Genomic DNA, 225,880 nt, shown 5'->3' with positions numbered 1-225,880 from the left:
CAGGAGCAGGAGGAGGATGCCGCTGACCTTGGGTGCGCGCAGATCGCTCACGAGCCCGTCGACGAGGATCGTGATGAGGCCGATGCCCACCACGAGGATCGCGGTGAAGCCCGGGGTCGAGGCCGCGGGCGCGGTGGTCGAGTAGATGTCGTCCACACCGGCCCCGAGGAGTGCGAAGAGCTCCGCGACCGCACCGGGCGTGGGCACCCCGAACGGCATCGCGGAGGACACCGTGAGGTAGAGGGCCAGCACTCCGGCGAGGACGAACTGGACGAGCACGGTCGAGCCCGTCGCGCGCATGGCCGGCACCGACCGCAGAAGCGCACCCGCGAGGGCGAGGACCGCGATCATGGCGGCGGTGGGCGGGAACCAGCGCCAGTCCGCGAAGACCGAGCTCAGGCTCAGCGCGGCGAGCAGCATGGCCGTCGCCGTGCACGCCGCGAGGACCCAGGGGGAGGGCTCGGCGGTCTCCTGGGCGGCGGGGGCCGCGACGGGCGGATGCTCCTGCGCGGGGAGGGTCTCGGTGCTCATCGGTCTCCTTCGCTCCTCCGCTGCCGCTGCATGCGCGGCGCTCGTCCTTCGGTCTCGGCCCCGTGCCGCCACTGGGGCGGCAGGCGGAGCTCTCCGCCGAAGAGCGCGGTCTCCAGGCTCACGCCGTCATCGGCGAGCTCCTCGACGACGAAGAGCGAATGCGGCTGCGATCGGGGCAGCTCCGCGGCCAGCGCCCGGGCGCGCTCGGCCTGCAGCGCGCAGATCGCGACGTGCCGCGTGCCGGGCGGGAGGGCGGGGACCGCAGGCACCTCCGCGCCGGCGGGATGGCGTGCGGACTCCAGCCGCACGGTGTCACGGCCCTTCGCGCCGGCCGCGCGCACGAGGCGGGGGCCGGAGGAGAGCAGGACCTCGGTCCCCTCCGAGAGGTGGTGGAGGGCGACGGCCGCGGCCGCGGTCACGGCGATGTCCGCCCCGTGCCCCGTGGGGTCCGCGCCCAGGGTGTCGAGGAGGACGACGGCGACGGGGCTCTCCTCGTGCGCCTGCTCGCGGATCATGAGGGTGCCGTAGCGCGCCGTCGAGGCCCAGTGCACATGGCGGAGGTCGTCGCCGGGCGCGTACTCGCGTGTGTGGAAGTCGAGGGTCGAGGTGCCCCGCTGAAGGCGGTCGGACTCCGACTGCTCGGCGCTCATGTGCGGGCGGGCGCGGACGGGCAGCACCTGGTCGGGCACCGCAACGGCCGTCCGGAGCCCGGTCCGGGCGGTGCGGGTGAGCGCGATGAGGCCGAAGGGCCCCTCGAGCCGCAGCCGGACGCTCTCGATCCCGCTGAGGCCGCGGCGCGTGGGCACGACCGCGACGGGCACCGAGGTCTCGGCCCGGGCGGCGAGCCCCGGCACCCGGAGGGTGCGCACGGGGCCGAACCCGTCTTCGGGCGTGAGCGTGAGGGTGAAGGAGCCCACCGGCAGCGGCGTGCGATTGGAGACGTGCGCCTCGAAGCGGGCCTGGGCGCCCACCGCCGTGAGGTTCTCGCCGTCGAACCGCCGCATGCGCGGGACGAGCCCGACCGAGAGACGGGCCGAGGTCGCGAGCGCGATGACGGCGGAGAGGGCCACGAGGCCCATGAGGAGGATCGCCACCGGGAGCATGCCCGGCAGGGCGAAGCGGTAGGCGGCGACGGCCAGCGCTGCGCCGAGGAGCAGGAAGACGAGGCCCGAGGCGGTGGGACGCATCAGCGCCCCGAGACCGGCACCCGGCGGAGCACGTCGCTGACGAGGGAGGCCGCCAGCTGCTCGTCCTCGCCCTCGCGCGGGACGATGCGGTGGCTGAGGACGTCGACGGCGAGCTGCTGCACATCGTCGGGGGTGACATAGGCGCGCCCGTTCAGCACGGCGAGGACCTTGGCGGTGCGCAGGAGGTGCACTCCGGCACGGGGGGAGGCGCCGAGGGCGATCTGCGGATCGTTCCGGGTGGCGTCCATGAGGGCGACGATGTAGCCGCGCAGCTCCGCGGTCGCCTCGACGTGCCGGATGAGATCGCGGGCGTGCGTGACCTCCTGGAGCGTCGTCACGGCGGGAGTGGAGGCCAGCGGATCCGATTCCGCGTGGTGGTCGAGCATCTCCGCCTCCGCCGCGGCGGACGGGTAGCCGATCGAGATGCGGGCGGTGAAGCGGTCGCGCTGCGCCTCGGGCAGGGCGTAGGTGCCCTCCATGTCCACGGGGTTCTGGGTCGCGACGACCATGAACGGCTGCGGCATGCGGTACGTGGTGCCGTCGACGCTCACCTGGTTCTCCGCCATGCACTCGAGCATCGCGGACTGCGTCTTGGGGGAGGCGCGGTTGATCTCATCGGCGATGACGACGTTCGCGAACACGGGGCCGGCCCGGAACTCGAAGGCCTGCTTCTCCTGGTTGAACATGTTCACGCCCACCACATCGGAGGGCAGGAGGTCCGGGGTGAACTGGATGCGGCGGACGCTGCCGCCCACCGCGCGCCCGAGCGCCTTCGCCAGCAGGGTCTTGCCCACGCCCGGCACGTCCTCGAGGAGGAGGTGACCGCCGGAGAAGAGCGTGAGCAGGGCGGTCCGCACGGCGTGGTCCTTGCCGTCGAGCACGTTGTTCATGGCGGTGCGCGCCTGCTGGGCGATGGACTGGATGTGCGTGATGTGTTCACTGCCGAGCGCGGTCATGCCCACCATTGTCTCTCACTCCCGCCGGGCGGCTCCACTCGCGCCCGCCGCAGGACTTCCTGCCCCGGCTCGCTCGCCTCCCCACCTCCCTCCCCGGCGCGCTCCACTTCCCTCCCCACTCGCCTCCCCGGGCCTCCCCATTTCCCTCCCCGCCCGCATGTCCGCGGGCCTCGCAGGCTCTGCTCCCGCCGTCTGCGCGGGGCCCTGGCCGCACCCCGTGCCGACGCGCCACGCCCTGCAGGCGAATCTCATCCACTTTCCTCCACCAGTCTGACCTGCAGAAACATATGAGTGCTGGTCATAATGGGGTCCGTTGGGTCAAAATGTGGAGGTCAGTGGAGTACAGTGGGAGCCATCGGAGCCCCAGGGTTTCGAGAGGGGTGAGACACCGTGTTCCTCGGCACGCACATGCAGCGGCTGGACGACAAGGGCCGTCTCATCCTTCCCGCGAAGTTCCGCGACGAGCTCTCGGACGGGCTGGTGCTGACACGCGGACAGGAACGCTGTCTGTCCGTGTTCTCCACGAGCGAGTTCGAGAGCGTGCACGAGCAGATGCGGGCGGCGCCCATGACGAGCAGGGAGGCACGCGACTACCTGCGCGTCTTCCTCTCCGGAGCGTCGGCCGAGCAGCCGGACAAGCAGAGCCGGGTGACTGTTCCTCTCGCGCTCCGGCAGTACGCCGGGCTCGACCGCGACGTCGCCGTCATCGGCATGGGCAACCGCGCCGAGATCTGGGACGCCCCCACATGGGAGCAGTACCTGGCGGAGACGGAGCAGGGCTTCGCGGACCGATCGGACGAGGTGATCCCCGGGATCATCTGAGCCGGTCATCGCAATCGACGGCGCTGGATCGAGATCCTCGCCCGCCCGGACTGCGGGGCGCTTCCCCGGTTCCGCAGTCGCACAGGGGTCCTGACGCACTTCCCCGGCGCCAGGGCCAGGCGGGCGGGGTTCTGGACCCAGCGCCGCGACGTTCCCGCGCGGCCAGCCGTGCGGCGGACGGGTCCGGCGCCGCGAGGGCAGAAGAGGAGGAGCTGTGGAGCAGTTCGCACACACCCCGGTGCTGCTGGACCGGTGCGTCGAGCTGGTGGGTGCCGGCGTCGAGGCCGCGCGCGAACGGGGTCTGCCTCCCGTCGTCGTGGACGGCACCCTCGGCATGGGAGGCCATTCGGAGGGCATCCTCGAGGCCTTCTCCGACGTCACCGTGATCGGCCTCGACCGCGATCGCGAGGCGCTCGCCCGGGCCGGTGAGCGCCTCGAGCGCTTCGGCGACCGCTTCCGCGGGGTGCACGCCGTCGACGACGAACTCGCGCGCGTGCTGGAAGAGCTCGGCATCGCGCAGATCAGTGCGATCCTCCTCGACCTGGGAGTCTCCTCCCTGCAGCTGGACGAGGACGAGCGAGGCTTCTCCTATTCGCGGCCCGCACCCCTGGACATGCGCATGGACCAGAGCGCCGGGCTCACCGCCGCCGAGGTCCTCAACACGTATCCCGAGGACGAGCTCGCCCGCATCATCCGCGAGTACGGCGAGGAGCGCGAGGCCAGGCGCATCGCCCGCGCGGTGGTCGCCGACAGGGCCGAGCGCCCCTGGGAGACCTCCGAGCAGCTGGCCGGCCTCCTCGAGCGCGTCGTCGGCGACGGCCGCGGTGCGGCGAAGCGGAAGGGCGGGGGAGCGAACCGCAAGCGGTCCCACCCCGCCAAGCGGACGTTCCAGGCCCTGCGCATCGAGGTCAACCGCGAGCTCGACTCGCTCTCGGCCGCGCTGCCGGCCGCGCTCGAGGCTCTCCACGAGGGCGGGACCGCCGTCGTCGAGTCCTATCAGTCCCTCGAGGACGTCATCGTCAAGCGCATCTTCGCCGCCGGCCTGCGCGACCAGGCGCCGCCGGGCCTGCCCGTCGTGCCCCCGGAGATGCGGGCATGGCTGGCGCCGCTCACCCGGGGTGCGGAGAAGGCGGGACCTGAGGAGGTCGAGGCCAACCCCCGCTCCGCGAGCGTGCGGCTGCGGGCGGTGCAGAAGATCGGACCCGCGCGGAAGGAGAGGCGATGAGCCAGGCCGTGCCCCACCCGGACCGCCCCGGCGGTCTCCCGCTCAGGGGCGAGCCCCTCACCCGGAGGACCGTGCGGCGCCTCGCCCTCGTGCTCCCGGCGGTGCGCGGGCCGCGCATACCGGTCGCGGTGTGGGCGGTCCTCATCGTCCTCACGGGCGTCGTGCTCATCCTCGTGGGCAACATCGTGGTCTCGCACACGACGTTCCGCGTGCAGAGCCTCACGGAGGAGCAGGCCGCCCTCCAGGACGAGCGCGACCGGCTCGTCGAGGACATCTCCTATCGGGAGAGTCCGCAGAACATCGCGGAGACCGCGCAGGAGCGGGGCCTCGAGCGCGATGTCGCGCCCTCGTACATCGACGAGCGCACGGGGCAGATCACCGAGGTCGAGCCTGCGCCGGCGGCGGACCCGCAGCGGGAGCTTCCTGAGAGGATCCCGGGACCGCGCGCCGATGCCCGTGACGACGCCCGGCCCAATCTACGCTCGGACGAGCGGCTGCCCGTCGTGGGCGGATCCGATCGGGAGTTCGTCGCCCCCTCCCAGTCCGAGCCGGGGGACTGACCGCCGGCGGCGGGGTGCGCGCACGGGCGCGGCCGGCGGACGCACGAGAGCACGCACACAGAACCGCACGCAGGGACCCGGGGAGGGGGAGGACGATGTCGAGGACGCCGGCGCGCCGCCGGAGGTGGCGCCTGTCCGCGAAGGGGCGCATCCGCATCCTCGCGGTGTGCTCGATCCTCGTCCTGGGCGTCGTGGTCGGCAATCTCGTGGCGATCCAGGGCATCGACACCCGGCAGGCCGCCGCCCAGGCCCTCGAGGGACGCCTCGTCACGGTCGCGCTGCCGGCCGACAGGGGGGAGATCCAGGCCGCCGACGGCACGCTCCTGGCCGGCAACGCCGCCCGCTACCGCCTCGTGGTCGATCAGCAGAACGTGGCCGGCTACGAGAAGCGGCCCCCGGGCGCACCGGAGGACGCCGAGCGCGAGCTCGTGGGCGCCTGGGGGGCTGCGCAGGACCTCGCCGGTCCGCTCGACACGGAGCCCGGCCTCCTCTTCGGCGAGCTCGAGGGCGAGGCCCGCTGGAACGTGGTCGCCACCGGGCTCACGAGCGAGGTGCGCGAGGAGATCGACGCGCTCGGCATCCGGGGCATTACCTTCGAGGAGTACTCCATCCGCTCCTATCCGGCAGGCGGCGTCGCCGGCAGCCTCGTGGGCTTCGTGGGCTCGGACGGCGCGGCGCTGGCCGGCCTCGAGCTCTCCCACGACGAGATGCTGCGCGGCACGGACGGGGAGCAGCAGTACGAGCGCGGCCTGCGCGGCGAACGGATCCCGCTGGGCGATTCGAGCACCACCCCGGCCGAGGACGGCACGGGGGTCCGGCTCAGCATCGACTCCACCCTGCAGCACTATGCGCAGTCGGCCGCGGGCGAGGCGGTGAGGAAGCACGATGCGGAATGGGGTTCGATCGTCATCATGGACGTGCGGACCGGACGGCTGCTCGCCGCGGCCGAGTCCCCCAGCGTGGATCCCAACGATCCGGGCGGGGTCGATGCCGTCGACCGCGGTTCGCGGGTGTTCAGCGCGGCCTTCGAGCCCGGCTCCACGGCGAAGATGGTGACGGTCGCGGGGCTCGTCGAGGAGGGCCTCGCGGGACCCGAGGACGAATTCGTGGTGCCGGACAAGTGGAAGGCGTCCAACGACGAGGAGTTCCGCGATTCGAGTCCCCACGAGGACCAGAACCTCACCCTCGCGGGCATCCTCGCGGAGTCCTCGAACACCGGCACGCTCATGGCCGGCGAGAAGCTCACCCCGGCTCAGCGCCACGAGTACCTCGACCGCTTCGGCTTCGGCCGGCCCTCAGGAATCGGCTTCCCGGGCGAGAACTCCGGCATCCTGCACCCCGTCGAGGAGTGGGACGGGCGCACCGCCTACACCGTCATGTTCGGCCAGGGCATGTCCGCCAACGCCATCCAGACCACGGCGGCGATGGCCGCGATCGGCAACGGCGGCGTGCTGCCCGAGCCCCAGCTCGTGGACGGCACCGTCGACTCCGCCGGGCGGTACACCCCGGCCCGGCGCGAGCCGGGGCGCAGGGTCGTGTCCGAGGACACCGCGGCCACCGTGCTGGACATGCTCGAGCACGTCGTGGTCGACGGGACCGCCGGCAACGCCGAGATCGGCGGCTACCGGGCCGCGGGCAAGACCGGCACCGCCCAGGCTCCCTCGGACACCGGCGGCTATGAGGGCTATACTGCCTCCTTCGTGGGAGTCGCCCCCGTGGACGATCCCCGGATCGCGGTCTCCGTGACCCTGCAGCGGCCCACCGAGGGCTACTACGGCGGCACCTCCGCCGCTCCCGTCTTCTCCGATGTCGCCGGTTTCGCCCTCAGGCACCTCCATGTGCCGCCGTCCACCGGGAAGCCCTCGGACACCCGCGTGGAATGGGAGGACTGAGACCCGCCCCTTCCGCCCGCCCCCGACGATAGGAAACGATGAGACTCTCCCAGCTGCGCCTGCCGCCCGCCTCCCGCCTCAGCGGCGGGGGGGACCCGGAGATCACCGGCGTCTCGCACGACTCCCGCACCGCAGGCCCCGGCGACCTCTGGGCCGCGCTGCCGGGCGCCCGGGTGCACGGCGCGGAGTTCGCCGCCGAGGTGCTCTCCCGCGGGGTCTCGGCGGTGCTCACGGACGAGGCCGGGCTCGAGCGGATGCGGGCGCTCGCGGCACGGCACCTCGAAGCGGGCGAGGTCGCGGTCATCGTCGCAGAGCACCCGCGCGCGGTCCTCGGGGACCTCGCCGCGCAGGTCTTCGGCACCGAGGCCCATCCGGACGAGCCCCTCCTGCTCGGGGTGACGGGAACCAACGGCAAGACCACCACCGTCTTCATCCTCGACGCGCTGCTGCGGGCCCTCGGCCGCACGACGGGCCTCATCGGCACGGTCGCGACCGAGGTCGCCGGAGTCTCCGTGCCCAGCGTGCGGACCACACCGGAGGCCCCCGAGCTCCACGGCCTCTTCGCGCAGATGCGCGCAGCCGGCGTCGAGGCGTGCTCGATGGAGGTCTCCTCACATGCACTGGCCCAGCACCGGGTGGACGGGGCGCACTTCGCGTCCGTCGGCTTCACCAACCTCAGCCGGGACCACCTCGACTTCCACCCGACGATGGAGGACTACTTCGCGGCGAAGGCGGAGCTGTTCACCCCCGGCCGCGCGCGGACGGGCGTCGTCGTGGTCGAAGACGAATGGGGCGCGCGCATGGCGGCCGCGGCCCGCGTGCCCGTCCGCACGCTCTCCGAGGACCCCGCGGTCCGGCCCGACCACCTGCTCGTGCGCGAGGCCGAGCCCGGACGCTTCCGCCTCCGGCTGTCCGACGGCGCGGTGATCCGCGCGACGGCGCCGCTGCCGGGCGCGTTCAATGTGACCAACACCGCGCTCGCGCTCGCGATGCTGCACGCCGCCGGCGAGTCCGCGGACGCGCTCGAGCGCGCGGCCGCGGGCCTCACCGTCACGGTGCCCGGGCGCATGGAGCGGGTGAGCGCGGCGGCCCCCCTCGCCGTCGTCGACTACTCCCACACTCCCGATGCCCTCGACAAGGTCCTCGCGGGCCTCGACGGCACGGGGGATCCGCTCGTGGTGGTCATGGGCGCAGGGGGCGACCGCGATCGCGAGAAGCGCCCGCACATGGGCCGGGCGGCGGCCCGCCGTGCGGATGTGGTGATCGTCACCGATGACAACCCCCGCTCCGAGGACCCGGCGGAGATCCGCGCGGCCGTGCTCGCCGGCGCCCGCGAGGCGCTGGCCGACGGCACCGCGCGGGCCCGGCCCGAATCCGTGCGCGAGTGCGCGCCCCGCGGGGCCGCCATCGAGCTCGGCGTGCGCCTGGCCGGTGCCGGCGGCACGCTCCTCGTGGCGGGCAAGGGCCATGAGACGGGCCAGGAGATCGCCGGCACGGTGCACCCCTTCGACGACCGCGCGCGGACACGCGATGCGCTCACCTCAGAGGGCCGGTTCCCGGCCCACGGTAGAGTTCAGGATTGATATGAAGGCATTCTCCGCTCAAGACATCGCCCAGGCTCTCTCCGGCGAGCTGTACGGCACAGACCCGGATCTCGTGCTCTCCGCCGGGGTCACCACCGACTCGCGGGAGGTGGGACCGGGCGACATCTACGTCGCGCGCCGCGGCGAGCAGGCGGACGGCCTGGACTTCGCTCCCGCCGCCATCGAACAGGGCGCGGCGCTCATCATCGCCGAGGCGGTGCCCTCCGTCGACGGCCGGCACCTGCCGACGCTGCTGGTGCCCGATGCGACCGAGGCGCTCGGCCGGCTCGCCGGACTCAGCGTCGAGGCGCTGCGGGCCGAGGGCGCTCTCACCGTCATCGCGATCACGGGCTCCGCGGGCAAGACGACCGTCAAGGACCTCGCCGCTGACCTGCTCTCAGCGGTGGGGGAGACGGTGTGGCCGCCCAATTCGTACAACAACGAGGTGGGCGTCCCGCTCACGGCGCTGCGTGCCGTCGAGTCGACGCGCTTCCTCGTGCTCGAGATGGGCGCGCGGTCGATCGGCAACCTCGCCTATCTCACCTCCCTCGTGCGCCCGGACGTCGCGGTCGAGCTCATGGTCGGAACGGCGCACTCGGGGGTGTTCGGCTCCATCGAGAACACGGCGCGGGCCAAGGCCGAGCTCGTCCAGGCTCTGGCGCCCGGAGGCACCGCCGTCCTCAACGCCGACGACCCGCGGGTGCGGGAGATGACCGGGGTGCTCGCCGACGGCGTGGACGTCGTCTGGTTCTCGGCCTCCGGGCGCGGCGAGGTCGCAGGCTCGGACGCTCCCGTCGTGAGCGCGGCCGATGTGCGCGTCGGCGCCTCGGGCCGGCCCAGCTTCGATCTCTCGCTGCCGGGGGAGGAGCCCGTGCGGGTGGACCTCGCGCTCCTGGGCGAGCACCATGTGCCCAACGCGCTGGCCGCCGCCGCCGTGGCCCATGTGTGCGGGGCGAGCGGGAAGACGGTCGTCACGACCCTGCGCACCTCCTCGGCCGCGAGCCGCTGGCGCATGGAGCTCGTCGACTCGCCCAGCGGCGTCACGGTGCTCAACGACGCCTACAACGCGAACCCCGACTCCATGCGGCAGGCGCTCAAGACGCTCGCGGCGATGGGCCGCGGCGACGAGGAGAACCCGCCGCGCCGCACCTTCGCCGTCATCGGGGAGATGCTGGAGCTCGGCGAGGACTCCCGCCAGGCCCACGCGGACGTGGGCGAGCTCGTGGTGCGCCTCAACATCAGCCGGACCATCGTGGTGGGCGAGGGCGCGCGCCCCGTCTTCCAGGCCGCCGAGCTCGAGGGATCCTGGGGCAACGAGGCGGTCTTCGTGCCGACCGTGGCCGATGCCCGCGATGTCCTGCGCGCGGAGCTGCGTCCCGGCGACATCGTGCTCTTCAAGTCCTCGCGGGATGCCGGTCTGCGCTTCCTGGGCGATGAGATCGCGGGGGTGAGCCAGAGCGCATGATCGCCGTCATCCTGGCAGCGGTGCTGTCGCTGACCATCGCACTCGTGGGCACGCCGCTCTTCATCCGGGTCCTCGTGGCCCGCGGCTACGGCCAGTTCATCCGCGACGACGGGCCCAAGTCCCATGCCACCAAGCGGGGCACGCCGACGATGGGCGGCGTCGTCATCATCGGCGCCGCGGTCCTGGGGTATGCCCTCGGCCACCTCTTCACGGGCTCGGCCCCGACGCCGTCCGGGCTCCTCGTGCTGTGGCTCGTCGTGGGCCTCGGCGCGATCGGCTTCCTCGACGACTACATCAAGGTCTCCAAGCAGCGCTCCCTCGGACTGCGGCCGGGCGGCAAGATCCTCGGCCAGGGCTTCGTGGGCATCAGCTTCGCGGTGCTCGCGCTCCTGTTCCCGAACGAGGACGGGCTCACCCCCGCCTCGACCGCGATCTCCTTCGTGCGCGATCTCCCGCTCGACCTCGCCTTCGCGGGCACGGGCATCGGCTTCGTGCTCTTCATCGTCTGGGCCAACCTCATCGTCACGGCCGTGTCCAACGCCGTGAACCTCACGGACGGCCTCGACGGGCTCGCCGCGGGCTCGGCCGCCGTGGCCTTCGCCGGCTACATCGTCATCACGCTGTGGCAGTCCGTGCAGAACTGCGGCCTGCAGACGACCCCCGGCGCCGGCTGCTACGAGGTGCGCGATCCCCGCGACCTCGCGATGGTGGGGGCGGCGATGGCCGCGGCCTGCCTCGGCTTCCTGTGGTGGAACACCTCCCCGGCCAAGATCTTCATGGGCGACACCGGCTCGCTGGCCCTCGGCGGCGCCTTCGCCGGCCTGGCCATCATGTCCCGCACGGAGCTCCTGCTGGTCGTCCTCGGCGGCCTGTTCGTCGTCATCACCCTCTCCGTCATCATCCAGGTGGCCTCGTTCAAGCTCACGGGGAAGCGGGTGTTCCGGATGGCGCCGCTGCAGCACCACTTCGAGCTCAGGGGCTGGGCCGAGGTCACGATCGTCGTCCGCTTCTGGATCATCGCGCTGCTGTGCGTGATCGGCGCGGTCGCGATCTTCTACGCGGAATGGCTGTCCCACATTGACTGAGACGATCCCGCCCCTGGACTACCCTGACGCAGCGCGCATCCCGGCCGCGCTGGCCGGGCCGACGTCCTCGCTCGCCGGACTGCGCGTGCTCGTCACCGGTCTGGGCGTGAGCGGCTTCCCCGCCGCGGTGCACCTGGCCGAGCGCGGTGCGGCCGTGACTGTCGTCGACGGCGATGCCGAGCGGGACGAGCGCGAGCGCGAGCAGATCCTGTCCGTCTTCGACGTCGACATCCGGCGCGGAGCGGAGCACGCTGCGGCGCTTCCGCAGCCCGCCGGCGGCGGGGCGTTCGACCTCGTCGTCACCTCGCCCGGCTGGCGGCCGGACTCACCCGTGCTCGCCGGTGCCCGCGCCGCCGGCATCCCCGTCATCGGCGAGGTGGAGCTGGCCTGGCGCGTGCGCGGGGCCAATGATGCGCGGTGGCTCGTCGTCACCGGCACCAACGGGAAGACGACGACGACCTCGATGCTCGCGGCCATGCTGCGCGCCGGCGGCCTGCGGGCGCGGGCGTGCGGCAACATCGGCGATCCCCTGCTCGAGGCGGTGCTGGACCCGGAGCTCGATGTGCTCGCGATCGAGCTCTCGAGCTTCCAGCTCCACTGGGAGCTGTCGATGGGCGCGCACGCCGCCGTCGTCCTCAACCTCGCCGACGACCACCTCGACTGGCACGGCGGCGCGGACGCCTATCGCGCCGACAAGGGCCGGGCCTATCACGGGGTGGAGAGGGCGTGCGTCTACAACGTCGACGACCCCGCCACCCGCGCCCTCGTTGAAGCCGCGGACGTCGTGCCCGGCGCACGCGCGGTGGGCTTCACCCTCGGGACCCCCGGGCCGGGCGAGTTCGGCCTCGTCGGGGAGCTGCTCGTGGACCGCGCCTTCATCCCCGCCCGCTACTCCGCGGCCGCGGAGATCGCCGAGACCGCCGATGTCGCCGCCGCGGTGGGCGCGGCCGAGGCGGGACCGCATCACCTCGCCGATGCGCTGGCCGCGGCCGCGCTCGCGCGCTCGGTGGGCGTGGAGCCGCTCGCGGTGCGCGAGGGGCTGCGCGCCCATGCCCCGGGCGCGCACCGCTCGACCCTCGTGGCCGAGGAGGGGGGCGTGTCCTGGATCGACGACTCGAAGGCGACGAACCCCCACGCCGCCGCGGCCGCGCTCGCGGCCCACGACTCCGTCGTGTGGATCGCCGGCGGCCTGCTCAAGGGTGCGGACGTCTCCGGGCTCGTGGCGCAGGCGGCCGACCGCCTGCGCGCCGTCGTGCTCATCGGGGCCGACCGCAGCGCCCTCCGCGCGGCACTCGCCGCGCACGCACCCGAGGTGCCCGTCGCCGAGGTCGAACCGCAGGCCGGCGCCGGGGCCGGTCTCCCGGCCGAGCGGCGCGGGGCGGACATCGCGGCCGCGGCCGTGGCCCGGGCGTCCGACCTCGCCCGCCCCGGCGATGCGGTCGTCCTCGCCCCGGCGGCGGCGAGCATGGATCAGTTCCTCAGCTACGCCACGCGCGGCGAGCTCTTCGCCGAGGCCGTCCGCGCCCGGATCGCTCCCGAGCCGTGAGCAGCGGAGCCGGTGTGAAGGAGCGCGGAGCGGGCGGCGCCGAGCGGCTTGCGCCGCTGGCCGGACTGCGCAGCGCCCTGGCCAATCCGGCGGCGGACTATGTGCTCATCGTCTCCAGCGTGCTCGCGCTGACGGTCTTCGGCCTCATCATGGTGCTCTCGGCCTCCTCGATCACCGCCTACCGGGGAGGCGAGGGCTCCTCCTACGGGCTGTTCGCCCGGCAGGCGGTGTTCGCGCTCGCGGGCGGGCTGCTGGCCCTCGGCCTGTCCCGGGTGCCCGCGGGCTGGTGGCGGCCGCTGTCCTGGGTCCTGTTCCTCGGGGCGCTGGCGCTGCAGGCCGTCACCCTCACGCCGCTGGGGGTCGAGGTCAACGGCAACCAGAACTGGGTGGGCACGGAGAGCCTGCGCGTGCAGCCCTCCGAGTTCCTCAAGATCGGGCTGGCGGTCTGGCTGGCCGCGGTGCTCACCCGGTCCGGTGCGCGCGAACGCCCCTGGGCCACGTGGGGGCTCGCGCTCACCGGCTTCGCCGCCGCAGGCGGGCTCATCATGGCAGGCGGCGACCTCGGGACCGCGCTCATCGTCTTCGCGCTCTTCATCGGCGCGCTCTTCGTCGCGGATCTGCCGGTGCTCGCGACCCTGGGCACCGTGGTCGCCGGCGCCGGTGCCGCAGCCCTGTTCGTCGTCACGAGCGCCAACCGCATGCGGCGGATCAACGCCCTTCTGGCCGGCCACGAGGAGGCGGGCACGGACGGCTACCTCGATGCGCACTGGCAGTCCGCCCACGGCACCTACGCCCTGGCCTCGGGCGGCTGGTTCGGCGTGGGACTGGGGGCGAGCCGGGAGAAGTGGGCCTGGCTGCCCGAGGCCCACAACGACTTCATCTTCGCGATCATCGGCGAGGAGCTCGGACTGCTCGGGTCCCTCATCGTGCTCGCGCTGTTCGCCGTCCTCGGTGCTGGCCTCATTCGGACCGCGCTGCGCACCTCGCAGCCGTTCACCAGGATCGTGCTGGCCGCGACCTTCATGTGGCTCATCGGCCAGGCCGCGGTGAACATCGCGGTCGTCGCGAACCTCCTGCCCGTCATCGGCGTGCCCCTGCCCTTCGTCTCGTACGGGGGCTCGGCGCTCACTGCCAACCTCGTCATGATCGGCGTGATCCTGTCGCTCATCCGCGCGGAGCCCGGGGTGGCTGAGGCGCTGCGGCTGCGCGGCAGACGATCCCCGAACCCCCCGACCCGCACACCCAAGGAGACCCCGTCACCATGAGCCTGTCCGCACTGCTGGCCGGCGGCGGTACCGCCGGCCACGTCTCGCCCCTGCTGGCGATCGCCGATGACATCCGCTTCCAGGACCCGGAGGCGAGGATCGCCGTGCTCGGCACCCCGGAGGGCCTCGAGACCCGGCTGGTGCCGGCCGCCGGCCTCGAACTGCTCACGATCGACAAGGTCCCCATGCCCCGCAGGCCGAATGCGGACGCGCTGCGCTTCCCCGGCCGCTTCCGCCGGGCGGTCCGCGACGTCGCGCGGCTGCTCGACGAGCGCAGCGTCGACGTCGTGATCGGCGTGGGCGGCTACGTCTCGACGCCGGCCTACCTCGCGGCGCGGAGGACCGGCACGCCGATCGTCGTGCACGAGGCGAACGCCCGGCCGGGGCTGGCCAACCGCGTGGGCGCCGCCCTCACGAGCCCGGAGCACGTCGGCTACTGCTTCGCGGGCACGCCGCTCAAGGGCGCGCAGGTGGGCATGCCCATGCGGACGGCGATCGAGGCGATCGACCGCGATGAGCCGGCGCAGCGCCGGGCCGCGGCCGAGGCGCTGGGACTCGATCCCGCGCGCACGACCCTCGTCGTCACCGGTGGCTCGCTGGGCGCGGCCGCGATCAACGCCGCGATGCTCGGCGCGATGGGCGAACTCGACGCCGCAGGCGTCCAGGTCCTCCACATCACGGGCGCGGGCAAGGGGGAGGAGCTGGCCGCAGCGGCGGCGGCGTTCGACCACTATCACGTGCGCGACTACGTGGACGGGATGGAGAACGCGTATCTCGCCGCGGACCTCCTCGTGTGCCGGGCCGGCGCCGGCACCGTCGCCGAGGTCTCCGTCGCCTGGGTGCCCGCGCTCTTCGTGCCGCTGCCCATCGGCAACGGCGAGCAGAAGCTCAATGCCGCGGGCTCCGTCGAGGCCGGGGCCTCCCTCATGGTCGACGATGCGGAGTTCACCGCCGACTACGTGCGCGAGACGGTGCTGCCGCTCGTCACGGACCCGCAGAGGCTGAGGGCGATGGAGGCGGCCGCCGAGCGCATGCGCTTCCCGGCGACCGCCGCGCGCACCGTCGCGGAGACCGCCTTCCGCGCGGCCGGCGTGCCGCACCCCGGCCGGGAGTACGGACCGGACAGATGGACCAAGCACGAGCGGTTCTACCGCACAGGTGAGGAGACCGCATGACCAGCGAACAGAACACCGCCTCCCTCGCACGCACCCTCCTCCCGGCCGACGAGCTGGGACGCGTGCACTTCATCGGCATCGGGGGCGCGGGGATGTCCGGCATCGCCCGGGTCATGCTCGCCCGCGGGATGCGCGTGAGCGGCAGCGACGCCCGCGACTCCGCCGTCGTCACCGGCCTGCGCGCGCTCGGCGCGAGCGTCGGCATCGGGCACGAGGCGGCCGCGGTGGAGGGCGCGGACACCGTCGTGGTGTCCTCGGCGATCCGCCAGGACAACCCGGAGCTCGCCGCGGCCCGGGAGCGGGGGCTGCGGATCATCCACCGCTCCGCCGCGCTCGGCTCCCTCATGGTGGGCCGCCGCACGCTCGCGGTCGCCGGCACGCACGGGAAGACGACGACGACCTCGATGGCGACGGTGGCGCTGCAGGCCTGCGCGGCCGATCCCTCCTTCGTCATCGGGGGAGTGCTGACCGCCACGGGCGCCAACGCCCACGAGGGCTCGGGCGATGTCTTCGTCGCCGAGGCCGATGAGTCGGACGGCTCGTTCCTCCTCTACGAGCCCGCAGTGGGGATCGTGACCAACGTCGAGGCCGACCACCTCGACCACTACGGCTCCGCCGAGGCCGTCACGGCGGCCTTCGAGGCCTTCGCCGACCGGCTGCGCGAGTCCGGCGGGACGCTCGTGGCCTGTCTCGACGATCCAGGTGCGGCCGGGATCGCGGGGCATGCGGTGGCCGCGGGCGCCGAGGTCGTGGGCTACGGCTTCAGCGCCGGCGCCCGGACGGACATGCGGACGGCTCGGATCGTGCCCGCGGCGGCGGGGGAAGGGGCGGCCGAGGGCACGGGGGCCCAGCGCTTCACGATCGAACTCCGCGGCCCGGCGGCCGCGGACGGTGCCGCGGAGCCCTCGGAGGTGCGTGCCGTCCCGGTCGAGCTGCAGCAGCCGGGGAACTACAACGCCTGCAATGCGGCTGCTGCGGTGGTGGCGGCCGAGGCCCTGGGCCTCGACCCCGCCGCCGCGGCCGCGGGGCTCGCCGGGTTCCACGGCACGCGCCGCCGCTTCGAGCTCAAGGGCCAGGCCGCGGGCGTGCGCGTGTACGACGACTACGCGCACCATCCCACCGAGCTCACGGCCGTCCTCACCGCGGCCCGCGACGTCGTGTCGCCCGGCGGCCGGGTCCACGCCGTGTTCCAGCCCCATCTGTTCTCCCGCACCCAGAACTTCAGGCGGGAGTTCGGCGAGGCGCTCGGACTCGCCGACGAGGTGCTCGTCCTCGACGTCTACCCGGCCCGAGAGGATCCCGTGCCGGGGGTGACCGGGGCGATCGTGGCCGCTGAGGTGCCGCACGCGCACACGGTGTTCCTGCCCGCATTCACGGATGTCGTCCCCCATCTCCTCGACCGGGTGCGGCCCGGCGACGTCGTGCTCACGATCGGCGCGGGAGACGTCACGGTGCTCGGCGCGGAGATCGTCGAGGCGCTGGAGCGGGTGTGAGCACCGCCGCCGGCGAGCCGGGCCCGGCGGGGGATCTCACCGCGCGCCTGGCGCAGCGGCACCGGAGCCGGCTGCTGCGGTGGCTCGTGGCCGCAGGCTGCGTGCTCGTCCTGCTGGTGCTCGCCGGCCTCGCCTGGTTCTCGCCCCTGCTCAGGGTCGAGGCGGTCGAGGTGACCGGTGGCGGGATCACGGACCCGCAGGCGGTGGCGGCGGACGCCGAGGCCGCCTCCCTCGGCGTCCCGCTGCCGCAGATCCGGACCGGCGCGCTCGGCGAGGAGCTGACGGCGGGGCATCCCACGGCGGCGGGGATCACGGTGTCCTACTCCGGCCCGCGCAGCCTCGCGGTGAGCATCGAGGACAGGGTCCCCGTCATCGCGGTGGTGAGCGGGGCCGCGGCGCAGAGATATGATGCCCACGGTGAGCTCATCGACACGGTGCCCGCCGGTGAGGCCGGCCGAGCGGGGCTCCCGGAGCTGACGGTCTCGGGCGGCGCGGACCCCTCGGCCGCGGCGGTGCAGGCGGCCGCGCTCGTCGCGGGCCTCGGCTCGGAGCTGCCCGGGGAGATCACGGAGCTGCGGGCCGCGGGCGCTTCGGGCACCCTCACGGCGGCCGTCGCACTCGAGGGGACGGAGGCGGAGGTCGTGTTCGGGACCGCCGAGGACGCCCAGCGCAAGGCCCGCATCGCCGCCCTCATCCTCGCCGAGGGCGCCGAGCGGGTCGACGTGTCCGTCCCGGATGCGCCGGCGGCCGGCTGAGACCGCCGGCGCGCGCCGCGGACGGCCCGGGCCGGCGGGTGAGAAGAACACGAACGACACACCAGACCTCGTCGTTGCGCGGAGGCCCTTTGGGCAATAGCGTCGGGGCAGACAAGACATACGCCCATCATTGAGGGTCGAAAGAGGAGCCGACGTGGCTGAATTCCAGAGCTCAGGAGCAGACATCAAGGTCGCCGGCTGCGGCGGCGGCGGTGTGAATGCGGTCCAGCGGATGATCGAGGTGGGCCTGCGCGGCGTCGAGTTCATCGCGATCAACACCGATGCCCAGGCGCTGCTGCTCTCGGAGGCCGATCTCAAGCTGGAGATCGGACGCGAGCTCACCCGCGGCCTCGGTGCCGGCGCGGACCCGGAGATCGGACGGAAGGCGGCCGAGGACTCCGAGGACTCGATCCGCGAGGCCCTCGACGGCGCGGACATGGTGTTCGTGACCGCGGGGGAGGGCGGCGGCACCGGCACGGGCGCGGCCCCCGTCGTCGCGCGCATCGCCAAGGGCCTCGGCGCGCTCACGATCGGCGTGGTCACCCGCCCCTTCACCTTCGAGGGCCGCAGGCGCTCGGCACAGGCCGAGGCCGGCATCCGCGCGCTGCGCGAAGAGGTCGACACCCTCATCGTCATCCCCAACGACCGGCTGCTGTCGATCTCGGACCGCAACGTCTCCGTGCTCGAGGCCTTCAACTCGGCGGACGAGGTGCTGCGCTCGGGCGTGCAGGGCATCACGGACGTCATCGCGGTGCCGGGCATCATCAACCTCGACTTCGCGGACGTGAAGTCCGTCATGCAGGGTGCGGGCACCGCGCTCATGGGGATCGGCTCCGCGACCGGCGACGACCGCGCGGTCCAGGCGGCGGAGGCCGCGATCGCCTCGCCCCTGCTCGAGGCGAGCATCGAGGGCGCCCACGGCGTCCTGTTCTACGTGCAGGGCGGCTCCGACCTCGGCCTCTTCGAGGTCAACGAGGCGGCGCGGCTCGTGCAGGAGGCCGCGCACCCGGAGGCGAACATCATCTTCGGCGCCGTCATCGACGACAACCTCGGCGACGAGTGCCGCATCACCGTCATCGCGGCCGGCTTCGACGTGCCGGAGTCGGACAGCGCAGAGCCGTTCCAGGCGCGGCGCGAGCAGCCTGCCGCGCTGCCGGCAGAGGAGCCCGCGCAGGCGGCCGAGGCGGAGGCCGCGCCGGTCGCACAGCCGGCCTCCGCCGTGCCTGCGGGTCCGCGGCCCGTCCGCGACCTGCCGCAGTCGCTGCCCGAGGAGAAGCCCTCGCGGTACGACCACTCGGACCTCGACATCCCCGAGTTCCTCCAGTGAGCTCCCGCCCGGCCGGCGGGACAGGGCCGTGCTGCTGAACCGCTTCACCCTCGCTCCCGGTCGCGGGAGCGGGGGCCGGCGCGCGCACATCGCGGTCACCGACCGCCGCGGCGGCTACAGCACGGGCGCGCACGGCTCCCTCAACCTCGCCCGGCACGTCGGCGACGACCCGGCGGCGGTGGCCGCCAACCGGAGCCTCGTGGGCCAGGCGCTGGGTCTTGCCCGCCTGTCCTATGTCTCCCAGGTGCACGGGACCGACGTCCACGAGGTGGACGCGGCGGAGGCCGCCTCCCTCACGGCGCAGGGCGCGGAGGAGGAGACGGCGGTGCGCGCAGACGCCCAGGTCACCGGAGTGCCGGGCGTGGGGCTCGCGATCCTCGTCGCGGACTGCACGCCGGTGATGCTCGCGGACCCGGACGCCGGCGTCGTGGGCGTCGCGCATGCCGGCCGCCGCGGGATGGCCGACGGCGTGGTCCCCGCCGTGGTCGCCGCGATGCGGGATCTGGGCGCGGACCGCATCCGCGCCGTCATCGGCCCCTCGGTCTCGCCGCGGCACTACGAGGTGCCGGCCGCGCTCCGGGAGGAGGTCGCCGTCGCAGAGCCGGTCACGGCCTCCGTCTCGGCCTCCGGCACGCCCGCCCTCGACGTCGCGGCCGGGGTCGCCGAGCAGCTGCACCGGGCGGGCGCCGAGCTCGTCCACTGGTCCCCCCTGTGCACCTTCGCCTCGGAGGAGCTCTTCTCCTATCGGCGCGAGGCCGTGACCGGCCGCTTCGCCGGGATCGTGTGGCTGGGAGCCTGAGCGCGACACGCCCCGTGCGCCTGAGGTCCCGGACTGCGGGACTCGGGTAGCTTTGCAGGCACAGGGGATTCCGCGCGGGACGGTCCGCGCGGGCACGTGCCCGGGAGACGAGATGTCAGGAGACGAGATGTCAGCAATGCGCAAGTTCGCCAGCTACCTCGGCTTCGTCGAGGACGAGGACGAGCTGCGTCCCGTCCGCGAGGAGCCGCGCCCGCAGCCCGAGTACGCGGAGTACGAGGACGACTACGCCGAGGCGGACACCTACGTCGGAGAGCCGGAGATGCACGAAGAGACCCCCGCGGCGACCGTGTCGCCCATCCGCACCTCCGTCCGCTCGGTCGAGAGCGCGCGCCCGGAGGGCCTGCACACCATCCGCACGATCCACCCCCGCAGCTACAACGACGCCAAGGTGATCGGCCAGGCCTTCCGCGACGGCGTCCCGGTTATCATGGATCTGTCCGCAATGGACGATGCGAACTCCAAGCGCCTCGTGGACTTCTCCGCGGGTCTGATCTTCGGTCTGCACGGATCGATCGAGAAGATCACCGGGAACGTCTTCCTGCTGAGCCCGGAGCAGGTGACGGTGACCGCGGAGGCGGACGCGGGGCAGGACGAGCAGGCGAGCTTCTTCAACCAGAGCTGAGGCCCGCCGCCGTCCGGACCGTGAGCGCGTCCCGTGCGGATGTCCCTCGCCAATCCTGATCGAAAGCGGTGCACGTGCTCAGCACACTGTTCTACCTCGCAGGCTATCTGCTCACCCTGTACGTCTGGGTTCTGCTCGCCAGGGTGGTGCTGGACCTCATCCAGGTCTTCTCCCGCGACTGGCGGCCCACCGGCTTCCTGCTGGTCGTCTGTGAGATCGTCTACACGCTCACCGACCCGCCCGTCATGCTGGTGCGCAAGGTGATCCCGCCGCTGCGCCTGGGCGGCATCGCGCTGGACCTGGGCTTCATCGTCGTGTTCATCGGCGTGCAGTTCCTCGCGAGCCTCCTGTTCAACTTCGCCCGCGTGGCGGCCTGACCAGAGGAAAGATTTCCGGCTCCGGGTGTGCGTTTCGTCTCCGCGCATTGCGCATCCGGCCAAATGATGCGGTATTGTGACATCGAGTCCGGCGCGCCCGGATTGCTGATTTGTTGTCGAGCAAGAGGTTGGCCTCATGGCGCTCACGCCTGAAGACGTAGTGAACAAGCGGTTCCAGCATGTGAAGTTCCGCGACGGATACGACCAGGACGAGGTCGATGACTTCCTGGACGAGGTCGTCGTCGAGCTGCGCCGCCTGTACCAGGAGAACGACGAGCTCAAGCAGAAGCTCTCGAGCGCGGAGGCCCGCGTCGCCGAGCTCGAGGCCGGTGCTCCCGCAGGTGCCCCGGCGCCCGCTCCTGCCGAGGACCCGCAGGCCACCCAGGCGATGCCCGCTGCGGTGCCCGAGGCCGCTCCGGCCTGGGGCGAGCCGCCGGTGCAGCCCGAGGCCCCGGCCTCGCCGCTCGTGGCACCGCAGGCACCGGCCGCGGAGGCGCCTGCCGAGCCGGAGGAGCCCGCAGCTCAGGCACCGGCCGCGATGCCCGGGGGCACCGACTCCCACGGCCTCATCGCACTGGCCCAGCGCGTGCACGACGAGCACGTCGCCGAGGGCGAGCGCAAGCGCGATGAGCTCATCGCCGAGGCCGAGTCGCGTGCAGCGACCATCGTGGGCGAGGCGGAGAAGAAGCGCGATGAGACGCTCACCGCACTCGAGGGCCAGAAGTCCTCGCTCGAGCGCGAGATCGACAAGCTGGAGAACTTCGAGCGCCAGTACCGCACGCGCCTGAAGAGCTACCTCAACGATCAGCTGCGCGATCTGGAGAACTCCGGTTCGCTGGCTCCCGAGACCCTCGGCGGCCACTCGATCTGATCAGCATGTCCGTGCGGCGTCCGCCGCACGGGGTGCGCCACCGCGGCGCGCGGCGGCCTCCCGGTCCCGGCATCCCTCTCGAGGGGTGCCGGGACCTCTCGCTGTGCGGGGCCGCGCGCCACGGCCGCCCTGCGCCTGCGAGTAGACTGTCGGGGCACGCCAAGGACGAAAGGAACTCGATGACCTCTGAGAGCAGGCCTCGCCCGCGGCGGCTTCCCGTGCTGCTGTACTGCATAGCCGCAGGCGTGGTGCTCGCCGACCAGGTCACGAAGCAGATCGCGCTGGCAGTGCTGACCCCCGGGGTCGCCGTGCCGGTCATCGGCCAGCTCGCGGGCTTCCGGCTGTACTTCAACGACGGGGCGGCCTTCGGACTGGGCTCCGGGGCCACATGGGTGTTCACGGTCATCGCCGTCCTCGCCTTCGCTGCGGTGGTCTGGATCTCTCGCCGTCTCGGCTCGCGCACGTGGGCCTGCGCGCTGGGCCTTCTCCTGGGAGGCCTCACGGGCAATCTCATCGACAGGCTGGTCAGGCCGCCGGCGGTGTTCCACGGCGCCGTGGTCGATTTCATCGACCTGTACTTCTTCATCTGCAACATCGCCGACATCGCGATCACGGGCGCCGCGGTGTTCATCGTCGTCACACAGCTGCGGGGCATAGGCCTCGACGGCAGCCGCGAAGGGGCGAGCCCGCCCGCGGGCGCCGAACGGGCATCCGCGCAGCCCACCGCCGCACACGAGGAGGACTCCCGATGACGGTCCGCTCCCTGTTCGTTCCCGAGGGCCTGGAGGGGGAGCGCGTCGACACCGCGCTCTCGCGTGCCCTGGGCCTGTCGCGGTCGAAGGCCGCGGAGATCGCGCAGGCAGGAGGTGTGCTCCAGGACGGCAGCCCCGTGGGCAAGTCCGACCGCGTGATCGCCGGCGCGCGCCTCGACGTCGAGATGCCCGAGCCCGCCAAGCCCCTCGAGATCGTCGCCGAGCCGGTCCCCGGCATGCGGATCCTCCACGAGGACGAGGCGATCATCGTCGTGGACAAGCCCATCGGCGTGGCCGCGCACTCGGCGGCCGGCTGGCACGGGCCCACCGTGATCGGCGGACTCGCCGCCGCGGGCCACCGGATCGCGACCTCGGGCGCGGCCGAGCGGCAGGGGATCGTGCACCGGCTCGACGTCGGGACCTCCGGGGTCATGGTGGTCGCGAAGGGGGAGCGCGCGTACTCCGTGCTCAAGCGCGCGTTCAAGCAGCGGACGGTCGAGAAGACCTATCATGCGCTCGTGCAGGGCCTGCCGGACCCCGTGGTGGGCACGATCGAGGCGCCCATCGGACGCAATCCCCGCAGGGACGGCCTCTACGCGGTGCGCTCCGACGGCAAGCACGCGGTGACGCACTACGAGGTGCTCGAGGCCCACCGGTCGGCGAGCCTCGTCGAGGTCTCGCTGGAGACGGGGCGCACGCATCAGATCCGCGTGCACATGTCCGCGACCAAGCACCCCTGCTGCGGCGACCTGCCCTATGGGGCTGATCCGGTGCTCGCGGGGAGGCTGGGGCTGGAGCGGCAGTGGCTGCACGCGGTCCGGCTGGGCTTCGTCCACCCTGAGTCGGGGGAGTGGGTGGAGTTCGAGAGCGGCTACCCCGATGACCTCGAACACGCGCTTGAGACCCTGCGCGAGGCGCAGGGCTGAGGGGAGAACCGTGAGCGACAGCTTCGTCCACCTGCACACCCACACCGAGTACTCGATGCTCGACGGCGCGGCGCGCCTCGGCGATCTCATGGAGGCCGTCAGCGCCCAGGGCATGCCGGCGCTCGCGACGACGGACCACGGCTATCTGTTCGGCGCCTTCGACTTCTGGTCGCAGGCCACCCAGGCCGGGATCAAGCCGATCATCGGCGTCGAGGCCTATGTCACGCCCGGCACGGCGCGCAACGACAAGACCCGCGTGAAGTGGCGCACGGACGAGTCGCAGAAGCCCGATGACGTCTCCGGCGGCGGCGCGTACACGCACATGACGATCCTCAGCCGGAACAACACCGGCATGCGGAACCTGTTCAGGGCCTCCTCGATCGCCTCCCTCGACTCGGTGTTCGGCAAATGGCCGCGCATCGACCGCGAGCTGCTGGACGCGCATTCCGAGGGTCTCATCGCGACGACCGGGTGCCCCTCCGGCGAGGTGCAGACGCGGCTGCGGCTGGGCCAGTACGAGGAGGCCAAGCGGGCGGCGGGCGAGTACCGGGAGATCTTCGGCGCGGAGAACTACTTCGCGGAGTTCATGGACCACGGCCTGTCCATCGAACGGCGGGTGACGCAGGACCTCCTCCGGCTCGCGAAGGAGCTGGACATCCCGCGGGTCGCGACCAACGACCTCCACTACACGCACGAGTCCGATGCGAAGGCCCACGAGGCGCTGCTCGCGATCCAGTCCGGTTCCAAGCTCATCGAGCCCACCTACGACCAGGGCGGCTCGCGCTTCGCGTTCTCCGGCTCCGGGTACTACCTGAAGTCGGCCGCGGAGATGCGCGCGCTGTTCAAGGAGATGCCGGACGCGTGCGACAACACGCTGCGGATCGCGGACATGTGCGAGGTGTCGTTCGACACCAGCGCCAACTACATGCCGAAGTTCCCCTGCCCGCCGGGCGAGGACGAGACCTCCTGGCTCATCAAGGAGGTCGACAAGGGGCTGCACTACCGCTATCCCGGCGGCATCCCCGACGATGTCCGCAGGCAGGCGGACTACGAGCTCGACATCATCGTCTCGATGGGCTTCCCCGGCTATTTCCTCGTCGTCGCGGACTTCATCAACTGGTCCAAGGACAACGGCATCCGGGTGGGGCCGGGCCGCGGCTCCGGCGCCGGCTCCATGGTCGCCTACGCGATGCGCATCACGGATCTCGATCCGCTCGTCCACGGGCTCTTCTTCGAGCGCTTCCTCAACCCGGACCGCGTGTCCATGCCGGACTTCGACGTGGACTTCGACGATCGCCGCCGCGGCGAGGTCATCGAGTACGTCACGCGCAAGTACGGCTCCGAGTACGTGGCGATGATCGTCACCTACGGCACCATCAAGACGAAGCAGGCGCTCAAGGACTCCGCGCGCGTGCTCGGCAAGCCCTTCAGCATGGGCGAGACCCTGACGAAGGCGCTGCCCCCGGCGGAGATGGCCAAGGACATCCCGCTGGCCAACATCGAGAACCCGGACGCCAAGCGCTACAACGAGGCCGGTGAGTTCCGGGAGCTGCTCGAACGCGATCCCGAGGCCCGCGAGGTCTTCGAGACCGCCAAGGGCCTCGAGGGCCTGAAGCGGCAGTGGGGTGTGCACGCGGCCGGGGTCATCATGTCCTCGGCGCCCATCATCGACGTGATCCCGATCATGCGCCGCTTCCAGGACGGCCAGGTCATCACGCAGTTCGACTACCCGACCTCCGAGGGCCTCGGCCTCATCAAGATGGACTTCCTGGGGCTGCGCAACCTCACGATCATCTCCGATGCCATTGAGAACATCAGAGCCAACCGGGACTTCGATCTCGACCTCGAGCAGCTCTCCCTCGACGACCCCGAGGCATACCGGCTGCTGAGCCGCGGCGACACGCTGGGCGTGTTCCAGCTCGACGGCACCGGCCTGCAGTCGCTGCTGCGCCTCATGCAGCCCGACAACTTCGAGGACATCTCCGCGACGCTGGCCCTCTACCGGCCCGGTCCCATGGGCGCGGACTCGCACACGAACTACGCGCTGCGGAAGAACGGGCGGCAGGAGGTCACGCCCATCCATCCGGAGCTCGAGGAGCCGCTGAAGGACATCCTCGACACCACCTACGGTCTCATCATCTACCAGGAGCAGGTGATGGCGATCGCGCAGAAGGTCGCCGGCTATACGCTCGGCCAGGCCGACATCCTCCGCCGCGCGATGGGCAAGAAGAAGAAGTCCGAGCTGGACAAGCAGCAGGTGGGCTTCTTCGGCGGGATGAAGGAGCGGGGGTACTCCGAGGCCGCCGCGCAGGCGCTGTGGGACATCCTGCTGCCGTTCTCCGACTACGCCTTCAACAAGGCGCACTCCGCGGCCTACGGCGTCGTCTCGTACTGGACGGCCTATCTCAAGGCGCACTATCCGGCCGAGTACATGGCCGCTCTGCTCACCTCGGTGGGCGACAACAAGGACAAGCTCGCGATCTACCTCAACGAGTGCCGCAGGCTGGGCATCACGGTGCTGCCGCCGGACGTCAACGACTCGCACTCGAACTTCACCCCGGTGGGCACGGACATCCGCTTCGGCATGGGAGCGGTGCGCAATGTGGGCCACACCGTCGTCGAGGGCATCGTGGCCGCGCGCGAGGAGAAGGGCGCCTTCACGGGCTTCGCGGACTTCCTCGACAAGGTGCCCGCGCACGTGTGCAACAAGCGCACCATCGAATCGCTCATCAAGGCCGGCGCCTTCGACTCGCTGGGCGATCCCCGGCGGGCGCTCGTGGAGATCCACGAGGAGGCGGTGGACGCCGTCATCGGCGTCAAGCGCCAGGAGGCGCACGGGCAGTTCGACCTGTTCGCCGGCCTCGGAGGCGAGGACGAGTCCGCGCCCTCGTTCTCCGTCCCGGTGCCGGAGCGCCCGGAGTGGGACAAGAAGGAGAAGCTCGCCTTCGAGCGCGAGATGATCGGACTCTACGTCTCCGACCACCCGCTCAACGGCCTGGAGCCCGTGCTCGCAGCCGAGGCCGAGATCTCCATCGCGGACCTCATCGACCCCGAGCGCGGCCGGCCGGACGGGTCCCAGGTGACGATCTGCGGCATGATCACGGCGGTGCAGCGGAAGGTGTCGAAGAAGAACGGGCGGCCCTACGGCATCGTCGAGATCGAGGACCTCGACGCCTCGATCGAGGTGATGTTCTTCGGCGACGCCTACGAGCCGGTCGCGAGTCTGCTGGCGACGGACCTCGTGGTCGCGGTGACCGGCCGGGTGCGCACCTCCGACGACCGGCCGACGACCATGATGGTGCAGTCGATGACCATCCCGGACGTCACGGATCCCGCGGACCGGCCGCTGCACATCACGATGCCGATGGAGCGGTGCACCGAGCCGATCATCGAGCGTCTCGGCCGGATCCTCGAGGGGCACCGGGGGCATGCTGACGTCGAGCTCACCCTCACGCAGCCCGGCCGGCGGACGGTCATGCGGCTGGGCCGGCAGTACCGGGTGGAGCAGGGCCCCAGCCTGTCCGGCGACCTCAAGGCCCTGCTGGGGCCGGCCTGCCTGCGCTGAGACCGGCCGGTCCGAACCCGCGCACCTGACTAGGATGGCGACGTGATTACCCTCTCCAGCACGAACCTCGTGGACCTCCGGGGCTCCCGCCTCGACAAGCGCACGCTGCGCGCACGCCTGCCGCGAGCCGATGCCGATGCCGGCGCGCCGCTCGAGGCCGTGCGCCCCCTGCTCGCGGGCATCCGCACGCGGGGGAGGGCCGCCGTGGCCGAGGCCGCCGCCCGCTTCGACGGTGCCGCACCCGAGCGGTTCCGGGTGCCGGCCGAGGCGCTGGCCTCGGCGCTCGAGGGCCTCGACCCCGCAGTGCGCGCGGCGCTGGAGGAGACGATCCGGCGGGTGCGCGCCGTGGCGCAGGCGGACCTGCCCGGCGCTTCGGTCACGGAGCTCGGGGAGGGGGCGCGCGTGACGACCCGTCACCTGCCCGCCGAACGGGTGGGCCTCTACGTTCCCGGCGGCCGCGCGGTGTACCCCTCCTCCGTCGTGATGAATGCGGTGCCGGCGCAGGTGGCCGGGGTGAGCTCGGTGGCGATCGCCTCGCCGCCGCAGCCGGACACCGGCCTGCCTCACTCCACGGTGCTGGCGGCGGCGGCTCTGCTCGGCGTGGACGAGGTGTGGGCGATCGGCGGCGCGCAGGCGATCGGGGCGCTGGCATACGGCTTCGACGGTCCCTCCGGGGAGGCGCCGGACGTTCCCGGTGCCGATGCGCTCGAGCCCGTGGACATCATCACGGGACCGGGCAACGCCTATGTGGCCGCGGCGAAGGCGCTCGTGCGCGAGCACGTGGGGATCGATGCCGTGGCCGGGCCCACCGAGATCATCGTGCTGGCCGACGGGACCGCCGATCCGGCACTCGTCGCCGCCGACCTCATCAGCCAGGCCGAGCACGATCCGATGGCCGCGGCGGTGCTCGTGACGGCCTCGGAGGCTCTCGCGGTGGCCGTGGACGCGGAGCTGGACGCGCAGCGGCGCAGCGCCCTGCACGCCGAGCGGATCGGGGAGAGCCTCACGGGAGCGCAGTCCGGGATCGTCCTGGTGGACTCGCTCGAGGCCGGGCTCGCGGTCGTCAACGCCTACGCGGGCGAGCACGTCGAGCTCCACGTCGCGGACGCCGCGGCGGTCGCATCCCGCGTGGTCAACGGGGGCGCGGTCTTCGTGGGCCCGCACTCCCCGGTGGCGCTGGGCGACTACATGGCGGGCTCGAACCATGTGCTGCCGACGCTGGGGACCGCGGCCTTCGGCGACTGCCTCGGCGTGCGCTCGTTCCTGCGCGTCAGCCAGGTGATCGAGTACTCGGCCGCGGCACTGGACGAGGTCGCGGAGCGGGTCATCGCGCTCGCAGAGGCCGAGGAGCTGCCCGCGCACGGCGAGGCCGTCCGCCGTCGCGCCGCCGCGCGCACCGCCGCGCCGTCCGCAGCCGATGCCGACGTGAGGGAGGTCTGAACCGTGCACTGTCCCTTCTGCCGCAACCCCGATTCGCGAGTGGTCGACTCGCGCACCGCGGAGGACGGCTCCTCGATCCGCCGCCGGCGCCAGTGTCCGGCCTGCGGCCGCCGCTTCACGACGATGGAGGCGACGAGCCTGTCCGTCATCAAGCGCTCGGGGGTGTCCGAGGAGTTCTCCCGGAGCAAGATCGTCACCGGCGTGCGCAAGGCATGCCAGGGCCGGCCGGTGGGCGATGACGACCTCGCGAAGCTCGCGCAGACGGTCGAGGAGAGGATCCGCGGCCTGGGCGTGGCCGAGATCGACGCGGACGAGGTGGGCCTGGCGATCCTCGAGCCGCTGCGCGCCCTCGACCAGATCGCCTACCTCCGGTTCGCGAGCGTCTACCAGGGCTTCGACACGCTCGAGGACTTCGAGGCCGCCATCGCCTCGCTGCGGGAGGAGCAGGCCGAGCACACGGAAGGCGAGTGAGGCTGCTCACCCGCCGATCACGAGGCGGCCCGCGCGGAGGACCCGGCTGACCCGGCACAGGGCGCCGAGGTCGGAGAGCGGATCGCCCCGGACGAGCAGGAGATCGGCGGCCCGTCCCGGCTCCACCGCGCCAGTGTCCCGGGCGCCCAGCGCGCGTGCGGCGACGGAGGTCGCCGCACGCAGCGCCTCCCTGTGCCCGAGGCCGGCGGCGGAGAGCTCTGCGACCTCCTCGACGAGCCCCGCACCGAACGGGACTCCTGGCACGGCGGCATCGCTGCCGGCGATGACGGGAATCCCCGCGGCGTGCGCCTCCCGCAACCGGGCGCGGACGCGCTCGCGCGCCTCGGCCCCTGCCCCCGAGGCTGCCGCACGTGCACTGTGCTCCACCGCGAGGGTCGGGGCGAGCACGGTCCCGGCCGCGGCCATCCGCTCGAGGAGCCCCTCGGGCCAGCGCCGTCCGGTCGTATGCTCCAGGTCCGCCGTCGCGGCCGCCGGATCGCGCATCGTGAGATGCTCGATCCCGTCGGCACCGGCTTCGGCGGGAGTGCGCGGCAGGCGCACGGAATCGCCCTCGGCATCCGTCCCGTGCGTGCTGACTGGATGGCCGCCGGGCGTGGTGAGCACAGGTCCCGCGCAGAGGATGCGAGGGCCTTCCAGCGTGCCGGCGGACACCGCCTCCCGGAGGTCGAGGACCCACGCGAGCTCATCGCCCAGGCTGCGCACGGTCGTGACGCCGTGGGCGAGGAGCGCCCGCCGCGCATCCGGCACGTGGCGGGCCGCGTTCCAGATGTGACGGGGCAGATCGCCGGGTCCGAATTCCTCCCCGTCCTCGAGCTCCGGGTACCCGAGATGAACGTGCGCGTCGATGAGGCCGGGCATCACCGTCGTGCCGGGCGCCTCCAGCAGCTGCGCATCGGCCGGCGACGTCACCCGGTCCCCGACCTCGGCGATCACCCCGTCACGGACGAGGACGGAGGCACCCGGCGCGGGCGCCAGGCCCTCACCGCACAGCACCTGCGCGCCGCGGATCACGAGTGCGCCGGAATGCGGAGCCTGTGCCCGGTAGCGCATGCCGTGCCACGCGAGGGCGCCGGAGGCGCCCAGGGCGAGCGCCCCTCCTGCGAGGGCCGCGCCGGTGCGGAGGAGGCGGCGGCGAGTGGACCGCGCCGAGGGCGGGGGACGGGTGCCGGTCATCGGTTCCCGCCCTCCTGCCGCAGCTGGGCCTCGATCCCGTCGAGGATGACCTCGAGGCCGAACTCGTAGACGGCGGCAGGACTCGTCACGGCCTGGTAGGCCTCGCCCACGGCGCTTCCCACGCGCCCGGAGACGGGGAACGCCCCCGGGGGCATGACCTCCTCGAGCACGGGAGCGTTCGCGCTCCACCATTCCATGTCGCTCGTCCCGCTGGACTCCTCGCTGTGCCGTGCGCGCCGTGCGTCCTGCGCGCTGGCGGCGGCGTGCGAGGCGAGGAGCGACACCGTGTGGTCCATCGCGATGTCGTCGAGCCCGCAGCCCTCAAGCGCGCACAGCTCCCATTCGTAGCGCTCCGAGACGTGGGGGCCGATCCAGGGCCGGTGGCTCTGCGCATCGAGCAGCCAGGGATGCCGGTGATACTCCTCCCACAGCAGCCGGGAGACGCCGCGCAGCCTCTCCCGCAGCGTGCCGGTGTGCTCCGGGAGGGGAGTGCGTCCCACCGCCTGGTCGATCATGAGCCCGATGAGTGCCGAGCGGTCCGGGACGTAGGAGTAGAGCGACATGGGGGAGAGCCCCACCCGGTCGGCCGCTCTGCGCATCGAGAAGGACGCAAGGCCCTCGGCGTCGGCGAGGTCGATGCAGGCATCGACGATCTGGTCGACGCTCATCCTCCGGCGCGGGCCGCGGCGTCCCGCGGCCTCGCCCAGGCGTGCGCGCCACAGCAGTCGCAGCACCGTGTCCGTGGCCGCGGCGCCTCCTGCGGATGCTGTGTCTGAGCTCTCCTCGGATTCCATGTCGACAGCTTACTCCGTCGGGTGTACAGTGTTTCGAACCAGAAAGTCCGTACGCTGTAAAAAGTTTGGGGTGGGGCATGGAACCGCGAACACATGAGTGCAGAGCGAGGGGGGTGCGAGCCGATGGGTGCGGACCGGACGGGCGCAGGCCCGCGATCCGCGCGGTGGGGCTGCGCAAGCGGTACGGGACGCTGGACGCCCTCGACGGATTCGACCTGGAGGCCGAGGCCGGTGCGGTCCACGGCCTCCTGGGGCCCAACGGCGCGGGCAAGTCGACGGCGGTGAGCATTCTGAGCACGCTCGTCGAGGCGGACGGCGGCACCGCCGAGGTCGCGGGTGCGGATGTGCGCAGAGACCCGGGCGCGGTGCGCAGGCGGGCAGGCCTCATCGGGCAGCACCCGGCGGTCGACGAGATCCTGGGCGGCAGGCAGAACCTCGTGATGTTCGGACGGCTGCTGGGGCTGCGCCGCCGTGAGGCCGCGGCGCGGGCCGATGAGCTGCTCGAGGCGTTCGGGCTGGCCGAGGCGGCGGCGCGGCCGGCCTCCTCCTACTCCGGGGGGATGCGGCGCAGGCTCGACATCGCGGCGGGGATGATCCTCGACCCCGAGGTCCTGTTCCTGGACGAGCCGACGGCCGGCCTCGATCCGCGCGGACGCATCGACGTGTGGGAGGCGGTCGCGCGGATCGCCGCGCGGGGCACCACGGTGCTGCTCACGACCCAGCACCTCGAGGAGGCCGACCGGCTGGCCCATCGGGTCTCGATCATGAAGGCCGGCAGGATCATCGCAGAGGGCGCCCCGGATCAGCTCAAACGCCAGCGGGGCGGGGACCGGATCGAGATCGCGGCCGGCGATCCCGCCGCGGCGGCGGACATCGGCAGGGCGCTGACCGGGGCGACCGGGCCCGCGCCGGAGGTGGACGGGCTCACCCACAGGGTCACCGTGCCGGCGCCGCGGGGGACCGCAGACCTCAGCGAGGCCGTGCGCCGGCTCGACGCCGCCGGCCTCGCCCCCGACGACATCGGCCTGCGCCGGCCCACTCTGGACGAGGTCTTCCTCGCCCTCACCGAGAAGGAGGACGCATGAGCGCGCACACCGCAGGCCCGATCCCGAGGCGGACGGGAGCGGCGCCGTCACGGCGCATCGGCACCCTGCACGGCGGCTGGATCCTCACCCAGCGCGAACTCGCCCACTGGGCAAGGCAGCCGGCCACGCCCGTCTTCAGTCTGCTGTTCACGATCATGCTGCTGCTCATGTTCGCGTTCATCTTCGGCGGCTCCATCCGCCTGCCCGGGGGAGGGGACTACATCCAGTTCCTGCTGCCGGGCATGATGGCGCTCGCGATGATGTTCGGTGTCGAGTCGACCATGACCGCGATGGCCGCGGATGCGAAGAAGGGCATCACGGACCGCTTCCGGTCGATGCCCCTGGGAGACGCCTCGGTCTCGCTGGGACGGGTGGGGGCGGACATGGTGGGCTCCGCGGTCGAGCTCGCGATCCTCATCGGGGGCGGCCTGCTGCTGGGCTGGCGCACCACGGGCTCACCGGCCGCCGCGGCGGCCGCCGTGCTGCTCCTCCTGTGGCTGCGCTTCGCACTGCTCTGGGCGGGGATCTGCCTGGGTCTGACCGTGGGCCGCCATCAGGGCGCGGAGACCCTCGTGCAGGTGCTCGTGTGGCCGGTGGGCTTCCTCTCCACGGTCTTCGCCGCACCCGAGCTCATGCCGCCCTGGCTGGGCGCGCTCGCAGCGTGGAACCCCGTCTCGGCCACTGCCACGGCGGTGCGCGAGCTCTTCGGCAGTCCCACCGGGGTGACGGTCGGCTGGCTCGCCGAGCACGCCGTGCTCGCCGCGGTGCTGTGGCCGCTCGCCCTCACCGCGGTGCTCCTGCCGCTGTCCGCCAGGGCCTACCGGCGCCTGCGGAGGTAGCGCGGACGGAGGCGGCCTCCGGAACCGCTGAGAGGTGAGCTGAAAGGTTTGCGCGATCGTTCCGATCTGTGTGTAAGATGATGACTGCGTGCTCACGCAGCACGCCCGCCGCCGGCGGCATCGGAGGGGAAGCCGACGCCGCCGGCGGTCCTCATTCACGGGACTGCGGTTCTCATTCACCGCCGGCGAAGTGCTCGTCGAGCACCGAGGGCTGGGCGCTGAGGATCGCCAGCCGAGAGGTGGAGCGGGTCAGCGCCACATAGAGGTCGCCCACGTGCTCCTCCGCAGAGCCCGACTCCGGATCGACGGGGGCGATCGCGGCCGGCTCCACGACCACGACGCCGTCGAACTCGAGGCCCTTCGCCTCGTACGGGGTGAGGACGGCGATGCGGTGGTCGATCGCCTGCGGGCCCCAGCCGAGGTCCTCATCCCGGGTCGATGCGTGCTCGGTGAGCGCGTGCTCGGCGAGCTCCATGAGCGCCGGCGGCACGATCACGGCGATCCGGCCCGTGCCCGCAGCGCGCGCCTCGGCGGCGACCGTCCGGGGCAGCTGCGCGAAGAGGGCGTGGACGTCCTCGCGGCGGATCACCTCGGGGGCGTGCTCCCCCTCCCGGACAGCCTCGGGCAGCGCGAGACCGGGGAAGTGCGCGCGCAGGAGGGCGTTCGCCGGGCCCATGATGGAGGCGGGCGTCCGATAGGACACCGAGAGCTGCTCGAGCCGGAAGCGGTCGCCCATGTGCGGCTCGAGGATCTGCGCCCATGTGCGCGAGGCGTCCGTCGCCGCAGCCTGCGCGAGATCGCCCACGAGCGTCGCGGACTTGCTCGGCACCCGCCGGAACAGCAGTCGCAGCTGCATGGGGCTGAGCTCCTGGGCCTCGTCCACGACGAGATGGCCGAACGTCCACTCGCGGTCCTCGGCCGCCCGCTCCGCGATGGAGACGGCCGGATCCGCACCCGCATAGCGGGCCGCGAGCTGCTCGGCGCTCACCATCGCGTCCGTGCCCATCATCTCCGTGACATCGCGGGCGTACTCGAGCTCCGGGCTCTCCGCCGGCACGGAGCCGGCCTCGGGCGCCCCGATGAGCTCGGCGAGCTCATCGAGCAGCGGTACGTCCTCGACGGTGACGGCCGAGCGCGCCGGCCGCAGGAGGGCCTCGGCCTCGTTGTCCGTGAGCACCGATCGGGTGGCCTCGGCCAGCCGGTGGGGCTTCGACAGCAGCGCGTCGAGCACTCCGAGCGGCGTGAGCGGCAGCCAGCACAGATTGACCGCCACCCGCACGTCCCGGGAGGCGCGCAGGTCGTCGGTGAGCTCCGGCAGGCGCTCGCCCGCGGCCTCGGCCCCCTGTGCGCGCGCGAGGGCGTCGGCCAGCGTGCGCAGCACCGCCCCTGCGAACACGGCCCGGGCCTCGTTGTGCGGCTTGTCCGCCCGCCGCGCCCGCTCCCGGGCCGCGCGTACGTCCGCAGCGCGCAGCACGATCCGGTGGGGCCCCACCTGGAGCTCCTGATCGGCGTCCGGCACCCGCTGGTAGGAGCGGACCATCCGCCGCATGACCTCGGCCATCCGCAGATCGCCCTTGACCCGGGCCGTGCGCGGTGCGTCGTGCAGCGTCGTCTCGACCCCCGGCACGAGCTGGCCGGGGGTGAGCAGCACCGCCCCCGTCTCGCCGAGCGAGGGCAGGACGCGCTCGATGTACTTGAGGAACACGGGCGAGGGGCCCACGAGCAGCACGCCGGACTTCGCGATCCGGTCCCGGTGCCGGTACAGCAGATAGGCCGCCCGGTGCAGCGCGACGGCGGTCTTGCCCGTGCCGGGCCCGCCCTGCACGACGAGCGTGCCCGTCATGTCCTGACGGATGATCTGGTCCTGCTCACCCTGGATCGTCGCGACGATGTCGCCCATCCGCCCCGTGCGGCGCGCGCCGAGCGCGGCCATGAGGGCGCCTTCGCCCTGCAGACCGGCCTGTGCGTCCTCGCTCAGTCCGGAGAGGTCGAGCACATCGTCCTCGACGCCCGTGACCGTCCGCCCCCGGGTGGCGATGTGGCGGCGGCGGGCGAGGCCGGCCGGCTGGGCGGCGGTGGCCCGGTAGAACGGCTCCGAGGCCGGCGCGCGCCAGTCCATGAGGAGCTGCGAGCGGTCCGCCGCCGAGAGGCCGATGCGGCCGATGTAGGTCGTCTCGCCGCTCACCGCGTCGATGCGACCGAAGCACAGGCCCTCCTCCGCCGACTGGTAGCGGATCAGCGCGTCCTCGTAGAGCGTGGCGAAGGCGTCGCGCTCCGAGCGGTTCTGGTGGTGGCCGCCCACCTGGGCGCGGCGGACCGTCGCGAGTGAGGCCGCCGTCTCCGCGCGCAGCTCGTCGAGCCGCCGGTAGAGGGTGTCGATCTGCGTCTGCTCGTGCGCGCGTTCGCGTGGCTCGCTCATGGTGCCTTTCGTCGGTCCCGGGGGCAATCCATTATGCCGTGCCCGTCAAAGCGGCGACGCATCCGCACGTCTTCAGCCGGAGAGACCGCACGCGCGCAGCAGCGTCCGCCGCCCGTGGACGGTCGGGACGGCGCACCCCTCCGCCCGCGCCCTGCGCGCGATGTCCGCGGGGTCGAGGGGCGCATGCGCGGCGAGGACGACCACATTGCCGTGCGCACGTCCGGCCAGGCGCCCGCCGCCGGTGATCGCGGCGAGGTGGGGGAAGCACCCGCGGAGGCCCTCGGCCTCGGCCCGCAGCGCCGCGCGTCCGGCGGTGTCGGCGACGTTGGCGCAGTAGAGACCGTGAGCGCCCAGGGCCCGGGCGGCGGAGGCGAACCATTCCGGCGACTGCAGCTGCGGGGGCGTGACATCGCCTGAGAACGCGTCCCGGACGACGAGGTCGAGCGAGTCCTCGCGCTGGCGTGCGAGCTCCGCACCGCCTTCTGCCGCGCGGATCGCGACGGCGGGGGAGCGGGGCAGGTCGAGGTGCGCCCGCACCCATGTCGCGAGCGCGGCATCGACCTCCGCGACCGTCTGGCGCGAGCCGGGCCGATCGGCGGCGATGCGCCTGGGCAGGGCGCAGGCCGCCCCGCCCACGTGCAGTGCGCGGAGCGTGGGCCGGGAGGTGACGGGCAGACCGGAGTCGATGCCGGCGATGAGCCAGCGCATGTACTCGAAGTCGAGACGGCCGGGGTCCGCAGGCGCGTACGGAGACGAGGGCACGCCGTTGACGGTGAGCACGAAGGCCGCGGGATCGCCGGGCACGGGGTCGAAGGACGCAGTGCCGGTGTCGATGGGGAACGGACCTGTTGACGGTGCGCTGCCGGAGCGCCTGCGGCGTGAGGACATCGCACCAGGGTAGTCGGACGCAGCCGCGCTCCCGCGCCGTCGCCGCGTGCATCGCCGGGGTGCCGCCGACGGACACAGGGGCCCGCTCCGCCCGACTTGCCGTGCGCACCCGCGCCTGTGGACACGCACCAGCTCGTCCACAGGTGAGGGTGGGGCCTTCCCGCGGCCCGCTCCGGGCCGTGGACTGGGCGCATGGACGCATACACACTCACTCACGGACCTGCGCTCATCGGCCTCGTGCCCCACCTCGTGGGCTACCGGCCCGAGGACTCCCTCGTGCTCGTCACCGCCCACAGCACCGGTCCCGGCGGCGGCCAGGTGGGAGCGAGCCTGCGGATCGACTTCGGCCGCGCACAGGCGGAGGGGCTCGACGGCCCGCTGCTCGAGTCTCTGCTCGCACCGCTCTCGCACACGGAGGGGGCGGACATCGTCTTCCCCGTCCTCTTCAGCGAGGCGCTCGCCTCGCACCACACGCGGCTCGACGAGGCCGAGGCGTGCGGTGCGGGCCCCGACAGCACCGGTCCCGGCGGTCCGGACGACCAGGACGAGGACGCGAGCACCGCGCGCATCCTCCTCGACGGGCTCGAGGCCGTGTGCGCGGCCCTCGACGACCGCGGGCTCACCGTGCTCGCACCGCTGTGGGCCGGCCGGAGCGAGTGCGGGCGCATCGGGGAGCCGGGCAGCACGCCCGTCGCCGCGGCGGAGACGGCGCCTGCGGTCATCGGCATGATCGCGGAGGGCTCCCATGCTGCGGACAGCTTCGAGGACCTCGTGCGTCCGCCCCGCCCGTGTGCGGAGCACGCGGCGGAGGTCGAGCGCATGCGCGCCGGCGGGGAGGTCTCCGATGAGGCGGCTGCGGATGCACTGCTGCGGGCGGCGCAGGCGCTGGAGGAGCGGGTGCGCCGCCGGGAGGGCGGCGAGAGGGCTCCTGACCCGCTCCCCCTGCCGGAACCGGAGGCGGTGCTCGCCCTCGACCGCTTCGCGGCCCGTCCCGCCGACCGCGATTTCGTGCAGATGCTGCTGAGCGGGGACCACCCGGCCTTCACCGCCGACGGTCTGGCGGACATGCCCGAGCGCTCCTTCCTCGCCTATGCCCGCAGGATGGTCTTCGCCCCGGGTGCCACGCAGGCGCTCGTGGGGTTCAGCCCCCGGCCACCGCGTCTGCAGGCGCTCGCCGAGGCGGTGGACTGGCTGCGCGCCTGCATGCCCTATGCGTCCGCGGAGGCGCTGCCGGGGGTGCATGCCGTGCTCGCGTGGTTCGAATGGTCGCGGATGCGCATGCGGTTCGCCGAGCACTATGCGCGCACCGCGCTGCGCGGTCCGGAGGACTGCCGCCTCGCTCGGCTCGTGCTGCGTGCGGTGCAGGCGGGCGTGCCCCCGGAGTGGGCGCGCGAGCATTCACATGAGCGGGATCCGTTTGTCAAGAGGAGGAATACCGTGCAATGATCGGGCGTTGACCCAGTCGAACACGATGCCGGTGGTGTGCCCTCCGTGCAGTTTGACATGGGTCTTACTGGTGCCCTCGGGCCTGGTCGTACCCTAAGCCCTCAGCCGAAAGGTCCTCACGTGCCCACAAAGGATACGGAAATGTCGAGCACTGACGCCCAGAGCGCTCAGCCGCAGACGGAGGCCGCGACCGCTACGGCCACGGCGACGAAGAAGACCACCGCTGCCGCCGGGACGGCGAAGTCCGCGAAGGCGGGAGCCAAGACGACCGCGAAGAAGGCCGCGGGGACGAAGTCCGCGACGGCGAAGAAGACCACCGCTGCCAAGAGCACCGCCGCGAAGAAGACGACCGCGAAGAAGGGCACCTCCGCCGAGACCAAGGACGAGGAGGCGATCGACCTCGACGTGACCACCATCGAGGAGGCCGAGGCCGAGGAGATCGACCCGGACGAGGCCACCGAGACCAAGAACGCGGAGGAGGAGCAGAAGAACGCCGTCGTCAAGGAGGCCGGGGGCTTCGTCGTCTCCAACACCGATGACGACGACCAGCCGGCACAGCAGGTCGTCTCCGCCGGTGCGACGGCGGACCCGGTCAAGGACTACCTCAAGCAGATCGGCAAGGTCGCCCTGCTCAACGCCGCGGAGGAGGTCGACCTCGCCAAGCGGATCGAGGCCGGCATGTACGCCGACCACCTCGTGAGCACGGGAGAGGTCGCGGACTCCAAGCTGCTGCGTGAGTACCAGTGGATCATCCACGACGGCCGGATCGCGAAGAACCACCTGCTCGAGGCCAACCTCCGCCTCGTGGTCTCGCTGGCCAAGCGCTACACCGGCCGCGGCATGCTCTTCCTCGACCTCATTCAGGAAGGCAATCTGGGCCTCATCCGCGCCGTCGAGAAGTTCGACTACACGAAGGGCTTCAAGTTCTCCACGTACGCGACGTGGTGGATCCGTCAGGCGATCACGCGTGCGATGGCAGATCAGGCGCGCACCATCCGCATTCCCGTCCACATGGTCGAGGTCATCAACAAGCTCGCCCGCGTCCAGCGCCAGATGCTCCAGGACCTGGGCCGCGAGCCCACCCCGGAGGAGCTGGCCAAGGAGCTCGACATGACGCCCGAGCGCGTCGTCGAGGTCCAGAAGTACGGCCGCGAGCCCATCTCGCTGCACACGCCGCTGGGCGAGGACGGCGACTCCGAGTTCGGCGACCTCATCGAGGACTCCGAGGCGGTCGTCCCGGCCGACTCCGTGAGCTTCACGCTCCTGCAGGAGCAGCTGCACTCCGTCCTCGACACGCTGTCCGAGCGCGAGGCCGGCGTGGTCTCGATGAGGTTCGGCCTCAATGACGGCCAGCCCAAGACGCTCGACGAGATCGGGAAGGTCTACGGCGTGACCCGCGAGCGCATCCGCCAGATAGAGTCGAAGACGATGGCGAAGCTGCGCCATCCCTCCCGCTCACAGGTCCTGCGCGACTACCTGGACTGAGCCGGATTCGTGACCGACCCGCCGGCCGCACTGCGCCAGCGGGTCGGTGCATTCAGGACGCGGGGACGGGAAGCCTCTCCACGCTGAGTTCGACTCTCCCGCCCGAAGCCTCGCGGCGAAGCTCAGATGTGAGGGGTCTGCTTCTTTCCGGGCTGCCTGCTAAGCCGAGTGGTGTGCCTTCACCGGTCAGCCGAGGCGCACCGTACTGACGCAGCGCCTCTGCGGCCTGTCCAGATTCGTGTACCACTCCATGCCCCACTTCGGCTCCAGCCGCGCGCTCATCGCGTTGCCCAGGGCGACCTCGAGAATCGCGAGATCGGCGAGGAAGGCGATGGAGAGGTCGCGGTCCCACAGGCACAGGTCGCGGGCAAGATCCGGGTCGCCCGCGGCGGCCTTCGGCAATGTCGTGGCCCCGGACACCTCCATGGGCGACGCGATGAACACGTACACACAGTGCATTCCCGGACCCTGGGCACATCGCCTGGGCGCGAAGTGCGCGCTCGTCACCGACGGACGCTCCTCCGGCGGACAGAGGCGCGGTGTGACTGGTTTCGGAACGAGATTCAGGCCTGGCATAGAGTCGGCGAGGGAGAACCCGGATGTGCGAAAGGAGGCCCTGTGCCGCATCCCTATCTGAGCGGTGACGGTCCGCGGGTGCTTGCGCACAGGGGTCTCGTGACTCCGGAGATGGCCGCGGCCGGCGTCGTGGAGAACTCCGCCGCCGCGGTCGCTGCCGCAGCGGCGACGGGCGCGGCCTATGTCGAATCGGACTGCCATCTCACGGCCGACGGCACCGTCGTCCTCTTCCACGACGACAGCCTCGAACGGCTCACGGGTGACCCGCGGACGCTCGCCGAGGTGACGGTCGATGAGCTCAGGGAGCTCATGGCCGCGCGCGGGGGCCTGCTCACACTGACCGAGGCCCTCGGCTCCTTCCCGGGGCTCCGCTTCAACATCGATGTCAAGGCGGATGCCGCGGCGGCTCCGGCTGGGGCGCTCATCGGCCCGCACTGGCGCCGCTGCCTGCTCACGAGCTTCTCCGACTCCCGGCGCCGGCGGGCGCTGGCCGCGGCCCAGGCCGTGCCCGGCGGCAGACGACCGGCGACCTCGCCGGGGGAGCACGGGGTGGCCGCCCTCATGCTCGCAGCGCTCACAGGTTCGCGGCGGCTGGCGCACCGGGCGCTCTCCGGCCTCGACGCGGCGCAGATCCCGGAGCGCCAGGGCATCCTCCCCGTGCTCACTCCCGCCCTCCTCGACACCGCCCATGCCGGCGGCGTCGAGGTCCACGTGTGGACGGTGAATGATCCCGCGCGCATGCGCGCGCTCACGCAGGCGGGGGTGGACGGCCTCGTCACCGACCGGGCCGATCTCGCCCTGCGCCTTATTCGCTCTCAGGGGCCGCGAAGCTCACCAGTGTGAACGCCGCGAGGTGCGGGTCCACGAAGCGTCCCACCCTGCCGTGGAAGGAGTCGTGCGGTGCGGCGAGCACATCGCCGCCGAGCTCCACGACCTGCGCGGCCGCGGCATCGACGTCCTCGACCGCGAAATGCGCCTCCCAGTGCGCGGGCACCTCGAGCGCCGAGGCGTCGAGGATCCCGCCCAGCAGGGCACCGTCCGCGGTCGCGGAGTCGGCGGTGTTGGAGCTCGAACTGCCGAGCGCGAAGCCGAGGTAGCTCTGCTCCTCCGTCTGCGAGAGCGGGGAGGTCTCCCAACCGAACACCGTGCGGTAGAACTCGACGGCGCGCATGTCCTTCGTGAACAGCTCGGCCCATGCGAGGGCGCCGGGCGTGCCGAAGGCGCCCATGCCCCGCTCATCGCCGTATTCGAGCACGCCGAAGGCGGTGCCCGTGGAATCGGCGGCCAGTGCGACGCTCGCATCGGTGTCGAAGCCGGGAACGGCCATGAGCGGCCTGCCCCGCGCCTTCTCCAGCCCGGCCATGAACTCGTCGAAGCCGTCGACGCGGAAGTACAGCGTCCAGAACGCGGGCGAGTCCTGTCCCTCCGGCTGGGGGCTCAGGCCCGCGAGGCGGCGGCCGCCGTGCACGGCGGCGCTGCCCATGCCCATCGGCCCGGCGCCGGAGAACTCCCAGCCCAGCAGTGCTGCGTAGAACGCGGACGAGGCTTCGAGATCGGGCGTCGTGAGGTCGAACCAGCAGGGTGCCCCTGCGGGCGGAACGGTGTATTGGGCGGGCATGCGCGAGGTCCTCTCGAACGGCGGAAGGGCAGACGGCTCCCGAGCCTACGTGAGCGCCGAACCGCGGAGCGAGCGGGCGGGCGGGTAACATGTAATACATGTAGGAGGTATTACATCGAGGTCGCGGTGGAGGACGCTGCGGGGAGGGGAGCCCCATGAGGCTGAATAGCAAGGGCCAGGTGACGATCCCGGCGGAGCTGCGGCGGCGCTTCGGCTTCGCGGAAGGGGACGAGGTCGATGTGATCGCAGGGCCTGAGGGCCTCCGGATCGTCCATCGTGATACAGGGGGGACGCCGGGTGAGCGAGCGGTGAGACGGCTGCGCGGACGCGCCACCACTGACCTGAGCACGGATGAGCTCATGGAGATGCTGCGTGGCGATTGACACCCCCAGGACCCTGATCGACTCGAATGTCCTGCTGGACGTGCTCACCGACGACGAGAACTGGGCCGACTGGTCGACGAGAGCGCTGTCGGAGGCGCTCGATCGAGGCGCGGCGGTGATCAGCCCGATCATCTACACGGAGGTCTCGGTGGGGTTCGAGAGGATCGAGGACGTTGACGCGGCGCTTCCGAGGAGCCTGTTCGTCCGTGAGGAGCTGCCGTGGGCGGCGGGATTCCTCGCGGGCAAGGCGTTTCTCGCCTACCGGCGCCGCGGAGGTGAGAAGAGGTCACCGCTGCCGGACTTCTACATCGGGGCGCACGCCGCGGTCTCCGGCAGTCGTCTGCTCACGCGAGACGCATCCCGGTACCGCACGTACTTCCCGCAGCTGCGCCTCGTGCACCCGGGCTGAGGCCGCGCCCGGGCCGGGGCGGGCTCAGCCCAGCGCCCGCCCGAGCGCTGCGACGATCGCCCGGGCGATCCGCTCCTGTCCCTCCTCGGAGGCGAGGAGTTCGGCGTCCGCAGCGCTGCGCATCTCACCGGCCTCGAGCATGACCGCGGGCACCGACGCATTGCTCAGGGTTGCGAGGTCCGCCCGCTCGACCACCTCGTCATAGGCGGGATTGCGCTCGAGGCCCTCGTTCTCGAGCTCTGCGACCAGGGCCTCGGCGATCTCGCGCGAGGCCCTGACGGCCTCGTCATCGGCGGCCGCCCCCGCGGCACCCGTGATGACGTGGAAGCCGGCGGCGCTCCTGTCCTCCGTCCCGTTGGCATGGAGGCTGATGAGCGCATCGGCGTCCGCCTCGCCCGCGAACTTTCCGCGCTCGTCCACGCACGGTCCCACCCCGTCATCGGAGTCCCGGCTCAGCACCGCTTCGCCCCCGGCCTCCTCGACCTGCGCGACCAGCGCCTGCGCGAGCTCCCAGGCGAAGCGATGCTCGGGATACCCGTCATCCGATTCCGTCCCCACCGTGTTGCAGTCCTTCGTGCCGTCGCGGCCGTCGGGGACCTGCTCTCCGAGCGCCGCCGGATCCGCGGCGTTCCCGCCGTTGTGGCCGGGATCGACGGCGAGGGTCAGGCCGGTGAGCGGCGGCGCCGAGGCCGTCGCCTCGGAAGCGGTCCCGGTCTTCGCCGCGGAGGCGGCAGCGGGCTCATCGGGTGAGGGGCCCGGCTCCGCGCCCGGCGCCTCGCATCCCGCCACGACGGCCAGGACCACGGCGGCGGCCCCCAGCGCGAGGGCCCGGCGGGGACGCACGGCACGACGAGGCCGGCCGGCGCGGCGGGCAGGAGCGCTGCGAGCGGGAGCGCCGCCGTGGGGGAGCGAGGGCGGGGTCACCCGCTCAGCCTATGCGAGGGGGCCTCGGATCCGGCGCGCCTGTGCCGGCTCCGCGGCCGTGTCCGCCCCGGGGAATACAATGGTGCGTCGGATCAGCAGGCGAGAGGGGCACCAGTGGCAGGCCGGAGCAGCGCGAAGACCGATATGAGCTATGACGCACGGCACCTCTCGGTGCTCTCCGGGCTCGAGGCGGTCCGCAAGCGCCCCGGCATGTACATCGGCTCGACGGACTCGCGCGGCCTCATGCACTGCCTGTGGGAGATCATCGACAACTCCGTCGACGAGGCGCTCGGCGGCCACGGCGAGTCCATCGAGATCGCCCTCGAGGCCGACGGCTCCGTCGTCGTCACCGACCGCGGCCGCGGCATCCCCGTCGACATCGAGCCGAAGACCGGGCTCTCCGGGGTCGAGGTCGTCATGACCAAGCTGCATGCCGGCGGCAAGTTCGGCGGCGGCTCCTACAGCGCCTCGGGCGGCCTGCACGGCGTGGGCGCCTCCGTCGTCAACGCGCTCTCGGCCCGCCTCGACGTCGAGGTGACGCGTGCGGGCAAGGTGCACCGGATGTCGTTCCGCCGCGGCGAGCCCGGACGCTTCGACGACACCGCCGGGACCGGCCCGCTCAGTCCCTTCACGCCGTTCACCGAGCCCACTCCGCCCGAGGTCGTCGGGAAGGCCAAGCGCGGCCTCACCGGCACCCGGGTGCGGTACTGGGCCGATCCCCAGATCTTCCTCGCGGACGCGCAGTTCTCCTACTCCGAGCTCGTCGACCGGGCCCGGCAGACCGCGTTCCTCGTTCCCGGCCTCGGCATCACGATCCACGACCGCCGCGGCGTCGCCAGGGACGAGGCCGGCGAGCCGCTGGCCGAGCGCACGGAGGAGTTCCGGTACGACGGCGGCATCTCCGAGTTCGCCGAGCACCTCTCCCACGATCCCGCGCTCACGGACGTGTGGCGCCTGTCCGGGGAGGGGACGTTCACGGAGACCGTGCCCGTCCTGGGCGAGGACGGGCGGATGGTCTCCGAGGAGGTCTCCCGGACCGTGGGCGTCGACATCGCGCTGCGCTGGGGCACGGGCTACGACACGACGCTCAAGAGCTTCGTCAACATCATCGCCACCCCCAAGGGCGGCACCCACGTCACCGGCTTCGAGCAGGCGCTCCTGCGGACCCTGCGCAAGGCGGTCGAGGCCAATGCCCGCAAGCTCAAGGCGGGCAAGGACAGGGTCGAGAAGGACGATGTGCTCTCCGGTCTCACCGCCGTCGTGACGGTGCGCCTGGCCGAGCCGCAGTTCGAGGGGCAGACGAAGGAGGTCCTCGGCACTGCGGCGGTGAGGCAGATCGTCGCGAAGACGGTGGACCGGGAGCTGAAGGCCGTGCTCGAATCGAGCGCGCGGCCCGCGAAGGGCCAGTCCGCCGCGTTGCTCGAGAAGGTCGTCGCGGAGATGAAGGCACGCATCAGCGCACGCACGCACCGGGAGAACCAGCGGCGCAAGACCGCGCTCGAATCGTCCTCGCTGCCGGCCAAGCTCTACGACTGCCGCGTGAGCGAGTCGGAGTCCACGGAGCTCTTCATCGTCGAGGGCGATTCCGCTATGGGCACCGCCAAGGCCGCACGGGACTCCGAGTTCCAGGCGCTCTTCCCCATCCGGGGCAAGATCCTCAACGTGCAGAAGGCCTCGGTGGCGGACATGCTCGCGAATGCGGAGTGCGCCGCGCTCACGCAGGTGGTGGGCGCCGGCTCCGGCCGCAGCTTCGACCTCGCCTCCGTCCGCTACGGCAAGATCATCATCATGACGGATGCGGACGTCGACGGTGCGCACATCCGCACCCTGCTCCTCACGCTGTTCTTCCGCTACATGCGGCCGCTCGTCGAGGCCGGGCGGGTCTTCGCCGCCGTGCCCCCGCTGCATCGCGTCGAGATCGTCAACCGGGGGAAGGCCAACGAGGTCGTCTACACCTACTCGGAGGCCGAGGTCACCGCCCTGCTGAAGAAGCTGGACCGGCAGCGGAAGACGTACAAGGAGCCGCAGCGCTACAAGGGCCTCGGCGAGATGGACGCGGACCAGCTCGCGGAGACGACGATGGACCCCGGCATGCGCAGCCTGCGCCGCGTGACGATGGCCGACGCCGAGCGCGCGCAGAACACGTTCTCCCTGCTCATGGGCTCGGAGGTGGCCCCGCGCAAGGAGTTCATCATCGCCGGCGCCGCAGCGCTGGACCTCGAGCGCATCGACGCCTGAGCGGGGCACCGGGCCCGGCGGGGTGCCGGTCCGCGCGTCCGCGTCCGCAGCGCGGTTTGCGCTCTGCCTCACACTGTGTGGTACTGTTCCCCGCGATGTCTGTTCACCGAGGAGCCTCCCGCACGGCGTTCGCGCCGATCTTCAGGGTGCTCTTTCCTGCCGGTACGAACGGACATCCCACTCACTGGGGTCCCATGCTCTCGGGCGGTCAGCCCAACCTCGCCGCTGCCTGAGCATCGGCCGAACGGCGTGACGCCCTACAGCTGAGGAGCACCCGGTGCCGGACGCGATGAACCGCGCCGCGCACAGTGCCTCAGCGCAGAGCACCCATCCGTGGAACCTGACAGCGACGCTGCATGATCTGTGCGCGGGTCCAGGCATTCCCGGCGTCTCCGCGCATATCGCGGACCTCCCGCTCCGCATTCCCGGGGGAGAAGTGCGTCTGTTCGGTCTGATGGACTGTCTGTCCTGTTCCGACGATCCGAGGCGGATCCATGCTCTTCGCTTCCCTCCTAGTCGTACTCCTCTCCTGTCTCGCCGTTCCCGTCCTCAGCTCGCGCCTGGGCCGTGAGACCGGCTGGCTGCTTGCCGTCCCCCTGCTGGCGGCGGCCGTGTTCCTCGTGCTCGCCGCGGCGGACTCCGGCGGCGCGCCGGTCGAGGCGCTCGTCCCGTGGATGCCCACCCTGGACATCGGCCTGGCCCTGCGCCTAGACGGCCTCTCCCTGCTCTTCTCCCTGCTGGTCCTCGTGATCGGCGCCGGTGTGCTCGTCTACTCGGGCCGCTATCTGGGCATCGCCGGGAGGCACATGAGCTTCTACGTGCTCATGACCGCCTTCGCGCTGGCCATGCTGCTGCTCGTGCTCGCGGACGACCTCGTGGTGCTGTTCGTGGCCTGGGAGGCGACGACGCTGTGCTCCTTCTTCCTCATCGCACGCTCCGGTCCGCATGCCCGGGAACCGGCGCTCCGGACCCTCCTCGTCACCGCGGCCGGCGGCCTGAGCCTCCTCGGTGCCGTCGCGCTCATCGCCGTGCGCACCGGGACCACCCGGATCAGCGAGGCGCTCGCAGACCCTGCCTGGCACACGGACCCCGGCTTCGGCATCGCCGCAGCGGCCCTGCTCGCAGGCGCCGCGTTCACGAAGTCCGCCCAGTTCCCCTTCCAGTCCTGGCTGCCGGACTCGATGGTCGCGATCACCCCGGTGTCGGCCTATCTGCACGCGGCGGCCATGGTCAAGGCGGGCATCTACCTGATGTTCCGCTTCTCCCCGGTGCTCGCGGACGTGCCGCTGTGGACCGCCCTGCTGGTGAGCGCCGGTCTGTTCACGGCGCTGTTCGGAGCCGTCGCCGCGCTGCGCAGGCACGACCTCAAGGAGCTGCTGGCCTATTCGACGATGAGCCAGCTGGGTCTGCTCACGGCGATGATCGGCATAGGCACCCCCGCCGCAATCACTGCCGCAGTGGTCCATACGGCGGCGCATGCGCTGTTCAAGTCCGCCGCCTTCATGCTGGTGGGCGTCATCGACCACGAGGCCGGCACCCGCGACTCCCGTGAGCTCGCCGGCCTGCGGCTGCGGATGCCGGTCACGGGGCTCGCGCTCGTCCTCGCCTGCGCCTCCATGGCCGGTGTGCCCCTGCTGCTGGGCTTCGTGAGCAAGGAGCTCATGTTCACGGCGTTCCTCGAGGCGCCCGGGCTCGCCTGGGTGCCGCTCGTCGTCACCGCTGCCGCGGCGCTGACATCGGTGCTCACCTTCGCGTACTCCGCCAGGATCGTGCTCGGCGCCTTCGGCGGCGGTCGCGCCCGTGCAGACAGGACCGTGCCCGAGGCGCCCGCCGGCTTCTGGTCCGTCCCCGCCCTCGCCGCGGTCGCGGGCCTGGTGCTCGGGGTCCTGCCCGCGCCCCTGGACGGCGCGGTGTCCGCGGCGGTCGCTGCCGCCGCCGGTGGTGCCGCAGATGTGCATCTGAGTCTGTGGCACGGCTTCAATGCCGCACTCGGTGTCTCAGCGCTCGTCCTCACGGCGGGCATCGGCCTCGTGCTGGCCCGGCGCCGCGTGGATGCGCTGGCCGCTCCGCTCGCTCTGCCGCTCTCGGGCCTGACGGCGGTCGATGCCGTGCGCGCCGGGATCATCCGCCTCGGCGCCCTCGTCGGCCGGACCACGGGCGGCCGGGCGCCTCGCCTCCACCTGGCCGTGCCCATCGTGTGCCTCATGGGGCTGGCGCTGGCCGGAGTCCTCGCCGTGGGCGAGCTGCCCCCTCTCGTGGGCGCGCCCTCCCAGCCCCTGGACTGGGCGCTCGTCGCCCTCGTCCTCGCGGGAGTGGTCGGGGCGGTGAGGGCGCGCACGCGCATCTCCGCCATCGTGGTCACCGGCGTGGTCGGCTTCGCGATGACGCTGTGGTACTTCGCGCTCGGCGCCGCGGACGTGGCGCTGACCCAGCTCCTCGTCGAGATCCTCACGGTCTGCGTCATGGTCCTGCTCCTGCGCAGGCTCCCAGCCCGCTTCGAGCGCTCCTCGCGGCGGTCCCGGCTGCCGGCCGCTGCGCTCGCCGCCGGCGGAGGCCTCGCCGCGGCACTGGGGGTCTGGGCGCTCACCGGCAGGCGAGAGATGTCCGATGCCGCCAGTTACTACCTCAGCGAGGCCGAGGAAGCCACGGGAGGGACGAACATCGTCAACACCATCCTCGTGGATTTCCGCGCCCTCGACACCCTGGGGGAGCTGACGGTGCTGGGCGTCGCCGGCATCGCACTCGCCGCGCTGCTGCACTCGCGTCGGCCGGCACCCACGCTCTCGACGCAGCTGGACGAGAGCACGCCGCTCATCGACGCGCGCGAGAACTCGGTGTTCGTGCACAGCGTCACCCGGATCCTGGGACCGGTGATCGTGCTGCTCTCCCTCATCCTGCTGCTGCGCGGGCACTACGAGCCGGGCGGCGGGTTCATCGCGGCCCTCATGGGAGGTGCGGGCTTCGCCCTGCTCTACCTGGCAGCCCCCTCCGATTCCGCCGCACGCGTGCGGTGGCCCTATCTCATGCTCATCGGCGCGGGCGTCGCGGTCGGCGTGGGGACGGGCTTCCTGGGCTACCTGGAGGGATCGTTCCTCACACCGCTCCACATCGAGCTGCTCGGTCTCTCGCTCAGCACCGCGCTGGTGTTCGACATCGGCGTGTACCTGGGCGTGATCGGGATCGTGCTCGCGGCACTCAACCTGCTGGGACGTCGTCAGCGCGTGCTGCACGACGACGATGTCCCGGCCCGGACCAAGGAGGTGAGCCCGCGATGACCGTCGCCGTGACCACCGGCCTGCTCGTGGCAGGCGCCGTCTATCTCTTCCTGCAGCGCGAGATGCTGCGCGTGATCCTCGGCTTCGTCCTGCTGGGGCACGCAGGGAACCTCGTGCTCATGGCCGCCGGCGGCACCTCGCGGCGCGGCGAGCCCTTCGGCACCCCCGGCGATCCCTCGCAGATCGCCGATCCGCTGCCGCAGGCGTTCGTCCTCACCGCGATCGTCATCGCCTTCTCGATCACGATCTTCATGCTCGTGCTCTCCGTGACGGGGACCCGCGACGATTCGACGACCGACGACGAGGAGGTCAGCGCATGACCGGTGCGTTCCTGGCGCTGTTCATCGCGGTGCCGCTCTTCACCGCAGGGCTGCTGGCCATGACCGGCCATCGCCCCCGCGTGCACGCGCTCGTCCTCCTCGCGGTCCTCGCCGGCTCGCTGGCCGGGGGACTCGCCCTCGTGCGCGGACTCGCCGCGGGTGGGACGATCGCCCACGGGATCGGCTCGTGGCCGTTCGGCATCGCGATCCCGCTGGTTGCGGACATGTTCACCGCGCTCATGCTCAGTGTGACCGGCCTGCTCTCGCTCACCTGTGCCGTGTTCGCCCTGGCCTCGCGGCGCGCGGCCTCGCGCTTCTTCGCACCGCTCGCGCTCGTGCTGCAGGCGGGCGTCAACGGCGCCCTGCTCACCGCGGACCTCTTCAACCTGTTCGTGTTCATCGAGGTCATGCTCCTGCCGGCCTACGGGCTCTTCGTACTCGCCGCCCGGGGCCGTGCGGGTCTCGGCCAGATCGCCGGTGCCCGGCTCTACGTCACGCTCAATCTCCTCACCTCCACGATCTTCCTCACGGGGGTGGGCTTCCTCTACGGCACCGCCGGCACCGTCAATCTGGGCGAGCTCGCCGGGGCCGCCGCCGAGGACGATCTCACGGCGTTCGCGACCGCGGTCTGCCTGTTCGCGCTCGGGATCAAGGCCTCCGTCGTGCCCGTGCACGGCTGGCTCGCCCGTGCCTATCCGGCGACCTCGCCCGCCGTGACCGCGCTGTTCTCCGGCCTGCACACGAAGGTCGCAATCTACGCGATCTACCGCATCTACGCCGTCGTCTTCGACGGGGACGCCCGCTGGCTGTGGATCGGCGTGCTGCTGTTCTCCGCGACCATGGTGATCGGGGTGTTCGGTGCGGTGGGTGAGAACACGACCCGTTCGATCCTCGCCTTCCACATGGTCAGTCAGATCGGCTACATCCTGCTGGGCGTCGCCCTGTTCACCGGGGCGGGTCTGACCGCGGGCATCTTCTACCTCATCCACCACATGATCGTGAAGGCCTCCCTGTTCCTGTCCACCGGCGCGATCGAGGTCCGCTGGGGCACGGGGACCCTGGGCAGGGTGTCCGGGATGGGGCGGCGTGAGCCCGTCCTCGCGGCCGCCTTCTTCGTCGCGGCGCTCTCCCTGGCCGGTCTGCCGCCGTTCTCCGGGTTCGTCGCCAAGCTCTCCCTCATCCTCGCCTCCCTCGAGGCGGGCGAGGTCGCAGCCGTGGTCGTGATGCTGGTCGTGAGCCTCGTCACCCTGCTCTCGATGCTGAAGATCTGGTCCGGCGTGTTCTGGGGGAAGCCGGCGGAGATGCCCGCAGCCGTCGGCGCGGGCACGGACTCCGTGACCTCCCTGCCACCGGATCCCCCCGACGCTCCGCGTGTGGGCGCGCTGCTGGCCGCACCGGCGGTGGCGCTGGCCCTCATCACGATCGGCCTGGGGATCGGGGCGGAGCTCCTGCTCGAGCTCTCCCGGACGGCGGCCGAGGGCCTGCTGGACACGCGCGGCTACGTCGAGGCGGTGAGGAGCTCATGACCTGGTTCACCTGGCCCTTCCGGATCCTGGGGTTCGCCTGCTGGTTCGCCTGGCAGGTCGTGCTCTCGAACATCGCAGTGCTGCGCGACAACCTCACCCCCGGACAGGATTCGGCTCCCGGGATCGTGCGCTGCGCCACCCGCTGTCAGGGCGACGGCGAGCTCACAGTGCTGGCCGCGCTCATCACACTGACCCCGGGGACCCTCACCCTGGGCACGACGAGAGAGGAGGGGGAGCGAGTGCTCTTCGTCCACGGCATGTACGCGGCCTCCGCAGAGGCCCTCCGCACCGAACTGGAGGACATGGAGACCCGGATGCTCCGGGCGCTCCGCCGAACGGGGGTGAGCTCATGACCGGCCTCGACATCGGGATCCTCCTCCTCGTGGCCGCATGCCTCGCGGCCACGGTCCGGATGCTCGCAGGCCCTTCCGAGGCCGACCGCGCGATCGCGGGTGATCTGCTGCTGTTCGGCGTCGTCGGGCTCATCGCGCTCGTGGGCGTCCGGATCGGCAGCGGATACACCTTCGACATCGTGCTGGTGGCCTCCGTCGTGGGCTTCCTCGGCGCGCTGTCCCTGGCCCGGGCGCTCACGAGGGGGAAGCGATGACGGCACTCACCCTCGCAGGCGATGTGCTCGTCATCGCCGGCGCATTGGTCTTCGCCACCGCAGCGCTCGGTCTCCTGCGGTTCCCCGATGCCTATACGCGCATCTCCGCCGTCGGCACGGCGGGAGGGCTCGGCATCGTCCTCGTCATCACGGGCGCGTTCCTGCACCGGCCCTCCGTCCCGGCAGCCGTGATGGTGGTGCTCGCCGTCCTCCTCCAGCTCACGACCTCTGCGGTGGGGAGCATGGCGATCGCCCGTTCGGCCCTGCTCGTCCGGACTCCGCTCAGCCGGCTGCGCTTCAGCGAGCTGCACGACGAGAGCGGGGCCGAGGCGGAGCCCGACGGCGGCGAGCCTCCCCTCGAGGCGCTCCGCCTCGAGGAGACGATCGCGGATCCGGGCGAGCACAGCGAAAGGACCGGCTGAGATGGCGACCCTCGCTCGCCTGCGGCAGAAGCTGCTCGACGGACGGTACCGCTGGGGGCACGTCTCGCGCCGCTCCGGCCGGTACGGCGCGACCTCGATCCGCGTCGTGATCTACCCGCCGCACTCCACCGAGGCCGAACGCCGGTGCGCGCGCCTCGTCCGGTTCTGGCCCTGGCTCGCAGGCGGCGGGATCGCGGCAGCGGTCCCGGTGCTCGGCGCGGTCCTCGACGTTCCGGTCCCGGCGCTGCTCGGCGCGCTCGTGCTCCTGGCGGTGTTCGCCGGAATCGCACTCGGCCGCTTCGCCGCCCCGGTCGCCTCCGGTCGTGCGGAGCTCTTCGCCACGGTCTCCGCGCTCTCCCCACAGGAGGCGGACCGGGAGCGCTATGCGCATGTCGCCGAGGTCGCCGAGGCCCTCCACGCGGCGGAGGAGCAGCTCGACGGCGGGCTCATCGGCTGGGACTGGTACCGGGCGCTGTGGGCGGAGCGGCACCGCGACTGCCTGCCGCGCTGAACCGCATGCCCTGCGGAGGAACCGCGCCGCTCAGCTGTAGACGACGGTGCCCACCAGCACGGCGGGTGGGACCAGGAGCAGGCAGCAGGCGAGCACCGCGGCCTTGACCCGCATGCGCCGGGTGTCCGGCAGCTGCCTCGGATCCATGAGGAGGCGGCGCCGGCGCACCTCGGTCAGCCGCGGATCGTGCCGGGAGGCGTGGGTGCCGGCGGCGAGCTCGGTGCGCTCGGCCGTCTTCGCCAGTGCCGTGCGCAGCGCTGCCGGGGAGGTGACGGTGCGGGCCGCATCGTCGGCCATGATCTCGATGAGTCCGCTCACGGCTGCCAGGGCCGTGCGGGTCACCGGGAGGAACGGAAGCATGCGGTTCCACGAGGCGAAGGGCAGGGCGAGGAGGTCGTGCCGGACCCGCAGGTGCTCGCGCTCGTGTGCGATGACCGCATCCCGCTCGTTCGCGTCGAGGAGCTGGAGGAGGCCGGTCGAGACCACGGTGGTCCCGCCCCGGCCGGCGAGGCAGTAGGCCACGGCGTGGTCGGTGTCGATGATCCGCATCCCCGGCACGTGCGGGCTGGACTGGGACACGAGGGCGAGCATGTCGCGGTGGCGGACGCGGGCCCGGGCGGCCGCGCGGGTCTCCCAGGCGAGCGCGAGCAGGAGGGCGAGCAGGAGGACCGCGCCCACCGCGAGCGCCGGCCAGCGCCACCAGTCGAGGACAGCGGGACCTGCGGCCCCGGCTCCCACGAGCGGGGCCAGGGCGAAGGCGAGGCAGGCGGAGATGAGCGAGAGGCCGCCGGCGAGTCCGACCGCCTGCCACAGGAGGATCCCGGAGACGGGATCGACGTCCGCGCGTCCGGCCTGCCTGCGCGCGAGCGCCGTCGGGACGGGCCAGGCGAGCAGCACGGCGAGGACGGCCATCGCGATTCCGACGGCGGTCATGTCGCTGGGGGCGTCATGTCGGGGAGACCGTCATCGCACAGCGGGCGCGGCGGGTCGAGCCCGGAGAGGCCGATCTGCGCTGCGCATCCGGGCTGCGGATCAGCGGGTGCCGCTGCCGCGCAGTCGGCTGTCGAGGACGCCGCGGAGGAACGCGGTGTCGGACAGGGAGACGGTGCCGAGGAACCGGGCGAGGACCGCACGGCGGTCGCCGGCCTGGTCGAGCACCTCGGAGAGCAGGTCCGTGACGTGCTCCTCCTTGCTCGAGGCCGCGGCGTACAGGTGGGGGCGGGTGCTGCGATCGCGGGTGACGAAGCCCTTCTTCTCCAGCCGTGTGAGCACCGTGTGCACGGTGGTCAGGGCGAGGCCGCGGTCCGCAAGCACGTCCCGGAGCCCTGCGGCGGAGAGGCTGTCCTGTGCCCAGAGGGCATCCATGACATCCCGCTCCAGCTCTCCCAAACTCTCCAACTCGCAACTCCTTGTCGCTGCATCCCTGTGAGGACGCATCCCGGTGGGGACGGGCCCGATCCCTCATTCTACCAGTCGTAGTGCATGCCGCGATCCGCGTGCACATGCCGTTCGGCACAGGAGCGGCGCGTCCGCGATCTGGGACGGAAAGGTATCGAAAACGCCGTTCCCGGCGTGCTTCGGGGGCGCAGGCGTATTCTACTGAGCGTAGAAATCTACAGCCTGTAGAAATCCGTTCGCTGCGGTCCGCCCGCACAGTCACTCTCAGGAGGTCGGCGTGGAGTTCGATCCCGTGATGATCGCCCGCTGGCAGTTCGGCATCACCACCGTCTACCACTTCTGGATGGTCCCGCTCACCCTCGGCCTGGGGCTGCTCGTGGCCGTGCTCCAGACCGCGTGGCTGCGCACGGGGAACGAGGCATGGCTCCGGGCTGCCAAGTTCTGGGGCAAGCTCTACCTCATCAACTTCATCATGGGCGTGGCGACCGGCATCGTCCAGGAGTTCCAGTTCGGCATGGCCTGGAGCGAGTACTCCCGCTACGTCGGCGACGTGTTCGGCGCGCCGCTGGCGATGGAGGCCCTGCTCGCCTTCTTCCTCGAATCCACCTTCCTGGGGCTGTGGATCTTCGGCTGGGACCGGCTGAACCGCCGGCTGCACCTGGGCGTGCTCTGGGCGGCGGTGATCGGCTCGTGGATCTCCGCGTACTTCATCATCGTCGCGAACTCGTGGATGCAGCACCCCGTCGGCGTCGAGCTCGTCGACGGCAGGCCCGTCATGACGGATGTGTGGGCGGTCATGACGAACAGCACTGCGCTGGCCGCCTACGGGCACACGCTGGCCGGTGCGGTGGCGGTCGGGGCGGCCTTCCTCCTGGGCATCTCCTGGCACCACCTGTGGCGGCGCCGCACCGACGGCATCGACAGCGTCGACGGCAGCGGACGCGTCATCGTGGGCCGCGCCGACGACGTGCCCGGACGCGACGAGACCGACCACACGGTCTGGTACCGCTCGCTGCGGATCGGCGCAGGGTTCGCGGTCTTCGCCTTCGCGGCGGTCGCCCTCACCGGCGACATCCAGGCCAAGCTCATGTACGAGCAGCAGCCCATGAAGATGGCCTCGGCCGAAGCCGCCTGTCACGACGGGACGGAGTTCTCCGTCCTCACGGTGGGCAATCTGAACTCGAACGACTGCGCGGACGTCACCCCCGTCATCGAGATCCCCGGCATCCTCTCCTTCCTCGCTAAGGGGGACTTCACCACCGAGGTCCCCGGTGTGAACTCGCTCATCCCCGAATACGAGGAGAGCTACGGCACGCATCTGCCGGAGGGGGAGCTCTACGGCGAGCGCTCGGGCGCGCCCGTCGACTACCAGCCCTCCATGTTCGTCACCTACTGGGGCTTCCGCCTCATGATCGGCTTCGGGGTGCTGGCCGCCGCCGCGGCGGCGTTCGCACTCGTGGTCACCCGGAAGGGCACCGTGCCGTGCTCGGCCTTCCTCTCCCGGCTGGCGCTGTGGGGGATCGCCGCGCCCTTCGTCGCGAACTCCGCCGGCTGGATCTTCACGGAGATGGGTCGGCAGCCCTTCGTCGTCGCGCCCAACCCCGATCCCAGCGGCATCGACGGGGTGTTCCTCTACACCGCCGCCGCGGTGTCCCCGACCGTGAGCCCCGGCGAGCTCCTGTTCTCCCTCATCAGCCTCACCCTCGTGTACGGGGCGCTCATGGTGGTCGAGCTCAGGCTGATACTCAAGTACGCCCGCGGGGGAGTGGTCTCGGCGATGCCGGAGCTCGCGAGACCCGCCCGCGGCGGCCGTGCCGGTCTCGTCGAGGGATCCGCGGGCGAGGCCGACGACTCCGACGTCCTGTCCTTCGCGTACTGAGCGCGAGAGAGCAAGGGAAGGCACTGACATGACCGAAGCGCTGCCCGTCATCTGGTTCGTCCTCATCGCCGTGCTGTGGCTCGGCTACCTCTTCCTCGAGGGCTTCGACCTGGGCGTGGGGATGCTCATGCGGGGATTCGCGAAGGACGAGCGGGAGCGGCGCCTGCTGCTCAATACGATCGGACCCGTGTGGGACGGCAACGAGGTGTGGCTGCTCACCGCCGGAGGCGCCACCTTCGCGGCCTTCCCCCTGTGGTACGCGAGCCTCTTCTCCGCCCTCTACCTCCCGCTCACCCTCGCCCTGCTGGGGCTCATCTTCCGCGCCGTCGCGATCGAGTACCGCGGCAAGGGCGGGCACTCCCGTCGGTGGGTCGAGGGCTGGACCTGGGCGCTCTCAGCGGGCTCGGCCGTCGCCGCGTTCTGCGTGGGCGCCATGCTCGCCCTCACGACCACCGGACTGCCGCTCAACGAGAACGGCGACAATGTGGGCGGGCCCTTCGCCTGGCTCACGCTGCCGGCGATGGTCGGCGGGCTCGGCGTCGTGGGCTTCAGCCTCCTCCACGGCCTCCTCTACCTCAGCCTCAAGACCGACGGCCCGGTCCGCGTGCGCGCCCGGCGGGCGGCGAGCACCTGGGGCCCGCTCCTCCTCCTGCCGCTCGTGGCCTGGGTGCTCCTCGTCCAGTCCGCCTCCGGCACCGTCTGGAGCTGGGCCTGCGTCGCGGTGGCCTGCCTCGCCGCGGCCGTCTCCTGGCTGCGCCTGCGCCGGGGCGCGGAGAAGACCGCCTTCCTCGCGCAGTCGGTCTTCCTCGCCGCCGGGGTCACCGCGATCTTCGCGGCCGTCTTCCCCGTGGTCCTGCCCTCGACGCTCGGAGCGGGCAGCGATCTGACGATCCACAACGCCTCCTCCTCGGCCTACACCCTGGGCGTCATGTTCTGGGTCGCGCTCGTGGGCGTCCCCGTGGTGCTGGCCTACCAGATCTGGAGCTACACCGTCTGGGCGCGCCGCCTGCGGGTCGAGCACATCCCGCCGGCGCACGAGGTCCCCGTCGCCATCCGCGGCCGCGTCTCCTGATGGCCGGCCCCCGCCCGGAGGAGGGACCGCTGCGGCCGGCGCTCGCCACGCGCGCGGGCCGGTTCGGACTGTGGGCGGCGTGCGCCGTCGCAGCGCTGCGCGCCGCGGGCCTCGTGCTCGTCGCCGAGGCCGTGGCCGGCGGCATCGTCGCGGCGATGGACGGCCGCGACGTCCGGGCCTCCGTGTTCCTCGGGCTCGCGGGCGCCGTGTGCCAGGCGCTCGCCGCGTGGGCGGGGCAGTCGGTGGGCGCGCGCAGCTCCGTGGGCGCGAAGACGCACCTGCGCCGCCGATTCGCGCTCCGCCTCTTCGCCGGCTCCGGCCGCGATCTGCCGGGCGCGGACGGGGCGCTCGCACTCACCGCCACCCGCTCGCTCGACGAGATCGACGACTACTTCACCGCCGTGGTGCCCGCGCTCACCGCCGCCGCGGTCGTCCCCCTCCTCGTGGGCGCACGCATCCTCCTCGCGGACTGGGTGAGCGCCGTCGTCATCGTCCTCACCGTCCCGCTCGTGCCGGTGTTCATGATCCTCATCGGCCAGCACACGGCCGAGCGGATCGGCGAGGCCCAGTCCGCTCTCGACCGCTTCTCCTCGCACCTCGTCGAGCTGGCCCGCGGAGTCCCCGTGCTCGTGGGCCTCGGCCGCCTCGGCGCGCAGACGAAGGCGCTGCAGGAGGTCTCGCGGCGCTATCGGGACACGACGCTCGCGACCCTGCGCACCGCATTCCTCTCCGCGCTCGCCCTCGAGCTCATCGCGACGATCTCCGTGGCGGTCGTCGCGGTGTTCGTGGGCGTGCGCCTCGTGCACGGCACGATGGAGCTCGAGGACGGCCTGCTCGCCCTCGTCCTGGCCCCCGAGTGCTATCTGCCGCTGCGCCGCCTGGGCGCGGCCTTCCACTCGACGGAGAACGGGCTCGCCGCCTTCGACCGCGTGCGCGCTCTCGCGGACCGGCCGGCGGCGCCGGGGCCGGTCACCGCGCCGGAGGGGTGCCTCGTGCGGGTCGCGGACCTGAGGGTCCGGTACGACGGGCGCGCCGAGCCCGTACTCCGTCAGGTCTCGCTCGAGCTCGGCGCGCAGTGTCCCGGTGCGAGGCTCGGCGCGCACGGCCTGCTGGCGCTCACCGGCGCTTCGGGCGCGGGGAAGTCGACCCTGCTCGGCGTCCTCGCCGGGCTCGTGCGGAACGAGGACGGCACCGAGGTGACCGGCACAGTCGAGACGGCCGTCCCCGCGGGGAGTGCGGGGGCAGCGGCGTACGGACCCCAGCGGCCCGCCTTCGCCGCGGCCTCGGTCGAGGACGAGATCGCACTGCGCCTTCCCGCCGCTCTGCGGGAGGACCCCGGTGCGCGCAGGAGGGCCGTCGAGGAGTGCCTGGAGTTCGCCTGCCTCGACGGCGAGGAGCTGCCGGGGGATGCGGCCGCGCTGCGGGAGATGCCGTGCGAGGCGCTGAGCCCGGGCCAGCAGCGGCGGCTCGTCCTGGCTCGGGTGCGTGCGTCCGTCCTCGCCGGATGCGGACTCGTGCTCCTCGACGAGCCCACTGCCCATCTCGATGCCGTGACGGCCGCGCGCGTGCGGGAGCGGATCCGCGGGCTGGCCGACTCCGTGCTCGTCGTCGCGGCGACGCACGACCCGGCCCTCACGGCCCTCGGCGATGCGCACGGCCACCTCGAGGAGGGGCGGCTGCGCACTGCGGCCGCGGTTCCCCGCAGGGCCGGGGGAGTGCCGGCGGCCGGGGCTCCTCCGGCCGAGACGCCTCCGCCCGCCGGGGTCTCCTCCGGGACGGCCGCAGCGGCGCCTCCCATGCGAACTGAGCGCACCGCCCCGGCGGTCCGCCTCCCGGCCGTCCTGCGGAGGCTCGTGCGCGCCGTCAACCCCTTCGCGCCCCGGTTCCTGCTCGCGCTGCTCGCCGGTGCGGCCTCCGTGGCCGCGGGAGCTGCGCTCACGGGGGTCTCCGCCTGGCTCATCGTGCGCGCCTCGGCACAGCCGCCCATCATGTACCTCCTGGTCGCGATCGTCGGGGTGCGGTTCTTCGGGCTCTCACGGGCAGTGCTCGCCTACGTCCAGCGCCTCTGGCTCCACGACGCCGTCCTGACCGCGCTCACCCGCCTGCGGGTCCGCCTGTGGCTGGGGCTCGCCCGCCGCGGCACGGCCGACCGTCGGGTCTCCCGAGGGGAGGGGGCGCTGCGCTCGCTCATCGCGGACGTCGACGATGTGCGCGATCTCGTGCCCCGCGTCGTCATGCCGCCGCTCATCGCGGTCCTCGTCTCCGCCGCCGCGGTGTGGGCGCTCTTCGCCGTTCACGAGGCCGCCGGCTGGGTCGCGCTGACCGCCGTGCTGACGGCGCTCGGGCCGGCCTCGGCGGTGGTTCTGCTCGCCGACCGGCGGGCCTCTGCCGCCCGGGTCCCTGCGCGCGCGGACGTGCTCGCACGGGTCACCGCACTGCTCGGCGCCCGGGAGGACCTGCTGCCGGACGGGTCGTGGCGCGCGGCAGCCGAGGGGTTCGCCCGGGCGGATGCGCGGGCGTCCGACCATGAGCGGAGATCGCTCGCCGCCCGCGGTGCGGGGGAAGCGCTCGCGACGGCTGCCATGATCGCGGCCTCGGCCGTCATGGTGGGCGTGCTCGCACCGGCAGTCGCGGCGGGTGAGCTCAGCGGCGAGCTGCTGGCCGTGGCGGTGCTCCTGCCCATGGGCCTCGTGGACGCCCTGCTGGACTCACTCCGAGCCGTGCAGCAGTGGCCCGCGCTGCGCTGCGTCCTCGCCGGTCTCGACGACGGCGACCTCGCCGGCACCGGACTCGAGGGCATGGGCGCCTCAGGAGCGGTCGGCCCCGCACGGATCGAGAGTCTCGCGGTCGAGGACCTCTCGGCGACCTGGCCGGGCGCCTCGGCCCCCGTGTTCTCAGGACTCACGGCGCGGTTCCCCGTGCCGGGGCGGACAGCGGTGACGGGGCCCTCGGGCTCCGGGAAGACCACCCTGGTGAGCGCCCTCATGAGGTTCCTCGACCCCTCCGCGGGCAGAGTCGAGGTCAACGGGGCCGATGCCGCTTCGCTGCGGCCGGAGGACCTCGCCGCGCGCATCGCGTGGTGCCCGCAGGAGGCGCACGTCTTCGATTCGACGCTGCGGGGCAATCTCCTCATCGCCCGGGACCGGGAGGACGCTCCCACGGAGGAGGAGCTGGCGAGCGCGCTGCGGCGGGCGGGGCTGGGCCGGCTGCTCGAGGAGGCGGGCCTCGACGCCCGTGTGGGCGCCGGGGGCGCGCACCTCTCGGGCGGGCAGCGCCAGCGGCTCGCGGTGGCGCGCACGCTGCTCGTCGGGGCCGAGGTCGTGATCCTCGACGAACCGACCGCCCATCTCGACCCGCCCACCGCGCGTGCCGTCATGGACGACCTCGACGCAGCGCTCGCGACGTCCTGCACCGTGCTCGTCACGCACGACGAAGCGCTCGTGCGGGAGGGCGACGTCCGGGTGCGCCTGTGAGCCTGTGCCCGTGCGGCGGTGCCTGCGCGGCGGAGCTCAGTCCTTCCGGCGCCCGCCGAACATGATCTCGTCCCAGCTGGGCACCGAGGAGCGGCCCTTCCGGCGTCCGCCGCCGTCCGCGGGCCGCTGCGCAGATCCGTCGTCGGGGGCGGGCTCCTCCGCAGGGGAGGGATCGGGGAGGGGCGCTCCTGCGTCCGTGCCGTCCGCCTCGCCAGCCCCGTCCGCCTCGGGGCCGAGCCCGCGGAGGAGGACGGGGTGGTCGGCGCCCGGTCCGGGATCCTCCGCGCCCTCGTCCTCCGGGGCGCCGTTCACCGCAGGGCCGGGAGCCGGAGCCGGGGGGAGCGTCCCGGCGAACTCCGGATCGTCGAAGTCCGGGGTGCCGATGGGCTCGGTGTGCTGGTCCGGGTGCCTCTCGGCCGGAGTCCGCTCGGGGCCGCCCTCGGGCGCCGGGACCGCGACGATGCCCGCATCACGGGCCTCGGCGGGAGCGCTCGGTGCGGAGTGGGCGCCGTCGATCGACTGGTCGCGGTCGTCGCCCACGAGCCGCAGGCCGCCGGCGGCCGGCAGCGAGGACTCGGTGCGGTCGCCGGACGGTCCGTCCGTGCCCGGCTCGCCGGAGCCGAGGGGGATCTCGCTCGTGTGCTGGGAGGACGTCACGCCCCGGCGCCGGCGCAGGCTCTCGAGGATGCGGCCGGTCTCCGTCTGGTGGTCGCGCAGGGCGGGGGCGGGCACTGCCTCGGCGGCGCGCTGCCTCCGCTCCTCCCCGGAGCCGTATCCGGGGATGGGGCCGGAGTCCGTGGGGCCGGCGTCGGAGAGCCAGCGGGCCTCGTCGTCGAGGGCGTGGACCGAGCCGCGGGAGTACGACCAGCCGGCGGTGCGCAGCCGCGCGCCGGCCTCGAAGCGCAGCTCCACCTGCCAGGCGCCGTCGGCGCGGCGCCACGCGTCCCAGGCCATCGTCTCGGGATCGACCTCGCGGAGCCTGAGCCGCTCCAGGGCGAGTTCGGCGAGTGGGGTGGGGGAGGCGGCATCGGTCTCGGGGCGGATGAGCACGCGGCGTGCCTGGTGGGCGATGTGCTCGCGCTCGGCGAGCACGGGGCCCTCGTAGACGCGGATGTGCGCGAGTTCGGTGCCGGTCTCCTCCGCGATCTCCTCCGCGGTCATGCCCTGGCGGATCATGGCCTGGATGTCGCGCGGGCGCAGCGGCTCCCCGGGTCCGCCGCTCGCCGCCCGCCGCCGGTGCGCGCCGCGCACGGCTGCGATGAGGGAGTCGTCGACGGGCAGCCGGTGCTCGCCTCCCGCGGGATCCTCGAGGACGAGCACCGACTCGTCCTCGTCCACGCCGCGCAGGCTCAGCTCGGTCATCAGGATTCCTCCTCGAGAGTCTTCTCGCATGATCGTGTCACGTCGGACCGCGCCAGCGGCGCACATCGGCTGGCGAGTCGCTGAAGAATGCGCCCGCAGAATGCGACCGGTCCTCCTGTGCCCCGGGAGGCGGGCGGCATCCGGCGGGGGAGTGCGGATACCCTGGTCTGCGTGACTTCAGAGCTTGCACCCTTCGACGCCCTCCTGCTCATGTCCTTCGGCGGACCGGAACGGGAGGAGGACGTCCTCCCGTTCCTCAAGAACGTGACGGCCGGCCGCGGCATCCCCGACGAGCGCCTCGTCGAGGTGGGGGAGCACTACTACGGGTTCGGCGGCAGATCGCCCATCAACGATCAGAACCGAGCGCTCCTCGCAGCCCTGCGCGCGGAGCTCGAGCGCCGGGGGATCGAGACGCCGGTGCTGTGGGGCAACCGGAACTGGGCCCCCTACCTCACGGATGTCGCCCGCGACCTGCTCGCCGGGCGCGGCGGCAGCGGCCGGGTCCTCGCGATCGACACGTCCGCGTACTCGAGCTATTCCTCGTGCCGCCAGTACCGCGAGGACTTCGCGGGCTCCGTCGCCGCGCTGCGGGAGGAGGGGCTGGAGCTGCGCGTGGACAAGATCCGCCAGTACTACAACCATCCCGGCTTCGCCGAGGCGGAGCTCGGATGCGTGCGGGACGGGCTCGCAGAGCTCGCGCGGCTGACCGGAGGGCTCGATGCCGGGACGCAGCGCGTCCTCTACGTCACCCATTCGATCCCCGCCGCCATGCAGAAGGCGTCCGAGGCCCGCACGATCGGCTATGAGGCGCAGCACCGTGCGCTCATCGAGTGGATCGCGGGCGAACTCGGGGAGCAGGACGTGCTCCCCTCCGAGCTGGTCTTCTGCTCGCGCTCCGGCGCTCCGCACGTGCCCTGGTCGGAGCCGGACGTCAACGACCGGATGGAGGAGCTCGCCGCCGAGGGCGTGGACGCGGTGGTGCTCGTGCCGATCGGCTTCGTCTCCGACCATATGGAGGTCGCCTTCGACCTCGACACCGAGGCGCGCCGGACGGCTGAGCGGCTGGGGATGGGATTCGTCCGCGCCGGGACGGTCGGGACCCGTGCGCCCTTCGTCGCGGGCCTCGTCGATCTCGCGCTCGAACGCGCCGCCGAGGTCCGGGGGGAGGCCGTCGAGGCGCCTGCCGTGACGTCGGAGGGGCCGCTGCGTCCGGGAACGGGCGCGTGCGCGGTGGACTGCTGTCTGGGCTCCGTCGAGCGCCCCACGCATCCCGTGTGGCCGGAGCCCGAGCGGGTCTGAGCCCGCCGGTCGGCGTCAGTCCGTGGCCGTGAAGGCCTCGGGCTCCTCTGCGAGGCCGGTGGGCGCGTCGTCCGCGGTGAGGTCCGGAATGACGGGCAGGGCGCCCGTCTCCGCGGCCAGGACGGCCTCCATCTGCGTCGTGTCGACATCGCTGCGATCCGCGATGTCGATGAGGGTCTCGAGGTCGGTGAGGAGCTCGGACTCCCTCAGCTCGTCCTGCTGGGCGCGGGCATCTGCGAGCCGCTGCCGGAGCCCCGCGATTCTGCCGTCGAGCTCTTCCCTGAATCTGCTCACTGTCCCTCCCCGTTCCGCTGTCGATTCCTCGTGTGCGGCCGGTTCGCCGCCCGTCGATTCTCCCATCTGCGAATCCCCTGCGGAAACTGAGGGGCCGCCTCTGAGGGTAATCGGAGGCGAATCACAGAACCGGATGCCCGATCCGTGTTGCGCGAGGGGCAGTGTACGTGCAAAATGCAGGGGACACAGCGGACGAAGGCCTCCACCCCAGTCCTGACGACCACAGATCAGCGGAGTGTGATCACGCCAGATGGCAACCGACTACGATGCGCCGAAGAAGCAGGACGAGGAGCTCCGGAGCGACTCCATCGAGGAGCTCAAGGCGCAGCGAAACCAGCAGATGGCGAGCCAGGTCGACGAGGACGAGGCGGTGGCCGCGGAGGGTTTCGAGCTCCCCGGTGCCGATCTGTCCAACGAAGAGCTCTCCGTCCGCGTGCTGCCCAAGCAGAACGACGAGTTCACCTGCATGGAGTGCTTCCTGGTGCGGCACCGGTCCCAGCTGGCGGATGCCGAGGAGATGATCTGCACCGACTGCGCAGGCTGAGCGCAGCGATCCGCTGAGCACTGAGGCTGAGCAGAGCGGCTCGGACCGCATAGGGCCCCGAACCCGGGTGGGTTCGGGGCCTCCTGCATGCGGGGCGGGGGCGTCATCCGCGCCCCGCCGCGGGCGAGCGCGGCCTCAGGAGTTCAGGGCCGCGGCGAGCTCGCGGGGGCGCCGGGTGGAGACGAGCCAGTACGGGGTCGGATCGGCGGGGTCTGCGATGTCCACCCGCACCACCGTCCTCACCCACGGGCGCAGCATGAGGAAGGCGCGCACATCGAGTTCCCTGCCGCGCTGGGCGAAGGAGCCCGCCGCGTCGAAGCCCTGGGCCCCCGTGATGAAGCGCCGCTCGATCGCCGCGCCGCCGGCGACGAAGGTGTCCGCCGTGACGACCACGCGCGCCGAGGCCCGTACGAGGCCGGCGAGCACCGCGAGCATCACGAGGAGGGCGAGGCCCACCCCGGCCCATGGGCTGATGGGGATGAGGAGGAGGGAGGTCATGGCGGAGAGGAGGAACGCCCCGATGGACCAGCCCGCACTGGGATGGAGCCTCTCGCTGAACAGCACCGCGGTGGTCGAACTCATGCTCCCATGATCCCATACCGGCCGCGCTAGAGTGTCCGTGCCCGCCCGCCCCCGCTCAGGAGCACACCGTGACCGAGAACCTCCCGCAGGTCCAGCCCCAGCCGTCCCCTCGCGTCCCCCTTCGGCTGCTCGACCCCTCCGCGGCCGTGCCCGCCTACGCGCATGCCGATGACGCCGGTGCCGATCTCCGGGCCGCCGAGGACGTGGTGCTCGAGCCCTTCGCCCGCCGCGCCGTCTCCACCGGGGTCGCGATCGCGCTGCCGGCCGGATGCGCGGGGTTCGTGCATCCGCGCTCGGGGCTGGCGACGAAGCACGGGATCACGGTGGCGAACGCCCCCGGCACCATCGACGCCGGCTATCGGGGCGAGGTGAAGGTGGCGCTCGTCAACCTCGATCCCGAGCGCACCCACCGCATCGCGAAGGGCGACCGGATCGCCCAGCTCGTCGTCCAGCGCGTCGAGCGCGCGGAGTTCACCGTCGTGGAGAGCCTCGACGAGACGGTGCGCGGCACCGGCGGCTTCGGCTCCACGGGCGGATTCGCGGGCTCGCCGGACGCCGAGGGCGCGCAGGGCACTAGACTCGGTTCCTGACCGTCGCGAAAGAAGGATGTATGGGACTGCTCGATATCTTCCGGAAGTCTTCCTCCGCCGCTGAGCCGGGCCGCCCGGCCGAGGAGGCGGACGCCGCTCCGGCGCAGACCGGTGCGGAGGCCGCAGAGCCTGCGGATTCTCCCGGTGACGCGGAGCCGGACGGTGACGAGGAGTGGCGGCCCGATCCCAAGGAGGGGCCCCGCGACCGCAGCGAGAACGGTCCCTTCGACGCCGATGAGGAGGCCTCGGACCGCCATCGCCTCGACCTCGGCGCCCTCGCCGTCCCCGTCATCGACGGCATGCAGGTCCGGCTCGAGACGGAGGACCGCACCGACCGCATCCTCGCCGTCACGCTCGTCAACGGGCGGGCCGCGATGCAGCTGCAGGTCTTCGCCGCCCCGCGGGGCGAGGGCCTGTGGCGCTCGGTGCGCTCGGAGATCGCCGAGAGCGTCCGCAAGCGCAGCGGCAAGGCCGATGAGCTCTACACGGACCTCGGACACGAGCTCGTCTCGCAGGTGCCGGCCCGCACCAAGGACGGGCGGACGGGCGTGCGGGTGACGCGTTTCGCGGGCATCGACGGTCCGCGCTGGTTCCTCCGCGCCGTCTTCTCCGGCACCGCCGTGACGAAGGCCGAGGAGCGGGCAGCGCTCGTCGATCTGCTCCGCGGCGCTGTCGTGCGCCGGGGCGATGCGGCGATGCCGCCGCGCGAGCTCATCGCGCTCACGGCCCCGCAGGCCGCGGCTGCTGGCGAGGACGCCCCGGCCGAAGGCGCGTCGGTGGGAACCGCGCTCCGGGGCGGGGCGCAGGACGATGAGGATCCCAACCCCTTCGAACGGGGTCCCGAGATCGCCGAGGTCCGCTGATCTCCGTGCGGCACCGGAAACGCGGCCGGGCGGGGAGCACGCAGCCGCCGGAGGGCGGGAGGCTCCTGCGACGGAGGTCCGTCCTGAGGCGGAGGCCCGGGCCGTGGACTCGCTGATCACAGTCCGCGCGCTCCGCCCCGCGGCCGGCGGAGAGACGCTCGCCCACCATGACGGACGGCCCGTGTTCCTCTCCGGTGCGCTGCCGGGGGAGGAGGTCACGGCACGCGTGACGAAGGCCTCGGCGAAGCTCCTGCGCGCCGAGGTCGTCGAGGTGCTCGAGGCCAGCGCGCACCGGGTGCCCGACCGCCGGGCGGAGCTGGGCGCGCCGGGCGCCGGCGGCGTCGAGTTCGCGCACACCACCCTCGCGCACTCCCGCACGCTCAAGGCGGAGGCCGCGTCCGCGCAGCTCAGCCGCCTGGGAGGCATCGATCCCGCCGCCGCGGGGTTCCGCGTGCTGCCGGCGCCGTCCGAGGCGGCCGGTGAGGTTCCGCTGCCCGGGTCGGAGGAGCACGAGCCAGCTGATGCGGCCACCCGCTGGCGCACCCGCGTCCAGCTCGCGGTCGACGCCGAGGGCCGTGCGGGCATGTACGCCGCCGGCAGCCATGCCGTGATCCCGCTGCAGCGGGACGTGGTGCCGCTGGCCGTCGGCGAGATCAGCGGGCTCGGCCTCGCGCAGGAGCGCTTCCCCGGGCTGCGTCGCCTCGAGATCGCCTGCGCCGCGGACGGGCTCAGCGGGGCCGTCGTCCTCCGCGGTCCCGAGGCCGGAGCCCATGCCGCGCGGGTCGCGGGCATGAGCGCGGACTGGGCGGGGGAGTGGAGCGTCCTCGCCGAGGAGGCACCTGCCGGCCCGGCGCGCGCGGGCAGAGGCGCGGCGCGCAGGCGGGGCGGCGGACGCAACCGGAGCGGTGGGCGCAACCGGGGCGGCGCCTCGGCGGGCGGCGTCGACCTCGTGTCCGGCTCCGGTCTCGTGACGGAGCGGGTGCCGGGGCTCGGCCGCCCGCTGCGGGTGTCCGGCGCAGGCTTCTGGCAGGTCCACCGCGATGCTGCGGGCGTGCTCGCAGGCAGCGTGCGGACACTGCTGGACGCGGAGGCCCTCGCCTCCGACGACACCGTCCTCGACCTCTACTGCGGGGCGGGTCTGCTCGGCATCGCGCTGGCCGAGGACGGACACCGCGTGCTGGGCGTGGAGGGCTCGGCCGAGGCGATCGAGCGCGCGCGGGAGAACGCCCGCGGCCTCGACGCGGAGTTCCGGACCGGGAGGGTCGAGCGCCTCGGCGAGATGCCCGCGGCCCGGGCGGCCGTGCTCGACCCGCCGCGGGCGGGTGCGGGCGCGGAGGTCGTCGCGGCGCTGACGGCCTCGGCGGTGGAGACGCTCGTCTATGTGTCCTGCGATCCGGCGACCTTCGCACGCGATGCCGCGGGACTGCGCGGCGGCGGCTTCGAGCTCGTCTCCGCGGTGGGGCACGATCTGTTCCCGCTCACCGGCCACCTCGAGCTCGTCTCCCTCTTCCGGCGGTGAGTCCGGTGCTGCCCGGCGCGAGGCGGGTGCTCCGCCGCTGGGGGCCGGGGAACGTGCGTGATAGGATTTATCTTGACATCAAGATACTTTACGGAACATTCGCGTTGCCTAAATGGCGCGCGGGTTCCCCGGAGTGTCGCGAGCAGCACGAAGAGGAGAAACACGTTGAGCAACGTCGACAGTTTCAAGTCGAAGAGCGCGCTTGAGGTCAACGGCAAGAGCTACGAGATCTTCCGCCTGAACCAGGTCGAAGGCTCTGAGAAGCTGCCCTACAGCCTCAAGGTGCTCCTCGAGAACCTCCTCCGCACGGAGGACGGCGCGAACATCACCGCGGACCACATCCGCACGCTGGCGAACTGGGACGCCAAGGCCGAGCCGAGCCACGAGATCCAGTTCACCCCTGCGCGCGTGGTCATGCAGGACTTCACCGGCGTCCCCTGCATCGTGGACCTCGCGACGATGCGCGAGGCCGTCAAGGACCTCGGCGGCGACCCGGACAAGGTCAACCCGCTGGCCCCCGCCGAGCTCGTCATCGACCACTCCGTGCAGATCGACTCGTTCGGCAACGCCAATGCCATCGAGCGCAACATGGACATCGAGTACCAGCGCAACGGTGAGCGCTACCAGTTCCTCCGCTGGGGCCAGACCGCGTTCGACGACTTCAAGGTCGTGCCCCCGGGCATGGGCATCGTCCACCAGGTCAACATCGAGTACCTGGCGCGCGTCGTCATGCCGCGCGAGGTCGACGGCGTCACCCGCGCCTACCCGGACACGCTCGTGGGCACCGACTCCCACACCACGATGGTCAACGGCCTGGGCGTCCTGGGCTGGGGCGTGGGCGGCATCGAGGCCGAGGCCGCGATGCTCGGCCAGCCGGTCTCCATGCTCATCCCCCGCGTCGTGGGCTTCAAGCTCACCGGCGAGATCCCCTCCGGGGTCACCGCCACGGACGTCGTCCTCACGATCACGGACATGCTCCGCCAGCACGGCGTCGTGGGCAAGTTCGTGGAGTTCTACGGCAAGGGCGTGGGCTCGGTGCCGCTGGCCAACCGCGCCACGATCGGCAACATGAGCCCCGAGTTCGGCTCGACCGCCGCGATCTTCCCGATCGACGACGTCACGCTCGACTACCTCCGCCTCACCGGGCGCAGCCAGGAGCAGATCGACCTCGTCGAGACCTACGCCAAGGAGCAGGGCCTCTGGCACAACCCGGAGGAGGAGGTCGAGTACTCCGAGTATCTCGAGCTCGACCTCTCCACCGTCGTGCCGTCGATCTCCGGCCCCAAGCGCCCGCAGGACCGCATCGAGCTCTCCGACGCCAAGTCGCAGTTCGCCAAGGACATCCACAACTACGCCCAGCCGGGCGAGGAGCAGAAGTCCGCTCCCGTCTCGATGCCCGACGGCCGCGAGTTCGAGCTGGCCAACGGCGCGGTGGCGATCGCCTCGATCACGTCCTGCACCAACACCTCGAACCCGTCGGTCATGATGGCCGCGGGCCTCCTGGCCCGGAAGGCGCGCGAGAAGGGCCTGACCTCGAAGCCGTGGGTCAAGACCTCGATCGCCCCCGGCTCCCGCGTCGTCACCGAGTACTACGAGAAGGCCGGCCTCATCCCGGACCTCGAGGCGCTCAACTTCTTCATCGTGGGCTACGGCTGCGCCACCTGCATCGGCAACTCCGGTCCGCTCGAGGACGAGATCTCGCAGTCCATCCAGGACAACGACCTCTCCGTCACCGCGGTGCTCTCCGGCAACCGCAACTTCGAGGGGCGCATCAGCCCCGATGTGAAGATGAACTACCTCGCCTCCCCGCCGCTCGTGATCGCCTACGCGCTGGCCGGCACGATGGACTTCGACTTCGAGGGCCAGCCGCTGGGCCAGGACCAGGACGGCAGCGACGTGTACCTCAAGGACGTGTGGCCCACGCCCGAGGAGGTCGAGGCCCTCATCGACTCCTCGATCGACACGGACATGTTCACCGGCGAGTACGGCTCGATCTTCGACGGCGACGAGCGCTGGCAGCAGATCGACACGCCCACCGGCAACGTCTTCGAGTGGGACGAGAAGTCGACCTACGTGCGCAAGCCCCCGTACTTCGAGGGCATGACGCTCGAGACCTCGCCGGTGCAGGACATCTCCGGTGCGCGTGTGCTCGCGAAGCTGGGCGATTCGGTCACGACGGACCACATCTCGCCCGCGGGCTCCTTCAAGGCCGACACCCCGGCCGGCCGGTACCTCGTGGAGAACGGCGTGGAGCGCAAGGACTTCAACTCCTACGGTTCCCGTCGCGGCAACCACGAGGTGATGATCCGCGGCACGTTCGCCAACATCCGTCTGCAGAACCAGCTGCTCGACGGCGTGCAGGGCGGCTTCACCCGCGACTTCACGCAGGAGGGTGCGCCGCAGACCACGATCTACGACGCCTCGCAGAACTACCAGGCCGCGGGCATCCCGCTCGTCGTCCTGGGCGGCAAGGAGTACGGCTCCGGCTCCTCGCGCGACTGGGCCGCCAAGGGCACCAAGCTCCTGGGCGTTGCCGCGGTCATCGCGGAGAGCTTCGAGCGCATCCACCGCTCCAACCTCATCGGCATGGGCGTGCTGCCGCTGCAGTTCCCCGCCGGCGAGTCCGCGGAGTCGCTGGGGCTCGACGGCACCGAGACCTTCTCGATCACCGGCGTGGAGCAGCTCAACGAGGGCACCACCCCGTCCACCGTCAAGGTCACCGCGACCAAGGAGGACGGCACCGTGGTGGCGTTCGACGGCGTCGTGCGCATCGACACCCCCGGTGAGGCGGACTACTACCGCAACGGCGGCATCCTGCAGTACGTGCTGCGGCAGCTCGCCACGAGCTGAGCCGGCACCGCCTCAGGTGCGGCGGGCCCCGGTCTCCTCCGAGGAGACCGGGGCCCGCTGTCGTGCTCATCCGCGAATCCTCGGACGCGGCGCGCGATTGCGTGCTGGTTCTGAGCTTTCGTGCGTACTGCGCGAAAGCTCAGAACCGCGAGGAGCTGCCCGATCCGCGGAAGCCGCCGCCGCTGGAGCCGAAGCCGCGGGTGGAGCCGGAGTTCGAGGAGCGTGCGCGGGCCTTGGCCTGCTCGGCCCTGCGGTGGTTGGCCACACCGGCCACGTAGCCGAGCGCGAACGTGCGCGGGGAGTAGAAGACGCTGCGGTCGTAGTAGCCGGTCACGGACCGGAACGACCGGCTGCGGGCGCGTCGCTCCTTCGCGATCGCGCGCTCGACATGTCTCGTCTGCGCCGCGGACCCGGCCAGAGCGGCGCTCTCGATCCGACGCATCTGCTCCGTGAGCTCCCGGCGGATCTCCGCGATCTCGTCGAGGCACTCGACGATGTTCTCACCGGAGCCGCGCAGCCCGCGCAGGCGCACCTCCTCGAGCCGCACAAGGCCTGCCCGGGCGAACTCCGTGAGGCGCCGTGCTGCATCGGAGCCCGCCGCGCGGCGGATGGTCTGGTCCTTGAGGGCTGCCTCCAGCTGCTCGCGCGTCTCCCCGATCTCCTGCTCCCAGACCGTCTCCCAGGTCTCCTCCCGGTGGTACAGGGTGGTGGCCCGGTCGAGCATCGCCGAGGCGTCCGCGATGTCTTCGGTGTTCTCGGCGAACCGTCGCAGTCCGCTCCAGAGCGCGGGGTTCGCCGCAGTGACGGTCCAGATCCGGCGCGCATCGAACTGCTCCCGCAGCGTGAGCGTGTCATCGTACTCGCGGAGCACGGCGCCGGCCGTCTGCCGGATGCGCGAGCCCATCCCGTGGTCGAGCACGAGCTCCGCGGCCGTGACGCGCGCGTGCACGTCCGCGGTATTCGCATCGAACTCCGCGCACAGCGCCTCGAAGCGCCGGCGCTGGTACAGGACGCCCCCTGCGTTGAGCAGCAGTGCGAGTGCGAGTGCCGCCGGGAGGCCCAGGGTGACGGCCGGCCGGGTCCAGGCCGGGCGCGCCATCTCGCCCGCGGCGGCCTCGGCGACGGCGGCCGTGCCGGCCGCCCAGTCCCGCGCCTGGAAGTCGGCGTAGCCGTGCTCCTGCAGAGCCTGCTGGGCGGAGGTCGGCTCGACCTTGACGTTCTCGCCGAAGTAGGTGCCGACCTGGCCGGAGCCGTACCGCTCGTTCTCCTCGACCGAGACCGTCAGCAGCAGGAGCCCGTCGGAGAAGTAGCGGCCGTCGGGTGACAGCAGCTCGAGCTCCGGGTGCGCACGCGCGAACCCGAGCGTCTCCTCGTTGATGTTGTCCGCGTACTCGCCCTCGCGCGTCCACACGACCACGCGCACCGGCGCGTGGAAGCGGAGCGCGGAGACGTCCTCGGCGACGAGGACGGGGTCGAGGACCCCGGCTCCGTCGATCACCTCGACGTCGACGGGCGTCTGCCGGGGCTGCGCGGCGATGAGGAGCGCTGCTGCGGCGAGCAGGCACAGGAGCGCGAGCGCCGCGGAGACCACGGCCGCACGCGCCGCCGTGCGGGAGAAGGGGCGGGTGGGCATGGCGGCCTCGGCTCTCGTCGGGGTCGGGTGTGCGGGAACGCACGCACCTGCGTCCAAGGATAGGATGGACTGTCGTCGTTCCGCCGATCAGGAGTGTCCGCCGCATGAGCTTCGTGGAGTCCGTCACCTCTCCCGCCGACCTCCGCCGTCTGACGCTCGCCGAGTGCGAGGTCTACGCGAAGGAGCTGCGCGAGGACCTGGTGGCGACGGTGTCGCGGACCGGAGGGCACCTCGGCCCCAATCTGGGCGTCGTCGAGCTCACCTTCGCCCTGCACCGGATCTTCGACAGCCCGCACGACACGCTCCTCTTCGACGTGGGCCATCAGGCCTACGTCCACAAGTACGTGACGGGCAGGGCCGGCGATTTCGGCACGCTCCGCAGGTCCGGCGGCCTCTCCGGCTACCCCTCGCGGGCCGAGAGCGAGCACGACGTCGTCGAGAACTCCCACGCCTCGACCTCGCTGTCCTGGGCCGACGGGATCGCGAAGGCCCACCAGCTCAGGGGCGAGGACGACCGCTGGGTGGTCGCGGTCATCGGCGACGGCGCGCTGACGGGCGGTGTCGCCTGGGAGGCGCTCAACACCATCGCAGCCGACGACTCCCGGCCGGCGCGCAAGCTCATCATCGTCATCAACGACAACGGGCGCTCCTATTCCCCCACCGTGGGCGGACTGGCCGCGCACCTCGACTCGATGCGCGCCTCCAACAGCTACGAGAACCTGCTGAGCTGGGGCAAGGAGCGCCTGCAGGAGGCGGGTGCGCCGGGGCGCGCGGCCTACACGGCGTTGCGCGGGATGAAGCGCGGGCTCAAGGACATGGCCTCGGACTCGCGGACGGGCGTGTTCGACGACCTGGGGCTCAAGTACATCGGACCCGTCGACGGCCACGACCTCGAGGCGATGGAGCGCGCGCTCACGCTGGCCAAGGACTACGAGCAGGGCCCTGTCATCGTCCATGCGCTCACCCAGAAGGGGTACGGCTACGGTCCGGCGGTCGCCGATGAGGCCGATCAGTTCCACGCCGTCGGCGTCATCGATCCCGTCACGGGGGAGGCGGCCCCCAGCAGCGGCAGGTCGTGGACCTCGGTGTTCGGCGACGCCATCGCGGAGATCGGCGCGCGGCGGGAGGACATCGTCGCGATCACCGCGGCCATGCTGCAGCCGGTGGGGCTGGCCCGCTTCCAGGCCGAGCATCCGGACCGCGTCTTCGATGTCGGCATCGCGGAGCAGCACGCAGTCGCCTCCGCCGCGGGCCTCTCCTACGGCGGACTCCACCCCGTCGTGTGCCTGTACGCGACCTTCATGAACCGGGCCTTCGACCAGCTGCTCATGGACGTCGCCCTCCACCGTCAGGGCGTGACCTTCGTGCTCGACCGCGCCGGCGTGACGGGACCCGACGGCGCGAGCCATCACGGCATCTGGGACATGGCGCTGCTCCAGATCGTGCCGGGCCTGCGCCTGGCCGCGCCCCGGGACGCCGACCGGCTCGTCGAGGAGCTCGAGGAGGCCGTCGCGGTCGAGGACGCACCCACCGTCGTGCGCTTCAGCCGGGGGACCGTCGGCACGGAGATCCCCGCGGTCTCCCGGACCGACGACGGCGCCGATGTGCTCGCCGAGGTGCCTGAGGGGCTCGACGCCGAGGTCCTCCTCGTGAGCGTGGGCGCGCTGGCGGACAGGGCGCTGGCCGTCCGCGAGCACCTGGCGGCCGCCGGCGTGGGCGCGACCGTCGTGGACCCCCGCTGGGCGCTGCCGGTGCCCGAATCCGTGCAGCGGATGGCGCAGGAGCACCGGCTCGCCGCCGTCATCGAGGACGGGCTGCGCACCGGCGGTGTGGGCTCGCGCCTGCGGCAGGAGCTGCGTGCGGACGATTCCCCCGTGGGCGTCGTGGAGCTCGGGGTGCCCGATGACTTCCTGCCCCAGGGCACGCGCGAGGAGGTGCTCGCGGCCGCCGGCCTCGAGGCCGAGGCGATGGCCGCGCAGATCCTCACCCGCCTCCCGAAGTGCGGCTGAGTCCCACAGCGCTGCTGAGCCCCACAGCTCTGACGGGCCCCGCCGCACGGCCGGAGGAGCCGAGCTTCAGTCCCGGGGCATCCGCTCCAGGGCGCGAACCAGCACGGGCACGCTGAGCGAGAGCTGCCAGTCGCGGGCGCCCTCGCCGCGGAGGAACGCCTCCACCGCCGCGGACAGCTCGGCGCTGCTCTGGGATCCGCCCGGCAGCCGACCTCCGGGTGCGAGATCCGGCCGCGCCGCCAGGGCCTTGACGAGGGCGGGCTGGAGGAGGAGATCGTGCGGGATGCCGGTGTCATCGGCGAGACTGCGCATCGCCTCCCGCAGCGCCCCCGTGCGGTCACGCACGAGTGTGCGGTCCACACGCGGTCCGCTCCGCTCCCCGGCCGGCCGTCGCGCAGGCAGCTCGTCGTCCGGCAGCGAGTCCGCGCGCCTGAGGGCCTCGCACCAGCGCCGCGCGTCCTTCCGGGTGAGCCTGCCCGTGCCGACGGCGCGGAAGACGTCGTCGGCGGTGCGGATGCGGGCGGCGGCGAGCGCGGCGATCTCGCGATCGCGCAGGAGGAGGGAAGGGGCCCTGTCCTCGGCCCGGCCGAGTGCGTCGCGGGCGAGCCACACCTCGCGCGCCCGGGCGAGCTGGCGCGGAGTGCGCAGGGAGCCGAGCCCGTGCATGCGCCTCCACGGCTCCTCGCGCACGGGCGGGGCGAACTCCAGCAGATGTTCGAACTCCTGCTGTGCGTACTCGGCCAGGCCGCGCGCGTGGAGCTGGGCGTCGAGGACGTCCGCGACCTCGAGGAGGATCTCGACGTCGAGCGCGGCGTAGCTCAGCCAGGCCTCCGGCAGCGGCCTCGTCGACCAGTCGACGGCAGAATGCTCCTTGGCCAGGCGCACGCCCATCGTCTCGCCCACGACGGCTGCCAGCCCGAAGCGCTCGTAGCCGAGCAGGCGCGCGGCCAGCTCCGTGTCGAAGAGCGCATCGGGGCGCATGTCGAGGTCGGAGAGGCAGGGGAGGTCCTGTGTCGCGGCGTGCAGCACCCACTCGGTGCCCCGCAGCGCCTCGTCGAGGATCGCCAGCGAGGAGAACGGCTCGGGATCGACGAGCACGGTGCCGGCACCGGCCCTCCGCAGCTGCACGAGGAAGGCCCGCTGCCCGTAGCGGAAGCCCGAGGCGCGCTCGGCGTCGACGGCGACCGAGCCGTTGCCGGCCTCCAGCCGGGTGACGGCGGCGCGCAGGGCGTCCGGGGTGGACGCGACCTCGGGCAGGCCCTCGGCGGGCTCGCTGAGCAGGGGCAGATCGGGGCTGACGTCGTTCGCACTCATCAGCAGAAGTGTCTCATGGCGGGGCGCTCGTGCCGCCGCGCGCGGGCCGCACCCCTGTGCGGAGCGCTCAGCGCCGGCGGCCGGGCAGCGCCGTCACTCCCGCAGGCAGGGGCGGCAGCCCCGCCACGGTGGTGAGGAGGTCGATCCAGGCGTCGAAGTGGCCTGCCACGTCCTCGGGTTCGGCCAGCACCGGCGTCCAGGAGGCCCGGAGCTCGAGGTCGATCGTCGAGGGACGGTCCGCGAGGGTGCCGAAGCTCTCGGAGAGCACCTTGGTCGTGGTGCCGCCGGCGGCGCGGATTGCGCAGCCGTGCGTCTCGAGCGCGTCGGTGAGCCAGGACCAGGCGACGGCGCCCAGCATGGGCTCGGGGCCCAGCTCGTGCTCGAGTTCGGCCCGGACATAGGAGACGATCCGGAAATCGCCCTCCCACTCCTCCGGGGAGGAGGGGTCGTGGAGGACGACGATGCGCCCCGTCGCCAGCTCGTCGATCTCCTCGCCCGTGGCGCGCTGGAACGCCGCATCGGCGTGGACCTCGGCCCCGACCGCGGCGGCGAAGGGCGCGAGGCCGTTCGGCGCCCGGATCGCCGAGACGGTCACATGGGGGACGTCCGCGGCCTCCGCGAGCACCGCACGGACGCGCGAGAAGGCCTCGGGCGCAGGGTGTATCGGAGAGAGTTCTGCCACATCGCCCAAGATAGGCGCTCCCGGATGCGGAGCTGCGGACCCACGCCGGGGCGGGCGGGAATAGATCGCCCGGCGGCGGACTTCCCAGCAGAGGGCGGCACCGCCGTCCCACATCCCGAGCATCCCGAGGCGAACGGAGAGCGATGGCCCCCCTGCAGGACACGACAGAGGAGAACCGGACGGCGCGCGAGCGGCTCGGCGCGGACTTCCGGGAGGCGTTCCGCCACCATCCCGGTGGAATCGCGATCATCGCAGGCGCCGATGCGGACGGCCCGGCGGGCATGACGGCCTCCTCCGTGGCGAGTGTGTCCGTCACGCCCACCACGGTCCTGTTCTCGCTCATGCGCGGCTCGCGCTCGGCCGACTGCGTGCTCAGGGCGGAGAGGCTCAGCGTCAACCTCCTGCACGCCGGCCACGCGCAGCTGGCCCGCGACTTCGCGACCCGGGGCGCGCCCCGTTTCACCCCGGGGCAGAACTGGGAGCGGCTCGACGACGGCACGCCCGTGCTCGCGGACGCCGCTGCGTGCCTCATCGGACATGTGACCCACACGGTGGAGCTGGGCGAGGCGGTCGTCGTCGTGGCCGAGATCACGGAGGTGCGCACCGGTGAGCCCGGCGAAGGCCTCGTCTACCGCGACCGCCGGTTCCACGGCCTGTCCGGCGACTCGGCGCTCGAATGAGCGCACGCCTGATCGCTGGGTGAGACGGCTGGTTCCGTCCATGCCGAGACGGTGCCGTGGCCGCAGTGGCCGTCTGACAGACTGGGGGCCATGCAGTCGACCCTCGTCTCCGCGGCCCTGTCCCAGCCCGTCTCCCGGACCCCCGTGTGGTTCATGCGCCAGGCGGGCAGGTCGCTGCCGGAGTACCGGCGCCTCCGCGAGGGCACGACGATGCTGGAGTCGTGCCGCACACCGGATCTCGTCACGGAGATCACGCTCCAGCCGGTCCGCCGTCACGGGGTGGACGCGGCCATCTTCTTCTCCGACATCGTCGTGCCCCTCCAGGCGGCCGGCGTGGACGTGGAGATCCAGCCGGGAGTGGGGCCCGTGATCGCGCGACCCGTCCGCACGCGCGCGGACCTCGAGCGGCTCGAGCCGCTCGATCCCGCGAGCATCTCCGACATCGCGGAATCGATCCGCCGGATCCGCGCGGAGCTCGAGGCCAAGCACCCCGACACCGCTCTCATCGGGTTCGCCGGTGCGCCCTTCACACTGGCCAGCTACCTCATCGAGGGCGGGCCGAGCAGGAACCACGAGCGGACCAAGGCGATGATGCTCGGCGATCCGCAGCTGTTCTCCGACCTGCTCGCCCTGCTCGGCGAGATCTCCGCGACGTTCATCCGGGTGCAGGTCGAGGCCGGCGCGCAGGCGTTCCAGCTGTTCGACTCCTGGGCCGGATACCTCGCGCCCCAGGACTACCGGGCACAGGTCCTCCCGCACTCCGCGGCCGTGTTCTCCCGGCTGGGCGATCTCGACGTGCCCTCCTTCCACTTCGGCGTCCAGACCGGGGAGCTGCTGCCGCACATGGCAGGGGCCGGCTCCGATGTCATGGGCGTGGACTTCCGGGTGGACCTCGCCGCCGCCTCCTCCCGCGTGCGGCCCGGTCAGGCGCTGCAGGGCAATCTGGACCCCGCGATGCTGTTCGCGCCGTGGGAGGTCCTCCGCCCCCGCGTGGAGCAGATCGTCCGCGCGGGCCTGGGGCACGCGGGCGGCCATGTCTTCAACCTGGGTCATGGGGTGCTCCCGACCACCGATCCCTCGGTGCCCGGCCGGATCGTCGAGGAGGTCCACCGGGTCTCCGCGGAGATCCTGGGGGAGCGCTGATGCCCGAGGCCCGTGCGGCCGTCGTCGGCGGCGGCATCTCCGGGCTCGTGACGGCTCTCGCCCTTGCCGAGGCCGGTGCGGAGGTCACCGTCTACGAGGGCCGGGAGCGCCTCGGCGGCTGCCTCTCCCGCACTGAGCTGGGCGGGCACCTGCCCGGCGGCGCGGACGAGGGCGCGGAGGCCTCCCTGCACCGCCGTCCGGAGACGCGCGCGCTCATGGCGGAGCTCGGCCTGCGCCCCGTGCATCCGTCGACGGAGCACGGCTCGCAGATCCTCACGCGGAAGGGGCTGCGCCCGATCCCGCGCGGCACGCTCATGGGCGTGCCCGGCGATCCCGCCGCACTCGAGGGCGTGCTCAGCGCGGCCGGCGCCGCCCGGGTCGCCGCGGAGACGCTCACCCCGCCGCACGCCGGCGACGTCTCGTGCGGCGGCTTCCTCGCCGAGCGCCTCGGCGACGAGGTCGTCGACACGCTCGTCGACCCGCTCATCGGCGGCGTCTACGCCGGCCGCTGCCGGTCGCTCTCCCTCGCGGCGACGGTGCCCGCCCTGCTGCCCGCCGCCCGGCAGGGCACCTCGGTGCTCACCGCGGTGCGCGAGGTGCTCGCGGCGCGGACCCGGACGCAGGGCGCGGGCATCCCCGGAGCCTCGGGAGGCACCGGCGAGGAGCCGGTCTTCTGCTCGCTCGCAGGCGGCATCGCGGGTCTCGTGACCGCCTGTGCGGCCCGGCTCGAGGAGCTCGGGGCCGAGCTGCGCACCTCGGCGGCGGTCGAGGCGGTCACGGTGAGCGGCGAGGGCCCGGCGACGGTGCGCACCGCCGAGGGGGTCGAGGAGTACGACCACATCGTGCTCGCCGTCCCGGCGTGGGCCGCCGGCGCCCTCCTGGCCGAGGAGGCGCCTGGGACGGCCGCGCTGCTGTCCGGCATCGAACACGCCTCCTCCGCCGTCGTCACCGCGGTGCTCGAGGACGGGCCCGCACCCGGCGGCGGCCTCACAGGCTCGGGGTTCCTCGTCCCGCCCGCGCACGGGACGCTGGTGAAGGCCTCGACCTTCTCCTCGAACAAATGGCCCTGGCTGGCCGCGGCCCTGCCCGCCGGCCGGCACGTGGTCCGCATGAGCCTCGGACGCGCCGGAGACGCCTCCTGGCAGTCGCGGCCGGATTCCGAGCTCGCCGCGCAGGCGGTGGAAGAATGGCGGGAGGCGACCGGCTACAGGGGCGACCTCCTGCACGCGGAGGTCCGGCGCTGGGACCGCGCCCTGCCGCAGTACGCGCCGGGCCACGCCGATCTCGTCGCCGCGCTCGACGCCTCGGCGGCCGCGGTGCCCGGGCTGTCGCTGACGGGCAGCTACCTCGACGGTGTGGGCATTCCCGCCTGCATCGCCCGCGCGCGGGCGACCGCCGCCCGCGTCCTCGCAGACCTCCCATCCGCATCCGACACGAAGGAGCACGCATGAGCGACTACACCCAGCCCACCCAGGAACAGGTCGAGCGGCTCAACCAGGAGACCCGCTACGTCGCCTATTCGGTCTTCGCCGTCTCCGGCGAACTCGGCTCGGCCGACCGCGCGGCCCTCGTCGCGGAGGTCGACGCGGCGCTGGCCCCGGCCGCGGAGAAGGGCCTCGTGGTCCGCGGCATCTACGACGTCTCCGCCTTCCGGGCGGATGCGGACATCATGTTCTGGTGGCACGCGCCCACCGTCGAGGCGGTCCAGGAGGCCTATGCCGCCGTCCGCCGCACGGAGCTGGGCGCGGCGCTGGAGCCGGTGTGGTCGGCGATGGCGATGCACCGGCCCTCCGAGTTCAACAAGTCCCACCTCCCCGCGCTGCTCACGGACGACGAGGCCGGGGACTACGTCTGCGTGTACCCCTTCGTCCGGTCCTACGAGTGGTACCTGCTCCCGCCCGAGGAGCGCTCCGCGATGCTCCGCGACCACGGCATGGCCGCGGCCGGCTACAAGGACGTCAAGGCCAACACCCTGGCAGCGTTCGCCCTGGGCGACTACGAGTGGGTGCTCGCCTTCGAGGCCGCGCGCCTGGACCGGATCGTCGACCTCATGCGCGATCTCCGCGACACGAAGGCCCGTCTCCACGTGCGCGAGGAGATCCCCTTCTTCACCGGCCCGCGCCGCCCGCTCCAGGACATCATCACCGCCTGGCGCTGAGCGGCTCCTCCGCCCGGGCAGGCGCGGGCCGGGCGGGCACCGCCTGCGCCGCCGCGGTGCCCGGGCGGAGCATGGGGACGTGCGGGATGCCGTCCTCGTCGAAGCCCTCGCCGGAGGGGGCGAAGCCGTGGCGGCCGTAGAAGCCGGCCAGGTGCGCCTGCGCGTTGAGCGTGAGGTCCGCGTGCCCGTGGAGGGCCACGACCTGCTCCATGAGGAGGTGCCCGAGGCCGCCGCCCCGGGCCGCGGGATCCGTGACCACCCGGCCGACGCTGCGTGCCCCCGGGGCGGCGGCGGGACCGTCCGCGAACCCCTCCGGGAGGATGCGGGCATAGGCGGCCGGCTCCAGGGAGACGCCGGCGGCCGCGCCGTGGGAGTCCCGGGCCGCCCGCGGGGGCTGGGGCAGGAACAGATGCTCGGTCCCTGCGAGGGTGTCCACGCCGTCGAGGTCGAGGAACGCGCAGTCCTGCTCGACCACGAAGACCCGGCTGCGCAGCTGGAGGAGGCCGTAGAGCTCACCGGCGGTGAGCGCGTCGAAGCTCGCGCGCACCCACTCGCCGTGCGCGGCCCTCATGCCTCCGCGGTCCCGTCCTGGTCCCCGGCGCGCTCGGGCTGCCCGGCGTCGGCCACGAGGCGCAGGCTGATGGAGTTGATGCAGTAGCGCAGGTCCGTCGGCGTGGGGAAGCCCTCCCCGCCGAACACGTGGCCCATGTGCGAATCGCATGACGCGCAGCGGACCTCGATGCGCTCGACGCCCATCGACGTGTCCTTGAGGTAGCGGACGCGGTCCTCGGCCAGCGGAGCGAAGAACGACGGCCAGCCGCAGTGTGCATCGAACTTCGCCTCCGAGCGGAAGAGTTCGGCACCGCACGCGCGGCAGGCGTACGCGCCCTCGGCGGTCTCGGTCTCGTACTCGCCGGAGAAGGGGCGTTCGGTGCCGGCCTCGCGCAGCACGTGGTACTCCTCCGGGGAGAGGATCTCCCGCCAGTCCGCCTCCGTCCGGGTGCGGGGATCGGCAGTGCGTGCGTCGTCCATGGGGTGCCTCCGTCTGCGGGTGCTGCGCGTTTCCGATGCCAGGATAACCACGGGTGCGGGCCGGGTGTTCCCGATGCATAGGATGGTCCCATGAGCCCGAGACGCACGGAGCCAGGACGCACGGAGCAGCGCGCAGACCGGGCGGTCCGCATCGCGAGCACCGCCCTGGCCGCGGGGGCGGGAGCGGCGGCGCTCGTGTCGATCGCCTCCTCCGGCCTCGCTGTCTACTTCGCACGGAGGATCGTGGTGCCGGAGAACCGGCCCGAGGACCTCGAGATCCTGCACGTCTCCGGTTTCGACGACGACCTCGTCGTCCAGCTCCCCGCCACCGAGGACACGATCCTGCCGGGCATCTACGGCCTCATGTTCGCGGGCGGTGCGGGGCACGCCAGGATCGGCGAGATCCTCGAGTACGATCCGGCCTCGCGCACCGTGGCCCGCGCCGTGGAGTCCGTCACCTCCGGCGATCTGCGCCGTGCCCGCTGGGGGAAGTGGACGGGCTCGGTGTTCACCCACCCCTCGCAGACCGGGGTGCCGTACGAGGACATCACCCTGCACTCGGACGTGGGGGAGCTGCCGGCCTGGCTGCTCCCCACCTCGGCCGCGGAGCCCGCGGACACCTGGGCGGTGATGGTGCACGGGCGCGGGGCCACGCGCTCGGAGACGCTGCGGGCCGCGCGCACCCTCGACGCCCTGGGCGTGCCGGCGATCGCGATGTCCTATCGCAACGATCCCGAGGTGAGGACGAGCGCCGCCGCGCGCTACGGGCTGGGCGACACCGAGTGGTTCGATGTGGACGTCGCGATCGACTACGCGCTGGCCCACGGCGCGGCCAGGGTCGTGGTGTTCGGCTGGTCGATGGGCGGGGCGATCGCGTTCCAGGCGGCCTCGCGCGGGCGCAATCGCGGCTTCATCGCGGGCCTGGTGCTCGACGGGCCTGTCGTGGACTGGTACGACGTGCTCGACAACCAGGCGCGCATCAACTATCTGCCCACGCCCATCGCCCGGCTCACCCTCGACATGATCTCCCGGCCCTGGGCGCGCCCCTTCACGGGTCTCGAGACGCCGCTGGACCTCGACCGGATGGACTGGGTGACGCGGGCGGCCGAGCTGGATCTGCCGGTGCTCCTCATCCACTCCGAGGACGACGACTTCGTGCCCGCCGGCCCCTCGCACGCGCTGGCGCGGGTGCGCTCGGACCTCGTGACGATGCCGCACTACGACACGGCCGCGCACACCAAGGAGTGGAACGTCGACCCCGAGCGCTGGGAGGACGATGTCGCCAACTTCCTCGAGGCCAAGCTCAGGGTGCGGGAGCCAGCCCCCAGCGCTGGATGAGCGTCGTGCCGTCGGTGAGGACGCTCAGCGGGACGGCGCCCTGCGCTCCCGGCAGTTCGGCATCGCCGAGGATCGAGCGCGGAGGGCCCGCAGCCCCCGGTGCGCCCGGTCGCGGCTGATCGCTCCCGTGCGGCTGCCCCTGCGGGTGCGGGCGCCCCGTGAGCACGGGTGAGACGGTGAGGCACAGCTCATCGAGGCACCCGGCGGCCGTCCATGCACCGAGTACGCCCGGTCCGCCCTCGTGGACGATGCTGTGCAGTCCGCGGGCGGCGAGATCGCGCAGGATCTCGCGGGGGGACACCTCGTCCTCGTGGAGGACGAGCGAGTCCGCGCCCAGCCGTGCACGGACCTCCCTCACCCTGGCCTCGGGCATGTGCGCACCCGCCGCGTGCACGAGGACGGCGGAGGTGCCGGCCTCGTCGAGCCGGTCGAGGTCGACGTCGCCGGAGCGCGAGACGAGCACGAGCACGGGGGCGGGGGCCTGGCCCCGCGCGCGCCTCTGCGCCTGGTGCGCGCGCTTGGCGCTCAGCCGCGTGTAGCGCTCCGTGCGGGCCGTGCGCCCGCCCACGACGACGGCATCGGCGAGCGAGCGCAGCACGGAGAAGACCCGCTTGTCCGCGGGGGAGGAGATGGTGCCGGACCGCCCGTCCCCGCCCACGACCTGGCCGTCGAGCGAGGCGACCATGTTCGCCCGCACCCAGGTCCCGGCCGGTGCGGTGCCGCTCGGCCGGCGCGGGGCGCGGGAGAGATCGGAGTAGAGGTCGATGAGGCCGGCCTCATCGGCCTCGGGCGGGTAGGGGCGGTGCTCGGGCAGGACGAGGGTGAGGGGGGTGCCCTGCTGTCGTGTGCTCATGATCGAAGTGCTCCTGTGCTCGTCGCCGTCACTGCTCCAAGTACTCCGCACTGCCCATCGCGATGTGCGGGCTGCGGTCCGTCTCGAGCTCCTCGAGGAGGAAGCGGAGGTCCTCTGCGGGCATGGACACGCAGCCGCGGGTGGGGCTCGAGTGCTCCACGTGCAGCCAGATCTTGCCGCCCTTGTCCCAGCCCTCCGGCCGGGTGTTCTCCGTGGGCGCGACCCCGGTCCTGCGGTTGTAGTCGATCGCGATGACGTAGTCGAAGACGCGCTGGTAGCCGTCTCCGTAGACGGCTTCGGCACCGCTGCGCAGCCCGGCATCCTGGTAGTAGGGCAGGTCGGTTCCGGGATCGTCGAGGTAGCCGCCGGCATCGCTGAGCGAGAACACGCCCTCGGGAGTCGTCCTGTCACCCTCGCGGCGATCCTCCCGCCAGCCGTTCTCCCCGTTCGTGACCTCCCAGCCCCGGCCGGCGGTCCAGCCGTCCTCCTCCCGCTCCCAGAGGACGAGGGAGGACTCCGTGGCGCTCCGGTCCTCGGCGGAGACCACGATGAGCTGCGTTGTGTCCGCGGGCACCTGGGCGAAGGTCTCCTCGCCCAGCCCGGTGGGGCGCCCGAGCGCTCCGGCGGCGGGCTCTGCGTTCTCGTCCGCCGCCTTCGGCTGGAGCTGGGAGGGAGCTGCGAAGCCGTTCGGCGCGCGCTGCGCGGGCGCGGCGAAGCTCGAGGCCCCCACCGCGAATGCCGTGGTGGAGGCGAGGATGCCCGCGGCCGCGCCGGCGACGACGGCGGAGGCGGATGCGAGACGGATGCCGGATGCGCGCATGGCACCAGTCTCGCATCTCCCCGCGGCGGAGGACAGCCGCCGCACCGCCTGCTGACCTTCTCCTGAGGGCGGGTGGGGGAGGCTCCGCGTAAGATGTCGGCACTATGTCTGTACCACCTCCTCCGCAGCACCCGCCGCCTCGCCGGACGCCGCCGCAGGCCGGCGAGCAGGACGAATCGCTCACGACCCAGCTGTACGTGGGCGGCGGACAGGACGCCGGAGAGTCGACGCGGATGCTGTCGATGGACGAGCTCCGCCAGATCGCCGCCGAGTCCCATCTCGACGAGCTCGACGGTCCGCGCGGAGGAGAGACGGGGCCGCAGACGACCCGGCGCGCGGGCGCCGGCGATGAGGCCTATGCCCGTGAGCAGGCACCGCCCGGAGTCTTCCGGCCCCATCCGCAGGCCCCGCAGCCTGCGCCCGGTTCGGGCCGGGAGACGTTCCCGTCTCCGCCGGCGGTCGCCCCGGCGCACTCACCGCAGCATCCGGGCCAGGCGCAGCACGGCAGCCAGGTGCCGTACGCCGGTGCCGTGCCCGCGGGAGGCGCCCAGTCTGCCGGAGGCGCCCTGTTCGCGGGAGGTGCTGCCGGTGCCGGTGCCGGGCAGGCCGGTGCAGGGAAGGCCGAGGCTGCTCCTCGACGGCGGGGGATGCCCGCTCTCGCCGTGATCGCCATCGTCGTCGCCGCGCTCGTCGTGTGCGGGGTGGGCGGCTGGATCGTCTACGACGTCGTGACCGGGGGAGACCGGCAGGCGGAGTCGGTGCCCGCACCGCCCGTGCCGGCGGAGACCGAGGACGGCGGCGGTGACGAGCTCGTCACGGGGGAGACCGAGGCTCCTGCGGACGGCGCCGCGGAGGCCTTCGTCACGCCCTCGGGCAACATCGGATGCACCATCGACGAGGAGCGCGCCCGCTGCATCATCAGGTCGGGGGACTTCGAGCCGCCCCAGGCCCCGGACTCCTGCGAGATGGAGGAGTGGGGCTCCATCATCGTCGCCAACCGGGAGGGTGCGGGGTTCTCGTGCACCGAGGCGTCCTTCCCCGTCGGCGGGGACACGCTCGAGTACGGGGAGAGCGTCAGCGCGCACGGGATGCGCTGCGAGTCCACGGAGCGCGGGGTGCGCTGTGAATCGGAGGAGACCGGCGCCGGCTTCCTCCTCGCCCGTGCGGGCGCGACCTTCGATCAGCCCTGACCGCGCCTCGCCGCGCCCCCGTCCCGGGTCCGATATGCGGACAGTGAGCTGTGCGAGGTGAGCCGCGGCACTATAGTGACGGGCATGTCCTACGGACTGCTCCTCCTTAGCTGCCGCGGCGAGGCCTGATCACAGGGCCGCATCCTCGCCGCGGAGTTCGCCGTGCCGGTCGCACGCGGTTCACGACGACACCGCAGGTCCCCATCGGGGCGGGCCGCCTCGTCGTCGAGACGAACGCCAGTCTTCGAACACAGGAGTAGAGCAATGGCTCATCTGCAGAAGCCCAGTCGCATGCCGTTTTCCAAGTACAAGTCGTTCTTCGACCGCATCCAGCTGGACATGCGCGACCGCACGTGGCCGGACCAGCGGATCACGAAGGCGCCCCGCTGGCTGTCCACGGATCTGCGCGACGGCAACCAGGCGCTCATCGACCCCATGACGGTCGAGCGCAAGCGCAGGATGTTCGACCTGCTCGTGAAGCTGGGCTTCAAGGAGATCGAGGTGGGCTTCCCGGCCGCCAGCCAGCCCGACTTCGACTTCGTCCGCCAGATCATCGAGGAGGACGCGATCCCGGACGATGTCCGCATCAGCGTCCTCACCCAGGCCCGCGAGGACCTCATCGAGCGGACCGTGGAGAGTCTGCAGGGCGCGGCGATGCCCACGGTGCACCTGTACAACGCGACGGCGCCCGTGTTCCGCAAGGTGGTGTTCGGCCTCGACGGGGACGGCCGCGACGAGATCCGCGACATCGCGCTGCGCGGCACGCAGGCGGTCATGAAGCACGCGGAGTCGATGCTCGGCGATGCGGACTTCGGGTACCAGTACTCGCCGGAGATCTTCGTGGACACGGAGCCGGACTTCGCGATCGACGTCGTCTCCTCGGTGCTCGACCTGTGGCAGCCGGCGGCCGGTCGCGAGACGGTCGTCAACCTGCCTGCGACGGTGGAGCGGGGCACCCCCAACACCTATGCGGACCAGATCGAGTGGTTCATCCGGAACATGCCCTACCGCGAGGACGTCGCCGTCTCGCTGCACCCGCACAACGACCGCGGCACCGGCGTCGCGGCCGCGGAGCTCGGCCTCATGGCCGGCGCCGACCGCGTCGAGGGCTGCCTGTTCGGCAACGGCGAGCGCACGGGCAATCTGGACCTCGTGACGGTGGCGCTCAACCTGTACTCGCAGGGAGTGGACCCGGAGCTCGACTTCTCCGACATCGACGAGGTCATCCACACCGTCGAGCACTGCAACCAGATCGGCGTGCACGAGAGGCACCCCTACGGCGGAGACCTGGTCTTCACCTCGTTCTCCGGCTCTCACCAGGACGCGATCAACAAGGCCTTCGCCAAGCGGGAGAAGGATGCCTTCGAGGCCGGTGTGCCGGTTGACCTGCAGGAATGGGACATGCCCTACCTTCCGGTGGACCCCAAGGACCTGGGGCGGAGCTACGAGGCCGTCATCCGCGTGAACTCGCAGTCCGGCAAGGGCGGCGTCACATACCTGCTCAAGAGCGAGCACGGGCTCGACGCGCCCCGCCGCATGCAGGTGGAGTTCTCCAAGGTGGTGCAGTCGCACACGGAGAACGGCGGCGAGGTCACCGCGAAGGAGATCTGGCGCATCTTCTCCGACGAGTACCTGCCCTCCGACGACGCGGCGAGCAAATGGGGCCGCTTCGAGATCCTCGGGCTGCGCACGGAGTCCGCGCACGCCGAGGACGACGACGAGGCCGGCCGTCACGGTGAGCGGATCCAGGTGGACCTGCGCGTCGACGGCCAGGAGCGGACGTACGAGGGCAGCGGCAACGGCCCTGTCGCAGCACTCGTGAACATCCTCAACGACCGCTTCGATCTGGACATCCGGCTCCAGGACTACACGGAGCACGCGGTGGGCACGGGTGCGGACACGACCGCTGCGGCCTATGTGGAGCTGGCAGTGGGCGATCGCGTGCTGTGGGGGGCCGGTCTGCATCCCAACATCACGCGGGCGACGCTCAAGGCGATCATCTCCGCGGTGAACCGCGCCGTACGCTGAAAAGGGCGCGCGATGGTGGGATGATCATGGAGTGAAGCACTATCGGGACGAAGCGGTCGTCCTCGGCGGGCACAGGCTCGGCGAGGCCGACCGCATCGTCATACTCCTCACCCGCGACCACGGGCTGGTGCGGGCCGTGGCGAAGGGCATCAGGCGCACGAAGTCCCGGTTCGGCTCCCGGCTGGAGCCGTTCATGTTCGTCGATGTGCAGGCCCATGTGGGCCGTTCGCTCGACGTCATCACCCAGGTGGAGCTCAAGGAGCCGTTCGCCCGCGGCATCGCCGAGGACTTCGATGCGTACTCCGCCGCCGCCGTGATGGCCGAGACCGCGCAGAAGCTCACGGAGGACGAGCCGCGCACTCGCGGCCAGTTCCTCCTCCTGCTCTCCGCGCTGCGCTCGCTGTGCAGGGGGGAGCATCCGCCTCGGATGAGCCTGGACGCCTATCTGCTGCGGGCGATGGCGCTCGCGGGCTGGGCGCCCAGTCTCACGGACTGCGCGCAGTGCGGAATGCCCGGACCCCACCGCGGCTTCTCCCCTGCCATGGGGGGAACCGTGTGCACCGACTGCCGCGCACACGGCACGGCCCTGCACTCGATCGCCGTCATCGAGCACCTCGCCGCGCTCATGAGCGGCGACTGGAGCCGCGTCGCGGCCTCGCCCCCGCACCATTCCGCCGAGGCCTCGCGCCTCGTCGCGGCCCATGTCCACTGGCACCTGGAGCGCCGCGTGCGCTCCCTCACCGTCCTGGAGCGCATATGAGCTATCCCGCACCGCCGCCGCACCCGAGCGGAGCGCGCGCGCCGCAGATCGAGAGGCGCTTCCTGCCGCGACACGTGGCGGTGGTGATGGACGGCAACGGGCGCTGGGCGAACGAGCGGGGACTGCCGCGCACCGAGGGCCACAAGGCGGGGGAGGCCTCGCTCCTCGACGTCATCCACGGAGCGATCGAGGCGGGCGTCGAATACCTGAGCGCCTATGCGTTCTCGACGGAGAACTGGAAGCGGTCCCCGGCCGAGGTGCGGTTCCTCATGGGCTTCAACCGGGACGTCATCCGCCGTCGCCGCGACGAGCTGCACGCGCTGGGCGTGCGGATCGTGTGGGCGGGGCGGCCGGGGCGGCTGTGGAAGTCCGTCATCCGCGAGCTCGAGGACGCTGCGGAGCTCACGAAGCACAACACAGGCCTCGTGCTGCAGTTCTGTGTGAACTACGGCGGCCGCACGGAGCTGGTCGATGCGATGCGCGAGCTCGCCGCCGAGGCCGCGGCCGGCAGGATCTCGCCGGAGCACGTGACGGAGAAGTCGATCGCGCGCAGGCTGTACGCCCCCGAGGTGCCGGACGTGGATCTGTTCCTGCGCTCCTCCGGCGAGCAGCGGACCTCGAACTTCCTGCTGTGGCAGTCCGCCTACGCGGAGCTCGTCTTCCAGGACGTGCTGTGGCCGGACGTGGACCGCCGGACGCTGTGGGCCGCGCTGCTCGAGTACGCCTCGCGGGACAGGAGGTTCGGGGGAGCGGTGGATGCGGTGGAGGCCGGGGCTCAGACGGAGGGTGCGGGCTGAGCTCGTCTGGCTTCCCGGCGCGCTTCCGCAGTCGCGAGGCGAAAGAAGCGCATTCTCGAGCTCGCACTGCCCATGGCTCCGATAGCACAGTGGATGGTGCCGTTCGGAGGGGCTTCGCGGTTCTGGCGGGCTGAAGCATCGCCGGTACGGGAAGCTCCGGCTGCAGCCTTTAGCAGTCCACGTATCCCTCCGGGCTGTAGTCGCCGTACGCACCGGCACCATCGCATGTGTGCGGCGCATTGGCTTCGGCCTCCGCCTCTTCTTCGCCTTGACGATTCCATTCGGCCTGTTCGTCGGCCCAATCCTGCTGATGGCGCGCCTGATCCTCCGATTCCTCGGCGGTTCGACAATAGGCTCCGACCCAGTTGCGCTCGCAGTCCCACCCGGTCTGAGTGCTCCCGGCGTGCTCGGAAGAGGGCGCGGGGTCGGGAGCCCGCACAGCAGTCACGGCTATCGGCGAGTGGGCCCCGACGACCTCTCCGGGAGTTCCGGGGATGACCGTCGCCGGCTGAGACTCATAACCATCGGCCGCGGCATGCTGTGCGCCGCTGCATCCGCTGAGGGCGATGGCGACGGATGCGAGCACGGCGAGATGTTTCATGGGAGGATCGTACTTCACGTTCGGCAAAGCATCTCGCTTATGTCTGCAACGGCTGCGGATACGGTGCCGACTGAGCGATCACGCTCACGCAGGTCGCCGTTGCGATGGTGGCCGAGGTGTGCCCGGAACGATGGAGGAGAGCATTCGGCGCGCAGGCCTCGTGACGCCTAATGTGATTCACGCGTCCATATGCGCTGTGCGTTGCTCCTCCCAGCCCCTTTCGCGAAGCCTGTGTGCGACACGTATCATCGGAGGAGAGCGCAGACGGCCTTCGCATGAGCAGAGATGTGCGCGCCGGGCCGACTGCACCGCACCCGCCCCCTACCGTCATCGGAAGGCAGTCATGGACCACCTCTTCTACCTCGCCACCGTGCATCCCGTTCTGATCATCTTCCTCGTCGTGACCTTCGGGCTCGGCCTCACCTTCGGCCTGGCGGCGCTCTACAACATGGGCTCGCCCGATCGCGATCCCAGCCGCACCCCCGAGGTGATCGCACGAGAGGACGAGGAGCGCGCCAGGAACACCGCAGCGACGCGGGGAATCCACCGGAACGGCGGCGACGGGCGTGCGCACGCGGGCCAGGCGGAACACCAGTCCGAGGCGAAGTCGATCCGCTGACCATCCGGTCGGCGCCTCTCGCACACAGCTCCGCCCTCCCAGTGAGCACTGGGAGGGCGGAGCTGTGTGCGCGGTGCCCCCTGTCGGACTTGAACCGACGACCAAAGGATTATGAGTCCTCTGCTCTGACCAGCTGAGCTAAGGGGGCCTGACGCCGATGCGATATCACCGCTGATCCGGCGCCTGGCCTATAGTACAATAATGCTCGTGCTCACCTCGGCACGGATCGTAGGGGAAGACGTATCCGGGTAGAGGAGGCACCAAAATGGATATGGCTCAGGGCGTACTCTTCGTCCACTCAGCACCTCGTGCGCTGTGCCCTCACATCGAGTGGGCAGCGGGCGGGGCGATCGGCGCACACGCGAAGTTCGACTGGACCCAGCAGCCCGCCGCACCGGGGATGTTCCGTGCGGAGATCTGCTGGAAGGCTCCGGCCGGCTCCGGCGCGCGGATCGCCTCGGCCCTTCGCGGATGGGACGGTCTCCGCTACGAGGTCACCGAGGAGCCCAGTGAGGGTGTGGACGGCGGACGCTGGAGCCACACCCCCGACCTCGGGATCTATCATGCCGTGACGGACGCGCACGGCAACATCGTCGTGCCCGAGGACGTCATCCGCTCCGTCATGGCGCGCACCGCGGGCGACCCCCTGCGTCTCACCGATGAGATGGAGCGCGTGCTCGGCCAGGCCTGGGACGACGAGCTCGAGCCGTTCCGCCACGCCGGCGAGGGCGCTCCCGTCCGCTGGCTCACCAAGGTCGGCTGACCCTCCGCGCCGGCCGCTGCCTCCGCGCGGCCGGCCGCGGACTCTCTGATCTGCCCGGCGGGGCCGCATCTTCCCCTGCGGCCCCGCCGGTGCACGTCCGGATGCGTGTCCGGACTGCTGTCCGCATCGTGTGCTGCCCCGCTCCTGAGCCGCGCGCCCGGCTACTGTGGGCATAGACCTGGCTGACCGCATCGCCGCGGAGCGGCCGGACGCCGCGGCTGGGAGCCCCGTCCGCGGAGCCGAATCTCAGGAGGACATGCATGTCGACCATCGCCCCTGCGCTGCTCGCGGACCTCGAAGAGGGCATGGAGGCCCTCGAGGAGCTGTACCGGGAGTTCCACCGGGACCCGGAGCTCTCGATGCAGGAACACCGCACGGCTGCCCGCATCGCGGAGCGGCTGCGCGGCTGGGGGCTCGAGCCCCTCACCGTCGGAGGGACCGGTGTCGTCGCCGTCATCGAGAACGGGCCCGGCCCCGTGCTGGCCTACCGCGCGGACACCGACGGCCTGCCGATCACGGAGGACACCGGCCTCCCCTACGCCTCCGAGGCCACCGGCACGCTCCCGGACGGCACCCTCACCCGCGTCATGCACGGCTGCGGGCACGATATGCACATCGCCGCCGGCCTCGAGATCGCCCGCCTGCTCAGCGCCCATCGCGCGCTCTGGCGCGGCACGGTCGTCATGCTCTTCCAGCCCGGCGAGGAGATCGCCGCCGGAGCGCGAGCCATGCTCGATGACGGCCTGTGGGACAGGGTGCCCGCGCCCGAGGCCGTCTACGGCCAGCACGTGAGCCCGTTCCCCGCCGGCCGCATCGCCGTGGCCAGCGGCACCGCGATGTCGATGGCGGACTCGCTCCAGGTGACCCTGCACGGCAGGCAGGCCCACAGCTCCCGCCCCGAGGAGGCGATCGACCCCATCGTGCAGGGCGCCTTCACGATCGCCCGGCTCCAGACCGTCGTCTCCCGGGAGATCCGGGGCAGCGATATGGCAGTGCTCACGATCGGCCGGTTCGCGGGCGGGCTCAAGGAGAACATCATCCCGGACACCGCCGTCTTCACGGTCAACATCCGCACCCAGGACGAGAAGGTGCGCGCACGGGTGAACGAATGCGTGCGGCGGATCATCAGCGCCGAGGCCGCCGCCTCGGGCGCGCCCGAGCCCACCGTCGAGAAGCTCTACGAGTTCCCGCGCTGCTGGAACGACCCGGCGGAGACCGCGGCCCTCGAAGCCCTGTTCCGCGCCGAGCTGGGCGAGGACCGCGTCGTCTCCTCCCCGCCCGTGGCCGGCAGCGAGGACTTCGGCGCCTTCGCGGACTCCCTCGGCGTGCCCGGCGTCTACTGGTTCACGGGCAGCTCCTCGGCCGAGAGGCATGCGGCGGGGGAGGCGGCCGGCAACCATTCCCCGTTCTTCGCCCCGGACGACGTGCCCACCACCCTCGGCACAGCGGTGCGCACCGGCCTCACCGCGCTCCTGCACCGCGCGGGCGCCTGAGGCAGCGACGCGGCAGACCCCGCCCCGACAGACCCGGTCCCTCACAGACACCGTCCGCACCCACGAACCCGGAGGACATCCATGACCGACCTCACCTGGCTGAGCACCCGCGAGCTCGCCGCCTGCATCCGCACGGGGCAGACGAGCGCGCGGGAGGCGCTCGAGGCCCACCTCGCCCGCATCGACGAGGTCAATCCCGCCCTCAACGCCGTCGTCACGGTGGACGCCGAGGCCGCCCGCGCTCGGGCAGAGGCCGCTGACGCCGCCTATGCCGCCGGTGAGCGGCTGGGACTCCTGCACGGCGTGCCCATGACGCACAAGGACACCCACGATACCAGGGGCATGCGCACGACCCTGGGCTCTCCGGTGTTCGCCGACCGGGTCCCGGACGAGGACGCCCTCATCGTGGCCCGCCTGGGGCGGGCCGGAGTCGTCACGACGGGGAAGTCGAATGTGCCCGAGTTCGCCGCCGGCTCGCACACCTTCAACCCGGTGTTCGGCACGACGGTGAACCCCTACGACACCTCGCGGTCCTCCGGGGGCTCCTCCGGGGGCGTGTCCTCGGCGATCGCCGCCGGCATCCAGGCCTCCGGCGACGGCTCGGACATGGGCGGCTCGCTGCGGACCCCGGGCTCCTTCACGAACACCGTGGGCCTGCGTCCCTCCAACGGCAGGATTCCGCACCACCTGCCCGGCCGCCCCTGGGCCTGGCTGGGCCAGATGGGCTTCATGGCCCGCGAGGTCTCCGATGTCGCCCTGCTGATGCAGGCGGCTGCGGGACCAGCCGCCGGAGCGCCCTGCTCGATCCGTGAGGGCGGCGAGGTCTTCGACCGCCCGGAGTTCACCCGCGACGGCCAGGGCGAGGGCCTGCGCGGTCTGCGGATCGGCTTCTCCGCGGATCTTGACGGGCGCATCGCCGTGGAATCGGCCGTCCGCGCCGTCGTCGAGTCAGCCCGCGGCGTGTTCGAGAGCGCCGGTGCCCACGTGGACGAGACCGTGCCCGACCTCGACGACGCGGACGAGGTCTTCCGCGTCAACCGCGCCTACGACTTCGTCTGCAGCAATGGAGAGGTCGTGCGCAGGCACCGCGACCGGGTGAAGGAGTCCGTCGTCTGGAACACGGAGATGGGATTCGCGCTCACCGTGGACGAGCTCGTCGCCGCCGAGGCCGGCCGCGGGCGGCTGCTGGGCGCGACGGAGGAGTTCTTCGGCACGCATGATCTCCTCGTGACGACCACTTGCCAGGTGCTGCCCTTCGACGCGGAGCTCGAGTACCCGCAGGAGATCGAGGGCCGGCCCATGGAGAACTACCTCGAGTGGATGCGGGCGGCCACGCTCGTCTCGGCGACCGGCTGCCCCGCCATCACGGTGCCCGCAGGCTTCACGGATCCCCTGCCGGGTGCGCCGCTGGGCCTGCCGGTGGGCATCCAGATCGTCGCGGCGCCCGGGAAGGACGTGGAGCTGCTGCTCGCCGCGAAGGCGTTCGAGGAGCTCACCGGCCATCACCGGATCCGCCCTCGCATCTGAGCGGCAGAGGAGCGCGCACATGCCGGAAGGACACTCCGTCCATCGGATCGCCGCACGTCTGGGCGCAGGCCTGGGAGAGCAGCCGATCTCCGTCTCCTCGCCGCAGGGGCGCTTCGCCTCCGGGGCCGCACTGCTCGACGGGCGCACCCTGCTCGACTGCCGGGCGGTGGGCAAGCAGTTGTTCGCGGAGTTCGCCGGAGACCTCACGCTCCGGGTCCACCTGGGCCTCTACGGGGCCTGGGACTTCTGGGAGCAGGATGCGGCGGGTCCGGCGAACTCCTCGCTGGGCGCGCCCCGGCGGATCCGGGCGGGCGAATCGGAAGCGGCGCTCGACGGCGGCGGACAGGCGGGCGCCTCCGTCGGGACGTGGCCCCCGGCGCCCGTCGGAGCGGTGCGGGTGCGGCTGAGCACCGCGACGCTGTGCGCGGATCTCCGCGGCCCCACCGCCTGCGAGGTCCTCACACCCGAGGAGACGGCCGCACAGCTGCAGAAGCTCGGCCCCGACCCCCTGGTCGACGGGACCGCAGCCGGCAGGAGGCGGTTCCTGGAGCGCGCCGGGCGCAGGAGGACCGCGATCGGCGCGCTGCTCATGGACCAGTCCGTCGTCGCGGGCATCGGCAACATCTACCGGGCGGAGATGCTCTTCCGCGCGGGGGTGGACCCCTGCACGCCCGGCGCGCAACTGGGAGAGGGGACCCTGAGCGCGCTGTGGGACGACTGGTGCCGCCTCCTTCGGCTGGGGATCGAGACCGGCGTCATCCTCACCCGGACCGGCCTGCGCGGGGCGGCGCGCGAACGCGCCCTCGCCGGACCGGACGAACGCCACTTCGTCTACGGTCGGGAGGGGCTGCCCTGCCGGGAGTGCGGGACGCCCGTGAGCATGGCGCTCATGCAGAACCGGAAGCTCTTCTGGTGCGCCGGCTGCCAGACGGGCTGAGGCGCGCTCAGCGCAGCGTCCGGATGCGGGAGAACACGGAGCGGGCGGCGTCGACGCACGCGTAGCGCTCCGTCGTGACGTGGACGTCGTACTCGGTGCGGCCGTCGGGCCCGGGGCTGAAGCGGCGCTTGGCGACCGTGAGCCCGGACCAGTCCGGGCCGATGACGATGATGCAGAACTCCGCCCGCAGCGGGTCCGAGGTGTCGATCTGCCCGCCGCGGGCCTCGGCGACGGGCGGGGTGTCGAAGCCGGCTGAGAGCATGACGGTGTAGCCGACGGCGTCCGCGATGCGCTCGAAGCGGCCGACCGTGTCCGGGTCGAGCCGCTCCACGTCCCCGAACACGCTGATGACGACGGCGGACTCGCCCGCTGCGAGGCTGCGCTCTGCGAGGGAGCGCAGCTGGGCCGTGAGCATCTCGCCGTCCATGACGAGGGGGTCGCGCTCGAGGTTCTGCGCGATCGTGAAGGGGGTGCCCTGAGCGATGAGATTGCGGGTGTGGTGGTCGGCCAGCACGTCCCGGTCGCCGGGGTCCGCCGGCTCCGGGGAGCGCGAGGCCGGACCGAACCACGGCCCCGTGCCGAAGTGCGCCCCGAGGGCCTGGGCCTTGAGGACGTCCTCCTCCGTGTGCACCCCGTCGGCGACGAGGATCGCCCCCGTCCGCTCCATATGAGCCTGCAGCAGGCGCGTGAGATCCGCGAGGTGGCTCGTGTCCTCGATGCCCAGCACAGTGGCGTGGAGCATGACGACGGAGGGATTCACGAGCGGGAGGAATGCGGTGGTGCGGAGGTCCGCGCCGATCGAGGCCATGCCGATGCCCCAGCCCAGGGCGCGGGCCTGCCGCACGGAGCGCAGCGTCATCGCAGGCGCCTGCGTGATGCTGTCCGGGTGGAGCTGGAGGATCGCGGAGCGGTCGGGCTCACCCGTGCGGTCCTCGACCGTGCCCAGCGACTGCGGCTCGGCGGTGAGGAACAGTCTGTTGGCGCGGGGAAGCCTGAGGCTCTCGGCCTCACGGAGTGCGAGCGAGCGCAGCGAGGCGTCGATGTCCGCGACGTGCTCGGACCGGCGCACGGACTGGCGGAACCCGGCGAACTGCGCTGCGTCCGCGGGGGCATCGGCGATCCCGTGATACACGCGATGGCCGATGACGGCGCCGGAGTCGAGATCGGCGACAGGACTGAAATGGGTGTGGATGAGGCCGCCTCGGACCAGCTGCTCGAGATCGTGCTCGTGTTCGAGCAGCAGAGCCGTATCTGTGCTGAGTGAGGCCTTCACGCGAGGTGCTCCCTTTCGATCGCCGGCTCTTCGATTGTCTCACGGCTGCTGCTGCGGCGGCGTGCCGTTCTGTCTCAGCGCGTCGTCCGCGCCCGGCGGCTCCATGACAGCCGCCCCTGTCGCGGGAAGCGTCCCGGGCACGGTGCCTCAGCGCCGTCCCCTGCGCCCCTGCGCGAGATCGACGAGGCCCACCGCACCGGCCAGCGCGATGACGACGGTGATGACGCCGAGGCCCACGAGGAACGCGAGCTCCCAGCCGGCGACCGCGACGACGGAGAACACGATGCCGGTGATCATCGCGATCCCGATGGAGGTCCCCACCCGCTGGCCGGTCTGGATGACGCCGCCGGCCGACCCCGCGTAGCGGAGGGGCACATCGGCGAGGGCGAGCGTCTGGTTGGGCCCCACGACGAGGGCCTGCCCGGCGCCGAGGACCGCCAGGGTCGCGAGCAGCCACCACTCGCTCGTGCCCGCGGCGTAGTGGAGGAGCACGGCGGCACCCGAGAGGATGAGCCCGGCCAGAGCGAGGAGGATGCCCCACAGCACCATCGACCGGCCGACGCGCGTCACATGCCGCCCGGCGAGCGGGGAGAGCACGGCGCTCACGATCGCCGAGGGCAGGCCGATCATGCCGGCGGCGAGCGCCGTGTGACCCAGTCCCTGCTGCATCCACAGCGCCAGGATCACCCAGATGCTCGTGAGGCCGAGGAAGTAGACCGTGATGAGCAGGGCGCCGTTTGCGAAGCTGCGGGTGCGGAAGAGCGCGAGGTCGACCATCGGCTCGCGTCCCGCAGCGCCGAAGCGCCGCTCCCACGCGAGCCAGGCCGCGACGAGGACGAGCCCGACCAGGAGGGACAGCCAGATGACCGGGCCGGCCTCCCGCTCGACGAAGGGGAGCATGATGAGCAGGATGCCCGCGCTGAGCAGGAGCACGCCCACGGGGTCGAGGTCGGCGAGGCGGCCGCGCGCCGGACGCGGGTCCTGTGCGGCGCGTGGAGCCTCCGCCGGGCGCCAGGCGCTGCGCGGCAGCCAGAGGAAGGCGCCCACGAGGCCGAGGACCACGAAGGGGACGTTGATGAGGAAGGCCGCACGCCAGCCCCATTCGGCCCCCAGCACCGCGATGAGGACGCCGCCGAGCACCGGTCCCACTGCCACCGAGACGCCGATGACCCCGCCGAAGAGGCCGAAGGCGTGTCCGCGCTGGGCGCCGCGGAAGTACTGCTGGATGAGCCCGGTGACCTGCGGGTTGAGGAGGCCGGAGCCGAGCCCCATGACCACCCGCGAGGCGTTGAGCCAGAGTGCGTCCGCGGACAGGCCCGCCGCGAGCGAGCCGAGCCCGAACAGGAGGAGTCCGATGACGAACAGCCTCCCGCGTCCGAAGATGTCGCCCGCACGCCCCGAGGCGACCAGGATCACGCCGAACGCCAGCGCGTAGCCGGAGAGGATCCACTGCAGGGCGGCGGGGGTGGCGTCCACCGAGGCCTCGATCGCCGGGAGGACGACGTTGACGATCGAGACGCTCAGCAGCGACAGGAACGCGACGACGAAGGACACGAAGAGAATCCTGCGCTGCTCGGGGGTGAAGCCGGGTGGAGAGGGTTCGGGGGAGGGCACGGCGGAAGAGGTCACTGTTGCAGTTGTACTCCTGCCGCGCCGGAAGGGCAATGCGGCCCATGTCTCCCGACCACGGGCGGACCGGGAGGACATCCCTCGCTAGGCTTGCCCGCATGCAGGCAGCTGAAGGGAAGGGCGCGGGGCGCTTCGCCCCCTCGCCCAGCGGGGACCTCCACATCGGCAATGTGCGCACCGGCATGCTCGCGTACCTGTGGGCGCGGGGGAGCGGGCGGAGGTTCCTGTGGCGCGACGAGGACCTCGACCGCGTGCGGGCGGGGGCCGCAGAGCGCCAGCTGGCCGAGTTCCGCGCCCTCGGTGTGCGGATCGACGGTGCGCCCGTCGCGCAGTCGGCGCGCACGGCAGGCTACGCCGATGCGTGTGCGCGCCTGGAGGAGGCCGGGCTCGTCTACGAGTGCTTCTGCTCGCGCAGGGACATCCTCGCCGCCCCCAGCGCCCCGCATGCGCCGCCGGGAGCGTATCCCGGGACCTGCCGCGACCTCGATGAGGGGCAGCGGGCACAGGCGAGGGAGCGGCTGCGCTCGCAGGGCCGGAGCCCCGCCCTGCGCTTGCGCACCGACGGCGGCGAGCGCACTGTGGGCGACGAGGTGCGGGGCGAGGTCACGGCGCGCCTCGACGATCTCGTGCTGCGGCGCGGGGACGGCGTCTGGGCCTACAACCTCGCCGTCGTCGTGGACGACGGCGAGATGGGGATCGACCAGGTGGTGCGCGGCGACGACCTCGCGTCCTCCGCGCCGCGGCAGGCGCACCTGGCCGAGCTGCTGGGCCTGCCCGTGCCGCAGTACGCGCACGTGCCGCTCGTGCTCGGTCCCACGGGGCAGAGGCTCGCCAAGCGGGACGGCGCGGTCACCCTCGCGCAGCTCGCCGGCACGGGCTTCGACCTGTGGGCCTGGATGGGGGAGTCCCTGGGTTTCGGCCCCTGGACCGGTCTCGATGATGCGCTGGCCGGCTTCGACCCCGCGCGGATGGTCCGGGAGCCGGTGGTGTTCGACCCGGACGCCAACGCGTGCGGGGCTCATGCGCGCTCTGCGATGACCTCGCGGTAGATCTCCTCGTAGCGGGCGATCGTCCGGCGGATGTCGTGGACGGCCACGAGGGCGCGCGAGGCCTCCTGCATGCGCGCTATCTCCTCGGGCGCGGCGGTGAGCAGCGAGGTGAGCTTGGCCGCGAGGTCCGCCGCCTCGCGGGGGCGGAACAGATGCCCGTTCTCGCCGTCGCGCACGAGGTGCGGGAGAGCGACCGCGTCCGCGAGCACCACGGGCAGGCCGGAGGCCAGGGCCTCCAGTGTCGCGATGGACTGCAGCTCCGCCGTCGAGGGCATGCAGAAGAACGAGGCGCGCGCGTACTCCCGGCGCAGCTGTGCGTCGCTGATCTTGCCGAGCAGATGGACCCGCTCGGCCACGCCGCGTTCGGCGGCGAGCTCGAGCAGCCGGGGCGCCTGATCGCCCTCGCCCACGATGCGGACCTCGAGCCCGTGTGCGGGGTCCGTGAGCGCGAGCGCCTCGACGAGGGTCTCGGGGTGCTTCTCCTGCGAGAGTCTGCCCACGAAGAGGACGGAGGGGGCCTGGGGCCCGGCGGCCTGTGCCTCGGTCTGCGCCTGCGCCTCGGCATGCGCCTCGTCGAAGGAGGACAGGTCGATGCCGCAGCTGACGGCCTCGATGGGGTGGTCGAAGCCGTTCTGGGTGAGCAGATCGCTCGCGAGCTGCGTGGGCACCGTGATCCGGTCCGCGCGCTGGAAGCGCGCGCGGAGGTCCTTCCAGGCCAGCGCCGTGGCCCCGTCGATGAGCGGGCGGGGGGCGCGCACGTACGGGCGGACGTTGTCCGGCATGAAGTGGTTGGTCGCGACCACCGGGATGCCGCGGGCCGCCGCGAGCGAGAAGGCGTAGCGGCCCAGCACGAAGTGCGCCTGCGTGTGGACGACGTCCGGTGCGATCGTATCGAGCAGCCGGGCCACCTCCGGACCCGTCTGCCACGGCAGGCAGATCATCCACGTGGGATGCAGGGGCCAGTGGTGTGAGCGCACGCGGTGCACCCGCACGCCGTCCTCCTCCCGGGCACTGGGCAGGCCGGAGGCCGAGGGGGCGATGACGTGCACCTCGTGGCCGCGCGCGGCGAGCCCTGCGGCCAGGCGCGAGGCGAAGGTCGCGGCGCCGTTGATCTCCGGCGGATAGGTCTCCGCGGCGATGGCGATGCGCAGCGGGGCGGGGCGGCGGTCACTGGTGCGCAGGATCGGACACCTCTTCCGTGGGTGGGGTTCGGGGCGCTCCGCCGTCCGGGGGAGCGCCGTGCTTGAGCGCGGAACGGCGGCGTTCGGCCGCGACGGCATCGGGGTGGTACCGCGAGAGGGTGACGACGGAGGCGCAGGCCAGCGCGCCGCACAGCAGCATGGCGACCAGCGAGCCGGCGGTGGCGTTCTGCGCCTCGCCCAGGACGAGGATGCCGAGGAGCACCGCGACGATGGGGTCGATGACCGTGAGGCCCGCGATCACCATCTCCGGAGGACCGGAGGCATAGGCGGACTGGACGAACCAGGAGCCCACGAGGCCGGAGGCCGCCAGCGCGCCAGCGTTCCACCAGGGCAGGTGCGCGAGCGCGGCGGGGGAGAGGCCGGCCGTGACGAGGGTCGAGCTCACCACATGGACGTTGGTGGCGCAGAAGGCGAACAGGATCCCGGCTCCCGTGATGAGCACGAGCTGCGGGGGACGGCGCCAGGTCAGCATGCACACGATGCCCAGACCCGCGCCGGCGAGGCCGATGACGGTCAGGGCCGTGGCCTCGGGTGCGGTGGTGGGAGTGGAGGTCGCGATGAGGGCGGAGGCGACGACGAAGCCCACGACGCCGGCACCGCAGCCGACCACGGCGCGGATCATGCGGGCATCGGCAGCGAGGCCGCGGTGAAGGGCGCCGAGGCCCACGGAGATGATGAGGGAGACGGCTCCCACCGGCTGGACGACCATGACCGGCGCCAGGGACAGGGCGATGACATTGGCCACGACACCGGCACCCAGCGTGAGGAGGCCCAGGATCCAGGGGGCCGAGCGCAGCAGCCGCATGAGGGTGCGCAGGCGCAGCGCCCCGTGGGAGGCTTGCAGGGAGCTGACTCCCCGATGCTGGAGCAGCGCCCCGTAGGCGAGGGAGACGGCCGAGAGCAGGGCGAGGCCGATGGCGATTGCGGTCATCATGCGCAACGATACTGACTCCGGCCGTGCGCATCCTGACAGGGCGCGCACAGGGAGGCGGGAAGTGAGCCAGGCCATGTCCGAGGAGGCCTCGGGAGCAGCAGCAGGGCCCCTTGCCTGAGAGGCAAGAGGCCCTGCTGATCGGCTCCCCCGGCTGGGCTCGAACCAGCGACCCTTCGATTAACAGTCGAATGCTCTGCCAACTGAGCTACGGAGGAATGCGTCCGCGAGCGGACGGCTATGCGGTTATGGCGCACCGTGTGCGCCTGACGGGCGAAGCGCGTGGTCTGCGCATTCCCGTCGGCTCCCCCGGCTGGGCTCGAACCAGCGACCCTTCGATTAACAGTCGAATGCTCTGCCAACTGAGCTACGGAGGAAGAGTGCTCGTCATCCGAACACGAGAGATCACTCTAGCAGTGCCCTGCGGAGCTCGCAAAGCAGCCTCCGGGAATGTGAGGGACCCCACCCGGGGGCGGTCGCCGGGCCGGGGCGGAGGTGTAGTGTGGCGCACACATCGCCGCGTCCGCACGGACGCATCGCTCCCGAGGACGCTGCCACGAGGAGGACAGGTCACGATGCCGAAGACGACGAAGAGCGGAGACCCCCGGAAGGGCGAGCTGCCGCAGACGCTCCAGCGGTCCGATGCGCTGGCGCAGCGCACGTTCGCGGAGGCTTATGACTCCGCGATGGACCAGTATCGCGACGAGGAGCGGGCGCACCGGACGGCGTGGGCCGCGCTCAAGCACACGCACGAGAAGGTGGGCGACCGCTGGCGGCCCAAGGCCGAGAGCGGGCCCTCGGACGAGCGCGCGGCCGGCGGCCGGGGGGAGGGCGGCTCCACGGCCGGCGGGGTGGACGCGAATGCGAGCAAGGAGCACCTGCTCGATCTCGCGCGGGAGCTGGACATCCGCGGGCGCTCGACCATGCGGAAGGACGAACTCGTCGAGGCCCTGAGACGTGAGAGCGAGCGCAGGACGAAGGAGAGCGCCGGCGACTGAGGGGGGAAGCCGAGGAGGGGCCGGTCCGCAGCCTGCTGTCAGCAGTGCGGACCGGCCCCTTTCGCAGATGCTCAGGCCGTGGTTGGAGCTCAGGCCGTGGTTGGAGCTCAGGCCGTGGTGAACGCGACGACCGCGTTGTGCCCGCCGAAGCCGAAGGAGTTCGAGATCGCGGCCAGGTCGCCCGCGGGCAGCTCGACCGGGGTGTCCCGCACGATGTTGAGGTTGACCTTGGGGTCGACCTCGCTGATGTTGATCGTCGGGGGAGCGGTGCGGTGGTGGAGGGCGAGGATCGTGAAGATCGCCTCGACCGCGCCCGCGCCTCCGAGCAGGTGACCCGTCATCGACTTGGTGCCCGAGACCAGCGCGGAGTCCACGTGGGCGCCGAGCAGCTCGTTGATCGCGATCGACTCGGGGATGTCGCCCACGGGGGTCGAGGTGGCGTGCGCATTCACATGGGCCAGATCGCCCGGCGTGAGACCGCCCTGCTCGAGTGCGAAGCGCATGGCGCGCAGGGCGTGCGCGCCCTCCGGCTCGTTCGCCGTGATGTGGTGCGAGTCGTTCGACAGCCCCCAGCCCGCCAGCCGGGCGTAGACGCGGGCGCCGCGGGCGCGGGCGTGCTCCTCCGACTCGAGGATGATCGCGCCGGAGCCCTCGCCCATGACGAAGCCGTCGCGGTCCACGTCATAGGGCCGGGAGGCGGTCTCGGGGGAGTCGTTGCGGCGCGAGAGCGCGCGCATCGAGGAGAAGGCGGCCAGCGTGATGGGGTGCACGGCGGACTCGGAGCCGCCGGCGATCACGACGTCCGCACGGCCCGAGGCGATCATCTCGTAGGCCTGTCCGAGGCTCTCGGTCGAGGAGGCGCAGGCGGAGACGACGGTCTGCACGCCCGCCCGCGCGGAGACGTCCATGCCGATCGCGGCCGCGGGGCCGTTGGGCATGAGCATGGGGACCGTGAGAGGCATGACGCGCCGGGCGCCCTCCTCGCGAAGGGTGTCCCAGGCGTCGAGCAGGGTCCAGACGCCGCCGATGCCTGTGGCCCAGGAGACCGCGGTGCGCTCCGGATCGATCTCGGCGGCCCCGTCCTCACCCCGCAGACCCGCATCGGTGAGCGCCTCACGGGCGCTGATGAGCGCGAACCGGCTGGAGGGATCGAGGCGCTTGGCCTCGACCTTCTTCAGCTTGTCCGCAGTGAGCTCGGCCGGCACCGTCGCGGCGAAGTCGACCGGGATCTCGTACTTCTCGGACCAGTCGTTGTCGAGGGTGTGTGCGCCCGGCGTGCCGGCGAGTGCGGCCTGCCAGGTGTCCGGGGCGGTAGCGCCGATGGGCGTCACGGCGCCGAGGCCTGTGACGACGACAGTGGAAGTCATTGTGTGAACCTCGTCGAATCGAAGGGGGTCCGCAGCGGGGCCGAGGTTCTCCCGGCCCCACCGACGGGAGGGGTCAGGCCTGCTGGGCCTTCACGATGTAGTCGACCGCGTCCTGGACGGTGACGAGGTCCTTGACGTCGTCGTCCGGGATCTTCACGCCGAACTTCTTCTCTGCGTTGACCACGATGGTCATCATCGAGATCGAGTCGATGTCCAGGTCGTCGGTGAACGACTTGGAGGCCTCGACGGCCGAGGTCTCCAGGCCGGTCTCCTCGTTGACGATCTCTGCCAGTCCTGCGAGGACGTCAGCTTCGCTGTGTGCCATTGTCTTTCCTTCTTTCATTGTGTCCGACCGGTCCCGTGCGCGTGCGCGCACCGGGGCCGAGTGGGCAGGAAACGTGATTCGACGACGATCCCGCGCCGATCTTACGTCATCGGGCGCGCACCTTCAGGGTGCGCCCGACGGACGGGTCAGGGGAGGACGACCACCTGGGCCCCGTACACGAGGCCCGCGCCGAAGCCGATCTGCAGGGCCAGCTTGCCGTGCAGATCCGGGTTCTCCCGCAGCAGACGCTCGGTGGCCAGCGGGATCGAGGCGGCAGAGGTGTTGCCGTTGTCGGCGATGTCACGGCCGATCTTCACGGACTCGGGCAGCTTCAGCTGTTTGGCGAGTTCGTCGATGATGCGCATGTTCGCCTGATGGGGGATGAAGGCCCCGAGATCCTCCGGCGCGACGCCCGCGGCCTCGAGAGCCTGCCGTGCGACATCGGCCATCTCCCACACGGCCCAGCGGAACACGCTGGGGCCGTCCTGGCGCAGCGTCGGGAACGGCGCCTCGGGGTCGTCCTTGAGGGAGAGGAATGAGTTGGTGACGCGGATCGTCTCCCAGTTCTCGCCCTTGGAGCCCCACACGCTCGCGGAGATCCCGGGCGTCTCGGAGGAGGAGACGACCACAGCACCGGCACCGTCGCCCAGGAGGAACGAGATGGAGCGGTCGGTGGGGTCGACGAAGTCGGAGAGCTTCTCCACGCCCACGACCAGGATGTTGTCCATCGTGCCCGAGCGCACGAGGCCGTCGGCCTGCGCGATCGCATAGCAGTAGCCGGCGCAGGCCGCGGAGATGTCCCAGGCAGGCACGGGGCCGGTCCCGAGGCGGGTGGTCAGTGCCGAGGCCGCCGAGGGCGTGGGAATGCCGAAGGTCACGGTGGCGATGATGATGCCGCCGATGTCCTCGGGCTTGAGGCCGGCGTTGGCGATGGCCTCGACCGCGGCCTCCTCGGACATCTCGAGCACGCCCACGTCCTTGCCCGCACGATGGCGGGTGACGATGCCGGTGCGCTGGCGGATCCACTCGTCGGAGGAGTCGATCGGTCCCACGAGCGCCTCGTTGGGCACGGCGTGCTCGGAGCGGTATCCGCCGATCCCGCTGATGCGCGAGAAGCGACCGGCCTCGGTGGTGGTGAGTGTGGTCATGGGAGGTTCCTCTCGGATGGGACGGTCAGGACCGGGCGTGGCCGCGCACGAATTCGCGCGCGGCCTCGATATCGTCCGCGCTCTTGACGGCGAACACCTCGACGCCCTTCATGGCGCGCTTGGCGAGCCCCGTGAGCGTGCCGCCGGGGGTGAGCTCGAGGATGCCGGTCACGCCCGCCTCGAGGAGCGCGGCCTGGCAGAGGTCCCAGCGCACGGGGCTCGTGACCTGGCTGACGAGGAGGTCGAGGTAGGCCCTGCCGGACTCCACGCGGGAGCCGTCGGCGTTCGTGAGGATCGGGATCCGCGGATCTGCGGCCGTGAGCGCGGCCGCAGTCTCGGCGACGGCCTCTGTGGCGCTGCCCATGTACGAGGTGTGGAAGGCGCCGGCGACCTTGAGCGGGATGACGCGGGCGCGCTCCGGGGGGTTCTCCGCGAACGCCGCGATGGCGTCCGTGCCGCCCGCGGCCACCGTCTGCCCGCCGCCGTTGACGTTGGCGGGCTCGAGCCCGGCCTCGGCTATGGCGGTCAGCACCTGCTCGGGATCGCCGCCCACCACGGCGGCCATGCCCGAGGGGGCCTCAGCGGCCGCCCGGGCCATCGCCGCGCCGCGGGCCTGCACCAGCTGCATGGCCTCGGCCGCGGAGAGGATGCCGGCGATGTGCGCCGCGCCGATCTCGCCCACGCTGTGGCCGGCGACGACATCGGTGGTCAGGGGCTCCTCGGCGGCGCCGAAGATCTCCCGCCAGCTCGCGATCGCCGCCGCGACGAGGAGCGGCTGCGCGAGCGCGGTGTCGGTGATGGTCGCGTCATCGGAGACGGTGCCGTGGGCGGCCAGGTCGATGCCGGAGGCCTCGGCGAGCTCGTCGAGGGAGGCGGCGAAGCCGGGCAGTTCGAGCCAGGAGCTCAGGAACCCGGCCTTCTGTGCGCCCTGTCCAGGGCATGCTGTCACTAGCACGAGATGTTCTTCCCATCGTTCGATTCAGTCTTGCACAGTACGACAGGGCTCAGCCGCCGGAGCCCTGTTTGTGGGAGCTCGATAACTGTCCGACCGCAGACAGTCGGCCGAACACCAATGCGATGCGGATGACGAAGGACGGGCGCGGCTGGGTGGGATCGAGGCCCACGAGCTCCGTGATCTTCTTCAGCCGGTACCGGACCGTGTTGGGGTGGACCTGCAGGGAGCGGCCGGTGGCCTCGAGCGAGCCCCCGTGGTCGAGATAGGAGGCGACGGTCTCGAGGAGGTTGCCGCTGCCGGCGGCGAGGGGGGCGTGGAAGCGGTCGATGAGCGCGTCGACGGCGGCCTCGTCGCCGGCGATCGCGCGCTCGGGCAGCAGTTCGTCCGCGTGCACGGGCCGGGGGACGGACTGCCAGGCCGAGGCCGTCCGCAGCGCCCACAGCGCCGAGGCCGCAGAGGTGCCGGCGGCTGCGAGTGAGGCGACCTCGGGCCCGACGACGACGTGCGAGGGACCGTAGAAGTGCGAGAGGGCCTCCGCGGCGCGGTCGACGTCCTCGGCGCCGCCGAGCACGATGAGCAGGCGATCGTCATGGATGCCGACGAGCACGTCCTCGGCCCATTTCCGCGCCGCCCTGCGGATCTCGTCAATGCTCTTGTGCGCCGAGCGCCGGGGGGCGCGCCCCAGCACCACCGTCACCCGTCCCTGGGACTGCCAGCCGAAGGCCGCCGAGCGGCTCGCGAGCTCGTCGACGGAGTCCCCGCGTACGAGGGCGTCGACCACCATCGCCTCGAGGCGGGCGTCCCAGCTGCCGCGGGCTTCGGCGGCACGGGCATAGACATCGGCGGCGGCGAAGGCGATCTCGCGGGAGTAGACGAGGACGGCCTCCTTGAGCTCGGCCTGCTCCGGGGAGCGGGCGAGGTCCGGGACCCGCTCCTCGACGACCTGCACCACGACGCGGAGCAGCTGGAGCGTTTGCTGGAGTGAGACGGCGCGGACGAGCTCGCGCGGGGCTGAGCGGAAGATGTCGAGCACCATGCGCAGCGGGGTCTGCGGGTCACGGTACCAGTCCACGAACGAGGAGATGCCCGAGGTCGCGACGACGGACACCCACTGCCGGTCCGCGGGCTCCATGCTGCGGTACCACGGGAGCTGGGAGTCGAGGCGCTGGACGGTGAGCTTGGCGAGCTGGGCCTGCCCGGCCTTGAGCCGGCGCACCGTCTCCGCGCGGCCCCGGAGCTCGGGTGAGGCTGAGGTCTGCTGTGTCGACATGGTCGTCACCCTACAGTCCCTCCGCAGTGCGCTCTTGTTGTGACACGACAAGGCATCGTGCCCGGCGATAAAGGCATTGGAGGTCAGAGCCAGACCGGGCCCGAGGCCGGAGCGGCTCCCAGTGGAGCCGCTCCGGCCTCGGGCCCGGTGTCAGCGGACGGAGGAGCGCTGCTCAGCCGCTCAGGCCGCGCCGCCCTCGAGGGAGCCCGAGGTGCCCGCGGTGGGATCGTCGAGCTGGTACCGCTCCGCGGCCTCGGCGGCCTTGGAGAGGTCGATCCTGCCGGTGTCGGCGAGGCTGATGAGCGCCTGCACCGTCATCGAGGCGCCGTCGATGAGGAACTTCCGGCGCGCGGCCGGGCGGGTGTCCGAGATCGCGTAGCCGTCCGCGCCGAGCGAGGTGTAGTGACCGGGGACGTACTGGCGGATCTGGTCCTGCACGGCGCGCATGTAGTCGCTCGTCGCGATGACCGGCCCCTCGGCCTTGCCGAGCACCTGCGTGACATAGGGCACGCGGACGTCCTCGCCGGGGTTGAGCAGGCGCTCCTCGTCCGCGGCCAGGCCGTCGCGGCGCAGCTCCGACCACGAGGTGACGGACCAGACGTCCGCGCTCACGCCCCAGTCCTCGTCGAGCATGCGCTGGGCCTCGAGCGCCCAGGCCACGGCGACGCCGGAGGCCAGCAGCTGCACCTTGGGCCCGCCGTTGTCCGGACCGTCGGCGAGCTTGTAGATGCCGCGCAGCAGCCCGTCGACGTCGAGGTCCTCGGGCTCGGCCGGCTGGGGCATGGGCTCGTTGTACAGGGTGATGTAGTAGAGCACGTTCGGATCGACGGCGGGGTTCTCCGGATCCTGGCCGTACATCCGCTCGATGCCGGCGCGCACGATGTGGCCGATCTCGTAGACGTAGGCGGGGTCGTAGGAGATCACCGAGGGGTAGGTCGAGGCGAGCAGCGGCGAATGGCCGTCGCCGTGCTGCAGGCCCTCGCCGGTGAGCGTGGTGCGCCCGGCGGTGGCGCCCATGACGAAGCCGCGCGCCATCTGGTCGCCGGCGGCCCAGAAGAAGTCGCCGGTGCGCTGGAACCCGAACATCGAGTAGAAGATGTAGAACGGGATCATGGGCTGGCCGTGGGTGGCGTAGGAGGTGCCCACGGCGGTGAGCGCGGCGGTGGCGCCGGCCTCGTTGATGCCCACGTGGAGGAGCTGGCCCTGCGGTGACTCCTTGTAGGCGAGGAAGAGGTCGCGGTCCACGGAGATGTAGTTCTGCCCGTGCGGGTTGTAGATCTTCGCGGTGGGGAAGAACGAGTCCATGCCGAAGGTGCGCGCCTCGTCCGGGATGATCGGCACGATGCGGTTGCCGAACTCCTTGTCCCGCATGAGGTCCTTGAGGACGCGGACGAAGCCCATCGTCGTCGCGATCTCCTGCGAGCCGGAGCCGCGCTTGGCGACCGCATAGGCCTTGTCGCCGGGGAGGGAGACCTGGGTGTGCTTGGACCGGCGCTCGGGGAGGAAGCCCCCGAGCGCGCGGCGGCGCTCCCGCAGGTACTCGATGGCCGGGTCGTCCTCGCCGGGATGATAGTACGGCGGCTTCTTCGGGTTCTCCTCGAGCTCCTTGTCCGTGATCGGGATCGAGAAGTGGTCGCGGGCCAGCTTGAGGTCCTCGACCGTCATCTTCTTCATCTGGTGCGTGGCGTTGCGCGCCTCGAAGGTGGGGCCGAGCGAGTAGCCCTTGACGGTCTTCACGAGGACGACGGTGGGCTGTCCCGTGTGGGCCATCGCCGCGCGGTAGGCGGCGTAGACCTTGCGGTAGTCGTGGCCGCCGCGCTTGAGGTTCCAGATCTCCTCGTCGGTGTAGTTCTCGACGAGGGCCTTGGTGCGGGGATCGCGGCCGAAGAAGTTGTCGCGGACGAAGCCGCCGTTCTCCGCCTTGTAGGTCTGGTAGTCGCCGTCCGGCGTCTGGTTCATGAGGTTGATGAGCGCCCCGTCGCGGTCCTTCGCCAGCAGGGCGTCCCATTCACGGCCCCAGACGACCTTGATGACGTTCCAGCCGGCGCCGCGGAAGAAGGACTCGAGCTCCTGGATGATCTTCCCGTTGCCGCGGACGGGACCGTCGAGGCGCTGCAGATTGCAGTTGACGACGAACGTGAGGTTGTCGAGCTCCTCATAGGCGGCGACGTGGAGCATGCCGCGGCTCTCCGGCTCGTCCAGCTCGCCGTCGCCGAGGAAGGCCCAGGTGTGCTGCTGCGAGGTGTCCTTGATCCCGCGGTTGTGCAGGTACTTGTCGAACTGCGCCTGCGCGATCGCGTTCATGGGGCCGAGGCCCATCGAGACGGTGGGGTGCTCCCAGAAGTCGGGCATCTGGCGGGGGTGCGGGTACGAGGGCATGCCCAGGTTCTTCCCGTCCACCACGTGGCTGGCCTGCTGGCGGAAGCCGTCGAGCTGATCCTCGCTCAGGCGGCCCTCGAGGTAGGCGCGGGCGTACATGCCGGGGGAGGCGTGGCCCTGGAAGAAGACGTGGTCGCCGCCGCCGGGGTGGTCCTTGCCGCGGAAGAAGTGGTTGAGGCCCACCTCGTACAGCGTCGCCGCACCGGCGTAGGTGGAGATGTGGCCGCCGACCTCGATCCCGGGGCGCTGCGAGCGGTGGACGAGCATGGCTGCGTTCCACCGGTTCCACCTGCGGTACTTGCGCTCGACCTCCTCGTCGCCGGGGAACCACGGCTCGGCCTCGGGGCCGATCGTGTTGATGTAGTCGGTCGCGGTCAGGCTCGGCACGCCCACATTGGACATGCGGGCCTTCTCGAGCAGGCTCAGCATGACGTAGCGGGCGCGGGCGGGACCGGCCTCGGCGATGAGGGAGTCGAGAGACTCCAGCCACTCCTGCGTCTCCTCCGGATCGATGTCCGGCACCTGGCTCGGGAGCCCGTTGAGGATCGGTCCTCGGGGGTTGTCGGGCACGGCAGTCCTCCTCACGAAGTTCACGTGCTGTCTGGGGTTTCAGCACCCGCGGGCAGGCGGGCGTGCGCGCATGACGACGCCGTCCGCTCCGCGTTCGGATGTCACCTAAGCATATGGGCTCTGCCGGTCCGCAGGCTCTCTTCGTGGGAATCCGCCTGTGTGTTCTTCGACTCGCGCAGTGCCGCGGGCGCGCGGACCGCGACCGGCGGTGCACCGGTCTCCCAGCGCGTCGTTTGCTCGCTTGCGCCGCAGATGTGGAGAATGGTCGCATGAGCACTTCTGCCTCAGAGAGGAAAATTCAGGACTCCGCAGCCGCCTCGCTCGACTTCAGACGGGGACAGTACGTACAGGAGATCGGGTACGACGAAGACGTCGACTTCGCTCTGCGCGAGTCCATCGAGGCGGCGATCGGCGAGGAGATGGCCGATGAGGACGTCGAGGAGGTGTTCGACGCGATCCTCATGTGGTGGCGTTCGGACGACCCGGACCTCACGGATGCGATCGTCGATGCGCAGACCACCCTGGCCGAGGGCGGCTTCATCTGGCTGCTCACCCCGAAGGCGAACCGCCCCGGGCACATCCGCCCCGTCGACATCTCCGACGCCGCCCCGACGGCTGGAATGCACGTGACCCGCACCGTGAGCACCGTCCCGGACTGGTCGGCCTGCCGTCTGGTGGGGAAGAAGAACTACGGGTGACGCTGCCCGACATCGTCCTCCCCGCGCACACCGGGGAGGAGGTGTCGCTCCGCGCCGAGGCTGCGCGGGGAAACGGGCTGCTGCTCGCCTTCGTGCCCTATGCCTTCACGCCCGTGTGCGCCTCCGAGCTGAGGGAGCTCGCGGCCTCGGCGCCTGCGTTCGCCGCCGAGGGCGCTGCGGTCCTCGTGGTCTCCTGCGACTCCAAGTACGCGCTGCGGGCATGGGCGGAGCGCGAGCTGGGCGAATCCTGGGACGCGGTCCGTCTGCTCAGCGACTTCTGGCCGCACGGGCGCCTCACCGCGGCGATGGGGGTCATGGACGAGGCCCGGGGCGGACCGCGGCGCACCGCGCTGCTCACGGATGCCGCCGGTGAGGTGGTCGCCGTGGAAGAGGCGGCCTTCGGCGGCCGCCGGGACTTCACCCGCCTCCTGCACCGCCGGCCGGGACTCCGAGCCTGCCGGTGAAGGGCGTGCGCAGACCTGCGTGTGCGGGGGCTACTGTGGTCCTGGGGCGGATGTGATCCGCGTCCCTAGCAAGCGTGACAGAGCCGGCGGAGCGAAAGGCAGGCAGCGGCGATGGCGACCATCTTCACCAAGATCATCGAGGGCGAGATCCCGGGCGAGTTCGTGTACGAGGACGAGCGATGCGCGGCGTTCCTCGACGTCCAGCCCATGACGGCGGGCCACACGCTCGTGGTGCCGCGGGAGGAGACGCCTCACTGGGTCGATCTGGACGACGAGCTGGCCGCGCACCTGTTCGCGGTGGCGAAGCGGATCGGCCGTGCTCAGGAGCGGGCCTTCGACTGCGAGAAGGTGGGGCTCATGGTGCAGGGCTACGAGGTGCCGCACGTGCACATCCACGTGTGGCCGACCACCTCCCTCAAGGACTTCGACCCCGCGCAGCGCGGGGGTCAGGCGGATCCGGACGAGCTCCGTGCGGCGGGGGAGAGGCTGCGGGCCGCGCTCGCGGAAGGCTGAGCCCGGAGCAGGGCGGCGAGGCCTGCGCGGAAGGCCTCCGCGGGTGCGCTCTCCTCGGGGGCCGCGGCCGCCCCGGCGTGTGGCCTCTGTGAGAACAGGGCACGGCTCTGCTCGATGGCGACGGAGCCGAGGACGAAGGCCGTGGCCTGTTCGCGGGCGGCGGGGGTGAGTTCCCGCAGGGCCGCGGGCAGGACTGCGGCTCCGCTGATCGAATAGGCGAGGATGACGATCTCGGCGCTCTCCCGGTAGCGGAGCAGCACGGTGCGGAAGGCGAGGAGGCGCTGGAGGTGTGCATGCGGCGCGCGATCGTCCGGTGCGGCCTGGCCCGGCTGGGCGGCCTGGCTCTGCTGGGCGGTCGTCGCGCGCGGGGAGTCTGCGAGGGCGTCGGCCTCGGCGGCGATCCGCTCAGCCAGGAGGACGAGGAGCGACTGCTTGTCCGCGACGTGCCAGTAGAGGGCCGAGGGCTGGACGCCCAGTTCGCGGGCCAGGCGGCGCATCGTGAGGTCCCCGAGGCCGAAATCGGAGAGGATGCGCAGAGCCATGTCCGCGACCGTGTCGACCGTGAGAGCCATCCGTACCCCCTGCTTCCTGTTGTGCGTTCCGGGTGTCTCGGTTCGGGGGCGCCTGCGCTGGGCCCACCCGGCTGCGGGCAGGCCGAGGCCGGCGCCCGCTGCGTGCCAACTCTAGTGCTCCGACCCCTGGTGCTCAGACGCCTGGGGCTCAGACTCCCGGGGCTCCGATGGTGGGATGCGCGGTGCCGTCGCTGGTGGGAGAGCCGCCCGCCGCCGACGAGTGCGCGAGGTCACATGCGCTCGGCTTCACTCCGCGGGGCCGATCGGCTAGAGTATCTCTCGTTGCCCGGCCAGCCGGGCGGTGAGAGATGAATACGGGATATAGCGCAGCTTGGTAGCGCGCCTCGTTCGGGACGAGGAGGTCGTGGGTTCGAATCCCGCTATCCCGACAGATTGCGAAAGCCCCGTTCATCAGCGTCTGCGCTGATGAACGGGGCTTCATGCATGCGCGCGAGGGATGTCCGGCCGGGGCGCCTTCTCCTGGTTCGCTGAGGCTTTCATGTATGCCCGGTCTCCATGTCGGCAGTAGTGAGACTGGTTGATTGAAGAGAAGTCCCGGCCCGATGCGGTTCGTCTGAGGCTCGCACCACCCGGAAGTCCTCGTATCCCACGGTGGTGCCGGAGTGTCAGCTCACGGTCGCCGGCTGAGCGTCGAAAGGTGCAAACGCGGGCGGCGCCAAGCGCCCGTCGCCGCGGCATACGCGCCTCGCGCAGGTGTGTGAAAGCCTGGACGGCCGTTTCGCAGCCGAGTGCGAATCCGGGGTGGCGAACCGCTCTTCAAAGCGGACAGTGAGACCTGCGAGCGCGCGCAGTCCGGCGAGTCGGCGCGGACGAGGATCGAGGGGCTCAGCAGAATTCGCCGAGGGCGATGCTCGAAATGCCCTCGTCCATGCCGACCGCCGCTGGACGCTCACCACTGCGACCAGGGCGCATCGTCCTTGCGATCCGATGGGAGGAGCCACCGCAGCATTCGATGCCGCCATGGCGCGCTCGGCGGCAAACCGCCTGCCAGGCGGCTGTCGGCATCCTCGCCGCCGGGTGCGATCAGCTGGACGTCGGTCGTCGGAACGGATGCGCGAGGCGGGTGATGCGTCGAATTCGTCAAGGCTCTTGCGTTCCACCTGACGCTATGTAATATGTTACACATCACAGACGATGGACGTGGGGAGCGATCAATGCCGATACCTGCTGGGCGGTCAGTCGACCTGGAGTCGAAGGGCCGGCTCGTGGTCATGAACTGCACCGTCGTCGACGGCACCGGTGCGCCTGCCTATGGTCCGGCACACATCGTCGTCGAGGACTCGAAGATCGTGGAGATCATCAGGCCCTATGTGCCCGGAGCCCGGGAGGGGATTCCCTTCGAGGGATTTGCGCCGGGATCGGACGATCGCGTGGTCGACGCGGAGGGGGGCTATGTGCTCCCGGGCTTCATCGATGCGCACGCCCATATCGGCGGTGAGAAGCAGACCCCCGACGCTCAGCTCGTCTACGACCTCTGGATCGCCCACGGGATCACGACCGTGAGAGAAGCCGGCTCCCTGCGGAACGGCCTGGACTTCGTGGTCTCCGAAGCAGGCCGCAGCAGCCGCAACGAGATCATCGCGCCGTCCATCGAACCGTATGTGGTGTTCGCCCAGGGCGCGGCTGAGGAACTGACCAGCCCTGCTTCGATCGATGCGTGGCTCGAGGATGTGAAAGGCCGCGGTGCCGCGGGCGTGAAATTCTTCGGAGCTCGCCCGGACGTCTACCGGCACGCGCTGCAGCGGGCCCGGGAGATGGGGCTGCTGACGATGTGCCATCGCGCGCAGACCGATGTGCTCCGCACCAACGTGCGCCATTCGGCCCGATGGGGCCTCACCAGCGTGGAGCACGCCTACGGAATTCCGGAGGCGATGTTCATCGACAAGAAGATCCAGGAGTATCCGCTCGACTACAACTACGTGGACGAGCAGGACCGCTTCCGTGCACTGGGCAGTCTGTGGAGGCAGGCACCGGAGCCCGGGCATCCGGCATGGAGTGCGTTCATCGACGAGCTCGTGGACAGCGGAATCACGCTGGTGCCCACATTCGTCGCCTATGTCGCCTCGCGGGATCTCACGCATGCGAAGGGCCGGCCCTGGCACACCGACTTCACCACCGGCGTTCTCTCGAGGTTCTTCACCCCCAACCGTGCTTCTCACGGGGCCTACTTCTTCGACTGGACCACGGAGGACGAGGTCGCCTGGCGCGACAACTACCAGCGCTGGATGGCGTTCGTCCGGGAGTTCTACCTGCGCGGTGGGAAGGTTGCGATCGGCAGCGATGCGGGATTCATCTACAACGTCTTCGGGTTCGGGTTCGTCGAGGAACTCGAACTCTTCCGCGAAGCGGGCTTCAGCCCGCTGGAGATCGTCAGCATAGCCACGCTGAGGAACGCCGAGCTTCTGCAGAAAGAGAGCGAGATCGGCTCCGTGGAGGTCGGCAAGGACGCCGATCTTCTGATCATCAGGGACAATCCGCTGCGCAATCTCAAGCTGCTCTACGGCACCGGCCACGCCGTGTACAGCGACGAGGGCGAGAAGCGCTGCGTGGGCGGTGTGGAGACAGTCGTGAAGAAGGGCGCTGTGATCGATGCCAGAGAGACATTGGAGCGCGCTCGTCGAGCGGTTGCAGCAGAACGTGCCGACACCCAGTCGGAAATGTATTGAGGAGAGAATGATGAAAGTTCGCAAGAGTGTCGCCGCACTCGCCGCCGCAGGGCTGGTCGCGAGTGTCTCGGCGTGCGGCAGCGGCTCGGGTGATGAGCAGATCGTGATCGGCTCGTACGGCGGTGACTACGACCGGTTCCTGGAGCAGTTCGTTCACCCCGTGTTCGAGGAGGCCTCGCCCGATACGAGCGTGGTCTTCGATGCCGGCGACGTGAATGCACTCATCACCAAGCTGGGCGCCGAGGCCGGCGGCCCCGGCACCTACGACGTCGTGAACATGACGGAGAAGGCGCAGGCACAGCCCATTGAGGACGGGCTCTTGGAGAAGCTCGACACCTCGAAGATCCCCAACTGGGAGAACATCGACCCCGACCTGCGCAATGACTACTGCATTCCGCATGTGCACTCGCCCATCACGCTCATCACCAATGCGGACGCGGCCGAGCCCCTCACGGAGTGGGAGCAGTTCTTCGAAGACGACGATGTGCTGCAGCGCGCGGGCATCTGGTCGAGCTGGTTCGACTACGTGTTCTACCCCGCCGCGGTGATGCACGCCGACGGCGACCCCGGTGAGGACTGGTCTCCCGGATACGACGACTCGACTCACGCCGGCGAGCTGATGCGCATGTACGGCTCGGCCGAGCAGAACGGGCAGGGGCTCATCTCCGGTGAGATCGACTACATGGTGGGTCCGCGCGCGCGTGCCGCGCAGTGGAGCCAGCAGTCGGGCGGTGACTTCCGGACCGTGATTCCGGAGTCGGGCACCTTCACCTTCGTCTCGACCACCTGCATCCCCGCGAACGCTCAGAACAAGGACGCCGCCTACGCGTACCTCAACGCACAGCTTGATCCGGAGGCGCAGCAGGGCTTCGCGAGCAACATGTTCTACGCGCCTTCCGTGACGAACGCGGCGGTCGACCCTGAGCTCGTCGATCTCATCGGCGTGACGGAGGAGGAGATGCAGCGGATCTATCCCATCGATTGGCAGTCGCGTCTCGAGGAGTCCCCCGTGATCCGTGAGATGTGGGATCAGGCGACAAGCTGAGGTGACATCGGATCATGACATTCTCACGATTGACGGGATGGCTCCTGCTCATCCCCGGTCTGGCGCTGGTGGGCCTGGTCATCCTCGTGCCGCTGCTCTCCGTGCTGCGATTCAGCCTCGGCGATGAGCCCACGGGTACGCAGGCGAGCGGTTTCTCGTTCGTCAGCTACGCGCAGATCTGGACCTCGTCGTACTATCTCTCCGTGATCGGACGGACGTTCGGGATCGCGCTGTTCGCCACCCTCGTCTCCTTCGTCCTGGCGCTCCCCGTCGCTTATGCGATGACACGGTCCGGCGAACGACTGAGGTCCGTGATCATGCTGCTCACGCTCCTGCCTCTGCTGGCCGGCAGCGTGGTGCTGTCGGTGGGCTGGGTGACCCTGCTGCGCGGCTCGGGCGTCGCCAGCCAGGCGCTGCAGGCGATGGGCATCACAGACGAGCCGCTCAGGTGGACGGAGAACCCGTTCCTGCTGGGCGTGATCATGGCGCTCATCGTGCTGCCGTTCATCGTCCTGAGCCTGCAGGGGTCGCTCGACGCCGTGGATGTGAATCAGGAACGGGCGTCGCTGGCGCTGGGATGGAGCAAGGCATCGACGTTCTTCCGCGTCGTCTTCCCGCAGACGGTTCCCGGCATAGTCGCCGGCACGTCACTCTCCTTCGTGCTCTGCGTGAACGCCTTCTCCGCGCCGAACCTGATCGGCGGGGGCTCCATCCGTCTCGCCGCTCCCACCGTGTACGGCATCATCAACACAGATGGGAACTGGAGCCTGGGTGGTGCGCTTGCGGTCTCGGTGATCGCCGTCAGCCTCATCAGCAGCGGGCTCTACACCTTGATCATTCCACGTGTATTCGATCGCTGGCGATTGGCGGTTCGATGATGACGACTTCACCGCGACTCACTACCACGCTCACCTTTGTCGTCCTGGCGATTGCACTGGTGCCGGTTCCGGTGTTGATCTGGACGTCGGTCTTCGGCCAGACGTACCTCACGGTGCCGCCCGAGTCCTACTCTCTCGAGTGGTATCTCAATCTCGACCGTCAGCGTCAGCTCTTCGACGGGCTGCTTCTCAGCCTCGGGCTGGCCGTCGTCGCCGCAGTGATATCCACCTGCATCGGTACGGCAACGGCGATCGCCATCCGCAAGTCGGCGATCAAGAAGAACGCGGCCGGTCTCGAAAGCCTCATGACGCTGCCGCTCACGATCCCCACCATCGTCAGCAGCATGGCACTCTTCATCACGATGACCTCGCTGGGGAGGATGCTCAACATGCCGATCACCGGAACGTTCGGTCTGTTGCTCGCAGCCCATGTGGTGGTGACTCTCCCGTGGACCTTCCGCATCATGAGCGCAGGAGCCCACGGCCTGAATATGGACATCGAGCGCGCGTCATTGGACCTCGGCTACTCGAGGGCCGCCACCTTCTTCAAGGTGACCCTCCCCTCGCTCCGGTCGAGTCTGGGAGCGGCTGGGATCCTCGCGTTCATCGTGTCTTTTGCGGACCTGGAGATGAGCCTGTTCCTCGTGGCTCCGGGCAGCACCACGCTGCCGGTCGCCATGGTCCAGTACGCGGAGACACGGGTGGATCCGGCGCTGTCCGCGTTCGCCGTCGTGCAGCTGCTGATCGTGATGCTGCTGATCGTGGTCGCCAACTCGGTTCTCGGCTTCAGTAAGAAATTCGCTGGCGGTATCAAAGGATGATCGCAATCCTGGAAGGTAGTGCGCATGAGTGACAGCGCCCAAGGGCTCCGCGTGGAGTCACTGTCGAAGAGCTTCGGCAGCAACAGAATACTGGAGAACATCTCCTTCGATCTGCCCAAGGGCAGTTTGCTGAGCCTGCTCGGGCCCAGCGGCTGTGGGAAGAGCACCACACTGAACATCCTCGCAGGGTTCATGTCCTCGGACAGCGGCAGGATCCTGCTGGGGGACACCGACATCATCCCGTTGCCGCCCAACAAGCGTGATCTGTCCCTGGTCTTCCAGAACTACGCGTTGTTCCCGCACATGACGGTGAAGAAGAACGTGCTCTATGGGCTCAAGCCGCGCCGGGTACCGCTCGACGCGGCGGCCAAACGGTACCGGACAGTGATGGATCTGCTGAATATCGCTCACCTCGAGGACCGGCACCCGGGCCAGCTCTCCGGCGGCCAACAGCAGCGTGTGGCGCTGGCGCGTGCAATCGTGGTGGAGCCCTCGCTTCTCCTGCTCGACGAACCGCTGTCGAACCTCGACGCGGCGTTGCGCCGCGAGGTGCGCACGCACATCCGATCCCTGCAGCAGGAGCTGTCGCAGACGGCGGTCTTCGTGACCCACGATCAGGAAGAGGCGCTGTCGATCTCAGACGTGATCGCGGTGCTCAACCAGGGACACGTGGAGCAGATCGGTTCCCCGGAGCAGCTCTGGCGGGAGCCGGAGACGGTCTTCGTGGCGCGGTTCATGGGCGTGGAGAACATTCTCCCCATCGCAGATGTCGGATCCATCGCGATCTCCGGCAGCCTGGAGGCGATCACGTCCAGGAGCGCGACAGGGGACGAGCAGTTCGTGGGGTTCAGGCCCATCCATGCCGAACTCGCCGAGCATGAGGAATTTGCTCCCTCGGACGAGCGCATAGCGATCAACGTCGATGTTTCTGCACGCTCCTATCTGGGGCGTTCGGTAGAGTACGTGTGCTCGCCGAATCAGCTGGCGGGACAGGAGATGAAGGTCGAGGTCCCGGCAGATCGGGACCGTGGCTTCGTGCGAGGTGATCAAGCAGTCCTGGTCGTCCACCGCTCGAATGTCCGGCTGCTGCTCGCCGAACCGGTTCGCTCCTGATCCGCCTGGGTTCCGTGCTCGGGCTGCGCAAGGAGGGCAAGAAGCATATAGCGACTGAGAATGGGACGGTGAACGGGGTGGGGTCTTCTGCTGACCTGAAGCTGCCGGATCTCGCGGGGCAGCGGAGTCTGCGCGAAACGGTGGGAGATGCCCTTCGTGTGCTCCTGGCGGATGGTTCGATGCAGCCCGGCGATCTCTACTCGGCTCCGCGACTCGCGGAGAAGTTCGGGATATCCCCGACCCCGGTCCGTGAGGCCCTGCTGGACCTCGTCGCCGAGGGGCAGCTCGAGGTGCAGAAGAACAAGGGATTCAAGGTCACCGGCCTGTCCGTCGCGGAGCTGCTCGAGGCGGCGGAGGTGAGGCTGTACCTTGAGCCGCCGGCCATGGGCGGCGTCGCCCGTGCCTCCCGGACGGACGCCGACACCAGGGAGCGGATCGGGGCTCTGCGGACCCTCGCTGTGCAGCTCTACGACGCCGCACGGGAAGGCCACTATCTCCGCTACGCCCAGCTCGACACACAGTTCCACGTCGAGTATCTCCGCTTGTACGGCAACGAGACCCTTGCCGCGACGGTGCGGAAGCTCAGGACGAGAACTCAGCTCTTCGGCACGGCGCACCTGAAGCGACTCGAAAAGTTCGAGGAGCTCGCCGCGACGCACTTCACCATGATCGAGCTCGGACAGGCAGGGAAGGGCGAGGAACTCGAAGCGCTGACCTACCGGCAGATCGCCGCGGTCAAGGATCTGTACGTGCCGGACGACGCGGACTGAGATTCTCCGCGGACTCCAGCCATACGTCCGGTGGAGAAGCTCTCCCGACCGCCGGTCTCGGATCGGACGAGGCCAGCTCGAGGTGATGCCACCAGCGGTTGACTCGCGCTGCGCGGCGCCCCCCGCTCATGCTGCTCGCACAACGGGCATGAGGCGATGAGCTCCAGCCGGCACTATCTGCACCTCGTGCGCAGCTTCCTCGACCGGACCGCCGTTCGGGAGAGAGCACGATGCCGGCGAACTGCTCGCGTCGCTTGCGAACGACTGCAGAAGATGCCGTTCTGCTCCGTGCCCGTCGGTGGCGCCCATGCATCCGCTTTCGCCAGCCCCTGCGCGAATCGCAGCCGCACCGCCGTCATACGGCAGCTCAGGGCACAGCGGCCACACGACAACTGATCGCACAACAACTGAGGAGAGGACGGACACATGTCCAAAGGAGAGCCGAACGAGAAGCACGACCACGAGACTGCGAGCGGCTCGATGGTGCAGGACCCGGCACCCGATCGTGCCGAGGGGACACCGCGGGGCAGAACCGTGATTCTGCTCGGGGTCATGATCATCGACGGAACGGGTGCCCCTCCCTACGGCCCGGCTGACATCGTGCTCCGTGACGGGCGCATCGCCCAGGTTTCGGACATGACTGATCCGATTGCCAGGGCGTTTGCAGGTCCTGTGGATATGCAGCGATACCCCGATGCCGAGATCATGGATCTCCGCGGCCACTTCGTCATGCCGGGCCTTGTGGATTCACATGTCCACATCGGCAACAGATCGCAGGCGCCGAGCGCGGAGTACGTCTACAAGCTGTGGCTGGCTCACGGTGTGACGACCGTGCGCGAGGTCGGTTGCCTCAATGGTCTGGACTTCACGCTGAGCGAGGCGCAGCGCAGCAGTGAGGACGCGATCACCGCGCCGAGGATCCTTCCCAATGTCGTCTTCGGGCAGGGTCACGACGGCCCGATCATGAACGCCGCGGACGCAGTGGACTGGGTGCGCGGCGTTGCCGGGCGCGGAGCCGCGGGCGTGAAGTTCTTCGGCGCCCAACCAGAGGCCTTCGAGGCCGCGCTGCGCGAGCTCAACGAACTCGGCCTCGACAGCGCCTGCCACCACGAGCAGAAGCGCGTCCGTCAGGTGAACGCCATGACCACGGCACGGTGGGGCCTGCGGAGCATCGAACACTGGTACGGACTCCCCGAGGCGATGTTCCGGGACCGCACCGTGCAGAACCTGCCCGTGGGATACAGCTACAGCGACGAGCCCGCGCGGTACGCCAGCGGAGGCCCCCTGTGGCTGCAGACGGCCGAACCCGGGAGTGCGGCGTGGGAGGAGACCCTTGAGGAGTTCGCCGCACTCGGCGTCACGATGAGCCCCACCTTCAACATCTACATCGGACACCGCGATGCCGCGCGCGTGCGGAACTCGGAGTGGCACGAGGAGTTCACCGCGCCGCAGCTCTGGGACTTCTTCGAGCCGAGCCCCGAGAGCCACGGCTCGGTCTACGGCGACTGGGGCACGGAGCAGGAGATTCCGTGGCGGCAGGCATACGCCAAGTGGATGCACTTCGTCAATGACTTCAAGAACCTCGGGGGCCGTGTCACGGCGGGGTCCGATTCCGGATTCATCTACAAGACCTTCGGTTTCGGTCTCGTGGAGGAGCTGGAACTGCTCCGGGAAGCGGGGTTCCACCCTCTGGAGATCGTGCGCGCGGCCACGCTCGCGGGCGCGGAGCTCACCGGACTTGACCGAGAGATCGGCTCGATCGAGGTGGGCAAGCGGGCGGACCTCGTGGTGCTGTCGGAGAACCCGCTCGAGAACCTCAAGGTGATGTACGGCCACGGTGCTCTGCGGTATGTCGACGGGACCGCCACCAGGGAGGCCGCGATCAAGTACACCATCAAGAACGGCATCGTGTTCGATGCCGAACAGCTGCGCGGGGATGTCAAGCGCATCGTTGCGGAGGAAAAGGGGAAGAGCGGCCGCGCCGGCGCCTGACCGGGCGTGCGCCCGGTGCAGGCGGGGGAGAAGGCGGAGGGAGAGCGTGCCCTCTGCGTGCGGGTGAGCCGACGACCTATAGTGGCAGTCACGTCGTCGAAGGAGAGGACCCGCGATGAACCTCGGCCGCACAGGCACGGTACCGACCGCGTCGAACACCGCACGCGAGTATCCGCCCAGCGCCATCAGGGCGATGTTCGAACGGGTGTCGGCATTCGATGACGTCGCCTCGCTCACTGTGGGGGAGCCGGATTTCGACACTCCTCCGCACATCGTCGAGGCTGCGGTGGAGTCCATGCGCGCCGGCGGCACCCGCTACACCCCCAACGCGGGGATCCCCGCCCTGCGCGATGCCGTCGCCGAACTGTACTCGGAGCGCTGGGGGCGCGCGCTGCACCGGGAGAACGTGGTCGTCACGGTCGGCGGACAGGAGGGCATGTTCCTCGCCCTGCGCACCGCAGTGGATCCGGGGGACGATGTGCTCGTCCCCAACCCTTCGTACGCGAACTACCGGGGCCAGATCCATCTCGTGGGGGCCAACGCGGTCGATGTGGAGCTGAGCGCGGAGAACGGCTTCGTCCTCACGGCCTCGCAGATCGAGGCCGCACTCACACCGCGCACGCGCGCGCTGATCCTCAACACCCCCGCGAACCCGATGGGGGCGGTCGTCCCGCAGGAGGAGCTGCAGGCGATCGCGGCGCTCGCGGAGGAGAACGGCTTCATCGTCGTCTCCGACGAGGTCTACGAGCGGATCGTCCACGACGGCGATGCACACGTGTCGATCGCACAGGCGGCTCCTGAGTTCGAGCGCTTCCTCATGGTCGGCTCCGTGTCGAAGGCCTATGCGATGACGGGGTGGAGGGTCGGATACATCATCGGCCCCGAAGCGCTTCTTGCGACGACGACCCGGATGAAGGAGGGCGTGACCTCCTGTTCGCCCGAATTCGTGCAGCGCGCGGCGATCGCGGCACTCACGGGTCCGCAGGAGGACGCGGACGCGATGCTCGAGGCGTACAGGAGCAGACGGGAGCTCATCGTCGCCGGACTCACCGCGATTCCCGGCGTCTCGTGCGCCAAGGCGGGCGGCGCCTTCTATGTCTTCGCCGACATCCGGCCCTCCGGCCTCGGCAGTGACGAGTTCGCGGAGCGCCTGCTCGTCGACCATCGCGTCGCGGTCATCCCGGGAACCGCGTTCGGCTCAGGCGGTGAGGGCTTCGTGCGGCTGTCCTACGCGACGGACGAAGCCACGATCAGGCGCGGGCTCGCGGGGATCGCCTCACTCATGGAGAGCACGCGGACGTGAGCGGAGCACCTGCGCCATACTCGCAGCGCGGGGGATTCAGCCGGCGGGGACTGCGACCTGACCGCGCATGAGCACTCGCGCGGTCCGGTACAGCGAGGCGCTCTCGACCGTCGTCGTCCCGTCCGGGAGCGCATTCACCGCCGCACCCGCCGTGACGACCCCGGATGGCGTTGAGATCCGCAGGGAGCTGCCATCGGCCTCGGCGCCAACGCATTCGCGGACCAGGCTCCCGGGGATCTGGGCGGCAGCGGCGGTGCAGAGGGCAGTGGTGCCGGGAGTCGCACGATGGGCCTGGCCCATCGAGATCACGCGCATCGTGAGATCGCAGGAGTGCGGACCGACAGCGCTCCCATCGATCAGCCGCCCGGTGAGGGGTTCGGCGACGATCGCGATCTTCGGAGCGGCGAGGGGTGCCGCGCCGCTCGCATCGGTGAGACCCATGACCGCAGCTCCCGCGCACCGCAGACCTTCGAGCAGGGCCTGCAGCTCCCGCTCCTCGTCGAGCTGCGCGGGGAACTCGGTCCCCTCGATGCCGAGGTCTGCGGCACGGACGAAGACCATCGGCAGGGCCGCGTCGACGAGGGAGGCTTCGACGGCCCGGCTCCGCCACGCCAGGACGGTCCGTGCGGAGCCGGAGGGCAGGAGTGCGCCGGTGCGGCTGCCGGCCGGGTGCAGGTACCGGAGTTCGATGGGGGCGCCGGTGCCGGAGACCCCCGGGAGCGCGAGGTCGCCGGCCGTGAGCGCTGTTCCGTTCCGCACCTCAAGCCCCACCTCGATGAGAGCGTCCGTGTTGGTGTTGCGCACGCGGACGGTCCGGTGCCCGTCCTCGAGCGTGAGGAGACCGCTCTCCAGGGCGAAGGGAACCACGGCGGAGGAGAGATTGCCGCAGTTGGCGGAGTAGTCCACGAGGGGCTCATCGACGGCGACCTGGCCGAAGGTGTAGTCGAGTGCGGCATCGGGCCGGTCCGCTGCGGTCACCGTGACGACCTTGGAGAGGGAGGACAGTCCGCCGCCCATGCCGTCGAGCTGGCGGCCGAAGCGGTCGGGCGAGCCGAGAGCGGCGAGGAGCAGCGCGTCCCGTTCCGGTCCGAGCGCCGGCAGATCGTGCTCGGCGAAGAAGAGGCCCTTGCTGGTGCCTCCCCGCATGAAGACGGCGTTCGTCCACTTCATCGCGGTCTCTCCTGGTCCTGGTCGGGTCGAGGGCGGATGGTGTTCGCGGAGCCCGTCCGTACGAGGGGAGCCCCTTTCTGCATCCTCTCAGCTGGGCTACCCTCGAAGCACTCAGGCGTCACCCGAGGCGAGGAGGCCACGATGAATGAGCAGACGGCGAGTGCCGATGTCCTCGAGTCCGTTCCCGCGCTGGAAGGCGAGGGAGCCTCGCGCGTGGCCCTCACCTCGGCAGCGGTGGACCTGCTGCGTGAGCTCGTGGAGCGGCACGGGAGGCTCATGTTCCACCAGTCGGGAGGCTGCTGCGACGGGTCGGCGCCCATGTGCTATCCGGCAGGCGAGTTCCTCACCGGTGACGCGGACGTGCTGCTGGGCGTCTTCACGCTGCCGGATGTGCCCGAGGGCAGCGCGGAGCTGGAGTTCTGGATGTCGGCCGAACAGTTCGAGTACTGGAAGCACACGCACCTCACGGTCGACGTGGTGGAGGGGCGCGGCTCCGGCTTCAGCGTGGAGGGCCCCACGGGCAAGCGCTTCATCGTGCGCTCGCGCCTCATGGAATAGGTGCGGCGTCCGCTGCATGCGAGGGCCCGTCCTGCCGGCTGGGGTGCCGGGCAGGACGGGCCCTCGCACATCGCGGCACTCAGCCTGCCGCGCTGAGTGTGCCGTAGACCGAGCCGCGGCTCACGCCCTGCGCTTCATCTGCCGACGCGTCGAGAGCATGACGGTCGCGGAGCCGACTGCGATCAGGGTCGCCGCCGCCACTGCGAGGCCTCCCGACTCCACACCCGTGCGCGGGAGCGAGGAGCCGTCCTGGCCGCCGCTGCTGCGGGAGCCGGTGACCTCGAAGGTGCCCGCGGCCGAGGTGTCGCTGCAGGTGACAACCGTCTTCCAGGTGCCGACGTAGTCATCGGGGTTGCTGCCTGTGCCGTAGAAGGAGAACGTCGCCCGCCCCTCGTCGTCCGCGGTGTCGCCGGCCGCGTAGGCAACCTCGTCAGAATCCGGCCAGTAGACCTCCAGGCCGACGGCTGTGCCCGGCTCGCATCCGCTCGCCGTGACTTCCACGCCCTTGTTCGCGTTGATGAAGTCGGTGCTGCTGACGGTCCTCGGGCTGATGGCGATCGCTGCCTCGTAGGTGGCTTCGTCGTCCTCGCCGGCCCAGGGATCGTCCGAATCCTTGTCCTCGCCGTCATCGGTGTCGTCGCCGGGGCCGGCATCGTCGTCCCCGGCGTGAGTGACTGTGACGGTGCTGGAATCGAGCACATCCTCGCCGCTCACGAGTTCGACGGTGTAGGTGCCGGCGAGGGTGGAGAGGTCGACGTCGCCGGAGTACTCGATGTAGTAGGTGGCCGCAGCGTTGCCCTGCTCATCGGCCGTGACCTGGATCGAGTGGTCGAGGGTCTCGCTCAGGCCCTCCGGTGCGAGGATGTCGAAGGAGTACTGCTCTCCCGGCTCGAGGCCGGATGCGGAGACGGCGAGGCCCGCGCCGTCCGGGACTTCGCCCAGGGGGAAGGCGAGGTCCTCGATCGCGATGGAACTCGGCACGGTGAGCGCAGGATCGCCCGCCTGTTCGTCCTCGGTGCCGTTCTGCTCGTCCTCGATCTGGTCCTCGCCGTCGTCCTGGCTGTCTTCGCCGTCCTGCTCGTCCTCCGTGCCGTCGTCCTCGGCTGCCGGCGGCGTGATGTCAAAGGAGGTGGTTCCGGCCTCCTTGCCGTCGGCGATGACCGCAACGGCGCGGGTGCCCGCATACTCTGCGAGGTCGGCGTCCGCGGGGACCTCGAAGGTGTAGGCGGCCTCGCCCGAGACCGTGCCGTCCTCTGCGGTGCTCGGCTCGGCTGCGAGGGTCTGTTCGCCCTCGGCGCCGCCGGTGACGGCGAAGGAGACCGACTGGGTGCCCTCGGGCAGGCCTGAGACGGTGAGCGTCACACCCGGGACGGCGTCTTCCCCCTCGATCTGCGCGACGTCCTCGACGGCCGCGGCCGCTGGTGCTTCGACGGTGACCTCGGGCTCCTCCTCGGCGGGAGCGGTGGGCTCGTCGCTCTCCTCCGGCTGAGCGGATTCCTCCGGCTCCTCGGCAGGGGGATCGGAGGGCGCCTCGCTCTCATCGGTCTCGGGCTGGGCCGGGGCCTCGGGCTCTTCTGCGGGGCTCTCGTTCTCAGCCGGCTCCTCGGCAGGACTGGGGGACTGGCTCGGCTCCGCAGGGGCGGCCTTCTGCTGCGCGGCTGTCGGAGCGGCCGTCTGGGTCTCCTCGGGCTCGGGCGCCGTCTGAGCAAAGGCCGCTGCGGGGGCGAGGACCAGACCGGCGGCGGCGACGGAAGCGAGGACTGCGGGTGCGAGGTGCGGCGACTTCATGGCCGGGTCCCTTCTGTTCGAGCACGGCTGCGCGGGGCTGCCGCCGGGGCGGCCGCGCAGCGCGGTCTCATGCGAGTGAGATCACTCTCACAGTATGGTCCTGAGAGGTCGCCGACAATTTCTGTTCGTTCTGTTCGCCAATGCGACGGTTCGTGACTCGACTGCCGGGAATGTTGCCGAACGGTGACCTTGATCATGATGGCCCTGCCCGGCGGGCGGGGTGCCGTGTGGGATACTTGACGGCGTCGCCGAGCCTTCGGCGCCACTGGACCTATAGCTCAGTTGGCTAGAGCATCTCGTTTACACCGAGAGGGTCGGGGGTTCGAGTCCCTCTGGGTCCACGGCATTCGCGAAGCCCCGCTCTCCCAGTGTTTTCAAGGGAGAGCGGGGTTCTGCGGTGGGCGCGCAGGCGACAGGCTCAGGACTGCTGAGGTCCTGCGTGGCCCCCACGTGGACCCCGGTTGTTGACGATCGAGAGGGCGGTGGCATCTGCCGAGTTCGCGCCACCGCGCAACGGCTCTGAAGCGTGCATTCCACAGCTGCCCGCCATTGACTTCGGTGAGGAGTTGGTCGTCGGAGAGCGGGACGGTGCGAGCAGTGCGTCCCCTGGTCGTCTTCTTCCTCGCAGCCTTCCGGTTGGCTCCGTCGCACGCGGATGGCAGGAAGGGGGGGTACCGCCAGCGACCAGCCGATCACCTCGCCGGTCTGCTTCTCTCCGTCCTGGAATGTGCATACGAAGCGGGTGCGTCAGAGCAGGTCGTCCAGCACATCTGCATCCGTGTCGGATTTCCCGGTGTTCCTACGACGAGTCTTTGCCTTCGTTCGTCCCAGCAGGCCGCCGCCGACCAGCATGCTCCCGACCGCAGTCGCGATTATCTGCAGCGCAGTGAGCGCCCCGCCGTCGGCCACGCGGCCCAGGAGTCCGAACTCGTCCCCGACGAGCAGTCCGCCGAGGCCGTTGATGAGCAGGACGATTCCGATGATCTCCACGATTATGCGCATGTGTCGCTCCGATTCTTGTCGCAGGTGCTGAAGTGTCAGCGCGGGATCACGCCCGTGCCGGTTTGGGGGAGCGGTCAGTCGACTGCGGGGTTGAGTCGTTCGACTTCGAGGCCGCGTGGTACCTCGACTACGAACCTGGCGTCGCAGATCGCGATGCCGTGGCATCCCGCGTCGATTTCCAGTGTGTCGTCATTCAGTTCCCACATGACCCTCGTGCTCCCCATGGAGCGATCCAGCCAGCGGGTGACCCGGATATCCTCGCGGTCGGTTTCGGTGATGGTGGTGGCGACCTCGTGAGTCTCCAGCAGCAGGGACTCGCCCTCGTAGGAGAAGGTCTTCGTCTCGGGCTCGGCATTCGAAGCGTCTGCGGCGCAAGCGGTCAGGCTGACGGTCGCGGCGGTGGCCGCAAGGACTAGGAGCGCTCGGGCTGCATCGCGATGTGCGCGCGGATGTGCCATGTCAGGTTGTACCTCGCTTCCGAAAGGATTTAGCACGAGTGTGCTGATATCGAATGCACTCAGCGTAGCACGGACGTGCTAATATTTCCGCATGCCTCGATCGATGGACTGGGAAGCGCGTAAGGCTCAGCTCGCTGAGGCGGTGTGGGAGGTGATCCTCGACCAGGGCGTATCGGCGGTCTCCGTGCGGACGGTCGCGGAACGGGCTGGAGTCGTCGTCGGATCGCTCAGGCATGTGTTTCCGAGTAGGTCTGAACTTGTGCTGTTCTCCGCCGAGCTCATGGTGCAGCGCGCAACCGAGCGCATCCTCTCCACGCCCCCTCGCAGCGACCCGCGCGAGCGCGCGTTCGCAATCATCAGGAACGTCCTGCCGCTCACCCCTGAGAGTCGGGCTGAATACGAGGTCAACCTCGCACTCGTCGCGGAGCGCCCCGTGATACCGGAGCTCCACGAGGTGCGCAATCGAGCCCACCAGCGGCTTTCCGCGCTCAGTGCTCAGATCGTGGAGAGTCTGACCGAACGGGCGGGAGCGCCGTTTGTGCGGTCACGAGCGCGCCGACTGCACGCGCTCATCGACGGACTCGCCTTCCACCTGTTTCACCAATCGCCCGATGTCGACCCCGGCTGGGCGCTCGATATCGTGCGGAGTGAGCTCGACGATATTGCCGCCCTGTCGAGCGAGAATGTTCGCAGTGATCAGGAAGCGTGAGAACATGTGCGCGGAACTGCCCTCTCGGCACTGCTTGGGTGTGAGGTGCATGCTTACGCCCGTAGGGATCGCAATTGTTGCTCTCCTCCTGGCCTGGGTTCACCGCAGGACGCGGGTCAATCGGACCAGCGAGCGGAGCGGCTGCAGTCCTCGTCACCGCCTGCGCCTGCACACGCAGCCGCGGGTGCGGAGAGACGAGTCCACGCTGCTGTCCGGTTTCATGAACCGAGGGGCTTCGTGCTCTTCTCGGCGAGGCGTTGTCCAGGGGCGTCACCCGAGCCATCCGCGTCGCTCGGTGGGCATCGATCTCGCTTCAATGTGTGGAATCAGCTGTTCCTGCCATCCCGGGATCGGTCCGTGCGCGTTCACGTGTCATGAAGACGAGACCGAAAAGGATTCCTCCAGCGACGAAGTTGACGTCCATGAGGCAAGAGGCCCGGAGTGTCGCCGTATCCGGATTCGCCACCCCGTAGATCTGCTGGTGGGTCAGGCCGGAGATGCCTCCGTCGGCGGGCCCGGCTTCTCGGAGCCAGGTGTCGATGAGACCGCTGATTCCTCTGGCGCACAGCGCGATGCCCGCTATTGACGAATATGTGGCAATGACCCATCCGGGTGGCCGGTGCTCAGTGGGCCGCATGCTCAGTGCGATCAGGACGAACCCTGCCGTGAACGCCAGCAGGATCGCGGCCGTGAACGCCACGGCCGCGATCGAATCGACCTCGGGAGTGGTTTTCTCGGCGTTGCCGAAGCCGACGGTTCCGCCGAGTTCCCAATGCATGTGTATCGCTGCGAACAGCACCATCCAGACCAGGGCGCCGACTCTCGACCGCAGATTCCACTGCTGCCTTCGGTCCAGGTTCATGGGGTGTCTCGATCGTGGTCGGCGAGGAACGAGGAGATCACGGGGAAGAGGCCGTCGTGGTGCTCGATGTGGACGGCGTGGGAGGCCTCGGGCTCCACCCGGACTTGTGTGTTGGGCATGGTGGCTGCGGTCTCAGCGGCGTCGTGTGCGTCGTGGACCACGCTCCTTCCGGCGAGCACCGCCAGGGTTGGCGTCGCGATCTTGGCGAGCGTTTCGGTGGGGAGCTGCTCGGGAACGGGGAGCGTGGTGGCGTAGTGCCGCCGGCCATGGTCGAGCAGGCCCGTGAGAGGGCTGTTCCTGGCCGCGTCGGTGCCTCCGGAGATCCAGCTGGTGTACCAGCTGGCGAAGGAGTCGGGCATCAGGGGAAAGCTGGCGACGAACCCGCCCACCAGGAACCGCTTGTTCACGGGCGTGAACACATAGGCTGGGTCGAGCAGGGTGAGGCTGGCGACGTGCTCGGGGTGCTGGGTGGCGTACATGGTGGCCGTGAGTCCGCCGAAGGAGAATCCCGCCAGGTGGGCGCGGTCGACGTCGAGTTCGATGAGCGCCTCGTGCAGCCACTGGACCTGATCGTCGGCTGAGGTGATCGGCTCGACCTGCTCGGACATGCCGGCCATGCCCAGGGTGTCGAGAGTGATCACCGGGCGCTCGGCGGCCAGGTCGGCGATGCTCGCATACCAGGTCACAGCGGGCCCACCGTAACCGGGAAGCAGCACCACGGGCGCACGATCACCCGTCCCCGAAGGAGATGTCGACCCGGCGAACACGTAGGCGCGGATCGTACCGAAGCTGGTCTGGATGTCCTGCTGGGAGTCCGGTACGGGCATCAGCGTCATGGCCTGTTCGTACAGGCGCTCGTACTCCTGCCGCGCCTCGTCGCTGCGCCAGTGACCGACCGGCGAGTCACTGCTCAGGAGTGCGATGTTGACCGCTGTGAACCCGGCACAGAACAGCATCAGCGCGCTCACGCCGATCACGACGTTGCGGGTCATCTGACGCAGGCCTCGCCTTCCGGGAGCCGGCTCCTTGCCACCCATGCCTACCTCCGTCAACTTTTCCAATGCGATCGCACCGTAGCATGATCCAGTACTGGAAGCCAATGCGGGTGCATTGATACACTCGTGAGTATGCCAAGACATGTGAACCACGATGAACGCCGCGAAGAGATCGTGTCAGGGGTGATCGCGGTGATGGCCGAGCAGGGCTTCGCGGCCGTGAGCTTGCGGAGTGTGGCCCAAGCCGCCGGAGTGTCGATGGGACGCGTGCAGCACTACTTCAGCAGCAAGGCCGAGCTGATCCACCACGCCTGTGAGCTGTTCATCCGACGCGCGACGGCGCAGCACGTCAAGTCGGGGGGCATGCCCCGCCGGGAACGGCTCGAGGCTCTGCTCACGATGGGGATCCCCGGCTCGGTCGACGAGCGGATCGGCACCGCGGTCTGGTACGAGTTCGTCACTGCCGGTACGAAGGACCAGGCCATCGCCGATCTGGTCACGGCCGCATGGCAAGATCGCCACGACAACATCGTCTCCCTCCTCGATGCCGACGATGGCCGGCGCGAACTCCCGGCAAGCGAGGCGGCCACACTGCTCGCAGCGACCTCCGAAGGACTCGCCATCGCGGCGATGCTCGGACGAATCAGCTGCGAGGAGGCGCGTTCCCTCGTCGCGAAACAGATCAGCCACTTGGGAGTCGATGCGCCATGACCCCGCAGTCGATAGCACCAACCCCACGCTCACCGACGATCGCCCGAGACCAGATCTGCACATCAGTTCAGGTCCTTCGACCACAGGAGGTTCCCATGCCCAAGGGCTACTGGGTCAGTGTCTACCGCACCATTTCCGACCCTGAGAAACTGGCTGCCTACAACGAGCTGGCCCGCCTGGCCGTCGAACCCGGGGGTGGTCGGACCCTCGTCGTGGGTGGTCGGGTCGCGGGATACGACGCAGGCATCGCCGAGCGCACCGTCCTGGTCGAGTTCGACAGCTTCGAGCAGGCCATCGCAGTACGCGAGAGCCCGGCCTACCAGAAGGCACTCGCCGCGCTCTCCGACGGCGTCGAGCGTGACTTCCGCATCGTCGAAGGCATCGACTGACTGAGAACCGTCCCCCGGATTTCACGGAAGGCCGCGCGACGGCAAGGAACGGGACCCGCCGCGATGCCCGCCGCAACGGCGAGGCCTCGTCGACGAGCTGCTCGGTCGCGTCGGTGACGCGGGCTCCGTCCGGGCCCCGAATCAGCGCGCGCCCGGGGAGGACGGCTGCGACGATCGCGAGAGCACCGAGGAGAGGGGCGGAGCGGAACGTCCTCGTGCTCTCAGGCTGCGGGGTCGAGTGCCGCTGCGTCCGCACCGGAGCGCGACCCGGTGCCCGGCGCGGAGCGCTCGACGACTGCGCAGGCTGAGAGTGCCACGCACAACGCAGGACGGGTCACGGCATTCATCCTCGAGAAAGTGCCTCTCTTGTCAGCAGCATTGTCCCAGCGCCCAGAGCCTCGCGCGACTTCTCGCCGCTGTGGATGATCTTCGGGCGTGCCTGGCGGCTGTCCCTGAGGCGCGGCTGGTTTCCCTGCCCGCGCCCTGCGTGACCTTGGCATCGGGTCTCTGTACTGCAGTCGCGCACACTTCCGACGAGTCCGTGAGAAGTGCGAGGCGGCATTCGGGCTGCGGCGTTGCTCCTCATCGAAGCCAGCTGTCCGTGGGGATCAGCACAAGTCCGGCTCAGGCCGTCTGCAGGTACTGTTCGAGGCGGTCTTCGACTGTGCCCAGCGACGTCAGGGTCAGTGGTCGGCCGATGTAGCTGGTGATCCAGCGGCCGTGCGCGTGCACGCTGGCCTCATCACGAGACGCACCGGGATGCTTGATGTCCGTGACCGCAGCTCCGCGGCCGGTGCGCGCCACCTCCGCGACCGCAACTGTGATCGCGCCGACGGCGGGAGCCTCAGGCCCGGGGTCGGCGCAGATCGTCAGCTGGAGGAGGTACCGCGCCTTCCCGCGCTCGATCCGGCTGAAGACGTGCTCGGCGCGGGAGAGAGCGAAGTCGCTGAAGGGCAGGAGCGCCCCGAGGCCGCGGAAGCGTTCGATGTCATCGGCGGGGAACGTCTCGGAGTAGGCGTAGCCGCGCTCCTCCGCCCATCCGGGGAAGCCCTCGGCCTCCGTCGCCTGCTGCGCGAGCTGCCGGCGGAACTGCCGACGTATCGCCCCGTATGAGATCGCGAAGCCCGCGACGAGGACCACGATGACCGCAGAGATGATCCCGATGACTACCCAGATCCACGACATGCCACTCAGGCTATCGGCCCGGTCCCCGGCGAGTGAATCGATGCAATGAAGGCTGCACCTTTCATGCGGCCGGAACGTCGACGCCGGTCAGTTCCTCGGCGGCACTGCACCGGGAACCTTCGGCATCGCAGTCGCATGTGCTTCGCCGGTGCGGGCACTGCCTCGGAGGCGGGTCGGGTGGGGGTCATCGAGTGCTGAACGCTCCGCCGTTGAGGTGGATGTTCTGCCCGGTGATGTGCCGGCTCCGCTCCGACAGGAGGAACTCCGTGACCTTGACCGCATCGTCGGGCCTGCCGGTGCGTCCGAGCGCGGTCTGGTCTCGCAGGGTCGCCTCGCGGTCCGGCGTCATCTGCCCGGCGAAGAACTCCGTGTCGGCGATATAGCCCGGTGAGACGCAGTTGACCCGGATCCCCCGTACGCCGAGCTCCCCGGCCAGACCGACCGCAAGAGAGGCGACAGCGGCCTTGGCCGGGCCGTAATAGCCGATGCCGTGCTCGGCGGCGATCGATCCGAACAGCACGATCGACGCCTCCTCCGCGAAACGGTCCTTGACAGCGGCGACGATGAGTCCCGCTGAGGTCACGTTCCCCGCCAGGGTCTCCTCGATGAGAGCGGCCTCGTCTTCCAGCGACTGCGGCTGCGGCGACCTCATCGCCGGGTTCCCGCCCGCGCAATGGACGATCCCTTCCACGTCCTCATCGAGGTCGTCCATGCGGACGGCGACCTCACGGGCTCCCGCGGGCGTGGAGAGATCGCACGCGAGGGCCTGAATCCTTCCCTCACCACGTTCGACGACGGCTTCCAAGGGCTCGGCTCGACGACCGGCGATCAGCACCTGATGCCCATGATCGCTCAGTGAGAGAGCGACTGCGCGCCCGATGCCGGTTCCCCCTCCGGTGACGATGTACATGACTCCTCCTTAAGGCCTAAACATTGACGTTTAGACCTTAAGGTAGACTGGGTGCATGGTCAAGCAAGACAGGACCGACGAGATCATCGCGGCGTGGAGGCGGGTGCGTCCGGATCTGGATGCGTCATCGGTCGCGATCGTGACTCGCCTCTGGCAACTGGCCCACATCTTCGGCCTCGAGCGACGACAGCTGCTCGCGGCGAAAGGCATCGATCCGGCCCTCATGGACCTCCTGGGAACACTGCGACGGAGCGACCCGACAGCCACGCTGAGCACGCGCGAGCTTGCCGGCCTCGAGGGGGTCACTCCTGCCGCGATCTCGCAGCGCGTTGCCCGGGCTGAGGGTAAGGGGTGGGTCACCCGCGAGTCGGGCCCGGGCCGCAGCGTGCTGGTGACGCTCACGCCCGCCGGCCAAGACGTCGTCGACGATGTCGCCGGGGCGATCTTCGACCACGACGACGCGCTCCTCACCGCAGTTGAGCTTGGTGACCGGGAGACCCTCGCCGACCTCCTGCGGACCCTGTGCCTGGCAATGGGGGACTCGACGCCGGTCACTCATGTCGGGACCGGCGGAGAAGCTGGGGCGTAGCAGGTCGCCTGCGTCCGCTGAGTGCGAGGCCTACCGGTTCCGTGTGAGCACTTGCTTGGCTGCGATGCGTCCGGCGATGCCTGCCGCGGTGCAGCAGGCAAGTGTCCAGAACAGGACGACGCACAATACGGTGAGGACGAACGTCATGGCGCTGCCCGCACCCAGAGAGATCATCGCGCCGATCATGACCGCGCCGCCGGCGAGCGGACCGGACGCGGCCGCAAACAGCCACGGTGCGTTCGCCCGGTGTGAGGCTTGCCAGGTCTCTTCCGAGGTCCAGATGAGGCTGTGCAGGTCCTGCCGGTCGGCTGTGGTGAAGTTCCGGTCCGGCTTGCCGCGCCTGGCCAGCATCGCAAAGAAGAGGATCATCGCGCCCAGCAGCATGACCATGACGGTGATCAGGACGCTGCCCAGTGGGGCGAAGTCGCTGTCCATGATCCGAGCCTAATGAACGGCCTCCGCTCGTCGCGATGCCGAGTCGCATCGTTCAGTCGGTGTTCACCCGTCATCGTGCCGCGGTCGCGGTCAGCTCTCCGATCGATCCCTGGATCGTCCGTCGCCGCTCGACAGCTGCCCGGTGGTCTCGAAGCTCGAAGACCACCAGGTGCCTGTTCCTGCGCGGTATGCCTGGGCGACGAGGCTCGAGACGACGTCGATCGTGCCGGTGGTCCGGTATCGGACGCCCCGTCCGGCAGGCTGGTCCTCCGAGGCGGCCCCGAGCAGTCCCGGTGTCAGTGACTCCCATTCGCCGCCGAAACGTCGTCGCAGACCTTCGCCGAGGAACAGCTCGTACTGCGAACGGACCTCCGCAGGGATGTCTTCCGCTGTTGACCAGTTCTCCAGCATCCTGCGCTCGGTCGAGTCGAGGGAAGCAGCGCTCCACGGGTCTTCGACGTCGATCGCCTCAAAGGGCCCGCTCGATCTAACTTCGTCCAGGATGCGCGTGCCGCGTTCTTGCCAGGCATGCGCTTCGCTGACTCCGCGGAACCCGTCCTCGTTCTCCGGAGCATGTAGGGCTACGTCTGCACGCGCTCGTTCCATGTCGACGATTCTAGATCGCGGCGTTGGAGGGCCTCCGGGGCACAATGGTCGGCACCCATTCTTCCCATGCAAAGGACGCCGCAGCCTCAGCCGACTGCGGGATCCTTTGCTCCTCCCGATCCGCTACTCGAAGTGAAGCTCGCTGTCAGATGTTCTCGCGCCAACAGGCGTCGTACTCTTCATTCCCCTCAGTGGAACTCTCGTCCGTGCGAGAGGTCGCATCGTCGTTGTTCATGGACGCGAGGAACTGTTCCAGGGTGGTGCCTTCCGGCACGAGTTCCTTGTCGATCAGGCAGGCCAGCACAGCGCGTTCCAACGCGTAGTCCTCTCCTGGTCCCTGGCTCCCGTTGAGGTACGCGTACGCGTCCTTGATGAATGCGTTCGTCTTCATCTCGCACTCGAGGATGAGTTCGTTCTCCTTGGCTCGCGTCTCTTCGGTGGAGTCCGTTCCCGCGGGCGAGATGTACTGCACTTCCGCGCCCTGGTACATCAGCTCGATCTCCAGCCCGCCGTCCTTCGCGCACTGGGCCAAGCGGTTGTTCGCTTCCTTCCAGTCCGCTTCGCTCACTTCGCCGGTCTCCTTCGCCTTCTGGAGCACCTCGCGCTGGAAGTCGGACTGGACCTGTTCGAGGCCCTTGTCGATGAGCTGGGCGAGGGTGTCGTCGGCCCCGGATCCGGCGGGTTGCTCCTGCGGAGCAGCAGGGTCCGTGGAGCTTGGTTCTTCCGCCGGCGCGGAGCAGGCGGTGAGGAGCAGGCACGCGCTGAGGGCGGCGGCCGCGCTTCGACAGCGGGTGATGCGGTGCTTCATGATGCTTCTCTTTCTCTCGTGGTGGTCATGTGCGTGACTTCCGGGGGCGGGCCCGTGCGCCGCGTCATCGAGTCTTGAAGTACGCGAAGAGCCGGTCCTCTCTGATGAAAGCCGTCGCGACGGCCGCTCCGAGGAGCGCTCCCGTCGCGCAGGACACGGGAATCAGCAGTGCGGAGACCACCACGGAGGCGTGGTCTGCCGCAGGCGTGGCGACGAAGGCGGCGCAGAGGATCACCGGCGTCGTCGCGATGACCGCCGCGGCCGTCCAGGCCACGGTTTCCAGGAGGTTGGTGAGGAGCTGGTCGCGCTTGCGCGCGCCGGTGTGCAGGGCTGAGGCGAACTCCAGCCGTCGGCTCCAGATGGCGCTCAGGCCGACGAGCAGCCCGGCCAGCCCGGTGATCAACGGCATCGGGCGTGTCTGCCTGGCCAGGTAGTCGGCCGCGGGGTCCCCGGCCTTGCCCAGCGACGCGTTGTGCTGGACCACCTGGGGCGAGACGTCGGCGGGCAGGTCGGCAAACAGCGTCGTGTACAGCAGATCGGTGGTCGTCTTCGCCCCGGGGTACTGGTCGAGCCAGCACTCGTCGAATGCCAGCAACCCTGCCGGGACCGGCGCTATGGCCGCGTAGCCCATGCCTGCCGGGCGTCCGTCGTCCGGGTACTCGTAGGTGCCCGCCAGCCGTGTCGGCCCGTCGAGGGTGTCCAGGACCTGGCCTGTGCGCGCGCCCAGAGAGTCGGCCACCGAGGTGGGCAGCAGCAGCCCGTCGGTCCGAGCGCCCGTCGACTCGGGCAGCATGTCGGAGAAGCCCGGGCTCGCCGAGAAGGCAGTGACGGGGCTCTGCGGCAGCACGCTGAAGGCCGTCTCTCCCTGCTTCTTGAGCGCGCCGGACGCCCGGACCCCGTCGTGGCGGGCCAGCGCGTCGCACACCCGGCCGTCGACGCCTCCCTCGGCCTTGATGATGGTGACGCTTGCGCCGCGCTGGGAGAACTCCTGGGCCCTGGAGACCAAGCCGGTCACGGCGATGAGGTCGAACGCCGTCAGAGCGAGGCAGAGCCCGGTCAGCAGCAGCGCGAACAGGGAGGCCCGCGTGGTGCCCGACGTCAGGTTGCGCAAGGCTTCCCCGAGGGCGTCCCGGGTCCTCATGCCCGGCCCGCGCCTCATGCCGCCACCCCCGCCGCGTTGAAAGCACTGAGGTCGATCACGTCGGTGCACGCGTCCTTCGTGCGCTGGTCGTGGGTCGCCACGACGATGATAGTTCCGGCGGTGGCGATCTTCCCCAGCGCCTCGCTCGCCGTCGCCGCGGTGCGCAGATCCAACTGAGCGGTGGGCTCGTCCACGAGCAGCAGATCCGGGGAGGTCGCGATGCCGCGGGCGAGCATGAGGCGCTGCGCCTCTCCGCCGGACAACGCTCGGAACTGCTTGGCGCGGCTCTCCAGCAGGCCGAACCGTTCCAGCAGCGTGAGGCCCCGCTCCTCGGCCTCGGCGCGGGGCACGCCCTCGACGAGGTACGCGTAGGAGACGTGGTCGAGCGCCGTCCGGCGGGCGACGCCGTGCGGGTTCTGGAAGATCCAGCCGACCTTCTCGACGCCCTCGCGCCGCACGCTGCCCATGGCGGGCTGGATCCAGCCGGCGAGGATGCCCAGCAGGGTTGACTTGCCCGAGCCGGAAGGGCCGGTGAGGGCGTAGACGTGCCCGGGCTCCATCGTGGTCGACAGCCCCTCGAAGAGGGACGGCAACCCGTCGAACGCGTGCCCGAGGGCGTGGGTGGTCACTCGCATGTCAGCTCCGGCTCCACTCGGGCGTCGATGCTCTTCGGCACGGTCTTCTCGTCCTCGAAGGAGAGGTAGGTCCGGCCGAGGCGCGATCCGACGATCCGCACGTCCAGGGGGTCAGCGCCCTCGGCCTGCACGCAGCCGGTGTCAGCGCCGCTCGTGGCGACAGCAGCAGGTGGGCACCGGGTAGACGGTGATCGGCTCGACGAGCTTCGGCTCGCCCGAGACCTGCCCGCCCTCGGGATTGGCCGCGTAGGCCATGTACGCCTCTGTCTGGGCCAGCGCGGCGAGGACCTGGTCGCCGGTCACCCGGCCGTCCTCGCTGATCGCCAGTTCGGTGCCGCTGACGGAGAGCGTGCGCTCGCCCGGCACGAGATCGGTCGGCCAGCTCTTCACCGAGGCCGCCAGCACCGGCGTCGGCAACGAAGCGAGTGCGTCTCCGGCGACCACGCGCTGACCGAGCCTGATCGGGCAGGACGCCGCGGCGGTCTTGGCCTGGGGCAGCCAGAGGACCTCGTTCAGCGCCAGCTGGCCGTAATCGACCGTGATCCCGGCGTCCATAGCGATCTCGCGGTAGGCGTTCCAGGTGGCCCAGTCGAACCAGCCGGACTTCTCGATGCTCTTGCCCTGGCGGACCAGCTCGTCCTGCAGGGCCTCGACGTCCGCACCCTTGGTGCCGAACGCAAGGTCGCGCTGACGCTTACCGGCTGGATCGCGACGCGCGCCGCAGCGCGCAAGGCACCCGAGTCTGCGCAGACGGAGGCGTGCAGCGTCGCGTGATCGATAATCCAATGGTGCTATGAGCGCCGGCGGCAGAGCCCCGTGGCCACGAAGGCCACGGGGTTATGCCGTCACCAGGTTCCGGCCCGAGCACGTCGGCATCGTGCCGCGGAAAGCACTGCCGGTTCTGAGTCTGGCAGGCCCAGAGCTATCGAATACGCCTCCAGCCCCTCGAGCCGCCGGTCGGAAACGCCCACAGTCGATGTCGGCGAATCCGGAGTGCTGGCCATGGTGGCCGGTCATGCTCCAAGGCCTCGCTCCACCGCTACAGGTCACGCGATGGGACGAAGAGCATCGAGGGCTGCGTCCACCGCGTCGACGAGCCGGTGCGGGTCGGCCTCGGCGCGGGCCGTGACGTGCAGTCCTTGCACCAGGGCGAGAAGCTGCCGAGCGTGCGGACCGGCGTCGAGGTCGCTGCGGATCTCGCCGTCCTGCTGCGCGTTACCGAGCGCGGCCGCCAGCCCGTCCTCCAGATCGTGAAACGCCTTGCGGACGATCTCCCGTGCCGTGTCGTCTTCAGGCAGCAGTTCGACCGCGGTGTTGCCGAGCATGCATCCGCGACCCGGCGAGACGCGAGCGGCGTCGACGGCACCGACCAGGAAGGCGCGGATAGCCGGTAGGGCCGGGGCCGCGGTGCGCAGCTCGTCTGCGGCCTGCCGCGCACCAGCGGCGTAGTCCTCGAGAGTGCGGACGAACAGGTCGCGCTTGCTGCCGAACGAGCTGTAGATGCTGCCGGGCAGCAGTCCCGTCGCCTCAGTCAGGTCCCGGAGCGACGACGCTGCGTACCCTCGGAGCCAGAACACGTCCCGCGCGCCGCCGATGACCTGGGCCTCGACGAAGCCTCTGGGTCGACCGGCGCGTGTCATGACCCGATCCTAGCAACTTCTTGACAGCGCCGCCAAAAATTGGACACCATATTTTTGGCCGACCAATCAAGAACAGTCGCGATCCGCGACGGGACAGGAGCCCTGCCATGCGGCGACTCTTCCTGCACACCAACGTCTCTCTCGACGGCTTCATCAACGACGGAACAGGCGCGATCGACTGGGCCTTCTCCGACGCCGAGTTCGAGCGGCACCTCGATGAGCTCCTGCAGTCCATCGACGGCATGGTCTTCGGGCGCGTCGCCCACGACGAGCTCGCCGCGTACTGGCCCACGGCCGGCGACGAGGTCACAGCCGTCCAGCGTGAGCGCATGCACGCGCTGCCGAAGTACGTCCTCAGCAGCACGCTGGAGCATTCAGACTGGCACAGGGCAGTTCCCGTCGGGCCCGACGCCATCGGACGCCTCCGGAGCCTCAAGCAGGAGGATGGGCGCGACATCGCCGTGTTCGCCGGCGGCAGCGCCGCGACCTCCCTGCTCGAGGCGGACCTGCTCGACGAACTCCGGCTCGTGCTCAATCCGGTCCTTCTCGGCAAAGGCACCCGGCTGTTCCAAGGCGGCCAGCCCCGTAGTCGATGGGAACACAAGGGCACAAAGTCCTTCGCCTCCGGAGCCGTGCTCCTCACCTACAGTCGCCGATGAACAGCGCCCGCAGCCCCAGGCACCGGCAAGCCCTGATTCCGATCGTGTGGATCCTCGGGACCTCAGGAGTGGGGAAGTCCACCCTCGGGCACCGTCTCTTGACCGAGCTGGAGCGCGCTGGCGTGCGGGCCGCGTTCGCCGACGCCGACCAGCTCCGCCTGGCAAGCACGATCGACGCCTCGGAGGAGGACCTGATAGCTGCGTCGCTTCCCGACCTGGCCCGCAGCTTCCAGCGCAACGGAGCGCGCTGCCTGATCGTGGCCGGCCTCGCCGACAGTGATGGGCAGCTTCGCTCGCTTCTGCCCAGATGGCCGCGGGACCGGATCCTCGCGGTCCACCTCGACGCAGACGAGGAATCGATCCGTCGCCGCGTCCTGGAGCGTGGCTGGCTGACCGAGCTCGCGGACGAGTCCGCTGCATACGCGCGGCGGATCGAAGCGGGCTTCGCGGATCTGCGGATGGACACAAGTGCGCAGACGCCTGAAGCATTGGCGCAGGAGGTGAGCCACGTCGTCCTCGACTGGCTCCGTCGAGCCGACGACCAGACACAAGCGACGATCGACGACGCGGTCGGACCGAATGCGCGAAGGCTGATCACCATCACGGGTCCCGGAGGAGTCGGCGTCTCGACGACGGGCTACCAGGTCTTCGCCCATCTCGCGCGCTCGGGACAGCCCGTCGGATATGTCGATGCCACCCAGCTCGGGCACCTCGGCTCTCGGTCGCGAGCCGCTGACCTGGCTCCGGTGCGCGCGGCGAACGCGAGGTCGGTGGCCCGCCGTCTCGCTGAAGCCGGGGCGAGCACGCTTGTGGTCAGCGGCGACGCTTCGAGCATCAACCTCATCGAACGCGGCGACGGAGTCGAGGCGCATGACTTCTGGCTCGTCGCGTCGGCAGATGCACTTGCCGAGCGGATCGCGGCCAGTGCCCGCGGTGACGGTCCACCTGTCCAGGGCAATCACCGGCTCGGGCTGGAAGGAGACGAGCTCGCCTCCTCGATCGAGGCGGCAGTCGTCGAGGCGCAGGATCCCTCGCCGCGCAATGGTCGTCGAGTGATCGACACCAGCGGCGCGTCGCCGCAGGCAGTCGCGGAGGAGATCGTCGCTCTTGTCCAGCCAGGCTCCGTCGGTGGCCTCGTGGACTCCCCGTAGGAGGTCGGTGGTCGCCCGTGCTCGCCTCGGATCGTCGTGAAGGCCTGGCGGCTGCGCGGTTGGCGATCCTGCGCCCCTGGCCGGAGGGCCCCGGAGGTCGCACAGGGAGTCGGTCGATGGCGCTAGGGCAGCCATGTCTCGACCACAGCACTGCTCTCAAGAGCCCGGAAGTAGTCGAGCATCCCTGGTATCCCGGGGTGTGCATTGTCTGCGCGGTGCACAAGGGAGTAGGGATAGATCGGAGTCGGGTCCCGAAGCGGGATCCGGCGAAGGTCGAAATGCGCCGGCCAGAGGTAGCGGTCACGGTCGCCCACGAACGTCATCAGGGTCCTGGAATCGGCGATCTCCTCGAGCAGGGCCTCGTCGCCGAAGTGCGGGCCGATGCCGTCGATGCTGAGGTCGAAGTCGGCGGCGAGCCTTTCGTAGTAGTGAGCCCATTCGGTTCCCGGCAAGATCCCCGGGATCCAGATGCGATGGGTCCGCAGGTCATGGGGCGTCAGATGCTTGGCGGCGGCAAGCGGATGGTGAGGGCCGACGAGCACCTCCATCCGTGATTCGAAGACCCGGGGCACAGCGATATCCGCCCACCGGTCGGGTGCGTCGTGCAGGATCGCCCGAAAAGACGCATCGATGGTGCCTGCGCGGATCGCCTCGATCGCGTCGGTGACGCTCGCGGTGCCAAGCGTCACGACGTCGAGGAGCACGTGAGGGCTGCTCTGGTGGTACTCGCGCATCAACACGGAGGGTGCAATCCGTCGGTGGAGGACATCGACCCGCAGTGCTCTGCGTCCGGGATGGACTGAGTCGACGGCGCGGTCCGCGACCTGCACCAGCTCCCGAGCGTGAGGCAGGAACGCCTGCCCGTCGACGCTGAGGTGCGCGCCTCGCGGCGTGCGGGCGAAGATGCGCACGCCGAGCTCCGACTCGAGCCTGGAGACGCGCTTGGAGACTGCCTGCTGAGTAACGCCTAACTCTGTCGCTGCCTCCTGGAACTGCCCGAGCTCCGCTACGGCGAGGAACGTCCTCACGGTATCAACATCCATGCCGCCAATACTACGCCGTACAACGCACGGTTGTGGCACGCCGGGTCTAGGGTTGTTGGACCCCTGCTTACTCCTCCTGCTGAACTCGAGCAGTCAACCGATTGTTGTTTGTGAGGGTGCAGATGCCAGCAGAAGAGTTCGTCCATCTCCACGTGCACAGCGAGTACTCGATGCTGGACGGAGCCGCCCACATCGGTCCGCTGGTGGACGAGGCTGCGCGTCAGGGCATGCCTGCCGTCGCCGTGACCGACCATGGGAACGTCTACGGCGCTTTCGACTTCTGGAGGACCGCGAGGGACGCCGGAGTCAAGCCGATCATCGGGACAGAGGCGTACCTGACGCCGGGCACTCACCGTTCGGACCGTACTCGTGTGCGCTGGGGCGACGGTTCGCGGGATGACGTCTCGGGCGCGGGGGCCTACACGCATTTGACGATGCTCGCGGAGACCACCGAGGGCATGCACAACCTCTTCCGGCTCTCGTCGCTGGCCTCGATGGAAGGGCAGTACTTCAAGCCGAGGATGGACCGCGAGCTGCTGAGCACTTATGGCACGGGCCTCATCGCGACGACAGGCTGCCCGAGCAGCGAGGTCCAGACGCGCCTCCGCCTCGGCCAGTACGACGAGGCCCGGCAGGCCGCGGCGGACTTCCGCGACATCTTCGGGGCGGAGAACTACTTCTGCGAGCTCATGGACCATGGCTTGGGCATCGAAAAGCGTGTCATGGGCGATCTCATCAGGCTTGCGAAGGATCTGAATCTGCCGCTGGTCGCGACCAACGACCTGCACTACGTCGCGGCAGAGGATGCCAAGAGTCACGCAGCCCTGCTGTGCGTGCAGTCGGGCTCGACCATGGACGACCCGAATCGGTTCAAATTCGACGCCGACGAGTTCTACCTGAAGTCCGCCGCTCAGATGCGTCACCTGTTCCGAGACTTCCCCGAGGCCTGTGACAACACATTGCTGATCGCTGAACGGTGCAACGTCGAGTTCGACACCTCGGCGAACTACATGCCGCGGTACCCCGTGCCCGACGGGGAGACCGAAGAGACCTGGCTGGTCAAGGAGATCGAGCGCGGACTGACCATGCGCTACCCGGGCGGAATCAGCCAGGAAGTGCGTGAGCGCGCGGAGTACGAGACCGGGATCATCCTCCAGATGGGCTTCGCCGGCTACTTCCTCGTCGTCGCGGACTTCATCCAATGGGCAAAGAGCCAGGGCATCCGCGTCGGTCCAGGCCGAGGATCCGGAGCCGGGTCGATGGTCGCCTACGTGCTGACCATCACGGGGCTCGACCCGCTCGTCCACGATCTGATCTTCGAGCGATTCCTGAATCCTGACCGCGTGTCGATGCCCGACTTCGACGTCGACTTCGATGACCGGCGGCGGGGAGAGATCATCCAGTACGTCACGGAGAAGTACGGCGACGACCGGGTCGCTCAGATCGTCACCTACGGCACGATCAAGGCCAAGCAGGCGCTGAAGGACTCCGCACGCGTCCTCGGATATCCCTTCAGCATGGGCGAGAAGATCACCAAGGCCATGCCCCCGACCGTCTCCGGCAAGGACATCCCTCTCGGCGGCATCTTCGACTCCGGCCACCCGCGGTACACCGAGGCCCAGGACGTCCGCGCACTCATCGAATCCGACCCCGAAGTCCGGACCGTGTACGACACGGCCACGGGGCTGGAGAACCTCAAGCGACAGTGGGGAGTGCACGCAGCCGGGGTGATCATGTCCAGCGAGCCGCTCATCGACGTCATCCCGCTGATGAAGCGGGAGCAGGACGGGCAGATCATCACCCAGTTCGACTATCCGACATGTGAGGGCCTCGGCCTGATCAAGATGGACTTCCTCGGCCTGAGGAACCTCACCATCATCAGCGACGCGCTCGAAAACATCCGCACCAACCGCGGCGACGAGATCGACCTCGAGGAGCTGCCGCTCGACGACCCCGGCGTCTTCGAGCTCATGCGCCGCGGCGACACGTTGGGGGTCATCCAGTTCGACGGCGACGCCATGCGGTCCCTGCTGCGGCTCGCGCGCCCCGACCACTTCGAGGACATCACCGCCGTCGGGGCCCTGTACCGACCCGGCCCGATGGGGGCCAATTCGCACATCAACTACGCGCTGCGCAAGACCGGGCAGCAGGAGATCGTCCCGATCCACCCCGAGCTCGCCGAGCCTCTGGCAGACGTCCTGGGCAAGACCTATGGCCTGATCGTCTACCAGGAGCAGGTCATGACCATCGCCCAGGTCCTCGCCGGCTTCACCCTCGGACAGGCAGACCTGCTGCGCCGCGCGATGGGCAAGAAGAAGAAGGCCGAGCTGGACAAGCAGTTCGAGGGGTTCTCATCCGGGATGCGCGCGAACGGCTACAGTGAGGACGCGATCACGACCCTGTGGGACATCCTGCTGCCGTTCTCCGACTACGCCTTCAACAAGGCACACTCGGCCGCCTACGGCCTCCTCAGCTACTGGACGGCCTACCTCAAGGCGCACTACCCGGCCGAGTACATGGCTGCTCTGTTGACCAGCGTCGGCGAGAACCGCGACAAGATGGCGCTCTATCTCGGGGAGACCCGCAGGATGGGCATCCGGGTGCTGCCCCCGGACGTGAATGAATCGATCAGGTACTTCGCTGCCGTCGGCGAGGACATCCGCTTCGGCATGGAAGCGATCCGCAACGTCGGCGGCACCGTGGTCGAACAGATCCTCACCGCCCGCGAAAGCAACCGGTTCGAAGGGTTCCACGACTTCCTGCGCAAGGTCCCGCAGGAAGCGGCCAACAAGCGTGCCGTGGAATCGCTGATCAAGGCCGGGGCGTTCGACTCCTTCGGCCGCTCTCGCCGAGCGCTGGAGGCGATCCACAAGGAGGCTGTCGACGCTGCGGCCTCGGTCAAACGCGAAGAGGCCCGAGGACAGTTCGACCTGTTCGCCGGCCTCGACGGCGACGAGGGCTTCGACGAGCTCGCTATCGACATCCCCGAGATCTCCGAGTGGCCGCGCCGGGAGAAGCTCAGCCTGGAGCGGGACATGCTCGGGCTCTACGTCTCCGACCACCCGCTCAGCGGCATGGAGAAGACGCTGTCTCAAAACTCCGACACGGCCATAGCCCGACTCATCGGGGAGAACCCGCCCGAAGACGGAGCGCATGTAAAGATCGCTGGACTCGTCACGCAGGTCCAGCACCGGGTCGCGAAGGCCTCGGGGAACCCCTACACGATCGTGCGGGTCGAGGACCTCGGAGCCGACATCACCGTTATGTTCCTAGGCAAGACCCACGAGCTGTACTCCGCGGCCCTGGAGCAGGACGTGGTCATCGCTGTGTCGGCGCGCGTGAGCATCCGTGACGACGGGGTGAGCCTCCGTGCGAACAGCGCGGAGGTGATCGCTGCTCGAGGTGAACTGGATGACCGTCCTTTCACGATGGTCATGCCTGAGACCGCCGCCACTGAGCGGCGCATCACTGAACTCCGCAGCATCCTTGAGCGACACCCGGGGCAGACTGTGCCGCGCCTGAAGCTGCGCAAGCCGGGGAGTGTCGTCCATTTTGAGCTACCTCGCTACCCCGTCAACGTCACTGCGGACCTCTATGCCGAGGTCAAGGCGCTGCTCGGAGCTAGGTCAGTGGAATGACGGCTCTTCAGAGTTGAGTGTGGGCTGAGGCGTCAAGCCCTCCGGTGATGAGGAGCATGCGGAGGCGGTAGTGCTTGGAGTTCCGGAAGCCGCGGGCAGCGCGGCGGCCGGGTGCGATGCTGCCGTTGACAGCCTCCGCTCTGCCGTTGCTTGCGTCATCGGTGTCGGAGTGGGCTGTTGGAAACACCTCTCTGGAGATCCTGGGCGCACTGGCAGGCGACCATCGAAGGCAACACCGGCGAGCTTGACGATGCAGAGGGCATCCAGCACGCAGGCGGCGTCCTCGAGATGGCCATCGATCGCGTTTTTGTATCCCTGGAACGGTTCCAGCGTCGCGATCTGGATGCCCTCGCGAAACACCTCGCCGCGTTCGTCCAGCCAGTCCCGGTAGGCCTTGCCGGATCGGCCAGGACGAGGGACTTGACCAGACCCGGGTCGAAGGTGGCTTGAGCACTGCCCTCGTCCCATGTCAGAAGGACACGTCACTTCCACCGGGCCGGCACGAACCGCAGCCCGACCGGTGGATCAAGGGTGAGTGCTCCCACCGTTCCAGACCTGTCACGCGAGACTGCCCCATTCGTGACCGCGGGAGCCTAGATTATCGGTATGAGACGCATCATCGTCCCCCTTGTCCTCGGCCTCGGCCTCATTCTCACCGGCTGCGGCTCGTCGTTCCAATGGGCGGGGGATACGGGAGTGTCGGAGCACTCCGCGGATTCGGAGGGCGCACAGGGTGGCAGAGCGCAGAACGCCGGCCCCGGAGACGCGGAGCCCGGGACCTCAGAGCCCGGAGGCTCGGAAGGCAGTCGGCAGGTCATCTCCGTGGGGGATATGCGGGTGATCACGGCAGACCCCGCGAAGGCGGCCGACGGTGTCGCCGAGCGCGGCGAGTCGCGCGGCGGCCACGTGGAGAGCCGCGAAGAGCGGGTCGACCCTGACGGCGAAGTCGTGGTGGACCTCACGCTGCGCGTCCCCGCCGATGAGTTCGAGGAGCTGATGGCTGACGTCGATGAGAGCGGCGAGGTCGTGCGGCGGAGTCAGAGCGCTGAGGACGTGACCGGCGCGGTGCGCGACCTCGATGCCCGGATCCGTGCCCTGGAGGTCTCCACTGAGCGCCTGGAGGGCATTATGGCCGAGGCGGACACCAGCGCTGATCTGCTCGAGGCTGAAGCGGCCCTCAGTGAGCGGCAGGGCGAACTGGAGGAGCTCGTCGCCCAGCGCAGTGACCTGGAGGACCAGGTGTCGATGTCCACCCTCCGGGTCGAACTGCGCGAAACCGACCGCGCGGACGATTCGGGCGGGTTCACCGGCTGGCTTGCCGACATCTGGAAGACCCTGCTGAACTCCGCGGGCGGACTGGTGCTGGTGCTCACGGCGCTCCTGCCCTGGGTGATTGTGCTCGGCATCCCTGCCTACCTGCTCATCCGCTGGGTCCGCAGGCGCAGAAGCCACCGGCGGCCGCGCTTCGGGGGCATGCCGGACGCTGTCAGAGGATTCCCGCAGGGCGCACCGGGTTCGGGCGGTGCGAACGGAGCTGGGGCGAACGGCCCGGGGAGCCCCTCGGAGCGCGAGGAGGGCTCCACCGGTGAGGGGTCGCGCGCCTGAGCTGCGCGGAGCCCCTCACTGGTCTTCCGCCCGAGCGCGTGCAGGCCGAACCGGCTTCAGGCCTCGCGGGTGAAGGTCGTGTGGACCACGCCGCTGGGCGAGCTGACGGACTCGACGTGGAAGCGGTCCTCGATGCCCTCGAGGCCGTCCCAGAGCCGTTCGCCGCGTCCCAGCACGATCGGCACGACGACCAGGTGCAGGTGGTCGATGAGATCCGCGGCCAGGAACTCCCGCACGGTGCTCGGTCCGCCCCGATCCGCACGTCATCGCCGAGGTCCGCGCGTTCGGATGCGAACTGCCGGGCCGCCGCGAGCGCCTCGGCCGGTGCGGCGTCCAGGAAGTGGAAGGCGGTGCCGTTGGCGAACTCGATGCTCGGTCGCGGATGATGCGTGAGCACCACGACGGGGGTGCCGAACGGCGGCTCCTCTCCCCACCAGCCCCGCCACTCATGATCGGTCCAGGGCCCACGCTGCGGCCCGAACTTGTTGCGTCCCATGATCTCGACGCCGATCCCGGGCTGCCACTGCTCGACGAGGGCGTCGTCCACCGTGCGCAGGCCCCCGGTCTCACCGTGGATGCGCCGCCCGAACCTCGTGCCCTCGATCATCCAGTCGAGCAGCCGCGATCCGGCATGGCCGAAAGGCTGCTCGAGCGACTGTCCTTCGCCGGTCGCGTAGCCGTCCAGTGAGATCCCCATGTTGTGCACTCGCACCGCCGTCATGTCTGCCTCCCGCACCTGAGTGCTCCTCATCTGCAACTGCTTGATTCAGCGTATGCCAGGCAGTGGTAGAATGCAATCACTTGGAGGGGGTTCGATGCAGAGTGCACCGCGGTCGGGCTGCGCCATCAATGCGGCCGTCGAAGTCCTGGGCGATCGCTGGTCGGTGCTTGTGCTCAGGGACGTCATGTTCGGTGACCGGCGCCACTTCCGCGAGCTGCTGGCCGGATCGGAAGAGGGCATCGCCAGCAACATCCTCAGCAGCAGGCTCAAGCGTCTGACGGATCAGGGCCTGCTCAGGCGTGCGGAGGCCCGGCGCGGTCAGCGAGCGCAGTACTCCCTGACCGAGGCCGGCATCCGGGTCCTGCCGGTCATGGTCGCGCTGGGGAACTGGGGCCTCGACCATCGCGACGGCGATGAGCGCCTCCGCGTCCGCGCCGAGCTCCTCCGCGACGGAGGCCCCGCGCTCGTCGAGGCGATGATGGACGAGCTCAGGGAGACCCACCTCGGCATCCCGCGCCCGGATCCGGACGCTCCGCGCCCCAGCGAGCAGCTGCGGGAAGCCTACGCCGAAGCCCTCGGGGATCAGCGTTCGGGCTCTCGATGACGATCGGTGCCGCACAGTCGGGCCGAGCCGCAGCAGGCATCGCACGGCGATGCGCTCAGAGCTCGTAGAAGCCCGCTCGTTCCAGCACCTGGACCGCCTCCGCGCGGGAGTGCACCCCGAGCTTGCGGTAGATCGCCAGCGTGTGCGATTTCACCGTGCTCGGGGCGACGAAGAGGAGCTCCGCGATGCGGGGGAGCGAAAGACCCGCCCGCAGCTGCATCGCGACGATGCGCTCGCGCTTCGTCAGCGAGGGCAGGGCGACCAGCTGCCGTGCATCGGCCGTGACCGGTTCACCGCCCTCCCGCGAGGCCTGCATGGCGGAGGCGAGCTGGGGCGAATGCTTCTGCGCGAAGGCCCTCAGCTCATGCAGCTCCCCTCCGGGGAACAGCCTGAGGATCGAGCGGAGTCGGCTGCCCTCGGCGTGCGCCAGCGCCTCACCCGCATTGCGGAGAGCCGCGGAGGTGTTCCCGAGGCGCATGTGCGCCAGGGCGCGCGTGAGCAGCACAAGGGGCAGGCTCCAGAGATTGTGGTCGACCTTGCGGCGTTTGCAGGCGCTCGTCGCCTCCAGCGCCTGTCGGTCCTCGCGCAGCTGCAGGAAGGCGACTGCCCGGAGCCCCGCCGGGCAGATGAAGTGCGAGGGAGAGGGCTGGGCTCTCTGGAGCAGGGTGAGCGCGCGCAGCGGTTCGCCGCCCGTGAGGAGCAGGAACGCCTGCAGTGCGAGCGCCTGCCCCCGTACGAGGCCCGGACCGTCCGGCTGCGTGACGCCCTGGACCACCTTGGTCGCCAGCGCCGAGGACTTCGCCGACTCGCCGGCGAGCGCCAGGGCGACGGCCTCGAGCAGGTCGGCCAGCGACCGGGCGCTGGGATCGGTCTCGACGAGCCGCCGCATCCGCGGGACGAGAGCTGCGGCACGCTGCTCGTCCATCCGGGAGAATGCCTCGATCCCCTCGGCGACTGCGGCCATGTACTCGGCGCGATCCGTCTCCCAGCCTTCGGCCCGGACGATCTCGTCCATGGCCGCACGCGCGGCGGCGGAGTCGGCGAATTCGCCGTTCACGGCGTGTGCCGCCGCGAGGAGGCCCAGCGCCCGGTGCCACCAGCGCGGATCCCCGGACTCTCGGGCGCGGGCCTCGATCCGCAACGCGTACCGCAGAGCCGTCACTCCGTCGGCGAGGCCGATGTTCAGCTCAGCCAGTGCGGCACCGGCTGCGAGCAGCACTGTGAGGGGGAGATCCCGATCGCCGGGGAAGGGCTCACCGGTGACGAGGACCTCAGCGAGCTGCTTCGCCTCGTCGAGCTGGTCGGTCCTCATGAGCGCCATGATCATCGCCGCGCCGATGAGGCCCGCCTGCGCGCGCGGGAGCTGCCGGACGTAAGTCACTGAAGCGGTGCGCAGCGCATCGAGCTCGCGCTGGGTCGGCGGTCGGCCGTCATGCAGGGAGGAGCTCACGAGGGCGCTGGCGGCCCTGAGGATCATCTGCTCCACCTCCCGACCCGATTTCCAGGATCAGAATTGTACTCAGGCAGGCCCCGCGGCCGGCGCGGATCATCCGCTCAGTCGGAAGCCGGCAGCCGGTAGAACACGGAACCGACCTGGTGGCCGGGATCACGCGCCGGATCCCAGGCTACGCCCTCGGGAACCGCAGAGCTGCCGGGCTCCGAGCTGCTCGTCTGCGGCCACACGAGCAGGCGCCAGTAGCCGGGGCGGTCGAGGGTGAAGTCGCCGAGGACGGCACCGAGGTAGACCCCCGATGCGTCGCTTCTGTAGTTCGGCACCGTGAGAGACCTCGGGGCGGGTGTGACCGACGCCGGCCGGCCCGTCTCGTCGACGAACTGGAAGCGCACCTCGGTCGTGAGGTCGTTGCCGATGGCGGACGGGCGCCCGGAGTTCTTCGCCCCCACGAAGAAGCGGTTGCCGCTGATCGAAGCGCCGTCGGCGGGGACCACATTGCCCCATCCGGTCTGGGAGTTGGGTCCGGGATAGCCGGGCACTCCTGCGGTGATGCGGTCCCACGCATTGATCGCCAGCGGTCGGCCGTCCTCGCCGAAGTGCACCTGCGTGAACGGCATGTCCAGCCGGGTGCGGCTCCCGTCCGGCCAGACGGCGCGGACGGGCCAGACATGTGAGCCGTGCGGGGCATTGGGCACATCGGCGTCCCCTCGTGCGGAGATGAAGAGGCGTTCGAAGCCGCTGCCGATGTCCTGGACGTGGACGACACCGTAGGCCTGATCGATCGAGGACTGCACATCGCGAACAGGGATGAGAGCCGTCCAGGCCCCGGCGGTGAGCGGAAGGAACGCGTACTCGAGTCGACGGGGCCGGACGCCGGCGGGCACGATCACCGTGAAGTCGGCGCGGAATTCGTCCGGTCCGTCGCCGATGGCGGTGATGCCGCCGAGGAGGGACAGCTCATAGGCGGTCTCCACCCGGATCGTGGCCGCAGCGGCTGTGCCCCCGGCTTCTGCGAGGATGGTCGCCTGCTCGACGGCTGCGACCGCGCGGAACGGCGGCACCGCGGCAGTACCCGGGCCGGTGCCGATGGTGCGCGGCACGTCCGCCGCTCCACTGCCGTCCGCCCATTCGAAGGAGCTGGGAAGCGTGACCGCGATCGCCCCGGACGCATCGGTCGTGACGACCGCATCCGTGATCTCAGCATTCGTGACCGCGGTCCGCGGCAGGCCGTCGATGCGGACGGAGGCCGCCGCCGTGCTCGCGGTCGCGTAGGGGGCCTCGACGGCGACGGCGATCACCGGCAGCGACCAGGCCGCTCCGCGGATGACCGCTCTTCGTCGCCATCCCCCGTTGTGAGGCCGCTCCTCCGAGCCCGGCTCCGTGGGCGTCGCTTCCGTGGGCGTCGCTGGTCTCATGCGTCGCATGGTTCTTCCTCCCGGTGGTGACTGACGAACCGCCGTGCGACAGCGCGGCGGCCCGATCAGTCTTGACCGCGTTCCGGCACGGTGCCGTCGAATCCGTCGTTCTTCCACCGTCTTCTCCACCGGTGGGGCAGGGCGGCGTCCACCGGGCCGGAGTCGCCTGGCGACAGGGTCCGCTCCCGCCCCGCGCATCCGTGGTGCGCGCCGTCTCCCAGGCCTAGACTCACCTCATGGGACTCCTCACCTTCAGCATCAACGTCACCCTGGACGGCTGTGCGGACCACGAGGCGGGAATCGCCGACGAGGAGACGCACGCCTTCTTCACCCGCCTCATGGACGAGGCCGGGGCGATGCTGTGGGGGCGGACCACCTACGAGATGATGGAAGGGCACTGGCCTGCGGTCGCCCGCGGCGAGATCGATGTGTCTCCGTCAGAGCGCGCATGGGCGGTCGCACTGGAGGCCAAGCCGAAGTACGTGGTGTCCTCCACACGCACGGACTTCCCCTGGAGCGGCAGCCATCACCTCTCCGGCGATCTGCGCGCGGCGGTGCAGGAGCTCAAGGACGCGACCCCCGCCGGCGTGCTCCTCGGCAGCGGCAGGCTCGCGACCGAGCTGGACCGGCTGGGTCTGATCGACGAGTACAGGTTCCTCGTACATCCCAGGATCGCAGGCCGCGGCCCGACCCTGTACCAGGGCGGGCTGGCCGAGGCGCGGCGGCTCGAGCTGATCTCGGCGGAACCGCTGGGCAATGGTGTGATCGCGGCGCACTACCGGCGCGCACGCTGAGCCGGCGCGCACCCTGAGCTGAAGCCGCCCCGTTCACGGACTGCTCTCCGTCGCGTCACCCGCACGACAACCGTGCGGCGTACCGTTCGCGGAGCAGGAGGTGCGGACATGGGGCCGGACGGCGGGACGCGGGCGGGGCCGCGGTGAAGCGGGCGGAGCCGTGACGCGGAGCATCGTCCTCATCCACGCCATCCGGTCCTCCCGGACCATGTGGAAGGGCCAGAAGCGCCGCCTGCGCGAATCCGGCCACCAGGTGCTCACCCCGGATCTCCCCGGGCACGGCAGACGCCGCGGTGAGCCCTTCACCCTCGAGGCCGCCCACGCGACGATCGACCGCGCCGTCGCAGCCTGCACGGAGCCCCCGCTCCTCGTGGGCCTCTCCCTGGGCGGCTTCCTCGTGCTCAACTGGGCCGCCCGCCATCCCCGCTCGCTGGCCGGCGTCGTCGCCGCCGACTGCACGATCGTCCCCGGGCCCGCGCTCGCCCGCGCATACGGCATGTGGATGGTCCTCAAGGATCGTCTGCCCGGCGATGCGGACGCCCGGGTGGCCCGCTCGTTCGCCCGCGCGCACACCCGGAAGGCCGCGAAGCGCTACTACGGCGGAGGCCGCGCCGACGGCGTCATCCTCCGGTCCGTCGTCCGCACCGTGGGAGGTCTGGACCCGCTGGAGGACGTCGCCGCCATCCAGGTGCCCCTCACCTTCGTCAACGGCGAGCACGACCCCTTCCGGCGCGACGAGGCGCGGTTCATCGCCGCCGCTCCGCGGAGCCGCCTCGTGGTCCTCGGGGACGCAGGGCACATCGCGAACCTCTCCCGGCCCAAGCGATTCACCGCCGTGCTCGGACAGGCTGCGGCGAGGAGCGCCGAACAGCGGAGGCCGAGGCGCGATGCACCCGTGCGCGCCTCTCGCGACTGACCCGGGAGGCCCCGCGCACACCGCCTGGCCTGCGACCGTCCCGAGCAGGAGCGGACGCACACGTCCTGGCCTGCGGTTTCGGTTTTGCGTCGCACGCGGCGATCCGCTAGAGTTGTGCGAGTCTTCGGGGCTGACCCCGAGGGTGCGGATGTGGCGCAGCTGGTAGCGCATCACCTTGCCAAGGTGAGGGTCGCGAGTTCGAATCTCGTCATCCGCTCAGTCTGAAGGGGCCTCGCATGAGGCCCCTTTCGCATTCACCGGGACAGCTCCGGCAGCTCCCGAGCGAAGAGCCAGTCGCGCAGGAGCGCGCGGACGCCCGCGGCGCGGGAAGGCTGCACGCCCGCACCTGCTGTCCCCTCTCCATCGCCGCACATCCGCTCCGCCAGCGCGAGGAAGTCCTCCGTCGTCGCATTGCCGTGCCGGTGCTCGGCCGTCCACGCGCGCAGGAGGCAGAAGAACGCCTCATCGCCGGCAGCGCGCCGGAGCGCGTGCAGTGCGAGCGCCCCGCGCTTGTAGACGCGGTCGTCGAACATGTCCGCGGGGCCGGGATCGGTGAGCACGAGGTCCTGGGGCAGTGCGCTGAGCCTCGCATGGTGCCGCCGGGCCCACGCCTCGGCGTCATCTCTGCCGGAGACCTCCGACCAGAGCCATTCGGCATAGCAGGCGAAGCCCTCGTGCAGCCAGATGTCCGACCAAGCGGACAGCGTCACGGAATTGCCGAACCACTGGTGGGAGAGCTCATGGGCGATGAGGCGCTCGGCCTCCCAGTCGCCTGCGAGGTGGTTGGGGCCCAGCACGGACAGCGGCTGGGACTCGAGCGGGATGTCCAGCGGCTCGTCCGTGACCACGACGGTGTAGGCGGCGAAGGGATAGGGGCCGAACAGCTCCTCGAACGCCGTCATCATCGCGTGCTGGCAGGAGAGCGCGGTCTGCGCGCGCTCCCAGGTCCGCGGCCCGCATGCCAGCTCGAGGGGAACCTGCGCGGGCGCATGCGCGCCCGGCTCCAGAGGCCCCCGCCGGTACTGGCCGATCTGCATCGTCGCGAGGTAGGTCGCGAGCGGTTCCTCCGATTCCCACACCCACTGCGTGCGCCCGGCCTTCCGCGCGGTGGACACGAGGCGTCCGTTCGAGATCGCCGTGTAGTCGGACTCGACGAGGATCTCGCAGCGGAACGTCGCCTTCGCGCTCGGATGGTCGCAGCAGGGGAACCACGTGGCCGCACCCGTGGGCTGGCCGGCCACCAGCACGCCGTCCTCGAGCTCCTCCCAGCCCACGTCCCCCCACGCGCCCATCGCGGGCGCGGGGTTCCCGGCGTACTGGACCTCGACGGTGATGCGCTCGCCGGCGCGGAACGGCCGTTCGCGGTCGCGCAGCACCAGATCCGAGCGCTGCTGCCGGAAGCGGTGCTTCCGCCCGTCCACGCTCACCTTCGAGGCGGTGAGGCCTGCGAGGTCCAGCCGCAGCGCTGGCACGTCTGCGAGCACCACGGCGGTGAGGCGCGCCCTGCCCGCGAGCCGGTTGGGGAGGATGCGGTAGTCCAGCCGCAGATCGTAGTGCTCGACTCGCAGATCCCCGCTGCCGGAGCCGGGCGTGTACGGATCGAGGGGGCGCAGAGGGGTCACGGGCTCTCCTGGGAATGGGCCGGCAGGGCCGGAGCGTCGACCCACGGTACCACCGGGTTCCCGGTGAAATAGGCGTCCGCGGGGACGAGCTCACCGCGCATCACCAGCGAGGACGGTCCCACGGTCGCAGCCCTGCCGAGGGAGGCGGCGGGCAGGATCACGCTGCCCGGTCCCAGCGTCGCACCCTCGCCGAGCTCCACCGCGTCGAGCGACATGACGCGGTCGTGGAAGAGGTGGGTCTGGACGACGCAGCCGCGGTTGACCGTCGCATTGTCCCCGAGGCGCACGAGGTCGGCCTCCGGCAGCCAGTACGTCTCGCACCACACGCCGTGGCCGATCCGCGCGCCCAGCGCCCGCAGGTACCAGACGAGCGCCGGGGTGCCGACCGCGGTCCGGGCGAACCAGGGCGCGGCGACGAGCTCGACGAAGCAGTCCGCGACCTCCGTCCGCCAGATGAACGAGGACCACAGCGGGTGCTCGCCGGTGCGGATGCGACCGATGAGCAGCCATTTCGCGATGACCGCGGTGCCCGCGGCCACGGCGCCGGCGAGCATCATCACGAGGCCGGAGAGCGCGGCCATGAACAGGGCGGGGGCGGGAGAAACCGCCGAGGCCGTTCCGGCGCTCCCGGCACCGGCCTCGGCGAACAGCACCGCCCCGGCATCCAGAAGCAGCAGGAGGCAGGCGAGCACGCCCATGACGACGAGCCCGGCGACGAGCACCGCGGAGATCCGCAGCGTCTCCCACATGCCGCGCAGCGCACGCAGCCGCGGCGGCGGCCGGTAGGTGAGCGACTCATCGGCGGCGACCTCGGACCGGCGCAGCTGGACCGGCGGCGAGCCGATCCACGAACTGCCCTTCTTCGCCTTCGCCGGTGCCGCGGACAGCACCGCGACGAGCGAGTTCTTGCGCACCCGGCGCCCGGCGGCGGCCATGCCGGAGTTGCCGAGGAACGCCCGCTTGCCCACCTTCGCCCGGCCCACGCGCATCCAGCCGCGGCCCAGCTCGTAGGAGGCGACCATCGTGTCATCGGCGAGGAAGGCGCCATCGGCGATCTCCGTCATGCACGGCACGAGGAGCACGGTCGAGGCCTCGACGTCGCGGCCCACCTTCGCACCGAGGATCCGCAGCCACACGGGCGTGAGCATCCCCGCGTAGAGCGGGAACAGCAGCTCGCGGGCCATGTCCATGATGCGCTCGGTCGCCCAGACGCGGAATCCGGTCCACGAGCGCACGGGGTGCAGGCCTTCCCGGATCCCGAGTGCGAGGGTGCGCACCGCGAGGACGATGAGCACCGCGGTCACGAGGAACCAGAGAGCGGCCAGGACCGGGGCCCAGGCGAGCAGGAGCGCGGGGCGGGAGAGCACCTCGGGCCCGGAGACGCCCACCATGAGCAGCAGCGGGGGCACCGCGGCGAGATAGGGCACGGCCGCGTGCAGGACCGAGCCCACGGCATAGAGGAGGAACGGCGCCCGCCGTCTGCGCTGCGGGGGAGCCGGCCAGTCGGGAGCCCGCTTCCGGCCGACCCGGACGGCGGGCGAACCCGCATACGTCTGGTTCTTCCGCACCCGTCCGGTCACGGCGGAACCGGCCTCGATATGCGCGCCGGCGCCCACCCGCGAGCCCGGCATGAGGGTGGAGCGGGCGCCGACGGTGGCCCCGGCGCCGATCCGGATCTCGCCCACGCGGAGCAGATCGCCGTCGACCCACCAGCCCCTGAGATCGACCTCGGGTTCGATCGCGGCACCCTCCTCGACCGTGAGCATGCCCGTCACCGGGGGGACGGTGTGGAGGTCGACGTCCGGCCCGATCCGGTTGCCGAGCATGCGCGCGTAGGTCGTGACCCACGGGGCCGAGGCCACCGAGACGGCGGCGGCGAGGTCGGCGATGTGCTCGGCCAGCCACAGCCGCACGTGCACGCCGCCCGAGCGCGGGTAGACCCCCGGCCGCACGCCGGCCAGGAGGAGCCGGGCCGCGCCCGCGGAGATCGCCATCCGTCCCCAGGAGGTGACGAACACGAGGTACAGGACCGCGATGAGCCACCACGGGGTGACGACGGCGGGCGCCCCCGCGAGTGCCGCGGCATTGCTGAGCGCGAGGGCGAGCACCACCCAGCGCATCGCGGCGAGGATGTGCACGGGTGCGCCGAGGAGGGTCTGGACCGCCTGCATCGAGTACGCGGTGCGGGTGACGGTGCGCCGGGGCCGGGGGCTGCCCGTCGCCTCGGCGTCGCTGTCGCACAGCTCGACGAGCGCGCCGAAGCGCGGACGCGCGTAGACATCGCCCACCGTCACTCCCGGATGCCGCGAGCGCAGACGGGAGACCAGCTGTGCTGCGGCCAGCGAGCCGCCGCCGGCCTCGAAGAAGTCCGTCCGCATCCCCGGCTGCGCGCCCAGGACCGCCGCCCACTGCTCGCCGATCCACACGGCGTGCTCCGGCAGGCCCTCCCCGGTCTCGTCCCCGTCGGCCCCGCCCGCCGAGGCGAGGGGCCAGGGCAGGGCACTGCGGTCCACCTTGCCCGAGGTCTTGGTGGGCAGCTCGTCGACGAGCGCCAGACGGGGCACGAGGGCAGGGGGCAGCACCGCGCGCAGCCGTTCCGTCCACTGCGCCGTGAGCGCCTCCGGGTCCGCGGCGTCCCCGCCCGCCTGGTCCCCGGTCTCCTCGGCCGGGGCGAGGTAGCCGATGAGCAGCTGCGTGCCGCCGGGCGTGGTCTTCACCGCGGCGGCACCGCCTCGGACCCCGGGCAGGGCCTGGAGCGCGGCATCGACCTCCCCGAGCTCGATCCGCCGCCCGCCGAGCTTGACCTGCTCGTCGGCGCGGCCCACGAAGAGCAGCCCGGCGGGATCGCTGACGACGAGGTCGCCGGAGCGATAGGCGCGCTCCCAGCCGAGCGTGGGCATCGGGGCGTACTTCTCCGCGTCCTTGGCGGGATCGAGGTAGCGCGCCAGGCCCACTCCGCCGATGATGAGCTCCCCGGTCTCGCCGTCGGCCACGGGCACGCCCGCGGCATCGACGACGGCGAGGTCCCAGCCGTCCAGCGGCAGGCCGATCCGCACCTCGCCGTCGCCGAGGGGAGCGGCGCACGCGACGACGGTCGCCTCGGTGGGGCCGTAGGTGTTCCAGACCTCGCGGGTCCCGTCGGAGAGGCGGTGCGCGAGTTCGGGCGGGCAGGCCTCGCCGCCGAAGATGAGCAGCCGCACGTTCTCCAGCGTCTCCGCCGGCCACAGCGCCGCCAGCGTGGGGACCGTGGAGACGACGGTGATGCCGCGGCTGGAGAGCCAGGGGCCCAGGTCCATCCCGGACTTCACGAGCGCCCTGGGCGCCGGGACGAGGCAGGCGCCGTGGCCCCAGGCCAGCCACATCTCCTCGCAGCTGGCGTCGAAGGCGACCGAGAGCCCGGCGAGCACCCGGTCCCCGGGGCCCAGCGGCTCCTCCCGGCAGAAGATGCGCCCCTCGGCCTCCACGAACGCCGCCGCCGAGCGGTGGCTCACCGCCACGCCCTTGGGCTTGCCCGTGGAGCCGGAGGTGAAGATCACCCAGCAGTCGTCCGTGGTCTCGGGAGCGCGCAGGGGCGGCGTCGCGGACAGGGGCCGCTCACTCGTGCGGGTGAGCGTGGGGCCATCGTTGATCACAGCGGTCACGGCCGCCTCGGAGAACACCGTGGCCGCGCGCTCATCGGGATCGTCGACGTCGACCGGCACATAGGCGGCACCGGCCATGAGCACGGACAGGATCGAGACGTAGAGGTCGACCGAGCCGCTCGCGACCCGCACGCCCACCCGGTCGCCGGGACCCACACCGGCCTCCGCCAGGCGCAGCGCACCTTCGCGCATCCGGGCGAGGAGCTGGGCGTAGGTGAGGCTCCGCGTGCCGTCGTCGAGCGCCGGCGCCTGCGGATGGGCGGCCGCGACCTCGAGCAGCAGATCGATGAGCGTGCGCGGAGCGGGGGCCCGGTGCGAGCCGGGGAACTGGGGGAGGTGGGTTTTCACGTGCCCTCTGCGGGGATCGGACCGCCGTTCCGGAGAGTGGGCCTGCAGTGGGGGCAGGGATCGGAGCCGCGGTGAGCGGGAAGGGGGTGCGGTGCGAGACTTGGACGAGGTAATCCTATGACGTGGAGGTGGCGCGGCTGTGACCTCGGATGAACTGCGGGTGCACTGGGCATGTCGCCGAGGTGTCGAGCCGGAGGCGCTCGCGGCTGCGCTGGTCGCCGAGGTCTGGGGCGTCGGACCGGGGGAGCTCGCCCTTGTGCGATGCGGGGGCGTGCCGTGGGTGCGGATCGGGCGCGGGGGCGTGGGAGCCGGCGGCGCAGGCGCCGCCCCGGACGCGGAGGGCCGATGGGCGGCGGTGTCGCTGTCCTCCTCGCACGGCCTCGGCGTCGGCGCCTGCCTGGGGCCGGGGGCGCCGGAGACCGCGACGGTGGGCGTCGATGCGGAGGAGCGCGCCCCGTTCCTCGCCTCGGGCGCGTGTGCGGAGGACTTCGCCGAGGTCGTGCTCGCCCCCGCGGAGCTGCGCTGGTTCCGCGCGTCTGCACGGGCCGGTGCGGCGGGCTCGGCGGCGCCGCTGCAGCTGGACCGCCTGCTGTGCACCTGGGTGCGCAAGGAGGCCGTCATGAAGGCTCTGCACACGGGGCTGGACACCGCGCGGGGAGGCGTCGCGCCGCAGGAGATCGTCGTCTCCCCGCCCTGGGATGAGCCGGCGTGCCTCAGCCACCCTGAGGTGCGCCTGACCGATCACGAGGCGGAGGGCAGTAGGGTGCTCGTCTCCACCGCGGTGCGCTTTCGCTGAGGAGCGGTTCGGCCTACACTCGGTATCGAATGCGTGTTCGAATCGAAGTGCCGGGGTGACGGATCCGGGCGCAGTGGGGTGACGATGGGCGGCGGCAGCGCACCTGCGCGGAACGGAATGCTCTTGCTGGGCGAGGAGCCCTGTGCGGAGCCCGAGGTGCGGAGCGGTGACGCTGCGCAGGCCGCGCTCGACCTCGCCCTCGCCGAGGTGTGCCGGGTCAACGGCGGGAGGCTCGCACAGGCCGCGGGTCTGCCTGCGAACGCTCCGTGCCTGCGGCTCGACGGGACGCTCGATCTCACGCTCGTCGACGGCGACGATGCGCTCGCCCTCGACGTCCTGGAGAGCTCGCGCTTCCCCCGGCTCGTCCCCGAGGAGTGGCGGCGGAGGGAGGATGCGGAGCTGCTGCTCTATCGGTGCGCGTGGCTGAAGTCGCGCTTCCCCGTCGAGTTCCTCGCTGCGCTCATGGAGTGCGCTCCGAGCGCGGCGAGCAGGCAGGCCGCCGTCGCCGAGGCGCACAGGACCCGCGTGCCCCTGCTGCAGGCGGACGTCAACGTCTCCGGTCGAGTGCACCGGGTGCAGATGCTCGGGGGCGAGTCCGGCAGTGCGGGACCGCGCGGAAGTGCCAGGGCGATCCGGCTGCCGCTGCGGACCGCAGGCGGGCTCTCGGAGCGGGACTGGGTGCGGATCGAACACGGCCGGCCCTATGCGTCCATCGCGGACGTGTGGGCGCGGGCCCGGCTGGGGCGCGGGAGCATGGCGGATCTCGCGCAGTCGGGGGCCTTCGACCGCTTCGCCGGGGCGGACTCCGCGCTTCGGGATGCCGGGCTTCAGAGTGCTGCTGTCCGGGTCGATGCGCGGGCCCGCGCCGCCGGGGCGCATATGCGTGCGGCTCCCGTGCCCGAGCATGTGCGCGCGCACGCGATCTCCCTCACGCGGCAGATCACGGCGAGGAGCCGCGCCGCTCAGAGGCCGGAGGCATCTGAGCCGTCGGGGGAGCAGGTGCAGCTGAGACTGCTCGCCGATGCCGAAGTGCCTGCGCTCGCCGTGGCTGAGCCTGCGCTCGTGCTGCCCGAACCCGAGTCGCCTGCGGCAGCGCCGGTGGAATCGGAGGGAGAGCGGCGACAGCCGGAGGCGGAGCGGCCGGCCCCTGAGTCCGAGGCTGGGGGAGGGGAGCGGGTGTCGGCTGCCGCCCCGGCGGAGGAGCCCGAGTGGTTCCGGGGCGGCGAGCTCGTCGAGCAGTGCCGGCCACTCCTCGACGAGCTCGGGGTGACCGAGGCGGGCGAGCTGTCTGCGCTGCGGCCGGGTGCAGAGGTGGTGCTCGCGGGACTGCGGGTCGCCTCGGGCGGGGGCGCCGGTGAGCCGGCCGAGCTGGTGATCGAGGACGGCACGGGGCGCGCCGAGGCGGTGCTGGGCGGTGACGTCCACGCCTCGGTGCAGGCGCAGATCGCGGGAATCGCGAAGGTGGTGCTGCGGGGACGCCTGCGGGAGAACGATGACGGGGGCATGCTGCTGGAGGCCGAGGAGGTCCACGACCTCATGCGGATGTGGCGTGACTGGCATGCGCTGCGCGGCTGAGCTGCCGGGCGAAGCCGCCCCTGTTACAGCTGTTCTAGTCGCCATTAACCCCTTTAACGGCGACTGCGGCAGCTGTAAGGAGGGGCCATGAAATCGTTGAATCCATATGCGCAGCGCGATCTTCGAGAGTTCGGGGCGCACGTGCGGAATTGGCGGAAGGTGCACAACCTGACGGCTGATGAACTTGCCGCGCGGGCCGATATCGGGCGCAGCACGCTGCGTGACATCGAGACCGGTAAGGGGACCACGCAGTTCGCGGCCGTCATGTAGGTGCTGACGGTGCTGGGCATAGACCGCCCCGTCGTGGAGGCCGTGGATCCTCTCGACCACGATCTGGGCCGGATGCGTGCCTATCTCATGAATCGGGAGCGAGTGCGGTGATCGGGGAGCGGGGGCTCGCGATCTCCATCATGCTGGGTCACGGCGAGATCGTGCGGTGCGGCGAGCTGGAGGAATTCTCAGGCGCATGCACCGGGCATTCGAAGGAAAGCAGCGGGACTTCGTACGTGACTTCCCCGGAGTCGATCCGAGTGCCACCTCAAGGGCGTCCAGGCAGAGCGCTGACAGCGCTGAGCCGTTCGGCCGCGAATGGATCGAGGCGCACGAACGGGCTGACGGGACGCGAGTGCGGGGCACTGGCGATCACCGCCCCGGCCCGGGCGTTGAGCGCGTCCGTCCTCCCGCTCTACCGTGCTGAGGCCCCCTGCCGCCCTGGGACGCGCGCGGCGAAGAACGGCAGGGTGCGCTGGCACAGCGGACCGATCGCGAGCGCGAAGACCAGCGTGCCGATGCCCACGTTCCCGCCCAGCAGCCACCCGGTGAGCACGACAGTGACCTCGATCCCCGTGCGCGCGAGCCAGATCGGCGCGCCGAAGCGCTCGTGGAGCCCGGTCATGAGCCCGTCGCGCGGCCCTGGTCCCAGCTGCGGGGCGATGTAGAGGCCCGAGGCGACGGCCAGCAGGAGCAGGCCCGCGGCGAAGAGGGGCATCCGCACCCAGAGTGCCGTGACCTCGGGCAGGAGCAGCAGGCCGAGCTGTGCGCTCGTGCCGACCAGGAGCACATTGAGCACGGTGCCGATGCCCGGCCGCTGGCGCAGGGGGATCCACAGCAGCAGAACCGCGAGCCCGATGAGGTTGGTGACGAGGCCGAAGGCCAGGCCCGTGCGCAGGGCGATCCCCTGCGCGAGCACGTCCCAGGGGGAGACCCCGACCCCGGCGCGGAGCATGAGGGCGATGGCGAAGCCGTAGAGGAACAGGCCGAGGAGGACAGCGGCGAGCCGGGCAGTGAGCCGGGTCGGGGTGCGAGCGGTGGACTGTGCTGCGGATCGGGTGGTGAGGTGCTTCCTGGTCATGCCCCCAATGCTGGTCCGAAGTGGACTCTGATCCAAGGGCCACTTCACGTACAGTGGCCCTATGAACGCTCAGCGCATCAGCCCGGTCTCGCTCGTGCGCGCGCTGGGCGCCTGGGGCGGAGACGGGCCGCTTCACCGCTGTCTCACCTCGCGTCTGCGGCTCCTCGTCCTCGACGGCCGCCTGCCCCTGGACGCACGTCTGCCTTCCGAGCGCGCACTGTCGGAGGCGCTGGGGGTGAGCCGTACGACCGTGGCCACCGCCTACGATGCGCTGCGGGAGTCGGGGTACGCGCGCAGCCGCCGGGGTTCGGGCACCGTGGTCGCGCTTCCCGGCCCGGTGCACGCGGCACCTGCTGTCCCCGGGGCCGAGGGGATGCTCGACCTGGGCAGAGCCTCGCTGCCGGCCGCTGCGCTCGTTCCCGAGGCGGTGCGCGCCGCCGCCGAGGAGCTGCCCCGCTACCTCCCGGACTCCGGCTACGACGGCCGCGGCCTGCCGCACCTGCGTGCGGAGATCGCCGGGTACTACTCCGCGCGCGGGCTGCCCACGGACCCGGCGCAGGTGCTCGTGACGCTCGGCGCGCAGCACGCCATCCACCTTCTCGCGCAGGTGCTCGTGCGACCAGGCGACCGTGCGCTCCTCGAGGCGCCGACCTACCCCCATGCGCTCGATGCGCTCCGGGCCGCCCGCGCCCGCGTGCTCACGATGCCGGTGGCAGTCGGACCGGAGGCCTCGTCGAGCGCGGACGGATGGGACGTCGAATCAGGCATCGGGACGCTCCGCCGCGCGCGGCCGGCGCTCGCCTACCTCATGCCGGACCTCCACAACCCCACAGGCGCGACGATGCCTTCCGCAGACCGGGAGAGGCTGGTCGCGGCGGCGGCCGAGGCGGGCACCGCAGTGCTGTCCGACGAGACGACCGCGCTGCTGCGGCTGGAGGCGCAGTCATCCGCGGAGGCCGCCCTTCCGCGGCCGCTCGGCGCAGAGGGAAACGGGCCGGGGTCCGGCGGGGGGCGGGCCCGAGGGGCTGGCGGGGTCGTGCACATCGGCTCGGCGGGCAAGCTCTTCTGGGGAGGCCTGCGCGTGGGGTGGATCCGGGCCGACCGCGGCCTGATCGAGCGCCTCGTCGCCGCACGGACCTCCTTCGACCTCGGCACCCCCGTGGTGGAGCAGCTCGCGGTCGCGCTGCTGCTCCGCAGGCTGCCCGAGGTGCTCGCCGAGCGGGCGGGGCAGCTGAGCGCCGGTGCGCGGGCGCTGGCTCGGCTGAGCGCCCGCCACCTGCCGGACTGGGAGGTGCCCGAGGCCCGGGGCGGGCTCACGGTGTGGGCGCGCCTGCCGCACCCGGCCTCGTCCTCGCTCGCGCTCGCCGCCCATGCCCGCGGCGTGCTCCTGCCGGCGGGTCCGCGCTTCGGTCCCGACGGCGCCGCGTTCGAGCGCTTCGTGCGGATGCCGCTGACCGCGGGGCCCAAGGAGTGGCAGGCCGCGATGCCCGCCCTCGCCGCGGCCTGGCAGGAGGCGTGCTCGGGTGGGGTGCCCCCGCGGCAGCGGCCCCTGCCCGATGTCGTGGTGTGAGCTAGGGTGCCGGGCATGGGGGAGAGGAGTCCAGCGGAGATCGACCTCCGCGAGCTGTACGGCTCCCTCCTCGCGGAGCATGGGCCCCAGGGCTGGTGGTGGCCGGCGCAGACGCCCTTCGAGATGATGGCCGGCGCCGTCCTCGTCCAGAACACGCGCTGGCAGAACGTGGAGATGAGCATCGCACGGCTGCGTGCGCAGGGACTGCTGCACGCGGAAGGGCTGCTCACGGTGCCCGAGGAGAAGCTGCGCGAGCTCATCCGCTCCTCGGGATTCATGCGGGCCAAGGCCGCGGCGCTGCTGGCGCTCGCCCGCTGGGCGGAGGAGCGAGGGGCCGCGGTCCCACGCCTGAGCGACGGTCAGCTGCGGGCCGAGCTCCTCGCCCTCAGGGGGATCGGCCCGGAGACGGCGGACGTGATCGGGCTCTACGCCTATGCGCGGCCGGCGTTCGTCCCCGATGCCTACGCGCGACGGCTGCTCGAAGCGGCGGGCTTCGCTGTGCCGCGCGGCTACGAGGCGGCGCGGAGGGCGCTCGCCCCGGCTGTCGCCGCCGCGGGTTTCGGCGTCGAGGAACTCACGGAGCTGCACGGCCTCATCGTGGAGGAGGGCAAACAGCGCTCTCGGGCGCGGGTCCGGACGCGGGCGATCAGCGCTGCTCCGCCGTGCGCCGGACCCATTCGCCCATCCCCGGGGTGATGAAGCGGAGCCCGCCGGTGCCGTCGCGGTAGATCGTCCCCTTCTTCATGAGCCGGTCGCGCAGATAGGAGACCGCGGTGACGCGCTCGTCCAGCACCGCCGCCACGTGCCCGCCGTTGGGGGCGGGATGGGAGAGCTCGGCGGCGGCGAGCGCCGCGAGGTACTCGCGCTCACGCGGGCTCGCGTCCTCCCAGCGGCTGAGGAACAGCTGGTCGAGATCGGCGGCGATGCGGGGCTCGGCCGCCCGCGCGTGCTCGACCGTGATGACGTCGCTGCCGTGGGAGGCGCGCCAGGCGAAGTGCCCGGCGACCTGGATCGCATACGGGTAGCCGCCCGAGAGCGCGAGCAGGGCTTCGACCGCCTCGGCGCTCATGGGCCGGTGGGAGCGCTCCGCCGGTCCGCTGAGGGCTGCGCGCGCATCGGAGCTCGGGAGGGTGTCGAGGGTGTGCCATTCGGCCCGCTCCAGGTACGTGGGGAGCCGTCCGCCCCGCTTGCCGCGCAGGGAGGGCAGGGCGGCGATCGCGGTGACGAGGGGCCAGCCCTCCGGCACGCCCTCCTGCAGCACGCCGCCCAGCGCGTGCAGCTCGGCGGGGGCGGCGTTCTGGAGCTCGTCGAGGGTGAGGAGGAGGCCGGCCCCGCGCTTCATCGCCGTGGTCATGGTCTCCCGCAGCTCGGTCCCGAGGTCGCGGGCGGGCTCCGTGGGATCGCGCTCCACCTCGATGCCGCCGCCGAACCCGAAGGCCTGCGCCTGCACCTTGGCGCCGGTGATCTTCGTGCGGCGGCGCGGCCGGTCCGCGGGGTCCCAGCCCTCGAGGAGCCCGCGGGCGGTGCGCAGGCGCGCGCTCAGCGTCTCGGTCATCCCGTGGGCCGCGGCCTCGACGTGAACGGTGGGCCAGGCGTGCTGCACGGCGGCGATCTGCGCGATCTGCCCGAGAGTCACGGTCTTGCCGACCCCGCGCGGACCCACGAGGATGAGGGGACGCGGGGTCCTCCCGTCGAAGGCGGCGACCTCCAGGGCCTCACCTGCGGCATCGAGGATCTCCTCGCGCCCTGCGAACACGAGGGGTGCCTGGTTGAAACCGGGCCGGTACGGATTGGGCTGCCGCCGCGCTGCTGTCTCCGCCATGAGCGCACGATAGCACGTATAGCGTGGATGGAGATTTATAGCACCTTATAGCAGGGCGGGATCCGGGTGCTGAACGGCCCCGCGGTCCGCGGGCGGGTGGGCTAGCCTGGGTGACCATCACACCTGCGGCCCCGTGGGGCCGCTCCGCCCCAGGACGGGAGACACCGTGCACAGATCCTCCTCCGCTGCGACCGCCGGCCTCACGAGCGCTTTCGATCCCGTCATCGAGCGCAGGGGCACCAATTCGATGAAGTGGGACGGCGGACCCGAGCAGCTGAGCCCGGAGCAGACCGCCGCGGACCCCCTGCCCATGTGGGTCGCGGACATGGACTTCCGCGCTCCGCAGCCGGTCGTCGACGCCCTGCAGGAGGCCGTGGAGTTCGGCGTGTTCGGCTATCCGGCGGGCCTGTCCGCGGGCTTCCTCGACGCGGTGGTCTCCTGGCAGGCGCGCCGCTTCGGCTGGGAGGTCGAACGCGACTGGGTGCTGCCCTCGGCCGGGATCATCACGGGGCTCAAGACCGTCGTGCAGACGGTCAGCCGGCCCGGCGACAGCGTCCTCATCCAGCCCCCGGTCTACGGGCACTTCCACGAGGACATGCTGATGAACGGCCGCCGCCTCGCCTATGCGCCCCTGGTGCGCGAGGGCGACCGCTACCGCTTCGACCCTTCTGTCTTCGAGGCCGCGATCCGGCCGGACACCACGGTGTTCATCCTCAGCAATCCGCACAACCCCACCGGGAACGTGTGGACCGAGGACGAGCTGCGGACGATGGGCGAGATCTGCGCCAGGCACGGGGTGCTCGTCGTCTCCGACGAGGTCCACCAGGACCTCGTGCTCAATCCTGAGTGCAGACACGTTCCCTTCGCCTCACTCGGTGCGGAGTTCGCGCAGAACAGCGTCACCTGTGTCGCTCCCAGCAAGACCTTCAACCTCGCCGGGCTGCAGACCGCTGTGATGCTCGTCCCGGACGCGCGTCTGCGCGCAGCCGTGGCGCGCACGTATGAGCGGAACACATTCCCCCTCCTGAATGGCCTGGGCATGGTCGCGGCCGAGGCCGCATACACGCATGGGGAACCGTGGCTGACGGACCTGCTCGATCATCTCCGGGGCAATCACGCCCGCTTCGCGGAGGGGGTGGCAGGCCTGGGAGCAGGCCTGCACGTCCTGCCCGCCGATGCGCTGTACCTCGCATGGATGGACTGCACCGGTCTCGGCTTCGGCACCGATGAGGCCGGCGCCGAGGCCCTCGACGACTTCATGCTCACGCAGGCGCGGCTGTGGTTCGACCGCGGCCCCAAGTTCGGCGCGGAGGGTTACGGGTGCATGCGCGTGAACCTGGGCTGCCCGCGGGCGACCGTGGATGAGGCCCTCGCACGCCTCACGGGCGCTCTGAGCCGCGAGGCCGGGGGAGGCTCAGCACGCGCAGGGGAGTCCCGCCGTCGATGAATAGCCGGCCCTCCGGCGTGAGCGCGTCCGCGATCCGCCGCAGGGCGCGCCGACCGGCCTCCGGGTGGCGGCCGTCGAATGCGCCGACCCGGACGGCGAACGCCAGATCGAAGGGCTCTTCACCCGCCGCGAGTGCGAAGTCCTCGACCGCGCTCTGCCGGACGCTCATGCGGCCGGCCGCGATCTCGGCAGCCGCATTCCGCTCCGCGAGGGCGATGCTCCTGGCGGAGCGGTCGATCATGAGGACGTGCCCGTCCCCGATCCGGGCGGCGACGGCGCGTGCCGCAGCTCCGGGGCCGCCGCCGATCTCCAGCACCCGCATCCCGCTGCGCAGCGGGAGCGCCTCGACGATCGCGCTGAGGCGCGGTGACAGTGCGCTCATGGTCTGCTTCCGTGCCGAGGGAGCGCGAGCGCCTCCGGTGCGAGGTCCAGGCGGCGCAGCAGCTGCGCATTCAGAGCGACCACCACGGTCGAGGCGGACATGAGGATCGCGCCGACGCTCATGGGCAGGACGAAGCCGATGGGGGCGAGCACCCCGGCGGCCAGCGGCACCGAGACGAGGTTGTAGCCGGCCGCCCACCACAGGTTCTGCTTCATCTTGCGGAACGTCGCGCGGGAGAGCGCGAACACCGAGAGCACGGCGCGGGGGTCCGAAGACGCGAGGATGACGCCGGCGGAGCCGATCGCGACGTCTGTGCCCGCACCGATCGCGATGCCCACGTCCGCCTGCGCCAGCGCGGGTGCGTCGTTGACGCCGTCGCCCACCATCGCGACCCTGCGCCCCTCCTGCTGGAGGGCTGCGACGGTCTCCGCCTTGTCCTCGGGGCGCACTCCGGCGAACACCCGGTCGATCCCGAGCTGACCTGCGACGGTCCGGGCCACGGCTTCGGCATCGCCGGTGATCATCACCACCTGGCTCCCCTCTGCGTGGAGAGCGTCCACGGCGGCCCGGGACTCGGGGCGGACCTCATCTGCCAGGCGCAGCGCACCGATCACCTCGCCGTCTGCGAGGACATGGAGGATGATCGCGCCCTCCTCCCGCCACTGCTCGGCGACAGGGAGCTCCGCGCCGCCGTGCCGGTCCAGCAGGTGCGGGCCGCCCACCGCGATGAGGGCGCCGTCGACCCGCGCGCTCACACCCTCGGCCGGCGAGGAGGCGAAGTCCCTGGCCGGTGCGAGCATGAGGCCGCGGTCCCGGGCCGCTCCCACGATCGCTCGTGCGAGCGGATGCTCGCTGTCGGCCTCGGCGGCAGCGGCCAGGGCCAGCACCTCGTCCGCGGAGCGGCCTCCGGCCGCTTCCACTCCGGTGACGGTCGGCTCGCCCTTCGTGAGTGTGCCGGTCTTGTCGAAGAGGACCGCATCGACGGTGCGCATGGATTCGAGGGCGAGCCGGTCCTTGACGAGCACCCCGGCCCGGGCGGCCCGCTCGGCGGCGATCGAGACCACGAGCGGGATGGCCAGGCCCAGGGCGTGCGGGCAGGCGATGACGAGGACGGTGATGGTGCGGACGACCGCGCTGTCCGGCATGCCGAGCACGCTCCACACGAGCGCGGTGAGCGTCGCTGCGCCCAGGGCGAACCAGAACAGCCAGCCGGCGGCGGCGTCCGCGATGCGCTGCGCGCGGGAGGAGGACTCCTGGGCCTCGGCGACGAGCTTCCGGATCCCGGCGAGCGCGGTCTCCTCCCCGGTCGCGGTGATCTCGACGCGCAGCCCCGAATCCGTGGCGACCGTTCCCGCGACCACGTCGTCTCCGGCCGCGCGACGCACGGGGCGCGATTCGCCCGTCACCATCGACTCGTCCATGCTCGCGGAGCCCTCGACGATGCGACCGTCCGCGGGCACCGAGGCGCCGGGCCGCACGATCACCACGTCCCCGACGCGGAGATCCTCCGGGGAGACGGTGACGGTGTGCTCGCCCTCGACGCGCTCGGCCTCGTCCGGCAGAAGCGCGGCGAGGGAGTCCAGCGCGGATCCGGTCCGGGCGAGCGAGCGCATCTCCAGCCAGTGCCCCAGGAGCATGATCACGACGAGCAGGGCGAGCTCCCACCAGAAGTCGAGCTCATGGGAGAGGAGGTGCAGGCTGGCGCCCCACGAGGAGAGGAGGGCGACGGTGATCGCAAGGGCGATGAGGAGCATCATCCCCGGCTTCCGCTCGCGGATCTCCGCCAGCCCGCCGCTGAGGAAGGGTCTGCCGCCCCACACGTAGATCACGGTCCCGAGGACGGGTGAGACCCAGGGCACCCACGCGAGGTCCGGCAGTCCGTAGCCGATGAGCCCGGCGAACATGGAGTTGAAGGCCACCACAGGCACGGCGAGGGCGAGCATGATCCAGAACAGCTGCCGGAACTGCGCGGCATGATCGCCGTGGCCGGCGTGGCTCATATGGCCCTCGTGTCCCGTGTGCTCGGTGTGTGCGTCCGTGCTGTGCGGATGCGGGTGACCGGAGGTCATCGTCCTGCCTCCCCGGGTGGTGGCTGCCGATCACCAGCGTATGTGCATTCGTGGCTGTGCGGCGCCGGTGGGTGCAGTATCTGCATACACGCGTGCGCGCATGCGGCTGTGCCTCAGGCGCGGGCGCCGAGGCCCACGATGTGCTCTGGCAGACGCTCGTTGCTGCCGTACATGAAGTGGTTCTCCATCTTCTCCGAGAAGCGGCTGGCCTCGGTCTCGAGACCCACCGCCTCGGCGACCTGACGGATGTGCATGGGCGCCGCCCCGCAGCACACCCCCAGGTAGTTCACGCCCAGGCCGTGGGCCTCGCGGGCGAACGCCCCGATCTCATAGCGGTTGGTCTGCAGCGGATCCAGCGCGGTGGGGAAGGTGCGGCCATGGGGTGAGGGGACCTCAGCGGCCGCATCGCTGAGGTTGAAGAACGTGGGCTCGTCCTGCGTGGTGCGGTAGGGGATGGGCAGCGCGCCCACATGACAGGAGACCGCCTCGCGGATCGCCCTCAGGTGCGGGAGCATCGTCGCCGGCCCGCGGAAGCAGTTGAGCCCCACGACATCGGCACCGGCCTGCTCGAGGCGCTGGGCGGTCTCGACGACGCTCGGCCCGTCGGCCATCTCCTCGAAGGCCATCGGTGCGAGCGTGATGACGGCGGGCAGTCCGGTGGCCCGTGCGACGTCGAGGGCCGTGAGCGCCTCCTCCGCGTAGTAGAAGGTCTCGCCGATGATGAGGTCGGCGCCCTCCTCCGCGGCCCAGCCCACCATCTCCTCGAACATGGACCGGACCTCGGCCTGCGCGGCGGGGCTGGCGGGATCCCAGATGTTGGAGTTCGAGATGTTGCCGGCCATGAGGTTGCCGGGCTTCGCATCCGCCACTTCGCGGGCGATCTGCAGCGCGGCGCGGTTGAGCGGCTCCAGCAGCTCCTCCTTGCCGATCACGCGCATCTTCTCGCGATGGCCGTTGTACGTGAACGCCTCGACGATGTCCGAGCCCGCGCGCTGGAAGTCCAGGTGCAGGTTCCGCAGCGCCTCGGGGAACTCGAGGGCGACCTCCGGCACGAACTCGCCGGCGGTGAGGTAGCCCCGGCGCTCGAGCTCGAAGAGGAAGCCCTCCGCGACGATCACAGGCCCGGCGTCGAGGCGGGCGGTCAGCTCGTTGGTCATGGGGAACTCCGATCGGTCGGCGCGCCGCGGGGCGCAGGTGGGCGATTCGAGTGCGGGACGGGCTGCGCGGCTCGCAGGCGCGCACCGGCCGCCCGGCACTGTCGAGGATGCCGCAGGCGCCCCTCCGCCCGTGCGAGCGCTGTCACATTCCGTAGCCGGGCGGGACGCGCCGCCCGGAGGCGACGAGGGCCCGGAGGTCCGCGACCTCCGGGCCCTCGGTGCGGGGCTCAGCTCAGGTGAGCTCACCCACCCGCTTCTCGATCCTCGCGCCGACCTCGGCGTCGATGTTCTTCCAGTACCGGATCGAGTTGGACAGCACCGGCTCCTCGCACTGGGCGAGCATGCCGGAGACGGTCTCGACCAGCCGGTCCCGCTCCTCCTCGGAGTAGACCTCGCGGACCAGGGTGTGGGCCTGGCCGAAGTCGTCGTCCTCGGCGTGGAGGGAATAGGCCGAGCGCACGAGCGCGCCATCGGCCTCCCAGCCGTTGTCCACCGCTCCCTGCGCGTCCTGATAGGCGCGGCCGTAGGAGTTCGGCGCGTAGACGGGTGCCGCACCGGAGTGGTGGTACTGCATCTGCCCCTCCTTGTCATAGGAGTTCTCCGCGGACCTGGGCGCGTTGACCGGCAGCTGGCTGAAGTTCGTCCCGACCCGGTTGCGCTGTGCGTCCGGGTAGGAGAACACGCGCCCGAGGAGCATCTTGTCCGGCGACACCCCCGTCCCGGGGACGGTGTTCGAAGGGCTGAAGGCGGCCTGCTCGATCTGGGCGAAGTGATTGGCGGGGTTCTGGTTGAGGGTGAACCGGCCGACCCGGTGGAGGGGGTAGTCCTTCTTCGACCAGACCTTGGTGAGATCGAAGGGGTTGAACCGGTAGGCCTTGGCCTCCTCGTAGGGCATGATCTGCACCGAGAGCGTCCAGCTGGGGAGATCTCCGCGCTCGATGGCCTCGAAGAGGTCCCGGCGGTGGATGTCCGCATCCTCGCCGGCGAGCCTGGCGGCCTCCTCGTTGGTCATGTTCTCCACGCCCTGATCGGTGTGGAAGTGGTACTGGACCCAGAACCGCTCGCCTGCGGCGTTGATCCACATGTAGGTGTGGGAGGAGTAGCCGTTCATGTGCCGCCAGGTCCGCGGCAGTCCGCGGTCGCCCATGAGGTAGGCGACCTGGTGGGCGGATTCCGGGGAGAGGGACCAGAAGTCCCACTGCATGTTCGGCGAGCGCAGGCCCGAATCGGGCAGGCGCTTCTGGGAATGGATGAAATCGGGGAACTTCATGGGGTCGCGGACGAAGAACACGGGGGTGTTGTTGCCCACCATGTCGAAGTTGCCCTCGGCGGTGTAGAACTTCAGCGCGAAGCCGCGGACGTCCCGCCAGGAGTCGGGGGAGCCGAGCTCGCCGGCGACGGTGGAGAAGCGGGCGAGCATGGGTGTGCGCCTGCCGGGCTGGAGGAAATCGGCCTTCGTGTAGGCGGAGACGTCCTCGAGGACCTCGAACTCGCCGAAGGCGCCGGAGCCCTTGGCGTGCGGACTGCGCTCGGGGACGCGCTCGCGGTCGAAGCGGGCGAGCTTCTCCACGAGCGCGACGTCGTGGAGGAGGAGCGGGCCGTCGGCGCCGACGCTGAGGGAGTGGGCGTCGGATTCGCGAGGTGCGCCCGATTCCGTGGTGGAGGGCTGCTGGGGGTCGAACGTGGTCATGGTCGTCCTTCCGCTCGGGGACTCCCATGCTCTCGCCACTTTTGAGTCATGTCAATCTGCAAACGCGCCGCAGAAGCGGCCGGTTCCAGGCGAGGGCTTCAGGTGCGCTCGGCGTCCGCCCTCAGCTCCTCGGCGAGCATGACGAGGATGCCGCTGGGGCCGCGGAGGTACGTGAGCCGATAGATCCCCTCGTAGTTCGCCACACCCCGCAGCGGATGGCAGCCGTGCCGCGCGGCGATCGCCAGCGCGCCGTCAAGGTCGTCGACGGAGAATGCGACCCGGTGCATGCCGATCTCATGGGGGCGGGTGGGCGCCGTCCCGATGGCCTCGGGGTGGATGTACTCGAAGAGCTCCAGGCGGCCGTGCCCGTCCGGAGTCTGCAGCAGCGCGATCCGGGCGTGATTGCCGTCGAGGCCCACCGCGGTGTCCGCCCAGTCGCCGCTGACGGTGTCGCGGCCGAGGACCGTGAGGCCGAGGTCCGTGAAGAAGGCGATCGCCGCTTCGATGTCGTCGACGGCGATGCCGACGTTCTCGAGTCTGATGGACATGGCTCCGATCCTACTCCGCAGATCTGCGTTAGGTCTTCCGCAGGACCAGGATAGAATGTAGTATCACTGCTACATATCGTATTCGACCCCGGATGGATTGAGCGATGAACGAGAATCAGGGGAGTGGCACGGTGATCCGCGCCTCCGATCTGCGCATGCACTACGGCCAGAAGCGCGTCCTCGACGGGCTCGACCTCACGATCGGAGCGGAGGAGGTCGTCGCGGTGCTCGGCCCCAACGGCGCGGGCAAGAGCACGCTCATCGAGATCCTGGAGGGCTTCCGCGCCCGCTCGGGGGGCGAGGTGGCGGTGCTCGGCGAGGATCCGGCACACGGCGGCGAGGCCTGGCGTGCCCGCCTCGGGGTGGTCCTGCAGAACTCCGGGGACCACGGCAAGTGGAGACCGCGGGAGCTGCTGGCCCACATCGCCCGGTTCTACCGGCCCTACGTCGAGCCCCGTGATCCGGACGAGCTGCTCGAACTGGTGGGGCTGAGCGCACAGGCCGGGCAGCGCATCCAGACGCTGTCCGGCGGGCAGCGGCGCAGGCTCGACGTGGCACTGGGGATCGTGGGCCGACCGCAGGTGCTCTTCCTCGACGAGCCGACCACGGGCTTCGACCCGCGCGCCCGCCGGGAGTTCCACGAGCTCATCCATCTCCTCACCGACCTCGAGGGCACCACGATCGTCCTCACGACGCACGATCTCGCGGAGGCGGAGAAGCTCGCGGACAGGATCGTGGTGCTCGCCGGCGGCGGCATCATCGCGGACGGCTCGCCCCACGCGCTCACCCTCGCCGCCTCGGCCACTGCCGAGGTCCGCTGGAAGCAGGACGGTCAGGCGCACGTGCACGCGACGGAGGACGCCACAGGCTTCGTTCGGCGGCTGCTCGCCTCGGCGCAGGACGCGGGCGGCGACGGAGGCGCGGGAGAGATCACGGACCTCGAGATCCAGCGCGCCACACTCGAGGACGCCTACCTCTCCATCGTGGAGCGGTTCGAGGCGGGGGAGCCCGTGGCCGCCGCAGAGCTCCGTGAGGAGCTGCGGGGTCAGACCGCGGCGGAGACGGACATGAGGCAGACCGACGAGGGACAGGAGGCAGTGCGATGAGCGCGGAACCGAGGGTGAACCCGATCCTGAACGCATACGGGGCGGGCCTGCGGCGCGGTCTCGTCTCGACGCGGATCCAGCTGACGACGCCGGGGGACGTGCTCGGCACGGTCGTGCCGATCGCGCTCTTCGTCGTCGTCCTCGTGTTCCTGCGGCGTCTCGACTTCGACGGCGCCGTCGTGGACGTGGGAGTGATGAGCTTCCCCGGGCTCATCGCGATGAGCGTGCTCTTCAGCGCCGTCCTGGGCATCGCCGGCGTCCTCGCGATGGACAGGACCAACGGCGCGCTCCTGCGGGCGAAGTCCGTGCCCGGCGGGACGACCGGCTACCTCGTGGGCGAGATCGTCGCGAATGCGCTCGTGACGATCGCCTCGGTCATCGTGCTGCTGGCCGCAGGTCTCCTGCTCTTCGACGGGCTGGTCTTCGGCACGCCCGGCCGCTGGCTGGTGTTCGCCCTCGTGCTGCTCATCGGCCTCGTGGCGACGCTCGCCATCGGAGCCGTCGTGGGAGCCGTGATCAACAGCCCCAAGAACATGGGGCTCGTGATGCTGCCGGTCATGGGACTCATCTCCGTCTCCGGCATCTTCTACCCGCTCGTGGCCCTGCCGGTCTGGCTCCAGTGGATCGCACAGGTGTTCCCGCTCTACTGGTTCGGGCTCGGCATGCGCGCCTCGCTGCTGCCCGACGCCATGGCCGCGGTCGAGGTGGGAGGCAGCTGGCGCCTCGGCTGGGTCTTCGCGATGCTGCTCGTCTGGGCGGTCGCGGGGATGGCGGCCGCTCCTCGGCTGCTGAGCCGGATGGCCCGGCGCGAATCGGGCTCCGCCGTGGCCGCACGCAGGCAGAGCATCCAGCAGGCCTGGGGGGTGTGAGGGTGGCCGAGACGGTGCACAACCGGATCGCGATGCTGCGGGCGGAGCGGAAGGTCTCGCGGCGCGAGCTCGCGGATGCGCTGGGTGTGCACTATCAGACCATCGGCTACCTGGAGCGGGGCGAGTACAGCCCCAGCCTCCACCTCGCGCTCCGCATCGCCGCGCATTTCGAGGTGCCGGTCGAGGTGATCTTCTCCACCGAGCCCTTTCCGCGGATCGGCTGAGGCCGCGGATCGGCTGAGGCGAGCTCAGCCCTCGCTCCTCCTGCCGTAGGACCCGGCATCGATGCCGCGGAGTTCGCAGTGCTCGCGCAGCGCACCGCGGATGAGCACGTCCGCGGAGGCGAGCTCCGCGGCGGTCCGGGCGCCCAGCAGAGCCGCGAGATCGCGCGTGTGGTCCTGCCATGTGCGGATGACCTCGACGAGGACGTCGGCGCCTCCCTCGGCGACGGGCGAGAGGAATGCGCCTGCGACCCCCACGGCCCGGGCGCCCAGCGCGAGCGCCCTGAGCACGTCGAGCGGATTGCGGACCCCGCCCGAGGCGAACAGCACCGGCAGCGTGCCGCCGCCGGTGCGGGCGGCCCGGGCGGCGTCGAGCAGGCAGGCCGGAGCCGACTGCCCGAAACCCGTGAGATAGCCGTAGTCGCCGCCGGCGCGGCGGTCGTTCTCGATGCGGAGGAAGTCCGTGCCCCCGCGACCGGAGACGTCCGCCCAGCCGACCCCGATGTCCGCGAGCGTGCGCAGCGTGCGGGGGCTGAGGCCGAAGCCCACCTCCTTGACGAGCACGGGCACCGGCGAGGCCGCCACGATCGCCTCGATGCTGCGCAGCCAGTCCGCGAAGTCCGGTGAGCCCTCCGGCATCACGGTCTCCTGCACCGCATTCACATGCACCTGCAGTGCGTCGGCGGACAGCATCTCCACGACCCGCACCGCGTCCTCGGCACTGCGGCCCACGCCCAGATTGGCCATCACGAGCCCCGTGGGGTTCTCCTCGCGGATGACGGTGAAGGCGCGCGCGGCCGCGGCGTCGTCGAGCGCGATCGACATCGACCCGCACGCCATGGCCAGACCGGTCTCCCGTGCTGCGATCGCGAGCGCGCGGTTGAGGCGGCCGGTGCTCTCCGTGCCGCCGGTCATGCCGTTGATGTAGAACGGCGAGCCCGCGCGGCGTCCGAACATGTCCACGGCGAGATCGACCGATTCCTGCGGGACGGCGTGCAGCGCGTGATGGAGGAAGTCCACGTCGTCGAACTCGTTGCCGCCGCGCGGCGCGGCCCACTGCGCGCGGGCGAGGCGCACATGGTCCTCCTTGCGCCCGCTGCGGCCTGCGGCATCCGCGGTCGGCTCAGCATCTGCGGTCGGCTCAGTGCTCACGGGAGGCCTCCTCGGAGACGGCGGTGCGTGGGGCGGTGCTGTGCAGGGCGGGTGAGGCGCTCAGCCGCAGCGGCAGGATGCCGTGGTCCTCCCATGCCCGCAGCAGGCCGCAGGCCTCGTCAGCCGCGCGCATGAGCACGATCCCGCAGTCCCCGCCGCCGGCTCCGGAGGGCTTGCCGGCCGCGCCGTGGGCCTCGGCCAGATCGCACAGGAGCCGCAGCTGCTCGGTCTCGATGAGGGTTCCGCGCAGCGTCCCGAGCTCCTGCAAGAGCCGCCGGCAGCGCCTCAGGCCGTCGATGACGGTGTCGGGGTCACCGCCCCAGGCCGCGCGCACATCCGCGACGGTCGCTGCCGAGTGCGCGAGGAAGTCCGCATAGCGGGTGTCCGTCTCGTCCGTGCCGGAGCTGATGCGGTCCACGAGCTGTTCGGTGGAGGCCGGGGTCCCGGTCCAGCCCACGTGCAGCCGCAGGGCCGCCGGTGCGGGCAGCCGCTCGATGCGGCAGTCCGCCCACTCCGGGGCGGTGAGCAGCTCCTCGACCGTGCGCCCGGCCATGCGCGCCCGCAGCGCGGAGCGGTCCGGCGCCGTGTAGCAGATCCAGCCGCCGAAGGTGCTGGCGGCGAGGTCCCCGCCCGAGGCCCGCGGAGAGACCGCGAGGGTCGCCAGCAGGGCCAGCCGGAACCGCTCGTGCGGACTCAGGTCCATCCCGCAGAACAGGCCGACGGCCTCGACGACGGCGACCGTCACGGCACCGGAGGAGCCGAGGCCGAACTTGCGGCCGGAGTCGTCGTCGAGCTCGCTCTCGATGAGGAGGTCGAAGTACCGGGACGCGATCCCGCGCTCGGACCGCAGCCGCTCCATGAGGCCGATCGCGCTCATGACGTAGTCGAGCGGGCCGTGGTCGGTGACGATCCCCGCCTCGCCGGAGCGCACCCAGGTCACGGGCTCGGGACCCCAGCGGCGCGAGTGCACGCGCCCGGCGTCCGCGGCCTCGGTGAGGGTCACGGTGATGCCGCGGTCCACCGCGACGAGGAGGGCCGGATGCCCGGGCTGCACGACGGCGTACTCACCGGCGATGTAGAGCTTGCCGGGTGCGTGGGTCACGAGGGGGACGTCAGGGGCGGTCACGGCAGCGCGTCCCCGGCGCGAGTGCGCCCTGCGAAGGGGTCCTCCGGCAGCAGCGCCGCACCCGGACCGGGGCCGACGATCCGCACGGCACCGTGCCCGGACACGGCTGCGGCGACCGTCTCGGCCTCGGCCGGGGTGGTGAGGAGGCACACATTGGGGCCGGCATCCGCCGTGGCCCAGGCGGTGACGCCGGCCTCGCGCAGGGCGAGAGCGGCATCGAAGACCGCGATGCTGCGCGGAGCCAGGTAGCGCACGGGCGGGAGGGAGGAGGCGATGACGGCGTGCATGCGGAGGGCGTGCGATTCCGTGATCTCGCCGATCCGGGTCACGTCCCCTGCCCTGCAGGCCGCGGTCATCTCCGCCAGGCTCTCCTCCGTCGAGGACACCCAGGCGGGATAGAAGGGCGAGGTCTCGGCCGTGAGCCGCATCGCCTCGCGGCTGGACACCGCCTTGGGCCCGGCGTCCACCGTCACGATCACGAGCCGCAGGTCCGGGGCCTCGATCCGCTCGGCATAGGAGGAGGCGTCATCGTCGCCCGCGTGCCACACGGCATAGCCGGGGATCACCGAGCGGGTCGCCGAGCCCGAGCCCCGGCGGGCCAGCCGGCTGAGCGCACGCTCGTCGAGGTCGAGGCCGTACGCGGCGGAGGCGGCCAGTGCGAGGGCGGCGAATCCGGAGGCCGAGGAGGCGAGCCCGGCGGCGGTGGGCGCCTCGTTGTGCGAGACGACGCGGGCGCGGCGGTCGTCGCCGGCGAGCGTGCGCACGAGATCGAGGAAGCGCGAGGTGCGGGCGAAGGCCCCTCCGGTGTCCTCGGCGCCGTTCAGCACGAACGAGTCGGATTCGGCAGAGGCGTCGAGGTGCACCGAGGTGGTGGTCGCGAACGCGTCCAGCGTCATCGACATGCTGCCCGCGGCCGGCAGCATCGCCGCCTCATCGCGTTTGCCCCAGTACTTCACGAGGGCGATGTTGGGGTGCGCCCGTGCGGCTGCGTGTGTCATCCGGCCTCCACCGTCGTCTGCCAGGTGCGTGCGGCGCCCGCCGCGCGCAGGGTCTCCGCGAGGTCCGCAGCATGTGCGGCGCTGCGCGCCAGGGCGAGCACGCAGCCGCCGCGTCCGCCGCCCGTGAGCTTCGCGCCGGCGGCACCGCCCGCAGTCGCCGCGGACACGAGGCGTTCGAGCGAGTCGTCGCTCACGCCCAGCTCTGCGAGGCACGTGTGAGCCTCGCTCATCTGTGCGCCCAGGCCTGCGACGTCGCCGGCCGCGAGGCGGGCGAGCGAGGCCTCGGCGAGCAGGCCCAGGCTCTCGAGCAGGCCGCCGACGCGAGAGGGCGACTCCTCCATGCCCGCGCGGACCGAGCCCACGGCCTCGGCGGTGGACCCGGCGTGGCCGGAGTCCGCGAGCACGAACTCGAAGGAGCCCGAGACCTCGACGGGGGTGACGACGCCGTTCTGGAACCGGATGGGCGCCTCCGAGGCCACCGTCCGCCCGTCGAGCCCGCTGGAGCGTCCGTGCGCGATCCGCTCGGCGTCCATCGCGACGGCGTGGACGGCGTCCGCATCGAGGACCGTGCCCGTGAGCGCTGCGATGCCGCGGGCGACGGCGACGGCCACGGCCGCGCTGGAGCCCAGCCCCCGCTCATAGGGGATGGAGCTCGTGAGCTGGAGGGCGATCCTCTGCGGATCGATTCCCGTCCGGGCGCAGGCCGAGCTCACGGCGGCGACGAGGGGCAGGAGGCGGGCCGGTGCGTCCGCGGCGTCGCCGGAGTAGAGGTCGCAGTCGATGCGCAGCCCGTCAGCGCCCGCGGAGAGGTGCGCGGAGGCGTTGAGGGCGGTGAGCGGGATGGCGACGGCCGGTGAGCCGTACACGACGGAGTGCTCACCGAAGAGGATCGCCTTCGCGTGTGCGGTTCCCGTCGCTGCGGGGGCGCCCGCGGGCCCTGCGGTCATGGTCTGCTCTCTCCGCCCGGGGTCTGGGATCCGGGCCGTCAGACAGAATACTCAGGCGGGCACGGCGGGGGACAGCCGGACCGCACCGACTGTGCGCATCATCTCGTTCCCCGGACCCTGCCGCCGATCCGCCGAGTGAGCGGTTTCTGTCGGTTCGAGGGCCGGAATCCGACAGGAAATGCTCACCCGGCGGGACGGGAGGCCGCCGCAGCGCGGGCCAGCGAGTCCGCGGCCCCGCGGACCCCGGCCTCGGTGGTGGATCTGCCGAGCGAGAGGCGCAGTGCGCCGAGGGCGAGCGCGGGCTCGAACCCCATCGCGATGAGGGCCGCCGAGGGCGCGTGGACGCCGGCATGGCACGCGCTGCCGGTCGAGGCGGCGACCCCGGGGGCGGCCTCGAGCACGGAGGCGCCGAGCGTCCCGGGGACGGCCGCCATGAGGGTGTTGGGCAGCGCAGCAGCACGCGGAGAGATGCGGACGAGGTCCGGGATGCGGCTGCGGAGCTCCGTCCACAGCAGCTCCCTGAGTGCCTCCTGCCGCACGGACTCCGCCTCCATCACCGCACCGGCGAGTGCGGCGGCCGCGCCGAGGCCCACGATGCCCGCGACGTTCTCGGTGCCCGGCCGCAGGCCGCCCTCCTGCCCGGCACCGCGGAGCACGGGTGCCAGCCGGGTGCCGCGGCGGACGTAGAGCGCGCCCACACCCTTGGGGCCGTAGAGCTTGTGCGCAGCGACCGAGAGCAGGTCCACGCCGAGTGCGTCCACGTCCACCGGGATCTTGCCCACAGCTTGGGCGCCGTCGGCGTGGACGAGACCTCCCCGCGCGCGCACGGCCTCGGCGAAGGCCGCCATCGGCTGCACCGTCCCGACCTCGTTGTGCGCGAGGATGAGGGTACCGAGCGCGAGCGGTCCCGCGGAGACCTCGGCGGGGTCGATGCGCGCCTCGGCGTCCACTCCGAGTTCGTCGACCCGCCAGCCGTGTACCTCCCTGAGGTGGGCCAGCGGTGCGGCGGTCGCGGGGTGCTCGACCGCGGAGGTGACGGCGCGCCGGTGCTCGGCCCCGGCGGCAGCGCCCCGGACGGCGAGGTTGCTGGCCTCGGTGCCGCCGCCGGTGAACACGATCTCGTCGGGGTGCGCGCCGATCAGGGCCGCGAGCTGCTCACGGGCCTCGGCGACCGCCCGTGCCGCACGGCGACCCTGCGGCGTCGGGCTCGAGGGGTTGCCGAAGGCCTCCGTGAGGAACGGCCACATGCGGTCGGCGACCTCCGGGGCCACGGGAGTGGTGGCGTTGTGGTCGAGGAACGGCGGCGCTGCGCTCTCCGCTGCGCCGCCCGCCGCCGCTGCGCCGTTCACGCTGCCGCGGCCGCGGGCCCGGCGAGTCGGCTGCGGATCGCGAGCAGCGTCCCGCCGAGCACGGCGGAGACGAGCGAGCCGGTGAGGATGCCGATCTTCACCTCGCCGGCGAGGTGCTCCATGCCCGGATAGGCGAGCTCGCCCACGAGGAGTGCGACGGTGAAGCCGATGCCGGCGATGATCGACATGCCCAGCATGTCCATCCACTTGAGCGAGCTCTCCAGGCGGAAGAACGGCAGGCGGGTGAGCAGGAACGTCGTGCCGAGGATGCCGATGGGCTTGCCGAGCACGAGGCCGCACACGATGCCGAGGACGATGGGATCCGAGAACGCCTCTCCCAGGCCGCTGAGGCCGCCGACGGCGACGCCGGCGGAGAAGAAGGCGAAGATCGGCACCGCGACGAGGGTGGAGAACACGCCCCAGCGCTCCGCGAAGTGGTGGGCGAGGCCGGAGTAGTGCGGGGCTCCGCCCGGGCCGGCGCCGTGGGCCACGCGGGCGCGCGGGGTGGGCCGCACGGGCACGGCGAAGCCCAGCAGCACGCCGGCGACGGTGGCGTGGATGCCGGCCTCGTGCACGCACCACCAGGTGAGGACCCCGAGGGGGATGAGCAGCCACCACGCGCGCACGCCCCTCTGCACGGCCAGCGTGAAGAGCGCGAAGGGCACCGCCGCGGCCAGCATCCAGAGCGGGGAGAGATCGGAGGTGTAGAAGATCGCGATGATGGTGATCGCGATGAGGTCGTCGACCACCGCGAGCGTCAGCAGGAAGATCCGGAGCGCGACCGGCAGGTTCTTCGCGACCACGGCGAGGACCGCGACCGCGAACGCGATGTCCGTCGCGGTCGGGATCGCCCAGCCCTGCAGCGCCCCGCCGCCGGTGCGGAGGTTGAAGGCGACGAAGATGAGGGCCGGTGCGAGCACGCCCCCGGCCGCCGCGGCGACGGGGACGGCGGCCTGGCGCGGATCGCGCAGGCGCCCGGTGACGAACTCCTCCTTGAGCTCGAGGCCCACGACGAAGAAGAAGATCGCGAGCAGGCCGTCCGCGGCCCAGGTGCCGATCGTGAGATCGAGGTGGAGGGCCGCCGGGCCGAGGCGGAAGTCGCGGACCGACTCGTACCAGTCCACCGCCGGCGAGTTCGCGAGCACCAGGGCTGCGACGGCGGCGATGAGGAGCAGCGTGCCGCCGAAGGCGTCGTTGCCGGCGGCAGCTGAGATCTTGCGGAGGAATCCGGCAAAAGGGCTCGCCGGACGGTCGATGGAGCTGTGCATCAGGCCACAGTAGCAGGACGGAACGGACCGTCACGGCCGCCCCGCGGGCTCCGCGGCTCAGCCGCGGAGCTGCCGCTTGAGGATCTTGCCGGAGGTGTTCTTGGGCAGCTCGGGGACGAAGCTCACGGACTTGGGCACCTTGAATGCTGCCAGGCGGGAGCGCACGTGCGCAGTGACGTCCTCGGCGGTGAGCGCGTCCTCCGCACCCGGCCTGACCACCACGAAGGCGGAGATCGCCTCGATCCACTTCTCGTCCGGCACGCCCACCACGGCGACCTCTGCGACGGCCTCGAGCTCGAAGATCGCGTCCTCGACCTGACGGGAGGCGACGAGGACGCCGCCGGTGTTGATGACGTCCTTCACCCGGTCCACGACCTCGATGAAGCCGTTCTCGTCGCGGATCACGAGGTCGCCTGAGTGGAACCAGCCGCTGCGGAACGCCTCCGCCGTGGCCTCGGGCTTGTTCCAGTAGCCCTCGCACAGGTGCGGCGAGCGGTAGACGATCTCGCCCTGCTGGCCGGGCTCAGTGTCCCGGCCCTCGGAGTCGAGCACGCGAGCCTCGACGAAGAGCGCGGGCCGGCCTGCGGAACCGGGGTGTCCGTCGTGCTCCTCGGGCCGCAGCACCGTGCAGAGCGGACCCATCTCGGACTGGCCGAAGCAGTTGTAGAAGCTGAGCTCGGGCAGCCTGGCCCGCAGCCTCTCCAGGACGGGCCCGGGCATGATCGAGGCTCCGTAGTAGCCCCTGCGCAGCGCGGACAGGTCCGCCGAGGCGAGCCGGGGACTGTTCGCGAGGGCCACCCACACGGTCGGCGCGGCGAAGAAGGAGGTGATCGCCTCACGCTCGAACAGGTCGAAGAGCTGATCCGGCACGGGTCCGGGCACGATGATGTTGTGCGCGCCCTTCGCGAGCGCCGGGAGCAGGAACACGTGCATCTGGGCCGAATGGTAGAGCGGCAGGGCGTGCACCCAGCGGTCGCCGGCGGAGAGGTCGAGGGCGTCGAGGCAGCTGAGGTAGTGGTGGACGAGGGCGCGGTGGGTCATGATCGCGCCCTTGGGGGCCGAGGTCGTGCCCGAGGTGTAGAGCAGCTGCGCGACGTCCGCGTCCGTGACGGAGAACTCGTCCGTGCCCGCCGGCGCGATCCCGTCCGCCGTGACGACGGGGAGCAGGTCCTCGAACGTGCGGACCTCGAGCACCGAGCCGGTGGGCGTCTCGCGCACGTGCGGTGCGAGGTCGGCATCCGCGAACACTGCCCGGGCGCCGGAATCGGTGAAGAAGTAGTCGAGCTCCTCCCCGCGCATCTGGTAGTTCACCGGCACGTGGATGAGTCCGGAGCGCGCGCAGGCGAGGAAGGTGAGCGCGTACAGATCGGAGTTCGCGCCGAAGGCGGCGACCCGGTCGCCGGGCACCAGGCCGAGGCTCAGGAGGTGCCGGGCGAGACCCGTGACGGCGTCGTCGAAGCGGCGGTAGGTCCAGCTGCGGTCGCCGAAGACGACGGCGGTGGCCTCGGGCGTCCGCCCGGCGGTGCGGCGGACGAGGTCGGCGATCGTGCTGCTGCGCACGGCTGTGATCTGCGGCATAGGGCCAACCGTACTACGGTGGTCCCATGCCAGCATCGTCCGCTCCCGCACCGGCTCCCTCCGCTCAGGCCCACCCCGCGCTGACCGATCTGCACGCGCTCATCGACGAGCTCTGGCCCGAGAGCCTCGCGGAGCCCTGGGACGCCGTGGGGCTGACGACCGGCGATCCCGTGCGCCCGGTCCGCCGCGTCCTGCTCGCGGTGGATCCCGTGGACGCGGTCGTCGAGGAGGCCGCGGCGCGAGGCGCCGACCTCCTCCTCACGCACCACCCGCTGCTCCTGCGCGGCGTGACGTCGATCGCCGCGGACACGCTCAAGGGCGGCCAGCTCACGCGGCTGCTCACCTCCGGCGTCGCCCATATCGCCGCACACACCAACGCCGATGCCCAGCGCGGCGGGGTGTCCGACGTCCTCATCGAGGCGCTCGGGGTGCACGGGGCGCGGCCGCTGGCGCCGGCCTCGGGCGCAGCGGAGGGGATCGGCATCGGCCGCTGGGCGGACATGCCGGAGCCTGCGACCGTGCGGGAGCTGGCCCGCCGGCTCGCCGCGGTGCTCCCCGCGACGGCGACCGGGGTCCGCATCGCCGGCGACGGCGACGCCGAGGTGCACCGCGTCGCGGTCTGCGGAGGCGCCGGGGACTCGCTCTTCGACGAGGTCCGCGCGGTGGGCGCGGACGTCTACATCACCTCGGACCTCCGGCACCATCCTGCGACCGAGGCCCGTGACACCGCGCACCGGCGGCCTGCGGACACTCCGCACCTCATCGACATCTCCCACTGGGCCGCGGAGTCACTGTGGCTCGACCGTGCGGCCGAGCAGCTGAGCCGGGCCGCGGCAGTGCGCGGCTGGGAGCTCGAGATCGAGGTCTCGCGCCTGCGCACGGACGTGTGGGACGAGCGGATCGGCCAGGAGGCCGCACAGGGACGGGACGACGAAAGGGCCGGACGGCATGGCTGAGCACACGCTCGACGAGACGCAGACGCAGGCGCTGCTCGCCTGGATCGGGCTGGCGGCCGACCGCCGCTCGCGCGCACACGAGGCGCTCCAGACCGAGAGGCTGGAGCGGCTGCGCGCCCTGGCCGCAGAGCACGGCTCGCTGAGCTCCCGGTGCGAGGAGCTGGAGCGGGAGCGGACGGAGCACGAGACCCGGGCCGATGAGCTCGAGCAGCAGGCCGATGCGCTGCGCACGCGCATCGGGCGCACCGAGGAACGGCTCAACGCGGGTGTGGGACTCACCTCCCGCGATCTCCTGGGCCTCCAGGACGAGATCGCGGGACTGCGCGTCCGGGTGGAGGAGATCGAGACGAGCCAGGTCGAGGAGCTGGAGTCCGCGGAGGTCGCCGCCGAGGCGCTGGCCACCACCCGCGCTCGCGCCGACCAGGTCGCGAGCCGGGGCCGCGACCTCCAGGCGGAGCGGGCATCGGAGGGCGCGCGGCTCAGCGGGGAGATCGAGGCGCTCGACGCCCGGCTGCGGGAGCAGGAGGCGCTCCTGCCGCAGACGGTGCGCGCCCGGCTCACGCTCGAGGGGGAGTACCCTGCGGCCGCGACCGTGGAGGGCGGTGCCTGCGGTGCCTGCGGCGCTCAGCTCTCCGGCACCTCGGCCGATGCCTACCGGAACGCGACTGCCGGAGCCTGCCTCGAGTGCGAGGACTGCGGCGCGCTCCTGCTGCGGGCGGGAGGCTGACCCTCAGCGCGGCAGGACCACCGGCGTGCCGGTGTCGGGGTCCGGGATGACGCGGCAGTCGAGACCGAACACCTCGCGGATGCGCTCCTCTGTGAGGATCGCCGCGGGCGGGCCGGCGGCCCTCACCCGCCCGTCCCTCATCGCCACGACGTGGGTGGCGAAGCGCGCGGCGTGGTCGAGATCGTGGAGGACGGCGACGACCGTCCGCCCCTGCGCGCGCAGGGAGTCGAGCAGCCGCAGGGTCTCGAACTGGTGGGCGATGTCGAGGAACGTCGTCGGCTCGTCCAGGAGCAGGAGGGGCGTGTCCTGGGCGAGGGCGAGCGCGATCCAGACGCGCTGTCGCTGACCGCCCGAGAGGGTGTCGACGAGGCGGTCGGCGAGATCGCCGATGCGGGTGAGCTCCATCGCCCGGGCCACTGCCGCCTCGTCCTCGGGCGACCACTGCGCGAACAGCCTCTGGTGGGGGTAGCGGCCGCGCTGCACGAGCTCGGCCACGCGGATGCCGTCGGGCACCGGCGACTGCTGCGGGAGCAGGCTCTGCCGGCGGGCGAGCTCGGAGGTGCGGAGCCCGGCGATGGCGCGCCCGTCGAGGAGGACCTCGCCTCCGGCGGGAGCCAGCAGGCGGGTGAACGCGCGCAGCAGGGTGGACTTCCCGCAGCCGTTGGGCCCGATCACCGCGGTGAAGCCCCCGCGGGGCACGGATGCGGTGACCTCGCTGAGGACGGGGGCCTGTGCGCGGTAGCCCGCGGTGAGGCGCACGGCGTCCAGCGCCGCGCGGCCGGGGGATTCGGGCATATCAGCTTCTCCGGTTCTCCGCGAACAGCAGCCACACGAGGTAGGCGCCGCCCAGGCAGACGGTGACGGCGCCCACGGGGAGCGCGGAATCGGGCAGGGCGTGCTGGGCGAGAAGGTCCGCGCCGCTGAGGAGGACAGCGCCCACGAGCGCCGCGCCGACGGCGTCGAAGCCGCTCGTCTCACGCCGGATCCTGCGCGCGATCTGGGGTGCCGCGAGTGCGATGAATGCGATGGGGCCGGTGACGGCGGTGACGAGGGCGGTGAGGGCCACCCCCACGAGCACGAGCCCGGCCTTGACCGGTTCCGCGGGCACCCCGCGCACCCGGGCGGAGTCCTCGCCGAGCTCGAGCTGCGCGATCCTGCGGCTGAGCCACGGGAGCGCGCACAGGAGCACGAGGGCCGTCGCTCCCGCCGCGGCGAGCTGGGGCCAGCGGATCCCGTGCAGTGTACCCGCGCCCCAGACGGCGGCGCGCATCGCCTCGTCGAGGTTCGCCTTGACGACGAACCAGGAGTTCGCGGAGCTGAGGAAGGCGCTCACGGCGATCCCCACGATGATGAGGCGGAACCCCTGGAGGCCGGAGGAGTACGCGAGCAGGTACACGAGCGCGGCCGCGACGACGCCTCCGCCCACGGCCCCGGCGGCGAGGGCCGCATAGCCGCTGCCGCCCAGGAGGAGCACGCAGAGCACGCCGGAATAGGCGCCCGTGTTCAGTCCGATGATGTCCGGGCTGCCGAGGGGATTGCGGGTGAGGGCCTGGAACAGGCCTCCGCTCAGGCCCAGGCACGCTCCGAAGACGGCGGCGGCGAACGCCCGCGGCGCGCGCCATTCGACGACCACCATCCGGTCGAGCGCCTCGGCGCCGGGGAGGAAGGCGGCGAGCACGCGATCGGCGCTCACGGGCCGCTCGCCGAAGGACAGTCCCAGCAGGGTGAGCACGGCCAGCAGGAGGAGCAGCGCGGCAGCGACCCACGCATCGCGCGGGGAGAACCGCAGGCTGGCAGGGCCCAGGCGCAGGACGGCGCTGCGGCCCGGCCTGCGGCTCACAGTCCGCCCCTCTCGGCGCGGCGGACCAGCAGGATGAGCACCGGGGCGCCGAGGAACGCGGTGACGATGCCGGCCTGCAGCTCCGCCGGCCGCACCAGGAGCCTGCCGAGGACGTCCGCCAGGAGCAGGAGCGCGGGAGCGAGGACCGCGGAGAAGGCGAGCACCCAGCGCTGATCCGGTCCGGTCACGGCACGGACGGCATGGGGGACCATCAGGCCCACGAAGGCGATGGGTCCCGCAGCTGCGGTCGCGGCTCCGCAGAGCACCGCGATGACGGCGGTGATGAGCCAGCGCAGGGCTCCCACGGGCACGCCGAGCGTGCGGGCGCGTTCGTCGCCGAGGGCCATCGCATTCGCGGTCCGGCCCAGGAGCAGGGAGAGCACGACGCCTGCGGCGATGAACGGCAGGACCGCCTCCAGCGTGCCCTGCGGGCGGTCGGCGAGCGTGCCCGCTCCCCAGAAGCGCATCTGGTCGAAGACCTGCGGACGGAGGAGCGCGAGCGACTGACTGGCGCCGGTGAGGACGGCGGACAGCGCCACGCCCACGAGCGTGAGACGGACCGGTGTGGCGCCGTCGGGCCCGCGCAGCGCAACCGCGTAGACGAGGGCGAAGGCGCCGAGGGCCCCCGCGAACGCGAACCACATGTAGTCCTCCACGCGGGTGAGCCCGAGGAACGCCACGGCGAGGGAGACCGCCAGTCCCGCTCCCGCGCTCACCCCCAGGATCCCGGGGTCCGCGAGCGGATTGCGCGTGACCGCCTGCGCGAGTGCGCCGGCGACGCCGAGCGCGGCCCCGACGGCGATGCCCAGCAGCGTGCGGGGGAGCCGGAGGCCGGAGACCGTCATCCGGCCGATGAGGTCGCCGTCGGCACGGACGAGCGCACGCAGGACCTCCGCCGGCGAGAGCGCGGCGGAGCCGATGAAGAGGCTCAGCACGGACACGATCCCGAGCAGGAGCACGCCGGCCAGCAGCGCCGTCGACAGCACGGCCGGCCGGCGCGGTCTCACCCCGGCGGTGGGCGGGGCGGTCATCCGGTGACGAGCTCCATCGCGAGAAGGCCCCAGCCGAGGCCGCGGGCGGGCAGCGGCGTCCATCCCGCCTGCCGTGCGAGTGCGGCGAGGTCCTCCGCGGTCCGAGCGGGTGCACCGCTGGTCCCGAAGCGCACGAGACCGCGGAGGGCGGCCTCGGGGGAGAGGGCGTCCGGGGCCGGCGTGTCGAGCAGGAGTGCGCGCGGGGCGACGGCGGCGAGTGCGCGCAGGTGTGCGAGCGCCGCCGCATCGTCGAGGTGATGCAGCAGGAGGGCCGAGACGATGACCGTCCCGTCCCTGTCTTCCCCGGCCTCCTCCCCGGCTTCGGGGGCGGAGGTGCGCACTTCCCCTCGCGTGAGGGGAAGGACGGACACTCCGCCGCGGGCCGCGATCTCGCAGAGCACCTCGGCGGCGGGGCCGATGCCCAGGAGGGTGTGCGCGTCCAGCTCCGCCAGCCTGCGCACCAGTCCGTGCTGGAGGAAGGCCAGCGACTCCGCCTCGTGGGCGAGGTGCCCGGCTGTGGCCGGATCCGTGAGCGCGTCCGCGAACGACGACCCGTGGGCCAGCTCCCATGCGGGAGTTCCGCTGCGGACGGCCTCGGCGGTGTGCACCAGGGCGAGGACCTGCGCGGCCTCGGGGCCGGTGAACTCCTCCTGGGCGTGCGGGTCGTCGAGCAGATCGCGGCCGAGGCCGGTCAGGCTCCATGCGCCGCCGGCCTCCCGGTCCAGGAGACCGGCGGGGACCAGTGCTTCCAGCAGTGGGTGCAGTCGTGCCGGGGGCACGGCGAGTGCGGCTGCCAGCGCCTCGGCCGTGAGTCCCTCCTCGGCGAGAGCCTGCGGCAGTCCGAGGTCGAGGGCCGCGCGGATCGCGAACCAGGCGGTCGGCGATGCCGGGAGGGCAGGGGCGGCAGCGGCCTCGGTCTCCTCGGTCCGATGCCAGTAGCCGGTGATGCTGCGGTCGCCGCGCGTCGCCACCCGGGAGAGCCTGCGGCGCAGCGGCAGCAGCGAGGCGGCCTCGCCCGCGGCCCACACGTACGGTCTCTCCCCGAGGTCGCGGTCCTCGACCAGCTCGTCGAAGGCGGCGGCGATCGCCTCGCCGTCGGGGTGCGGCATGTGCTCCCAGCGCACGGAGTCCTCCGGGCCCAGGCGCAGTGACTGCCGGGCGTCCGCAGCTGCGATGAGGGCGATGACGTGCGCGGGCGCGCTGAGCGGTCGCTCGTCGAAGAACCTGCCCAGAGCTGGGAGTGCGGTCTCGTCCCCGATGAGCACGAGCGAGGTGGCCTCCCGGGGGAGGACGAGTGAGGACTTCGGCCCCACGAAGCTCAGGGGATCGCCGGGTGCGGCGTTCCGCGCCCAGGTCGCGGCCGGTCCCTCGCCGTGCATGACGAAGTCGAGGACGAGCTCGCCGGCATCCGGATCGAAGCTGCGCGGAGTGTAGTCGCGGGTATCGCGATGCGGGGCGGGTGTCCACTCGATGCCGTCGGGCAACTGGCGCGGCAGCGCGGTCTCGAGGGGACCGCCCCCGGCGAAGATGAGCTTGACGTGGTCGTCGAAGCCGGGGGAGGAGAAGCCGGGGTGCGTGTGCCCGTCACGTGTGAACGGGCCCAGCTCGGCGCCCGTGAGGCGGATCCGGCGCATTCGCGGGGTCACGTCCTCGACTGCGGCGACCGTGACGGTGCGCACCACGAGCGGGTGGACGAGGAGGTCGTGGAGGCTCACCGGCCGAACTCCTCCTCGACGAGGTCGAGCAGCTCGAGCGATTCGTCGAAGTCGTGGCGCAGGGCCCAGTAGGGCAGGTCGTGGGCGTGCTCGTCCGCGAAGGCGGGCAGGCCGGACCAGGCGGGCTCGTCCTTCAGCGCCTCCACGCTGGCGGTGTCCGCGTTGAAGCCCATGACGAAGAGGGTCTCGCTGTCCACGAGCTGCCCGAGCTGCTCGGTGGAGAGCTCCGCGAGGTCGCCGCCGGGCTGGTAGGGCTCGAGTTCGTTGCGGGCGGCGATGTCGTTGGTCTCGAACCCCAGCGCGTCGAACATGAGCGGCAGGCCCTGGTCCTCGAGGACCAGGTACGGGGTGCCCTCACCCGTGACCGAGACGAAGGACGTGGGCTGTTCGGGGACCTCGATGACCTCGCGGACCTCGCCGAGCCGTGCCTCGTACTCCGCCGCCATCTCCTCGAAGGCCTCGGGACGGTTGAAGACCTCGGTCGCGAGGAACTCGGCCTGTCCCTGCCAGTCCGGCAGGGCCTTGTCCACCACGACGGTCGGGGCGATGGCCGAGAGGTCGTCATAGGCGGCCTCGGCGTGGAAGCTGGGGAAGCCCCAGCCTCCGGCGATGATGAGATCGGGCTCGGCCTCCAGGATCGCCTCGAGATCGAAGCCGTCGGCAGACCAGGGGAGGAACTCGGTGCCGTCCTCCTCCGGGGCCTCGCCCCACAGCGGTGAGAACTCCTGATTGCCCCGGTCGGCGTCCTCGGGGATCGTCGCGGCGACCGGCACGTCCATGTCGTAGAGGTATCCGGCGAGTGCGTAGTTGAGCACGACGATCCGCTGGGCGTCCGCGGGCACCTCGACCTCGCCGTTGACGGTCGAGACGGTCCGGGTGCCCTCCGTGCCTGCCTCCCCTGCGCGCGCGTCCTCGCCGGCCGGGGTCCCGCCGCAGGCGGAGAGGGCGAGCAGGCCGGCGGTCAGCGCGGCGGCCGCGAGGGTGCGCGGGCCTGTGCGCGGACATGTGCGCGGGCCGGCGGATGTGCGAGCGGGGGACGGGTGGATCACGGATTCCTCCAGGATGGTTAAGGGTAGCCTCACATAAGTGCCGAGAACCGACCCTAGGGCCGGTTTCGGGCAGGGGCGGTCCGGAGGCGACATCGACCCGGCCCGGAGGCGACAGATCGAAGAATTAGGGCATAGGGTCATTGCGGAATGACGGTGCCGTGTTGCGCGGGCGGGACGCCGCGGAGGGGAGTGCGATGGGTTTCAGGCGGGAGTTCGCGACGGCGGTTCCGGAGACGACGATGCGGTTCACGGGGCATCCGATGCATGCGCACGCGCAGCCCCATGTCGTGCACATGGTGATGGGCCGGGGAGTGCTCACGGTGGAGGGGGAGGCGATCGTCCTCGAGCCGCGGACCTCGGTGTGGCTGGCGGCGGGAGTCCCGCATGCGGTGCGCCTCGAGGAGCACTCGATCGTCCTGGGGCCGCTGCTCGCCGCGGGGGTGGAGCCCGGCCGGCGCATCGAGCGCCTGGGGGTGGTGCCGGCGATCACGGACCTCATGCTCGCGCGGATGGCGGCCGAGCCCCGTACGGAAGAGCAGCACGCGGTCTTCACCGGTGCGCTCGAGGAGCTGCTGCTGCGGCTGGGCTCCGAGGCCTTCGCCGCGCCCCTGCCCGTGCACCCGCTGGTCGCGCGGATCGCCGAGGTCTCGGTGGGCTCACCCGCGACGCTCGCGGCGCTGTGCGCGCGGGTGGGGATGAGCGAGCGCCAGGTGCAGCGGATCTTCGCCGAGGAGACCGGGATGAGCTTCAGCCGGTGGAGGACGCGGCGGCGCCTCAACGAGGCAGTCCGGTGTCTGCGCGGGGGCTCCAGCGGCATGAGCGCGGCGCGGACGGCGGGGTTCGCCACCCGTGCGGGGCTGCTGCGGGCGCTGAGCAGGGAGTCCGGCGTGCCGATCGAGGTCCTGCGCGAGGATCCGCTCGCCGCCGCTCCCGTCCCGCCCGCGGTTCAGGGCGGCGTGCGCGGGATCGAGCGGCTCAGCCCTCCGGCAGCACCACGGTGAGGGAGGCCGCCTTCCGTGCGGTGGGGGCGGTGTACTCGACGTCGTACCAGTGGGAGGAGGCCTCGACGAGGTCCTCGGCGGTCTCCGGGAGGGGGCCTTCGGCGCGCAGCAGGCGGCCGGCGAGTTCGCCGCGGGTGTGCTTGGCGAAATGCGAGACGACCTTCCGCTGTCCGTTCCGGATCTGCACGACGTCGACGGTGATCGTGTGGGCGGGCCTGCCGGGCCAGGAGGCGCGGTAGTCGGCGGAGCGGCAGTCGAGGACGAGCTCCTCGCCGAAGGCCTCGTCGAGGACGGTGGCCAGGCGCTTCTTCCACCATGTGCGCATGCGGCCCAGGGGCGGCAGGGCGGTGCCCATCGAGAGGCGGTAGGCGGGGATCGGGTCCATGAGGTTCACCACGCCGAACAGGGCGGAGGAGACGAACACCTCTTCGAGCCGGTGGGCCTCCACCCCGCCGGCCTCCATCGCGGCGTAGAGGACTCCGGAGTAGACGTCATGCGCGGGAGCGCTGGCGGCGCCCTGCAGGCGAGTGTTGGCCTCGACCTCGGCGGCGAGGCCGGCGCCGACGTCCAGGGTGGCGAGCGCGTCCTCCTCGGCCGAGGCCGCGACCAGCGCCGCGAGGACCTCCTCGCGCGAGGCCGCGAGCTGGGGGAAGGAGAGCGCCGAGAGGTCGAGGGAGGGGCCGGCCGCGGGCGCGGTCTTCCCCTCGGACGGGGGGAGCAGGATCTTCACCGGGTCAGGCTACAGGTCGCTGCGGGACGGTCATGAGGTGGGGCGGGCCGCCCGCATGGGTGTAAGGTTGCCCGCTGAGGGACGGTCGCCGGGCGGCCGCGGCGGGGGAACGGCGAAAGCCCCTCCGCTGAGGAACGTCCGGGCTCCGCAGAGCAGGGTGGTGGCTAACGGCCACCCGGGGCAACCCGCGGGAAAGTGCCACAGAGAACAGACCGCCCGCCGTGCGCGCGAGCGCCGGCGGGTAAGGGTGAAACGGCGGTGTAAGAGACCACCAGGGCCGCAGGCGACTGCGGCTGCTCGGCAAACCCCACCCGGAGCAAGATCGGACAGACGGCGCTCGAGGGCTGCTCGCCCGAGCCGTCGGGTGGATCGCTCGAGGCCGCTGGCAACAGCGGTCCCAGACAGATGGCCGTCACGCGCGCAGGGGCGACCCGGCGCGCGCACAGAACCCGGCGTACAGGCGGCCGTCCCTCACTCACCCACTGGCTGCCCGTGCGCGTATGCGGATTCTGCGCGCTGGAGCCGACTGCGGCGCAGAGAGCGCATACGCGCACAGACGCGTCCTGCGATCATCCCTTCTTCCTGCGGCCCACCCTGGGCCTGCCCTGATTGGCCCCCAGCAGGCCCGCGCCCACGATGCCGGCGTTGTTCAGCAGCTTCGCGACGCGGATGGGCGTCTTCACGTCGATGTGGTGCAGGTACTCGGCGCTGCGCTTGGAGATGCCTCCGCCCAGGATGAAGAGATCCGGGAAGAACAGCCGCTCGAGCTCACGGTAGTACGTGGTCAGCCGGGCGCCCCACTCCTCGAAGCCGAGCTCCAGCCGGCGCATCGCCGCGACGGACATCTGCCTCTCCGCGACCTCCTCGCCCATCATGATGTGCCCGAGCTCGGAATAGGGGTAGAGGCGACCGCTCGTGAACAGCGCCGTGCCGATGCCGGTGCCCAGCGTCGTGACGATGACGCTCTCCTTCCGGTGCTTGCGCCCCGCACCGTAGGTCATCTCCGCGAGCCCCGCGGCATCGGCATCGTTGGCGATGTGCACGGCGGTGCCCGTGGCCTCACGCAGCAGGTCCGCGATGGGGGCGCCGATCGCCTGGGTGAGGTTGCCCGCGAACACGACGGTGCCGCGCTTCACCACGCCGGGGAAGGCCGCGCCGACCGGCAGCTTCATGAGGTGCTCGGGAGCGGCGATGACTCCCGCCTCGGCGCACTGCGCCGCGAGATCGCCCAGTGCCGCGGACACCGTCTCGACGATGCCCTCGGCCGAGGCGTCCGCGGGGGTGTCCAGACGACACCGCTTGCCCACGAGCTCTCCCGCCTCCACGTCGACGAGCCCCACTTTGGTGCCCGTCCCGCCGATGTCGATGCCGATCGCGAGGTGCGAGGTGTCGACGTGTGCCTTCTCTGCCATGACAGGCCTCTCTGCTGTTTCCGGTCCGATTCGAAGCGGGGTGCCCTCCGCGGGCGGGGCTCAGGCGATCGTCACGCCCTCGGAGGGCAGGGTGAGGATGTCGGTGCCGGTCTCCGTGACGACGAAGGTGTGCTCGAACTGCGCCGAGCGCTTCCGGTCCTTCGTGACGATCGTCCAGCCGTCGTCCCACTGCTCCCAGCGCTCCGTGCCGAGGTTGAGCATGGGCTCGGCGGTGAAGACCATGCCCGGCTCGATCACCTCTGCGTGCGCGGGTGCGGCGTCGTAGTGCGGGACGATGAGTCCGGAGTGGAATTCGCGACCCACCCCGTGACCGGTGAAGTCGCGGACCACGCCGTAGCCGAACCGCTTCGCGTACTTCTCGATGACGCGCCCGATCACATTGATCTGCCGCCCGGGGCGCACGGCCTTGATCCCGCGCATCATCGCCTCATGCGCCCGCTCCACGAGCAGCCGGGACTCCTCGTCGACCTCGCCCACGAGGAAGGTGAAGTTAGTGTCGCCGTGCACGCCGTCCCTGTAGGCGGTGATGTCCACGTTGACGATGTCGCCGTCGGCCAGCACCGTCGAATCGGGGATGCCGTGGCAGATGCACTCGTTGACGGACGTGCAGACGGACTTGGGATAGCCCCGGTAGCCGAGCGTGGAGGGATAGGCGCCGCGCGAGACCATGAACTCGTGCGCCACGGCGTCGATCTCGTCGGTCGTGATGCCGGGCCGGATGATCTTCCCCACCTCCGCGAGCGCATCGGCGGCGATCCGGCCGGCGGCGCGGATGCGCTCGACCTCCTCGGGGCTGTGGAAGTCGCCGCCGCGCCCCTCGTCCGGCTCCTTCCGGCCCACGTACTCCGGACGCGGGATGGAGGCGGGAACGGGACGCTGGGGAGAGAGCGTGCCCGGCACGAGGGTGCCGAGGGGAGCCTGGGCTGCGGGAGCGATGCTGTCAGTCATGATGGGGCCCAGTGTAGCCAGGCGGGCGTCCCGCGGCGGCTATGGTGGGCGGTGAGCGGAGGGGTGCCGGACTCCCCGCCCGCGACCGGTGCCGAGGACGGAGGAGACCCATGTCGCACGCGGAGCCGCCCCCGGAGCCGCCGCAGCCCGAGCTCGATGCCGACTACGCGGATCTCGCCGGTGTCGTGTCCCAGTCCTCGACCCCCCGGCAGATCGCCGACCACATCATGGCCTCGATCGCCGTCGGCGCGCTGCCCGAGGGCACCTGTCTGCCCCCGGAGCGCCGCCTGGCGGATGAGCTCGAGGTCTCGCGCTCGAGCGTGCGCGCGGCGCTGGCCACACTCGAGCGGCAGGGCTTCGTCGTCCGCCGCCGGGGCCGCGGCGGGGGCACGTTCATCGCCCATGTCGAGCCCGCCCGCGTCGAGGAGTACTCCGCGCGCCTGGCCGAATTCCGCCAGTCCCGCCGCGACCTCCTCGACGCCCGGGCGATCGTCCAGAACCGGGTGGCCGCCGTCGCGGCGCGGCGCCGGGAGGCGGCTGACATCGCGCGCCTCCGCGAGCTCGCGGACGAGTACGCCCGCGCCGGTTCCGCGGCGGCGGCGCGGACCGCGGACGCCCGGTTCCACCACGCCATGGCGCAGGCGGCGCGGAATCCCCTGCTCGCCGAAATCGCCGCGGACCTCGACGGCAGGATCAACGCCGGCTTCCGCCACGACCCCTTCTCCGAGCGCCTCTTCGAACAGGCCGCGGCCGATCACCGGGGTCTCGTGGAGGCCATAGCGGCGGGCGATCCCGAGACGGCCGGCGAACTGTGCGAGACGCACTTCCGCACCACGACGATGGGCGGGCAGTGAGGCCTGCGGGCACTCAGCCCGCGAGGACGCTCTTCGGCTCAACCGCCTCCAGCCCGAACGCCTCGGCCACGGGCGCGTTCGTGAGCGTGCCGCCGTGCGCGTTGAGCCCGCGGGCGAGCGCGCTGTCGGCGCCGAGCGCTGCGCGCCAGCCGAGGTCGGCGATGCGCAGGATGTAGGGCGTCGTCGCATTGGTCAGCGCCTTGGTCGCCGTCACGGGCGCTCCGCCGGGCATGTTCGCGACGCAGTAGAAGATCGAGGAGTGCTGCCGGTACGTGGGCTCGGCGTACGTGGTCGGCCGCGAGCCGGCGAAGCAGCCGCCCTGGTCGATCGCGATGTCGACGAACACGCTGCCGGGCTTCGCCGCCGAGACCATCTCGTCCGTGACGAGCTTGGGCGCGCGGTGGCCCGGGATGAGCACGGAGCCCACCACGAGGTCGGCCTCGGCGACGGAGGCCGCGATGTCCAGCGGCGTCGAGGCCCTGGTCTGCAGGCGGCCGTCGAAGACCTCGTCGAGGTAGCGCAGGCGCGGGAGGCTGATGTCGAAGATCTCGACCTGCGCGCCCATGCCGACAGCGGCCCTCGCGGCCGAGGCCCCGGCCACACCCGCGCCGATGATCGCGACCTTCGCCCGGTCCACTCCCGGCACGCCCGGCAGGAGCACCCCGCGTCCGCCCTGGGCCGCGAGCAGGTGGTGCGCGCCCTCCTGCACGGAGAGCCGTCCGGCGATCTCGCTCATGGGGGCGAGCAGCGGCAGACCGCCCGCGTCCGGCTGGACCGTCTCGTACGCGATCGCGGTCGTGCCGGCGGCGAGGACCGCCTGCGTGAGGTCCTCCGCGGCGGCCAGGTGGAGGTAGGTGAACAGGATGAGGTCCTCGCGCAGGAAGCCGTGCTCCTCCGGCAGGGGCTCCTTGACCTTGACGACCATGTCCGAGGCTCCCCAGGCCTCGGCGGCGGTGTCGACGAGGAGAGCGCCCGCGGCCGCGTACTCCTCGTCCGCGAGGTGCGAGCCCAGTCCGGCACCGGCCTGGACGCGCACCTCGTGTCCGCGCTCCACGAGCTGGTGGACCCCCGCGGGGGTGAGGGCGACGCGCTTCTCCGCGCTCTTGATCTCTGTGGGTACGCCGATGCGCATGGGTGTCTCCTGGGGTGAGCGGACAGGGTTCTCGGCACGAGCCTAGACCGGAAAAGGTCTGGCCGGCAAACCTTTTGCGCTCCCGGACGGTTCGTCTCCTCCCGGACGGTCCCGCGCGGTAGTCTGAGAGCGCAGAGCACAGGCGTCCACACGAGGTGCGAGGAGGCGGCGATGTCCGAGGAAGCGCAGTACTGGTACAACACGAAGACCGGCGAGGTGGAGCACGGCCCCAAGAGCTCCTGGGAGTTCCGCATGGGCCCCTATGCCACCGAGGCCGAGGCCCGCGCAGCGCTCGAGACCGCGCGGAGCCGGAGCGCGGACTGGGACCGCGAGGACCGCGAATGGGAGGACGGCTGACGCATGGCCATGAGCAAGCAGCAGGAGTTCGTCCTGCGCACCGTCGAGGACCGCGACGTCCGCTTCATCCGGCTGTGGTTCTCCGACGTCCTCGGCCAGCTGAAGTCCGTCGCGATCGTGCCGGCGGAGCTCGAGGGGGCCTTCGGCGAGGGGATCGGGTTCGACGGGTCCTCGGTCGAGGGCTTCTCCCGCGTCTTCGAATCGGACATGGTCCTGCGGCCGGACCCCGCGACCTTCTCCCTGCTGCCGTGGCGCGGTGAGAAGGAGCCCACTGCCCGCATGTTCTGCGACATCCACCTCCCGGACGGCGGCTCGGCGCCGGCGGATCCGCGCCATGTCCTCAAGCGCACGCTGGAGCGGGCCGCCGAGGCCGGGTTCAGCTTCTACGTGCATCCGGAGATCGAGTTCTACCTCTTCGAGTCCGGGGACCTGGCCGGGGGAGAGCCCGTGCCGGTGGACACCGCGGGGTACTTCGACCACGTCAACGGCGGCACTGCGAACGACTTCCGCCGCGATGCCGTGCAGACGCTCGAGGCGATGGGCATCAGCGTCGAGTTCTCGCACCATGAGGCCGGCCCCGGCCAGAACGAGATCGACCTCCGGTACGCCGATGCCCTCACGATGGCCGACAACGTCATGACCTTCCGCGCGATGGTCAAGGAGGTGGCCGTCGAACAGGACGTGTACGCCTCATTCATGCCCAAGCCGCTCTCGGACCAGCCCGGCAGCGGCATGCACACGCACGTCTCGCTGTTCGAGGGCGAGACGAACGCGTTCTACGAGCCGGGGGCGGAGTACCAGCTGTCCGAGGTCGGCCGCCGCTTCATCGCCGGCCTCCTGCACTACGCTCCGGAGATCTCCGCGGTCACCAACCAGCACGTGAACTCGTACAAGCGGCTGTGGTCCGGGCACGAGGCGCCGAGCTACATCTGCTGGGGGCACCGGAACCGCTCAGCCCTCGTGCGCGTGCCGCAGTACAAGTCCGGCAAGGCCTCCTCTGCGCGCATCGAGTACCGGGGGATGGACTCCGCGATCAATCCCTATCTCGCCTACGCCGTCGTGCTCGCCGCCGGGCTCAAGGGCATCGAGGACGAGCTGCCGCTGCCGCCCGAGGCCGAGGACGACGTCTGGTCGCTCACCGACGGCGAGCGCCGGGCGATGGGCATCCGCGCGGTGCCGCGCAGCCTCGACCACGCGGTCTCCCTCATGGAGGACTCGGAGCTCGTCGCCGAGACCCTGGGCGAAGAGGTCTTCGACTACTTCCTCCGCAACAAGCAGGCGGAATGGGCGGCCTATCGCGATCAGGTGACCCCGTTCGAGCTGAACCGCCTGTACCGCACGCTGTGAGCGGCTCGTGACGGGTTCTCAGCGGGGTCGGACGCGCAGGGACGGCAGACCGCACCGGCCGGTCCGGCTGGGCGCGGCCGGCCGCGGCGGGGACCCCTCGCGCTCGGCGACCCGTCCCAGCCGCGCCCGGACGTTCCTGCGCGAGGCGGACGCGCTGCTGGGCACGACGCTCGACGCGGCGGCCGACGAGCAGGGCCTGCTGGGCACCCTCGCGGACGCCGAGGCCGCCGCCCTGGGTCTGCTGCGCCTGGCAGAAGCCGTCGCCGCCGAGAACCCGCCGGGGGTGCGCGAGGCGCTGGCCGCGGCGGGCACTTCGGCTCCCGAGGGACTGGGGCTGCTGCCGCGCCTGCTGCAGGTCACGGGAGCCTCGGACGCACTCACCGACCACCTCGTCCGGCACCCGGAGTCGGTGCTGCGGCTCGTCGGCCACGGACCCCTGCTGCTCCACGGCGGGGCCTCGGCCCCCGAGGCGCTGCGTGCGGCGCTGGTCGCCGCAGTGGGGGACCTCATCGGCGAGGACGCCGTCACCGCGCTGCGCAGGAGCTACCGCGACCACGTCCTCGAGCTCGTCGCCGACGACCTCCTCGCCCCGGAGCCCGTCGAGATCGTGGACGAGGTGAGCCGGGTGCTCTCGGACCTCGCGGCCGCGGCGATCGAGGCGGGGCTGACGATCGCACGCGCAGAGCTCGACCCCGCCGGCGCCGTGGGCATCGCGGTCATCGCGATGGGCAAATGCGGAGCCGGCGAGCTCAACTACGTCTCCGATGTCGACGTCGTGTACGTCCACGCCGGGGCCGGCGGCCCCCATGACCCCGAACCCCCCGGGGAGGAGGCGACGCGGACGGCGGAGTCGATGGTCGCGCGCCTCACGGAGATCATCGGGGGACCGGCCGCGGAGCCCGCGCTGTGGGAGCTCGACGCCGCGCTGCGTCCGGAGGGACGCGCCGGGCGGCTCCTGCGCACCGTCGACGAGTTCGAGGCCTACTACACGGCCGTCGCGGAGTCCTGGGAGTTCCAGGCGCTGCTCAAGGCCCGTCCCGTGGCCGGAGACGCGGAGCTCGGGCGGCTGTGGGCAGAGCGGACCGCGCACTTCGTGTGGGAGGCCAACCGGCGCGAGGGCTTCGTCGAGGGCGTGCGGGCGATGCGCCGGCGGGTCGTGGACCTGCTGCCGGCGCAGGAGGCCGCGCGGCAGATCAAACTGGGCATCGGCGGTCTGCGCGATGTCGAGTTCTCCGCGCAGCTCCTCCAGCTCGTCCACGGGGAGCTCGACGAGGCGATCCGGGTCCGCGGCACCCTCGAGGCGCTCGCGGCGCTGGGGGAGCGGGGCTACATCGCCCGCGAGGACGCTGCCGGACTTGCGGAGTGCTACCGCTTCCTGCGCGTCGTCGAGCACAGGCTCCAGATCCCCCGCCTCCTGCGCACCGCCCTCCTGCCGGAGACGGAGGAGCGGCAGCGGCTGCTCGCGCGCACGGTGTTCCGCTCCGGCGAGCGGACGCCGGTGCGGCTGACCCAGCGGCTGGCCGACGTGCGCCGCCGTGTCCGCGTCTACCACGAGCAGATCTTCTACCGGCCCATCCTCGACGCCGCGAGCCGGGACACCGTGCTCACCTCCCTCACCGAGGCCGAGGCGAGGGCGCGCCTGGCAGCCTTCGGCTTCCAGGATCCGAAGACCGCGCTCGGCCACATCCACGCGCTCTCGGCCGGGGTGAGCCGTGCCGCGGTCATCCACCGGCAGGTGCTGCCGGCGATGCTCGGCTGGCTGGCCCGCGGCGTCGATCCGGACGCCGGGCTGCTCGCGTTCCGCCAGCTGGGGGAGAGCCTGCGCGACTCCAGCTGGTACCTGCGCCTCCTGCGGGACTCCGGCTCCACCGTCCACTCGCTCGCCGGCGTCCTGTCGCTGTCGGCCTACACCACCGGCCTGCTGCAGTTCCGCCCGGACGCCGTCGCCTGGCTCGACGATCCCGACAGGCTGCTGCCGCGCGAGGCCGACGCACTGCGGACGGAGGCGCTGCGCCTCGTGGGGCGCCACGGTGGACGGGCCGGGCCCTCGCTGCGCGGCCTCTACTCCCGCGAGCTGCTGCGCACGGCGCTCGCGGACGTGCTGGGTCAGCAGGACCTCCCCTCCTCAGCGGCCGCCCTGTCCACGGCGGCGGATGTCTACCTCGACGCGGTGCTCGCCTCGGTGCGCGCCGAGCTCGACGGACCGGAGACCCCGGACTACGAGTTCGCCGTCATCGCGATGGGGCGCCTGGGCGGGGCGGAGATCGGTTACTTCTCCGACGCCGATGTCATGTACTGCTACCGGCCGGCGGACCCGGAGGCGGCGAAGGCGGCCGGTCTCGCGGGCCACGTGAAGAAGGTGGCGCTGGCGCTGGCGAAGGAGGCCTCGCGGGCGGACCGGCTGCCCGGCATCGAAGCGGACTCCGATCTGCGCCCGGAGGGCCGGAGCGGTCCGCTCGTGCGCACGCTGGACTCCTATGCGGCCTACTACGCCAAATGGTCCGAGCCCTGGGAGGCGCAGGCCCTGCTGCGGGCGCGTCCGGTTGCGGGCTCGCGGGAGCTCGGCGACGACTTCACGCAGCTCATCGATCCGCTCCGGTATCCGGAGGAGGTGCCGGAGAGCTCGGTGCGCCAGATGCGGCGGCTCAAGGCGCGGATGGAATCCGAGCGGCTGCCGCGCGGCGCCGACCGCAAGACGCACCTCAAACTCGGCCACGGCGGGCTCAGCGACGTCGAATGGACGGTGCAGCTCATCCAGCTGCGGTACGGTCACGCCGTGCCGGGGCTGCGGACGACCTCGACTCTGCCCGCGCTCGATTCGGCGATCCTCCACGGCCTCGTGGGCCCCGAGGACGGGCGGGTGCTGCGCGAGGCGTGGATGCTCGCCTCGGGCCTGCGCTCGGCCGCGATGCTCTATCGCGGACGGACGGCGGCGAGCCTGCCGGTGGATCGCACCGAGCTCGAGGCCTGCGCACGGCTGCTGGGCTACGAACCCGGATCGGCGCAGCGGCTCGCGGAGGACTACCGCGCCGCGGCCCGCCACGCGCGCAAGGTCGTGGAGCGGCTGTTCTTCGGCTTCGAGGCCGATGAGATCGAGGATCCCTGGGCGCGCGAGGCGTTCTGAGCACCCCCGGACTGTTATGACTGAGGTGCCATAACTGCATGGCACTGCGGCGAACCACCGTGATGGTGGACGAGGACGATCTCCGGGCGGTCAAGTCCGCGGCACAGCGGGAGGGACGTCCCGAATCCGAGCTGATCCGCGAGGCCTTCCACCTCGTAGCACTGCGGGCGCAGAGATGGGCGGTGGACTGGGACGTCCCCGTCCTCGACCTGGGTCATGAGGTCACGGCGGAGGGCGTCGACTCCATCGTGGCGGATTCGATCTGCTCACCGTGATCCTCATCGGAGACGCATCTGGTCTCGTAGCGGCCTTCAATTCCTCGTCCGGGATGCATCGGAGCGCGCGGCGCGCCTTCATCGATTCTCCGGCCACCGTGGTCTCGCCGCCTGTGCTGCTCGAGATCGAGCACGTGATCACGCGGGAGCAGGGCCGTTCCGCCGCATACGGTGTCAACGACTGGCTGCTGAAGAACGCGGAGGGCCGGCGCATCGTCGTGCCGGAGCTGACGGCTGAGATGCTCAGGCGTGCGCGGAGCGTCCAGGACCGGTACCGGGACCTTCGACTCGATCTCGCAGATGCCGTCAACGTCGTACTCGCAGAGAGGTATGAGACCCCTCGCATGCTCACCCTCGATGCGCGGGACTTCCGTGCGGTGCGACCGCTCAGCGGGCACGACGCCTTCGTCCTCGTTCCGAAGGACGAGAGCTGAGGCGTTCTGAGCCTCGCAGCCCGGGCTCAGCGGAAGTCGAGGTCGAGCAGGGCGTTCTCCACGACCTCGGGCAGTGCCGGATGGATCCAGTACTGCCCCGTCGCGACCTCATCGGCGCGCTGGTCGAAGGCGATGGCCTGGATGAGCGGCTGGATGATCATGGACGCCTCGGCACCCATGATGTGAGCCCCGAGCAGGAGGCGCGAGGACCTGTCCGCGATGACCTTGACGAAGCCCGGGGCATCGCCCATCGCCCAGCCGTAGGCCACTCCGGCGTAGTCGCGCTCCCCGATCACGACATCGTGTCCGGCGGCCCGGGCCTCGACCTCGGTCATGCCCACGTGGGCGACCTGCGGCGAGGAGAACACGGCGGCGGGCACGCCCTTGTGGCTCGTGGTCGCGAGCGCCTGTGCCTCAGCCGCCCCCGGCGCACCCGCGTCGATGTCGGCGACGAGGTTCGCCTTGACGATCCGCGCCTCGTGGTTGGCGACGTGCTTGAGCTGGTGAGGCGAGGAGATGTCGCCCAGCGCGAAGACGCCGGGCAGCGGAGCGCCCCCGGAGAGCACCCGCTGGTGCACGTCGACGGCGATGCGGCCATCCGGATGCCGGTCGATGCCCGCGGCCGCGGGATCGAGCCCCTCCGAGGCGGGGCGGCGTCCCGTGGCGAGGAGCAGGCGCTCGACGACGAGGGGTGCGGGCACCTCGGCACCTGAGACCCTGCCGGTTGCGCGGAAGGAGACCTCGACCCGGCCGTCGTCGAGCAGCCGGATGCGCTCGGCCTCGATCCCGGTGCGGACGTCGTGGAGGTCGGAGAAGGCCTCCGTGAAGCGGGTGCGCAGGGTCTCATCGGCTCCCGGCAGCATGCGGTCGCCGCGCACGGCGAGCGTCGTGCGCGTGCCGAGGCCGGTGAAGATGTGCCCGAACTCCGCGGCGATGAAGCCCGATCCCAGGATGAGGACGGATTCGGGCCGGGTCTCGAGGCGCATGATCGAGCGCGAGGTGTGCACGGGATAGCCGGGGGTGTCGACCAGGGCGCGGTCGAGTCCGGGGATCTCCGGCACGACGGGGGCGGAGCCGGCGGCGATGACGATGCGGTCGGCGCTGATCTCCCGCCCCGAATCCGTCACGAGCGTGTGCGTGCCGGTGAAGCGCACCCGCTCGGGGTACACGGTCACGTTCTCCTGGCGCTCGGAGCGGTAGGCCCGGCCATCGGCCTCGATCGCATCGATGCGGGCGAAGATGCGGTCGCGCAGGGCCGCCCAGTCCGCGGAGTCGAACGAGGTGGAGAGGTCGATCCCCGAGGAGTCCGCGGCCTCCGCTGCGCGGGTCGCCGGATAGACGTACATCTTCGTGGGGATGCAGCCGGCGTTGAGGCACGTGCCCCCGAACCGGTCCGCCTCCGCGATCGCCACCCGCAGCCCGTCGAAGCGGTGGTTGATGATGCTGTTGCCTGAGCCGGTGCCGATCACGAGCACGTCGAAATGCGTCATGGGCGCCAGTCTAGTGATGCCCCGGCGCGCCTCAGTCGAGGAGTCCCTCGCGCAGCGCGCGGAGGACCGCATTCGTCCTGTCCCGCGCCCCCAGCTTGAGCAGGGCCGCGGAGAGGTGGTTCTTCACCGTGCCCGGGGCCAGGTGCAGGACCTCGGCGATCTGCCGGTTGGAGCACCCCTCCGCCACGAGCCGCAGCACCTCGCGCTCGCGCGTGCTGAGCGGCTGTGCGGGCACGTCCGCAGCACCAGCGGGCAGGGGAGCGCCCCGCAGGGTTCTCAGGAGCCTGTCCGTGAGCGAGGGCGCGATGAGCGTGCCCCCGTCCGCGAGGGTGCGGACGGCGCGGGAGAGCTGCTCGACCGTCACGTCCTTGAGCAGGTATCCGCGTGCGCCCAGCGTGAGGGCCTGGAGCAGGAGGGCGTCGTCGTCGAAGGTCGTGAGGACGAGCACGGGGGTGAGCGGGTGCTCCTCCCCGTGGGCGGGCGGATCGTCGGGCGGGTGTGCGGCGATCGCGGTCTCCTCGCGCAGGCGCTCGAGCATCCAGAGACCGTCGTACCGGGGCATCCGCAGGTCGAGCAGAGCCACATCCGGCCGGTGGACCCTGATCGCCTCGAGGCCCGTGCTCCCGTCCCCGGCCTCGGCGAGCACCGAGATGCCGCCCATCTCCAGCAGCGTGCGGATGCCCTGCCGCACGAGCGTCTGGTCGTCGATGACGACGACGCTCACCGGGCTCATGACGGCACCGTCCGCCCGCTCCGGAGCGGAGCCTCGTGAGAGGGCACGTGCGCGGTGAGGCGGAATCCCTGCGCGGGCGCGACGGTCACGCCGCCGCCGAGCAGCTCGATGCGCTCGCGGATGCCGCGGAGTCCGTTGCCCTCCGTGTACCGCGCGGGGCCGGAGTCGTCGCCGTGCGCGGTGAGGACGAGCGAGTCCTCCGCCCGCTCCACGGTGATGCTCAGCACGCGGGCGTCCGAGTGCCTGAGCGCATTCGTGATGACCTCCTGCGCAGTCCGGACCACGGCGGCCGCGGTATCTTCGTCCGCTGCGGTGCGCGGGTCCACGGACAGCCTCACGGAGAGACCCGGCACGGCGTCCGCGATCCGGCTGAGCGAGGCGTGCAGGTCCGGGGCCTCGTGCGCGCGCAGCGACCCCACGGTGCTGCGCACATCCCGGAGGAGGTCCTTCGCAACCGCTGCGGCGCGGTCCACGTGCGGCCGCACCGCCGCGGTCGCGTCGCTGCGGTGCTTCGCGGCTTCCAGCTCGAGGCTGAGCACCGTGAGCTGGTGGCCGATGAGATCGTGGAGGTCCCGCGAGATGCGCAGCCGCTCCGCCGTCCGCGTCGTCTCCTCGAGCAGGACGGAGGTCGCCGTGAGCTCGACGTTCTGCTCCTCCAGGCGCCTGCGCATCTGCCCCTCGCGCAGCAGGGCGGAGGTGCTCAGCATCGCCGAGACCTGGATGACGAGGTAGAAGCCCGTGAAGAAGAGCACCTCCTGCAGCTCCCCCTCGCCCGTGCTGCCGCGCAATGCGCCGAGGGCGATCACGCCGGTGTTGAGGGCGACGACGGCTGCCGTCGCGATGAGGGGCGCGACATGGACGCCCATGGCGACCGTGACGACGAGGATGATCTCGACCATCCCGCCCGTGGGGAGCGTGAGCACGAGCGCCCACGAGGCGAGCACGGAGAGGGCGAAGGCCGTGCGCGGCAGCCAGGTCCGCTGCTCCTCGTACCCGGCGGTGAGCACGAGGAGGAGCCAGAGACCCAGCAGGCCCGCCCACGCGCCGGTGGAGATGATCGGCTCTCCGACGATGAGGGTGAACGTCCCGATGGCGGCGCAGAGGGCGATGATGAGGCCCCCGGAGAGGATCTCCGCGCGGGAGGGGGCCAGCCGGGCGGTGTGGGAGGGTGCCGAGGCCATGCCACCAGGGTAGACCGGGACGCGGAGCGGAGGCGGGTGCCGGAAGTCATGGCCGGGGCGGAGGGACCATGATGCTGCGCGCGGGCTACTTCGCCGATGGGATCTGGAAGGCCCTCGTGGGCGCGGGGATGCTCATTCTGCTCCCGCTGCTCACCGAGCGCCTGGGCGCGCCGGCGTGGCTGCTGTGCGTGACGGCGGTGCCCGTACTGGCGAGCGCCGGCGCGGAGATGCTGTATGCGGTGCGCAGCGGTGAGGCAGGCCGCGTGCCGCACCTGATCGCCTATGACGCCCTCTGGGTGTTCGTCTCGGTGCTCGCGGTGGTCCTCGCGTCCGCGGGCGGGAGCGCGGGCACGGCATGGGCCGTCTGGCTCGGCTATCAGCTCGTGGCCGCTCCCATCGTCGCCGTGATCTTCTTCCACGGTGCGGGCCTGCACGTCCGGTCTCGCTGAAGACGCGCGAGAGGCCCCGCGCCTCCCGCTGGGGGAGGGGCGGGGCCTCTCGGAGCCTGCTCTGCGACCGTCGTCGCCTCAGAGCGAGTAGTAGAGCTCGAACTCCGTGGGGGTCGGGCGCAGGCGCATGACCTCGATCTCCTCGGTGCGCTTGTACTCGATCCACTTCTCGATCAGGTCGTGGGTGAAGACATCGCCGGCGGTGAGGAAGTCGTGGTCGGCCTCGAGTGCCTCGAGAGCCTCCTCGAGCGAGCCCGGCACCAGCTTGATGCCCTCGAGCTCCTCCGGCGGGAGCTCGTAGAGGTCCTTGTCGATGGGCTCGGGCGGCTCGATCCGGTTCTTGATCCCGTCGAGGCCCGCCATGAGCTGCGCGGAGAACGCGAGGTACGGGTTCGAGGACGGATCGGGCACGCGGAACTCGATGCGCTTGGCCTTGGGCGAGGAGCCCGTGACCGGGATGCGGATCGCCGCGGAGCGGTTGCGCGCCGAGTACACGAGGTTCACCGGCGCCTCATAGCCGGGCACCAGGCGCCGGTAGGAGTTGATGGTCGGGTTGGTGAAGGCGAGGACCGCACCCGCGTGCTCGATGAGCCCGCCGATGTACCAGCGTGCGAGGTCCGAGAGCCCCGCATAGCCGTTCTCGTCGTAGAAGAGGGGCTCCCCGTCCTTCCACAGCGACTGGTGGCAGTGCATGCCCGAGCCGTTGTCGCCGTACATGGGCTTGGGCATGAAGGTCGCCGTCCGGCCCTCGGCCAGTGCCGTGTTCTTCACGACGTACTTGAAGTCCAGCAGCTGGTCGGCCGCGTGCTTGAGGGTGTCGAACCGGTAGTTGATCTCCTGCTGGCCCGCCGTCCCGACCTCGTGGTGCGCGCGCTCCACGGAGAAGCCGATCTCCTTGAGGGTGAGCGAGATGCGATCGCGGATGTCCGCGAAGTGGTCCTGCGGGGAGACCGGGAAGTAGCCGCCCTTGACGGGGGTCTTGTACCCGAGGTTGCCGCCCGGCTCGTCCGCGCCGGTGTTCCACGCGGCCTCGACGGAGTCGATGTGGTAGAAGCTCTCACCGGGGGTCGTCTGATAGCGGATCGAGTCGAAGAGGTAGAACTCCGCCTCCGCGCCCACGAGCACGGTGTCCGCGATGCCGGTGCTCTTGAGGTAGGCCTCCGCCTTCTCCGCGACCTGGCGCGGATCGCGGGAGTAGGGCTCGTCCGTGAAGGGATCGACGATCGAGTGCGTGATGACGAGCGTGCGCGCCTCGCGGAACGGGTCGATGTAGGCGGTCGAGACGTCCGCCAGCAGCTTCATGTCGGACTCGTGGATGCCCTGGAAGCCGCGGATGGACGAACCGTCGAAGAGGAGTCCCTCCGTGATCTCGTCCTCACCGTATGCGTCCGCCGGGAGGTTGAAGTGCTGCACCACCCCGGGAAGATCGCAGAAGCGGATGTCGACGAACTCGACCTCCGTCTCCTTGACGTAGCCGATGAGTTCCTGTGCCGTTGAGAACACGTGCACGCTCCTGATCTCGTGAGTGGGTCGTGACCCGAGTCTATAGGGAGGCCGTTGCGCGGCCGTGACCCGGATGTTTCCTGCGTGTTACACGGGGGTCCATCGACTAGCCTGGTGGGCATGGTCGAACGAGGGGAGAGCGCGTCGCGGCGCGCGGAATGGCTGACCGGTCCGTCTGTGCCGGAGGACTACTGGCCGGGCCGCCGCCTGGGCTTCCCGCAGTCCGGCACGGGGTCGGCGGCCTCACTGCTGCGGCGGGCCGCCGGCATCGTCGTCGACTGGGGGCTCGTGGTCCTCGCCGTCCGGCTCACCATGGATGCCGATCCCATTCCCCAGAACATCGCGATCCAGTCCGGCTTCGCACTGCTGTACCTCGTCTGCGTCTGGCTGCTGGGCCGCACCCCGGGGCACCTGCTCATGGGCATCGGCGTCGTCGATCTCGCCACGCGCCGCACACTGGCCTCCACGGGGCCGGTCGGACTGCTGCGCGCATTCGTGCGCACGCTGCTCGTGTGCCTGGTCGTCCCCGTCGTCATCATGGACCCGGACGGGCGCGGCCTGCACGATCGGGCCTCGGGCGCGGCGGTGGTCCGCACGCGGTGAGCCGGGCCGGGACATGTCCCGAGCCGGGCTGAGAGCATGAGAGCGCCCCGCCGGAACTCCGGCGGGGCGCTCTCCGGTCTTCTCAGCGCCCGCGGAGCGAGCGTCGGTCCGGGCGGACGTTGTTCGGATCGACGCCCTTGGGCACCGGCGGGCGCGAGGCCATCGTGCCGATGCTCGCGAGGCGGTTCCGGACGGCGAGGATCTCCGCCTTGTTGAGCCTGCGCGGCAGCTTGTAGAGCGTGCGCGTGACCTGCTCCATCGCGAGCTGCCCCTCGCCCTCGCCGCCCTGGAAGGTGTGGATCGGCACGCCCTTGACGATCTGGGCATGGCGCTTCTGCTCCTTGTCGAGCAGCCGCTCGATCTTCTTGCGGCTCGCGCCCTCGCCCACCAGGACCACGCCGCCGCGGCCCGTGGTGCGGAAGACCATCTCCTGCGTGCGCGGATCGAAGGCGATGGGCTGCTCGTCCATGAGCCAGCCGCGGCGCGCGGTGTTGAGCACGGCGCCGATGGCACCGGGCTGGCCCCGCATCTGGTCGAAGGCCGCGGCCTCCGCGAAGCGGCCCAGCAGGAACATCGCCAGAACCGCGCCCAGCAGCAGGCCGGTCAGACCCCACAGGATGATGGTGAGGACGGAGCCGGAGAACAGGAACCCGGCGAGGACGCCGAGGCCGGCCAGGCCCACCAGCGCGGCGGCCACCAGCCACATCGAGGCGGGGTTGTGCCGGCGCGCCAGCCTCACCACCTGGCGCATCTGCGCAATGCGGCCCGGGTTCGCCGGATCGCGCTGCTTCTTCCTGCGGCCGAAGAGGCCCTTCTTCTCAGACTCGCTGCTCGTGGACATGCTCTCGCTTCGATGCGGGTGTGCGGTGGATGGTCGCCGGCTCCCTGCGGACACCGGGTCGACTCAGTATTGTACCTCCTGGCCCTTGCCGAATGCGTCCACCACCGCCTGAGCCTCCTGGCGGGCGGGGACGTCCCGGTCGAGGTGGCTCAGATGCGCCGGGATCTCGATCCCGCGCCGGCGCATGGCCTGCGCCCAGAGCTTGCCCGCACGGTAGGAGGAGCGGACGAGCGGGCCGGACATCACGCCCAGGAACCCGATCCGCTCGGCCTCGTCCCGCAGCTCCACGAAGGTCTGCGGGCGGACCCAGCGGTCGATGGGGTGGTGCCGCTCGGAGGGGCGCATGTACTGCGTGATGGTGAGGATGTCCGTGCCCGCCTCGTGCAGGTCGCGCATCGCCTCCACGACCTCCTCATCGGTCTCGCCCATTCCGAGGATGAGGTTCGACTTCGTCACGAGGCCTGCGTCACGGGCCTTCGTGAGGACGGAGAGCGAGCGCTCGTAGCGGAAGCCCGGACGGATGCGCCGGAAGATGCGGGGCACCGTCTCAACGTTGTGCGCGAGGACCTCGGGACGCGAGGAGAAGACCTCGGCAAGCTGCGCGTCATCGGAGTCGAAGTCCGGGATCAGCAGCTCCACGCCGGTGCCGGTGCCGTCCTCGTACTCGAGCTCGTGGATGCGCCGGACGGTCTCGGCGTAGAGCCAGGCACCGCCGTCGGGCAGATCGTCGCGGGCCACGCCGGTGATCGTCGAATAGCGCAGTCCCATCTGCCGCACGGAGTCGGCGACGCGGCGCGGCTCATCGGCGTCGAAGTCCGCGGGCTTGCCGGTGTCGATCTGACAGAAGTCGCAGCGCCGCGTGCACTGCTCGCCGCCGATGAGGAAGGTGGCCTCCCGGTCCTCCCAGCACTCGAAGATGTTGGGGCAGCCGGCCTCCTCGCACACCGTGTGCAGGCCGGCCCCGCGGACGAGGGACTTGAGCTCGGTGAACTCCGGGCCGATGTTGGCCTTCGCCTTGATCCAGGCAGGCTTCTGCTCGATGGGGGTCTGCGCGTTGCGCGCCTCGATGCGGAGGAGCTTGCGTCCCTCGGGGGCCAGCGTCATGGGGGTCGTCCCTTCACTCGGAGTCGTTCTCAGGTGTGCGCGTGCCGGGCGCGCCGGCTCAGGCGGTGATGTGCGCCTGCAGCAGCTCCGTCATGCGGTCGGCGACATCGGCGGGGGTCACGGTGCGTCCCAGCTCCTCGCTGAGCGAGGTGACGCCGGCGTCTGCGATGCCGCACGGGACGATGCTGTCGAAGCCGGCGGAGGCGTTGGAGCAGTTGAGGGCGAGCCCGTGCATCGTCACGCCGTCGTGGATGCGGATGCCGATGGCGCCGAGCTTGCGCTCCGGACGCCCTCCGGCGGCCGGCAGCCACACGCCGGCCCGGCCCTCGACCGTCCTCGCCTCGAGTCCGAGGTCGGCGGCGAGTGCGATGATCGCGTCCTCGATCTGGCTGACGAAGAGGCGCACGTCCTTGGGGTCGTTGAGGCGGTAGATCAGATAGCAGACGAGCTGACCGCGCCCGTGCCAGGTGATCTTGCCTCCCCGGTCGACGTCGATGACCGGCGTCCCGTCGATGGGACGCTCGTGGTCCTCCGTCCGCTTCCCGGCCGTGTACACGTCCTCGTGCTCGAGCACCAGCAGGGTGGAATCGCGCTCACCCGCGACCACCTCGTCGTGCAGCTTCGTCTGAAGCTCCCATGCCCGGCGGTAGTCGACCAGATCCGGATCGAGGCCGAGGCTCTTCACAGCGAATCCCATGACGACCACTGTACGTGCGCGCGGGGGAGACTTCCCGCGCGCGGGCCCTTGTGTGATCCTCCTCTCCATGAGATGCTCATCAAAGCATATCAATCATCATCAAATACAATTGAGTGACACCAGTCGATGTCATCGAGTGTCACGAACGGCGGGGGGGGGAAGATGACTGCGGACGAGAGCGCCGAAGGCGAGACGGAGTCCGGGTGGGTGGTGGAGGCAGAGCTCGAGCCCGGTCTGCTGCGCGTGAGCCGGGAGGGTGAGAGCCGGTGGTTCGTGCGGATCGGCGGCGGCCATGCGGGCCCAGTGCTCGCCGCCGAGGCCGCGGTCTGGACCGGTGTCCGGCGCATGACGGCCGCATCCGGCCCCGGCCTCCTCGTGCCGCGGTGTCGAGGCGGCCTCCTCACGCACGCGCTGCGCGCCCACGGCGGACTGCCGGCGGCCCAGGCCCTCGGCGTGCTCGAGGAGGCGGTCGAGGCGGTGCTCGCGGCACCCCGGACGCCCGCAGGGTGGACGAGGATGACCTCCGGGGCCCTCGCACTCACGGAGAGCGGCCGCATCGCGGTGGTGCCGGGCCGGCTGCGCGCCGAGGCGGAGACGACGGATTCCGCGGCCTGCGGTGAGATCCTCCACGCCGCGCTCACGGGCGGTCCGTGGATCGGCCGCCCGCTGGCGGAGACCGCTCCGGCCGCTCCGGCCGCGGTCCGGCGCCTGACGGAGCACCTGCTCGCCGGCACCCCTGCCGCAGGCCTCCGCACGGTGCTCCGCCGCGTGCGGGAGCTGGAACCGCAGCGTGAGCGCGGCTTCCTCCCCGCCGAGGCGGGCGTCGCGGCCGAGGACGCGCCGACGGGAGTGCTCGACGGGCAGATCGTCAGCCACCTCCGAGGCGCGCGAGCGGGCGAGGGCGGGCACCGCAGCACGCGCAAGGACGCGCGGACCCGCAGCCGCTCCGGACCTCCTGCGCGCAGCCTCCCGTCCGGGCGCCTGCGGGCCGTCGGAGCGGTCGGTGCGAGTGCCGCCGTCCTGCTCGCCGGCGCATGGCTCCTCGCCCCGGGCATGCGCGGGGAGACGAGCAGGACGGAGGGCCCGGGGCAGACGACCGCGGTCCCGCACGCGGCCTCATCGGCAGAGGGCGATACAGCATCCGGCGCTGACCCCGCAGCCGCCTTCGCAGCCCTCACCCGGGAGCGGAGTGCGGCGGTCGCAGCGGGGGACCGCGAAGCGCTCATGGCACTCACGGTGCCGGGCTCGCCCGCGGCTCAGGCGGATGTTGACGCCGCGCCGCTGCCCTGCCCGGACTGCGGGGAGCTCGCGGTCGACGACATCCGGATCCTCGACGACTCCGAGCCGGGCGCCGCCGTGCTGCGAGCGCGCATGCGCGCAGGCGATGGGGACTGGTCGGAGATCACGATCGAGCTGCGCGAGGGGGAGGTGGGATGGCAGGTGCACAGCGTGCACGGCTGAGCCTGCGCACGCACGAGGGGCGGGAGCCGATGTGCATCGGCTCCCGCCCCTCGTGCAACTCAGCGCAGAGCGTGTCAGCGCAGCTGTGTGGCGCTCAGAGCTCCAGATCGGCGAGGAAGTTCGCCTCCTGGAGGCGTTCGCGCACCGTGGTGAGGAAGCGGCCCGCGTCCGCGCCGTCGACCAGCTCGTGGTTGTAGGTGAGCGGCAGCTCGACGATGTCCCGGATGACGATGGCCTCGTCCCCGTCGCTCAGCGTGCGCACGACCGGACGCCGCACGATCGACCCCACGCCCAGGATGCCGGACTGCGGGTAGTTGATGATCGGCGTGTCCATGATCGCCCCGAAGCTGCCCAGGTTGGTCACCGAGAAGGTGCCGCCGGAGAGCTCGTCGGGCCTGACCTTGTTGTCGCGGGTGCGCTCGGCCAGGTCGACGATCGCCTTCGCGAGGCCCGCGACCGAGAGCGAGCCCGCGTCCTTGATGACGGGCACGATGAGACCGCGTGGCGTGTCCACCGCGATGCCGACGTGCTCGTGGTCGAAGTGCTCGATCTCCTTGCCGTCGGCGGAGATCTGCGCGTTGACCTGCGGGTGGATCTGCAGGGCCTCGACCACCGCCTTGATGAAGAACGGCAGGTACGTGAGCTTGACGCCGTGCTTGGCCTGGAAGGCGTCCTTCGTCGCCTTCCGGAGCTTCGCGACCTCCGTGACGTCGACCTCGGCGACCTGCGTGAGCTGCGAGGTGTTCTGCAGCGACTCGCGCATGCGCTTGGCGATCGTCTGGCGGATCCGGGAGGTCTTCTGCGTGGTGCCGCGCAGAGCCTTGGCTTCCTCGGACAGCTCGACGACATGGGGCGCGCGGTCCGAGGCCGGAGCCGCTGCCGCGGGAGCGGCGGAGGCGGCGTCGAGGACGTCCTGCTTGCGGATGCGTCCGCCCACGCCGGTGCCGGTGAGCGCGGACAGGTCCACGCCCTTCTGCTTCGCGAGCTTCCGGACCAGCGGGGTGACATAGGCCGGGTTGGCCCCGGAGACGCTCGAGGCGATCGACTCGCCGGAGGCCTCGGCCGCCGGAGCCGGAGCGGGTGCGTGCGCCTCCTCCGCGGGTGCCTCCTGCTGTTCGGCAGCGGGAGCCGGCTCCTCGGCGGGAGCCTCTTCCTCCGCAGGTGCCTCTTCCGCCGGCGCCTCCTCCGCGGGTGCCGGGGCGGCAGACGGCTCAGCGGCAGACGCCGAGGCCTCGCCGGAGCCGATGAGCGCGAGCGGTGCACCGACCTCGACCTCGTCGTCCTCGTCCGCGAAGAGCTTGACGACCGCTCCGGCGACGGGGGAGGGGACCTCGGTGTCGACCTTGTCGGTCGAGACCTCGAGCAGCGGCTCGTCGACCTCGACGGTCTCGCCGACGGCCTTGAGCCAGCGGGTGACGGTGCCCTCGGTGACCGATTCGCCCAGGGCGGGCATCGTGACCTCGGTGCCCTCGCCGGAGCCGGCGTCCGGAGCCGCGGCCGGCTCGGCCGCAGAGGCGGTCTCCTCCTGCGCGGGCGCTTCCTCCTCGGCAGGAGCCTCTTCAGCGGGCTCCTCCTCAGCCGGGGCCTCCTCGGACGGAGCCTCCTCGGCGGGAGCGGACGACTCACCCGAGCCGGAGCCGTCGCCGATCACGGCCAGCGGAGCGCCGACCTCGACCTCGTCGTCCTCCTCCGCGAGGTGCTTCTCGACCGTGCCGGCGTAGGGGGAGGGGATCTCGGTGTCGACCTTGTCGGTCGAGACTTCGAGCAGCGGCTCGTCGACCTCGACGGTCTCGCCGACCTCCTTGAGCCAGCGCGTCACAGTGCCTTCCGTGACGGACTCGCCCAGCGCGGGCATATTGACTGTGTTCGACATCGTGAACGACTCCTTGGGACTCAGTTGTGCGCGTGGAGCGGCTTGCCGGTGAGGGCGAGGAAGGTCTCGCCGATCGCCTCGTTCTGGGTGGGATGGGCGTGGATGAGCTGGGCGACCTCTTCGGGCAGCGCCTCCCAGTTGACGATGAGCTGGGCCTCACCGGCCTGCTCGCTCATGCGCCCGCCGATCCCGTGCAGACCGAGCACCGGTCCGTCCTTCTCCCGGACGGCCTTGATGATGCCGCCGGTCTTGAGGATGACGGACTTGCCGTTGCCCGCGAGGTTGTAGTCGACGGTCTCGACGGCGTCGTCGCCGTACTGTTCCCGGGCCTGCTTCTCGGTGAGGCCCACCGAGAAGATCTCCGGCTCGCAGTAGGTGACGCGGGGGACGCCGGACTCCACGAGGGGAGCCGGGTTCAGGCCCGCGATCTCCTCGGCCACGAAGATGCCGTGGGCGAAGGAGCGGTGGGCCAGCTGCAGGCCCGGCGTGATGTCGCCGATCGCATAGATGCTGCCCACACCGGTGTGCTGGCGCTCGTTGACGATGACGAAGCCGCGGTCCAGCGTCAGCCCCTGCTCTTCGTAGCCGAACCCGGCGGTGACCGGGCCGCGGCCCACAGCGACGAGCAGGTACTCGGCGTCGATGGTGCTGCCGTCCTCGAGCGTGACGTGCACACCGGAGTCGTCCTGCGTGACGCTCTTGAACATCGAGTTCAGCTTGAACTTGATCTTGCGCTTCTTGAAGGCGCGCTCGAGGTTCTTCGAGATCGCCTCGTCCTCGTTCGCCACGAGGTGGGGCAGGCCCTCGACGATCGTGACGTCCGCGCCGAACGAGGCCCAGACGCTCGCGAACTCCACGCCGATCACGCCGCCGCCGAGCACCACTGCGGACTTCGGGGTGTCCTTGAGATTCAGCGCCTCGGTCGAGGTGAGCACGCGGCCGGTGATGTCGAGGCCGATCGTCTTCGGCTCGGACCCGGTCGCCAGCACGATGTTCTTCCCCGTGACGGTGACCCCGCCCTCGTCGTTGGACACCTGCACGGTGTCCTGCGAGACCAGCGTGCCCTCACCGGAGATGTAGTCGATCCCGCGGACCTTGATGAGGCCCTGGAGACCCTTGTAATTCTTCGAGATGACATCGTCCTTGTAGGCGAGCACCTGCTCGATGTCGATGCCCTGGAACTCCGCGCGGATGCCGAACTGGCCGGCCTCCCGGGTGGTGTCCGCGACCTCGGCCGCGTGCAGCAGCGCCTTGGTGGGGACGCAGCCGCGGTGCAGGCAGGTCCCGCCCACCTTGTCGCGCTCGATGAGCGCGACGCTGAGTCCCAGCGTCGCGGCGCGGAAGGCGGCGGCGTACCCGGCCGTCCCGCCTCCGAGGATGACGAGATCATACGAGTTGGACGAATCGGTCACGGATCACTCCTCAATTCCCGATGATTGTTTCGGCCCCTCCCAGGGCGCTCTCAACCATCATTCCACTAAACGGAGGCGATTTCGCCCGCCGGAAGCCGAAAGTGCGGTGATGACTGTCACGGGCTCCGGCCTCCGGTTCGCGGGCGCGGGCTCAGGACTCCGCGAGCAGCGCGGCGACCTCGACGAGCGTGCGGACCGGCACTCCGGTGCCGCCCTTGCCGGTGTAGCCGTGCGCGGACTCCGAGTTGAAGGACGGGCCGGCGATGTCGAGGTGTGCCCAGTCGATCCCCTCCTCGACGAATTCCCGGAGGAAGGCGCCGGCGGCGAGCATGCCCCCGGCGCGGCCGCCGGCGTTCTTGAGATCGGCCGTGTTCGAGTCGAAGGAGCGGATGAGCTCCTCCGGGATCGGCATGGGCCAGATCTGCTCGCCCGAGGCCTCGGAGGCGAGGACGACGGTGTTGCGGGCCGACTCCGTGCCCATGACCCCGGAGGTCCGGTTGCCGAGCGCGACGATCTGGGCGCCCGTGAGGGTCGCGATGTCGACGACGAGGTCCGGCTTCTCCTCCTGCGCGGCGACGAGTGCGTCCGCGAGGACCAGGCGGCCCTCCGCATCGGTGTTCGTCACCTCGACGGTCTTCCCGCCGTAGATCGTGATGACGTCGGAGGGACGCTGCGCGGTGCCCGAGGGCATGTTCTCCGCGAGCGCGAGCCAGGCGGTCACCTTCAGGGGCAGACCCAGCTCGGCGATCGCGAAGAGCGCGTGCGCGGCCGCTGCGGCGCCGGCCATGTCGGACTTCATCTCCTCCATGCTCGCGGCGGGCTTGAGCGAGAGGCCGCCGGAGTCGAAGGTGATGCCCTTGCCCACGAGCGCGAGGTGCCGGCCGGCCTTCCGCGGGGCGTAGCTGAGCTTCACGAGGCGGGGGCCGCGCGGCGAGCCCTGGCCCACGCCCGTGTGCCCGCCGAAGCCCTTGGCCGCGAGCTGCGCCTCGTCGAGCACCTCGACGCGGATCTTCGCCTTCTTCAGCTCCCCGGCGCGGGCGGAGACGGCCTCGGCGAAGGAGGCGGGGAAGAGATCGCGGGGCGGCTGGTTGACCAGGTCGCGGGTGGCGGCGGTGGCCCGGGCGATGACCTCGCCGCGGCTGAACGCCTCGGCGGCCTCGCGACCGGCGGAGATGACGAGGCGCGCCACCGGGCCCCTGCCCTCGGCCTCCGAGAGGTAGGCGGTGTAGCGGTAGGCCCCCAGCAGGGCGCCGACGGTCCAGGCCTCGGCGAGGTCCGCGCCCTCGCCGGGCACGGCCGCGACGGCGGAGCCGAGGCCGGTGAGAGAGCCCAGAGCGGCACCGGCGGCGCGGCGCACGGCCTCGAGCGTCTCGGGCTCGGCGGCTGCGAGGGCCTCGGCGTCGAGGGCGCCCAGGCCCGTGAGGACGACGGCCCGGGCCTTCACCCCGTTCGGCGCCGGCACGCGGACGGCGGAGGTCGCCTTGCCCGTGTGGCCGACGGCGGCGGCGGCCTCCTCGAGCGCCTTCACCACCTTGGCGGCGAGGGCGGGGGCGGCGATGCGAGCGCGCCGCGACTCGCCCTCGCCCTCGGTCCGGGTGGCGACGACGAGGACATCGGCGTCGAGGCCGGCGGGGTTCGCGGTGGAGTGTTCGGATGTGGGGAGGGCGGCGGGTGTCTGCGCCATCTGTCTTCCTTCCGTGCACGGGGTGCGCGCTCGACGGTGGTCGGTCCGCTCCGATCCTAATGCGCGTTCCGCCGCGTGCGCTGGCAGCGGCGGCCGGGCGCATCGGAGGCCGCGGCCGGACGCTAGACTCGGCCGCGTGGAAACGCCTCTGTACTCGCTCCTGTTCCGCGCCGTCCTCGTCCGCATGGACGCGGAACGGGCGCACCATCTCAGCTTCTCAGGCCTCAGGGCATTCGACCGCACGCCGGTGATGCGCGAGGCGCTGTCCCTGGCCTGCGGGCGGGGAACGGAGGACCGCGCGGAGGTCCTGGGCCTGCGGTTCCGCAACCGCCTAGGCCTCGCGGCGGGCTTCGACAAGGACGGGACCGGGGTCCGTGCGCTGTCCCGTCTGGGATTCGGCCACATCGAGATCGGCACCGTCACCGGTCACGGTCAGCCGGGCAACGACAGGCCGCGCCTCTTCCGGCTGCTCGGGGGCCGCGGCATCCTCAACCGGATGGGCTTCAACAACCGCGGAGCGCGGGAGGCGGCGTTCTCGGTCGCCGACCAGCGGCGGCTCATCGACGAGCTGCCGGAGGACCGGCGGCCGGTCATCGGGATCAACATCGGCAAGACCAAGGTGGTCGAGCCCGAGCAGGCGGCCGAGGACTACGCCCGCTCGACGCGCGAGCTCGCCGCACTGGCCGACTACCTCGTCATCAACGTGTCCTCGCCCAACACTCCGGGCCTGCGGGACCTGCAGTCGACCGCCGCCCTCACGCCCATCATCCGGGCGGTCCGGGACACCGCCGCCGAGGTCGTCGACCGGCCCCGCTCGACCCTCGGCCATGTGCCCCTGCTCGTGAAGATCGCCCCCGATCTCGCCGATGAGGACATCCGCGCCGTCGTCGACCTCGCCGTCGCGGAGGGAGTGGACGGTCTCGTGCTCACGAACACGACCATCGACCGCGAGGTGCTCGCCGGCGGCGACCTTGAGTTCGCGCTCCGGGAGGCCGGCGGCATCTCCGGGAGGCCGCTGGCCGAGCGCTCGATGGACGTCCTGCGCCTCGTGCGGCGGCACCTGGACGCCGCGCACCCAGGTGGGGACCTCGCGCTCGTGTCGGTGGGCGGCATCGAGAGCCACCGGGACGTGTCCGCGCGGCTCGGCGCCGGCGCGGACCTCGTGCAGGCCTACAGCGGGATGATCTTCGGCGGACCGTTCTGGGCGGGCCGGGCCGTGCGCGGCGCGCGCCGCCGGCGCTGGTGAGGCGCGGACCGCGGAATGAGAAGAGGCCGGACGCCCCTGCGGGCGTCCGGCCTCGTGCGCTCGGCGGGCCGGCTCAGCTCGGCATCTCGCGGCGCCTGACCATCGGCTTCGGCACGCGCAGCCGGCGGATCTGGATGGCGCGCATGATGGCGTAGAAGTTGGTGCCCTTCTGGATGCTGTCGGCACCGAACTTGGCCCGGATCCGTCCGCGCAGCAGCGTGCACAGGAGGACGCTGTCGAGGATGATGAGCACGATGAGGCCGTAGACCACGAAGTTCGCGATCATCGCGAAGTCCGGCATGAACATGCCTGCCACGAGGACCACGAGGGCGATGGGGATGAAGAGCTCTCCGATCGAGAAGCGCGCGTCCACGTAGTCGCGGACATAGCGGCGCTGGGCGCCGGCGTCCCTGGGGCCGAGGAAGCGCTCGTCGCCGTTCATCACGCCGATCCGGGCCTCGTCCCGGCGCCTGCGCATCTCCTCCCGGGCCTTCCGGTCCGCGGCCTTGCGGTTCCCGCCCACGAGCGGGCGCTGATTGCGCGCCTCCTGCTCGCTGCGCCTGGGGGTGGGACGGTTCTTCTTCGCCTCGGCGGGGTTGCGGGCACCGTCCGTCCCGGTCGCGGCGTCGTCGCCCTGGGGAGCCTCGGGGGAGGGCTCGCTGTCACTGCTCTTGTTCCGTCCAAACACGCGTTGAATAGTATCGGACTATGACACAGGCACATACCGCGCGCTCCGAGCGCGCCACGACCCTGCACTCCGCGCTCGACGCCGTCTTCGAGGAGGTGAAGGGGGACCTCGCCTCGCTCGTCGCGATCCCCTCGATCGCCTGGCCCGCCTTCGACCAGTCCCATGTGCGGGCATCGGCCGAGGCCGTCGCCGCACTCGCGCGGAAGGCCGGGTTCGAGGAGGTCGATGTCCTCACGGCGCAGAAGCCGGACGGCGAGCCCGGCTCTCCCGCCGTCGTCGCCGCCCGGCCGGCGCCCGAGGGAGCGCCCACGGTGGTCCTCTACGCCCACCACGACGTCCAGCCCACCGGTGAGGAGTCGCTGTGGAACACGCCGCCGTTCGAGGCCACGGAGTCCGGTGACCGCATCTTCGGCCGCGGCGCCGCCGATGACAAGGCCGGGATCATGGTGCACCTCACCGCTCTGCGGCTGCTCGGCGAGGACCTCGGCGTGGGGGTCGTGCTGTTCGTCGAGGGGGAGGAGGAGGCCGGGTCGCCCAGCTTCCGCGATTTCATCCTCCGCCACCGGGACAGGCTCGCCGGAGATGTCTTCGTCGTGGCCGACAGCGGCAACTGGGCGGCGGGCACGCCCGCGCTCACGACGAGCCTGCGCGGCATGGCCGCCCTGGAGTTCACGGTCTCCACCCTGGACCACGCCGTCCACTCGGGCATGTACGGCGGCGTCGTGCCGGATGCCGCACTCGCGATGACGCGCCTGCTGGCCTCTCTCCACGGCGAGGACGGCTCCGTCGCCGTCGAGGGGCTGGTGGGGGAGACCGCGGCGCACGTGGACTACGAGGAGGCGGCGCTGCGCGCGGACTCGGGCATCCTCGACGGCGTCGAGCTCATCGGGACCGGCACGCTCGCCTCCCGCGTCTGGTCGCAGCCGGCCGTGACGGTGATCGGCCTGGACCTGCCCCACGTGGACGTGTCCTCGAACACCCTGCAGCACTCGCTCCGCGCCAAGCTCAGCATCCGGGTGGCTCCCGGTGACACTCCGGAGAACGCGCTTGCCGCCGTCAAGCGGCACCTCACGGACCACGCCCCGTTCGGCGCGCGCGTGGAGTTCGGCGAGGAGGAGGCCGGCAGCCCGTGGCGCGCCGACACCGCCGATCCGGTCGTGGACACGGCGATGGCCGCGCTCGGCGAGGGCTTCGGCACGGAGGCGGTGCAGGTGGGCCTCGGCGGTTCGATCCCGTTCATCGCCGATCTGCTCGAGGTGTTCCCGCAGGCGTCGATCCTCGTCACCGGCGTGGAGGACCCGGACGCACGAGCGCACAGCGCGAACGAATCGCTCTACGTCCCGGACTTCCGCCGCGCGATCGTGGCGGAGGCCCTGCTGCTGGAGCGGCTGGGAGGCCGGAGTGCGGAGGGTGCCGGGGTGTAGCCTGGAATACCCGGCCCCTGCACCGCGTTGCACGGGCACACGTCCTCGGCAGCGCCGGACCGATACGTCTAAGGAGAGTCAATGACCGTCACACAGGAGACCACCGCAGCTCACGGTGTCGAGCTTTCCGCCGAGGCCGCGGAGAAGGTCCGCAGCCTCCTTCAGCAGGAGGGCCGCGACGATCTCCGCCTCCGCGTCGCGGTGCAGCCGGGCGGCTGCTCGGGCCTCATCTACCAGCTCTACTTCGACGAGCGCACGCTCGACGGCGACGCGATCCGCGATTTCGACGGCGTCGAGGTCGTCGTCGACAAGATGAGCGTGCCCTATCTCGGCGGCTCGACCATCGACTTCTCCGACACGATCGAGAAGCAGGGCTTCACCATCGACAACCCGAACGCCGCCGGCTCCTGCGCCTGCGGCGATTCCTTCCACTGAGCTTGCGAAGCGGGCTGCGCGCGTCACGGGACGGCGCGCATCGACGGGGCCGCGGACGCATCGTGCGTCCGCGGCCTCTCGCCCGTTCCGCCGCACGGCGATGATGCAGGGCGAGCAGGAGGCGAGGAGTGTTCGACGAGGATCTACGGGCGGTGGGCACGGAGCGGCCGACGGTCGTGACGGCGCTGGCCGCCTACCGGGCGGGGCTGTTCCCGATGGGCCTCGGCGAGGGCGGCGGCCCGCCGCTGGGCTGGTGGGCGCCCGTTCTGCGCGGCGTGCTGCTGCCGGGCGACCTGCGGGTGAGCCGCAGCCTGCGCCGTTCGATGCGCACCTTCGACTACGCCTGTGACACCGCGTTCGCCGAGGTCGTCGACGCCTGCGCGGACCCGGCGAGGGAGGGCGCGTGGATCACTGCGGAGATGCGCGAGCTCTACCTCGCGCTGCATGCGGCAGGATGGGCGCACTCCGTCGAGGCTTACCGGGACGGCGAACTCGCGGGCGGGCTCTTCGGCGTGAGCCTGGGCGGGATCTTCATCGGCGAGTCGATGTTCCACCGCCGCACGGACGCCTCGAAGGCGGCTCTCGCCGCGCTGGTGGGGATGCTGGAAGGGGCGGAGACCCCGGGCGCGGAGGCCTCCTGGATGATCGACGTGCAGTGGTCCACCCCACACCTGGAGAGCCTGGGCGTGTCGGAGATCCCGGGATTCGACTACGCCGTTCGGCTCCACCGCGCGCAACACGCGCGCACTCCCCAAGTTTTTTCCAGGGGACCCCTTGCCGACGTGAATTTCTACGGCATGTAGCGGTAGGCTGTCAGGGACAAAGTTAGAGTTCGGTGACCTGGGACTGAGCATTGCCTGACACTGTTCGACCGGCACCTCCGGGCCGTCTTCGGAGACGGTCCCGGGGGGCGGCGGGCAGGAGGGCGAGGGCTCGCCCCGAGTCCCGACAGAGGTTCTGAAAGGCTGCACGTGGATTCTCCGAATCAGCCCGCGCCGAGGACGGGCGCGTCCCGGGCCAAGCGGCTCGGTGCTATCGGCGCAGCGGCGGCAACGACACTGCTCGCCGGGTGTACGAAAGAACAGTGGGAAGTGGGATTCCTGCCCGTCGAATCGAAGGGCGCCACCTCCCACACCGACCACTACATCGCGCTGTGGAACGGCGGCTGGATCGCCTCCCTCATCGTCGGCGCCATCACCTGGGGCCTGATCCTCTGGTGCATCGTGGCCTACCGGCGCAGGAAGAGCGACCGCGGACTGCCGGTGCAGATGCGCTACAACCTCCCGGTCGAGATCTTCTACACCGTGGTCCCGCTCATCCTCGTCGTGGGCTTCTTCTTCCACAACGCGCAGACGATGGACGAGACGATCTACGACGAGACCGAGCCGCAGGAGGTCATCGAGGTCTACGGCAAGCAGTGGGCCTGGGACTTCAACTACATCACCCAGGACGTCCACTACGCGGGTGTGCAGGCCAACCTGGACGGCACCGAGCAGCCGGGCGAGGACGCTCCGACGCTGTACCTCCCGGCCGACACGGACATCCAGTTCAAGATCGAGTCGCGTGACGTCATCCACTCGTTCTGGATCCCTGCCTTCCTCGAGAAGCGGGACATGGTGCCCGGACGCAGCTCGGAGATCAATCTCCGCCCCCTCGCGGAGGGCGAGTACGTCGGCAAGTGCGCCGAGCTGTGCGGTGAGTTCCACTCCGAGATGATCTTCAACGTCAGCGTCGTCCCGTACGACGAGTACATCGCCTACACGGACTCGCTCCGCGAGCAGGGCAATGACGGCGTCCTCGGTGAGGAGTACAACCGTACCGACTGGTACTCGAATCCCTACGAGCAGGAAGGGGATGAGCACTGATGACCGCGACTGCACCGCAGACCACCGTGGCGGGGGCTCCGGCTGATCCGGTGCCCACCAGCAAGGGCAGGATCTTCGTCAGCTGGATCACCTCCACGGACCACAAGACGATCGGGTACATGTACCTGATCACCTCCTTCATCTTCTTCTGCCTCGGCGGCGTGATGGCCCTCCTCATCCGCCTCGAGCTGTGGGAGCCGGGGATGCAGATCCTCGAGACCAAGGAGCAGTACAACCAGCTCTTCACGATGCACGGCACCGTGATGCTCCTGATGTTCGCGACGCCGCTCTTCGCCGGCTTCGCGAACGTGATCATGCCGCTGCAGATCGGAGCGCCGGATGTGGCGTTCCCGCGGCTGAACTCCTTCGCCTTCTGGCTCTTCTCCTTCGGCAGCCTCATCGCGCTCTCCGGCTTCCTCACCCCGCAGGGTGCGGCCTCCTTCGGCTGGACCGCCTATGCGCCGCTGTCGAACACGACGTACACGCCGGGCCTCGGCGGTGACCTCTGGGTGATGGGCCTGGCCCTGCAGGGCTTCGGCACCATCCTGGGCTCGGTGAACTTCATCACCACCGTCATCACGATGCGCGCCCCGGGCATGACGATGTTCCGCATGCCGATCTTCACCTGGAACACCCTCATCACCGGCGTGCTCGTGCTCATGGCGTTCCCGCCGCTGGCCGGTGCGCTGTTCGGCCTCGCCGCCGACCGCATCCTCGGCGCGCACATCTTCAGCCCGGAGAACGGCGGGCCGATTCTGTGGCAGCACCTGTTCTGGTTCTTCGGCCACCCCGAGGTCTACGTCATCGCGCTGCCGTTCTTCGGGATCGTCTCTGAGATCTTCCCGGTCTTCAGCCGCAAGCCGATCTTCGGCTATGTGGGCCTGGTGTACGCGACGATCGCGATCGCGGCCCTGTCGGTGACGGTGTGGGCGCACCACATGTACGTCACGGGCGCGGTGATGCTGCCGTTCTTCGCGTTCATGACGATGCTCATCGCGGTGCCCACGGGCGTGAAGATCTACAACTGGATCGGCACGATGTGGCGGGGCTCGCTCACGTTCGAGACGCCCATGCTGTGGTCGCTGGGCTTCCTGGTGAGCTTCGTGTTCGGCGGTCTCACGGGCGTCATCCTGGCCTCGCCGGCACTCGATCAGCAGCTCTCCGACTCCTACTTCGTGGTCGCGCACTTCCACTACGTGGTGTTCGGCACCGTGGTCTTCGCGATGTTCGCGGGCTTCTACTTCTGGTGGCCCAAGTGGACCGGGAAGATGCTGGACGAGACGCTGGGCAAGATCCACTTCTGGATCCTGTTCATCGGCTTCCACGGCACCTTCCTCATCCAGCACTGGCTGGGCGCAGTGGGCATGCCCCGCCGCTACGCGGACTACCTGCCGCAGGACGGCTGGACGCTCATGAACCAGGTCTCGACCGTGGGCTCCCTGATCCTGGGCCTGTCGCTCATCCCGTTCTTCTGGAACGTGTGGGTCACCGCCCGCAAGGCACCCAAGGTCACGGTGAACGATCCGTGGGGCTACGGCGGATCGCTCGAGTGGGCGACCTCCTGCCCGCCCCCGCGTCACAACTTCACCTCGCTGCCCAGGATCCGCTCCGAGCGTCCCGCGTTCGAGGCGAACCACCCGGAGCTGCTCGAGTTCGGCGCACACGGCGCCCCGGCTGAGAAGGCGGTCACCCGATGAAGACATCTGCATGGCTCTTCGGCCTCGGCATCTTCTTCTTCGCCCCTGTCGCGATCGTGTACGGCTTCCTGACCGAATGGCAGGAGTGGGTCGGTCTGCCCGGCATCCTCCTCGTCGGCGGTATGACGCTCATGATCGGCGTGTTCCTGTGGCTGCGGGAGAAGAAGAGCCCGCCGCTGGCCTCGGACGACCTCGACGGAGAGATCTCCGACGAGTACTACGAGTACGGCTTCTACTCCCCGTGGAGCTGGTGGCCGCTCGTCGTGTGCGTCGGTGCCGCGATCTGCTTCGCCGGCATCGCCATCGGCTGGTGGATCCTGCCCTTCGGAGGCGTGATCTCCGTGATCGGTATGGTGGGTCTCATCTACGAGTACGATCGGGGCGTGCACGCGCACTGATCTGCGCTTGAGAAGCGCGAAAGGCGGGCCGGGAGAGTTCGGAAGGACTCTCCCGGCCCGCCTTTCGCGTCTCAGTTCCTGCTCGTGTCTCTGCCCGTCCTGCTTGTGTCTCTGCCTGCCTCGATCGAATGCGGATATCTCGACACAGAATGAGACGCGGCCGCCGGAGGAGGTGCGGGGGAGCCGTTGCGAAAGGGGAGGATCCTCAGGATCCGCGCCTGGCCACCTGTGCGTCGCTGCCTGGAGGGGACAGGCACAGAAGCACCCGGCCGCAGCAGCAGATCCTCACCGACACACCGATACGCTCCGCTTCAGGCTCCACCCACCTATAAGTCCGTGACCCGAAGCGCTGATCGGGGTGGATGCGCGGCCGCGAGCGAAGCTGAGAGCAGGCGCTGGTGCCGCCGGATGCGCTTGGCAGGAGGAAGCGACTGCGCCACGACTCTGCCGCGAGAGATGCGGAGCTCCGCGAAGTGCAGTGACGCGCGAGCGCGGACCGCGTGGATTCGGGTGCGGAGAGGTCGGTGAACGGGTCGGTGTGCTGCTGCGCCCTGTCCGAAGCTCCGGCTGCAGCTCTGTGGCCGCTCTGCTTCACACAGCCGCCGAGACCGCCACATGTGCCTCGATCAGCGCATCGCGGTCCTGAGCGGAGAGCACGTCGGCGTGAGGAGGAGATCACCGGCACCGGCCTTCGAGGCCGGAGCTGTGCAGGACGCGTCCTGCTTCGATGCGCTGCGCAGGCGACTCCCTGCCGAGGATGCGATGGGGACGGGCGTGCCGTGTGGAACGGCGCTGCCAGACCGTCCTTTGTGTCTCACCTCTGCCTCATGTCTCTGTCTGCTTCGAACGTATGAGGATTTCTCGACGCAGAATGAGACACGAACGCTGGAGAGGAGGCAGCGCGCACATGACGGCGGGGCCGGCAGGATCTGATGATCCCGCCGGGCCCGCCGGTCTCTGCCGTTCAGCAGCTCGGAGCACTGAGCTCTCACGCTCTGAACGACATGCTCACTTCTCGATCTGACCCTCGTCGTGACCGCCCTCGACCTCGTGGTGGTCGTGGTGCGCGGCGTCGAGTTCGGCCTTCGTGACGGGGGTGACCCGCTCCTCGTAGAAGGCCTTCGCGATCCGTGCGCGGATGCGCTCGGAGCGGGAGATCTTCCCATCCGGTCCGGGCTGGGCCGGGATGGGCGCAGG

Annotated in this window: 207 protein-coding genes, 6 tRNA genes, 1 other RNA gene and 1 pseudogene (1 of these 215 cut by a window edge); 120 read left to right on the top strand and 95 right to left on the bottom strand. The window is 71.2% G+C overall.

What is annotated here, in order from left to right; all coding sequences use genetic code 11:
- The 3 genes in view from K318_RS19550 to K318_RS0105175 are tightly spaced (each overlapping or abutting the next) and all read right to left on the bottom strand, a layout consistent with a single transcriptional unit that may run on beyond the window.
- A protein-coding gene (locus tag K318_RS19550; RefSeq protein ID WP_051297578.1) for a transglutaminase TgpA family protein crosses the window boundary here: on the bottom strand, positions 1-531 show its beginning. 1,869 nt of this gene lie to the left of the window's left edge; 531 of the gene's 2,400 nt are visible here — the first part of the coding sequence; its start codon is at positions 529-531; the stop codon falls past the left edge of the window.
- Entirely contained in the window at positions 528-1,718 is a 1,191-nt protein-coding gene (locus tag K318_RS0105180; RefSeq protein ID WP_029088703.1) for a DUF58 domain-containing protein, read from the bottom strand. Before K318_RS0105180 ends, K318_RS19550 begins: the two co-directional genes overlap by 4 nt.
- Positions 1,718-2,674 (bottom strand): AAA family ATPase, encoded by a 957-nt coding sequence (locus K318_RS0105175; RefSeq protein ID WP_029088702.1) that lies wholly within the window; start codon positions 2,672-2,674, stop codon positions 1,718-1,720. The genes K318_RS0105180 and K318_RS0105175 overlap by 1 nt, the downstream gene beginning before the upstream one ends.
- Positions 2,675-3,064: 390 nt before the next feature.
- On the opposite strand from K318_RS0105175, the gene mraZ reads away from it, so the two are divergent.
- The 22 genes from mraZ (at position 3,065) to nrdR (ending at position 28,711) form a co-directional block, all read left to right on the top strand.
- Positions 3,065-3,496, top strand: coding sequence for a division/cell wall cluster transcriptional repressor MraZ (gene mraZ, locus K318_RS0105170; protein ID WP_029088701.1), 432 nt, complete (start codon positions 3,065-3,067; stop codon positions 3,494-3,496).
- 214 nt (positions 3,497-3,710) lie between these two features.
- Complete coding sequence (rsmH, locus tag K318_RS0105165) at positions 3,711-4,721, top strand: 16S rRNA (cytosine(1402)-N(4))-methyltransferase RsmH (protein ID WP_029088700.1); 1,011 nt, start codon at positions 3,711-3,713, stop codon at positions 4,719-4,721.
- Positions 4,718-5,281: a cell division protein FtsL gene (ftsL, locus tag K318_RS0105160; protein ID WP_051297577.1), complete on the top strand. Its 564-nt coding sequence runs from the start codon at positions 4,718-4,720 to the stop codon at positions 5,279-5,281. Before rsmH ends, ftsL begins: the two co-directional genes overlap by 4 nt.
- A gap of 95 nt (positions 5,282-5,376) precedes the next feature.
- Positions 5,377-7,173: a peptidoglycan D,D-transpeptidase FtsI family protein gene (locus K318_RS0105155; protein ID WP_035280704.1), complete on the top strand. Its 1,797-nt coding sequence runs from the start codon at positions 5,377-5,379 to the stop codon at positions 7,171-7,173.
- Positions 7,174-7,211: 38 nt separating this feature from the next.
- Positions 7,212-8,756 carry a UDP-N-acetylmuramoyl-L-alanyl-D-glutamate--2,6-diaminopimelate ligase gene (locus K318_RS0105150; protein ID WP_029088697.1) on the top strand — a complete coding sequence of 515 codons (1,545 nt, stop codon included), beginning with the start codon at positions 7,212-7,214 and terminating at the stop codon, positions 8,754-8,756.
- A 1-nt stretch (position 8,757) separates the two neighbouring features.
- Positions 8,758-10,221 (top strand): UDP-N-acetylmuramoyl-tripeptide--D-alanyl-D-alanine ligase, encoded by a 1,464-nt coding sequence (locus K318_RS0105145; RefSeq protein ID WP_029088696.1) that lies wholly within the window; start codon positions 8,758-8,760, stop codon positions 10,219-10,221.
- Positions 10,218-11,306 (top strand): phospho-N-acetylmuramoyl-pentapeptide-transferase, encoded by a 1,089-nt coding sequence (gene mraY, locus K318_RS0105140; protein ID WP_029088695.1) that lies wholly within the window; start codon positions 10,218-10,220, stop codon positions 11,304-11,306. Before K318_RS0105145 ends, mraY begins: the two co-directional genes overlap by 4 nt.
- On the top strand, positions 11,299-12,852 hold the full coding sequence (gene murD, locus K318_RS0105135; protein ID WP_029088694.1) for a UDP-N-acetylmuramoyl-L-alanine--D-glutamate ligase: 1,554 nt from the start codon (positions 11,299-11,301) through the stop codon (positions 12,850-12,852). The genes mraY and murD overlap by 8 nt, the downstream gene beginning before the upstream one ends.
- A gap of 14 nt (positions 12,853-12,866) precedes the next feature.
- The gene (locus tag K318_RS19545; protein WP_245579769.1) at positions 12,867-14,117 is read left to right on the top strand and encodes a peptidoglycan glycosyltransferase FtsW; all 1,251 of its coding nucleotides are present in this window, start codon (positions 12,867-12,869) and stop codon (positions 14,115-14,117) included.
- Complete coding sequence (locus K318_RS0105125) at positions 14,114-15,292, top strand: UDP-N-acetylglucosamine--N-acetylmuramyl-(pentapeptide) pyrophosphoryl-undecaprenol N-acetylglucosamine transferase (protein ID WP_029088693.1); 1,179 nt, start codon at positions 14,114-14,116, stop codon at positions 15,290-15,292. Before K318_RS19545 ends, K318_RS0105125 begins: the two co-directional genes overlap by 4 nt.
- Positions 15,289-16,785: a UDP-N-acetylmuramate--L-alanine ligase gene (murC, locus tag K318_RS0105120; protein WP_051297576.1), complete on the top strand. Its 1,497-nt coding sequence runs from the start codon at positions 15,289-15,291 to the stop codon at positions 16,783-16,785. The genes K318_RS0105125 and murC overlap by 4 nt, the downstream gene beginning before the upstream one ends.
- Positions 16,782-17,540 (top strand): hypothetical protein, encoded by a 759-nt coding sequence (locus K318_RS0105115; RefSeq protein ID WP_029088691.1) that lies wholly within the window; start codon positions 16,782-16,784, stop codon positions 17,538-17,540. The genes murC and K318_RS0105115 overlap by 4 nt, the downstream gene beginning before the upstream one ends.
- 154 nt (positions 17,541-17,694) lie before the next feature.
- Positions 17,695-18,867: a cell division protein FtsZ gene (gene ftsZ, locus K318_RS0105110; RefSeq protein WP_029088690.1), complete on the top strand. Its 1,173-nt coding sequence runs from the start codon at positions 17,695-17,697 to the stop codon at positions 18,865-18,867.
- Positions 18,868-18,895: 28 nt separating this feature from the next.
- Positions 18,896-19,666: a peptidoglycan editing factor PgeF gene (pgeF, locus tag K318_RS0105105; protein ID WP_035280700.1), complete on the top strand. Its 771-nt coding sequence runs from the start codon at positions 18,896-18,898 to the stop codon at positions 19,664-19,666.
- A gap of 127 nt (positions 19,667-19,793) precedes the next feature.
- On the top strand, positions 19,794-20,309 hold the full coding sequence (locus tag K318_RS0105100; RefSeq protein ID WP_051297575.1) for a cell division protein SepF: 516 nt from the start codon (positions 19,794-19,796) through the stop codon (positions 20,307-20,309).
- A gap of 74 nt (positions 20,310-20,383) precedes the next feature.
- Complete coding sequence (locus K318_RS0105095) at positions 20,384-20,686, top strand: YggT family protein (protein ID WP_029088687.1); 303 nt, start codon at positions 20,384-20,386, stop codon at positions 20,684-20,686.
- A gap of 136 nt (positions 20,687-20,822) precedes the next feature.
- Positions 20,823-21,557, top strand: a complete 735-nt coding sequence (locus K318_RS0105090) for a DivIVA domain-containing protein (RefSeq protein ID WP_029088686.1) — start codon at positions 20,823-20,825, stop codon at positions 21,555-21,557.
- 179 nt (positions 21,558-21,736) lie between these two features.
- A complete protein-coding gene (locus K318_RS19540) occupies positions 21,737-22,309 on the top strand; it encodes a signal peptidase II (protein WP_035280698.1) in 573 nt (190 codons plus the stop codon).
- On the top strand, positions 22,306-23,235 hold the full coding sequence (locus K318_RS0105080; RefSeq protein ID WP_029088685.1) for an RluA family pseudouridine synthase: 930 nt from the start codon (positions 22,306-22,308) through the stop codon (positions 23,233-23,235). The genes K318_RS19540 and K318_RS0105080 overlap by 4 nt, the downstream gene beginning before the upstream one ends.
- Before the next feature lie 55 nt (positions 23,236-23,290).
- A complete protein-coding gene (gene dnaE, locus K318_RS0105075) occupies positions 23,291-26,800 on the top strand; it encodes a DNA polymerase III subunit alpha (protein WP_245579797.1) in 3,510 nt (1,169 codons plus the stop codon).
- Between the two features lie 42 nt (positions 26,801-26,842).
- Positions 26,843-28,240, top strand: a complete 1,398-nt coding sequence (gene hisD / locus K318_RS19535) for a histidinol dehydrogenase (protein ID WP_245579768.1) — start codon at positions 26,843-26,845, stop codon at positions 28,238-28,240.
- A gap of 3 nt (positions 28,241-28,243) precedes the next feature.
- Positions 28,244-28,711 carry a transcriptional regulator NrdR gene (gene nrdR, locus K318_RS0105065; RefSeq protein WP_029088683.1) on the top strand — a complete coding sequence of 156 codons (468 nt, stop codon included), beginning with the start codon at positions 28,244-28,246 and terminating at the stop codon, positions 28,709-28,711.
- Positions 28,712-28,717: 6 nt separating this feature from the next.
- Here nrdR and K318_RS19530 read toward each other — a convergent pair whose 3' ends face one another.
- Both K318_RS19530 and K318_RS0105055 read right to left on the bottom strand, forming a co-directional pair.
- Positions 28,718-29,905 (bottom strand): amidohydrolase family protein, encoded by a 1,188-nt coding sequence (locus K318_RS19530; RefSeq protein WP_051297573.1) that lies wholly within the window; start codon positions 29,903-29,905, stop codon positions 28,718-28,720.
- Complete coding sequence (locus K318_RS0105055; protein ID WP_084499739.1) at positions 29,902-30,699, bottom strand: TetR/AcrR family transcriptional regulator; 798 nt, start codon at positions 30,697-30,699, stop codon at positions 29,902-29,904. The genes K318_RS19530 and K318_RS0105055 overlap by 4 nt, the downstream gene beginning before the upstream one ends.
- A 113-nt stretch (positions 30,700-30,812) precedes the next feature.
- On the opposite strand from K318_RS0105055, the gene K318_RS0105050 reads away from it, so the two are divergent.
- The gene (locus K318_RS0105050; RefSeq protein ID WP_245579767.1) at positions 30,813-31,784 is read left to right on the top strand and encodes an ATP-binding cassette domain-containing protein; all 972 of its coding nucleotides are present in this window, start codon (positions 30,813-30,815) and stop codon (positions 31,782-31,784) included.
- On the top strand, positions 31,781-32,623 hold the full coding sequence (locus K318_RS0105045) for an ABC transporter permease (protein ID WP_035280696.1): 843 nt from the start codon (positions 31,781-31,783) through the stop codon (positions 32,621-32,623). The genes K318_RS0105050 and K318_RS0105045 overlap by 4 nt, the downstream gene beginning before the upstream one ends.
- A 172-nt stretch (positions 32,624-32,795) precedes the next feature.
- Here K318_RS0105045 and K318_RS0105040 read toward each other — a convergent pair whose 3' ends face one another.
- Both K318_RS0105040 and K318_RS19525 read right to left on the bottom strand, forming a co-directional pair.
- Complete coding sequence (locus tag K318_RS0105040) at positions 32,796-35,042, bottom strand: HelD family protein (protein ID WP_029088679.1); 2,247 nt, start codon at positions 35,040-35,042, stop codon at positions 32,796-32,798.
- Between the two features lie 72 nt (positions 35,043-35,114).
- On the bottom strand, positions 35,115-35,930 hold the full coding sequence (locus tag K318_RS19525) for a spermidine synthase (protein ID WP_051297572.1): 816 nt from the start codon (positions 35,928-35,930) through the stop codon (positions 35,115-35,117).
- 192 nt (positions 35,931-36,122) lie between these two features.
- Between K318_RS19525 and K318_RS19520 the strand changes: the two genes are divergently transcribed.
- Positions 36,123-37,376, top strand: a complete 1,254-nt coding sequence (locus tag K318_RS19520) for a DUF4192 family protein (RefSeq protein WP_035280695.1) — start codon at positions 36,123-36,125, stop codon at positions 37,374-37,376.
- Between the two features lie 141 nt (positions 37,377-37,517).
- A complete protein-coding gene (locus K318_RS0105025; RefSeq protein ID WP_051297571.1) occupies positions 37,518-38,861 on the top strand; it encodes an RNA polymerase sigma factor in 1,344 nt (447 codons plus the stop codon).
- A gap of 186 nt (positions 38,862-39,047) precedes the next feature.
- Here the strand turns inward: K318_RS0105025 and K318_RS0105020 are convergent, their stop codons facing one another.
- Complete coding sequence (locus tag K318_RS0105020) at positions 39,048-39,305, bottom strand: hypothetical protein (RefSeq protein WP_156913810.1); 258 nt, start codon at positions 39,303-39,305, stop codon at positions 39,048-39,050.
- A 174-nt stretch (positions 39,306-39,479) separates the two neighbouring features.
- Here K318_RS0105020 and K318_RS0105015 point away from each other — a divergent pair, with 174 nt between their 5' ends.
- Positions 39,480-40,280, top strand: coding sequence for a glycerophosphodiester phosphodiesterase family protein (locus tag K318_RS0105015; protein WP_029088676.1), 801 nt, complete (start codon positions 39,480-39,482; stop codon positions 40,278-40,280).
- On the opposite strand, the gene K318_RS0105010 is transcribed toward K318_RS0105015, so the two are convergent.
- Positions 40,243-41,055 (bottom strand): VOC family protein, encoded by an 813-nt coding sequence (locus K318_RS0105010; protein ID WP_029088675.1) that lies wholly within the window; start codon positions 41,053-41,055, stop codon positions 40,243-40,245. The genes K318_RS0105015 and K318_RS0105010 overlap by 38 nt on opposite strands.
- A gap of 155 nt (positions 41,056-41,210) precedes the next feature.
- Here K318_RS0105010 and K318_RS0105005 point away from each other — a divergent pair, with 155 nt between their 5' ends.
- Entirely contained in the window at positions 41,211-41,438 is a 228-nt protein-coding gene (locus K318_RS0105005) for an AbrB/MazE/SpoVT family DNA-binding domain-containing protein (protein ID WP_029088674.1), read from the top strand.
- Positions 41,428-41,847, top strand: a complete 420-nt coding sequence (locus K318_RS0105000) for a type II toxin-antitoxin system VapC family toxin (protein WP_029088673.1) — start codon at positions 41,428-41,430, stop codon at positions 41,845-41,847. Before K318_RS0105005 ends, K318_RS0105000 begins: the two co-directional genes overlap by 11 nt.
- 24 nt (positions 41,848-41,871) lie before the next feature.
- Here K318_RS0105000 and K318_RS0104995 read toward each other — a convergent pair whose 3' ends face one another.
- Positions 41,872-42,771, bottom strand: a complete 900-nt coding sequence (locus tag K318_RS0104995) for an N-acetylmuramoyl-L-alanine amidase (protein ID WP_084499736.1) — start codon at positions 42,769-42,771, stop codon at positions 41,872-41,874.
- 144 nt (positions 42,772-42,915) lie between these two features.
- Between K318_RS0104995 and K318_RS0104990 the strand changes: the two genes are divergently transcribed.
- The 8 genes from K318_RS0104990 (at position 42,916) to K318_RS0104955 (ending at position 51,670) form a co-directional block, all read left to right on the top strand.
- On the top strand, positions 42,916-45,009 hold the full coding sequence (locus K318_RS0104990; RefSeq protein WP_029088671.1) for a DNA gyrase/topoisomerase IV subunit B: 2,094 nt from the start codon (positions 42,916-42,918) through the stop codon (positions 45,007-45,009).
- A 494-nt stretch (positions 45,010-45,503) separates the two neighbouring features.
- The gene (locus K318_RS19515; RefSeq protein WP_051297569.1) at positions 45,504-48,284 is read left to right on the top strand and encodes a DUF4040 family protein; all 2,781 of its coding nucleotides are present in this window, start codon (positions 45,504-45,506) and stop codon (positions 48,282-48,284) included.
- Positions 48,281-48,604, top strand: coding sequence for a cation:proton antiporter subunit C (locus K318_RS0104980; protein WP_029088670.1), 324 nt, complete (start codon positions 48,281-48,283; stop codon positions 48,602-48,604). The genes K318_RS19515 and K318_RS0104980 overlap by 4 nt, the downstream gene beginning before the upstream one ends.
- Positions 48,601-50,130, top strand: a complete 1,530-nt coding sequence (locus tag K318_RS0104975; RefSeq protein ID WP_029088669.1) for a monovalent cation/H+ antiporter subunit D family protein — start codon at positions 48,601-48,603, stop codon at positions 50,128-50,130. Before K318_RS0104980 ends, K318_RS0104975 begins: the two co-directional genes overlap by 4 nt.
- Positions 50,127-50,483 carry a Na+/H+ antiporter subunit E gene (locus K318_RS0104970; protein ID WP_029088668.1) on the top strand — a complete coding sequence of 119 codons (357 nt, stop codon included), beginning with the start codon at positions 50,127-50,129 and terminating at the stop codon, positions 50,481-50,483. Before K318_RS0104975 ends, K318_RS0104970 begins: the two co-directional genes overlap by 4 nt.
- Positions 50,480-50,737 (top strand): MrpF/PhaF family protein, encoded by a 258-nt coding sequence (locus K318_RS0104965; protein ID WP_029088667.1) that lies wholly within the window; start codon positions 50,480-50,482, stop codon positions 50,735-50,737. The genes K318_RS0104970 and K318_RS0104965 overlap by 4 nt, the downstream gene beginning before the upstream one ends.
- On the top strand, positions 50,734-51,159 hold the full coding sequence (locus tag K318_RS19510) for a cation:proton antiporter (RefSeq protein WP_084499734.1): 426 nt from the start codon (positions 50,734-50,736) through the stop codon (positions 51,157-51,159). Before K318_RS0104965 ends, K318_RS19510 begins: the two co-directional genes overlap by 4 nt.
- Before the next feature lies 1 nt (position 51,160).
- Entirely contained in the window at positions 51,161-51,670 is a 510-nt protein-coding gene (locus K318_RS0104955; RefSeq protein ID WP_029088666.1) for a DUF6611 family protein, read from the top strand.
- 30 nt (positions 51,671-51,700) lie between these two features.
- On the opposite strand, the gene K318_RS0104950 is transcribed toward K318_RS0104955, so the two are convergent.
- Complete coding sequence (locus K318_RS0104950; protein WP_029088665.1) at positions 51,701-52,603, bottom strand: M56 family metallopeptidase; 903 nt, start codon at positions 52,601-52,603, stop codon at positions 51,701-51,703.
- A 99-nt stretch (positions 52,604-52,702) separates the two neighbouring features.
- On the bottom strand, positions 52,703-53,068 hold the full coding sequence (locus K318_RS0104945; protein ID WP_029088664.1) for a BlaI/MecI/CopY family transcriptional regulator: 366 nt from the start codon (positions 53,066-53,068) through the stop codon (positions 52,703-52,705).
- A 295-nt stretch (positions 53,069-53,363) separates the two neighbouring features.
- On the opposite strand from K318_RS0104945, the gene K318_RS0104940 reads away from it, so the two are divergent.
- From K318_RS0104940 to cydC, 3 genes are read left to right on the top strand one after another with little or no spacing between them, the layout of a single operon-like run.
- Positions 53,364-54,947 carry a cytochrome ubiquinol oxidase subunit I gene (locus tag K318_RS0104940; RefSeq protein ID WP_035280864.1) on the top strand — a complete coding sequence of 528 codons (1,584 nt, stop codon included), beginning with the start codon at positions 53,364-53,366 and terminating at the stop codon, positions 54,945-54,947.
- A 28-nt stretch (positions 54,948-54,975) separates the two neighbouring features.
- Entirely contained in the window at positions 54,976-56,019 is a 1,044-nt protein-coding gene (cydB, locus tag K318_RS0104935) for a cytochrome d ubiquinol oxidase subunit II (RefSeq protein WP_029088662.1), read from the top strand.
- On the top strand, positions 56,019-59,492 hold the full coding sequence (gene cydC, locus K318_RS19505; protein WP_084499732.1) for a thiol reductant ABC exporter subunit CydC: 3,474 nt from the start codon (positions 56,019-56,021) through the stop codon (positions 59,490-59,492). Before cydB ends, cydC begins: the two co-directional genes overlap by 1 nt.
- Positions 59,493-59,528: 36 nt before the next feature.
- On the opposite strand, the gene sepH is transcribed toward cydC, so the two are convergent.
- A complete protein-coding gene (gene sepH, locus K318_RS19500; RefSeq protein WP_035280692.1) occupies positions 59,529-60,854 on the bottom strand; it encodes a septation protein SepH in 1,326 nt (441 codons plus the stop codon).
- Between the two features lie 171 nt (positions 60,855-61,025).
- Here sepH and K318_RS0104920 point away from each other — a divergent pair, with 171 nt between their 5' ends.
- Entirely contained in the window at positions 61,026-62,153 is a 1,128-nt protein-coding gene (locus K318_RS0104920) for a ferrochelatase (RefSeq protein ID WP_035280859.1), read from the top strand.
- 15 nt (positions 62,154-62,168) lie between these two features.
- Here K318_RS0104920 and K318_RS19495 read toward each other — a convergent pair whose 3' ends face one another.
- Positions 62,169-62,447: a hypothetical protein gene (locus K318_RS19495; RefSeq protein ID WP_211233291.1), complete on the bottom strand. Its 279-nt coding sequence runs from the start codon at positions 62,445-62,447 to the stop codon at positions 62,169-62,171.
- Positions 62,448-62,697: 250 nt separating this feature from the next.
- Between K318_RS19495 and K318_RS0104910 the strand changes: the two genes are divergently transcribed.
- Positions 62,698-62,991: a DUF4193 domain-containing protein gene (locus K318_RS0104910; RefSeq protein ID WP_029088660.1), complete on the top strand. Its 294-nt coding sequence runs from the start codon at positions 62,698-62,700 to the stop codon at positions 62,989-62,991.
- Positions 62,992-63,126: 135 nt separating this feature from the next.
- Here K318_RS0104910 and K318_RS0104905 read toward each other — a convergent pair whose 3' ends face one another.
- On the bottom strand, positions 63,127-63,573 hold the full coding sequence (locus K318_RS0104905; RefSeq protein WP_029088659.1) for a DUF3093 domain-containing protein: 447 nt from the start codon (positions 63,571-63,573) through the stop codon (positions 63,127-63,129).
- 68 nt (positions 63,574-63,641) lie between these two features.
- Here K318_RS0104905 and dut point away from each other — a divergent pair, with 68 nt between their 5' ends.
- From dut to acnA, 4 genes are all read left to right on the top strand, one after another.
- Positions 63,642-64,163: a dUTP diphosphatase gene (gene dut, locus K318_RS0104900; protein ID WP_051297568.1), complete on the top strand. Its 522-nt coding sequence runs from the start codon at positions 63,642-63,644 to the stop codon at positions 64,161-64,163.
- A 20-nt stretch (positions 64,164-64,183) separates the two neighbouring features.
- A complete protein-coding gene (locus K318_RS19490) occupies positions 64,184-65,026 on the top strand; it encodes a DUF3710 domain-containing protein (protein WP_051297567.1) in 843 nt (280 codons plus the stop codon).
- A gap of 103 nt (positions 65,027-65,129) precedes the next feature.
- Positions 65,130-66,545, top strand: coding sequence for a class I SAM-dependent RNA methyltransferase (locus tag K318_RS0104890; RefSeq protein WP_029088657.1), 1,416 nt, complete (start codon positions 65,130-65,132; stop codon positions 66,543-66,545).
- Positions 66,546-66,710: 165 nt separating this feature from the next.
- On the top strand, positions 66,711-69,395 hold the full coding sequence (gene acnA, locus K318_RS0104885) for an aconitate hydratase AcnA (protein WP_029088656.1): 2,685 nt from the start codon (positions 66,711-66,713) through the stop codon (positions 69,393-69,395).
- Positions 69,396-69,534: 139 nt separating this feature from the next.
- On the opposite strand, the gene K318_RS0104880 is transcribed toward acnA, so the two are convergent.
- A complete protein-coding gene (locus K318_RS0104880; protein ID WP_029088655.1) occupies positions 69,535-71,028 on the bottom strand; it encodes a DUF5129 domain-containing protein in 1,494 nt (497 codons plus the stop codon).
- Between the two features lie 104 nt (positions 71,029-71,132).
- Between K318_RS0104880 and dxs the strand changes: the two genes are divergently transcribed.
- On the top strand, positions 71,133-73,037 hold the full coding sequence (dxs, locus tag K318_RS19485) for a 1-deoxy-D-xylulose-5-phosphate synthase (protein WP_035280690.1): 1,905 nt from the start codon (positions 71,133-71,135) through the stop codon (positions 73,035-73,037).
- A gap of 66 nt (positions 73,038-73,103) precedes the next feature.
- On the opposite strand, the gene K318_RS0104870 is transcribed toward dxs, so the two are convergent.
- Together K318_RS0104870 and K318_RS0104865 are read right to left on the bottom strand one after the other, a co-directional pair.
- Positions 73,104-74,351 (bottom strand): ribonuclease D, encoded by a 1,248-nt coding sequence (locus K318_RS0104870; protein WP_029088654.1) that lies wholly within the window; start codon positions 74,349-74,351, stop codon positions 73,104-73,106.
- 67 nt (positions 74,352-74,418) lie between these two features.
- Positions 74,419-75,033, bottom strand: a complete 615-nt coding sequence (locus tag K318_RS0104865) for a DUF3000 domain-containing protein (protein WP_029088653.1) — start codon at positions 75,031-75,033, stop codon at positions 74,419-74,421.
- 143 nt (positions 75,034-75,176) lie between these two features.
- Here K318_RS0104865 and K318_RS19480 point away from each other — a divergent pair, with 143 nt between their 5' ends.
- From K318_RS19480 to hemQ, 4 genes are all read left to right on the top strand, one after another.
- The gene (locus K318_RS19480; protein ID WP_035280688.1) at positions 75,177-75,713 is read left to right on the top strand and encodes a flavin reductase family protein; all 537 of its coding nucleotides are present in this window, start codon (positions 75,177-75,179) and stop codon (positions 75,711-75,713) included.
- A gap of 90 nt (positions 75,714-75,803) precedes the next feature.
- Positions 75,804-76,856 carry a uroporphyrinogen decarboxylase gene (hemE, locus tag K318_RS0104855; protein WP_035280685.1) on the top strand — a complete coding sequence of 351 codons (1,053 nt, stop codon included), beginning with the start codon at positions 75,804-75,806 and terminating at the stop codon, positions 76,854-76,856.
- Entirely contained in the window at positions 76,856-78,307 is a 1,452-nt protein-coding gene (hemG, locus tag K318_RS0104850; RefSeq protein ID WP_029088651.1) for a protoporphyrinogen oxidase, read from the top strand. Before hemE ends, hemG begins: the two co-directional genes overlap by 1 nt.
- The gene (gene hemQ, locus K318_RS0104845) at positions 78,304-79,014 is read left to right on the top strand and encodes a hydrogen peroxide-dependent heme synthase (RefSeq protein WP_029088650.1); all 711 of its coding nucleotides are present in this window, start codon (positions 78,304-78,306) and stop codon (positions 79,012-79,014) included. The genes hemG and hemQ overlap by 4 nt, the downstream gene beginning before the upstream one ends.
- On the opposite strand, the gene K318_RS19475 is transcribed toward hemQ, so the two are convergent.
- Positions 78,998-79,585 (bottom strand): GNAT family N-acetyltransferase, encoded by a 588-nt coding sequence (locus K318_RS19475; RefSeq protein WP_084499723.1) that lies wholly within the window; start codon positions 79,583-79,585, stop codon positions 78,998-79,000. The two genes, hemQ and K318_RS19475, sit on opposite strands and share 17 nt — an antisense overlap.
- Positions 79,582-80,046, bottom strand: coding sequence for a peptide-methionine (R)-S-oxide reductase MsrB (msrB, locus tag K318_RS19470; protein ID WP_035280683.1), 465 nt, complete (start codon positions 80,044-80,046; stop codon positions 79,582-79,584). Before msrB ends, K318_RS19475 begins: the two co-directional genes overlap by 4 nt.
- 90 nt (positions 80,047-80,136) lie before the next feature.
- Between msrB and K318_RS19465 the strand changes: the two genes are divergently transcribed.
- Positions 80,137-81,384 carry an alpha/beta hydrolase gene (locus tag K318_RS19465; protein ID WP_051297566.1) on the top strand — a complete coding sequence of 416 codons (1,248 nt, stop codon included), beginning with the start codon at positions 80,137-80,139 and terminating at the stop codon, positions 81,382-81,384.
- On the opposite strand, the gene K318_RS19460 is transcribed toward K318_RS19465, so the two are convergent.
- Together K318_RS19460 and K318_RS0104820 are read right to left on the bottom strand one after the other, a co-directional pair.
- Positions 81,350-82,237, bottom strand: a complete 888-nt coding sequence (locus tag K318_RS19460; RefSeq protein WP_051297565.1) for a dihydrofolate reductase family protein — start codon at positions 82,235-82,237, stop codon at positions 81,350-81,352. The genes K318_RS19465 and K318_RS19460 overlap by 35 nt on opposite strands.
- Positions 82,238-82,265: 28 nt before the next feature.
- Complete coding sequence (locus K318_RS0104820) at positions 82,266-83,057, bottom strand: L,D-transpeptidase family protein (RefSeq protein WP_029088649.1); 792 nt, start codon at positions 83,055-83,057, stop codon at positions 82,266-82,268.
- A 104-nt stretch (positions 83,058-83,161) separates the two neighbouring features.
- Here K318_RS0104820 and K318_RS23490 point away from each other — a divergent pair, with 104 nt between their 5' ends.
- From K318_RS23490 to K318_RS19450, 4 genes are all read left to right on the top strand, one after another.
- Entirely contained in the window at positions 83,162-84,247 is a 1,086-nt protein-coding gene (locus K318_RS23490; RefSeq protein ID WP_156913809.1) for a hypothetical protein, read from the top strand.
- A gap of 264 nt (positions 84,248-84,511) precedes the next feature.
- Positions 84,512-86,275 (top strand): 2-isopropylmalate synthase, encoded by a 1,764-nt coding sequence (gene leuA / locus K318_RS0104810; RefSeq protein ID WP_029088647.1) that lies wholly within the window; start codon positions 84,512-84,514, stop codon positions 86,273-86,275.
- Positions 86,276-86,306: 31 nt separating this feature from the next.
- Complete coding sequence (recO, locus tag K318_RS0104805) at positions 86,307-87,035, top strand: DNA repair protein RecO (RefSeq protein WP_029088646.1); 729 nt, start codon at positions 86,307-86,309, stop codon at positions 87,033-87,035.
- Positions 87,032-87,832 carry an isoprenyl transferase gene (locus K318_RS19450; protein ID WP_035280678.1) on the top strand — a complete coding sequence of 267 codons (801 nt, stop codon included), beginning with the start codon at positions 87,032-87,034 and terminating at the stop codon, positions 87,830-87,832. The genes recO and K318_RS19450 overlap by 4 nt, the downstream gene beginning before the upstream one ends.
- A 169-nt stretch (positions 87,833-88,001) precedes the next feature.
- On the opposite strand, the gene K318_RS24580 is transcribed toward K318_RS19450, so the two are convergent.
- Positions 88,002-88,433 (bottom strand): hypothetical protein, encoded by a 432-nt coding sequence (locus tag K318_RS24580; protein WP_156913808.1) that lies wholly within the window; start codon positions 88,431-88,433, stop codon positions 88,002-88,004.
- Between the two features lie 343 nt (positions 88,434-88,776).
- On the opposite strand from K318_RS24580, the gene K318_RS0104795 reads away from it, so the two are divergent.
- Positions 88,777-89,052, top strand: coding sequence for a hypothetical protein (locus K318_RS0104795; RefSeq protein WP_029088645.1), 276 nt, complete (start codon positions 88,777-88,779; stop codon positions 89,050-89,052).
- 74 nt (positions 89,053-89,126) lie between these two features.
- Here the strand turns inward: K318_RS0104795 and K318_RS0104790 are convergent.
- Positions 89,127-89,200 (bottom strand) — tRNA-Ile (locus K318_RS0104790).
- Between the two features lie 123 nt (positions 89,201-89,323).
- On the opposite strand from K318_RS0104790, the gene K318_RS19445 reads away from it, so the two are divergent.
- From K318_RS19445 to K318_RS0104770, 4 genes are all read left to right on the top strand, one after another.
- Entirely contained in the window at positions 89,324-89,815 is a 492-nt protein-coding gene (locus K318_RS19445; RefSeq protein WP_035280845.1) for a DUF3145 domain-containing protein, read from the top strand.
- Positions 89,816-90,075: 260 nt separating this feature from the next.
- Entirely contained in the window at positions 90,076-91,308 is a 1,233-nt protein-coding gene (locus K318_RS0104780; RefSeq protein WP_029088644.1) for an amidohydrolase, read from the top strand.
- An 81-nt stretch (positions 91,309-91,389) separates the two neighbouring features.
- Positions 91,390-92,835 (top strand): amidase, encoded by a 1,446-nt coding sequence (locus K318_RS0104775; RefSeq protein ID WP_029088643.1) that lies wholly within the window; start codon positions 91,390-91,392, stop codon positions 92,833-92,835.
- 19 nt (positions 92,836-92,854) lie between these two features.
- Positions 92,855-93,772 carry an Fpg/Nei family DNA glycosylase gene (locus tag K318_RS0104770; RefSeq protein ID WP_029088642.1) on the top strand — a complete coding sequence of 306 codons (918 nt, stop codon included), beginning with the start codon at positions 92,855-92,857 and terminating at the stop codon, positions 93,770-93,772.
- Between the two features lie 7 nt (positions 93,773-93,779).
- On the opposite strand, the gene K318_RS0104765 is transcribed toward K318_RS0104770, so the two are convergent.
- Together K318_RS0104765 and K318_RS0104760 are read right to left on the bottom strand one after the other, a co-directional pair.
- Complete coding sequence (locus K318_RS0104765) at positions 93,780-95,045, bottom strand: EAL domain-containing protein (RefSeq protein WP_245579766.1); 1,266 nt, start codon at positions 95,043-95,045, stop codon at positions 93,780-93,782.
- A gap of 147 nt (positions 95,046-95,192) precedes the next feature.
- Complete coding sequence (locus tag K318_RS0104760; RefSeq protein ID WP_245579765.1) at positions 95,193-96,674, bottom strand: MFS transporter; 1,482 nt, start codon at positions 96,672-96,674, stop codon at positions 95,193-95,195.
- A gap of 98 nt (positions 96,675-96,772) precedes the next feature.
- Here K318_RS0104760 and gluQRS point away from each other — a divergent pair, with 98 nt between their 5' ends.
- Positions 96,773-97,723: a tRNA glutamyl-Q(34) synthetase GluQRS gene (gene gluQRS, locus K318_RS0104755; protein ID WP_029088639.1), complete on the top strand. Its 951-nt coding sequence runs from the start codon at positions 96,773-96,775 to the stop codon at positions 97,721-97,723.
- On the opposite strand, the gene K318_RS0104750 is transcribed toward gluQRS, so the two are convergent.
- From K318_RS0104750 to K318_RS0104735, 4 genes are all read right to left on the bottom strand, one after another.
- Positions 97,693-99,003, bottom strand: coding sequence for a glycosyltransferase (locus K318_RS0104750; protein ID WP_084499720.1), 1,311 nt, complete (start codon positions 99,001-99,003; stop codon positions 97,693-97,695). The two genes, gluQRS and K318_RS0104750, sit on opposite strands and share 31 nt — an antisense overlap.
- Complete coding sequence (locus K318_RS19440) at positions 98,891-99,856, bottom strand: DMT family transporter (protein ID WP_169721445.1); 966 nt, start codon at positions 99,854-99,856, stop codon at positions 98,891-98,893. The genes K318_RS0104750 and K318_RS19440 overlap by 113 nt, the downstream gene beginning before the upstream one ends.
- Before the next feature lie 145 nt (positions 99,857-100,001).
- Positions 100,002-100,074 (bottom strand) — tRNA-Asn (locus tag K318_RS0104740).
- Between the two features lie 86 nt (positions 100,075-100,160).
- Positions 100,161-100,233: transfer RNA gene (locus K318_RS0104735), tRNA-Asn, on the bottom strand.
- A 198-nt stretch (positions 100,234-100,431) separates the two neighbouring features.
- Between K318_RS0104735 and K318_RS0104730 the strand changes: the two genes are divergently transcribed.
- Complete coding sequence (locus tag K318_RS0104730) at positions 100,432-100,854, top strand: ChaB family protein (RefSeq protein ID WP_029088637.1); 423 nt, start codon at positions 100,432-100,434, stop codon at positions 100,852-100,854.
- Positions 100,855-100,961: 107 nt separating this feature from the next.
- Here the strand turns inward: K318_RS0104730 and K318_RS0104725 are convergent, their stop codons facing one another.
- The 6 genes from K318_RS0104725 to aceE form a co-directional block, all read right to left on the bottom strand.
- The gene (locus K318_RS0104725) at positions 100,962-102,221 is read right to left on the bottom strand and encodes a beta-ketoacyl-[acyl-carrier-protein] synthase family protein (protein ID WP_029088636.1); all 1,260 of its coding nucleotides are present in this window, start codon (positions 102,219-102,221) and stop codon (positions 100,962-100,964) included.
- A 73-nt stretch (positions 102,222-102,294) separates the two neighbouring features.
- Entirely contained in the window at positions 102,295-102,546 is a 252-nt protein-coding gene (locus K318_RS0104720; RefSeq protein ID WP_029088635.1) for an acyl carrier protein, read from the bottom strand.
- Between the two features lie 146 nt (positions 102,547-102,692).
- On the bottom strand, positions 102,693-103,694 hold the full coding sequence (locus K318_RS0104715) for a beta-ketoacyl-ACP synthase III (RefSeq protein ID WP_029088634.1): 1,002 nt from the start codon (positions 103,692-103,694) through the stop codon (positions 102,693-102,695).
- 25 nt (positions 103,695-103,719) lie between these two features.
- Complete coding sequence (locus K318_RS0104710) at positions 103,720-104,649, bottom strand: ACP S-malonyltransferase (protein ID WP_029088633.1); 930 nt, start codon at positions 104,647-104,649, stop codon at positions 103,720-103,722.
- A gap of 49 nt (positions 104,650-104,698) precedes the next feature.
- Positions 104,699-105,919: a PucR family transcriptional regulator gene (locus K318_RS19435; RefSeq protein WP_035280675.1), complete on the bottom strand. Its 1,221-nt coding sequence runs from the start codon at positions 105,917-105,919 to the stop codon at positions 104,699-104,701.
- 180 nt (positions 105,920-106,099) lie between these two features.
- A complete protein-coding gene (aceE, locus tag K318_RS0104700) occupies positions 106,100-108,868 on the bottom strand; it encodes a pyruvate dehydrogenase (acetyl-transferring), homodimeric type (RefSeq protein ID WP_029088632.1) in 2,769 nt (922 codons plus the stop codon).
- Between the two features lie 269 nt (positions 108,869-109,137).
- Between aceE and K318_RS0104695 the strand changes: the two genes are divergently transcribed.
- From K318_RS0104695 to K318_RS0104685, 3 genes are all read left to right on the top strand, one after another.
- Positions 109,138-109,566 (top strand): DUF3052 domain-containing protein, encoded by a 429-nt coding sequence (locus K318_RS0104695; RefSeq protein ID WP_029088631.1) that lies wholly within the window; start codon positions 109,138-109,140, stop codon positions 109,564-109,566.
- Entirely contained in the window at positions 109,563-110,030 is a 468-nt protein-coding gene (locus K318_RS19430; protein ID WP_051297563.1) for a redoxin domain-containing protein, read from the top strand. Before K318_RS0104695 ends, K318_RS19430 begins: the two co-directional genes overlap by 4 nt.
- A gap of 111 nt (positions 110,031-110,141) precedes the next feature.
- Complete coding sequence (locus K318_RS0104685) at positions 110,142-110,543, top strand: HIT family protein (protein ID WP_029088630.1); 402 nt, start codon at positions 110,142-110,144, stop codon at positions 110,541-110,543.
- Here the strand turns inward: K318_RS0104685 and K318_RS23485 are convergent.
- Entirely contained in the window at positions 110,477-111,115 is a 639-nt protein-coding gene (locus K318_RS23485) for a TetR family transcriptional regulator (protein ID WP_051297562.1), read from the bottom strand. The two genes, K318_RS0104685 and K318_RS23485, sit on opposite strands and share 67 nt — an antisense overlap.
- A gap of 315 nt (positions 111,116-111,430) precedes the next feature.
- On the opposite strand from K318_RS23485, the gene K318_RS0104675 reads away from it, so the two are divergent.
- The 9 genes from K318_RS0104675 to K318_RS0104635 all read left to right on the top strand — a co-directional run bounded on the left by K318_RS0104675 (position 111,431) and on the right by K318_RS0104635 (position 121,724).
- Positions 111,431-111,504, top strand: a tRNA-Pro gene (locus K318_RS0104675).
- Between the two features lie 786 nt (positions 111,505-112,290).
- Positions 112,291-113,802 (top strand): amidohydrolase family protein, encoded by a 1,512-nt coding sequence (locus K318_RS19420; RefSeq protein ID WP_035280671.1) that lies wholly within the window; start codon positions 112,291-112,293, stop codon positions 113,800-113,802.
- A 10-nt stretch (positions 113,803-113,812) separates the two neighbouring features.
- Positions 113,813-114,847: an ABC transporter substrate-binding protein gene (locus K318_RS0104665; protein ID WP_029088629.1), complete on the top strand. Its 1,035-nt coding sequence runs from the start codon at positions 113,813-113,815 to the stop codon at positions 114,845-114,847.
- A gap of 14 nt (positions 114,848-114,861) precedes the next feature.
- Entirely contained in the window at positions 114,862-115,725 is an 864-nt protein-coding gene (locus tag K318_RS0104660; RefSeq protein ID WP_084499712.1) for an ABC transporter permease, read from the top strand.
- The gene (locus K318_RS19415; RefSeq protein ID WP_051297561.1) at positions 115,725-116,546 is read left to right on the top strand and encodes an ABC transporter permease; all 822 of its coding nucleotides are present in this window, start codon (positions 115,725-115,727) and stop codon (positions 116,544-116,546) included. The genes K318_RS0104660 and K318_RS19415 overlap by 1 nt, the downstream gene beginning before the upstream one ends.
- A 24-nt stretch (positions 116,547-116,570) precedes the next feature.
- Positions 116,571-117,659, top strand: coding sequence for an ABC transporter ATP-binding protein (locus K318_RS19410; RefSeq protein ID WP_084499708.1), 1,089 nt, complete (start codon positions 116,571-116,573; stop codon positions 117,657-117,659).
- 68 nt (positions 117,660-117,727) lie between these two features.
- On the top strand, positions 117,728-118,429 hold the full coding sequence (locus K318_RS19405) for a GntR family transcriptional regulator (protein ID WP_156913805.1): 702 nt from the start codon (positions 117,728-117,730) through the stop codon (positions 118,427-118,429).
- A 678-nt stretch (positions 118,430-119,107) separates the two neighbouring features.
- The gene (locus K318_RS19400) at positions 119,108-120,421 is read left to right on the top strand and encodes an amidohydrolase family protein (RefSeq protein ID WP_245579796.1); all 1,314 of its coding nucleotides are present in this window, start codon (positions 119,108-119,110) and stop codon (positions 120,419-120,421) included.
- A gap of 115 nt (positions 120,422-120,536) precedes the next feature.
- Positions 120,537-121,724, top strand: a complete 1,188-nt coding sequence (locus K318_RS0104635) for a pyridoxal phosphate-dependent aminotransferase (protein ID WP_029088627.1) — start codon at positions 120,537-120,539, stop codon at positions 121,722-121,724.
- Between the two features lie 36 nt (positions 121,725-121,760).
- On the opposite strand, the gene K318_RS0104630 is transcribed toward K318_RS0104635, so the two are convergent.
- Positions 121,761-122,894 (bottom strand): PrpF domain-containing protein, encoded by a 1,134-nt coding sequence (locus tag K318_RS0104630; RefSeq protein ID WP_029088626.1) that lies wholly within the window; start codon positions 122,892-122,894, stop codon positions 121,761-121,763.
- A gap of 141 nt (positions 122,895-123,035) precedes the next feature.
- Between K318_RS0104630 and K318_RS0104625 the strand changes: the two genes are divergently transcribed.
- Positions 123,036-123,452, top strand: coding sequence for a DUF779 domain-containing protein (locus K318_RS0104625; RefSeq protein WP_029088625.1), 417 nt, complete (start codon positions 123,036-123,038; stop codon positions 123,450-123,452).
- 120 nt (positions 123,453-123,572) lie between these two features.
- Here the strand turns inward: K318_RS0104625 and K318_RS23480 are convergent, their stop codons facing one another.
- On the bottom strand, positions 123,573-125,240 hold the full coding sequence (locus K318_RS23480; RefSeq protein WP_051297558.1) for a hypothetical protein: 1,668 nt from the start codon (positions 125,238-125,240) through the stop codon (positions 123,573-123,575).
- A gap of 267 nt (positions 125,241-125,507) precedes the next feature.
- On the opposite strand from K318_RS23480, the gene K318_RS0104615 reads away from it, so the two are divergent.
- A tRNA-Val gene (locus tag K318_RS0104615) sits at positions 125,508-125,581 on the top strand.
- Between the two features lie 406 nt (positions 125,582-125,987).
- Here the strand turns inward: K318_RS0104615 and K318_RS0104610 are convergent.
- Positions 125,988-126,242, bottom strand: a complete 255-nt coding sequence (locus K318_RS0104610) for a hypothetical protein (RefSeq protein WP_029088624.1) — start codon at positions 126,240-126,242, stop codon at positions 125,988-125,990.
- A gap of 74 nt (positions 126,243-126,316) precedes the next feature.
- Complete coding sequence (locus tag K318_RS0104605) at positions 126,317-126,700, bottom strand: hypothetical protein (protein ID WP_029088623.1); 384 nt, start codon at positions 126,698-126,700, stop codon at positions 126,317-126,319.
- Positions 126,701-126,803: 103 nt separating this feature from the next.
- Between K318_RS0104605 and K318_RS0104600 the strand changes: the two genes are divergently transcribed.
- The gene (locus K318_RS0104600) at positions 126,804-127,409 is read left to right on the top strand and encodes a TetR/AcrR family transcriptional regulator (RefSeq protein WP_029088622.1); all 606 of its coding nucleotides are present in this window, start codon (positions 126,804-126,806) and stop codon (positions 127,407-127,409) included.
- A gap of 313 nt (positions 127,410-127,722) precedes the next feature.
- Here the strand turns inward: K318_RS0104600 and K318_RS0104595 are convergent, their stop codons facing one another.
- A complete protein-coding gene (locus K318_RS0104595; protein ID WP_029088621.1) occupies positions 127,723-128,271 on the bottom strand; it encodes a DUF3995 domain-containing protein in 549 nt (182 codons plus the stop codon).
- The gene (locus K318_RS0104590) at positions 128,268-129,263 is read right to left on the bottom strand and encodes an alpha/beta fold hydrolase (protein ID WP_051297556.1); all 996 of its coding nucleotides are present in this window, start codon (positions 129,261-129,263) and stop codon (positions 128,268-128,270) included. The genes K318_RS0104595 and K318_RS0104590 overlap by 4 nt, the downstream gene beginning before the upstream one ends.
- A 147-nt stretch (positions 129,264-129,410) precedes the next feature.
- Between K318_RS0104590 and K318_RS0104585 the strand changes: the two genes are divergently transcribed.
- Both K318_RS0104585 and K318_RS0104580 read left to right on the top strand, forming a co-directional pair.
- Positions 129,411-129,977, top strand: a complete 567-nt coding sequence (locus K318_RS0104585; RefSeq protein ID WP_035280667.1) for a TetR/AcrR family transcriptional regulator — start codon at positions 129,411-129,413, stop codon at positions 129,975-129,977.
- Between the two features lie 95 nt (positions 129,978-130,072).
- Positions 130,073-130,366 carry a DUF1330 domain-containing protein gene (locus tag K318_RS0104580; protein WP_029088618.1) on the top strand — a complete coding sequence of 98 codons (294 nt, stop codon included), beginning with the start codon at positions 130,073-130,075 and terminating at the stop codon, positions 130,364-130,366.
- A 624-nt stretch (positions 130,367-130,990) separates the two neighbouring features.
- Here the strand turns inward: K318_RS0104580 and K318_RS0104575 are convergent.
- Positions 130,991-131,551, bottom strand: coding sequence for a hypothetical protein (locus K318_RS0104575; protein ID WP_029088617.1), 561 nt, complete (start codon positions 131,549-131,551; stop codon positions 130,991-130,993).
- 184 nt (positions 131,552-131,735) lie between these two features.
- Positions 131,736-132,461, bottom strand: coding sequence for an SDR family NAD(P)-dependent oxidoreductase (locus K318_RS24215; RefSeq protein WP_035280665.1), 726 nt, complete (start codon positions 132,459-132,461; stop codon positions 131,736-131,738).
- A 55-nt stretch (positions 132,462-132,516) separates the two neighbouring features.
- On the opposite strand from K318_RS24215, the gene K318_RS0104565 reads away from it, so the two are divergent.
- A complete protein-coding gene (locus K318_RS0104565) occupies positions 132,517-133,050 on the top strand; it encodes a MarR family winged helix-turn-helix transcriptional regulator (RefSeq protein WP_029088615.1) in 534 nt (177 codons plus the stop codon).
- A gap of 30 nt (positions 133,051-133,080) precedes the next feature.
- Here the strand turns inward: K318_RS0104565 and K318_RS0104560 are convergent, their stop codons facing one another.
- The 8 genes from K318_RS0104560 to K318_RS0104525 all read right to left on the bottom strand — a co-directional run bounded on the left by K318_RS0104560 (position 133,081) and on the right by K318_RS0104525 (position 138,315).
- Complete coding sequence (locus tag K318_RS0104560) at positions 133,081-133,485, bottom strand: hypothetical protein (RefSeq protein ID WP_029088614.1); 405 nt, start codon at positions 133,483-133,485, stop codon at positions 133,081-133,083.
- A 90-nt stretch (positions 133,486-133,575) separates the two neighbouring features.
- The gene (locus tag K318_RS24575) at positions 133,576-134,091 is read right to left on the bottom strand and encodes an SH2 domain-containing protein (protein ID WP_156913800.1); all 516 of its coding nucleotides are present in this window, start codon (positions 134,089-134,091) and stop codon (positions 133,576-133,578) included.
- A gap of 145 nt (positions 134,092-134,236) precedes the next feature.
- Positions 134,237-134,899 carry a hypothetical protein gene (locus K318_RS0104550; RefSeq protein ID WP_029088612.1) on the bottom strand — a complete coding sequence of 221 codons (663 nt, stop codon included), beginning with the start codon at positions 134,897-134,899 and terminating at the stop codon, positions 134,237-134,239.
- Positions 134,900-134,963: 64 nt separating this feature from the next.
- Positions 134,964-136,010 (bottom strand): hypothetical protein, encoded by a 1,047-nt coding sequence (locus K318_RS0104545; RefSeq protein ID WP_156913798.1) that lies wholly within the window; start codon positions 136,008-136,010, stop codon positions 134,964-134,966.
- A gap of 44 nt (positions 136,011-136,054) precedes the next feature.
- On the bottom strand, positions 136,055-136,675 hold the full coding sequence (locus K318_RS0104540; RefSeq protein WP_029088610.1) for an ATP-binding cassette domain-containing protein: 621 nt from the start codon (positions 136,673-136,675) through the stop codon (positions 136,055-136,057).
- On the bottom strand, positions 136,666-136,806 hold the full coding sequence (locus K318_RS24570; RefSeq protein WP_156913796.1) for a hypothetical protein: 141 nt from the start codon (positions 136,804-136,806) through the stop codon (positions 136,666-136,668). Before K318_RS24570 ends, K318_RS0104540 begins: the two co-directional genes overlap by 10 nt.
- Positions 136,807-136,816: 10 nt before the next feature.
- Positions 136,817-137,461 carry a hypothetical protein gene (locus tag K318_RS0104530; protein WP_029088609.1) on the bottom strand — a complete coding sequence of 215 codons (645 nt, stop codon included), beginning with the start codon at positions 137,459-137,461 and terminating at the stop codon, positions 136,817-136,819.
- A gap of 260 nt (positions 137,462-137,721) precedes the next feature.
- On the bottom strand, positions 137,722-138,315 hold the full coding sequence (locus K318_RS0104525) for a TetR/AcrR family transcriptional regulator (RefSeq protein ID WP_029088608.1): 594 nt from the start codon (positions 138,313-138,315) through the stop codon (positions 137,722-137,724).
- Between the two features lie 107 nt (positions 138,316-138,422).
- Between K318_RS0104525 and K318_RS0104520 the strand changes: the two genes are divergently transcribed.
- Positions 138,423-138,974: a dihydrofolate reductase family protein gene (locus tag K318_RS0104520; RefSeq protein ID WP_029088607.1), complete on the top strand. Its 552-nt coding sequence runs from the start codon at positions 138,423-138,425 to the stop codon at positions 138,972-138,974.
- Positions 138,908-140,125 carry an AAA family ATPase gene (locus K318_RS19390; protein ID WP_084499702.1) on the top strand — a complete coding sequence of 406 codons (1,218 nt, stop codon included), beginning with the start codon at positions 138,908-138,910 and terminating at the stop codon, positions 140,123-140,125. Before K318_RS0104520 ends, K318_RS19390 begins: the two co-directional genes overlap by 67 nt.
- Positions 140,126-140,247: 122 nt before the next feature.
- Here the strand turns inward: K318_RS19390 and K318_RS0104510 are convergent, their stop codons facing one another.
- On the bottom strand, positions 140,248-141,168 hold the full coding sequence (locus tag K318_RS0104510; RefSeq protein WP_029088606.1) for a LysR family transcriptional regulator: 921 nt from the start codon (positions 141,166-141,168) through the stop codon (positions 140,248-140,250).
- Between the two features lie 122 nt (positions 141,169-141,290).
- On the opposite strand from K318_RS0104510, the gene dnaE (K318_RS0104505) reads away from it, so the two are divergent.
- Positions 141,291-144,806 (top strand): DNA polymerase III subunit alpha, encoded by a 3,516-nt coding sequence (gene dnaE / locus K318_RS0104505; protein WP_029088605.1) that lies wholly within the window; start codon positions 141,291-141,293, stop codon positions 144,804-144,806.
- Between the two features lie 7 nt (positions 144,807-144,813).
- Here dnaE (K318_RS0104505) and K318_RS25465 read toward each other — a convergent pair whose 3' ends face one another.
- Positions 144,814-144,993: a transposase gene (locus tag K318_RS25465; protein ID WP_245579764.1), complete on the bottom strand. Its 180-nt coding sequence runs from the start codon at positions 144,991-144,993 to the stop codon at positions 144,814-144,816.
- On the opposite strand from K318_RS25465, the gene K318_RS25460 reads away from it, so the two are divergent.
- Both K318_RS25460 and K318_RS0104495 read left to right on the top strand, forming a co-directional pair.
- Positions 144,984-145,256 carry a hypothetical protein gene (locus K318_RS25460; RefSeq protein ID WP_029088604.1) on the top strand — a complete coding sequence of 91 codons (273 nt, stop codon included), beginning with the start codon at positions 144,984-144,986 and terminating at the stop codon, positions 145,254-145,256. The two genes, K318_RS25465 and K318_RS25460, sit on opposite strands and share 10 nt — an antisense overlap.
- 156 nt (positions 145,257-145,412) lie before the next feature.
- Positions 145,413-146,411 carry a DUF4349 domain-containing protein gene (locus K318_RS0104495; RefSeq protein ID WP_029088603.1) on the top strand — a complete coding sequence of 333 codons (999 nt, stop codon included), beginning with the start codon at positions 145,413-145,415 and terminating at the stop codon, positions 146,409-146,411.
- Between the two features lie 56 nt (positions 146,412-146,467).
- Here the strand turns inward: K318_RS0104495 and K318_RS25800 are convergent, their stop codons facing one another.
- Entirely contained in the window at positions 146,468-146,647 is a 180-nt protein-coding gene (locus tag K318_RS25800) for a dihydrofolate reductase family protein (protein WP_029088602.1), read from the bottom strand.
- Between the two features lie 212 nt (positions 146,648-146,859).
- Between K318_RS25800 and K318_RS25795 the strand changes: the two genes are divergently transcribed.
- Together K318_RS25795 and K318_RS0104485 are read left to right on the top strand one after the other, a co-directional pair.
- Entirely contained in the window at positions 146,860-147,099 is a 240-nt protein-coding gene (locus tag K318_RS25795) for a hypothetical protein (RefSeq protein ID WP_342664194.1), read from the top strand.
- 127 nt (positions 147,100-147,226) lie between these two features.
- Entirely contained in the window at positions 147,227-147,736 is a 510-nt protein-coding gene (locus K318_RS0104485; RefSeq protein ID WP_029088601.1) for a winged helix-turn-helix transcriptional regulator, read from the top strand.
- Positions 147,737-147,791: 55 nt separating this feature from the next.
- Here K318_RS0104485 and K318_RS25455 read toward each other — a convergent pair whose 3' ends face one another.
- The gene (locus tag K318_RS25455) at positions 147,792-149,213 is read right to left on the bottom strand and encodes a response regulator transcription factor (RefSeq protein ID WP_029088600.1); all 1,422 of its coding nucleotides are present in this window, start codon (positions 149,211-149,213) and stop codon (positions 147,792-147,794) included.
- A gap of 77 nt (positions 149,214-149,290) precedes the next feature.
- The gene (locus K318_RS0104475) at positions 149,291-150,604 is read right to left on the bottom strand and encodes a hypothetical protein (protein ID WP_156913792.1); all 1,314 of its coding nucleotides are present in this window, start codon (positions 150,602-150,604) and stop codon (positions 149,291-149,293) included.
- Positions 150,605-150,840: 236 nt separating this feature from the next.
- Here K318_RS0104475 and K318_RS0104470 point away from each other — a divergent pair, with 236 nt between their 5' ends.
- From K318_RS0104470 to K318_RS0104460, 3 genes are all read left to right on the top strand, one after another.
- The gene (locus K318_RS0104470) at positions 150,841-151,398 is read left to right on the top strand and encodes a dihydrofolate reductase family protein (RefSeq protein ID WP_029088598.1); all 558 of its coding nucleotides are present in this window, start codon (positions 150,841-150,843) and stop codon (positions 151,396-151,398) included.
- A 160-nt stretch (positions 151,399-151,558) separates the two neighbouring features.
- Complete coding sequence (locus K318_RS0104465; protein ID WP_029088597.1) at positions 151,559-152,314, top strand: alpha/beta fold hydrolase; 756 nt, start codon at positions 151,559-151,561, stop codon at positions 152,312-152,314.
- Between the two features lie 144 nt (positions 152,315-152,458).
- Positions 152,459-152,531 (top strand) — tRNA-Gly (locus K318_RS0104460).
- Between the two features lie 37 nt (positions 152,532-152,568).
- Here K318_RS0104460 and K318_RS19380 read toward each other — a convergent pair.
- Positions 152,569-153,936, bottom strand: coding sequence for a M1 family metallopeptidase (locus K318_RS19380; RefSeq protein ID WP_035280662.1), 1,368 nt, complete (start codon positions 153,934-153,936; stop codon positions 152,569-152,571).
- On the bottom strand, positions 153,933-157,925 hold the full coding sequence (locus tag K318_RS0104450; RefSeq protein WP_035280660.1) for a Pls/PosA family non-ribosomal peptide synthetase: 3,993 nt from the start codon (positions 157,923-157,925) through the stop codon (positions 153,933-153,935). Before K318_RS0104450 ends, K318_RS19380 begins: the two co-directional genes overlap by 4 nt.
- Positions 157,926-158,064: 139 nt before the next feature.
- Here K318_RS0104450 and K318_RS19375 point away from each other — a divergent pair, with 139 nt between their 5' ends.
- The 3 genes from K318_RS19375 (at position 158,065) to K318_RS25450 (ending at position 160,566) form a co-directional block, all read left to right on the top strand.
- Complete coding sequence (locus K318_RS19375; protein WP_035280658.1) at positions 158,065-158,721, top strand: 4'-phosphopantetheinyl transferase superfamily protein; 657 nt, start codon at positions 158,065-158,067, stop codon at positions 158,719-158,721.
- 33 nt (positions 158,722-158,754) lie between these two features.
- Positions 158,755-160,296, top strand: coding sequence for a helix-hairpin-helix domain-containing protein (locus tag K318_RS0104440; RefSeq protein ID WP_156913791.1), 1,542 nt, complete (start codon positions 158,755-158,757; stop codon positions 160,294-160,296).
- A gap of 87 nt (positions 160,297-160,383) precedes the next feature.
- Positions 160,384-160,566, top strand: a complete 183-nt coding sequence (locus tag K318_RS25450) for a helix-turn-helix domain-containing protein (RefSeq protein WP_245579763.1) — start codon at positions 160,384-160,386, stop codon at positions 160,564-160,566.
- 415 nt (positions 160,567-160,981) lie between these two features.
- On the opposite strand, the gene yczE is transcribed toward K318_RS25450, so the two are convergent.
- Complete coding sequence (yczE, locus tag K318_RS19365) at positions 160,982-161,647, bottom strand: membrane protein YczE (RefSeq protein ID WP_245579762.1); 666 nt, start codon at positions 161,645-161,647, stop codon at positions 160,982-160,984.
- 61 nt (positions 161,648-161,708) lie between these two features.
- Between yczE and yczR the strand changes: the two genes are divergently transcribed.
- Complete coding sequence (gene yczR, locus K318_RS0104425; RefSeq protein ID WP_029088593.1) at positions 161,709-163,217, top strand: MocR-like transcription factor YczR; 1,509 nt, start codon at positions 161,709-161,711, stop codon at positions 163,215-163,217.
- Between the two features lie 15 nt (positions 163,218-163,232).
- Positions 163,233-163,913, top strand: a complete 681-nt coding sequence (locus K318_RS19360; protein ID WP_084499698.1) for an endonuclease III domain-containing protein — start codon at positions 163,233-163,235, stop codon at positions 163,911-163,913.
- On the opposite strand, the gene K318_RS0104415 is transcribed toward K318_RS19360, so the two are convergent.
- On the bottom strand, positions 163,864-165,039 hold the full coding sequence (locus K318_RS0104415; protein WP_029088592.1) for an ATP-binding protein: 1,176 nt from the start codon (positions 165,037-165,039) through the stop codon (positions 163,864-163,866). The genes K318_RS19360 and K318_RS0104415 overlap by 50 nt on opposite strands.
- Before the next feature lie 166 nt (positions 165,040-165,205).
- Between K318_RS0104415 and K318_RS19355 the strand changes: the two genes are divergently transcribed.
- On the top strand, positions 165,206-166,486 hold the full coding sequence (locus K318_RS19355; RefSeq protein ID WP_211233290.1) for a MalY/PatB family protein: 1,281 nt from the start codon (positions 165,206-165,208) through the stop codon (positions 166,484-166,486).
- On the opposite strand, the gene K318_RS0104405 is transcribed toward K318_RS19355, so the two are convergent.
- The 5 genes from K318_RS0104405 to K318_RS0104385 all read right to left on the bottom strand — a co-directional run bounded on the left by K318_RS0104405 (position 166,419) and on the right by K318_RS0104385 (position 172,332).
- On the bottom strand, positions 166,419-166,868 hold the full coding sequence (locus K318_RS0104405) for an SAM-dependent methyltransferase (RefSeq protein ID WP_029088591.1): 450 nt from the start codon (positions 166,866-166,868) through the stop codon (positions 166,419-166,421). The two genes, K318_RS19355 and K318_RS0104405, sit on opposite strands and share 68 nt — an antisense overlap.
- Positions 166,865-168,937, bottom strand: coding sequence for a heavy metal translocating P-type ATPase (locus K318_RS19350; RefSeq protein WP_051297551.1), 2,073 nt, complete (start codon positions 168,935-168,937; stop codon positions 166,865-166,867). The genes K318_RS0104405 and K318_RS19350 overlap by 4 nt, the downstream gene beginning before the upstream one ends.
- Before the next feature lie 113 nt (positions 168,938-169,050).
- A complete protein-coding gene (locus tag K318_RS0104395) occupies positions 169,051-170,094 on the bottom strand; it encodes a homocysteine S-methyltransferase family protein (protein ID WP_029088590.1) in 1,044 nt (347 codons plus the stop codon).
- Between the two features lie 232 nt (positions 170,095-170,326).
- On the bottom strand, positions 170,327-171,784 hold the full coding sequence (locus tag K318_RS0104390) for a catalase (protein ID WP_029088589.1): 1,458 nt from the start codon (positions 171,782-171,784) through the stop codon (positions 170,327-170,329).
- 98 nt (positions 171,785-171,882) lie between these two features.
- Positions 171,883-172,332, bottom strand: coding sequence for a VOC family protein (locus K318_RS0104385; RefSeq protein ID WP_029088588.1), 450 nt, complete (start codon positions 172,330-172,332; stop codon positions 171,883-171,885).
- A gap of 104 nt (positions 172,333-172,436) precedes the next feature.
- On the opposite strand from K318_RS0104385, the gene K318_RS19345 reads away from it, so the two are divergent.
- From K318_RS19345 to K318_RS0104370, 3 genes are read left to right on the top strand one after another with little or no spacing between them, the layout of a single operon-like run.
- Complete coding sequence (locus K318_RS19345) at positions 172,437-173,438, top strand: ABC transporter ATP-binding protein (RefSeq protein WP_051297550.1); 1,002 nt, start codon at positions 172,437-172,439, stop codon at positions 173,436-173,438.
- On the top strand, positions 173,435-174,307 hold the full coding sequence (locus K318_RS0104375) for an ABC transporter permease (RefSeq protein WP_156913789.1): 873 nt from the start codon (positions 173,435-173,437) through the stop codon (positions 174,305-174,307). Before K318_RS19345 ends, K318_RS0104375 begins: the two co-directional genes overlap by 4 nt.
- A 2-nt stretch (positions 174,308-174,309) precedes the next feature.
- The gene (locus K318_RS0104370; RefSeq protein WP_029088586.1) at positions 174,310-174,531 is read left to right on the top strand and encodes a helix-turn-helix transcriptional regulator; all 222 of its coding nucleotides are present in this window, start codon (positions 174,310-174,312) and stop codon (positions 174,529-174,531) included.
- A 24-nt stretch (positions 174,532-174,555) separates the two neighbouring features.
- On the opposite strand, the gene fni is transcribed toward K318_RS0104370, so the two are convergent.
- The 7 genes from fni to K318_RS0104335 form a co-directional block, all read right to left on the bottom strand.
- On the bottom strand, positions 174,556-175,680 hold the full coding sequence (fni, locus tag K318_RS0104365) for a type 2 isopentenyl-diphosphate Delta-isomerase (RefSeq protein WP_029088585.1): 1,125 nt from the start codon (positions 175,678-175,680) through the stop codon (positions 174,556-174,558).
- Positions 175,670-176,806, bottom strand: a complete 1,137-nt coding sequence (locus K318_RS0104360; protein WP_051297549.1) for a phosphomevalonate kinase — start codon at positions 176,804-176,806, stop codon at positions 175,670-175,672. The genes fni and K318_RS0104360 overlap by 11 nt, the downstream gene beginning before the upstream one ends.
- Complete coding sequence (gene mvaD / locus K318_RS19340; protein ID WP_051297548.1) at positions 176,803-177,804, bottom strand: diphosphomevalonate decarboxylase; 1,002 nt, start codon at positions 177,802-177,804, stop codon at positions 176,803-176,805. Before mvaD ends, K318_RS0104360 begins: the two co-directional genes overlap by 4 nt.
- Positions 177,801-178,751 (bottom strand): mevalonate kinase, encoded by a 951-nt coding sequence (mvk, locus tag K318_RS0104350; RefSeq protein ID WP_029088583.1) that lies wholly within the window; start codon positions 178,749-178,751, stop codon positions 177,801-177,803. The genes mvaD and mvk overlap by 4 nt, the downstream gene beginning before the upstream one ends.
- Before the next feature lie 182 nt (positions 178,752-178,933).
- A complete protein-coding gene (locus K318_RS19335; protein WP_051297547.1) occupies positions 178,934-180,100 on the bottom strand; it encodes a cysteine desulfurase family protein in 1,167 nt (388 codons plus the stop codon).
- Entirely contained in the window at positions 180,097-181,368 is a 1,272-nt protein-coding gene (nhaA, locus tag K318_RS19330) for a Na+/H+ antiporter NhaA (RefSeq protein ID WP_084499696.1), read from the bottom strand. Before nhaA ends, K318_RS19335 begins: the two co-directional genes overlap by 4 nt.
- 57 nt (positions 181,369-181,425) lie before the next feature.
- Entirely contained in the window at positions 181,426-182,946 is a 1,521-nt protein-coding gene (locus K318_RS0104335) for a fatty acyl-CoA synthetase (protein ID WP_029088582.1), read from the bottom strand.
- A 26-nt stretch (positions 182,947-182,972) separates the two neighbouring features.
- On the opposite strand from K318_RS0104335, the gene K318_RS0104330 reads away from it, so the two are divergent.
- Together K318_RS0104330 and K318_RS0104325 are read left to right on the top strand one after the other, a co-directional pair.
- The gene (locus K318_RS0104330) at positions 182,973-183,902 is read left to right on the top strand and encodes a Nif3-like dinuclear metal center hexameric protein (RefSeq protein WP_051297546.1); all 930 of its coding nucleotides are present in this window, start codon (positions 182,973-182,975) and stop codon (positions 183,900-183,902) included.
- On the top strand, positions 183,895-184,629 hold the full coding sequence (locus K318_RS0104325; RefSeq protein ID WP_029088580.1) for a zinc ribbon domain-containing protein: 735 nt from the start codon (positions 183,895-183,897) through the stop codon (positions 184,627-184,629). Before K318_RS0104330 ends, K318_RS0104325 begins: the two co-directional genes overlap by 8 nt.
- 3 nt (positions 184,630-184,632) lie before the next feature.
- Here K318_RS0104325 and K318_RS0104320 read toward each other — a convergent pair whose 3' ends face one another.
- From K318_RS0104320 to K318_RS0104300, 5 genes are read right to left on the bottom strand one after another with little or no spacing between them, the layout of a single operon-like run.
- A complete protein-coding gene (locus tag K318_RS0104320; RefSeq protein WP_029088579.1) occupies positions 184,633-185,424 on the bottom strand; it encodes an ABC transporter ATP-binding protein in 792 nt (263 codons plus the stop codon).
- Position 185,425: 1 nt separating this feature from the next.
- Positions 185,426-186,469, bottom strand: a complete 1,044-nt coding sequence (locus tag K318_RS0104315; protein ID WP_029088578.1) for a FecCD family ABC transporter permease — start codon at positions 186,467-186,469, stop codon at positions 185,426-185,428.
- Positions 186,466-187,500 carry a FecCD family ABC transporter permease gene (locus tag K318_RS0104310; protein WP_029088577.1) on the bottom strand — a complete coding sequence of 345 codons (1,035 nt, stop codon included), beginning with the start codon at positions 187,498-187,500 and terminating at the stop codon, positions 186,466-186,468. The genes K318_RS0104315 and K318_RS0104310 overlap by 4 nt, the downstream gene beginning before the upstream one ends.
- Positions 187,497-189,215 (bottom strand): siderophore-interacting protein, encoded by a 1,719-nt coding sequence (locus tag K318_RS0104305; protein ID WP_029088576.1) that lies wholly within the window; start codon positions 189,213-189,215, stop codon positions 187,497-187,499. The genes K318_RS0104310 and K318_RS0104305 overlap by 4 nt, the downstream gene beginning before the upstream one ends.
- Positions 189,212-190,264 carry an ABC transporter substrate-binding protein gene (locus tag K318_RS0104300; RefSeq protein ID WP_211233289.1) on the bottom strand — a complete coding sequence of 351 codons (1,053 nt, stop codon included), beginning with the start codon at positions 190,262-190,264 and terminating at the stop codon, positions 189,212-189,214. The genes K318_RS0104305 and K318_RS0104300 overlap by 4 nt, the downstream gene beginning before the upstream one ends.
- Positions 190,265-190,458: 194 nt before the next feature.
- On the opposite strand from K318_RS0104300, the gene K318_RS19325 reads away from it, so the two are divergent.
- On the top strand, positions 190,459-191,265 hold the full coding sequence (locus K318_RS19325; protein ID WP_051297545.1) for a helix-turn-helix domain-containing protein: 807 nt from the start codon (positions 190,459-190,461) through the stop codon (positions 191,263-191,265).
- On the opposite strand, the gene K318_RS0104290 is transcribed toward K318_RS19325, so the two are convergent.
- Complete coding sequence (locus tag K318_RS0104290) at positions 191,240-191,995, bottom strand: YaaA family protein (protein ID WP_029088574.1); 756 nt, start codon at positions 191,993-191,995, stop codon at positions 191,240-191,242. The genes K318_RS19325 and K318_RS0104290 overlap by 26 nt on opposite strands.
- 80 nt (positions 191,996-192,075) lie before the next feature.
- Between K318_RS0104290 and rnpB the strand changes: the two genes are divergently transcribed.
- Positions 192,076-192,468: RNase P RNA component class A (gene rnpB / locus K318_RS23590), an RNA gene on the top strand.
- Positions 192,469-192,564: 96 nt separating this feature from the next.
- Here rnpB and K318_RS0104285 read toward each other — a convergent pair.
- Both K318_RS0104285 and map read right to left on the bottom strand, forming a co-directional pair.
- Positions 192,565-193,407 (bottom strand): ROK family protein, encoded by an 843-nt coding sequence (locus K318_RS0104285; protein WP_029088573.1) that lies wholly within the window; start codon positions 193,405-193,407, stop codon positions 192,565-192,567.
- A gap of 60 nt (positions 193,408-193,467) precedes the next feature.
- Positions 193,468-194,376: a type I methionyl aminopeptidase gene (map, locus tag K318_RS0104280; protein ID WP_029088572.1), complete on the bottom strand. Its 909-nt coding sequence runs from the start codon at positions 194,374-194,376 to the stop codon at positions 193,468-193,470.
- 110 nt (positions 194,377-194,486) lie between these two features.
- On the opposite strand from map, the gene K318_RS19320 reads away from it, so the two are divergent.
- Positions 194,487-195,230, top strand: coding sequence for a FadR/GntR family transcriptional regulator (locus tag K318_RS19320; RefSeq protein ID WP_051297544.1), 744 nt, complete (start codon positions 194,487-194,489; stop codon positions 195,228-195,230).
- A 13-nt stretch (positions 195,231-195,243) separates the two neighbouring features.
- On the opposite strand, the gene ald is transcribed toward K318_RS19320, so the two are convergent.
- Positions 195,244-196,362, bottom strand: coding sequence for an alanine dehydrogenase (gene ald, locus K318_RS0104270; RefSeq protein ID WP_029088571.1), 1,119 nt, complete (start codon positions 196,360-196,362; stop codon positions 195,244-195,246).
- Between the two features lie 171 nt (positions 196,363-196,533).
- Here ald and K318_RS0104265 point away from each other — a divergent pair, with 171 nt between their 5' ends.
- The 5 genes from K318_RS0104265 to K318_RS0104245 are packed head-to-tail and all read left to right on the top strand — an operon-like array spanning position 196,534 to position 201,899.
- Positions 196,534-196,719, top strand: coding sequence for a hypothetical protein (locus K318_RS0104265; protein ID WP_029088570.1), 186 nt, complete (start codon positions 196,534-196,536; stop codon positions 196,717-196,719).
- Between the two features lie 9 nt (positions 196,720-196,728).
- Complete coding sequence (locus tag K318_RS0104260) at positions 196,729-198,066, top strand: glutamine synthetase family protein (RefSeq protein ID WP_029088569.1); 1,338 nt, start codon at positions 196,729-196,731, stop codon at positions 198,064-198,066.
- A 7-nt stretch (positions 198,067-198,073) separates the two neighbouring features.
- Positions 198,074-201,190: a bifunctional [glutamine synthetase] adenylyltransferase/[glutamine synthetase]-adenylyl-L-tyrosine phosphorylase gene (locus K318_RS0104255; protein WP_245579761.1), complete on the top strand. Its 3,117-nt coding sequence runs from the start codon at positions 198,074-198,076 to the stop codon at positions 201,188-201,190.
- Positions 201,191-201,228: 38 nt separating this feature from the next.
- Positions 201,229-201,465 (top strand): ribbon-helix-helix protein, CopG family, encoded by a 237-nt coding sequence (locus K318_RS0104250; RefSeq protein ID WP_029088567.1) that lies wholly within the window; start codon positions 201,229-201,231, stop codon positions 201,463-201,465.
- Positions 201,462-201,899 carry a type II toxin-antitoxin system VapC family toxin gene (locus K318_RS0104245; RefSeq protein ID WP_029088566.1) on the top strand — a complete coding sequence of 146 codons (438 nt, stop codon included), beginning with the start codon at positions 201,462-201,464 and terminating at the stop codon, positions 201,897-201,899. Before K318_RS0104250 ends, K318_RS0104245 begins: the two co-directional genes overlap by 4 nt.
- 26 nt (positions 201,900-201,925) lie before the next feature.
- Here K318_RS0104245 and K318_RS0104240 read toward each other — a convergent pair whose 3' ends face one another.
- Genes K318_RS0104240 through K318_RS19315 form a run of 3 tightly spaced genes read right to left on the bottom strand, consistent with a single transcriptional unit; the run spans position 201,926 to position 205,303 of the window.
- Positions 201,926-203,389 carry a mycothione reductase gene (locus K318_RS0104240; protein WP_029088565.1) on the bottom strand — a complete coding sequence of 488 codons (1,464 nt, stop codon included), beginning with the start codon at positions 203,387-203,389 and terminating at the stop codon, positions 201,926-201,928.
- Between the two features lie 31 nt (positions 203,390-203,420).
- Positions 203,421-204,122 (bottom strand): response regulator, encoded by a 702-nt coding sequence (locus tag K318_RS0104235; RefSeq protein WP_029088564.1) that lies wholly within the window; start codon positions 204,120-204,122, stop codon positions 203,421-203,423.
- Complete coding sequence (locus K318_RS19315; RefSeq protein ID WP_051297543.1) at positions 204,119-205,303, bottom strand: sensor histidine kinase; 1,185 nt, start codon at positions 205,301-205,303, stop codon at positions 204,119-204,121. The genes K318_RS0104235 and K318_RS19315 overlap by 4 nt, the downstream gene beginning before the upstream one ends.
- Positions 205,304-205,371: 68 nt before the next feature.
- Between K318_RS19315 and K318_RS0104225 the strand changes: the two genes are divergently transcribed.
- Entirely contained in the window at positions 205,372-205,752 is a 381-nt protein-coding gene (locus K318_RS0104225) for a hypothetical protein (protein WP_029088563.1), read from the top strand.
- A 78-nt stretch (positions 205,753-205,830) separates the two neighbouring features.
- Here the strand turns inward: K318_RS0104225 and glnA are convergent, their stop codons facing one another.
- Entirely contained in the window at positions 205,831-207,255 is a 1,425-nt protein-coding gene (gene glnA / locus K318_RS0104220) for a type I glutamate--ammonia ligase (RefSeq protein ID WP_029088562.1), read from the bottom strand.
- Positions 207,256-207,375: 120 nt separating this feature from the next.
- Between glnA and K318_RS0104215 the strand changes: the two genes are divergently transcribed.
- Positions 207,376-207,858 (top strand): RDD family protein, encoded by a 483-nt coding sequence (locus tag K318_RS0104215; RefSeq protein ID WP_084499692.1) that lies wholly within the window; start codon positions 207,376-207,378, stop codon positions 207,856-207,858.
- 82 nt (positions 207,859-207,940) lie between these two features.
- Here the strand turns inward: K318_RS0104215 and K318_RS0104210 are convergent, their stop codons facing one another.
- The 3 genes from K318_RS0104210 to lipB all read right to left on the bottom strand — a co-directional run bounded on the left by K318_RS0104210 (position 207,941) and on the right by lipB (position 210,500).
- Positions 207,941-208,699, bottom strand: a complete 759-nt coding sequence (locus K318_RS0104210) for a DUF4191 domain-containing protein (protein ID WP_029088560.1) — start codon at positions 208,697-208,699, stop codon at positions 207,941-207,943.
- Positions 208,700-208,762: 63 nt separating this feature from the next.
- The gene (gene lipA / locus K318_RS0104205) at positions 208,763-209,803 is read right to left on the bottom strand and encodes a lipoyl synthase (RefSeq protein ID WP_029088559.1); all 1,041 of its coding nucleotides are present in this window, start codon (positions 209,801-209,803) and stop codon (positions 208,763-208,765) included.
- A gap of 58 nt (positions 209,804-209,861) precedes the next feature.
- Positions 209,862-210,500, bottom strand: coding sequence for a lipoyl(octanoyl) transferase LipB (lipB, locus tag K318_RS0104200; RefSeq protein WP_029088558.1), 639 nt, complete (start codon positions 210,498-210,500; stop codon positions 209,862-209,864).
- Positions 210,501-210,662: 162 nt separating this feature from the next.
- Here lipB and K318_RS0104195 point away from each other — a divergent pair, with 162 nt between their 5' ends.
- Positions 210,663-211,961 (top strand): hypothetical protein, encoded by a 1,299-nt coding sequence (locus K318_RS0104195; protein WP_029088557.1) that lies wholly within the window; start codon positions 210,663-210,665, stop codon positions 211,959-211,961.
- 94 nt (positions 211,962-212,055) lie between these two features.
- On the opposite strand, the gene sucB is transcribed toward K318_RS0104195, so the two are convergent.
- From sucB to K318_RS23465, 3 genes are all read right to left on the bottom strand, one after another.
- Positions 212,056-213,834: a 2-oxoglutarate dehydrogenase, E2 component, dihydrolipoamide succinyltransferase gene (gene sucB, locus K318_RS0104190; protein WP_029088556.1), complete on the bottom strand. Its 1,779-nt coding sequence runs from the start codon at positions 213,832-213,834 to the stop codon at positions 212,056-212,058.
- Positions 213,835-213,854: 20 nt separating this feature from the next.
- On the bottom strand, positions 213,855-215,246 hold the full coding sequence (lpdA, locus tag K318_RS0104185) for a dihydrolipoyl dehydrogenase (protein WP_029088555.1): 1,392 nt from the start codon (positions 215,244-215,246) through the stop codon (positions 213,855-213,857).
- 151 nt (positions 215,247-215,397) lie between these two features.
- A complete protein-coding gene (locus K318_RS23465; protein WP_029088554.1) occupies positions 215,398-216,930 on the bottom strand; it encodes a leucyl aminopeptidase in 1,533 nt (510 codons plus the stop codon).
- A gap of 136 nt (positions 216,931-217,066) precedes the next feature.
- Between K318_RS23465 and K318_RS0104175 the strand changes: the two genes are divergently transcribed.
- The gene (locus tag K318_RS0104175; protein WP_245579760.1) at positions 217,067-218,176 is read left to right on the top strand and encodes a quinone-dependent dihydroorotate dehydrogenase; all 1,110 of its coding nucleotides are present in this window, start codon (positions 217,067-217,069) and stop codon (positions 218,174-218,176) included.
- 73 nt (positions 218,177-218,249) lie between these two features.
- Here K318_RS0104175 and K318_RS0104170 read toward each other — a convergent pair whose 3' ends face one another.
- Positions 218,250-218,864 (bottom strand): DUF3043 domain-containing protein, encoded by a 615-nt coding sequence (locus K318_RS0104170; protein WP_029088552.1) that lies wholly within the window; start codon positions 218,862-218,864, stop codon positions 218,250-218,252.
- A gap of 20 nt (positions 218,865-218,884) precedes the next feature.
- On the opposite strand from K318_RS0104170, the gene K318_RS0104165 reads away from it, so the two are divergent.
- From K318_RS0104165 to K318_RS0104140, 6 genes are all read left to right on the top strand, one after another.
- A complete protein-coding gene (locus K318_RS0104165) occupies positions 218,885-220,288 on the top strand; it encodes a dipeptidase (RefSeq protein WP_029088551.1) in 1,404 nt (467 codons plus the stop codon).
- Positions 220,289-220,369: 81 nt separating this feature from the next.
- On the top strand, positions 220,370-220,723 hold the full coding sequence (locus K318_RS0104160) for a HesB/IscA family protein (RefSeq protein ID WP_029088550.1): 354 nt from the start codon (positions 220,370-220,372) through the stop codon (positions 220,721-220,723).
- Positions 220,724-220,851: 128 nt separating this feature from the next.
- The gene (gene aat, locus K318_RS19305; protein WP_051297541.1) at positions 220,852-221,526 is read left to right on the top strand and encodes a leucyl/phenylalanyl-tRNA--protein transferase; all 675 of its coding nucleotides are present in this window, start codon (positions 220,852-220,854) and stop codon (positions 221,524-221,526) included.
- 168 nt (positions 221,527-221,694) lie between these two features.
- Complete coding sequence (gene ctaC, locus K318_RS0104150; RefSeq protein ID WP_029088549.1) at positions 221,695-222,588, top strand: aa3-type cytochrome oxidase subunit II; 894 nt, start codon at positions 221,695-221,697, stop codon at positions 222,586-222,588.
- Positions 222,588-224,285, top strand: a complete 1,698-nt coding sequence (gene ctaD, locus K318_RS0104145; RefSeq protein WP_029088548.1) for an aa3-type cytochrome oxidase subunit I — start codon at positions 222,588-222,590, stop codon at positions 224,283-224,285. The genes ctaC and ctaD overlap by 1 nt, the downstream gene beginning before the upstream one ends.
- Positions 224,282-224,683 (top strand): cytochrome c oxidase subunit 4, encoded by a 402-nt coding sequence (locus K318_RS0104140; RefSeq protein ID WP_029088547.1) that lies wholly within the window; start codon positions 224,282-224,284, stop codon positions 224,681-224,683. Before ctaD ends, K318_RS0104140 begins: the two co-directional genes overlap by 4 nt.
- Positions 224,684-225,691: 1,008 nt before the next feature.
- On the opposite strand, the pseudogene K318_RS24950 reads toward K318_RS0104140, so the two are convergent.
- Positions 225,692-225,880, bottom strand: a pseudogene (locus tag K318_RS24950) (cytochrome bc1 complex cytochrome b subunit); the annotation flags it as partial.

The organism is Brevibacterium album DSM 18261, from assembly GCF_000426445.1.
GTDB classification, from domain to species: domain Bacteria; phylum Actinomycetota; class Actinomycetes; order Actinomycetales; family Brevibacteriaceae; genus Brevibacterium; species Brevibacterium album.
Note: the sequence above shows the minus strand (reverse complement) of the source record. Positions and strands in the feature narration are given on the sequence as shown.

What these genes read in the sequence shown, in the direction of transcription:
- K318_RS0104990 (WP_029088671.1), top strand. Translation starts at nt 42,916, where the DNA reads ATGAGCTATGACGCACGGCACCTCTCGGTGCTCTCCGGGCTCGAGGCG.
- K318_RS0104335 (WP_029088582.1), bottom strand. Translation starts at nt 182,946, where the DNA reads ATGCCGCAGATCACAGCCGTGCGCAGCAGCACGATCGCCGACCTCGTC.
- ald (WP_029088571.1), bottom strand. Translation starts at nt 196,362, where the DNA reads ATGCGCATCGGCGTACCCACAGAGATCAAGAGCGCGGAGAAGCGCGTC.
- K318_RS23485 (WP_051297562.1), bottom strand. Translation starts at nt 111,115, where the DNA reads ATGGCTCTCACGGTCGACACGGTCGCGGACATGGCTCTGCGCATCCTC.
- K318_RS19440 (WP_169721445.1), bottom strand. Translation starts at nt 99,856, where the DNA reads ATGACCGCAATCGCCATCGGCCTCGCCCTGCTCTCGGCCGTCTCCCTC.
- K318_RS25450 (WP_245579763.1), top strand. Translation starts at nt 160,384, where the DNA reads ATGAAATCGTTGAATCCATATGCGCAGCGCGATCTTCGAGAGTTCGGG.
- K318_RS0104415 (WP_029088592.1), bottom strand. Translation starts at nt 165,039, where the DNA reads ATGGCGGAGACAGCAGCGCGGCGGCAGCCCAATCCGTACCGGCCCGGT.
- K318_RS0104905 (WP_029088659.1), bottom strand. Translation starts at nt 63,573, where the DNA reads ATGAGTTCGACCACCGCGGTGCTGTTCAGCGAGAGGCTCCATCCCAGT.
- K318_RS19465 (WP_051297566.1), top strand. Translation starts at nt 80,137, where the DNA reads ATGAGCCCGAGACGCACGGAGCCAGGACGCACGGAGCAGCGCGCAGAC.
- K318_RS24575 (WP_156913800.1), bottom strand. Translation starts at nt 134,091, where the DNA reads ATGGAACGAGCGCGTGCAGACGTAGCCCTACATGCTCCGGAGAACGAG.
- K318_RS0104235 (WP_029088564.1), bottom strand. Translation starts at nt 204,122, where the DNA reads ATGAGCCCGGTGAGCGTCGTCGTCATCGACGACCAGACGCTCGTGCGG.
- K318_RS0104665 (WP_029088629.1), top strand. Translation starts at nt 113,813, where the DNA reads ATGAAAGTTCGCAAGAGTGTCGCCGCACTCGCCGCCGCAGGGCTGGTC.
- K318_RS19360 (WP_084499698.1), top strand. Translation starts at nt 163,233, where the DNA reads ATGGGGGAGAGGAGTCCAGCGGAGATCGACCTCCGCGAGCTGTACGGC.
- K318_RS0104610 (WP_029088624.1), bottom strand. Translation starts at nt 126,242, where the DNA reads ATGCGCATAATCGTGGAGATCATCGGAATCGTCCTGCTCATCAACGGC.
- K318_RS0105045 (WP_035280696.1), top strand. Translation starts at nt 31,781, where the DNA reads ATGAGCGCGCACACCGCAGGCCCGATCCCGAGGCGGACGGGAGCGGCG.
- K318_RS0104685 (WP_029088630.1), top strand. Translation starts at nt 110,142, where the DNA reads ATGGCGACCATCTTCACCAAGATCATCGAGGGCGAGATCCCGGGCGAG.
- K318_RS19490 (WP_051297567.1), top strand. Translation starts at nt 64,184, where the DNA reads ATGGGACTGCTCGATATCTTCCGGAAGTCTTCCTCCGCCGCTGAGCCG.
- K318_RS0105100 (WP_051297575.1), top strand. Translation starts at nt 19,794, where the DNA reads ATGTCAGCAATGCGCAAGTTCGCCAGCTACCTCGGCTTCGTCGAGGAC.
- K318_RS19400 (WP_245579796.1), top strand. Translation starts at nt 119,108, where the DNA reads ATGCAGCGATACCCCGATGCCGAGATCATGGATCTCCGCGGCCACTTC.
- K318_RS19480 (WP_035280688.1), top strand. Translation starts at nt 75,177, where the DNA reads ATGGCCCCCCTGCAGGACACGACAGAGGAGAACCGGACGGCGCGCGAG.
- K318_RS19510 (WP_084499734.1), top strand. Translation starts at nt 50,734, where the DNA reads ATGACGGCACTCACCCTCGCAGGCGATGTGCTCGTCATCGCCGGCGCA.
- K318_RS19450 (WP_035280678.1), top strand. Translation starts at nt 87,032, where the DNA reads ATGAGCTATCCCGCACCGCCGCCGCACCCGAGCGGAGCGCGCGCGCCG.
- sucB (WP_029088556.1), bottom strand. Translation starts at nt 213,834, where the DNA reads ATGTCGAACACAGTCAATATGCCCGCGCTGGGCGAGTCCGTCACGGAA.
- K318_RS0104560 (WP_029088614.1), bottom strand. Translation starts at nt 133,485, where the DNA reads ATGGACAGCGACTTCGCCCCACTGGGCAGCGTCCTGATCACCGTCATG.
- K318_RS19435 (WP_035280675.1), bottom strand. Translation starts at nt 105,919, where the DNA reads ATGTCGACACAGCAGACCTCAGCCTCACCCGAGCTCCGGGGCCGCGCG.
- mvk (WP_029088583.1), bottom strand. Translation starts at nt 178,751, where the DNA reads ATGACCGCAGGGCCCGCGGGCGCCCCCGCAGCGACGGGAACCGCACAC.
- K318_RS0105150 (WP_029088697.1), top strand. Translation starts at nt 7,212, where the DNA reads ATGAGACTCTCCCAGCTGCGCCTGCCGCCCGCCTCCCGCCTCAGCGGC.
- gluQRS (WP_029088639.1), top strand. Translation starts at nt 96,773, where the DNA reads ATGCAGGCAGCTGAAGGGAAGGGCGCGGGGCGCTTCGCCCCCTCGCCC.
- cydC (WP_084499732.1), top strand. Translation starts at nt 56,019, where the DNA reads ATGGCCGGCCCCCGCCCGGAGGAGGGACCGCTGCGGCCGGCGCTCGCC.
- K318_RS0104140 (WP_029088547.1), top strand. Translation starts at nt 224,282, where the DNA reads ATGAAGACATCTGCATGGCTCTTCGGCCTCGGCATCTTCTTCTTCGCC.
- K318_RS0104520 (WP_029088607.1), top strand. Translation starts at nt 138,423, where the DNA reads ATGCGGCGACTCTTCCTGCACACCAACGTCTCTCTCGACGGCTTCATC.
- K318_RS0104240 (WP_029088565.1), bottom strand. Translation starts at nt 203,389, where the DNA reads ATGACGCATTTCGACGTGCTCGTGATCGGCACCGGCTCAGGCAACAGC.
- K318_RS0104730 (WP_029088637.1), top strand. Translation starts at nt 100,432, where the DNA reads ATGCCGAAGACGACGAAGAGCGGAGACCCCCGGAAGGGCGAGCTGCCG.
- K318_RS0104750 (WP_084499720.1), bottom strand. Translation starts at nt 99,003, where the DNA reads ATGCCGTCGCGGCCGAACGCCGCCGTTCCGCGCTCAAGCACGGCGCTC.
- K318_RS0104820 (WP_029088649.1), bottom strand. Translation starts at nt 83,057, where the DNA reads ATGCGCGCATCCGGCATCCGTCTCGCATCCGCCTCCGCCGTCGTCGCC.
- K318_RS0104325 (WP_029088580.1), top strand. Translation starts at nt 183,895, where the DNA reads ATGGCTGAGCACACGCTCGACGAGACGCAGACGCAGGCGCTGCTCGCC.
- K318_RS24215 (WP_035280665.1), bottom strand. Translation starts at nt 132,461, where the DNA reads ATGTACATCGTCACCGGAGGGGGAACCGGCATCGGGCGCGCAGTCGCT.
- K318_RS0104950 (WP_029088665.1), bottom strand. Translation starts at nt 52,603, where the DNA reads ATGACCGCCGTCGGAATCGCGATGGCCGTCCTCGCCGTGCTGCTCGCC.
- K318_RS19415 (WP_051297561.1), top strand. Translation starts at nt 115,725, where the DNA reads ATGACGACTTCACCGCGACTCACTACCACGCTCACCTTTGTCGTCCTG.
- ctaD (WP_029088548.1), top strand. Translation starts at nt 222,588, where the DNA reads ATGACCGCGACTGCACCGCAGACCACCGTGGCGGGGGCTCCGGCTGAT.
- K318_RS0104525 (WP_029088608.1), bottom strand. Translation starts at nt 138,315, where the DNA reads ATGACACGCGCCGGTCGACCCAGAGGCTTCGTCGAGGCCCAGGTCATC.
- K318_RS0104265 (WP_029088570.1), top strand. Translation starts at nt 196,534, where the DNA reads ATGTCCGAGGAAGCGCAGTACTGGTACAACACGAAGACCGGCGAGGTG.
- K318_RS0104795 (WP_029088645.1), top strand. Translation starts at nt 88,777, where the DNA reads ATGGACCACCTCTTCTACCTCGCCACCGTGCATCCCGTTCTGATCATC.
- K318_RS23490 (WP_156913809.1), top strand. Translation starts at nt 83,162, where the DNA reads ATGTCTGTACCACCTCCTCCGCAGCACCCGCCGCCTCGCCGGACGCCG.
- K318_RS19515 (WP_051297569.1), top strand. Translation starts at nt 45,504, where the DNA reads ATGCTCTTCGCTTCCCTCCTAGTCGTACTCCTCTCCTGTCTCGCCGTT.
- leuA (WP_029088647.1), top strand. Translation starts at nt 84,512, where the DNA reads ATGGCTCATCTGCAGAAGCCCAGTCGCATGCCGTTTTCCAAGTACAAG.
- K318_RS0104660 (WP_084499712.1), top strand. Translation starts at nt 114,862, where the DNA reads ATGACATTCTCACGATTGACGGGATGGCTCCTGCTCATCCCCGGTCTG.
- K318_RS0104310 (WP_029088577.1), bottom strand. Translation starts at nt 187,500, where the DNA reads ATGACCGCCCCGCCCACCGCCGGGGTGAGACCGCGCCGGCCGGCCGTG.
- K318_RS0104600 (WP_029088622.1), top strand. Translation starts at nt 126,804, where the DNA reads ATGGACTGGGAAGCGCGTAAGGCTCAGCTCGCTGAGGCGGTGTGGGAG.
- K318_RS19390 (WP_084499702.1), top strand. Translation starts at nt 138,908, where the DNA reads ATGGGAACACAAGGGCACAAAGTCCTTCGCCTCCGGAGCCGTGCTCCT.
- K318_RS0104725 (WP_029088636.1), bottom strand. Translation starts at nt 102,221, where the DNA reads ATGACTTCCACTGTCGTCGTCACAGGCCTCGGCGCCGTGACGCCCATC.
- K318_RS0104695 (WP_029088631.1), top strand. Translation starts at nt 109,138, where the DNA reads ATGAGCACTTCTGCCTCAGAGAGGAAAATTCAGGACTCCGCAGCCGCC.
- K318_RS0104210 (WP_029088560.1), bottom strand. Translation starts at nt 208,699, where the DNA reads ATGTCCACGAGCAGCGAGTCTGAGAAGAAGGGCCTCTTCGGCCGCAGG.
- K318_RS0104320 (WP_029088579.1), bottom strand. Translation starts at nt 185,424, where the DNA reads ATGCCCGAATCCCCCGGCCGCGCGGCGCTGGACGCCGTGCGCCTCACC.
- K318_RS19345 (WP_051297550.1), top strand. Translation starts at nt 172,437, where the DNA reads ATGAACGAGAATCAGGGGAGTGGCACGGTGATCCGCGCCTCCGATCTG.
- K318_RS0105125 (WP_029088693.1), top strand. Translation starts at nt 14,114, where the DNA reads ATGAGCCTGTCCGCACTGCTGGCCGGCGGCGGTACCGCCGGCCACGTC.
- murC (WP_051297576.1), top strand. Translation starts at nt 15,289, where the DNA reads ATGACCAGCGAACAGAACACCGCCTCCCTCGCACGCACCCTCCTCCCG.
- K318_RS19445 (WP_035280845.1), top strand. Translation starts at nt 89,324, where the DNA reads ATGGCTCAGGGCGTACTCTTCGTCCACTCAGCACCTCGTGCGCTGTGC.
- K318_RS0104940 (WP_035280864.1), top strand. Translation starts at nt 53,364, where the DNA reads ATGATCGCCCGCTGGCAGTTCGGCATCACCACCGTCTACCACTTCTGG.
- K318_RS0105040 (WP_029088679.1), bottom strand. Translation starts at nt 35,042, where the DNA reads ATGAGCGAGCCACGCGAACGCGCGCACGAGCAGACGCAGATCGACACC.
- K318_RS0104605 (WP_029088623.1), bottom strand. Translation starts at nt 126,700, where the DNA reads ATGGCACATCCGCGCGCACATCGCGATGCAGCCCGAGCGCTCCTAGTC.
- K318_RS24580 (WP_156913808.1), bottom strand. Translation starts at nt 88,433, where the DNA reads ATGAAACATCTCGCCGTGCTCGCATCCGTCGCCATCGCCCTCAGCGGA.
- K318_RS0104495 (WP_029088603.1), top strand. Translation starts at nt 145,413, where the DNA reads ATGAGACGCATCATCGTCCCCCTTGTCCTCGGCCTCGGCCTCATTCTC.
- K318_RS19410 (WP_084499708.1), top strand. Translation starts at nt 116,571, where the DNA reads ATGAGTGACAGCGCCCAAGGGCTCCGCGTGGAGTCACTGTCGAAGAGC.
- K318_RS0105005 (WP_029088674.1), top strand. Translation starts at nt 41,211, where the DNA reads ATGAGGCTGAATAGCAAGGGCCAGGTGACGATCCCGGCGGAGCTGCGG.
- K318_RS19530 (WP_051297573.1), bottom strand. Translation starts at nt 29,905, where the DNA reads ATGACCGGCACCCGTCCCCCGCCCTCGGCGCGGTCCACTCGCCGCCGC.
- dnaE (WP_029088605.1), top strand. Translation starts at nt 141,291, where the DNA reads ATGCCAGCAGAAGAGTTCGTCCATCTCCACGTGCACAGCGAGTACTCG.
- K318_RS0105010 (WP_029088675.1), bottom strand. Translation starts at nt 41,055, where the DNA reads ATGCCCGCCCAATACACCGTTCCGCCCGCAGGGGCACCCTGCTGGTTC.
- K318_RS0104510 (WP_029088606.1), bottom strand. Translation starts at nt 141,168, where the DNA reads ATGGATGTTGATACCGTGAGGACGTTCCTCGCCGTAGCGGAGCTCGGG.
- K318_RS0105175 (WP_029088702.1), bottom strand. Translation starts at nt 2,674, where the DNA reads ATGACCGCGCTCGGCAGTGAACACATCACGCACATCCAGTCCATCGCC.
- K318_RS0104595 (WP_029088621.1), bottom strand. Translation starts at nt 128,271, where the DNA reads ATGAACCTGGACCGAAGGCAGCAGTGGAATCTGCGGTCGAGAGTCGGC.
- K318_RS19460 (WP_051297565.1), bottom strand. Translation starts at nt 82,237, where the DNA reads ATGAGCACACGACAGCAGGGCACCCCCCTCACCCTCGTCCTGCCCGAG.
- K318_RS0105090 (WP_029088686.1), top strand. Translation starts at nt 20,823, where the DNA reads ATGGCGCTCACGCCTGAAGACGTAGTGAACAAGCGGTTCCAGCATGTG.
- K318_RS0104250 (WP_029088567.1), top strand. Translation starts at nt 201,229, where the DNA reads ATGGCACTGCGGCGAACCACCGTGATGGTGGACGAGGACGATCTCCGG.
- K318_RS0104965 (WP_029088667.1), top strand. Translation starts at nt 50,480, where the DNA reads ATGACCGGCCTCGACATCGGGATCCTCCTCCTCGTGGCCGCATGCCTC.
- K318_RS0104385 (WP_029088588.1), bottom strand. Translation starts at nt 172,332, where the DNA reads ATGTCCATCAGACTCGAGAACGTCGGCATCGCCGTCGACGACATCGAA.
- K318_RS0105025 (WP_051297571.1), top strand. Translation starts at nt 37,518, where the DNA reads ATGTCGAGCACTGACGCCCAGAGCGCTCAGCCGCAGACGGAGGCCGCG.
- lipB (WP_029088558.1), bottom strand. Translation starts at nt 210,500, where the DNA reads ATGGGATTCGCTGTGAAGAGCCTCGGCCTCGATCCGGATCTGGTCGAC.
- K318_RS0105180 (WP_029088703.1), bottom strand. Translation starts at nt 1,718, where the DNA reads ATGCGTCCCACCGCCTCGGGCCTCGTCTTCCTGCTCCTCGGCGCAGCG.
- K318_RS0105145 (WP_029088696.1), top strand. Translation starts at nt 8,758, where the DNA reads ATGAAGGCATTCTCCGCTCAAGACATCGCCCAGGCTCTCTCCGGCGAG.
- hemQ (WP_029088650.1), top strand. Translation starts at nt 78,304, where the DNA reads ATGAGCGACTACACCCAGCCCACCCAGGAACAGGTCGAGCGGCTCAAC.
- K318_RS0104590 (WP_051297556.1), bottom strand. Translation starts at nt 129,263, where the DNA reads ATGACCCGCAACGTCGTGATCGGCGTGAGCGCGCTGATGCTGTTCTGT.
- K318_RS0104580 (WP_029088618.1), top strand. Translation starts at nt 130,073, where the DNA reads ATGCCCAAGGGCTACTGGGTCAGTGTCTACCGCACCATTTCCGACCCT.
- K318_RS0104975 (WP_029088669.1), top strand. Translation starts at nt 48,601, where the DNA reads ATGACCGGTGCGTTCCTGGCGCTGTTCATCGCGGTGCCGCTCTTCACC.
- K318_RS0104955 (WP_029088666.1), top strand. Translation starts at nt 51,161, where the DNA reads ATGGCGACCCTCGCTCGCCTGCGGCAGAAGCTGCTCGACGGACGGTAC.
- K318_RS0104475 (WP_156913792.1), bottom strand. Translation starts at nt 150,604, where the DNA reads ATGAGACCAGCGACGCCCACGGAAGCGACGCCCACGGAGCCGGGCTCG.
- K318_RS0104910 (WP_029088660.1), top strand. Translation starts at nt 62,698, where the DNA reads ATGGCAACCGACTACGATGCGCCGAAGAAGCAGGACGAGGAGCTCCGG.
- K318_RS0104395 (WP_029088590.1), bottom strand. Translation starts at nt 170,094, where the DNA reads ATGACCAACGAGCTGACCGCCCGCCTCGACGCCGGGCCTGTGATCGTC.
- K318_RS25455 (WP_029088600.1), bottom strand. Translation starts at nt 149,213, where the DNA reads ATGATCCTCAGGGCCGCCAGCGCCCTCGTGAGCTCCTCCCTGCATGAC.
- dnaE (WP_245579797.1), top strand. Translation starts at nt 23,291, where the DNA reads ATGCTCGACGGCGCGGCGCGCCTCGGCGATCTCATGGAGGCCGTCAGC.
- map (WP_029088572.1), bottom strand. Translation starts at nt 194,376, where the DNA reads ATGACTGACAGCATCGCTCCCGCAGCCCAGGCTCCCCTCGGCACCCTC.
- yczE (WP_245579762.1), bottom strand. Translation starts at nt 161,647, where the DNA reads ATGACCAGGAAGCACCTCACCACCCGATCCGCAGCACAGTCCACCGCT.
- K318_RS19315 (WP_051297543.1), bottom strand. Translation starts at nt 205,303, where the DNA reads ATGGCCTCGGCACCCTCCCACACCGCCCGGCTGGCCCCCTCCCGCGCG.
- mvaD (WP_051297548.1), bottom strand. Translation starts at nt 177,804, where the DNA reads ATGACACACGCAGCCGCACGGGCGCACCCCAACATCGCCCTCGTGAAG.
- K318_RS23480 (WP_051297558.1), bottom strand. Translation starts at nt 125,240, where the DNA reads ATGAAGTCGCCGCACCTCGCACCCGCAGTCCTCGCTTCCGTCGCCGCC.
- K318_RS0104165 (WP_029088551.1), top strand. Translation starts at nt 218,885, where the DNA reads ATGACACAGGCACATACCGCGCGCTCCGAGCGCGCCACGACCCTGCAC.
- K318_RS19325 (WP_051297545.1), top strand. Translation starts at nt 190,459, where the DNA reads ATGGGTTTCAGGCGGGAGTTCGCGACGGCGGTTCCGGAGACGACGATG.
- K318_RS0105080 (WP_029088685.1), top strand. Translation starts at nt 22,306, where the DNA reads ATGACGGTCCGCTCCCTGTTCGTTCCCGAGGGCCTGGAGGGGGAGCGC.
- K318_RS0104225 (WP_029088563.1), top strand. Translation starts at nt 205,372, where the DNA reads ATGATGCTGCGCGCGGGCTACTTCGCCGATGGGATCTGGAAGGCCCTC.
- K318_RS19320 (WP_051297544.1), top strand. Translation starts at nt 194,487, where the DNA reads ATGTCGCACGCGGAGCCGCCCCCGGAGCCGCCGCAGCCCGAGCTCGAT.
- K318_RS0104405 (WP_029088591.1), bottom strand. Translation starts at nt 166,868, where the DNA reads ATGAGCGCACTGTCACCGCGCCTCAGCGCGATCGTCGAGGCGCTCCCG.
- sepH (WP_035280692.1), bottom strand. Translation starts at nt 60,854, where the DNA reads ATGACCGAGCTGAGCCTGCGCGGCGTGGACGAGGACGAGTCGGTGCTC.
- K318_RS0104625 (WP_029088625.1), top strand. Translation starts at nt 123,036, where the DNA reads ATGAATGAGCAGACGGCGAGTGCCGATGTCCTCGAGTCCGTTCCCGCG.
- K318_RS0104390 (WP_029088589.1), bottom strand. Translation starts at nt 171,784, where the DNA reads ATGACCACGTTCGACCCCCAGCAGCCCTCCACCACGGAATCGGGCGCA.
- K318_RS0104870 (WP_029088654.1), bottom strand. Translation starts at nt 74,351, where the DNA reads ATGAGTGCGAACGACGTCAGCCCCGATCTGCCCCTGCTCAGCGAGCCC.
- K318_RS0104780 (WP_029088644.1), top strand. Translation starts at nt 90,076, where the DNA reads ATGTCGACCATCGCCCCTGCGCTGCTCGCGGACCTCGAAGAGGGCATG.
- K318_RS0104470 (WP_029088598.1), top strand. Translation starts at nt 150,841, where the DNA reads ATGGGACTCCTCACCTTCAGCATCAACGTCACCCTGGACGGCTGTGCG.
- K318_RS0104775 (WP_029088643.1), top strand. Translation starts at nt 91,390, where the DNA reads ATGACCGACCTCACCTGGCTGAGCACCCGCGAGCTCGCCGCCTGCATC.
- K318_RS0104285 (WP_029088573.1), bottom strand. Translation starts at nt 193,407, where the DNA reads ATGGCAGAGAAGGCACACGTCGACACCTCGCACCTCGCGATCGGCATC.
- mraY (WP_029088695.1), top strand. Translation starts at nt 10,218, where the DNA reads ATGATCGCCGTCATCCTGGCAGCGGTGCTGTCGCTGACCATCGCACTC.
- K318_RS0104260 (WP_029088569.1), top strand. Translation starts at nt 196,729, where the DNA reads ATGAGCAAGCAGCAGGAGTTCGTCCTGCGCACCGTCGAGGACCGCGAC.
- K318_RS0104715 (WP_029088634.1), bottom strand. Translation starts at nt 103,694, where the DNA reads ATGACCACACTCACCACCACCGAGGCCGGTCGCTTCTCGCGCATCAGC.
- K318_RS0104160 (WP_029088550.1), top strand. Translation starts at nt 220,370, where the DNA reads ATGACCGTCACACAGGAGACCACCGCAGCTCACGGTGTCGAGCTTTCC.
- K318_RS0104880 (WP_029088655.1), bottom strand. Translation starts at nt 71,028, where the DNA reads ATGCCCACCCGCCCCTTCTCCCGCACGGCGGCGCGTGCGGCCGTGGTC.
- K318_RS0104980 (WP_029088670.1), top strand. Translation starts at nt 48,281, where the DNA reads ATGACCGTCGCCGTGACCACCGGCCTGCTCGTGGCAGGCGCCGTCTAT.
- K318_RS0104375 (WP_156913789.1), top strand. Translation starts at nt 173,435, where the DNA reads ATGAGCGCGGAACCGAGGGTGAACCCGATCCTGAACGCATACGGGGCG.
- K318_RS19475 (WP_084499723.1), bottom strand. Translation starts at nt 79,585, where the DNA reads ATGAGGGCCGCGCACGGCGAGTGGGTGCGCGCGAGCTTCGACGCGCTC.
- hemE (WP_035280685.1), top strand. Translation starts at nt 75,804, where the DNA reads ATGCAGTCGACCCTCGTCTCCGCGGCCCTGTCCCAGCCCGTCTCCCGG.
- K318_RS0104630 (WP_029088626.1), bottom strand. Translation starts at nt 122,894, where the DNA reads ATGAAGTGGACGAACGCCGTCTTCATGCGGGGAGGCACCAGCAAGGGC.
- K318_RS0104195 (WP_029088557.1), top strand. Translation starts at nt 210,663, where the DNA reads ATGACTGCGGACGAGAGCGCCGAAGGCGAGACGGAGTCCGGGTGGGTG.
- K318_RS0104215 (WP_084499692.1), top strand. Translation starts at nt 207,376, where the DNA reads ATGGTCGAACGAGGGGAGAGCGCGTCGCGGCGCGCGGAATGGCTGACC.
- dxs (WP_035280690.1), top strand. Translation starts at nt 71,133, where the DNA reads ATGAGCTTCGTGGAGTCCGTCACCTCTCCCGCCGACCTCCGCCGTCTG.
- K318_RS19420 (WP_035280671.1), top strand. Translation starts at nt 112,291, where the DNA reads ATGCCGATACCTGCTGGGCGGTCAGTCGACCTGGAGTCGAAGGGCCGG.
- K318_RS0104565 (WP_029088615.1), top strand. Translation starts at nt 132,517, where the DNA reads ATGGTCAAGCAAGACAGGACCGACGAGATCATCGCGGCGTGGAGGCGG.
- yczR (WP_029088593.1), top strand. Translation starts at nt 161,709, where the DNA reads ATGAACGCTCAGCGCATCAGCCCGGTCTCGCTCGTGCGCGCGCTGGGC.
- K318_RS25795 (WP_342664194.1), top strand. Translation starts at nt 146,860, where the DNA reads ATGATCGGTCCAGGGCCCACGCTGCGGCCCGAACTTGTTGCGTCCCAT.
- K318_RS19350 (WP_051297551.1), bottom strand. Translation starts at nt 168,937, where the DNA reads ATGACCTCCGGTCACCCGCATCCGCACAGCACGGACGCACACACCGAG.
- msrB (WP_035280683.1), bottom strand. Translation starts at nt 80,046, where the DNA reads ATGGACGACGCACGCACTGCCGATCCCCGCACCCGGACGGAGGCGGAC.
- K318_RS0104770 (WP_029088642.1), top strand. Translation starts at nt 92,855, where the DNA reads ATGCCGGAAGGACACTCCGTCCATCGGATCGCCGCACGTCTGGGCGCA.
- K318_RS0104720 (WP_029088635.1), bottom strand. Translation starts at nt 102,546, where the DNA reads ATGGCACACAGCGAAGCTGACGTCCTCGCAGGACTGGCAGAGATCGTC.
- K318_RS23465 (WP_029088554.1), bottom strand. Translation starts at nt 216,930, where the DNA reads ATGGCGCAGACACCCGCCGCCCTCCCCACATCCGAACACTCCACCGCG.
- cydB (WP_029088662.1), top strand. Translation starts at nt 54,976, where the DNA reads ATGACCGAAGCGCTGCCCGTCATCTGGTTCGTCCTCATCGCCGTGCTG.
- K318_RS0104575 (WP_029088617.1), bottom strand. Translation starts at nt 131,551, where the DNA reads ATGTCGTGGATCTGGGTAGTCATCGGGATCATCTCTGCGGTCATCGTG.
- lipA (WP_029088559.1), bottom strand. Translation starts at nt 209,803, where the DNA reads ATGACGCTGGCCCCCGAGGGACGCAAGCTCCTCCGCATCGAGGCGCGC.
- K318_RS0104635 (WP_029088627.1), top strand. Translation starts at nt 120,537, where the DNA reads ATGAACCTCGGCCGCACAGGCACGGTACCGACCGCGTCGAACACCGCA.
- K318_RS19520 (WP_035280695.1), top strand. Translation starts at nt 36,123, where the DNA reads ATGGACGCATACACACTCACTCACGGACCTGCGCTCATCGGCCTCGTG.
- K318_RS0105155 (WP_035280704.1), top strand. Translation starts at nt 5,377, where the DNA reads ATGTCGAGGACGCCGGCGCGCCGCCGGAGGTGGCGCCTGTCCGCGAAG.
- K318_RS0104485 (WP_029088601.1), top strand. Translation starts at nt 147,227, where the DNA reads ATGCAGAGTGCACCGCGGTCGGGCTGCGCCATCAATGCGGCCGTCGAA.
- K318_RS0104330 (WP_051297546.1), top strand. Translation starts at nt 182,973, where the DNA reads ATGCCAGCATCGTCCGCTCCCGCACCGGCTCCCTCCGCTCAGGCCCAC.
- hemG (WP_029088651.1), top strand. Translation starts at nt 76,856, where the DNA reads ATGCCCGAGGCCCGTGCGGCCGTCGTCGGCGGCGGCATCTCCGGGCTC.
- K318_RS0105055 (WP_084499739.1), bottom strand. Translation starts at nt 30,699, where the DNA reads ATGGAATCCGAGGAGAGCTCAGACACAGCATCCGCAGGAGGCGCCGCG.
- K318_RS19540 (WP_035280698.1), top strand. Translation starts at nt 21,737, where the DNA reads ATGACCTCTGAGAGCAGGCCTCGCCCGCGGCGGCTTCCCGTGCTGCTG.
- nhaA (WP_084499696.1), bottom strand. Translation starts at nt 181,368, where the DNA reads ATGCACAGCTCCATCGACCGTCCGGCGAGCCCTTTTGCCGGATTCCTC.
- K318_RS0104540 (WP_029088610.1), bottom strand. Translation starts at nt 136,675, where the DNA reads ATGCGAGTGACCACCCACGCCCTCGGGCACGCGTTCGACGGGTTGCCG.
- ftsL (WP_051297577.1), top strand. Translation starts at nt 4,718, where the DNA reads ATGAGCCAGGCCGTGCCCCACCCGGACCGCCCCGGCGGTCTCCCGCTC.
- K318_RS0104550 (WP_029088612.1), bottom strand. Translation starts at nt 134,899, where the DNA reads ATGAAGCACCGCATCACCCGCTGTCGAAGCGCGGCCGCCGCCCTCAGC.
- K318_RS0104970 (WP_029088668.1), top strand. Translation starts at nt 50,127, where the DNA reads ATGACCTGGTTCACCTGGCCCTTCCGGATCCTGGGGTTCGCCTGCTGG.
- K318_RS19525 (WP_051297572.1), bottom strand. Translation starts at nt 35,930, where the DNA reads ATGTCCTCACGCCGCAGGCGCTCCGGCAGCGCACCGTCAACAGGTCCG.